Origin of the sequence: Butyricimonas sp. BSD2780061689_150309_C8, from assembly GCF_015560935.1 — a bacterium.
Taxonomy (GTDB): domain Bacteria; phylum Bacteroidota; class Bacteroidia; order Bacteroidales; family Marinifilaceae; genus Butyricimonas; species Butyricimonas paravirosa.
The window spans coordinates 1-220,645 of sequence record NZ_JADMSV010000004.1 but is presented as its reverse complement, the minus strand read 5'-3'; the positions used below and the strand labels follow the sequence as shown (position 1 = coordinate 220,645).

163 protein-coding genes and 1 other RNA gene are annotated in these 220,645 nt (G+C 43.7%); 69 read left to right on the top strand and 95 right to left on the bottom strand.

Features of this window, described 5'->3' with window-relative positions:
• Nucleotides 1–435 precede the first annotated feature (435 nt).
• From I2I33_RS06445 to I2I33_RS06415, 7 genes are all read right to left on the bottom strand, one after another.
• Entirely contained in the window at nucleotides 436–1,821 is a 1,386-nt protein-coding gene (locus I2I33_RS06445; protein WP_087421010.1) for a hypothetical protein, read from the bottom strand.
• Nucleotides 1,822–1,841: 20 nt separating this feature from the next.
• Nucleotides 1,842–3,341: a RagB/SusD family nutrient uptake outer membrane protein gene (locus tag I2I33_RS06440; protein WP_087421009.1), complete on the bottom strand. Its 1,500-nt coding sequence runs from the start codon at nucleotides 3,339–3,341 to the stop codon at nucleotides 1,842–1,844.
• Nucleotides 3,342–3,351: 10 nt separating this feature from the next.
• Nucleotides 3,352–6,858: a SusC/RagA family TonB-linked outer membrane protein gene (locus I2I33_RS06435; RefSeq protein WP_162613766.1), complete on the bottom strand. Its 3,507-nt coding sequence runs from the start codon at nucleotides 6,856–6,858 to the stop codon at nucleotides 3,352–3,354.
• A 142-nt stretch (nucleotides 6,859–7,000) separates the two neighbouring features.
• Nucleotides 7,001–8,116, bottom strand: a complete 1,116-nt coding sequence (locus I2I33_RS06430) for a FecR family protein (RefSeq protein ID WP_087421007.1) — start codon at nucleotides 8,114–8,116, stop codon at nucleotides 7,001–7,003.
• Between the two features lie 353 nt (nucleotides 8,117–8,469).
• The gene (locus tag I2I33_RS06425) at nucleotides 8,470–9,027 is read right to left on the bottom strand and encodes an RNA polymerase sigma-70 factor (protein ID WP_087421006.1); all 558 of its coding nucleotides are present in this window, start codon (nucleotides 9,025–9,027) and stop codon (nucleotides 8,470–8,472) included.
• A 135-nt stretch (nucleotides 9,028–9,162) separates the two neighbouring features.
• Nucleotides 9,163–10,254 (bottom strand): TlpA disulfide reductase family protein, encoded by a 1,092-nt coding sequence (locus I2I33_RS06420; RefSeq protein ID WP_087421005.1) that lies wholly within the window; start codon nucleotides 10,252–10,254, stop codon nucleotides 9,163–9,165.
• Nucleotides 10,255–10,331: 77 nt separating this feature from the next.
• The gene (locus tag I2I33_RS06415; protein WP_087421004.1) at nucleotides 10,332–12,632 is read right to left on the bottom strand and encodes a sensor histidine kinase; all 2,301 of its coding nucleotides are present in this window, start codon (nucleotides 12,630–12,632) and stop codon (nucleotides 10,332–10,334) included.
• A 110-nt stretch (nucleotides 12,633–12,742) separates the two neighbouring features.
• Between I2I33_RS06415 and I2I33_RS06410 the strand changes: the two genes are divergently transcribed.
• The 4 genes from I2I33_RS06410 to I2I33_RS06395 are packed head-to-tail and all read left to right on the top strand — an operon-like array spanning nucleotide 12,743 to nucleotide 17,734.
• Complete coding sequence (locus tag I2I33_RS06410; protein ID WP_087421003.1) at nucleotides 12,743–14,119, top strand: glycosyltransferase family 2 protein; 1,377 nt, start codon at nucleotides 12,743–12,745, stop codon at nucleotides 14,117–14,119.
• Between the two features lie 21 nt (nucleotides 14,120–14,140).
• Nucleotides 14,141–15,073 carry a DUF4922 domain-containing protein gene (locus I2I33_RS06405; protein WP_087421002.1) on the top strand — a complete coding sequence of 311 codons (933 nt, stop codon included), beginning with the start codon at nucleotides 14,141–14,143 and terminating at the stop codon, nucleotides 15,071–15,073.
• A gap of 2 nt (nucleotides 15,074–15,075) precedes the next feature.
• Entirely contained in the window at nucleotides 15,076–16,482 is a 1,407-nt protein-coding gene (locus I2I33_RS06400) for a SpoIID/LytB domain-containing protein (RefSeq protein ID WP_087421306.1), read from the top strand.
• The gene (locus I2I33_RS06395; protein WP_087421001.1) at nucleotides 16,472–17,734 is read left to right on the top strand and encodes an MFS transporter; all 1,263 of its coding nucleotides are present in this window, start codon (nucleotides 16,472–16,474) and stop codon (nucleotides 17,732–17,734) included. Before I2I33_RS06400 ends, I2I33_RS06395 begins: the two co-directional genes overlap by 11 nt.
• Nucleotides 17,735–17,819: 85 nt before the next feature.
• Here I2I33_RS06395 and I2I33_RS06390 read toward each other — a convergent pair whose 3' ends face one another.
• The 7 genes from I2I33_RS06390 to I2I33_RS06360 all read right to left on the bottom strand — a co-directional run bounded on the left by I2I33_RS06390 (nucleotide 17,820) and on the right by I2I33_RS06360 (nucleotide 27,990).
• Nucleotides 17,820–19,001 (bottom strand): thioredoxin family protein, encoded by a 1,182-nt coding sequence (locus tag I2I33_RS06390; RefSeq protein WP_195666768.1) that lies wholly within the window; start codon nucleotides 18,999–19,001, stop codon nucleotides 17,820–17,822.
• Nucleotides 19,002–19,052: 51 nt separating this feature from the next.
• On the bottom strand, nucleotides 19,053–20,345 hold the full coding sequence (locus I2I33_RS06385; protein ID WP_195666767.1) for a BT_3987 domain-containing protein: 1,293 nt from the start codon (nucleotides 20,343–20,345) through the stop codon (nucleotides 19,053–19,055).
• Nucleotides 20,346–20,361: 16 nt separating this feature from the next.
• Nucleotides 20,362–21,399, bottom strand: coding sequence for a hypothetical protein (locus tag I2I33_RS06380; protein WP_195666766.1), 1,038 nt, complete (start codon nucleotides 21,397–21,399; stop codon nucleotides 20,362–20,364).
• A 21-nt stretch (nucleotides 21,400–21,420) separates the two neighbouring features.
• Nucleotides 21,421–21,963: a hypothetical protein gene (locus tag I2I33_RS06375; protein ID WP_140402583.1), complete on the bottom strand. Its 543-nt coding sequence runs from the start codon at nucleotides 21,961–21,963 to the stop codon at nucleotides 21,421–21,423.
• Between the two features lie 13 nt (nucleotides 21,964–21,976).
• Nucleotides 21,977–23,392: a RagB/SusD family nutrient uptake outer membrane protein gene (locus I2I33_RS06370; protein ID WP_087420996.1), complete on the bottom strand. Its 1,416-nt coding sequence runs from the start codon at nucleotides 23,390–23,392 to the stop codon at nucleotides 21,977–21,979.
• Nucleotides 23,393–23,404: 12 nt separating this feature from the next.
• On the bottom strand, nucleotides 23,405–26,737 hold the full coding sequence (locus tag I2I33_RS06365) for a SusC/RagA family TonB-linked outer membrane protein (protein ID WP_195666765.1): 3,333 nt from the start codon (nucleotides 26,735–26,737) through the stop codon (nucleotides 23,405–23,407).
• A gap of 95 nt (nucleotides 26,738–26,832) precedes the next feature.
• Nucleotides 26,833–27,990, bottom strand: a complete 1,158-nt coding sequence (locus tag I2I33_RS06360) for a FecR domain-containing protein (protein ID WP_087420994.1) — start codon at nucleotides 27,988–27,990, stop codon at nucleotides 26,833–26,835.
• A gap of 152 nt (nucleotides 27,991–28,142) precedes the next feature.
• On the opposite strand from I2I33_RS06360, the gene I2I33_RS06355 reads away from it, so the two are divergent.
• On the top strand, nucleotides 28,143–28,703 hold the full coding sequence (locus tag I2I33_RS06355) for a sigma-70 family RNA polymerase sigma factor (RefSeq protein WP_195666764.1): 561 nt from the start codon (nucleotides 28,143–28,145) through the stop codon (nucleotides 28,701–28,703).
• 34 nt (nucleotides 28,704–28,737) lie between these two features.
• On the opposite strand, the gene I2I33_RS06350 is transcribed toward I2I33_RS06355, so the two are convergent.
• The 13 genes from I2I33_RS06350 to I2I33_RS06290 form a co-directional block, all read right to left on the bottom strand.
• A complete protein-coding gene (locus I2I33_RS06350; RefSeq protein WP_195666763.1) occupies nucleotides 28,738–29,697 on the bottom strand; it encodes a FimB/Mfa2 family fimbrial subunit in 960 nt (319 codons plus the stop codon).
• Nucleotides 29,698–29,811: 114 nt separating this feature from the next.
• A complete protein-coding gene (locus tag I2I33_RS06345; RefSeq protein WP_195666762.1) occupies nucleotides 29,812–31,167 on the bottom strand; it encodes a TIGR00341 family protein in 1,356 nt (451 codons plus the stop codon).
• Nucleotides 31,168–31,375: 208 nt separating this feature from the next.
• Nucleotides 31,376–32,482: an OmpA family protein gene (locus I2I33_RS06340; protein WP_162613765.1), complete on the bottom strand. Its 1,107-nt coding sequence runs from the start codon at nucleotides 32,480–32,482 to the stop codon at nucleotides 31,376–31,378.
• Between the two features lie 131 nt (nucleotides 32,483–32,613).
• The gene (locus I2I33_RS06335; RefSeq protein WP_087420990.1) at nucleotides 32,614–35,292 is read right to left on the bottom strand and encodes a TonB-dependent receptor; all 2,679 of its coding nucleotides are present in this window, start codon (nucleotides 35,290–35,292) and stop codon (nucleotides 32,614–32,616) included.
• 212 nt (nucleotides 35,293–35,504) lie between these two features.
• A complete protein-coding gene (locus I2I33_RS06330; RefSeq protein ID WP_087420989.1) occupies nucleotides 35,505–37,805 on the bottom strand; it encodes a Gldg family protein in 2,301 nt (766 codons plus the stop codon).
• A 14-nt stretch (nucleotides 37,806–37,819) separates the two neighbouring features.
• Nucleotides 37,820–38,749: an ABC transporter ATP-binding protein gene (locus I2I33_RS06325; RefSeq protein WP_087420988.1), complete on the bottom strand. Its 930-nt coding sequence runs from the start codon at nucleotides 38,747–38,749 to the stop codon at nucleotides 37,820–37,822.
• A 76-nt stretch (nucleotides 38,750–38,825) separates the two neighbouring features.
• Nucleotides 38,826–40,247 carry a hypothetical protein gene (locus I2I33_RS06320; protein WP_087420987.1) on the bottom strand — a complete coding sequence of 474 codons (1,422 nt, stop codon included), beginning with the start codon at nucleotides 40,245–40,247 and terminating at the stop codon, nucleotides 38,826–38,828.
• Nucleotides 40,248–40,277: 30 nt separating this feature from the next.
• Nucleotides 40,278–40,970 (bottom strand): DUF4843 domain-containing protein, encoded by a 693-nt coding sequence (locus I2I33_RS06315; protein ID WP_140402582.1) that lies wholly within the window; start codon nucleotides 40,968–40,970, stop codon nucleotides 40,278–40,280.
• Nucleotides 40,971–40,981: 11 nt separating this feature from the next.
• On the bottom strand, nucleotides 40,982–42,460 hold the full coding sequence (locus tag I2I33_RS06310; protein WP_087420985.1) for a RagB/SusD family nutrient uptake outer membrane protein: 1,479 nt from the start codon (nucleotides 42,458–42,460) through the stop codon (nucleotides 40,982–40,984).
• A gap of 23 nt (nucleotides 42,461–42,483) precedes the next feature.
• Nucleotides 42,484–45,783, bottom strand: coding sequence for a SusC/RagA family TonB-linked outer membrane protein (locus I2I33_RS06305; RefSeq protein ID WP_229128216.1), 3,300 nt, complete (start codon nucleotides 45,781–45,783; stop codon nucleotides 42,484–42,486).
• Nucleotides 45,784–45,861: 78 nt separating this feature from the next.
• Nucleotides 45,862–47,037 (bottom strand): FecR family protein, encoded by a 1,176-nt coding sequence (locus tag I2I33_RS06300; protein WP_087420984.1) that lies wholly within the window; start codon nucleotides 47,035–47,037, stop codon nucleotides 45,862–45,864.
• 361 nt (nucleotides 47,038–47,398) lie between these two features.
• Nucleotides 47,399–47,980 carry an RNA polymerase sigma-70 factor gene (locus I2I33_RS06295; RefSeq protein ID WP_195666761.1) on the bottom strand — a complete coding sequence of 194 codons (582 nt, stop codon included), beginning with the start codon at nucleotides 47,978–47,980 and terminating at the stop codon, nucleotides 47,399–47,401.
• Between the two features lie 185 nt (nucleotides 47,981–48,165).
• Nucleotides 48,166–48,405 (bottom strand): hypothetical protein, encoded by a 240-nt coding sequence (locus I2I33_RS06290; RefSeq protein ID WP_087420982.1) that lies wholly within the window; start codon nucleotides 48,403–48,405, stop codon nucleotides 48,166–48,168.
• Nucleotides 48,406–48,750: 345 nt separating this feature from the next.
• On the opposite strand from I2I33_RS06290, the gene I2I33_RS06285 reads away from it, so the two are divergent.
• From I2I33_RS06285 to I2I33_RS06265, 5 genes are all read left to right on the top strand, one after another.
• Nucleotides 48,751–49,362: an RNA polymerase sigma factor gene (locus I2I33_RS06285; protein WP_087420981.1), complete on the top strand. Its 612-nt coding sequence runs from the start codon at nucleotides 48,751–48,753 to the stop codon at nucleotides 49,360–49,362.
• 114 nt (nucleotides 49,363–49,476) lie between these two features.
• The gene (locus I2I33_RS06280) at nucleotides 49,477–50,610 is read left to right on the top strand and encodes a FecR family protein (RefSeq protein WP_087420980.1); all 1,134 of its coding nucleotides are present in this window, start codon (nucleotides 49,477–49,479) and stop codon (nucleotides 50,608–50,610) included.
• Nucleotides 50,611–50,710: 100 nt separating this feature from the next.
• Nucleotides 50,711–54,250, top strand: coding sequence for a SusC/RagA family TonB-linked outer membrane protein (locus tag I2I33_RS06275; RefSeq protein ID WP_087420979.1), 3,540 nt, complete (start codon nucleotides 50,711–50,713; stop codon nucleotides 54,248–54,250).
• Nucleotides 54,251–54,267: 17 nt separating this feature from the next.
• Nucleotides 54,268–55,755, top strand: coding sequence for a RagB/SusD family nutrient uptake outer membrane protein (locus tag I2I33_RS06270; RefSeq protein ID WP_087420978.1), 1,488 nt, complete (start codon nucleotides 54,268–54,270; stop codon nucleotides 55,753–55,755).
• Nucleotides 55,756–55,767: 12 nt separating this feature from the next.
• A complete protein-coding gene (locus I2I33_RS06265) occupies nucleotides 55,768–56,892 on the top strand; it encodes a TlpA disulfide reductase family protein (RefSeq protein ID WP_087420977.1) in 1,125 nt (374 codons plus the stop codon).
• A gap of 67 nt (nucleotides 56,893–56,959) precedes the next feature.
• Here the strand turns inward: I2I33_RS06265 and metG are convergent, their stop codons facing one another.
• A complete protein-coding gene (metG, locus tag I2I33_RS06260; RefSeq protein ID WP_087420976.1) occupies nucleotides 56,960–58,990 on the bottom strand; it encodes a methionine--tRNA ligase in 2,031 nt (676 codons plus the stop codon).
• A gap of 91 nt (nucleotides 58,991–59,081) precedes the next feature.
• Between metG and I2I33_RS06255 the strand changes: the two genes are divergently transcribed.
• Both I2I33_RS06255 and I2I33_RS06250 read left to right on the top strand, forming a co-directional pair.
• Nucleotides 59,082–59,972: an LD-carboxypeptidase gene (locus I2I33_RS06255; protein ID WP_087420975.1), complete on the top strand. Its 891-nt coding sequence runs from the start codon at nucleotides 59,082–59,084 to the stop codon at nucleotides 59,970–59,972.
• Nucleotides 59,973–60,030: 58 nt separating this feature from the next.
• Nucleotides 60,031–61,794 (top strand): gamma-glutamyl-gamma-aminobutyrate hydrolase family protein, encoded by a 1,764-nt coding sequence (locus I2I33_RS06250; protein ID WP_087420974.1) that lies wholly within the window; start codon nucleotides 60,031–60,033, stop codon nucleotides 61,792–61,794.
• Between the two features lie 2 nt (nucleotides 61,795–61,796).
• Here I2I33_RS06250 and I2I33_RS06245 read toward each other — a convergent pair whose 3' ends face one another.
• Nucleotides 61,797–65,171: a hypothetical protein gene (locus I2I33_RS06245; RefSeq protein WP_087420973.1), complete on the bottom strand. Its 3,375-nt coding sequence runs from the start codon at nucleotides 65,169–65,171 to the stop codon at nucleotides 61,797–61,799.
• Between the two features lie 18 nt (nucleotides 65,172–65,189).
• A complete protein-coding gene (locus tag I2I33_RS06240; RefSeq protein WP_140402581.1) occupies nucleotides 65,190–65,618 on the bottom strand; it encodes a hypothetical protein in 429 nt (142 codons plus the stop codon).
• Nucleotides 65,619–65,796: 178 nt separating this feature from the next.
• Here I2I33_RS06240 and I2I33_RS06235 point away from each other — a divergent pair, with 178 nt between their 5' ends.
• The 4 genes from I2I33_RS06235 to mnmA are packed head-to-tail and all read left to right on the top strand — an operon-like array spanning nucleotide 65,797 to nucleotide 68,797.
• Complete coding sequence (locus tag I2I33_RS06235; protein WP_195666760.1) at nucleotides 65,797–66,417, top strand: NUDIX hydrolase; 621 nt, start codon at nucleotides 65,797–65,799, stop codon at nucleotides 66,415–66,417.
• Nucleotides 66,418–66,431: 14 nt separating this feature from the next.
• Entirely contained in the window at nucleotides 66,432–66,911 is a 480-nt protein-coding gene (locus I2I33_RS06230) for a gliding motility lipoprotein GldH (RefSeq protein WP_195666759.1), read from the top strand.
• Nucleotides 66,898–67,656: a tRNA (guanosine(46)-N7)-methyltransferase TrmB gene (gene trmB, locus I2I33_RS06225; RefSeq protein ID WP_195666758.1), complete on the top strand. Its 759-nt coding sequence runs from the start codon at nucleotides 66,898–66,900 to the stop codon at nucleotides 67,654–67,656. The genes I2I33_RS06230 and trmB overlap by 14 nt, the downstream gene beginning before the upstream one ends.
• A 10-nt stretch (nucleotides 67,657–67,666) precedes the next feature.
• Complete coding sequence (gene mnmA / locus I2I33_RS06220; protein ID WP_229128215.1) at nucleotides 67,667–68,797, top strand: tRNA 2-thiouridine(34) synthase MnmA; 1,131 nt, start codon at nucleotides 67,667–67,669, stop codon at nucleotides 68,795–68,797.
• 121 nt (nucleotides 68,798–68,918) lie between these two features.
• Here the strand turns inward: mnmA and I2I33_RS06215 are convergent, their stop codons facing one another.
• Nucleotides 68,919–69,443 (bottom strand): hypothetical protein, encoded by a 525-nt coding sequence (locus I2I33_RS06215; RefSeq protein ID WP_140402580.1) that lies wholly within the window; start codon nucleotides 69,441–69,443, stop codon nucleotides 68,919–68,921.
• Nucleotides 69,444–69,456: 13 nt separating this feature from the next.
• The gene (locus tag I2I33_RS06210) at nucleotides 69,457–70,431 is read right to left on the bottom strand and encodes a D-alanine--D-alanine ligase (protein ID WP_195666757.1); all 975 of its coding nucleotides are present in this window, start codon (nucleotides 70,429–70,431) and stop codon (nucleotides 69,457–69,459) included.
• Nucleotides 70,432–70,527: 96 nt separating this feature from the next.
• Between I2I33_RS06210 and I2I33_RS06205 the strand changes: the two genes are divergently transcribed.
• Entirely contained in the window at nucleotides 70,528–71,943 is a 1,416-nt protein-coding gene (locus I2I33_RS06205; RefSeq protein WP_087420966.1) for an MATE family efflux transporter, read from the top strand.
• 197 nt (nucleotides 71,944–72,140) lie between these two features.
• On the top strand, nucleotides 72,141–73,076 hold the full coding sequence (gene mdh / locus I2I33_RS06200) for a malate dehydrogenase (RefSeq protein ID WP_027202820.1): 936 nt from the start codon (nucleotides 72,141–72,143) through the stop codon (nucleotides 73,074–73,076).
• 358 nt (nucleotides 73,077–73,434) lie between these two features.
• On the opposite strand, the gene I2I33_RS06195 is transcribed toward mdh, so the two are convergent.
• Together I2I33_RS06195 and I2I33_RS06190 are read right to left on the bottom strand one after the other, a co-directional pair.
• Nucleotides 73,435–75,201, bottom strand: a complete 1,767-nt coding sequence (locus I2I33_RS06195; RefSeq protein ID WP_229128214.1) for a RagB/SusD family nutrient uptake outer membrane protein — start codon at nucleotides 75,199–75,201, stop codon at nucleotides 73,435–73,437.
• Between the two features lie 12 nt (nucleotides 75,202–75,213).
• Entirely contained in the window at nucleotides 75,214–78,324 is a 3,111-nt protein-coding gene (locus I2I33_RS06190; RefSeq protein ID WP_195666756.1) for a SusC/RagA family TonB-linked outer membrane protein, read from the bottom strand.
• 299 nt (nucleotides 78,325–78,623) lie between these two features.
• Here I2I33_RS06190 and I2I33_RS06185 point away from each other — a divergent pair, with 299 nt between their 5' ends.
• The 11 genes from I2I33_RS06185 to I2I33_RS06135 all read left to right on the top strand — a co-directional run bounded on the left by I2I33_RS06185 (nucleotide 78,624) and on the right by I2I33_RS06135 (nucleotide 90,318).
• Entirely contained in the window at nucleotides 78,624–79,277 is a 654-nt protein-coding gene (locus tag I2I33_RS06185) for a hypothetical protein (RefSeq protein WP_118304426.1), read from the top strand.
• A 20-nt stretch (nucleotides 79,278–79,297) separates the two neighbouring features.
• Nucleotides 79,298–79,600 (top strand): winged helix-turn-helix domain-containing protein, encoded by a 303-nt coding sequence (locus I2I33_RS06180; RefSeq protein WP_027202823.1) that lies wholly within the window; start codon nucleotides 79,298–79,300, stop codon nucleotides 79,598–79,600.
• 65 nt (nucleotides 79,601–79,665) lie between these two features.
• Nucleotides 79,666–81,066: a cell envelope integrity protein CreD gene (creD, locus tag I2I33_RS06175; RefSeq protein ID WP_087420962.1), complete on the top strand. Its 1,401-nt coding sequence runs from the start codon at nucleotides 79,666–79,668 to the stop codon at nucleotides 81,064–81,066.
• Nucleotides 81,067–81,125: 59 nt separating this feature from the next.
• Nucleotides 81,126–81,407 (top strand): hypothetical protein, encoded by a 282-nt coding sequence (locus tag I2I33_RS06170; protein WP_195666755.1) that lies wholly within the window; start codon nucleotides 81,126–81,128, stop codon nucleotides 81,405–81,407.
• A 125-nt stretch (nucleotides 81,408–81,532) separates the two neighbouring features.
• The gene (locus I2I33_RS06165) at nucleotides 81,533–81,958 is read left to right on the top strand and encodes a retropepsin-like aspartic protease (RefSeq protein ID WP_087420961.1); all 426 of its coding nucleotides are present in this window, start codon (nucleotides 81,533–81,535) and stop codon (nucleotides 81,956–81,958) included.
• 97 nt (nucleotides 81,959–82,055) lie between these two features.
• A complete protein-coding gene (gene secDF, locus I2I33_RS06160; protein ID WP_195666754.1) occupies nucleotides 82,056–85,061 on the top strand; it encodes a protein translocase subunit SecDF in 3,006 nt (1,001 codons plus the stop codon).
• A gap of 401 nt (nucleotides 85,062–85,462) precedes the next feature.
• Nucleotides 85,463–85,711 carry a (2Fe-2S) ferredoxin domain-containing protein gene (locus I2I33_RS06155; RefSeq protein ID WP_018338306.1) on the top strand — a complete coding sequence of 83 codons (249 nt, stop codon included), beginning with the start codon at nucleotides 85,463–85,465 and terminating at the stop codon, nucleotides 85,709–85,711.
• Entirely contained in the window at nucleotides 85,702–87,420 is a 1,719-nt protein-coding gene (locus I2I33_RS06150; RefSeq protein WP_087420959.1) for a [Fe-Fe] hydrogenase large subunit C-terminal domain-containing protein, read from the top strand. The genes I2I33_RS06155 and I2I33_RS06150 overlap by 10 nt, the downstream gene beginning before the upstream one ends.
• Nucleotides 87,421–87,431: 11 nt before the next feature.
• Nucleotides 87,432–88,616, top strand: a complete 1,185-nt coding sequence (locus I2I33_RS06145) for a SpoIIE family protein phosphatase (RefSeq protein ID WP_087420958.1) — start codon at nucleotides 87,432–87,434, stop codon at nucleotides 88,614–88,616.
• 36 nt (nucleotides 88,617–88,652) lie between these two features.
• A complete protein-coding gene (locus I2I33_RS06140; RefSeq protein ID WP_087420957.1) occupies nucleotides 88,653–88,907 on the top strand; it encodes a hypothetical protein in 255 nt (84 codons plus the stop codon).
• Entirely contained in the window at nucleotides 88,897–90,318 is a 1,422-nt protein-coding gene (locus I2I33_RS06135; protein WP_087420956.1) for a monomeric [FeFe] hydrogenase, read from the top strand. Before I2I33_RS06140 ends, I2I33_RS06135 begins: the two co-directional genes overlap by 11 nt.
• 67 nt (nucleotides 90,319–90,385) lie before the next feature.
• On the opposite strand, the gene I2I33_RS06130 is transcribed toward I2I33_RS06135, so the two are convergent.
• Nucleotides 90,386–91,753 (bottom strand): Gfo/Idh/MocA family protein, encoded by a 1,368-nt coding sequence (locus I2I33_RS06130; protein ID WP_087421301.1) that lies wholly within the window; start codon nucleotides 91,751–91,753, stop codon nucleotides 90,386–90,388.
• Between the two features lie 585 nt (nucleotides 91,754–92,338).
• Between I2I33_RS06130 and I2I33_RS06125 the strand changes: the two genes are divergently transcribed.
• The 7 genes from I2I33_RS06125 to I2I33_RS06095 all read left to right on the top strand — a co-directional run bounded on the left by I2I33_RS06125 (nucleotide 92,339) and on the right by I2I33_RS06095 (nucleotide 100,253).
• Complete coding sequence (locus I2I33_RS06125) at nucleotides 92,339–93,670, top strand: TolC family protein (RefSeq protein WP_087420955.1); 1,332 nt, start codon at nucleotides 92,339–92,341, stop codon at nucleotides 93,668–93,670.
• A 25-nt stretch (nucleotides 93,671–93,695) separates the two neighbouring features.
• Complete coding sequence (locus I2I33_RS06120) at nucleotides 93,696–94,865, top strand: efflux RND transporter periplasmic adaptor subunit (RefSeq protein ID WP_087420954.1); 1,170 nt, start codon at nucleotides 93,696–93,698, stop codon at nucleotides 94,863–94,865.
• A 21-nt stretch (nucleotides 94,866–94,886) separates the two neighbouring features.
• A complete protein-coding gene (locus tag I2I33_RS06115; RefSeq protein WP_087420953.1) occupies nucleotides 94,887–95,630 on the top strand; it encodes an ABC transporter ATP-binding protein in 744 nt (247 codons plus the stop codon).
• Nucleotides 95,631–95,785: 155 nt separating this feature from the next.
• A complete protein-coding gene (locus tag I2I33_RS06110) occupies nucleotides 95,786–97,006 on the top strand; it encodes an ABC transporter permease (protein WP_087420952.1) in 1,221 nt (406 codons plus the stop codon).
• A gap of 131 nt (nucleotides 97,007–97,137) precedes the next feature.
• Complete coding sequence (locus I2I33_RS06105) at nucleotides 97,138–98,202, top strand: sensor histidine kinase (protein ID WP_087420951.1); 1,065 nt, start codon at nucleotides 97,138–97,140, stop codon at nucleotides 98,200–98,202.
• 11 nt (nucleotides 98,203–98,213) lie between these two features.
• On the top strand, nucleotides 98,214–98,930 hold the full coding sequence (locus tag I2I33_RS06100; RefSeq protein WP_087420950.1) for a LytR/AlgR family response regulator transcription factor: 717 nt from the start codon (nucleotides 98,214–98,216) through the stop codon (nucleotides 98,928–98,930).
• A gap of 144 nt (nucleotides 98,931–99,074) precedes the next feature.
• Nucleotides 99,075–100,253 carry an AIR synthase related protein gene (locus I2I33_RS06095; protein WP_087420949.1) on the top strand — a complete coding sequence of 393 codons (1,179 nt, stop codon included), beginning with the start codon at nucleotides 99,075–99,077 and terminating at the stop codon, nucleotides 100,251–100,253.
• A gap of 62 nt (nucleotides 100,254–100,315) precedes the next feature.
• Here I2I33_RS06095 and I2I33_RS06090 read toward each other — a convergent pair whose 3' ends face one another.
• From I2I33_RS06090 to I2I33_RS06055, 8 genes are all read right to left on the bottom strand, one after another.
• Nucleotides 100,316–103,396: an AsmA-like C-terminal region-containing protein gene (locus I2I33_RS06090; protein ID WP_087420948.1), complete on the bottom strand. Its 3,081-nt coding sequence runs from the start codon at nucleotides 103,394–103,396 to the stop codon at nucleotides 100,316–100,318.
• A 95-nt stretch (nucleotides 103,397–103,491) separates the two neighbouring features.
• Nucleotides 103,492–104,649, bottom strand: coding sequence for an exo-beta-N-acetylmuramidase NamZ domain-containing protein (locus I2I33_RS06085; RefSeq protein WP_087420947.1), 1,158 nt, complete (start codon nucleotides 104,647–104,649; stop codon nucleotides 103,492–103,494).
• Nucleotides 104,650–104,652: 3 nt separating this feature from the next.
• A complete protein-coding gene (locus tag I2I33_RS06080; protein WP_087420946.1) occupies nucleotides 104,653–105,657 on the bottom strand; it encodes a DUF4837 family protein in 1,005 nt (334 codons plus the stop codon).
• Nucleotides 105,658–105,790: 133 nt separating this feature from the next.
• On the bottom strand, nucleotides 105,791–106,552 hold the full coding sequence (locus I2I33_RS06075) for a DUF3108 domain-containing protein (protein WP_087420945.1): 762 nt from the start codon (nucleotides 106,550–106,552) through the stop codon (nucleotides 105,791–105,793).
• Nucleotides 106,549–108,462, bottom strand: coding sequence for an Ig-like domain-containing protein (locus tag I2I33_RS06070; RefSeq protein ID WP_087420944.1), 1,914 nt, complete (start codon nucleotides 108,460–108,462; stop codon nucleotides 106,549–106,551). The genes I2I33_RS06075 and I2I33_RS06070 overlap by 4 nt, the downstream gene beginning before the upstream one ends.
• A gap of 82 nt (nucleotides 108,463–108,544) precedes the next feature.
• On the bottom strand, nucleotides 108,545–109,234 hold the full coding sequence (locus tag I2I33_RS06065; protein WP_087420943.1) for a ComF family protein: 690 nt from the start codon (nucleotides 109,232–109,234) through the stop codon (nucleotides 108,545–108,547).
• Nucleotides 109,231–110,004 carry an energy transducer TonB gene (locus I2I33_RS06060; RefSeq protein WP_087420942.1) on the bottom strand — a complete coding sequence of 258 codons (774 nt, stop codon included), beginning with the start codon at nucleotides 110,002–110,004 and terminating at the stop codon, nucleotides 109,231–109,233. Before I2I33_RS06060 ends, I2I33_RS06065 begins: the two co-directional genes overlap by 4 nt.
• A 4-nt stretch (nucleotides 110,005–110,008) precedes the next feature.
• On the bottom strand, nucleotides 110,009–111,238 hold the full coding sequence (locus tag I2I33_RS06055) for an ABC transporter permease (protein ID WP_087420941.1): 1,230 nt from the start codon (nucleotides 111,236–111,238) through the stop codon (nucleotides 110,009–110,011).
• 526 nt (nucleotides 111,239–111,764) lie between these two features.
• Here I2I33_RS06055 and I2I33_RS06050 point away from each other — a divergent pair.
• The 5 genes from I2I33_RS06050 (at nucleotide 111,765) to I2I33_RS06030 (ending at nucleotide 116,088) form a co-directional block, all read left to right on the top strand.
• Nucleotides 111,765–113,081 (top strand): pyridoxal phosphate-dependent aminotransferase, encoded by a 1,317-nt coding sequence (locus tag I2I33_RS06050; protein WP_087420940.1) that lies wholly within the window; start codon nucleotides 111,765–111,767, stop codon nucleotides 113,079–113,081.
• 255 nt (nucleotides 113,082–113,336) lie between these two features.
• A complete protein-coding gene (locus I2I33_RS06045) occupies nucleotides 113,337–113,564 on the top strand; it encodes a 4Fe-4S binding protein (RefSeq protein WP_087420939.1) in 228 nt (75 codons plus the stop codon).
• A gap of 18 nt (nucleotides 113,565–113,582) precedes the next feature.
• A complete protein-coding gene (locus I2I33_RS06040; protein WP_087420938.1) occupies nucleotides 113,583–114,668 on the top strand; it encodes a 3-methyl-2-oxobutanoate dehydrogenase subunit VorB in 1,086 nt (361 codons plus the stop codon).
• A gap of 3 nt (nucleotides 114,669–114,671) precedes the next feature.
• The gene (locus I2I33_RS06035) at nucleotides 114,672–115,439 is read left to right on the top strand and encodes a thiamine pyrophosphate-dependent enzyme (RefSeq protein ID WP_087420937.1); all 768 of its coding nucleotides are present in this window, start codon (nucleotides 114,672–114,674) and stop codon (nucleotides 115,437–115,439) included.
• Nucleotides 115,440–115,536: 97 nt separating this feature from the next.
• A complete protein-coding gene (locus I2I33_RS06030; RefSeq protein ID WP_027202853.1) occupies nucleotides 115,537–116,088 on the top strand; it encodes a 2-oxoacid:acceptor oxidoreductase family protein in 552 nt (183 codons plus the stop codon).
• An 82-nt stretch (nucleotides 116,089–116,170) separates the two neighbouring features.
• Here I2I33_RS06030 and I2I33_RS20530 read toward each other — a convergent pair whose 3' ends face one another.
• From I2I33_RS20530 to I2I33_RS05980, 10 genes are all read right to left on the bottom strand, one after another.
• Nucleotides 116,171–116,365: a PLDc N-terminal domain-containing protein gene (locus I2I33_RS20530; protein WP_087420936.1), complete on the bottom strand. Its 195-nt coding sequence runs from the start codon at nucleotides 116,363–116,365 to the stop codon at nucleotides 116,171–116,173.
• A 126-nt stretch (nucleotides 116,366–116,491) separates the two neighbouring features.
• Nucleotides 116,492–118,666, bottom strand: coding sequence for a TlpA family protein disulfide reductase (locus tag I2I33_RS06020; protein ID WP_087420935.1), 2,175 nt, complete (start codon nucleotides 118,664–118,666; stop codon nucleotides 116,492–116,494).
• A 2-nt stretch (nucleotides 118,667–118,668) separates the two neighbouring features.
• On the bottom strand, nucleotides 118,669–120,210 hold the full coding sequence (locus tag I2I33_RS06015; protein WP_087420934.1) for a PKD-like family lipoprotein: 1,542 nt from the start codon (nucleotides 120,208–120,210) through the stop codon (nucleotides 118,669–118,671).
• 24 nt (nucleotides 120,211–120,234) lie between these two features.
• Nucleotides 120,235–121,095 (bottom strand): DUF4843 domain-containing protein, encoded by an 861-nt coding sequence (locus I2I33_RS06010; protein ID WP_158572042.1) that lies wholly within the window; start codon nucleotides 121,093–121,095, stop codon nucleotides 120,235–120,237.
• 32 nt (nucleotides 121,096–121,127) lie between these two features.
• The gene (locus tag I2I33_RS06005; RefSeq protein WP_087420932.1) at nucleotides 121,128–122,606 is read right to left on the bottom strand and encodes a RagB/SusD family nutrient uptake outer membrane protein; all 1,479 of its coding nucleotides are present in this window, start codon (nucleotides 122,604–122,606) and stop codon (nucleotides 121,128–121,130) included.
• Between the two features lie 20 nt (nucleotides 122,607–122,626).
• Nucleotides 122,627–125,995 carry a SusC/RagA family TonB-linked outer membrane protein gene (locus I2I33_RS06000; protein ID WP_168044134.1) on the bottom strand — a complete coding sequence of 1,123 codons (3,369 nt, stop codon included), beginning with the start codon at nucleotides 125,993–125,995 and terminating at the stop codon, nucleotides 122,627–122,629.
• 79 nt (nucleotides 125,996–126,074) lie between these two features.
• Complete coding sequence (locus I2I33_RS05995; RefSeq protein WP_087420931.1) at nucleotides 126,075–127,232, bottom strand: FecR family protein; 1,158 nt, start codon at nucleotides 127,230–127,232, stop codon at nucleotides 126,075–126,077.
• A gap of 69 nt (nucleotides 127,233–127,301) precedes the next feature.
• Nucleotides 127,302–127,862 (bottom strand): RNA polymerase sigma factor, encoded by a 561-nt coding sequence (locus I2I33_RS05990; protein ID WP_162613763.1) that lies wholly within the window; start codon nucleotides 127,860–127,862, stop codon nucleotides 127,302–127,304.
• A 387-nt stretch (nucleotides 127,863–128,249) separates the two neighbouring features.
• Complete coding sequence (locus I2I33_RS05985) at nucleotides 128,250–129,875, bottom strand: sodium/sugar symporter (protein ID WP_087420929.1); 1,626 nt, start codon at nucleotides 129,873–129,875, stop codon at nucleotides 128,250–128,252.
• 24 nt (nucleotides 129,876–129,899) lie between these two features.
• Entirely contained in the window at nucleotides 129,900–131,054 is a 1,155-nt protein-coding gene (locus I2I33_RS05980; protein ID WP_087420928.1) for a galactokinase, read from the bottom strand.
• 148 nt (nucleotides 131,055–131,202) lie between these two features.
• On the opposite strand from I2I33_RS05980, the gene I2I33_RS05975 reads away from it, so the two are divergent.
• The 4 genes from I2I33_RS05975 to I2I33_RS05960 all read left to right on the top strand — a co-directional run bounded on the left by I2I33_RS05975 (nucleotide 131,203) and on the right by I2I33_RS05960 (nucleotide 134,789).
• On the top strand, nucleotides 131,203–132,219 hold the full coding sequence (locus tag I2I33_RS05975; RefSeq protein ID WP_162613762.1) for an aldose epimerase family protein: 1,017 nt from the start codon (nucleotides 131,203–131,205) through the stop codon (nucleotides 132,217–132,219).
• 372 nt (nucleotides 132,220–132,591) lie between these two features.
• Entirely contained in the window at nucleotides 132,592–133,011 is a 420-nt protein-coding gene (locus I2I33_RS05970) for a hypothetical protein (protein ID WP_087420926.1), read from the top strand.
• Nucleotides 132,986–134,290: a DUF3440 domain-containing protein gene (locus I2I33_RS05965; protein WP_087420925.1), complete on the top strand. Its 1,305-nt coding sequence runs from the start codon at nucleotides 132,986–132,988 to the stop codon at nucleotides 134,288–134,290. Before I2I33_RS05970 ends, I2I33_RS05965 begins: the two co-directional genes overlap by 26 nt.
• Nucleotides 134,277–134,789, top strand: a complete 513-nt coding sequence (locus tag I2I33_RS05960; protein WP_087420924.1) for an IbrB-like domain-containing protein — start codon at nucleotides 134,277–134,279, stop codon at nucleotides 134,787–134,789. Before I2I33_RS05965 ends, I2I33_RS05960 begins: the two co-directional genes overlap by 14 nt.
• Before the next feature lie 94 nt (nucleotides 134,790–134,883).
• Here I2I33_RS05960 and I2I33_RS05955 read toward each other — a convergent pair whose 3' ends face one another.
• From I2I33_RS05955 to I2I33_RS05945, 3 genes are all read right to left on the bottom strand, one after another.
• A complete protein-coding gene (locus I2I33_RS05955; protein WP_087420923.1) occupies nucleotides 134,884–136,452 on the bottom strand; it encodes an ATP-binding protein in 1,569 nt (522 codons plus the stop codon).
• 285 nt (nucleotides 136,453–136,737) lie between these two features.
• Nucleotides 136,738–137,841, bottom strand: coding sequence for a pyridoxal phosphate-dependent aminotransferase (locus I2I33_RS05950; RefSeq protein WP_087420922.1), 1,104 nt, complete (start codon nucleotides 137,839–137,841; stop codon nucleotides 136,738–136,740).
• A 15-nt stretch (nucleotides 137,842–137,856) separates the two neighbouring features.
• Nucleotides 137,857–138,390 carry a DUF4268 domain-containing protein gene (locus tag I2I33_RS05945; protein WP_229128213.1) on the bottom strand — a complete coding sequence of 178 codons (534 nt, stop codon included), beginning with the start codon at nucleotides 138,388–138,390 and terminating at the stop codon, nucleotides 137,857–137,859.
• 202 nt (nucleotides 138,391–138,592) lie between these two features.
• Between I2I33_RS05945 and I2I33_RS05940 the strand changes: the two genes are divergently transcribed.
• The 3 genes from I2I33_RS05940 to I2I33_RS05930 all read left to right on the top strand — a co-directional run bounded on the left by I2I33_RS05940 (nucleotide 138,593) and on the right by I2I33_RS05930 (nucleotide 141,943).
• On the top strand, nucleotides 138,593–139,198 hold the full coding sequence (locus I2I33_RS05940) for a ribonuclease HII (protein WP_087420921.1): 606 nt from the start codon (nucleotides 138,593–138,595) through the stop codon (nucleotides 139,196–139,198).
• A gap of 103 nt (nucleotides 139,199–139,301) precedes the next feature.
• Nucleotides 139,302–140,816 (top strand): GH3 auxin-responsive promoter family protein, encoded by a 1,515-nt coding sequence (locus I2I33_RS05935; protein WP_087420920.1) that lies wholly within the window; start codon nucleotides 139,302–139,304, stop codon nucleotides 140,814–140,816.
• A 104-nt stretch (nucleotides 140,817–140,920) separates the two neighbouring features.
• A complete protein-coding gene (locus I2I33_RS05930; protein ID WP_229128212.1) occupies nucleotides 140,921–141,943 on the top strand; it encodes an META domain-containing protein in 1,023 nt (340 codons plus the stop codon).
• A gap of 147 nt (nucleotides 141,944–142,090) precedes the next feature.
• Here I2I33_RS05930 and ispF read toward each other — a convergent pair whose 3' ends face one another.
• A complete protein-coding gene (ispF, locus tag I2I33_RS05925) occupies nucleotides 142,091–142,570 on the bottom strand; it encodes a 2-C-methyl-D-erythritol 2,4-cyclodiphosphate synthase (protein ID WP_087421297.1) in 480 nt (159 codons plus the stop codon).
• Between the two features lie 96 nt (nucleotides 142,571–142,666).
• Between ispF and I2I33_RS05920 the strand changes: the two genes are divergently transcribed.
• The 3 genes from I2I33_RS05920 (at nucleotide 142,667) to I2I33_RS05910 (ending at nucleotide 146,232) form a co-directional block, all read left to right on the top strand.
• Nucleotides 142,667–143,959, top strand: coding sequence for a UDP-N-acetylmuramoyl-tripeptide--D-alanyl-D-alanine ligase (locus I2I33_RS05920; RefSeq protein ID WP_087420919.1), 1,293 nt, complete (start codon nucleotides 142,667–142,669; stop codon nucleotides 143,957–143,959).
• Between the two features lie 11 nt (nucleotides 143,960–143,970).
• Entirely contained in the window at nucleotides 143,971–144,726 is a 756-nt protein-coding gene (locus I2I33_RS05915; RefSeq protein ID WP_087420918.1) for a polyprenol monophosphomannose synthase, read from the top strand.
• Nucleotides 144,727–144,900: 174 nt separating this feature from the next.
• On the top strand, nucleotides 144,901–146,232 hold the full coding sequence (locus I2I33_RS05910) for a dihydroorotase (protein WP_087420917.1): 1,332 nt from the start codon (nucleotides 144,901–144,903) through the stop codon (nucleotides 146,230–146,232).
• A gap of 1 nt (nucleotide 146,233) precedes the next feature.
• On the opposite strand, the gene I2I33_RS05905 is transcribed toward I2I33_RS05910, so the two are convergent.
• Together I2I33_RS05905 and purD are read right to left on the bottom strand one after the other, a co-directional pair.
• Nucleotides 146,234–147,205 (bottom strand): hypothetical protein, encoded by a 972-nt coding sequence (locus tag I2I33_RS05905; RefSeq protein WP_087420916.1) that lies wholly within the window; start codon nucleotides 147,203–147,205, stop codon nucleotides 146,234–146,236.
• 11 nt (nucleotides 147,206–147,216) lie between these two features.
• The gene (gene purD, locus I2I33_RS05900; RefSeq protein ID WP_087420915.1) at nucleotides 147,217–148,485 is read right to left on the bottom strand and encodes a phosphoribosylamine--glycine ligase; all 1,269 of its coding nucleotides are present in this window, start codon (nucleotides 148,483–148,485) and stop codon (nucleotides 147,217–147,219) included.
• 229 nt (nucleotides 148,486–148,714) lie between these two features.
• Between purD and I2I33_RS05895 the strand changes: the two genes are divergently transcribed.
• Nucleotides 148,715–149,290: a Fic/DOC family protein gene (locus tag I2I33_RS05895; RefSeq protein ID WP_087420914.1), complete on the top strand. Its 576-nt coding sequence runs from the start codon at nucleotides 148,715–148,717 to the stop codon at nucleotides 149,288–149,290.
• Here the strand turns inward: I2I33_RS05895 and I2I33_RS05890 are convergent.
• From I2I33_RS05890 to I2I33_RS05875, 4 genes are all read right to left on the bottom strand, one after another.
• Nucleotides 149,271–149,444: a hypothetical protein gene (locus tag I2I33_RS05890; RefSeq protein ID WP_162613761.1), complete on the bottom strand. Its 174-nt coding sequence runs from the start codon at nucleotides 149,442–149,444 to the stop codon at nucleotides 149,271–149,273. The genes I2I33_RS05895 and I2I33_RS05890 overlap by 20 nt on opposite strands.
• Nucleotides 149,445–149,542: 98 nt before the next feature.
• Nucleotides 149,543–150,232, bottom strand: a complete 690-nt coding sequence (locus I2I33_RS05885; RefSeq protein ID WP_229128211.1) for a DUF2461 domain-containing protein — start codon at nucleotides 150,230–150,232, stop codon at nucleotides 149,543–149,545.
• A gap of 23 nt (nucleotides 150,233–150,255) precedes the next feature.
• Entirely contained in the window at nucleotides 150,256–150,807 is a 552-nt protein-coding gene (locus I2I33_RS05880) for a cob(I)yrinic acid a,c-diamide adenosyltransferase (protein ID WP_087420913.1), read from the bottom strand.
• 128 nt (nucleotides 150,808–150,935) lie between these two features.
• Nucleotides 150,936–151,556, bottom strand: a complete 621-nt coding sequence (locus I2I33_RS05875; protein ID WP_087420912.1) for a hypothetical protein — start codon at nucleotides 151,554–151,556, stop codon at nucleotides 150,936–150,938.
• Between the two features lie 123 nt (nucleotides 151,557–151,679).
• Here I2I33_RS05875 and recG point away from each other — a divergent pair, with 123 nt between their 5' ends.
• Complete coding sequence (recG, locus tag I2I33_RS05870; RefSeq protein ID WP_162613791.1) at nucleotides 151,680–153,782, top strand: ATP-dependent DNA helicase RecG; 2,103 nt, start codon at nucleotides 151,680–151,682, stop codon at nucleotides 153,780–153,782.
• Between the two features lie 450 nt (nucleotides 153,783–154,232).
• Here recG and I2I33_RS05865 read toward each other — a convergent pair whose 3' ends face one another.
• The 7 genes from I2I33_RS05865 to I2I33_RS05835 all read right to left on the bottom strand — a co-directional run bounded on the left by I2I33_RS05865 (nucleotide 154,233) and on the right by I2I33_RS05835 (nucleotide 164,545).
• Nucleotides 154,233–154,715 (bottom strand): DUF3332 domain-containing protein, encoded by a 483-nt coding sequence (locus I2I33_RS05865; protein WP_087420910.1) that lies wholly within the window; start codon nucleotides 154,713–154,715, stop codon nucleotides 154,233–154,235.
• 70 nt (nucleotides 154,716–154,785) lie between these two features.
• Nucleotides 154,786–156,198 carry an aspartate ammonia-lyase gene (gene aspA, locus I2I33_RS05860; protein ID WP_087420909.1) on the bottom strand — a complete coding sequence of 471 codons (1,413 nt, stop codon included), beginning with the start codon at nucleotides 156,196–156,198 and terminating at the stop codon, nucleotides 154,786–154,788.
• 284 nt (nucleotides 156,199–156,482) lie between these two features.
• Complete coding sequence (locus I2I33_RS05855; protein WP_140402578.1) at nucleotides 156,483–158,120, bottom strand: hypothetical protein; 1,638 nt, start codon at nucleotides 158,118–158,120, stop codon at nucleotides 156,483–156,485.
• A gap of 21 nt (nucleotides 158,121–158,141) precedes the next feature.
• The gene (locus I2I33_RS05850) at nucleotides 158,142–160,460 is read right to left on the bottom strand and encodes an FISUMP domain-containing protein (RefSeq protein WP_162613760.1); all 2,319 of its coding nucleotides are present in this window, start codon (nucleotides 160,458–160,460) and stop codon (nucleotides 158,142–158,144) included.
• Between the two features lie 20 nt (nucleotides 160,461–160,480).
• A complete protein-coding gene (locus tag I2I33_RS05845) occupies nucleotides 160,481–161,896 on the bottom strand; it encodes a hypothetical protein (protein ID WP_195666752.1) in 1,416 nt (471 codons plus the stop codon).
• A gap of 3 nt (nucleotides 161,897–161,899) precedes the next feature.
• Nucleotides 161,900–162,916 (bottom strand): FimB/Mfa2 family fimbrial subunit, encoded by a 1,017-nt coding sequence (locus tag I2I33_RS05840; RefSeq protein ID WP_087420903.1) that lies wholly within the window; start codon nucleotides 162,914–162,916, stop codon nucleotides 161,900–161,902.
• A 33-nt stretch (nucleotides 162,917–162,949) separates the two neighbouring features.
• A complete protein-coding gene (locus I2I33_RS05835) occupies nucleotides 162,950–164,545 on the bottom strand; it encodes an Mfa1 family fimbria major subunit (protein WP_087420902.1) in 1,596 nt (531 codons plus the stop codon).
• A gap of 351 nt (nucleotides 164,546–164,896) precedes the next feature.
• On the opposite strand from I2I33_RS05835, the gene I2I33_RS05830 reads away from it, so the two are divergent.
• Nucleotides 164,897–165,874 carry a hypothetical protein gene (locus I2I33_RS05830; protein WP_087420901.1) on the top strand — a complete coding sequence of 326 codons (978 nt, stop codon included), beginning with the start codon at nucleotides 164,897–164,899 and terminating at the stop codon, nucleotides 165,872–165,874.
• Nucleotides 165,875–166,084: 210 nt separating this feature from the next.
• Here the strand turns inward: I2I33_RS05830 and I2I33_RS05825 are convergent, their stop codons facing one another.
• The gene (locus tag I2I33_RS05825) at nucleotides 166,085–166,597 is read right to left on the bottom strand and encodes a DUF4494 domain-containing protein (protein WP_087421295.1); all 513 of its coding nucleotides are present in this window, start codon (nucleotides 166,595–166,597) and stop codon (nucleotides 166,085–166,087) included.
• A gap of 156 nt (nucleotides 166,598–166,753) precedes the next feature.
• On the opposite strand from I2I33_RS05825, the gene I2I33_RS05820 reads away from it, so the two are divergent.
• Complete coding sequence (locus I2I33_RS05820) at nucleotides 166,754–168,301, top strand: ATP-binding protein (protein ID WP_087420900.1); 1,548 nt, start codon at nucleotides 166,754–166,756, stop codon at nucleotides 168,299–168,301.
• Between the two features lie 76 nt (nucleotides 168,302–168,377).
• On the opposite strand, the gene I2I33_RS05815 is transcribed toward I2I33_RS05820, so the two are convergent.
• The 19 genes from I2I33_RS05815 to I2I33_RS05725 form a co-directional block, all read right to left on the bottom strand.
• The gene (locus I2I33_RS05815) at nucleotides 168,378–170,207 is read right to left on the bottom strand and encodes a protein-disulfide reductase DsbD domain-containing protein (RefSeq protein ID WP_087420899.1); all 1,830 of its coding nucleotides are present in this window, start codon (nucleotides 170,205–170,207) and stop codon (nucleotides 168,378–168,380) included.
• A gap of 9 nt (nucleotides 170,208–170,216) precedes the next feature.
• Nucleotides 170,217–171,422: a TlpA disulfide reductase family protein gene (locus I2I33_RS05810; protein WP_087420898.1), complete on the bottom strand. Its 1,206-nt coding sequence runs from the start codon at nucleotides 171,420–171,422 to the stop codon at nucleotides 170,217–170,219.
• A gap of 27 nt (nucleotides 171,423–171,449) precedes the next feature.
• Complete coding sequence (locus I2I33_RS05805) at nucleotides 171,450–172,889, bottom strand: TlpA family protein disulfide reductase (protein ID WP_087420897.1); 1,440 nt, start codon at nucleotides 172,887–172,889, stop codon at nucleotides 171,450–171,452.
• Between the two features lie 66 nt (nucleotides 172,890–172,955).
• On the bottom strand, nucleotides 172,956–174,515 hold the full coding sequence (locus tag I2I33_RS05800; RefSeq protein ID WP_158572038.1) for a PKD-like family lipoprotein: 1,560 nt from the start codon (nucleotides 174,513–174,515) through the stop codon (nucleotides 172,956–172,958).
• 20 nt (nucleotides 174,516–174,535) lie between these two features.
• Complete coding sequence (locus tag I2I33_RS05795; protein WP_087420895.1) at nucleotides 174,536–175,291, bottom strand: DUF4843 domain-containing protein; 756 nt, start codon at nucleotides 175,289–175,291, stop codon at nucleotides 174,536–174,538.
• The gene (locus I2I33_RS05790) at nucleotides 175,288–176,769 is read right to left on the bottom strand and encodes a RagB/SusD family nutrient uptake outer membrane protein (protein WP_162613759.1); all 1,482 of its coding nucleotides are present in this window, start codon (nucleotides 176,767–176,769) and stop codon (nucleotides 175,288–175,290) included. The genes I2I33_RS05795 and I2I33_RS05790 overlap by 4 nt, the downstream gene beginning before the upstream one ends.
• A gap of 16 nt (nucleotides 176,770–176,785) precedes the next feature.
• On the bottom strand, nucleotides 176,786–180,121 hold the full coding sequence (locus I2I33_RS05785; RefSeq protein ID WP_162613758.1) for a SusC/RagA family TonB-linked outer membrane protein: 3,336 nt from the start codon (nucleotides 180,119–180,121) through the stop codon (nucleotides 176,786–176,788).
• 158 nt (nucleotides 180,122–180,279) lie between these two features.
• Entirely contained in the window at nucleotides 180,280–181,407 is a 1,128-nt protein-coding gene (locus tag I2I33_RS05780) for a FecR family protein (protein ID WP_087420892.1), read from the bottom strand.
• A gap of 138 nt (nucleotides 181,408–181,545) precedes the next feature.
• Nucleotides 181,546–182,127, bottom strand: coding sequence for an RNA polymerase sigma-70 factor (locus I2I33_RS05775; protein ID WP_087420891.1), 582 nt, complete (start codon nucleotides 182,125–182,127; stop codon nucleotides 181,546–181,548).
• A 361-nt stretch (nucleotides 182,128–182,488) separates the two neighbouring features.
• A complete protein-coding gene (locus I2I33_RS05770; RefSeq protein WP_087420890.1) occupies nucleotides 182,489–183,886 on the bottom strand; it encodes a calcineurin-like phosphoesterase C-terminal domain-containing protein in 1,398 nt (465 codons plus the stop codon).
• A gap of 38 nt (nucleotides 183,887–183,924) precedes the next feature.
• Nucleotides 183,925–184,458: a hypothetical protein gene (locus tag I2I33_RS05765; RefSeq protein ID WP_087420889.1), complete on the bottom strand. Its 534-nt coding sequence runs from the start codon at nucleotides 184,456–184,458 to the stop codon at nucleotides 183,925–183,927.
• A 9-nt stretch (nucleotides 184,459–184,467) separates the two neighbouring features.
• A complete protein-coding gene (locus I2I33_RS05760; RefSeq protein ID WP_087420888.1) occupies nucleotides 184,468–185,892 on the bottom strand; it encodes a SusD/RagB family nutrient-binding outer membrane lipoprotein in 1,425 nt (474 codons plus the stop codon).
• Nucleotides 185,893–185,912: 20 nt separating this feature from the next.
• The gene (locus I2I33_RS05755; protein WP_317193313.1) at nucleotides 185,913–189,122 is read right to left on the bottom strand and encodes a SusC/RagA family TonB-linked outer membrane protein; all 3,210 of its coding nucleotides are present in this window, start codon (nucleotides 189,120–189,122) and stop codon (nucleotides 185,913–185,915) included.
• A gap of 409 nt (nucleotides 189,123–189,531) precedes the next feature.
• Complete coding sequence (locus tag I2I33_RS05750) at nucleotides 189,532–189,858, bottom strand: RNA recognition motif domain-containing protein (RefSeq protein WP_087420886.1); 327 nt, start codon at nucleotides 189,856–189,858, stop codon at nucleotides 189,532–189,534.
• A 298-nt stretch (nucleotides 189,859–190,156) separates the two neighbouring features.
• Complete coding sequence (locus I2I33_RS05745) at nucleotides 190,157–190,915, bottom strand: ABC transporter C-terminal domain-containing protein (RefSeq protein ID WP_087420885.1); 759 nt, start codon at nucleotides 190,913–190,915, stop codon at nucleotides 190,157–190,159.
• Nucleotide 190,916: 1 nt separating this feature from the next.
• Nucleotides 190,917–191,588: a hypothetical protein gene (locus I2I33_RS05740; protein ID WP_087420884.1), complete on the bottom strand. Its 672-nt coding sequence runs from the start codon at nucleotides 191,586–191,588 to the stop codon at nucleotides 190,917–190,919.
• Nucleotides 191,576–193,117 (bottom strand): RagB/SusD family nutrient uptake outer membrane protein, encoded by a 1,542-nt coding sequence (locus I2I33_RS05735; RefSeq protein ID WP_087420883.1) that lies wholly within the window; start codon nucleotides 193,115–193,117, stop codon nucleotides 191,576–191,578. Before I2I33_RS05735 ends, I2I33_RS05740 begins: the two co-directional genes overlap by 13 nt.
• A 10-nt stretch (nucleotides 193,118–193,127) precedes the next feature.
• Nucleotides 193,128–196,610: a SusC/RagA family TonB-linked outer membrane protein gene (locus I2I33_RS05730; protein WP_087420882.1), complete on the bottom strand. Its 3,483-nt coding sequence runs from the start codon at nucleotides 196,608–196,610 to the stop codon at nucleotides 193,128–193,130.
• 139 nt (nucleotides 196,611–196,749) lie between these two features.
• Nucleotides 196,750–197,934 (bottom strand): FecR family protein, encoded by a 1,185-nt coding sequence (locus I2I33_RS05725; protein ID WP_087420881.1) that lies wholly within the window; start codon nucleotides 197,932–197,934, stop codon nucleotides 196,750–196,752.
• Nucleotides 197,935–198,087: 153 nt separating this feature from the next.
• On the opposite strand from I2I33_RS05725, the gene I2I33_RS05720 reads away from it, so the two are divergent.
• Complete coding sequence (locus I2I33_RS05720; protein WP_087420880.1) at nucleotides 198,088–198,630, top strand: RNA polymerase sigma-70 factor; 543 nt, start codon at nucleotides 198,088–198,090, stop codon at nucleotides 198,628–198,630.
• Between the two features lie 94 nt (nucleotides 198,631–198,724).
• A complete protein-coding gene (locus I2I33_RS05715; protein WP_087420879.1) occupies nucleotides 198,725–200,020 on the top strand; it encodes an alpha-L-fucosidase in 1,296 nt (431 codons plus the stop codon).
• A gap of 233 nt (nucleotides 200,021–200,253) precedes the next feature.
• On the opposite strand, the gene I2I33_RS05710 is transcribed toward I2I33_RS05715, so the two are convergent.
• Entirely contained in the window at nucleotides 200,254–202,647 is a 2,394-nt protein-coding gene (locus I2I33_RS05710; RefSeq protein ID WP_087420878.1) for a glycoside hydrolase family 3 C-terminal domain-containing protein, read from the bottom strand.
• Nucleotides 202,648–202,768: 121 nt separating this feature from the next.
• Here I2I33_RS05710 and clpP point away from each other — a divergent pair, with 121 nt between their 5' ends.
• The gene (gene clpP, locus I2I33_RS05705; RefSeq protein ID WP_087420877.1) at nucleotides 202,769–203,446 is read left to right on the top strand and encodes an ATP-dependent Clp endopeptidase proteolytic subunit ClpP; all 678 of its coding nucleotides are present in this window, start codon (nucleotides 202,769–202,771) and stop codon (nucleotides 203,444–203,446) included.
• Nucleotides 203,446–204,663 carry an ATP-dependent Clp protease ATP-binding subunit ClpX gene (gene clpX / locus I2I33_RS05700; RefSeq protein WP_087420876.1) on the top strand — a complete coding sequence of 406 codons (1,218 nt, stop codon included), beginning with the start codon at nucleotides 203,446–203,448 and terminating at the stop codon, nucleotides 204,661–204,663. The genes clpP and clpX overlap by 1 nt, the downstream gene beginning before the upstream one ends.
• 177 nt (nucleotides 204,664–204,840) lie before the next feature.
• Here the strand turns inward: clpX and I2I33_RS05695 are convergent, their stop codons facing one another.
• Genes I2I33_RS05695 through I2I33_RS05685 form a run of 3 tightly spaced genes read right to left on the bottom strand, consistent with a single transcriptional unit; the run spans nucleotide 204,841 to nucleotide 207,520 of the window.
• On the bottom strand, nucleotides 204,841–205,554 hold the full coding sequence (locus I2I33_RS05695) for a ThiF family adenylyltransferase (RefSeq protein WP_087420875.1): 714 nt from the start codon (nucleotides 205,552–205,554) through the stop codon (nucleotides 204,841–204,843).
• Nucleotide 205,555: 1 nt separating this feature from the next.
• Nucleotides 205,556–206,230 (bottom strand): TatD family hydrolase, encoded by a 675-nt coding sequence (locus I2I33_RS05690; protein WP_087420874.1) that lies wholly within the window; start codon nucleotides 206,228–206,230, stop codon nucleotides 205,556–205,558.
• A 9-nt stretch (nucleotides 206,231–206,239) separates the two neighbouring features.
• A complete protein-coding gene (locus I2I33_RS05685) occupies nucleotides 206,240–207,520 on the bottom strand; it encodes a serine dehydratase subunit alpha family protein (protein ID WP_087420873.1) in 1,281 nt (426 codons plus the stop codon).
• A gap of 147 nt (nucleotides 207,521–207,667) precedes the next feature.
• Here I2I33_RS05685 and I2I33_RS05680 point away from each other — a divergent pair, with 147 nt between their 5' ends.
• Nucleotides 207,668–208,186 carry an SPOR domain-containing protein gene (locus tag I2I33_RS05680; RefSeq protein ID WP_087420872.1) on the top strand — a complete coding sequence of 173 codons (519 nt, stop codon included), beginning with the start codon at nucleotides 207,668–207,670 and terminating at the stop codon, nucleotides 208,184–208,186.
• Between the two features lie 204 nt (nucleotides 208,187–208,390).
• Here I2I33_RS05680 and I2I33_RS05675 read toward each other — a convergent pair whose 3' ends face one another.
• Nucleotides 208,391–209,380 (bottom strand): GSCFA domain-containing protein, encoded by a 990-nt coding sequence (locus I2I33_RS05675; RefSeq protein WP_087420871.1) that lies wholly within the window; start codon nucleotides 209,378–209,380, stop codon nucleotides 208,391–208,393.
• 99 nt (nucleotides 209,381–209,479) lie between these two features.
• Here I2I33_RS05675 and I2I33_RS05670 point away from each other — a divergent pair, with 99 nt between their 5' ends.
• The 9 genes from I2I33_RS05670 (at nucleotide 209,480) to ssrA (ending at nucleotide 220,558) form a co-directional block, all read left to right on the top strand.
• The gene (locus I2I33_RS05670; protein WP_087420870.1) at nucleotides 209,480–210,034 is read left to right on the top strand and encodes a manganese efflux pump MntP family protein; all 555 of its coding nucleotides are present in this window, start codon (nucleotides 209,480–209,482) and stop codon (nucleotides 210,032–210,034) included.
• A gap of 87 nt (nucleotides 210,035–210,121) precedes the next feature.
• Nucleotides 210,122–210,658, top strand: a complete 537-nt coding sequence (locus I2I33_RS05665) for an RNA polymerase sigma-70 factor (protein WP_087420869.1) — start codon at nucleotides 210,122–210,124, stop codon at nucleotides 210,656–210,658.
• A 150-nt stretch (nucleotides 210,659–210,808) separates the two neighbouring features.
• Entirely contained in the window at nucleotides 210,809–211,912 is a 1,104-nt protein-coding gene (locus I2I33_RS05660; protein ID WP_087420868.1) for a FecR family protein, read from the top strand.
• 132 nt (nucleotides 211,913–212,044) lie between these two features.
• The gene (locus I2I33_RS05655; RefSeq protein ID WP_229128210.1) at nucleotides 212,045–215,323 is read left to right on the top strand and encodes a SusC/RagA family TonB-linked outer membrane protein; all 3,279 of its coding nucleotides are present in this window, start codon (nucleotides 212,045–212,047) and stop codon (nucleotides 215,321–215,323) included.
• 10 nt (nucleotides 215,324–215,333) lie between these two features.
• Nucleotides 215,334–216,788, top strand: coding sequence for a RagB/SusD family nutrient uptake outer membrane protein (locus I2I33_RS05650; protein WP_087420867.1), 1,455 nt, complete (start codon nucleotides 215,334–215,336; stop codon nucleotides 216,786–216,788).
• A gap of 4 nt (nucleotides 216,789–216,792) precedes the next feature.
• Nucleotides 216,793–217,497 carry a DUF4843 domain-containing protein gene (locus tag I2I33_RS05645; RefSeq protein ID WP_162613757.1) on the top strand — a complete coding sequence of 235 codons (705 nt, stop codon included), beginning with the start codon at nucleotides 216,793–216,795 and terminating at the stop codon, nucleotides 217,495–217,497.
• A gap of 20 nt (nucleotides 217,498–217,517) precedes the next feature.
• Entirely contained in the window at nucleotides 217,518–218,909 is a 1,392-nt protein-coding gene (locus I2I33_RS05640; RefSeq protein ID WP_087420865.1) for a PKD-like family lipoprotein, read from the top strand.
• Nucleotides 218,910–218,985: 76 nt separating this feature from the next.
• Nucleotides 218,986–220,098: a peroxiredoxin family protein gene (locus I2I33_RS05635; RefSeq protein ID WP_087420864.1), complete on the top strand. Its 1,113-nt coding sequence runs from the start codon at nucleotides 218,986–218,988 to the stop codon at nucleotides 220,096–220,098.
• Between the two features lie 58 nt (nucleotides 220,099–220,156).
• Nucleotides 220,157–220,558, top strand: a transfer-messenger RNA (tmRNA) gene (gene ssrA / locus I2I33_RS05630).
• Nucleotides 220,559–220,645 lie beyond the last annotated feature (87 nt).

Sequence of the window (220,645 nt, the reverse complement as noted above, 5' to 3'; positions counted from 1 at the left end):
CACGTACAATTTCAATGTCCGATTTTTCCGACACGATCCAAGCTTTAAAGATAAATATTCGAACGTTTAATAATATTCCAAAATTATCCAATTTTACGATATGTCCCAAAAATCCGGATACTTTTTTCTATTAACAATCAAGGATTTCACTAATGAGGCTAAAAAAGGAAATCGGTCTTTCCGAAATATTATTAAACGTTCGTTTAATGATTCTTTCAAAAGGAGCATTTAATCTCATACTCCATACAAGAATAACCTGTCACAAGCCGATGTAGTTTATATGTATTATTTCCAACTTATTATTGAATATCAATTCGATAACTTCCGTGTAAATTTTTCATTCCTCGACACGTCAACATTCCCCCAAAAACAGAACCTTCGACAGGACACCCCAATGTCCTGCCAAAGGTTTTAATTTACCACACTACACGAAAATCAATTTTCTCCCGTGAAAGCCCAATTTGATTTATAAGCCCACCGGGAAGGACATTGTTTCAAAACCATTCTCACCCTTTTCACCTGATCGATAGAAAGGGAATTCTTGTAACTATACATGTCCAGCACGTTGAAAGACGTGAAATATTCCATCGGACGGGTCGGATCATTCTCCGGCTGACCATCCAAATTGTTTCCCTTGAACACGGTAGGATAATAACCGTAGTCAAAACTATACGTGTCCGGGCAATAATCACTATCGCCATCCGCATTCAAATAGCTATACTTGTCGCATCTCGTCTGGAGAACACCCAAATACTCCGCGATCGGGGTTGCCAAGCTAAACTCGTTTTTCCCCTGCACCGTCGTCGGGGACAACAGAGCGTTCAAGTTCAACATAAACCCGACTTCCAAACAATTTGTAACATCACTAAGATTAAAAGCATCCTTATGTTTCATCGTTATCCCCGGGATGGATGTCAGTTCATAATCGGAGTGCATCACCGTGGGTGCCAGCATTCGGTAAGACGTCGTGGTTCCCGTGTTGGAAGTCGACGTCGTGAACTTTGCAATCCAGATATTCATGTATTTATTCGGATCCCAGATAATACGCTTTGAATTCGCCAAAATATACGCCAAATACTGGGTCGTCTTCGTGGAAGACGTTCCCATAGCCGTGAAATCTGCCGCAGTTATATTCTCCACGTTCTTTCCGGGTTCCTGCATTTTCAATCCGTTCTGGTCATACGTGGCCAGTTTAAACACGACCTTCGCATTTCCCGCATTAGGATCTGTCGTAATTTTCCGGTTGAAAGCATCCGACACCCGTTGCAACTGCCGTTCCAGCAACTCCACGCTGACATCGTAAGATGGTGCCGCCGTGGCCGGTGGCACAAGTAGGTGAAACACCACGGGAATCACCACTTCTTCATAGTTTTCATCCGGCAACTCCCGGATCGTGATACTCAATCGCTCGCTTTCCAAATTTCCTCCTTTCGCGTAAAATTGCTTTACCGTCCCGGGAGCATCCGTCGTGGTCGTGTAATAACTTCCCTCCAACACGTTCCCGTTTTGATCATACACCTTGATATAATCCGCTGGCAACTGATCCTTGGGAATCAAAAACTCTTCCTCGATCTCTTTCCCGTAAAACTCTTTTGTCTCCTCGTCCCGCCCGTATGACATCACGGTTCTTTTACCATACACGAAAGTATGAAATCCCATCTGGCTCACCCCGTTAGGCACCAACATCTTGTGATCTGCACGTAACTCGATTCTTGAAATCTCATCCGGTAAAATATTCAAATCAAAAATCACGCTCTTTTCTTTTTCACACGAACTAAAAAACAGCATCGTGATAAAAAAAATGATTATATATCTCATCATATTCTATTCATTTACATTTATTACTTCCAACCTGGGTTCTGGGGAACATTATTATACATCAACTCGTAATCGGCAGGTAACGGGAACGCATACCTGTAATCATCGCTATCCAACGTGTACGTCACCACTTCATTCGTCGCCTCGTCCTTCACCCGGCGAGTGAGCGTAACCCCGGTCCGTTTCATATCCAGCCAGTTCATCATTTCCTCGTAAGCAAATTCCTTACGACGCTCCACCAGGATCTCCCCGATCACGTCATTCCCGGAATACCCCGTGTACCCGGGAATCTTGCTACGTTTAAATTCATTCAGCAATTCCAAAGCCCCGTCCTTCTCTTGACGGGCTAACGCTTCCGCCTCGATAAGCAACAAATCAGAAAAACGGAACAACACATGCACGTCATTCGCGTTATGATTGTTCGTGTATTGCCACCGAGTCACGTATATCTTCCCATCAATCTCTTGGAAATAAACTTCCCGACGAATATCGTGTTCATCATAAAGACCGTACAACTCTTCCGAAGGCTGTTGCACCAATAGTTGCGAAGGTCTTCCCCAGGGCGCGTAATCGTTCATGGCGGAGGCATACAAAGAAAAACGTAACAAGGCAAACTTGTGAGGTTTCGTGGTTCCCCTTGCCAGAGGAACAGTTGTCAGTTCAAACTGTTCGTCCACCGTATTTTCCACTCGTTCCCCATTTCGGGCCGCCTTTGCGTAGGACTCAGCCTTACTCCAATCATCCGCCTCAGCCGCACAAGACCCAGCCTTGTACTGGTAGGTCTGGGCCAGAATCCCGTACATCACTCTCTTATTGAAGAATAAGTTCCAAGCCTCCTCCGGTACAGTCTCATACTCCAACACCTCCATAATCTCCCCAATCAGTTTCGCGTACAAATCCGTTTGTTTCCATCTCTTTCCCCCCTGCACCACGTCTGCATCGAAATTAAACGGGATACCATACTCGTTCTTATCGTAGGGAGCAAAAAATTGGTTCAGCCGAAGCAGGTAGTAAGCCCTCATCACCCGTGCCTCTCCCGATATTCTCTCTGCATCCGTTTTATTATAATCGGGTACGTTTTCCAGATCCTTCAATACCATATTAATATAGCCGACAGAAATGAAAACATTCTTCCACAATAGCGCCGGGAAAGTATATCCCTCCCAATTTTTCCCCTCCGTGTACTCTTTTATAAACCCACGTCCTCCCCGGGCCGGGTTAGCAAAATCATCAAACAGGAAATTCACCATATCCAAGTCATTCGTGTACAAGATGGATGCCACGTTACAATACCTCGTGAAAGGAAACTGCACGTACTCGTCATTAAACCTCACACTATTACTTATGGTCCCCCCACTATGATAGCTAGAGGAAGTAGTTGCGAATAACAGGGTCGACATCGCATCGCGGACATCGCTGATCGTATAAACCACTTTTGTATTCTTGGGAGGCATGTTCAAAAAATCGGAACACGCCCCGAATAAAAACACCATGCTAAAAAATAACCATATATTTCTTTTCATAATTCTTACATTAAATTCCGATTGATAACGTGAAACTATATGTCCGAGCGCTTGGATAAGTGAAAGCTCCCTTTGTTTCCGGGTCTATTCCTCTGAACTTTGTCAACGTGAAAACATTCGCCATATTCAGGTTCAGACGGGCTCTCGTGATGTACAACTTGGCACACAAAGCCGGGTCCAGATTATATCCCAATGAAATATTATTACACTTCAGATAGTCTCCTTTCTCAAAACGGAAATCAAACAATTGGTACAAGTACTCGGTCCGGCTAGTACCATACTTGGGAACATCGGTCATGTCACCCGGTTTCCGCCAGCGATTCGCCTCGATCTTCAACAAGTTTCTCGCAGAGGCACTGGTTGTTCCTCCCGACACGTAGTACTGGAACGAACGAGCCAAATGTCCCGTCATATAAGTAAATTGTGCGAAAAGGCTAAACCGCTTGTAATTAAACTGCGTGGTGAAACCTCCCGTGATAGGCGGGTCACTCCGTCCCAAGTAACCGCGGGACGAATTAGCCAACTGAGTGGTCAAGTCATTATCCATGTTATAGACATACTTACCTTCCGGGGTCAAAGTCCCCAAACGATTCCCATCATCATCAAACCCGTCCACGTAAGCCAGCGAGTTTCCCGTGTAGGGATCGACTCCCGCATACTTGTAACCATAGAATGCTTTCACGGGGCGTCCTTGGATATACAAATTATATATGCTCTCGAAAGTCGAGTTCGTACTAGCAGAGACTTCACTCAAATCCTGGTAATAAGTTTCGGTCACCTTATCTTTATTCTTCGTGAAATTCACCGAGGTCACCCAACTGAAATCAGTCGTGCGCACATTCAGAGTTCGCAGACTGATCTCCCATCCCCGGTTATTCACGGAAGCCACATTTGCAGCCACGGAAAGGCGTCCCGTCGAGGCGGCAATCTTTTTATCATCCAGTAAATTCCGGGTATCATTATCGTAGTAGTTCACGACCAAGTTGATCCGGTTATTCAATAGAGAGGCGTCAAAACCAATGTTCCTATTCTCCTGCCGTTGCCACTTGATTGAAGGGTTGGAAGGATCATAACGGTCCATAATCTTCTCCCCGTTATACGAATAATTGCTCACTTTACGTAAAACAGAGAAAGGCAAGGCATTCCGGTCAATACTCCCGACAAAACCATAGGACACCCGGAAAGCCAACTGATTGATAAAACCGAACCGGGTCATGAAAGACTCATTATGCACGTTCCATTTACCACTCACGTTCCAAAGAGGTGAAAAACGATTATCCGTACCGATAATGTCCACCCCGTCCAGACGGGCACTTCCCTGTACCACGTAGCGGTCCTTGTAACTATAAGATCCGGTCATAAAGAACGATGCACTCCGGTCTTGGGTTTCGGAATGGGACCCCAGTTTCGCCAATAAATCGGTAAAAGAAGATTTCAACGTAACTCCGGTCAAATCCGGGTAACTCGCCACACCGTACACGTCACTCCACTCCGGAATCATGCTGGTAAAACCGTATCCTTTAGAAGAGGAAACCTCTTGTCCCAGGTAAGCATTCACGTAATGATCGCCACCGGAGAATCCCCGGGCAAATTCCAACTGGTTCCGGATGGTCCACTGCTGGGAACGGGAAGTCGACTCCTGAACCATCCCGTTGTTCATATCGTCCGTAATCTCTCCCTCCGTGTATATACCTGCCAACCAAGAAGCCCGTTTCGAGGCATAAGAACCGGGAACCAATTCCTTCATCGAATGATTATTCGAGTTCGAGAATGTCCCCATGGAAGAAAGCATCAACCCTTCCATAATCTTGAATTCAAGTTTCAAGCTCACTTGATTACTCACGTATCTTGATTTCGTTGTGTTATCGTTCAGATCCTTCAGGATATTAAAATCATACCTGTACCCGTCCCGAATGGAACTAAGCTCGGAAAACGAACTGCGGTCATAATCGTAATTCCCTTCCTCGTCATACAAACGCTCGTAAGTATTCGCATAAGTCGCGTAATCCAGCGGATTCACCGGAGAGGCAGAACTACGATCGTTACGCAAACTGCTACGCACGTCAAAATGTACTCGCAGGAATTTATTGAAATCATGGGTCAACTTCATGGATGCCCCCATGCTCTCGTATTTATTATTGGGCATCACCCCCTCCTGCGACAAATAAGAAAGACTGCCATAATACTGGGTCGTTTCGTTACCTCCCGAAAGGGATATGCTATAATTCTGGGTATGTGCCACCCTGAAAATTTTGTCAAACCAATTTGTATTGATTTTACTCAATCTCTCGATTTCTGTTTCAGCCTCGACCTTAGTCAACAACCCGTTATCCACCTTTTTCAACAACTGGTACACCCGTCCCCCAACGTTCAACCCCGGAAAATCCTCGTATATACCTCTTTCAAAAGCAATCTTTTCCTTGGTATTCATCATCTTCAATCGGTTATCCGGAGCCTCACTCAACCCGTAGGACACTTGAACATTAATGTATGAACGTCCAACCGTTCCCCGTTTCGTGGTTACCACGATCACACCGTTTGCCGCACGGGAACCATAAATCGCCGTGGCCGCCGCATCCTTCAGTACCGTGATACTTTCAATATCATCCGGGGGAATGTTACCAATACCGCTCGTCAGCACCGTCTCTTCAAACTCCGTTCCTCCCATGCTCACCTCCGGCACGTTTCCCGTGAGTGGCATCCCGTCCACGATCCAGATCGGATTCGTGTCCCCGGTCAAGGAATTGATGCCCCGAATCCGGATTCGAGCCTGGGCTCCCGGTCTTCCCGACAAGTTCATGACGGCCACCCCGGCCATCTGTCCCTTCAACACGTCCTCCACGCTGGTATACCCTTTATTCGCGATATCCTTTGAAGTCACGACTTCCACGGAACCTGTCATCCGTTCCTTCTTAATCTCCTGGTACCCGGTCACGATAACTTCCTCGACTTCCGTAGCGCTCTCTTCCAGCACGACGACGATCGGTTTCTCCTGCGCCCGGTAAACCACGTCTTTCGTCTTCATCCCGATAAACGTGAATCGTAACACGATCGTGTCCTGCGCGGGAATCGTCAACATGAATTCTCCTTTCACATCTGTCGCCACACCCACCGTCGTCCCTTTCAACAGCACGGATACGCCCGGTAAAGATTCCCCCTTTCTATCCTTCACAAGACCTTTTATAACGATTTTCTTCACCTCATCCGGCAAAACATGTTTCTTTCCCGAAATCAGGATATAATTATCCCGGATCGAATAACTGTATTTATTCCCCAGCACCTGGCTCAAAATATCCTCCAACGTCCCGTTCGGAGTGGCCAACGATACGTTTTCCTTTACATCCAGCACCGCCGTGTTGTAAAAAAACTCGTAACCACTCTGTTTTTTGATCTGTCTGAAAATAGACTCGATCGTCCCGCTCTTCACGCTAAAAATCTCTTGAGATTTTTGGGAATAACCATCTCTTGCCCAAATGCTAGAGGCGGAAATCAATAATAGCAAAAAAAGATTTCGCATGTACCTTAAAATTTTACACATCCATTTTTTTTTCATACCTTTGTTATTACAGTTTATAAATCACTCACGAAAAATAGTGTTGATTCATTTCGTGAATGGTATTTGTCAATTGAAAACGGGGAGGGTGAGAGCTCCCTGTTTTTTATTTACGTGATATTCTTATCTTTTTTCCCGACACGTCAAATTTCACATCTGTCACCGTCTCGATCATTTCCAGCAAGTAACTTGCCGGACGGTCTTTCTCCGCGGCCCCGCTGAATCGCAAGTCCCGCAACGTATCGTCCGCATATTCCACGTTACAATCATACCAACGATTCAACTTGCACACGATGTCCTCCAGCCGCATATTTTCAAACTTGAACTTTCCCCGCATCCATGACACGTACAACTCCGGGTCCTCCGCCTTGATTTTAATCTTTCCATTATCCTTTTTATATTTAAAGGTCAATCCCGGTTCCAAGACATAGGTTTCCTCCTGATCACGCTTGTTCACCACTACCTGCCCCTCGACCAAAGTTGTCGTTACCCGGCTATCATCCGCATAATCAGAAACATTAAAGGTAGTTCCTGTTACCCGGACATTCACGTTGGATGTTTTCACGAAAAAAGGATGAACGGATTTTTCTACCTCAAAATACGCCTCCCCCTCCAATTCCACCGTTCGGTTTTCTCCCGTGAAAACGACCGGGTATCTTAGCGATGAACAAGAATTTAACCGAACCCGGGAACCGTCGGACAAAAGCACCAAATACTCGCCCCCGGTTGGTACCGTGATCTTATTATACACGGGTTCAACTTCTTTTTCCCGAACACCGGTATAATCCAGCACCTTCGCGGAATCATTTTCAATAACCTGCCCTCCCCGTTCCTTGATAATCGCCGTTCCCGTTAACGGAATACTTCGCCCGTCACTCAATTGTAACATCACGACACCCTTCGCTGGTAACAAATCCTGATGAACGGTTTCCACCGGATGATTCCCCCTCTTCTCTTTGGCCAGATAAAAAATACCTCCCCCCACGGAAAACATGATGATCAGCATGGCTGCATAACTAAAAAACAAGCTTCTCTCCCGTCCCCGCATTTTACGCTCGATTGAATACCACAGCTGTTCCAATTTCTTCCGGGGAATCTCGGGTAACTGCTCCACCTCGTCATCCTGTTGTCGATACCAACGCACGATCCGTTCTCGTTCCTCCGGTGTACACGTGTTCTCCCGGTACTTCTTCAATAAATCGTATATTTCATCTACTCCCATATCGTTTCACTTTACATTAATTCCCGTTCACTTTCACACTTCACAACATAATTGTTATCAAACCTTAATCCCTTTCGGAGAAATATCATGTTTTTCATCGGTTATCCGACTGTATTCCATGACACTTACACCTATGTCTCACCTATAACTCTTCGATAAGTTACCGATAAGTCATCGATAAGTCACCGAAACACGGCGTTCATTTTACCCTGACTTTACCCTGATATACAATCAAGATACCGACGAGTCACCGACGGGAGTCACCACAAACACTACATGAAAAAGCCTGGAGTCCCTTTATTTATTCCGAGCTGTCATAAATAGGACAGCTCCATACATCAAGTAGTACTATTCTATAAACAAAAATTTTCTCGACTAATTTCTTTCCGCAGTCTTTTCAATATATCAGTCAATTGATTTTTAACCGTTTGTTCCGACACGAATAATTTATCGGCAATCTCTTTCACCGACAAATGTTGTTCTCGACTCAACATATACACGGACCTTAATCGGGGAGGGAATTTACGAACGATATGTTTGATCTTGTCATCCAGATCCGCCGCCACGATCTCAACCCAGGTATAATCATCGGCCTCGCTCTTACCTTCCCCGGACATCTCGTGATAACGATCCCGAATCTGTTCTTTCTTGATCGAATTTAAGATATGGTTTCTCAACCAGACTAGTAGATAATTTTTTACGGACAAAGTTATTTCCAGCGACTCTCTTTTCTCCCATACCTGAATAAAAAAATCCTGAAAAATATCGTCCGCATCAAAAGACGAATTTACACGCACCAAGATGTTCCGATAAATCAGATTAGAATAGCGGGTATACAAATCCCGAAATGCAGAAACCTTACCTTCACGCATCCCTTTAATAATATCTATATCTGATTTATCCGATTGCATCTAATATCTCCCTATGCACACGTTCATGATGATCAAATATAACCCATTTTCAGACACAGTCAAAATATTGCACAAACTTTTTATCTAATAATCAATAAATAATAAATTATCATTTACACTAAAACTTTAATTATATCATTCTATCATCAGGCTGTCCAGCACCTGTTCCAGCTGTTTCCCGCGTAAAAAACTCCCCACAATCCGGTTATCACTATTCAACACGAAAATGGAAGGTACTGCACTTATTTTATAACGTTGTGCTGCTGCACATTTCCACCCTTGCAAATCCGACACGTGCTTCCATGTCAAACCATCCTCCCGGATCGCTTTGACCCAAGGTTCCCGTTTTGAATCTAAAGACACGCTTAGAATCTCCAATCCCTTGTCTTTATACTTCTGATACAGGGCCACCACATTGGGATTTTCCGCACGACAAGGGCCACACCAAGACGCCCAGAAATCCAGCACTTTCACTTTTGCCTTCACAGAATACAAAGACAAAGAATCTCCTTCTGGTGTTAACAAGGTGAAATCAGGAGCAATCTCTCCTACCGCAGTAATTTTAGCATCCCGGTAACGTTGCGTGATCACTTGCCCGTAAGGACTACTCTTCATCTCCTCGCTTAACCGATCGTACATCGGTTTCAAACGCTCGAAACGCATTTTCGGGTGATGCCGGGAGACGAGGTAAACAGCCACCAACGTGTTACCCCGTTCTGCCAGAATTTGTCGTTCAGCCTCATTATAGATGGAATCTAACCGCTCCTCTTCTTTAATAAGCTGTTCACATCGGCTCCAATCTTTTTGCTCACGAGCTTCTCGGAAAGCCTTCTCCATCTCCGGCATATCCTTGTATATTTCAGCTTTCACATCATTAAACTCATTACTGATTCTTTGAAGTTCTCCTCCTGTCACAACGGGACGTTCTCCGGTAACCTTCACCAGAAACGGAACATTCTCCAAAAATAACGGGATAGATTGTCGTTTCTCGATTCCCCGTATCTGGACTATCCGGGGTTCGGGGATCTTTCCCTCGATTTTGAATTTCCCGTTCTCGACAACACTCATCCCCAGCGTATCCCACTGGCTATTCATGGCTAAAGCCACCAAGTAAATCGTTCTGCCATTTTCCACATCCGGGACAACACCATCAATCGTGAAACCTTTATTTATATCACATCCGGCTAATAAGGCCAAACAAAAGATTAAGAAAAAATTCTGTTTCATACGTCTTTTATTAATTCTACAAACAATATCAAATAAAAGACAATTGAACAACTAGAAAAGTACTATTATAAAGCGAATTATTCTTCAGAAAGCGGGTCCAAGTGCAACGGGTGGCGAACCACAAAACGGGCCCCCTCTTTATAATCCCCATCCACCCAAATGTCTCCGCCCATCATCGTGATCGTCAACTTACATATGGCCAATCCCAAACCAGTACCCTGCACGTATTCATCCAGTTTCTCGAAACGTTCGAACACCTTCTTCTGTTTATCCTCCGGAATTCCCCGTCCCGTATCGGTCACGCTAAAATAAACACAATCCTGCTCTTCATTGATCTCGATTCCCAGCGTGATACTCCCCTGTTCCGTGAACTTATTGGCATTCGACAACAAATTAATCAATATCTGTTGCAAACGTTGCACGTCTGTCTCCAGTATAAATTCTTCACAGGGTGTCCGGAACACGTACTCCACCACATCCCGTTTCCCGTAACTAGTTGTCGCCAACACGCTCTGGCACAAAGAAACGATCTCAACCTCCTCATAAGACAACTTCAATCGTCCCGTCTCCAAACGGGATATATCCAGAATATCATTGATCAAGCGAAGTAATAAATCTGAATTTTTTTGGATGATAGCCACGTACTCATGACGGCTTTCCGCATCACAATCATCCGAAGTCAGAACCCCGGAAAATCCCACGATAGCATTCAACGGGGTACGAATCTCGTGACTCATGTTAGCCAAAAATGCAGACTTCAACCGATCAGACTCCTCTGCCTTTTCCTTTGCCTTCCGTAACTCTAGCTCCGCCTGCTTTTGCTTTGTCATATCCTCCATACGCACCACGACACCCAACAAATTATTATCATCATCAAAAACAGGATTCGCCAACATATACACGTAATAATTCCCATGTTTCACAACAACATCAGCCACTTTTCCCGTTTTCATGGCCATTACCGCCGGACAGAAAGAACAAGGTTCATCCAGTCCTCTCAAAACCTTATAACAAACTTGGCCCTTGGAACTTTTAATTTTTTCCGGATCGACATCATAATCAATCCCGTTATGCCATTTTATCGTGAAATCCGGATGAATAAACTTGATCCCGGAATTAACATTATTCAGTATTAAGATATTATCTTTCTGGGCCTGCCACAAGGCATCTTTAAAACGTTTGGTTCTAAAATAGAAATATAAGGCTAGGAAAAAACCGAACAGTAGAACTAAAAAAGCCGAAACCACCCCTATAATCTGATATTTATATTCCTCGAAATAGGACAACTTCTTGTTGTAAAGAACAGCATTCTCGACCTCCGCTTTATTCAAGAATCCCTCTGAACATAACTTGGTATAATCAAAACAATACTCGTTCGGAATGATCTGCATACCCGCCAGCACGGTCGAATCATGTTGTCTCTCTAACGCCAAAGCTTGTTTGGCCATATCTTTTCCGACAGTCCGGTACTTCGGTACACATCCCCCGACAGCCCAATGCCCCATCCCGATAGAAGTAATCGTGAAAGCCGGAATTTTAGGATTCGCCATCATCATCGAATACGTGGCATTCCGCATAAAATAACCATCATTTTTATCTACTCGCCACGTTCCCAACAAGATAACCGTTTTCTCCGGTAACCGGGCAATAGCATCACTGATCGAATAAATCGTGTGTTTCCGGCCATCCAAAAGAATCAAATCCAGCTCTGGGAATTTCTCTTTCATCTTCTTCTTCACCAAAGCCTGCAGAGAGACTCCCCCGTAACTATTATCCGTGATAAAAGCGATATGCTTGGTTTCCGGGTAAAAATCCAGAATTAACCGAAGATTCGCTACCACGTCATACTCGTAAGCAAAGCCAAAAACCTCTAATTCCCGAATATTATCACTCATCACGTCCACACTCTCCGCCTCCCAGTTCTCCAAATCGGTACCCTCCTCCGGTAACAAGACTGCATTCCGACTCACCATCCCTCCCATGATCGGGACATCCCGGGTAATCAGTGAATCCTGAGACCAATAAGCCGTCCATGCCTCCTGCCCCAACAGAATAATGAGCTTCGGTAAACCCTTTTCGATATTCTTATCCAGTAATTCTTTCATCCGCCCTTCCCATGTACAAGCCTCGGAGAAACTTTTACAATTCATATTCTCTATGTCAATCGAAAATTTTCCACCAAGTAGGCCATATTCTTCTATAAAATCCGATATATTCCTAGCCGTCTGGGAAGTTTCCGGGTTGTAGGAACTGATAATTAATATCCGGGAATCGGGCTCACCGGTCCCTCCTTTTGTTGTCCAGGAAACGAACAACAAAACAAGTAACACCCCCGTGTACCTAAGATTCCTATATAGCTTTATAAAAAACTCCAACATCTTCTATTTGTAACTTCGCAAAGATATTTATTTTCACTTAAAATACGCCAAAATTCATGCACTTTCTACAAAAAGATATATCTTTGGCTTAAACCTTAAATTTGTAATTTATGTCTATTATTTCTTGTACCATTTCCCGGCTAAAAAGGGATGAACAGACAGAGACCTACGTGCATTTTGAACAAACGGCCACGTTACGGGAAATCGTTACCACGATAGATTCACCTTATGTCTTTTTCTACACGAAATACCCGACTCCACGATTAGGAGAACACGCGCAAAAACGTTTTCTTCAGGTAGCACAAGCCACGGGAGCCGTCATGCTTTACTCGGATTATTACACGGAACAAGATGGTTCGCAAACGGCACACCCGACTATTGACTATCAATTGGGGAGCGTCAGGGATGATTTTGATTTCGGATCGATACTTTTATTCAGAACAGACGTTTTAAAAAAAGTGATCAGCGAAATGGACTCGGAGTACAATTTTGCCGCACTCTACGATCTGCGCCTGCGTCTTTCCCGGGAAGGATTGATTTTCCGGATTCCCGAATTCCTGTACTCGGAAAAGGAACACGATCCCCGACGTTCCGGTGAAAAGCAATTTGATTACGTGAACCCTCGTAACCGGGAAGTACAAACTGAAATGGAACAGGCTTTCACGGCTCACTTGAAGGCCATAGGCGCCTACTTGCCTCCTGCATTCAAAACCGTCCCGTTCCAAGACGAGCATTTTGAAACTGAAGTCTCGGTTATTATTCCCGTCCGCAACCGGGAAAAGACCATTGCGGAAGCGATACGATCCGTCTTTTCACAACAGACCAATTTCAAGTATAATATTCTCGTTATCGACAATCATTCCACCGACGACACGACCGCTATTGTTAAAAAGATGGCCCAAAAGCACTCGCAAATAATCCATATCATTCCCCCTCGCACCGACCTCGGCATCGGGGGATGCTGGACACATGCCATCATGAGCGAACATTGCGGACGATTCGCCATCCAGTTGGATAGTGATGATTTGTACATCAATCGACACGTACTCCAACGCATTGTCGACACGTTCCACAAACATCAATGTGCCATGATTATCGGTAGTTACAAGATGGTTAATTTCAAGCTGGAAGAAATACCTCCCGGCATCATTGACCACAAGGAATGGACGCCGGACAACGGGCGTAACAACGCCTTACGTATTAACGGGCTGGGGGCGCCCCGAGCATTTTACACGCCATTACTCCGGCAAATCAAAATCCCGAACGTCAGTTACGGGGAGGATTATGCCACAGCACTCGCAATCTCCCGTGAATACCGGATCGAACGTATTTATGAACCGCTATATTTATGTCGTCGCTGGGAAGGTAATTCCGACGCGGACTTGAACATCCAACGTGTAAACGCAAATAATTACTATAAAGATAAAATACGTATGATTGAAATATTGGCAAGGCAACAGAGAATTGAAAATGGAGAACAATCTTAAATCAAAAATTAATTCCTTATCATGTTTTTCGACGAATTTACGAAATCACAACTAGCCTCTTGGCCCTTGGCCCAGAACAATTACGAACACTTGCGGAATGTCATTTATCGTACGATTGATTTCGAGGGGTTCCAGATTCGCATCCAGTACAACCCGGACCGGATTCAATCGGCCGTGGCTAAAATAGACGAGCAATCAATCAAGGCAAGAGCCTGTTTCTTGTGTAAAGGAAACATTCCGCCGGAACAAGCTAGTTTCGATTATAACCCCACACTGGATATACGGGTAAACCCTTATCCAATATTCGATCGCCATTACACGGTTCCGGCCAAGCAACACATACCCCAGCTCATCAAGGGACATTTCCAAGATATGCTGGCCATTGCACAAACTTATCCGGAGTACACGATCTTTTATAATGGTCCCCGTAGCGGAGCCTCCGCCCCGGATCATTTTCATTTCCAACTGGCAGCCCGTCATATCATGCCCCTGGAAACCGATGTAAACTCCTGCCCGAAAGAAATCTTGTGGACTTCCGAATCACGGGAAACCACAATCGAAAGTATTCATCACTATCTTCGCAAGAATATCATACTTCATTCGAGCAACCGGGAGCAACTAATGGATATTTTCGAGCAATTAGTGTCACTCGTGGGCCAAATCACCCCGAACGACCCGGAACCCATGATGAACCTCTTTGCCTGGTACGAAAACAACGAATGGTGGGTAGTCATGTTTCCCCGTCGTCAACACCGCCCGTGGCAATTCTTCGCAGAAGGAGATGAAAACATACTGTTCAGTCCCGGCTGTGTAGACTTTGCCGGTCTGATCATCTCACCCCGGGAAAAAGATTTCAACCGTCTGGACGCCCCCTTGCTGGAAGAACTCTTTTCCCAGTTAACCCTTACCGACGAACAGTTTGAGAATTTACGATTTATGATTTACGATTTATGAAGATGAAAGAACCTGTAACTTGTAACCGATCAACTTGTAATTCGCCGCAGGCGATCACTCTTTCCATTGGCATCCTTTTCGCTCCTGCCATCACCTTCCGTTTGAACGGAACCTACTGGAACAAGGATCAAAAATATTCCGGAGAATATACCATTTCCAAAGAAGGGAAGAACTTGATTCTACATTCATCTTCAGGAACACAGATCGTACCGGATCACTTCACCCTTACACCGGAGAACGATGAAACGACAAACTTTGATTTGTTAAATGTCATGATCGGGATCAATTTCCACTGGCAACGCACGGAAGACCAGAAGTTCAAAGGTACATTGAAGATCATGGACGAGGGGAAACATCTGACAGCAATCAACATATTACCCCTAGAAGATTATTTACTAAGCGTGATCTCTTCCGAAATGAGTGCCACCTCATCTTTGGAACTCCTAAAAGCCCACGCGGTCATTTCCCGCAGTTGGCTGATCGCACAAAAAATAAAGAGCGAGAAACTAACCGACACTTACCAGTCCTGCATACAGGATGAACAACAATATATCCGGTGGTATGACCGGGAAGACCACGAGCATTTCGACGTGTGCGCAGACGATCATTGTCAACGCTACCAAGGTATTAACAAAGCCTACACGCCATTTGTCCAACAAGCCATTGAGGCCACCCGGGGGGAGGTCCTTGTGTATGACGGAGAGGTCTGCGATGCCCGGTTCTCCAAATGCTGCGGGGGAGTAACCGAGTATTTTGAAAACACCTGGGAACCCGTGAATCATCCCTATCTTACAAAAGTGATTGATAGCGATACCCAGTCTTCAACTCCCGACTTATCCCAAGAAGAGAACGCCCGAAAATGGATTCTCTCCACCCCGGATGTATTCTGCAATACCCGGGACAAGGCTATCCTGTCCAACGTTCTCAACGACTATGATCAGGAAACTCAGGACTTTTTCCGCTGGCAAGTATCCTACACTCCCCCGGAACTATCTGCATTAATAACATCCCGTATCGGGATAGACTTCGGGGACATTCAATCCATAGAACCCGTGGAAAGAGGTGTCTCCGGGCGCATCACCCGTCTCCGCATCCAAGGTTCAAAACGAGACATGATTATCGGGAAAGAACTTGTCATTCGCAAAGCTTTCTCCCAATCCCACCTGTATAGTTCGGCCTTCATCGTGGAAACAGAGAAAGATACCTCCGGAGCTATTACCCGTTTCACCTTGAAAGGTGCGGGATGGGGACACGGAGTCGGTCTCTGCCAAATCGGAGCTGCCGTCATGAGTGCCAAAGGCTATGATTACAAGCAAATCCTCTCGCACTATTTCCCGAACACGAAACTACAAACAATTGAAAATGGAGAATTGAAAATTGAAAATGAAATCATAAATCATGAAATCTAAAATCACTAAATCGGCCTGGTCCTGGATCCCCACTCTATATTTCGCACAAGGTCTACCCTATGTCGTTGTCATGACACTTGCCGTTATCATGTTCAAACGGTTGGGAATAAACAACACGGATATAGCCCTCTACACGAGCTGGCTTTATTTACCCTGGGTGATTAAACCCCTATGGAGTCCGCTGGTAGACATCGTGAAGACCAAACGCTGGTGGGTGATCACCATGCAATTAGTGATCGGTGGAGGATTAGCCGGAATAGCACTGACTCTTCCCGGACCTCATGCCTTCCGCTACTCGTTAGCATTCATGTGGTTATTAGCTTTCAGTTCTGCCACCCACGACATCGCAGCAGACGGGTTCTATATGCTGGGACTCGACACCAAGAAACAAGCCTTCTTCGTCGGTATCCGTAACACGGCTTACCGCCTCGCCATGCTCACCGGACAAGGATTGATTGTCATGTTTGCCGGTTGGCTTGAAAAGACCTATTCCTCCACGCTCCCGGAAGAGATTGCCGTTCCCAGGGCATGGTCAGTCACCTTCTATCTATTAGCAATCCTATTCGTACTTCTCTTCCTCTACCACCAATTCATCCTCCCCAAACCGGAAAATGATATTCCCATGAAAAACGGTAACCCGCTGAATGCCTTTTTCCAAACCTTTATTACCTTCTTCCAAAAGAAAGGAATCATTGCAGCCTTAGCCTTTATTCTGCTCTTCCGTTTTGCAGAATCACAACTTGTAAAAATCGCTTCCCCTTTCTTACTGGACAATCCCGAAGTCGGTGGCTTGGGACTAAACACCATGCAAGTCGGCACCATCTATGGCGTCGTTGGCCTTATCGCCCTCACGATAGGCGGAATCCTAGGCGGTATCTTCATGGCCAAGAATGGCCTAAAACACTGGATCTGGTGGATGACCGCCGCCATGAACCTGCCTAATATCGTGTACGTTTATCTGGCATTCGTCCACCCTTCCAACATCTGGCTAATCTCCTCCGCCGTCGCCATCGAACAATTCGGTTACGGATTCGGTTTCACGGCCCTCACCTACTTCATGATGCTCTTCAGCAAAGGTCCGCAGCAAACCGCCCATTACGCCATCTGCACCGGTTTCATGGCCCTCGGCATGATGCTCCCCGGCATGATCTCCGGCTATATCCAAGAACTGATCGGCTACCAACACTTCTTTCTCTGGATCATGCTTTGTACCATCCCCAGTTTTATTGCCGTGAAATACATCAAAATATGAAAGTCGTTCGAAAACGAACGACTTTCCCAAACAATATAAAACACAAACACATGAATATCCCTTATCTCAACACTCTTATAACATTTTATTTCCTATCATAGAAATGCGGATTCAATATTTTAGTCGCTAAAGTATCTACTCGCATCGCCTCTTTCTCATATCCGGCAGCCCTCAACATATCTCGTTTCAGATACATCAACCGGGAACGGATTCCTGCATCTTTTTGACTCTCTACAACCCGATCAAGTTTCTCTATTCCAGACAGGATTTGTTCCGGACTTCCATTCTCCTTAAACTTCTCGCAAAAGATATACACGTATTCTCCGACCTTCTCATCACCGACACCGTATTTCTTAATAAAACGTTTCAAATATTTTAAAACATCATCATAATCACCTTGATAGGCCTTCTCTGCCATGTTTAACACGAACAAACTGAAATCCCTCTCCTTCCAATCCATAGAATTGATGCAGTCTCTGAAAGCAACTAATTTTTGGTAATTCTTTTCCGATCTTCCCCGGTCAACCCTCCCCACGTTGTCTTTGACCTGCCAAGTCAAAACTTCTTCTAATTTACTTTTTACTCGTTCATCACCTATTTTAGTGGCTATCTGCTCCCGTCCATGCCAAGCTAATTGAAAAACTGGCATCAAAGCATCATTCCCCTCTTTTTCAAATAAACTCCAATTTTCCGGTATAGCTAAACGTTCCACTGTCATATCTTTAAAATATCCGGCTAATACCTCACTATATTCTCCGTAATACAAAGATTTTAACACTCTCAGATAAGGAATAAGCAAAGCCTCCCCTCGCTCTCCCGCCTGATAACGTTCCCGCATTCCCGCCAAATTCCGTTTACCATCCAAAGCTTCCCGTCCAAGCTCCAACATCCCCGATTCATCAATTCCCCCCAAAAATCCATGCATGATTTTCAAAGTTGAAGGATTCACGAATAACAACAAGGGAATAAATGAGATTTTAGGCATATCCAAAAACTCCGGAGACTTATCTCTCTCTATATCATAGGAAACGCTCACGAAGTTCTCGTTATAAAAGTCTGCAACAACATTCCTGCTGAACACGTCTTTCACCAAAGCCTTACACGGGTTACACCATACGGCATTGCAATCGATAAAAAGTAATTTATTCTCTTCTTTCGCTTTCGCTATAACTCGCTGCCAATCCGCTTTTTCCAATCGAATAGAACGATCTTGTGCGTACGTGGAACCACATATCCATACACTTAAAAACACAAAAAACAAACGCATTTTTTTACTTTTAGATGACAAGGGAGATAATCTCCCTTGTCAGTTACAATACTACTTATCTTTTATTTCTCCCATTGCCGCAACCTCTCTAAAACCAATATATGGAGAATTCTCCCATTCCGCTATATTTATTTTGATATGCTTTCCTGTAATCTTCGGAAAATATACTCGTTGAGCGTCAAGATTAGGTTTTCCTCCCTCAGTTTTAAAATTATAAGTCCCGGCTAGTTCCCATTCCTCCTTATCCATGCTGACATAAATCTCTGCTTTTTTTTGTCCCACCTTATTGGGGTCATAATCTTGAACATACATTTCCACACCTGTAAAGTTAGCCACTTTATTTTCATCTTTAAGCGATAATATCACCCAAAACTCTGATGCCTCACCTTTCACCATCCAATTGTCTCCCAAAGAACCATCAATTAAAATATCCCCACTTCCTTTCCACGTCTTGGATACTGATGCTTCCCAGTTACTTTGAGCTATCATATCATTAAAAAACAAGAAATATTTTCGATCACTCAGAGGATCAACACTAACACCCTGACTATCTACATCCATCCTTATTGGCAATAGAGAAACACCTACCGGAATCATATCCCCCTTCACGTTAAACAACACTTTTTTCTCCGTCTCTTTTCTTTCAAAACTGACCTGACTTGTTTCCCAGGTAACAGCCTCGGAAGGCACAGCCTCATAATCCGCACCGTACTCAGCATTAAAATCGCTCACAAGAGTAGCATCAGCAAAAAAGTTCACCGGTATAGTCAAACGATTATCAAAATTCAAGGAACATGAGAAATCCAAGCTTAACTCGTCTTCATGATGAAAATACACGGAATCAATTCCGGCTTCAATCAAAGCCAAGGGCTGCAACACATTAAAAGCAACAATCACAGTCCCGTAACGATCCTCTGCAGCCTGCCCATTAACATAGATACGATAAGGTAATGCGTACTCTATTTTTCCATATGTTCCCAATTCCACAATCTTATCCGGAGAACACATCACTTTGAACTTGGCATATTTCATCTCATCCGTTACCTCAAACACAGTTTGTTCCGCATGATAACAAGATTCCGGCAAAAGTTTTAACGTTGTCCCGTGTTCTTGATTATAATTATCCAACACACTCGCATCTACCACGTACTCGACTTTAGATACCCCTTTATCTGCCCAACTCTTGGTTGCCCACAAATAAACAGCTTGATCTTCCTTAAAATTGTAAATGGTCTCCTCCACGTAATCCCTTACCTCTAAAGTCACGTCCGAGGATTCCACGTCATCATTTGAACATGACGCAAATACCCATAAACTTAAAAATATATAACAAAATCTCTTCATAACTTTCTATTTAATGCTATTCCACGTCCTCAACATTTCCATCCCGTACACAACGAACGGCTATCGCAATCCCCTTCAATTCCATCTCTTTCATCTCCCAAGGATCATCCTTCCAATCCCCGGAATTGGTAGCCCACAAAACCCAAACTTTTTTAGTCTCAGGATTCCATGTTGAAGTCCATAACATACCATGTTGCCACTGCCAGTTTCCCCCAGGTATTCGTTGATAACCAGACATCGCAACACCCAACTTTTCACGTAAAGCTCTCGCAGCCGTTTTTTCTTGTTGAGTATTAAAATTAGCAACATTGGTCATATAAATTATTTTCTCACACTCTTCTTTTGTCGGTAAACGCCACCCACCAGGGCAAGGAGTTTCTCCCCCCTGACTCCAATCCGAAAAATGTTCTCCCTCGGCATTCCATGACGGATCAAATTCCGGATATCCTCCCAAAAGAGTCTGCTCATTGGGATACGTGTAGTAACCTCCACGTCCATCATCTCCTCCGAATTCCTTATTGGCAACCGGAGTATTATTCCCCCAATGATAATAATTTCCCTTAAGTCCAGCCGCCATATTATTTGTTACGGTCTTATCAAAAACCATCGTTGCACCCATATTTCGATCAATCACAAATAATCCCAACTCCGCTCTTAAATCCAAATACTTATAGACTCCCATGGTATTTCTTACCGTAATCCGACATTCTCCTTTCACATCTTTCCTTGTCGCACTTGTTGCAGAAATTACCACTTCACAATTCCTCACGGTTCCCCATTTCAGCTCTCCGGTTTCCGGATCTACATCTAACACCTCCGGAGTATCAGAACTCCACACGACAACAGAATCTACCGTATTAGTCGGAACACTCACATAAGACATAGATGGGAATTCGCTATCTACATATAACGTGAAAGCACTGGGACTCACTAGAATCGTATTCACCGGTCCCCCTTCTGCCAAATCTTCCTTATAATCTTTTATATCACCAGCATAATCACATGCATAGAACATAGCTATCATGGATAACAACAAAAATATAACTTTTTTCATAATCTTAATTTTACCGAATTACTATTCTATGGTTATCTGGCATTTGGTAAATTGGGGATCACCCACTTTCACCGTTTCCGTATCCACCAACCGAATCAACAAAGTTAATTTCTCCGTCATTTCCGGATCTTTCCGCATCACCACGGGAACATCCACACGAAATGCATTTGCGGGAATCTTTAACAATTCGCGTAACCCCGGGTCATCAAACGCAACATAGTGTTTTCCCTCCACGGCTTGATTAGGAATCTCGTAAGAAAGCGAATCCACGATATTCCCCACGTGGTCATAGACATAATCCCAACCCACGGCTTTTTCCTGAACAAGTTTCAAATAACGGTCATAGTTTTTAGCACGTCCCATAGTCTGTACCGGAATCCAGCATGTATCATACTCTGCATTCGGATCAAGAGCCATACCCCATGAATATTCGACCACAATGTCCTCATCAAAATTCGTGGTATAAAATTGAACTGTATCATTTCCCGTGTAAGGTTCTAGTTTTTCCTCCTCACAAGCAATAAACATACAACAAACGAAAAGACTTAATAATATATTTCTCATAACGGTCTACAATTTATATAATTTCAGACTCTCTTCTAGGAATTGGTAAAACATACTGGGCCTCTGCATATTTCTGATTTCCCCACAACATTCTCTCCACTCCGAGACGTTTACTCATGTAAAACACCTGTCCTTCTCCGATAAACTCTTTATAATATTCTCTCTGCAGTATATCCATACGACTCCCTTCCGTCAATTCCTTATACCCCATACCCCGAGAATCGCAAAATTCTTTATACAAAACATTAGCAACATCCAAGGGTGCACACTCTATCATGATCAAGTACATCTCTGCCAAACGAATCTGAGGTATCCAATTATTGTTATAAGCTTTATACTTATAAGTCGTAACATTTTGTGGCTCACCCGTAAAAACATCCGGATCAACTTTCCAACATAAGGTATACCTAAAATCATTTTTATCATCAAATAACCCCTCTATATTAGAGATTGGTGTTTTAAAATCAGCACTATTATCGCTAAACTCTTGTTGCCAATTATAATATGACAAGTAATATCCAAATAAACACTCAGCTTTCAACGTGTTTACCGCCTCATCAGTACTTGTGATATTTATATCATTTGCAGTTCCCAATCGAAATTTGGCACTTCCATCCGCATTTAGAGTTTCCTTCACCATTTGCGCATATGTCAATGCACGTTCTTTATCTCCCATCCAAAGCGCAATTCTGGCTTTTAATCCCCACACGGCATAGTAATTAAAATGATTCTGACGCCAATAATACTCTAAACGATCATAATCATCTCCTCCATTCTTATTCAGCTCATTACAAGTATGAGTCAATAAAGGCTCATACTTGCCCAACAAAAACTCAGCCGAATCCAAATCTGCCTGCAATTTCTCCATGTACTCCCCATATGTATCATAAGTATTTACCTTTTTAGATACCTGTTGCACGTAAGGCAAATACCGGTAACTAGCATCAACATTATTCGGCATAGGTCCCCACAAACGTATCAAATCAAAATGGAGCATAGCCCGCATCCCCAAAGCCTCTCCTTTGATTATATTATACGATCTTTCCGGAAGGAAATCCTGCTGTTTTAAGTATTCCAGAATAGTATTAGCATGAGCAATCATATTATATTGATTCAAGAACACATCAGCTAGACGAGAATCCGCATCAGCATCCTTATATTGATGATCAATCAAACGTTGCTCGACACTCTCGGAACTAGCAATCCATATACTTGCCAAGAACTCAACATCTGAACATTGTAAATGCCCCGCAGGGCCATAATTTGAGCCCATAATAGAATACAAGCCATTTAATGCTTGCCAGAATCCCTCTTCTGTCTCGTACAATTTTGTTTTTTCGATCTCGTTTTCCGGGCGTATTGTCAACCACTTATCACAAGAAGTCAAAAAGAAAAAACATACACCTAAACTTAGTATCACTTTTTTCATAACAAATTCTTATTAAAATGAACATGAAATTCCGAATGAGGGTTGAATCGCAAAAGGATAACTGGTTCCTCTCTCTTGCTTTATTGTCGACCAATGGAAAACATTACCGATACTTGCAGTCAATGCTAAACGGGAAAAACCTGCCTGTTGAACCCATTTTTGACGGAAATCATAAGTCACGCTTATATTGTTACACTCAAAAGTACTTTCATCCTGTATGTAACGATCCGTCATATAATAATTCTTGTAATCCAACCCTGAAAAAATCGCCTCATCCCCCGGATTCATCCAACGCTCACTGCTCACCCGACGGTCCACGTTAAAAGCTAAATTCACGTTCTCAATTTTATTTGCATAAGTTTGATTATACTGTTGTCCTCCCGTACGAATCGTGAAACCCGCATACACGGAGAACCCTCGCCAAGAGAAAGAAGTATTTAAACGTCCATCCAGTTTCGGCATACGATCTCCACAAACCACACGCTGTGAAACATCGTACTTGTAACTTTGTGTCCCGTCCTTATACAGATAAACCAACTGCCCCGTACTTGGATCTACACCTACAGTTGGAACAGCGTAAATAGCGTCGACACTGTTCCCCTCCTCGTAGACATAATACATTCCTGAGGATTGTCGACTTCTCAACTCGTTCATCTGCTCTTTTACGGCCTCGGAAAGTTTTAACAATTTATTCTTATTATAAGAAGTTCCGAACGTCATATTCCAGAACACCTGTTTATCTTCATTCCGAACCATATAGAAAGAAACATTCAAATCAAAGCCTGTATTCAGAATCTCTCCGGAATTTCCCGTGTAACTTTCAAAACCATTACTCAACGGTAACGCCATATCCGTGATTGAATTATCCGTTAATTTACGATAGTAATTCGCCGTGATTGAAATTTTGCTTTCCCAGAAACCGAAATCAACCCCGACATTATGTTGATACGTATTTTGCCATTTCAAATCAGGATTTTCCAATCCCCTGATCGTAGCCGCAATTGAACCATGATACACGTTTCCATTACCAAAGGTATAAGTTCCTTGAGATTGCCACGGGGAAAAAGCCATTGAACCAGAACAGCCAAACGAATATTTTAATCGCATATAATTTATAAAAGGTACATATTCTCTCATCCACACCTCGTTACTTACAGTCCATCCGGCTCCCAACGACCAAAATGGAGCGAAACGAGAATCAGAACCAAAAGAGGAGGCCCCATCGATACGATAAGACGCATCAAAGAAATAACGATTATCGTAATTATAATTTATTGTCCCCGTAAAACCAACAGCCCTAGATTTAGAGTCACTACTCGATGGACGAGCTCCATAATATTTATGTCCATTTCCCAAACTATTCATCTCGTCATTCAGAAAACCTTCAACTGACATAGAACGACTTGTTGTGACACTCTCCCGAAATTCCATGTTAAATCCGGCAGAAAGAATATGCTTATCCCATTGTTTAAAATAATTCACAGTACCACCTATTGACCAACTGGAACTCTCAGTACTATTATAATCCCGTTGTCCTCGCTCTAAAATATCCTCTTTCCAAATCTGGTTGGAATGTTTAGACGACTGGTAATTATCAGAAGCCGAAAAGGTCTTGTTGAAACTAACATTAGCCGTTGCCTGCAAAGAAGTTATCGGCTTGTAAGTTATCGCCAAGTTATTCGTTATCCCGTTATATTTTGATTTTGAGAAACTACCAGAAAAAGCATCCCACAATGGATTGTCTACAGGACTCGTAAACAAAGCGGTACTTTCTGTTTCAAACTGTCTCACCACATACCCTTCTTTATCATAAGGCTCCCAATAAGGATTCATCTTCACATAACTAGAATAGGTCCCATACTGACTCTCTGATGAATTATTAATATTAAACGACATCGAATTATTCAATTGGAATTTTTCTCCTAGATAAGACAACGTCACAGAACCATTCAACGTGTTACGTTTAGATCCCTTCATTGCACCGACAACATTATTATAAGACAACCCCATACTATACCTGAAAAGAGCATCACCTCCACTAACTCCCAAATAATGATTCTGGCCAACTCCCACTTGCACGGGAATGGACTTCCAATCCGTATCGACACCTGCCAGTACTCTCTCAAGCTTTTTTGCATATGAATTCTTCAACTTCAGATCTTCTGTCGCCACACTATTCTCATACAACCCGGCATCCCATTCCAACTGTAACTTCCCGGCAGCATCCATCAAGTTATAACTGCTTAGACTTGGTATCTCCAAGTTCAAATTACCATTATAAGAAATCTTTAATTTCCCTTGCTCCGGCTGGACACTTTTTATCACTACAACCCCATTAGCTCCCCGCGACCCGTAAATCGCGGTGGCACTTGCATCTTTTAAAATCGTAATTGACTCGATCTCATCATTATTCAAGTCCATCACCCGTTCCAACGTGATCTCAAAACCATCCAGGATAAACAAGGGGGTACATAACTCCGCCCTCATATCCGTCTGTAAATCACTCACGCTCGGTATTGTGGAAACACCACGCAAACGAATCTCGGGTAACTTATTCGGGTCCGAACCAAAAGCATTGTTTTCAACAATCTGGAAAGAGGGATCAATATTAGACAATGATTTCAATATATTCCGATTCCCGGCAGCCTTCAATTCTTCCCGAGTAACTTTTACTGCAGCCCCCGTGAAACTTTCCTTCGGCTTGTTAAATATACCAGTTACCACGACCTCATCCATGGAAGTAACCTCTTCCTCCATCACCACGTTTAAAGGTTTACGATCCTTCACTGTCACAACTTTCTTTTTCATTCCAACGAAAGAAAACACCAGCCTCGTGTCAGGAGCTTCGGGTACTGAAATAGAGAATTTCCCATTAATATCTGTCGTCACCCCGACTGTCGTTCCTTCTAGAATAATTGTTACCCCCGGTAAAGAATTTCCCACCTTATCCTTCACAATCCCGGAATAAGTCACAGTTTTCTTGGGTACTTCCTTTTTCAATTTTGGAGAAATAATAACGTGTTTATCCTCGACCTTGTATCCCAGATCGGTTTTCGCCAGACACAAATCCAACACGTTCTCCAAAGATCCATTACTCACATTAACAGACACTTTCCCGACTTTTTCCAAAATCGTACTGCTATAAACAAACTCGTAACCAGTTTGCCTGGTAAGCTCGTCAAACACTTGTAAAAGTGTCACGTTATTCATTTTCAACGTCAAACGGACATCTTGACTGTACCCTTTCACAGGAATCAGCCACAGCCACAAGAACAAACAACAGTAAAAAATACTTTGTTTCGTATAAGATTTCCATCTTACACCAAAATGTTCATACTTTTTCATAACTTTGTTATGTTTTTACATTTATAATTGCCTCACCCAACTGTGAGACGTTATTAAATTGAACGGCAAGGAAGTATTAGGCGTACTTCCTTGTTTTATTTATCCATTGAAACCACTATCGTTTTACCTGAAATACTACATTTCACACACGTTGCCAATTCAATAATATGAAGTACATCATTTATATTTTCATACCTTGGAAATATTCCCGTAAACTTCATGTTTCGAATCGCATCATTACTCATAAATACATCAATATCATACCAACGCTCCAATTCGTTAAACACCTCTGGCAGTACTTGATCTTCAAAAGCGAAATCTCCGTTTTTCCAACTCACAATCGATTTTATTTTCACCTCGTGAACTTTAGGGCCATCTTTTTCCAGTACCCATTGTTGTCCCGGCCTTATCTTCATCGTCTCTCCCAAATATCCTACAGCAACACTTCCCTCAACCAAGGTGGTTTTGTATTCTTCCCCTGGATAGGCTCGTACATTAAACGATGTCCCCAACACCTTCACAACCACATCCCCCGTTCGTACCAGAAAAGGACGTGCTGAATCTTTTGATACCTCAAAATATACCTCACCTTCCACCCGCACTTCTCGTCGATCACTCCTGAATACAGCAGGAAACTGGATGCGACTGGAAGCATTCAACCATACCCGAGTTCCATCGGACAAGGTCAACTTGTACTCTCCCCCAACTGGCGTGAAGACGGTGTGCAGGGAAGGGTCGATCGGACTATCTTTAACGACAAGCCGGGTACTATCGCCAGCAACGAAAATCCGGGTTTCTCGCTCTACAATTTCCACTTGCATTGTATCTCTTAAATCTACATGTTCTCCATCACTCAAAACTAAAACAGCTTTACGTTCTCCAGGTACGATGGAATTTTTCTCTAATTTTACTAAAGGCACACTCTCTTTTTCCTGAAGAATAACCCATCTTCCCAGACAGACTCCGATCAACAAGACAAAGGTTGCCGCAATCGTGGCCACTCGACGAAACACACGCCGCTTATCAATCGTTCGTTTTGCCAGTATAAACCGACGAAATCCCCGCTCTTCGTCAAACCATTCATGTTCTACACGCTGTATATTTACAAATTCCTCACTCTCGAAAGTTCGGAATAATTCCCGATGCCGATCACTTTCCTCTATCCAATGCTCCACTTCTTCACGTTCTTCCGTGGAAACCTTTCCCGAGACATAAGCCTGAATCAATTTCGCTATCCGATAAACATTCTTCATAATTCTACCATCATTTTGAATATATAACAGGATGTCATTCTAAAAGTGTCAAAGAAACAATAAAAAAAATTGAACATTATAATATTAATTCTTGCACTTGTACTGCATGAAATATATCCTATCTTTGTTCACTCAAAGAAGACCAGAATAAAATGACAGACTCGGGAAATCATAATATTTGGGTAAAACAACTTATCGAGGGTGACGAAGCTGCATACAAGATCTTTTTTAAAGAATACTACCAGATATTCGCACACTTCGCTTTTAAATACGTGAAAGACATTGATGTTGCAGAAGACATTGTCCACGATGTCATTCTAGATTTATACAGTAACAAACGAGATTTTACCAGTCTCAACAAACTCAAATCTTTTCTCTATCTCTCTATCAAAAACCGTTGTTTCAATTACATTGAACACGAAAACGCAAAACAAAATTACTTACAAGCAAGTACACTCCAGCAAGATGAAGATTATTTTCTGGACGCAATCATCGAAGAAGAGGTCTATTTTCTCATGCATAAAGCCATAAACGAACTTCCCGACCAGATACAAACAATATATGAACTTAGTTTAAAAGGAAAATCCAACGAGGAAATCGCTCGAGTTCTCAACTTATCACTCGATTCCGTGAAAAGCTACAAGAAACGGGGGAAACAAATATTAAAAGAAAAATTAAAAGGCCTCATCTGTTTCCTCTCCGTTACGCTATAATTCTTTTGTTATATATATCCCGCTCACCCATTGATTAGTCGACAACCGGGAATTCGATCGTCTCGCTTTCCTCGTTCCAACTCTCAATCGTAAAATTTCCGGGATCACCACCGGGTAATATTTTACCGACAACAATATTCAACGTGAGCCGCGTATTGGGAGATAACGTGGAAGTCAATGATTTAGAAAGAGTATGCACGGAACCATCCGCCAAGGTGATAAACAACTCCAACAAAGGATTCGGGGCGGAAGGAAACAACATCACGGTAAGATTACTCATGATGGTGGCATCCTCAGAACGGGACAATTCGAATTTCACGGTTTTCGTCATGTTCTCCGCCTCGGCCGTGTAAAAATTCATCTTCTCGGCAATATTTCCAATATGAACGTTCACGCTTGTTATGCTGGAACTGAACGCACTATTATCCTCTTGTTTCAGTATTACCTTCAAACCGGCGGTAACCCGTGTAAGAGAAGCTGTCAAATCCTCCGTTCCAATACGTGCCGGTTTTATCGCATGGACCAAATCATACACGGGCATATAAGTCCCGTCAGTATTGGGTCGCAAGCTAAAATAGAGTTTTGCCAGATCAGCTCCATTCGTTAACCCCGGGTGAGTAATTGCCGGAGAATTATAAATTGGCTCATCGTATTTGGGTGTCCCCCAATACACCATATTATACTCGCCGATAGGCAGGTGAAGTTCTCGGTTATTGTCCCCATACACGTCCCCCTCTGATATGACGTAATAACCATTAAATACCGTGAGCTTTCCATTTATGTAGTTACCATAGTAAATAGAGGTTTCATCCTTACACGGATATACTTCAAGAATCCCCGTGAAAGGATTCTGATTAAGCGGATCGGTTACCCGGGCTCTTATTTTAGGAGTAATTAATCCAGACGTTACCCCATAAGATCCCTCATCATCATTGTCTGAACATGCCGAAACTAAAGTCAGAAGACCAAGCATTACAATCATTAATTTCTTCATAGTACCTTATTTTAATTCGATTATCAACCAAAATACGGTCTATATACGAAATAAAACAGGTAAAAGTTTATGAAATCAACAAATCTCACTTAGTCTAAAATACCTCACCATCACTTACTCTTTTATCAACTTCAAATTCTTCACCCCGATCCGGGCTGCCAACCAAGCCGAGAACTGCTCTTCCTCCGAATCAGATAATTGTTGTCCGAACGCCACGATAGCAATATGTAATGTATCAGCACGTAAAGAATCCACTTGATTACGAATCACCCTGGATATAGCAAGACTTTTCACGGAAGGATAAAGAATCTTCACCTCGGGAGTAACCTGATGCCCGATCGTATCATATAACAGGTAAGAGTTCAACCTCTCACGCAACACGAAAATTTCTTTCTCTTGCGAGGCAATCCGCTGTTTATTCTGCATGTAGTAATCCTGTAACAACATATTACTAACGTCATTTTGCATCTCGGTATCCTCTTTTCCGAATCCCTGATGAATCACCAGAGGAATATCATGCAACCCGTAATGCAACATCTTTTCTTTCAACGACACGATCACTTCCTCTGATATTTCCTTACCAATCAATGATACTTCAATCCGACGTTCCGGATTCTCTGTTTTCACGTAACGATCCACCACCAACGTATTCGGAAAATTAAATTCATTTTTGATAAATCGACTGGCATTCGTCTCGAAGATATTCGTCTTCACCATATTGTAGGTGATATACACACTCGGAACCATCGTCAGGAAAATGATTGAGTACACGATACGGTGTACCTTCTTTTCCCGTTCCTTATCCATGAATTTCTTTTTCGAGAAATGCATCAACCGTACCCCTAAAGTCGTGGCAACCGCGATAAATACCGAATTGATCGTGAACAAATAGAATGCCCCGAAAAAATAACTCAGATTGCCGCTTGCCAACCCGAACCCGGCCGTACATAACGGCGGCATCAAGGCGGTAGCAATGGCCACTCCCGGAATCACGTTTCCTTTCAACTTCGTCGAGGACGCCACGATTCCCGCCATCCCACCAAAAAAAGCGATCAACACGTCATAGATCGTGGGGGTTGTCCGTGCTAGCAATTCCGAACGAGCTTCGTTCAAAGGCGATAACAAAAAATATAACGTAGACGTTAACACGCTGAATATAGTTGCGATCAGCAAATTACGGAAAGCCTTCTTGATCAGTTCAAAATCATTGATTCCAACTCCCAGACCGATCCCCATAATCGGCCCCATCAGCGGAGAAATTAACATGGCTCCGATAATCACGGCCGTCGAATTCGTGTTCAATCCCAAAGACGCGATAAACGTGGCAAAAATCAATACCCACAAATTTGTCCCCCGGAACACGATTCCCTTACGGATAGCCTCCACCGTATCTTCTTCCCGCTCCTGTTCATCTGACGGGTCCAAGATTTGACGCAAATACACCCGAAAACGCTGTAATAATATCATCATTCTTTAAATCTATACATCTACAAAAAGCTCAAAATAGCTCATATTCTTTAAATCTTCGCAAAAGTATAAAATCTATTACATATTCTTCCATTTTTTCCCATATATAAAAGAACTAACAATAAATGAAACGCCCCCAAGAGCTTATTATCAAGTTTCTTGGGGGCGACTTCATGCAAGAACAAAATCGTTCTTATATCATAATGAACTGTTATTTTATAATCTCAACAAGAACGCAACGATTCCAATCATCCTTGTCATAACGAGAACTAACTCCTTTATGATCTTTCACAATACGGTCTTTATTTATTCCATATTTACTAATAAACATATCTGCAACTGCATTTACTCGCTTTTCAGAAATAATCATATTTGCCTTCTCAGTTCCTCGTTTATCGGCAAAACCTGTCAAACGAACACGCACCTCGGGGTTCTCTTTCATAAATTGAACCAAGTTATAAACTCCAACCTCCTGAGTAGGATCAATTTTGTAACTGTTGAAAGCGAAGTTTATCGTTGTCGGTAAAGCCTTAAATACCACGTTCGTTTCAGTTGTTGGCACCTCTTGTTTTACCACTTTAACAACGGTATCCGGGGTACGGCTAATCAATTCTTTGATTCGTGCGTCTTGTGCTTTTGCTAAATTCTGAAGGTCTGCATACTGTTTCTGGCTAACAGCCTTTTTAAACGAACGATTCTTAAATCTGAAAGTAACTCCAACACTCAGATTACTAATCCCGTCATTAGGGAATCCGCCTCTGGTCACGAGATCATCATCCAAAATTATCCCACCATATTCCAAATTCAAATCAAAACGTTGAGATAACCGGAAACGAGCTTGAATACCAGCATTAATAGTAAAAGATTGATCACTACCGATAAAAGCACCACCTATTCCTGCAAAAGGTACCAAATCAAAGCAACGATTCTCATTGTAACGACCAAAGAAGTTTAACAAACCAAACATAAAGTCTCCATGAACAGCTCCATAATGTTTGTGCAACATCATTTTCCCATCATTTTGAAAACCATGTAAAGCACCTCCCAAACCTTGAACTCTCAATCCCCACCAAGGCGTAAACCATTTACCAACAGACAAGGCCGGCATAAAGGTTAATCGATCACCGAACTTTGCATCAGTAGACCCCTCAGCATAGAGGGTTTGAGCCCCTAAATTCAATGAAATAAACCAATTATCCCAAAATTTGTTGGTTTCAAATGATGTTTTATAACCCGGTAGTTTCTTTTCCTGATTATTCTGCGCAAACGTAGAAATGTGTAATACTACCAATAGTACTAAAAATACGATTTTTTTCATTTTGAAATAGTTAAAGTTTATATTGCAACCTTTCTCAAATAAATTTGGAGAAAAACGCCGCAAATGTATAAAAAAAATAATTACTGTATTTTATTATACACAAAATAACTACATCTTTATTTCCAATAATCTTAGAACGTGATCTTCAAGTTCACGGAAAAAGTACGTCCGAAACCATAGAAAACCTTGGCTGTATCTTTATCATGCCCGGCACCATCCTCCGCGTCAGCGATATACTCTTTATCCAAAAGATTATTCACGTTTGCGGAAACCATCACGCCAAACACCTTACTCAACGGGAAACGATAGTTGATATTAGCATCCAAAACACCATATGCCGGCATCCTCCAAGGAGATTCAAATGCCTTTTCAGCTCCCAGATCATACCCCAAGGAAGGGGTAAATTTTGCATAATTCCGAGCGAAATGAGAATAATCCACTCCCACATGCGCCCCTTTCAAAAACTGATAACTTCCTCCCAATGCAAAAGTTGTCTGCGCGGAATTACCCACCCGCACATCCTTCATCTTTACTGTATTCTGAGCATGATTCTCTCCCCCGACCTGACTCACCGGGTCTCCATTTTTATCAACAGGTTCTCCTAATGAATTATAAGCATATCCTTTGCCATCCCCATCCCAATGCCAGTCTCCAATGGAAAACATCCCGGTAACCTTCAGATCTTTCAACGGACGTAACACGAAATCAACCTCAATCCCTTGATGTAACGCATCCAGTCCGGTCAGATTCACCCGTACCCGTTCCCCGTTCTTCTCAAAGAAATTAGCCATTGTCTTATCCATCCACGAAGTACGATACAAATTCACGTTGGCATCCAACCAAGATGAACGAAAACCGTACCCCAACTCAAAAGTAAACACCTTCTCGTTCACGGCATCCGGGTTCGTCTCGTTACTCACATCCTGCTGCAAAAATACTCCGCCTTGCATGTAAGGAGCCCGGGAGAAATACCCGATATTGGCAAACACGTTATGCTGATCTGTCAAGTTATAATTAGCTCCGGCTTTCACCGTACCTCCCAAGAAACTCTCCTTATCCGATTTCGCCTCATCTTTCGAATAATAAAAACGATCTTTCCGCCAATAAGTTATATTAGAAAGAGACCCGGAAACGAACACACTCAAAGCATCCCGGTTATATTCCCCTTGCGCGAAAAAACCTTCCTGCACCATGTAACCGTCATAATCCCGGTAAACAATATCCCCTTTCTTCAATTCCTTATTTTGCCACGTATAATCGTCCGCCTTGTATTTTACATTCATCCGACTATCGTCAATAAAATACCTTCCCCCGTACAAATCTACAATCTCGTTATAATGTTTCCCCTTGTAATAACGCAAATCGACACCCCCGTACACATCAAAATATTGTCCCAGTTTGGTCGTGTAGGTAGAAATCAAGCCATACCAATTATGCTCGTTCCGGCTCATAGCCATAATCATCTCCGAACCGATCACGCTTGCCGAATTTAAATTATAAACAGCCGTATAATTAAACGTCCCGTCTGTCGCCCTGAAATCGCCCGTTGTTGGCTCCCCCTTGGAAGTTCCGTACCAATCATATTTATGAGCCTTATTAGAACGTCCTCCATATCCGCCCCCTCGTCCTAAAGACAAGTAAAGTACACTGGACAAACTTGACTTTTCATTGATCTCCCAAAGGTGATTCAATGAAATTTGAGGCTTGTGATATTTATTATATGCCGAAACCTTCCGCACCTTCTCTCCATTCCAATCCGCAAAACCATAGGACGGGTTATACTTCGTATCACCCAATTTTTCCCAAGCCTTGATCAGCATCTTATCATTCCGATTACGTTGATTATGCCATTGTGGAGCGCCAAGAGCAGTCAAGGACAATTCATGATTCTCTCCCAATTTCTTGGAAATATTAATAAAATAAGAATACCCCACGAAATCCGTTCCTTGTATATACCCGTCACCCCAAGTTCTTGCCCCCAAAATAGACATGGCCCATCCATTTTTTAACAAACCGGTAGAGAAGCTAAAAGCCACCTTATTATAACCGTCATTTCCCACCCCATATGAAATAGAGCCTCCGGCCTCTGCATTTGTCGTATTCGTCACGATATTGATGGAACCGCCAACAGACGGCACGGCAATCTTTGATGCCCCTAATCCCCGTTGTACCTGAATAAAACGGGTCACATCCGACAAACCTGCCCAGTTAGACCAATAGATTCCACCCCATTCCATCTCGTTCACGGGAACCCCGTTCACCATCACGGCTATATTCTCCGTCTCGAATCCCCGCAAATTAATCCGTCCATCTCCAAACGCTCCCCCCTCTTTCGTGGCATAAACACTCGGCAAAGATTTCAATATCTCCGGGAATTCCTGTGTTGAAAGTTTCTCCTCGATCTCTTTCGCCGTCACCACCGACAAGGCTACCGGAGTCTTCCGATCCACGGCTAAAGAACCACGCACCACCACATCCGACAAATTAATATACATCGGCAACATCCCCACGGTCCCCAGATCAACCTTTTTATCATCCACAACAACACTTTTTTTCACTTCCGAATAACCTACACACCGGAACACCAATATCACGGTTCCCGATTCTTCCACCTCCAATTCAAAATATCCTTCCGCATCTGTAGCACACCCAACACTCGTTCCCTCCACGCTCACGGTAGCCCCGATCAACACTTCTTTTGACTGAGAATCAACGACTCTACCCTTAATCACCTCTTTTGCCATAACATTCCACGACATACCTAACAGGAACATAGTCCCACAAATCACTTTTAACAACATACTACCCATAATACATTACTTTATGAAACACAACAAGACACAACAGGCATCTTTTAGTCTATTTAGTGTCGATCCCGTTGCGAAAGTAAGTATTTATTTACAACACACCTAATCATTTATTAGAATTTTTTATATTCTACGCAAAACAAATGACCGGAACAACATATCCCGGTCATTTCAAAGCACACGATCAATTCGATCACTCTAGTAATCTCACACCATCATCTTCCCCTGCGCCTCAACAAAATAAAGACTGCTGCAAGCAGCATCGAACAGGGTAAAATCCAAGACAGGAATATATCCCAGAACCGCACCAAAGAACCTCCAACTTTGTAATCATTATCTAAAGTTGCCGGTCTACGGGTATCAATCGGAACCTCACCATCCGACAGCCAGTAGAAACCGCCCATGATCAACGTGTAATTAGCAGACCGGACCCCGGCACGCCCCATGCTCAATTCGCCATTACTGATACAATCGGCATCCCCGAAGATCATAATCCGTTGTTCACGTTCACCAACCGAACGGGTTAAGGCGACAGAAGTCACGTATTTCTGCCGCACCTCTCCACTCGCAACATCCAACGTCACGGTATCATCCACGAAATCAGTAGTCTGCAATTCATTCCATACCAGCGAATCCGTCTCGAACAACGGAGTCACGTTAAAACCTTTATTTTCCTCGTAAGTCAAAGCAGAAGTTGAAGGCATCGTCACGCAATACCCTTGATCACGTATTGCCTCAAAATAATACACTTGTTCGCAAGCCTCCCGGGTCGGCAATGTTTGGATCAATTCCGGGGTAAAATCCTTCGTCGGTCGAACCAATATGCCCGGTACTACTTGTACCCCAAAATCAGCCAACACAGGTCCCATCACTTCTCCCCGATTCGGCTCACTCAATATAATCAGGTTTCCCCCACGAGCAACATACTTCTCCCAATTCACTCGTTGTTCCAGGGTAAACGGGCTACGCATTTCAGCCAACAACAAAATATTAATATCCTCCGGGATCTCGTTATCCAAAGAAATTTCTTTCACGTCAAACCCTTGGTTCATCAAAGCATAACGGAAATGCCTATCCTCTCCGAACGAGGTGTAATTACGATCTCCCGTCTGGTGGATATTCCTTTCTCCATGTCCTGTTACCACACCCACAGTCGGTAACGTCATGGCCAGTCGTTTCATTGCTGCCGTGATTTCCGCTTCCCGAGGCATCCGGTCCAGTCCCCGGAAGATCCGCAAGAACGTCTTTTCCCCACTTTCCCGTTCCAACACCCGCACGAACCAATTATCCTCTTTCATCAAATCAATCTTTGCCCGGATCTGTTCCGGGGTCAAAACCTTTGTCGAATCCAGCCCATAAATAGTCATCGCCTCATGCGCCCGTTCTTTCAATGATTTTGCCTGGGTATACCGACTCGGCTCTACCCCTAGGAGGGTATCGTAATAATAAACATACTTCATCTCAATCTCCGGCTTGAAACGAGTGTAATGACGGAAATTCTGTTGATCTGATTTATACGCACTAGGCACACCCCAATACACGTTATTATCATCCAACAAATTCACGTAAGTCGTGATCGTTAATCCACCTTTCAATTGCGAGATCACCTCTTGACTCTGTTCCGTCAACGTGTTTCTTTTCGTCGAAGTTGCATCATAATAGGTCATCAGAGAAGGACGAGATGTAAAATACCCCAAAACCACGATAACCAACACGACGCCTAAATACTGTCCGGATGTCTTTGTCCAACGCTGTTTCTGACGAGCTGCCTGTAAACGAATCGTTGCCAAAGTTAGGAACATCACGGTCACGATGATGAAATACAATAAATCTTCACTGCAAATCAATCCCCGGATAAACTCTGTTGCCCGTCCGGAAATAGAAAGCCAATAGGTAATTTCCCGCACGAACTCCACATCCTGCCACATTCCCCCAACGTAATTCAACACACCCAATATAGTCAGTGTCAACATGGCTGCAACAACTTGATACGAAGTCAAGCTAGACATGAACAACCCCACCGCAGCATACACGCAAAGCAGCAAATACAATCCCAATAACCCGGTAAACACCATTGGGTAATCAAAATCCTTGATCGAACACCAAGCAATAATCACATATACCAACAACACAAACATCATGGCTAACCCGTATATCATCATCGACAGATACTTACCCAGAATAATCTGCCTGTTGGTCACGGGAGAAGAATACAATAATTTAATCGAGCCGCTACTTAACTCCCGGCTCATCACTCCCATCGTCAACAAAGGGATATACAAATACAAGTACCCCTGTATCACCGGGAATATACCACCACTCCATTGATCCACGAAAAGCTTAAATGTTAAATCGGATAAAGGATATCCCAACTCTTTACCCATAATCAAACCAGCCAGATGTCCCCCAAAAGCTCCGGCACTCTGAAACGTAAAAATAATCAATATTAACCACGCTATGGGAGAATAAAACAAAGATTGTAGCTCCGCACGTGCTATATCATATATATTTCTCATATTACCCTATTTTATTATTTCTTAATTTTAGACAACTCGGCAAATATATCATCCAAAGAACTCTTCTCCAGCCGAACCTCCGTCAGCCGCCAATCTTTCACCACGCTCGTCTGTACCACCCGCTCAATCATCTCTTGAGGTGAATCAGAGAAGCGCAACCTATAATTCGGTCCCCCCAACTCATCAACTCCCACGACACCGGGTAATTGTTTCAATTCCTCCACTGGCGGAGCCGCTACTAATGTTGTAAACACAGTGTTCGGTAAAATATAATTATCAAACTCGTCCACGGTCCCGGAAAAAACAAGTGTTCCCTGTCCGATCATCCGAATATGACTACACGTTGCCTGCACTTCCGAGAGAATATGAGTGGATAAAACCACCGTACATTCCTCGGCTATCGATTTTATCAAATGACGAATCTCTAAAATCTGATTCGGATCCAAACCATTCGTCGGTTCGTCCAAAACCACGAAATCCGGACGATGAATAATTGCCTGAGCAATACCAACCCGTTGTTGATAACCTCCTGACAAATTATGAATTAATCTTTTTTTGAAATGAGAAATACCACAACGATCCAACACCTCTTCAACAGCTTTTCCTTCCTCTGCCCGGGAAATCTGACGCAAACGGGCACTATAGGTCAAGTATTCCTCTACCGTCAGATCCGTGTGTAAAGGAGGCTTTTGAGGTAAAAATCCGATATGCCGTTTTGCCTCTACGGGATTCTCCCGCATATCCACCCCCTTGATAGACACGTTACCCTCGGTTTGCTTCAACACACCACAAATAATATTCATAGTGGTAGATTTACCGGCTCCATTGGAGCCGAGTAAACCATACACACCATTTTGAGTAATTTCAAAATTAATATCTCGTATCGCCCACTGTACACTATAGCGGTGCGACAGGTTTTCCACCTTTAAAATTGGTTGTTCCATACTGTGATTTATATAATAGTTTACCAGACGAATAGGCCTATTCGTCAACATCCTTTCAATAATTAGACTCTAATAATCAGTCTTCGTTATAGTTACGATTTCTAGGTTTATACAACATTTCCACGATCTCCCCGGCTACCCCCTCTTCTTTCCATTTCAACTCTTTTGTCTCGATATCATAACAATAAACAGCTCCCCGATACTCCCCGTTCGGAAGATCTACTGCCACATACAATTCAGATTTATCATCATTCAGTATAAGCTTTTTAATCAAACTACCGGAAACTCCCACTGTATAATCCGATTTTGTCGGGAAATTCCCCTCAGACAAATAATTATAACGGTAAATTTCATTCCCGACAGAGTAGTACAAAATATTTTCTTTCGTACTTGATGCAAACACACTTTGATCATTAATTTCTGTCGCTGCCGGATAAACCGATTTGAATTCAAAAACTGTAACTTTTGACCAATCAACATATTGCTCGGATATATTCAGATACACTATTTGATTTTGTCCGTTCTTATTCTCCAACAGAACAAGTACATCCTCCTCACTCACCCCAAGAAGCATATCATATATTTTATCCACTTCAACCACTTCATCTTGAATCTTAATCTGATGAGGTTCGATATCGCTTGCACTAAACAACAACTGATTTTTCATATCAAATACCAACAAGTACCTATTCCATCTTTCTCCATAAACAACAGCTTTATCGGACAGCTCCGCATCCGGGTAACTTCCATATTTTCCGGTTAGTCCTTGTTGAAGATTATTTCGGAAATAGGCATTATTACAATCATAGTCTAATGTTTTTCCATCGGTCATAATATACAAGTAATGATCTTTTTCGTACATTCGATCCACCCCCACCTCCGGATAAGATACTTCTTCCAGCACCTGCATTGTATAATAATCCAGTTTAAAAAAACAAAAAGGATTCTCTGTCACGATATAAATATAAGGGGTATAATATTCCGTTGGAGAACAAGCCACGGCAACCGGATTGGTTCCCAAAGGTATTCCAGGATTATTCAACGCATACACGTCTTTTTCAAACCCTCTTTCCGGCCAATTATCATTACGGAAAGAAATCATTGAATGTCCATTCCATTTACTCAAAAGTAAAAGTCCCTCGTCATAAGGATTAGGCACTCGTAATTTAAATTCCTTGAAAATAGCCCCATCTTCATTATAAACTTTTAACCGACAAGGAAAAAGTCCACAACTATCATATGCATATTTCAAAACTCGCTCTGTAGAAACAACCTCGTAATTAATCTGCCATTCATACGATAAAGCCTTATCCTGATTTTCCTGTTTCATTTCAGGAGCTTCAATCATGAATTCAACGTTTCTTTCTGCATAATACAAGGTATCCAATTCCATCTTAAACGATAAATAGGAAATGGCATTTTCACCCATTTTCGTCTGATCGTCTAAACAACCGACCAACGAAAACAGCACGATAAGGATTGATATCAATTGTTTCATCTATTCTGTTTTTTATCCATTAAAAATCTACTATTCGTAAGGCCACGGTGTTGATTCGGGAAATTCCATACCAAATTCTGGATGTAACTTAAAATAATCATACATTTTCTTTCCACACAGAATTACCTGAACCATACGGCGGCTATATTCTTCAAAACTGATCGGTCCTCCCCAATACTCCATCATTTTCTGATACTTTTCCGGTTGGTAAGCTCCCCAATACACAAACTCCAAGGCATACCACCATTCAGGTTCCTGCAAATAATTACTAAATACAACCTTACTTTGCAATTTTTCCTGTACCCCTAGCCCAAACGTATCATTTACCTCTAGGTCCAACACAATCTGGTACACAGTATCAACCATGGGATCTATTCTATCTCTCAATAATTCGATCGGAATATACGCATTCACAGAATCCTTCATAACTACAAATTCCGTGGGCAATGAAGTATAGATATTTTCCGGAGCCGTGGTTAACTCCTGGTTAACACTCACTTTAAACATTCTATTCTCATCCCAAGGCTCCCCTAACACTTTCAGAGGAACCTGTACCGTGTAAGTTTCCACACCCATCTGCATCTCCCCCAAACGACAGATAATACTATCCTTTACAAAATAAATTCGATCCATATCCTCGTAATACCCGCTTTCTCCATTTTCCTCACACCCTGCAAACAGACAGGTAGCAAACACAATTAACAATGTATATAACTTTCTCATTTTCTTCACACTTATTGGTTAGTAACTCCATATTCTTGCTCGGATTTAGGCCACGGAAGAACAAAAATATCCTTAGATGGAACCACATCCACTTTATCTTGAAAATCCCTGAAACCTAAATTATTACATTTGTAAAAACTAAACATCTGTCCTTCACCATAAAATTCTCGCATGCGTTCCCTCGTCATCTCTTTTAAAAATTTATCTTGAGTATCCACTAGTGAAACTTCAATATCAGCCAAGCCCCTACTACCTCGAACCGCATTTAAATACCCAAGAGCTTTATCTCTGTTTTTCAAATAAGTAGCTTCAGCCAAAATATAATACATTTCTGGTAAACGTATCAAGCAAGTCCCGTTAAAATATAAGGTCGGTTTATTACTGGCAGCTTCTGTTGGGTTTAAGAATCGAACAAACAAATGTCCTTCATACCCTTTATCTTGGAAAAAACTTGTATATCGCAAATCCTTGCTATCTGCAGTAAATCGAGAAACCTCGTACACAGCTTTTATATCTGTCCGTTGCGACGCGTTCAAAGTTACCGCACTATTCAAGAACAATTCTTTATAATCCGCATACATCTTATTAGTAAATACCCCCCAAAGCAACTCCGTGTGCGTGCCATAACGTTTAACACGATCAAAATTCTGTCGTTCCGTTAATCCCACTTCCGGAGAAGTAATTACCTTCTCTGCATAATAAGCCGCACTATCTAAATCCCCTTTGGTATAAAATACCCGAGCTTTAATTGCCCACGTCGCATATAGATTACAATGTGAATAACGTTTTTTATGATATGCATCTAATATCTCCGTATTGTAAATATCACCATCTGCAGCCAAATTACAGGTGGCCTCATCCAGATCCGCCAACACATTATCATAACACTGGGCCAACGTATATACCTTTTTATTGCTTAAATCAAAGGCATAAGCATAAGGAATTCCACCCGCATTCGGATTCGTCCGGTAATTATCACAAAACAACCGCATTACCTCAAAATGTAAAAACGCTCTCACCGCATACGCCTCTCCCTTGATCAATTTCAGATCAGGATCTTTATTCAAATCTTCCTTATCTATATTGACAATCACATTATTCACATAAGAAATACATTCATACAACTTCGTCCAGACAGATTCAATTTGCTCTTCCATCCGCTGATCTTTATAATTATAAACCGAAGCATACTTAATATAAGCATATTTACTTGCAGCCCATCCTTCACTTGCATCTGCAAATAACCCGTATTCATCCCCGAACTGTTGTCCAAGAACATCCACTAACCCCCAATTCATCATCATCCCGTACAACTCCCCCTGTGCCATAGATGCATAAATCCCATACATTGCATCCCGATACCCTTGTACATCTTTAAATTGTTCATCTTGCACTAATTCTCCTTCCGGCTTGATATCCAAAAAACTATTGCAGCTACCCAAAGAAAGCAATATCAGTATCGCCATCCATATACATATTCTATTTTTCATGTTATTCGTTTTAATGGTTCGTATCAAAATGCGGCACTTAGTGAGAATTCAAAACTCCGGGCGAACGGATACGAGAATCCTCGCTCCTGCTTGATCGTCGAAGCCCGGAACACATCATTCATCAAAAACTCCACTCTCAAACGACTTAAATAAAGTTTTTGACAAATCTCAGGGGTAAAATCATAAGAAAGACTCAAACTCTGCATATTAATCATGTATTCATCCCGAATAAAGCGACTTGTAATATCAGGAGTTGTCTGGTCTGCTATATTTTTATATTTCACATGATTCCCCACCTCTTTCCAACGACTATGAAACACTCGTTTATCTGCATTCCGTTGTGGGTTTGCACCCTCAACCCGAGTTACTAACGTCTGGTTATAAACTGTCGCTCCTAATTCATAATTAAACAACATATTCAAAGCAAAACCTTTAAATGTCAAATAAGTACCAAAAGTTCCGGATACTATTGGATCCGAATCTCCATAAGTTCGCTTATCCCAATAATTATAAATAAAAGTCGGATTACCGAACCGATCTATAAAAACCTCTTGCCCTGTAGCCGGATCGATTCCCCCGGACTTCACCGCCTTCACAGCACTTAACGACTCTCCTTCCACGTAAACTGGCGGTGGCAACAATGTTCCCTCTGCAGTGTTCAGTTCCTCGTTCATTTTCTCTAGCGCATTACTGATTTTCTTTATTTTATTCTCGTTATGCTGCATATTCAACGATAACGACCAATTCCAGCTTTTATTGGAAATCGCTACCACACGAGTCTGAAATTCGACACCGGTATTCAACAACTTACCCATATTTTCCTTTGCTGAAGTCGTTCCCACAGAAGGAGCCTTTGCCACATCCAATAACAAATTATCCGTCATTTTGCTGTAATACTCTAACGTGAAATCCAACCGATTCTTAAACAAGACAACATCTACCCCTACATTATAGGTTAATGCTCTTTCCCATTTTAAATCCGGGTTACCAATTGCCATAGGCACAGCACCAATTCCCTTATCATAGTCCAATCCCGCATCATATTTATACGTTGTCATTGCTTGATAAGGAGAAAAAGAAGCATTCCCGGTGTAGCCTAAACTACCCCGCAACTTAATCCTATCCGTGGATGACATATTCAAAAATTTCTCTTTATGAATATTCCATCCCAATCCTAAACTCCAAAAGGGGGTGAAACGCTGATCTTCACCAAATTTGGATGACCCTTCGTACCGGATCGAAGCGTCAGCAAAATAACGGTCATCATAAATCACGTTAGCATTCAAAAATAATCCCATAGAACGTTCCAAATCCTGACTTCCATTCGGAGTGGCTCCTTCCGGGTATCTCGTGGCAAAAGCAGGATGTCCCAACTTATCCGAATAAAGCCCAACTCCCGTATAACCGTTACCATTATTTTCTGAAGATTGGATATTCGCCCCACCCATCGCATTCAACAAGGTTCCCGTTCCGAACATCTTATTATAGGACAGAGTTACGCGTCCTTCATAAGTCATCGCTTTTTTGTTGGACACCTCAATTCTCCCGGACTCGGAAGTTTCTTTATTTTTGAATTCGTGCGATTCCGGAGAAGTAAACTTTTCCATGTCATCTTTCGACTTGTTTAGCGAGAAAAATCCCTCTACTCGAAAACCCGGCAATATCTCCACGCGTAAATCAAGCACATTATTCAAATAAAATTGTTCACTCCGGTCATAACTCCCTAGTGTTGCTTCAAACAACGGGTTCGAGACATTAAAACTCAATACCCGATTCAACGAACCATCCAAATTATAAGCCCGATCATACGGATTCAACTCCACATATTTATCAAAAGTACCGTAAGGAGATTCCTCACTATTCACAGACGTAATCGTTGTTGTATTTGACACGTACACCTTATCTTGTTTATTATACGATAATCTGAAATTTAAAGAATAACGATCACGTTTCGACTTTTTCATCACCCCTTGCTCCGAACCGTAACGAGCCCCCAGGCTATAGCGGATATAATCATCCCCACCGGCTATGTTCAGGTTATGATTTTGTGAAACTGAATTACGTAATGGCTTTGATAACCAATCCGTGTCAACACCTTCTCGAACTCGTTTATACTTTTCGTTATACTCCGAATCTTTTTCATATTGATTCTTTCCGCTATCTTCATACACCCCGGCCAATCTCTCGTACTCCAATTTTTCTGCCGCATTCAATAAATCATAATCCCGCACATCCGGTATCGAAGTCCGCAAAGTTCCACTATAAGAAACTCTCAACTTTCCTGCACGTAGAGGTTTTGTCGTGATAACCACAACCCCTTTAGCTGCCTTGGAACCATATAAAGCTGATGCGGAAGCATCTTTTAACACGGTCACCGTTTCCACGTCATTCATATCCATATCGAAAACATAATCCAAATCGACTTCAGCCCCATCTACAATAAAAGTCGGAACATTGGATGAGCCCTCGAAACTACTTCGCCCACGGATCAAAATCTCCGGTCTCGTATTCGGATCTGATCCCATATCATTATTTTTCACGATCTGCAATCCCGGCACAAAAGCGGCCAAACTCTGTAATAAATTCTTGGTCCCCACACTCATTAACTGTTGTCGGCTCACAACCGTTGCAGAACCCGTAAAACTATTTTTAGACTTGTTACCCATCCCGGTAACGATAACCTCGTCTAACTTTTCCTCCTCGGAATGCATCACAATTTCAAGATTTTCTTTCACGAAACCTTTTACACTCACCTCCTGCGAAATCATCCCTATAAAAGAAAACACTAACGTCACGGCCTCATTTTCATCTATAAATTGCATCTTGAACTTACCATCGACATCCGTGGCCGTCCCGGTAGAAGTTCCTTTAAGAATAATTGTGACCCCGGGTAACGGAACGCCTTTACCATCCTTCACAATTCCCGCAATACGCCAAACCCCTTTTTCCCGAGCTTGTACCTCATTCTTAGGACGAATCACAATCACCTGATCTACAATTTGATATTTGAGAGCAGTCCCTTTTAGAACGTGATCCAAAATCTCCGACACTGTAGCATCCTTCATGGCCACGGAAACATTCACTCCCGTTACTTCATTGTCATTGTAAAAAAATTCATAATTGGACTTTTTACTCAATTCATCCAAAACTTCAATAAGACTGACAGATTTCTTTTCCATAGACAACCTGATATCCTGTGCCACACTCCTTGCTGACACCGAATAAACTGTAAACAACAATAGAAAAAGACAGAGTTTCATAACCATACTAATTTTTTTCAAGGCAGACCATCCTCCTGCCCTTACATTCGGTTTTTTTTTCATAACTTTGTAAGGTTAAATTGTTTGTACTAAAATCAATTTTTCAATGATACAGGAAGTGGTACGAACACTTCCTGTTTTTTATTGTATTATTATCGTATTCTCTTTCAACTGAAATTTTATATCTGTTGTCATCTCTATCATTTTCAACACTTGAGAAATATCCGAATATTTCGGCAAAGATCCCGTGAATCGTTTCTGTTTCCTTGAGGCATTTGCGAAAAAGAACTCCACGTTATACCAACGAGATAACTTCCGAATAACCCCTTCCATATCCTCACTGGCAAAAGTAAATCGATCCAACCGCCACAGGGTATACAATTTCGTGTTCACCTTCCGAACTGTCATCTCTTTCCCTTGTAACAGAGCCTGTGTACCAGGTGTTAACACCACTTTTTCCCCATTCACCTTGTCAGCTACCTCAACCTCTCCTTCCACCAATGTAGCATGACAACTCTCCTCATCCTCATATACCGACACATTAAAAGAAGTTCCTAACACCTTCACATCCATACCCCGGGTTTCCACGATAAACGGGGCCGCCTCATTCCGTGCCACTTGAAAATAAGCCTCTCCAGTTAACTGCACCCGCCGCTCGTTACCGACAAAGTGAGAGGGATATTTTAACTCGGAAGCACTATTTAACCAGATCTCAGTACCGTCATCCAGCACGATCTTGTACTCGCCCCCTTTCGGGATTCGTAATGTATGCCACTCCGGCATACTCGAAAGTAAACTAGAATACACTGATAATGAATACTTCAAACTTCCATCTTCACGAATATTCAAAGTATCGTCTCCTGTTATATTAAAACAAGTATCCTTCAATCCTTGTAATAACACTTGCTGTCCTTTCTCCGTAATCAATACCGCCCGTGTTCCCCCTGGTTCTATCCGAGCTATCGTCACTTGTTCTTTTTCCGGTTGTGACGAACCTACCATTTGCCAATAAACCAATCCCCCCACGAAAGCCACCACTACGGCTGCCACAACACCCCATACCTGCAACAAGGAAGAGCGTTTCCCAGATGGTTTACCCATAACCTTTTCCAATTGATCCCATCGTCTGGAAGTGTCAAACGACGCATACTCTCCGATTTCCCTTTGCAAAGTATCCTTATCCCGCAACTCTTCCAACAACCTCTGGTGCCGCTCGCTTTCAGCCAGCCATTCTCGAAGATGACTCATTTCCTCTTCCGAAATATCATCCCGCAAGTAAGCCAGAATCAACTCATGTATGTCTTTTATAACTTTCATGCATCTTATTTTATCCCTTAAACACACTCAATCGACAAATAGGTGACAAGAGTATGAAAAAAAATATCATCACGTACACGTAATACCACATAACCTCTGATGATCCCCTGTAACAATAAATGCATGAAGACACCTTCTTACTTGCGAGAAAATTCTTTATCGTATGCCAAAATAGAATTTCTGTTTGAGTTATTTTTATTTATTGTTTGTTAAAATGGCGGCTATAATCGGGCTATAATCGGGCGAGTAGGCGGCGACAGCGCCTAACTGTCGCCCAACAGTCTAGTAACAGCCTAGTAATTCCCATAATTAAGATAAGATCATCCCCAGCAAAAGAGGAATCATAACGAAAAGACCTTCGTTACAAACCAGGAAAAAACATCCCTGCATAAACAAACAAATCACCTAATCTACCCCGTAAATAAGACTTTGCCCGTTGTTTCTGTGTTTTGATGGTATTCAACGATATATCCAACTCTTCGGCAATCTTCTTATCCTCCTGTCCATCCACGTAAGAACGTTTAAAAATCTCCTTGCACTTATCCGGCAGCTCATCAATTGCCCCAAAAAGTTCAGCCACCACTTCTGCCCGAATCTGCTGACAAAGAAAATAGTCTTCATCCAACTCTTCCCGTTTCAGATTTCGATAATTCCGGTCCCGGATCTCTAAATCCCGGAGATAATTCAAACACCGATGTTGCACGCTGTTATATAGAAAGGTTTTTATTGTTTTCAAGTTAGGGAACCCACCTCGGTCCATTTTCCAAAAGGAAAGGAAAACATCCTGCACAATGTCCTCCGCCTCCAAATGATCCCGCACGATACGAACCGCAAAAAAGCATAGCGCTTTATGGAACGTCTCGAACAATCGCTGGAAAGCCTCCTGTTCTCCCTGCTCCAAACATTTTACAAACTCCGGTGACTGAATATCAAGATTATACATCAAATCCTTATACTTTATTTGCTTATCGCACATTTCTACCAAAAACTTCGGTAAATAGGAAGCCCCACAAAAATAAATATTATTTTATCAAATCAAAATAAATACTTCAAATATCAAAAAGAGCCATCTTCCAAATGGGAGACAGCTCTTTTCCTTTTTACTTATTCTCAGTAGATAACCTTATCTTAAATAACCTGGCTTACTTTTCTTTTTACATTTACCTTCACTTCGGGAAGACTAACCGGTCCGAAGATCGTGTCCTGACTTGCTACTTTCTGCACCGGAGCAACTGCGGTAGTGTTTTCTACATTCTCTTGATCGGCATAAGCACATACGATTTTTTCAGCTTTAGCTTGGTTTAAACTACGTCCACCGATAAACACTGTAATTACAGCCACGAATACTATTATAATATACTTCATCATTTTATTTTATATTTAAAAATTAGACAACTATTTTTATTAACTCTCTTTATTTCGTTGTTATTGTCTTTCAACAATACAAAAGTACGACTCTTCCCCCTACCGGGAAAATTATCCAAGTTATACTTTAGTTGTCATAAGGTTAAATATATGTTAGGTCTAAAAAAGGAAAATTACTTTTTAAGAAAAAACATTTGCCAGAGCTTCCCGCGTCTAGTAAGGGAAACTCAATACATACCACTCTCCAGAAGAGCGTTAATGAAATCATAATTCGCCCCGGGTATCTGAAATTTTATAACATTAGCGTGTGCCCAAAAGAATATCATAAAAAATTTTATCTTTGTAGCCATGAAAGAAGATGATCGAAGTATTTTAGACGTTTTCAAGAAAAATCGGGAAAACGGGATGAAAATGTTATTCAAACGTTACTATTCTTCGTTGGTCGTTTATGCCCAAGGCAAAGTAAAGGACAGGGGAATAGCCGAAGATCTCGTGCAAAATTTTTACTTGCGTTTATGGGAAAATGATTATCTGAAATACACGAACCCGACAACGTTAGAGTCGTATCTATATTCTTCTATCCGGAATGCCTGTTACACGTACGGGCAATCGAAAGACATTCTGAGAGAGAGTATTAATTACGAGGAAATTGACGTGGCAATGGAGACAGCTGAGGCGATCAATCAAAAAATGGTAGAGCAGGTGGAGATCGTTATCCAAAAATTACCCAAACAGACACAAGAAGTGGTAAGGTGTATCCTAATGCGCAGCATGAAATATCAAGAAACGGCTAACGAATTAGGGGTTTCACTTAACACGGTCAAGACGTTGTTGAAAAACGGCATGCGCTTTCTAAGAGAAGAGTTAAGGGACGAACGGGAAATGTTACTTCTGTTCATGTTATGGGGAAAACCGAGTAATTCACATGACTTATTGAAAAATAGATTGTTAGCGGAATAAAAAATCATAATAATAAATATTGTCTGCATTTTTTACAAAAAGTTTTTTTTTGATTCACCCGTTTTTATCTTTCTCTAGTCTTCTTTATGAAACAAGTTCATAAAATATACCATTATGGATACAGAAGATTTAATTTACCGTATTTTAGCAGGTGAGGCGACAACGGAGGAGTGCGAGAAAATCAAGATGTGGATGGAGGAGAGCGAGGAACATCGTACCTTGTATCGAAATATCGAGCGGGTATGGTACAAATGTGAATATACTGGTAACTGGCAAGAGGGAACGGAGACTACTTGGATGATACTGAAAACAAAACATCAAGCACGTCAATACCAAAAATGGTTCCGAGTAGGAGGAAGTGTAGCAGCAGCCGTGATCATTTTACTCGGAGTAAGCGTATGGTTACTCAATAACAAGGAAGAGGAAAAAACGATTGTAGCGCAAGTTGAGCAAGCTCCGGATTCCGGAACAATACTAATACTCGCAAACGGAGAACAAATCGTATTAGAGGAGCAAGCCGACACAATTTGGGTGAACGGCACCGATATTCAAACACAAGGAAGAACTGTCAGCCAAGGACAACAAGTTGCAAGTTCTGGCGAATTAGTGTATAACGAATTGATCGTGCCTGTTGGCCGTTCCAACCGGTTGTATCTTCCGGATGGAACGATGGTATACCTTAATGCTTTGTCTCGACTAAAATTTCCAACACGATTCGCCGGAGAAAAAAGGGAAGTTATTTTAGAAGGAGAAGGTTATTTTGAAGTGGCACCTAACGCACACAAACCTTTCGTGGTGCATACCACGACCTTAGACATCAATGTATTGGGAACTTGTTTCAACGTCATGGCATACACCGCAGATCCCCGGACGGAAGTAACGCTGGTATCGGGGAAAGTGGATGTAAACACGGGAGAATGTCGGGAAGTACTGCACCCCGCACAACAATTCGTACTGAACAATGCCAGCAGACAACACGAGATCAAAGAAGTAGACGTATCCGCTTACATAGACTGGAAAGAAGGCATATTGAGTTTCAAGTCCATGCCGTTGGAAGAGTTATGTAAGAGACTGGGACGCTGGTATAATATCGAATTCCAATTTGACCAAGAGGATATTAAACAGTTGAAGTTCACGGGAGCCGTCAAAAAAGAGTATAGTATAGAGTATATCTTGATCATGTTGGGGGCGATGACGGACGTGGAGTTCAAGCAAGAAGGCGATCAAGTTATCGTGAACAAGAAATAATTAAAATATCCCACGGGGATGTGAATATCGGATACGTATTGGATCCACGATTCCGACATCGTTTCTCCCCGGGAACATTGATTAACTAAAGAACAAATGTATGAAAAAGAAAGATGTTTTGTGGCTTATTTCCTTGAAAAATAAGCCAAGAGGAAAATTATTTTGTTTTTCGTTGCTAGTAATGCTGTTTTTGTTACCGACAAGCGGGATGGCACAACAGAGAATCACGATGAATTTGGGTAAAACGACTTTAGGCGTCGTCTTGGAAAAAATCCAAAAGCAGACAGGTAGAACAGTGCTGTTTAACGATGAACGAATCAACCTAAAACACGAGCTTACGGTGAACGTGAAGGATTGTAGCCTCGAAGATCTACTCAAACAGGTCTTGGAGGGAAGCGGTATGACCTTTTGGTTGATGGATGATAATATCATACTTGTCCCCAAACCTAAAGAAGGTAAAAAAATTCAGTTCGTCACGATTAGCGGATTGGTTGTCGACCAAGAGGGCATACCTATACCGGGGGTGACGATCATGGCAAAAGGAACCTCACAAGGGGCAAGTTCACGTATCGATGGAACATTCAGCTTCAACGTAGAAAACATGGACAGCTTGGTTATATGTGCCTCGTTCGTGGGTATGAAAAGAAAGGAGATTCCTTATACCGGCCAAACCCACTTGAAGATCATTCTCGAAGAGGATATCGAAAAATTGGAAGAAGTGGTTGTCACCGGTTATCAAACCATATCGAAAGAAAGGAGTACAGGAGCTTTTGACGTGGTGAAGAGCGAGACGATTAGTAGGTCACACGCATCAGATCTATCCACCGCTTTGCAAGGAACCACGGCCGGATTACACGGAACGGAAAACGAGGACGGGAGTATCGAATATACCATGCGAGGCGTATCGTCCCTGTACGCTAATGCCCAACCTTTGGTCGTGGTGGACGGTTTTCCGGTGGCCAACGGTTTTAAGGATATTAACCCGAATGACGTGGAGTCGGTCACCGTGTTGAAAGATGCTGCCGCTGCCTCTATCTGGGGAGCGCGTGCCGCCAACGGGGTGATTGTGGTGACAACTCGCCAAGGCAAACAGAATACGTTCACTGTAGAAGTGAATGCCATGGTGAATATCGGACGAAAGCTGGACTTATCCCATGCGCTGACCACGGCATCCTCTGAAGATCAAGTGTATTACGAACGTTTGGCCATGGAGAAAGGTTGGCTCATACCCACCCCCGACGCGATCTCGAATATATTAGTCCCGACAAGTCTGGCCAAAGAATATATCTACGATTACATGAACAATCTCATTTCAGAGAATGAACTGAACGAAGGATTGGATATGCTGGCAAAACGAAATAACCGGAAACAAATAAAAAAATATCTGTTGCAACAACCTATCACGCAACAATACAACGTCAGCATCTCCAATTCAACGCAGCATGCACAAAACTATTTCTCTGCCATGTACGAAAACATAAAAGGAAATTTGATCCGGAATAAAACGGAACGCTGGCGGGTTAACTTCAACACGATTGCCTCCGTTTTCAACTGGTTGGATTTTTCTGCGGGGGTAAACGTACATTATTCAACCGCCGAAAACAGCGGTCCCACGTTGTCTGAAATTCATGACCTCTCACCTTACGAGATGATCAAGAACGAGGATGGCAGTTACGCCACACAACTGAGGATAAACCGGAAACAGTTGACAAAGATCGGGGCGGGAGTATTGCCTTATGACGATTGGAGTTACAACATCTTACGTGAAGCAAAAGCCCGTGATTATTCGACGGAAGCCCTGAATACCCGTTTGCAAGCCGGTTTGGCCATAAAGCTTTCGTCCGGGGTAAGCTTTGACACGAAGTTCCAGTACGAGATGAACCGCACGGACAACGAGCAATTGGACATGGAAGACAGTTTCTTTACCCGTAACATGGTGAATGCATATGTCTCTTACAACTTGGAGAACAATACGGTAAACGCCCAATTCATCCCCAAGGGGGCTATTTATCGTTCCTCTTCGAATAGGGTAAAAAATTACACGTGGAGAAACCAGTTGAATATTGACCGAGAGATTGGTGATGCCCACCAAATCAACGCTATCATGGGATTCGAGATGTCCCAATTTAAAACAAAAAACTGCACCAATCCTTATGTTTACGGCTTTGATCCCGACAAAAATATCGCTACTCCTCTACCTTTTGGAGGGTACTCGGGAAACAAAAACGGGCAATCCGTGAACATCACCAATATTACCGGGTCCGGCGTGGCAAATTTACAAGGTATGGTGCCAATTTACGATGATTTGAATGAACGTTTCGTTTCCATTTACGGGAATATTAGCTACACGTATGATCAGCGTTTCAGCTTGACAGGTAGTATTCGCAGCGATGCATCTAACCTGATCACGGACAAAGCATCTTACCGTTGGGCTCCACTCTGGTCGATAGGAGGAGCATGGAATCTTCATCGCGAAAAATTTATGACCTCTACCGAGAAGTGGCTTGACCGATTGACAGTGCGTTTAACCTACGGGTTCAACGGGAATGTAGAGAAAAGTACCTCTCCCGTCACGTTGGTATCGTCCAACCCAGAACCATCAACAACAACAGGTTTACCCACTACTTCGGTCGTAAACCGGGGAAACCCGAAATTGCGCTGGGAGAAGACTTCTACCATCAACGGGGGTGTTGATTTCTCCTTTTTCATGAATCGTTTTTTCGGAAGTATTGACTGGTATAACAAACTCGGAAAAGATTTGATTGGAGAAGTGGTATTACCCACAGCCATGGGAGCAACCTCTCAGAAAATGAATAGTGCCGAAATGTCCAATAAAGGTATCGAGTTGGTTTTAGGTACAAACTTAGCCGTTACCCCTAAAATCAATTTCACAACAAACGTCACATACGCATATAATAAAAACAAGGTAAAGAAACTTAACCATCAGACGTATAACGCTTCGTATATCACCGGCGGGGCATACGTCACCCACTATCCGGCTCAATCAATATGGGCCATCAAATACTTGGGAATGGAGGACGGCATCGCTTATGTCGAAGGCCCCAACGACAGCAAGGTTTCTATGGATAATTACGAACTGATATACAGTGGAAACGCCTTGGAATATTTACAATACATAGGTCCGGCTATCGACCCGCATACGTTGGGGTGGACCGTAAATTTCAACGGGTACGGATTTAATCTCTCTTTCTTGATATTGGGTAAATTCGGAGGCTATTTCCGAGCTCCCTATTTTAGGGACAACATCGAGAGTAACTCAAAATATGTCGCCAACCGATTTATTCGCGAGGTGATTAATGGTAGCGACAGGGTACCAGCCTTCCAACCAGCCGACCGGGCGCTTAGTACTTACTGGGGAGCACCTGGCGGATATACCGAGATGCTAAACACGTTAGTGGAAAGTTCCTCGTCAATCAAATTTAAAGAGATTTCATTAGAATATAGTATGCCGACCCGTTGGGTTAAGAAGCTGAGGTTGAAAGGAATGAAATTGTACGGACAAGTACGAGACTTGGGATGCATCTGGACTCAGAATCGCTACGATTATGATCCGGAATGGCTTCCCGGCACAATGAAACCCTCTACTTCTTTCAAGTTTGGCCTAAACATCGTTTTGTAATTTAATTCAAAGAAGTTATGAAATCAATATTTACATACTTGTGTTTATTAGGAGGGGCGTTGTTTTGCAACTCTTGCGAAGACTATTTATCGGAATTGCCGTCCAAAGGTGCGAACCAGCCGGTAACACATATCGATCAGTTAATCGGTCTGTTGAATAACCCGAATGTACGCGAATTGGATGCGACGGGTTCTTTCTTGACGGACGACACGGGATTTACCACGGAATTCTATGACGAGGCGTATACGTTTTTCAGTAATAGCGAACCATTCTATTATTACACATTTGAAACGGATAAATTAGCCTCCCAAGCAATGGACCCGTTATGGACATCTCTTTACGCAACGATCTATAATGCCAATCTGATCTTGGAGAATGCCAACGAAGTGGAAGGAGATCCTGATACAAAGGAACAGATCAAAGCGGAGGGGCATTTTCTGAGAGCCTATTCCTACTGGCGATTGGCCAACCAATATTGCTTGCCTTATTGCGAGGCGAACTTGAATGAACCGGGATTGCCCTTGCGGAAAACAACCAACATGGAGGAATCTCTCGTCCGTTCCTCTCTCGAAGAGACCTATCGCTTTATTGACGAGGATTTAACGGAAGCGCTGAAGATAAAGGTCACAACAACCGACCAGCCTTGGCGGGTAAGTCAACCAACAATACAAGCTTTTCTATCCCGCTATTATCTGTTCCGGGGTGAATATGAAAAAGCGGTTTCGGCTGCCGATGAAGCGTTGAAGAATGCAGGGAGAGTGCAACTAAAAGATTATAATTCCATTTCCGCAGGAATGTCATTTATTCCCGGTTTCTTGGAATTCCCCGAAATGGGTAATTTTACGGAAAATCAAGTGGTTATGTGGCAAGAATTTTTCTATGCCAAGACCAGTGGTAACATTCAATCCTGGTACGTGCCAAGCGAAGAATTACTGGCCCACTACGACCCGACCAACGATTTACGCCGCCGCAAGCTGTTCACTTATAACAGTATGCTTCTATTGCCAGAAACGGCTAACGGGATTTTCTTGGGTTACAATTTTTTCTATTGGATAACACCTCAAATTCCCAGCGGGGTGACAATTCAAGAGGTAATGCTGAACAAAGCTGAAGCGTTGTTGCGTCAAACAAATCCGGCGAAAGACGAGGCGTTAGAATTATTGTATGACTTACGGAAACACCGCTATGACGCCACTGCCGAAGAAGAGATTATCCGGGTAGAGGCTGCCACAAACGACGAGGCGTTAAAAAAAGTATTGGAAGAAAGACGCCGAGAATTACCGTTTACTCATCGCTGGTTTGACATCCGCCGTTTTGCCGTGAACGAGACTGCGTGGGATGACGTGGAGATCACGCATTCATTCTACGCAATCACGGACGGGGCTGTGGATAGATCACAGGTGAAAACCTACACCTTACCCGTCGGCAGTCGTCGTTATGCCATGCCGATCAACGAAAACGATATTTCAGCATCTAATGGAACAATTAAACAAAATGAATTTTAAATAATAAAGTATATGAAAACAATTAGCTTATTAATAATCATGTTTGCGTTTTTCTCTTGTACTGGGCAAACAAATAAGGGATGGACTTTGAAAGGAAACTTGGAAGATGTGAAAGAAGGATGGGTTTCCATAAGTGAATTAAATGGTGACTGGATAGTTGTCGACAGCACAAGAATTCAAGATGGAAAGTTCGAGTTCAAGGCAGAAAAGGTGAATGAACTGAAACAGTATTACTTACACTTTAAAGACAATGATTTTAAAGAGATATACGTGAAAAATATCCTACCGGTATTTTTTGAAGAAGGCGTGGTAGAACTTACCGGAAATATCGAAAAAAATAAATTCACCTTATCCGGAACGCCAAATAACGAGGCTTTGAATGACTATAATATGGTATTTCACACAATAGCCAGTAGTTTGTACAATCTATTGTACGTGGACAAATCTTGGCAAGCAGACACTGTACACGGGCCCTATGTCGCTCAAGGAAAGTACTTGATGTTAGCAGAAATTATGCCTAAATTCCGTTATTTGTTTGCCGAAAAATACAGGAACTTGGACTTTAGTTTAGCAATTTACGATGAAATTTGCATGATGGACCCCAACTTGAAACCCAGTAAGGTTGACTCTCTTTTGAGCTTAGTACCAGTTTCGTTGCACTCTTCTCCTTTATACAAGAAACTTAAAAAAACAGCGGAGCAGATGCACGCACTCGGAGAAGGAGCTATTGCCCCGGGTTTCCAATTACCGACCCCCGAAGGGAAACAAGTGTCTTTATCCTCTTTCAGGGGAAAATATTTACTATTGGTATTCTGGGCATCTTGGTGCGCACCGTGTAGAGGTGAGATCCCTCACTTGAAAGAGATCTACGAGAAATATCATGCCGATGGATTGGATATCCTCAGCGTGTCGGTGGACAACAATAGAGCAGCTTGGGAGAAAGCACTCGATGAATCGAATATGCCATGGACACAGGTTTCCGATTTACAGGGACTGAAAGGTGAAGTTCCTAATCTTTATAACGTACAAGGCGTACCTGCACTTTGGCTGATTGATCAAGAAGGAAAAATCATGGTGAATAATCTTCGCGGTGAGCGACTGGATGCCAAATTAAAAGAGATTTTCGGTCATAAATAAAGAATATAAGAAAAGAAGCTATCTCAAAATAGATTTTTGAATTTAGCTTCTTTTCTTTTATTGCTTATTATCGAACTTCCGATCCCGGTTTCACCTCTTTATCCGGTGAAACAAAGGAAAGCGTTCCATCGGCATTCTCGGCCATCAAGATCATTCCTTGTGACACGATACCTTTTAACGGTTTCGGTTCCAAGTTAACCAACACGCTGACTTGACGCCCGATCACCTCCTCCGGCGTGTAATGCTCGGCAATACCCGAAACAATCGTACGTTCGTCAATTCCCGTGTCCACGGTTAATTTCATCAACTTCTTAGTCTTAGCCACTTTCTCGGCAGCGATAATCTTACCTACCCGAATATCCATCTTCATGAAATCCTCGTACTGGATATTCTCCTTGGCAGGGGCGGCCTTCACGGAAGCCATCTCGTTTGCCTTCTTGGTAGCCAACAATTTATCAATCTGAGCCTGTATTGTTGCATCCTCGATCTTCTCGAACAACAATCCGACCTCACCTAATTCATGCCCGGCAGGAATCACGCCATCCCCCATTTTAGCCCAATCAATCACGTCAATATTCATGAACTCACGTAATTTCTGAGAAGAGAAGGGCATGAACGGTTCCATCAACGTGGAAAGGTTGGCAGAAATCTGTAAGCAGATATTCAGAATCGTCTTCACCCGTCCCTCGTCCGTCTTGATCACTTTCCAAGGTTCAGTATCTGCCAAATATTTATTACCCAAACGAGCCAGATTCATCGCCTCTTTCAATGCATCGCGGAAATGGAAGGTCTCCAGACTCTTCTCAACACGTTCCACGATTTGCGGAATCTCAGCCAAGACCTCTTTATCGTAATCCGTCAACTCGCCCCGTTCCGGTACCCGGTTGGCAAAATACTTTTGTGTCAACACCAACGTACGGTTAATGAAGTTTCCATAGATTGCCACCAGCTCGCTGTTATTCCGGGTTTGGAAATCTTTCCAGGTAAAGTCATTATCTTTCGTCTCGGGAGCGTTTGCCGTCAACACGTAACGTAACACGTCCTGTTTACCGGGGAACTCCACGAGATACTCGTGCAACCATACCGCCCAGTTCCGGGAAGTGGAAATCTTATCTCCTTCCAAATTCAGGAACTCGTTGGCCGGCACGTTATCCGGTAATATATAAGAACCATCGGCTTTCAACATGGCCGGGAAAATAATACAATGGAAAACAATGTTATCCTTCCCGATGAAATGAATCATCCGGGTTTCCGGGTCTTTCCAGTATTTTTCCCATTCCGGGGTCAGGTCTTTCGTGGCAGAGATATACCCGATCGGGGCATCAAACCACACGTAAAGCACTTTTCCCTCGGCTCCCTCGATTGGAACGGGTACTCCCCAATCCAAATCACGGGTCACCGCACGAGGTTGCAAACCGTTGTCCAACCAGGATTTACATTGCCCGTAAACATTTGGTTTCCACTCTTTATGTTCTTCCAGAATCCACTCTTTCAACCAGCCTTCATACTGATCCAAAGGCAGATACCAGTGCTTTGTTTCTTTCAGTTCCGGTTTGTTTCCCGTGATCGCGGACACCGGATCAATCAAATCGGTAGCGTTCAAGCTAGTTCCACAAGCCTCACACTGATCCCCGTATGCCCGTTCGTTACCGCAATGAGGACATTTCCCCACGATATAACGGTCTGCCAAGAATTGCCCTGCCTTCTCGTCGTAGAACTGCATCGAGGTCTTCTCGATAAATTTTCCCTCGTCATACAGCTTCTTGAAAAAAGCGGAAGATAACTCGTGATGCGTCTTCGAACTTGTCCGGGAATATATATCAAACGAAATACCCAATTCTTCGAAAGAATCCTTGATGATCTTGTGATAACGATCGACAATATCCTGCGGGGTCACACCCTCTTTCTGAGCCTTGATCGTGATCGGCACCCCGTGTTCGTCCGATCCACCGATAAATGCCACATCCTCACCTTTTTTCCTCAGATACCTCACGTAAATATCGGCAGGCACGTATACCCCCGCCAAGTGTCCGATATGCACGGGTCCATTCGCGTAGGGCAAAGCCGTGGTAATCAAATTTCTCTTGAACTTACTCATATATCCAGTTTATAAACTTTTGAACTCTAGTGGCGCAAAGTTAGAAAAATATTAGTTACCTTCGTACTATAATAACAAAACTTCAACTTTTATGTTACGACCTATATACCTGCAGCCGGGAGATAAGGTGGCTTTAATTTCACCTTCCGGCGTTGCAACAAAAGAACAGCTGGATGCGGCCTGTTCACTCCTGACCTCTTGGGAGTTGGAACCTGTACCCGGACAACACGTTCTTTCCCGACACGGGAGATTGGCAGGCACGGATGAAGAACGATTACATGATTTACAAACAGCCCTTGACGCCGAGGACATCCGGGCCATCTGGTGTATGGCGGGAGATTACGGGATGTTACGTATCGTGCAAGAGGCGGATTATTCCATATTTCAAGGAAACCCCAAATGGGTGATCGGGATGAACGACATCACGGTATTACACTCCAAACTCCATTCCCTCGGAATCGAGAGTTTACACGCCTTCATGCCTTCCGATTACAACACAACTTCCCCGGAAGTGGTCACGCAATTACGGAATTTCCTTTTCGGGATCATTTCCTCGTACGCCATACCTGCACACCCGTTCAACCGACCGGGAATCGTGGAAACCGAAATGATTGGTGGAATGTTGCAATGGGTGCATAACCTGCATGACACTTGTATCGAACGGAACACGAAAGGGACGATCCTTTTCATCGAGGACCCGTCTAACGATCTGTACGAAATTGACCGGAACGTGAAATGTATGAAATACGCTGGGAAATTCCAGCACTTAGCCGGATTGATCGTCGGGGAATTCGGGAAAGACTCGACCCCGGAATTTAAAGAAGAAGTGTATAAATTGATTCATGACGCCGTGGAAGATTACACGTACCCCGTGTGTTTCGGTCTTCCGGCCGGACACGTGCGCAACAATTTCCCCCTGATCCTGGGAGCAAACGTGGAATTAATCGTTCACCCGAAAGGAGCGGAACTACATTTCCCCTGATCACGTACAAGCCATGCACAGAATTTTATTGGTAACTCTATTTTTAATTTACATTGCAATGAATAATATTATTTATCCGGCAAAGCTGGACACCCTATACCGGGCGATTGACTATCGCCAGTCACAACACGATTTGCCCTTGATCGGCATTTCTGCCAATTTCGAAAACGGGAACTCGTGTATCGAACACTCATACGTGATTTCAATCCTGCAAGCGGGCGCGATACCCGTGCTACTTCCCGTGCATAACGATATCGAAACACTCCGGAAGACCATCGAAACACTCGATGGATTGATGCTTACCGGAGGTGGGGATATTAATCCGCTGTACGGGAACGAGGAGCCTCTCCCCCCGCTCGGAAGTATTGATGCCGCCAGAGATCAATTCGATTTCACGCTGGTAAAACTGGCTGCCGACCGACAAATCCCCATTTTCGGAATCTGCCGCGGGCACCAGATCATTAACATGGCTTTCGGGGGGACAAACTACCAGGACATCTATTCCCAGCATGAACAGCAACTACTGAAACACAGCCAGTCCATCAGCCGGGAATTCGGTTCCCACACGGTAAACATTGTCAACAACACCGTACTCCATTCTGTTCTCGGAACAGACTCCTTGATCGTAAATTCATACCATCATCAGGCAGTCAAAGACGTGGCTCCCGGATTCCGGGTAAGTGCCACCTCACTCGACGGGATCGTGGAGGCCATGGAAGGGATGCCCGGACACCGCGTATTCAGCGTGCAATGGCACCCGGAGAAAATGGCCGTTCGCCCGGACGAGCAAATGATGAAATTATTCCATTATTTCGTGGACGAGGCAACCTTGTTTAAGAAAGCCAAAGAGATTCACCGAAACAGTCTTATCGTGGATTCCCATTGTGACACCCCGATGAAATTCACCGAAGGATTCAATTTCGGGGAACGTCACGAGGATGTCAAAGTCGATCTCCCCAAAATGCAGGAAGGACGAGAAGATGCCGTTTTCATGGTAGCCTATCTTCACCAAGATGCCCGGGATGACGAATCCCTGCAAGCTGCCACGCAAAAAGCCGTGGATATTCTTTTCCAGATTTCCGAGCAGGTAAAACTCAACGAAAGCCAAGTAGGCATTGCCTATAACGTGGATGATTTGATCTACTTGAAAAATGCCGGAAAGAAAGCCATCTTCCTTGCCATCGAGAACGGGTATGCCATCGGCAAAGACCTCAACAATCTTTCCATGTTCAAAGACATGGGAATCACGTACATTACCTTATGCCACAACGGCAGCAATGATATATGCGATTCCGCCAAGGGTGAGCCGGAACATGACGGATTGAGCCCGTTCGGTCGGGAAGTAGTGAAAGAAATGAACCGCCTCGGTATTATCATCGACATTTCACATACCAGCGCGAAAACGGTGCAAGATGTTCTGGAACTCAGCACGGCACCCATCATCGCATCCCACTCTTCCGCACGGGCTTTATGCGATCACCCGCGGAACCTCACGGATGATCAGATCAGAGCAATAGCAGCTAAAGGTGGAGTGGTACAGGTATGCCTCTACAACTGGTTTCTAAGCAAACAACCCAACCCGACGATCCTGGACGCCGTGGCACATATCAACCATATCGTGCGACTTGTCGGCATTGACCACGTGGGTATCGGCACGGACTTTGACGGTGACGACACCGAAAAGCTAACCGGTTGCCGGGCTGCCAATGAAGTGATTAACCTCACGGTTGAACTTCTCCGACAAGGGTACACCGCCGAGGAACTGCATAAATTATGGGGAGATAATTTATTGAGAGTATTGAATACCGTGCAAAACGCATAAGATTAATCTTCCAATTTTTCCCATTTCACGACATCAGCAACCACCGCAACATAGTCCCGTCCCAACTCGTCATAGTCCGAGAGGGTGACGGAGACTTCCCCCGCAGGGAGATCAAATTCTCCCAAAGAGACCCAACCTTCCCATTGCCTAGGTTGAAAAAAGTGATCTAATTCCACTCCAACTTGTTCCTCTCCATTTGTGGAATTAACGGTGTAATGATAAATCACACCTTTCTGCGCACCAAAGGACGCAAAACCATCAATATTTCGTCTTGATACCCTTGCCGATATCCGATACTTTCCCCCGGCCTCCAAGTTGGTTCGCCATGTTGCAGTGTAATCCCCTTTACCAAATCCTTTAAAATAACAGCTACGCACGGAATCTCCATAATAATACATATCCACGGAAGGCGTCCAACGAGACGGTATCGTTCCCCCAATAGTTCTCGGCTCCAAAGGCTTTTCAAACCATTTCTGTAACCATGTGCGATTAGCATCTTTTATGCTAAAACCATCATCATCATTATCCACGATAATCTCATTCTCGACCTGACAAAACTCTGACGGATCGATACTCTTCCACGTAATAGGCACCGGTCCCATACCATCAACTCCCTCTTCATGTCGAATCACGTCGAAATCAAACAGTCTGGGTTCATTAGCCGAAAGTCCTGTATAAAAACTACTACTCGCAATATTTTTCACCACCTCTAGAACCAGATAAAATGATTTGGCTTCTCCCGGATTCAAATAACATGTATAATGTTCCCGAATAGGCTGTTTCCCCAATAATCCCATAAAATTCACAGTAACCACACCTCCTGTCTTTCCACAATTCATCACCTTACCTTTCAACTCGATCCATTCTGTATCAGAATAATACGATTCTCTTCCTTCATGACGTTCCTCTCTACCTGCCGGATAATGATTCTCATACAAATCCTTTACTTTAAAAAATTGGCGATGTTCCGTGTATAACCAATCCTTGAGAAGTTCTTTCAAGTGTAACTCTTTTCCTAAACGAGCATTCATTTCCTGTTCAAAAACATCAATATCTACTCTTCCACGCAGAGAGCGAGCAAGCTCTCCGAAAGTGGTAAGAAAAGTGTCTATTGGTACATTCTCTGCGATTCGATCTACTAACTCCTGTTCTTTCAATATATATGAATCGTAAAGAATATCCTGCCGCATCGTACGATCCTGAAAAATTGTATATAAATTATGCCCCGCAAGACTCTCGTCAGTTAATCGACGATCCCGACGATGCTGCCTCGTCGAAGAAACATACAGAAACGACCCGACATACTCTCCTCGATTCAATGCCATTCGATCAAACAGGTATCCGACGAATGGAAAATCTTCCGATTGAATCCATAAACCGGACTCTTCCAATAATTCCCAACAACGATAAGGATTTAATTCCCGGTGATCATAAAACGACCTTGAAGATCGCCCCAAACCCAGTAGCGGGTGAAGGTTATGAGAAGTTTTATAGGGAGAATCACTTTCCATTAATACCTCAAATATATATTCCGCCCTAGCCGTCTTGCCCGTCTCATCTTTAAACCCCTTCACCAACCCATCATACCCTCTTTCAGGAAAAAATACCATTCCCGGCTCGACCATCCCCGTTACGAGTTTCCCGAACCACGGTTCAATATAAAATGGGAAAGGTACCTCCATTAAGAATAAAGCCTGACTATTCTTCTCATACCAATCCCGATCCTTCCAACCATAAGGTCTTTTAGGATAGACCCATTTAGTCAAATATGTATAAATATGTTTTCGACGAACATTTCCCACCTCTCTTAACGGATTTCCCCGAGTTTTGAATGTGTAAAAACGCATGTTCAAATCCGGGATTCGACGTTCATGCAACTCGTAATCACCTCCACATAATGACATTCCGGACAAAGGATTTGTCGGTTGAAAAAAACAAGTATCTCCACGACGCAGAGCTTCACCTTGCGCACATAAAACCCTCTGGGACGGATGAATAACCGTTAGACGGAAACGAGTAAAATCCCGTCCGGTATAAGCAGGAATATCCGGATTTACGGGAGGCACGGACACCGGGTACCAAGCACAGGCCGGAGTTAACAACAGGAAATCATCACTAACAAAAGCTCCCCTCCGCCCTGTTGGGAAGAAAAAATCTCCCCGAAAAGAATCCTCGTAAGCGCTATCCCGTAATTGCAAATTCGTAAACCGTTCATCAATTTGTCCTTCATATTGTACATGCAAACTCACGGTATCTTTTCCCAATAAAGTATGCGGAATCACAAGCACTTGCCCTTCACGCTGAAAAGGAATCTCTTTATTTTCTACCATTAAAGTTTTTACCTGCAACCCCGGGTTCAAAAATAGAATCAGTTGGTTTAAACTCTCCTCGTAAGGATTGTATAACTCCATGTCACTAGACATGGAAAGGGAATCTTCACGTTGCTCCAATACAATATCATGGTTACATACACGAGGGCATTTTTCATTCCAATAATGACGAAAATGATCCCGGTAGCCAGCACGAATCTCCCGAGTAGCCCGATAACCATTCTCGATGGTAAACATCCCGACAAACGCAATGAAACACAGCAAGAGTCCCGTTAAAGAACAAACTCTCACACGAGAGAAAAAATTGGGAAGTCGCCTCATCCCTCCTACACTAAATAACATACACCCCCAACCCAACAAAAAATAACTTCCACGGTGCAATAAATAATTACCTAATCCCACATGTCCCGTCACATCTGAAAATAAGTTAGGCACGCCCCCACCCAAGAAATCAAAAGTACCATGCCAATGGTAAGGCAACCACACCACAGACAGCCCCCATAACATCACCAATATCGTGATTACCAGAAAACGTAAATGAAGTATTCGGGCTAGAAACAGGCTTAAACCTGTAACAAACATAAAGGAAGGAAGACACAATGTTATTCCATAAAATAGATACAATCCGAATTTATACGGAGCGATCCCACTTACATGCACGAAAAAAAGACAAGACAGACTTACAGCAATATTTACAAACATGAATAATATCAAGTTCCCCAATATCTTACCCCACGTATAAGCCGTGTTATCTACAGGACGACTAAAAATACACTCCATTTCGCCTCTTATGCACTCTCGCCGAGGAAAATCAGTAACAATCAAAATAAGGAACAATGATTGCAAAACACTAAACAAATAAGCATTCGCCAGAGGTATCGAACAAGGCAAGGCACTCACATTCCAACTCTCATTGTAATTCTGCCAGTAAACATGACATAGCGTGATTCCAATTAAAGCAACAAAAACAAACAATCGAAACTCCCAACGTCGGCTTTGCTCCTTTATCTCATAAAGAGTAACGCACGCTATATCATGCAATTTCATACTTCCAAATTTTAACAATTAAATTAAACTTCGTTTCTCAGGTAAAACTGCCAGTAACTTTCGGGAGAAAATTTCCGACAAGTTCACATCTTTCGAATTCGAATAACAAATTGGCTCAGCATCATAAACGACCAAATACGCATAATGTTCTTCAATCACACCACTCCGCCATGTTGCTTTAAAAACATAAACTCCAGCTTGCTCTTTTTGAACAGTTAGTAAAACATAAGCCGAAAATCCTGTTAAATCACGATATCCCAAAAAAGGATCATTCAATTCAACTTTCACAATTTCATCACCCTTATCCCATCCATATGTGAAAACACCCCTAAGATTGAAGGTCACATCATCACCTTCACAAACCTCTTTCAGTTCTGGTAATGCCATTGACACATTTCCCACAAACAACAATAGGAAAAGTCCTACTAATTTTACCATGCTTTTCATAGTCGTAAAATTTTTGATTAATAAATCAATATAACAAACCCCGATATTATTTTTACAATAATACAAAAAAAATAACACAAAAAAAATACTATTGTACGACAAATGGCATTACAATAACAACTAAACATCAAAATTCCTTATATTTGCCCGATTATTTTTCTATAAGAAAGTACAAACCATGACGATCGAAACGTTACACCAGAAATTTATACACAAACTACCCGGTGAAACAGCACAAGAACGGATGTCTCCCCAGCCGAAATACGTGGAAGGGAAAGAGGGTATCCACCAAGGTCATCCCATCAACAGTGCCGTTATGATGCTCCTTGTTCCCTACCAAGGTGACTTGGCAATACCTTTTATCAAAAGAACAAATGCAGGGAAATATCATGGGGGACAGATGGCCTTACCCGGTGGTAAAAGTGAACCGGGAGACGGGAATAGCCTGAACACGGCATTACGGGAATGTGAAGAAGAGATTGGGGTACCCCCCAAGGAGGTCACGGTTATCGGAAAATTAAGTGACGTGTATATTCCATTAAGTAACTTTAATATAACGCCCTTTGTTGGAACTATCCCAGAAATGCCTAATTTTGTACTCTCGAAAAATGAGGTAGAAAAAGTGATCATCATTCCGTTAAAAGACTTACTGGACGACAAGAATAAAACAAGTCAGGTATTGTACCGGCAGGAACAAAAAATCATAGCCCCGGGTTACAAGATCGGAGAAAATTTCATCTGGGGAGCCACGGCCATGATGATCGCGGAACTGGAAGCCATGGTAAAAAACGAACAATAACGACTGAACGCAAGATGAAGAACAAATTTTGTATATACATTCTCTTCCTATTACTCGGCTGCATGGCTTGTAACTTTTCCTCCACACAGGAAAAATACAAAACACTTGGCAGCGAAACATGGGAACGAGACAGCAATTACAAATTCGAATTCGACATCGCGCAACCCGGCAGTTATCATATCAGCACCTGCATCCGTCACACTACCGACTATAAACAAAGAAATATCAGTTGCTACTTGATCATCCGACATCAAGGAGCAGAAGTGGATAAAGAGAATTCAGATATTATCATTGTCGACAATAACGGCAGGTGGGTCGGTCAAGGACTCACGGGACTAAAAACAGTCGTACAATCGATTGAACGGATTTTCCATTTTGACTCCACGGGTATTTATACAGTGGAAATCAAACACCGGATGAAAGACAAACAACTGAAAGGGATTAAAAATATAGGAATTAAAATAAAATCCATAACTTATTATGGCGAAGAATAAACTGGCGAAATTTGCCGAAATGGAAACCTTGGAAAACGTGTTCCAACCCACCCATGAAGAAGTATTCCGCACGGATTACAAGTTAAAGGGAAAATGGGGAGAACAAGTTTTCGGCAATGATCACCCGATCGTTTTAGAAGTGGGATGCGGCAAAGGAGAGTACTCCGTGGGATTAGGCGAACTCTATCCCGAAAAGAACTTTATCGGACTTGACATCAAAGGGGCCCGAATGTGGACAGGAGCGAAAGCCGCAAAAGAAAAAGGAATGAAAAACGTCGTTTTCCTGCGTACTCACGCGGAAGAACTGGAATCTATTTTCGCACCCGGAGAAGTTTCCGAAATTTGGATTACCTTTCCCGACCCTCAAATGGCAAAAGCCCGCAAACGACTCACGGGAACCCGTTTTCTCTCCTTGTACCGAAAGTTTCTGAAGGAAGACGGCCTTATCCATTTGAAAACAGACAGCCCTTTCCTCTATCAATACACGGCAGAACTGGTCAAGGTGAACCACCTCCCCGTGAACGTCAACACGGATGATCTTTACGGGGTTGGACTGGATGATAAAATTTTAGGCATCAAGACTTTTTATGAACGGCAGTGGCTGTCACGAGGTAAAACCATTAAATACATCCAATTTTCATTAGCTGGGCCTATCCAACTCGTGGAACCCGAAATCGACATTGAAAAGGATGATTATCACAGTGAAACACAATTCATGACGAGACAATTGAAAGTTGAAAATTGAAAATAAAGAAATGAAAGAACCTGTAACCTGTAACCTACCAATTAGTAACTCGTCGAAGGCGAATCCTCCCCGGGTATTAATGGCCATGAGCGGCGGAATTGATAGTACGGTGGCAGCCATGTTGCTACAAGATCAAGGGTACGAGCTGGTAGGGGTTACTTATCGGGTATACGATCAAATCTCCCAGGCCTGCATGGAGAAAGAAAAAGGGTGTTGCAGCGTGAACGCCATTTTCGAAGCTAAACACATGGCCCTACAAATGGGATTTGAACATCATATTCTCGATATTCGGAAAGATTTTAATGATCTGGTGATTCGGAATTTCATCGACGAATACTTGCAAGGGCACACGCCCAATCCTTGCGTACTCTGTAATTCCACGATCAAATGGGGAAAATTGATTGCCATGGCCGACGAGTTAGGCTGTGATTATATTGCCACGGGACACTATGCCCGCATCGGTCAACAGGACGGACGTTATTTTCTGCGTAAAGGAGTGGACGAGACCAAAGACCAGACTTATTTCCTCTGGACGTTAACCCAGGAGAATCTTGCCCGCACGATCTTTCCTCTGGGGGAATTAACAAAACCTGAAGTACGACAAATTGCCTTGGAGAAAGGATACGAGAAACTCTCCAAGAAAAGCGAGAGTCAGGAAATTTGCTTTATCCCGGATAATGATTACCGTACCTTCCTCGCGGAGAACGTGGAAAACTTTGCAGAGAAATACGGTCCCGGATTGTTTATTGACACTTCCGGCAAACGCTTGGGAGAACACCGGGGTTTCCCCAACTACACGATCGGACAACGCAAGGGACTCGGCATCGCCCTAGGACATCCCATGTTCGTGGTCGACATCCGACCGGAAAGCAATGAAGTCGTGCTGGGAACCCGGGAAGAACTACAAGGAAAAACGTTCCGGGCAAAGGATATTAACCTAATGAAATACGCCTCCCTACCCGATGGCTTTGAAGTAAACGCCAAAATTCGTTATCGCAACCGGGGAGCGCAAGCCTCCGTTTATCACGAAAATGACTTACTCCGGGTAGAATTTCACGAAGGAATGGATTCGATCACCCCGGGGCAAAGTGCGGTTCTATATGAAGGAACCGACGTTGTGGGGGGAGGAATTATTATCTGAATACAAAATTAAGCTGGAAAAAGAAAATAAAACTCTCTTCTTCCAGCCTAATGTATTATAATCCTTCAACCTAATTGCGGGTACAAAATCCCTTACTCATACTCGTGAAGTGAAAATGGGATTATTTTATTCCGGTACCCAAAAACTTCATAGAAAAAGAATCAAACTGGTCTATGGCCTCCGGCTGACGAGCCAAGGCATCTGGAACTCCTTCCAAAGCGTATAAACGGGAATATTTCAATATTTTCTCGGACATCGACTTTATCTCTGTTGTCCCTAAAAACTTCTCGGCAGCCCAAACAATATTATCATATGCTTCCGGTTGACGGGCAATAGCGGAAAAACAAGCCGCCAGACATTTTCCCCGAGCCGTTCCCCGTTCCACTTCTGCCTCTTTATCCAATGGAGCGATAGCAGTAATCGTGTCATACTGAGCCAATTTTGCCGTAGCTTGTATCAGCTCTTTTGTCATTTCCGGTTGACGGGCAATACTTTCATATAATGAAAGGGTAGAATACATTTGATTCGCCTTGTAATCAGACGTGAATGTATCACCATTATATATAGTAACATCATCCCCCTCATCCGAACAAGCGACAAAAAATAGTAGGCAGGCAGCCATTAATGTGGTAACAATTCGTCTCATTTGTAATTTAAATTTATCTGTTTAACTTGTTATCTATAATCTTCGTCAATACCTCCCGCAGCGTCCCCCCCATGGCACGCACCATCTTCGGCACGAAACTATTGGAAGTCATCCCCGGAGTAGTGTTCACCTCCAACATAAAAATCTCGTCCTCCCGCACGATATAATCCACCCGGATGATCCCTTCACATCTTAATATATCGTAAATCATCGAAGACAATGTCTTGATCCGGTTCGTCAGTTCGGGGGAGATACGAGCCGGGATAATTTCATCCGACTTTGTCGGGTCATATTTGGCCTCGAAATCAAAAAACTCGTTCTTCGGGACCACCTCGGCAATCGGCATGGTAATATCCATATCCCCAGCCTTCACGACCCCGCAAGTCAGTTCCGTCCCGTCGATAAATGTCTCGATCAACACTTCCCGACAGAGAGCAAAAGCCTTTTTCAAGGCATCTTCCAACTGGGCAGCCTCCTTTACTTTTGTCACCCCGAAACTGGAACCCTCGGCATTCGGTTTCACGAAACAAGGCAACCCCACCTCGTTGATAATCTCGTTCACGTCGTATGCCATTCCCCGAATCAACATCACGGAATCGGCCACGTTTACCCCGTAACTCTTCAAATAAGTATTACACGTGTGTTTATCGAAAGTCAAAGCAGAGGCCAACACGTTACAGCACCCGTAAGGCACACCCATCATATCCAGATACCCCTGCAACAACCCGTTCTCCCCCGGAACACCGTGTATCGTGATATAGGCAAAATCAAACAAGATCTTCTCCCCGTTCCGGGTAAACGAAAAATCATTCTTATCCACGGGGAACTTTTCCTCCCCGATCTCCACGTGCCAGTCTCGTTCTTTCAGAACAACAAGATATTTATTGTACCTTGTCTCATCAACCTCATCATATATATTCTTCCCAGATTTCATGGAAACCTCATATTCTGAGGAATTTCCACCGGCGATAATTGCAATATTTTTCATTTTGAATTCATCTTTTATAACACAACAAAAATACAAAAAAGAGAATAGGAGATGATAAAAAGTTTATATTTTTGCAAGCCTCAATAACACAAGGATATGACAAAGATAAACGACCTGACACAAGGGAGCATCAGCAAGGGAATCTGGAGCATGGCAATTCCCCTTATCACGGCCTCTTTCGTTCAAATGGCATACAGCATGACCGACATGATCTGGCTGGGACATTTGGGTAGCGAAAGCGTGGCCGCAGTCGGTGTCGCCGGATTCTTCACGTGGTTAGGTAACGCTTTATCATTCATTAGTAAAGTCGGGGCCGAAGTCACGATCTCGCAATCCTTGGGGGCTCGTGCAAGCAAAAGGGCCCGGGCATACGCCAACCAATCGGCCATGTTGTCATCCATCATTGCCTTGGGTTACGCTTGTTTTATTTATATCGCGGCTCCCATGCTGGTCGGGTTGTTTCACTTGGAAGAGAATATCTCGGAACTGGCCATCATGTACATGCGCCTAATCACCCCCGGACTGTTCTTCACGTTCAATAACAACACGTACAGCGGACTGTACAACGGGCAAGGAAACAGTAAAACCCCGTTGAAGATTGTCGCCACCGGATTAATATTCAACATTGTCCTCGACCCACTATTAATATACGGGTACGGTTTTGTTCCCGCAATGGGAACGGCAGGGGCAGCCATTGCCACGACGTTCTCCCAGTTAGTCGTGTTTTCTATTTTCATTTGGAACCTTTATTTCCGTAATTCATCCATCGGAAAACTATATTTTATCACCCGATTAAGAGCCCGGTTCGTGAAACGTATCGTCTCGCTCGGCTTACCCGTGAGTATGCAAAGTGCTTTATTCGCCATGTTCTCCTTGACACTGGCTACCGTGGCCGCACAATGGGGACATATCGGGGTAGCCGTGCAGAGCGTGGGCGCACAAATCGAGGCCATCACCTGGATGACAGCCGCCGGTTTTTCCACGGCCCTAGCAGCCTTCACGGGACAAAACTTCGGGGCCCGCAACTTGGGCCGCATACGCTTGGGATACCATTACACGTTGAAACTCGCCGGGGGGATCGCCTTGATCGCCTGCCTGGCCTTCTTGTTCTTTAGTAAAGAAATATTCAGTGTATTTATCAACGAACCGCAGACACTTGTTGCAGGAAGCGCATACCTGAAAATTCTCGCTATTTCCCAGATATTCTCGGCCATAGAACAGGTCACTGCCGGGGCTTTCAACGGATGCGGACGTACCACCCCGCCTGCTATCGTGGGCATCATTCTTACAGGAGCCAGAATCCCCTTGGCCTACTACCTGGTTACGTTCCCCTCACTCGGGCTAAACGGTATCTGGTGGAGCATTTCACTCTCCAGCGTGATGAAGGGTATCGTACTGGCTATCTGGTATCAATCTTTTCAGAAACGTCTGGAAAACGGACAATACAAACCTGTCGGTATTCTGGGAAAAATGCATGCCGTGGCAAGTCGTCTTTGGCAGCAATTTAATTGAAAATTGAAAGTATAAACCGGGATTCAATAAGAATCTCGTTCTTTTCGTGTCAAAACGACATGAAATTATTACAGAAAAAATTCTGTAATTTTTCGGCATAAAGATTGTTGATGTAAAAAATAAGGCTTACATTTGACGGCGTTAAAAAGCAACAAATAGCCATTTAAGAAACGTATAACAATAAAAAAATTACAGAAATGAAAGTAACAGTTGTAGGAGCAGGAAACGTTGGTGCAACTTGCGCGAACTGCATCGCTGAAAAGGACATCGTGAATGAAGTTGTTCTTCTGGACATTAAAGAAGGCGTTGCTGAGGGTAAATCATTGGATATGTGGCAAACCGCCCCGATCAATCTTTATGACACCCGTATCAAAGGTGTAACTAACGATTACGAGGCTACCAATAATTCAGAAGTTGTGGTAATCACTTCAGGTCTTCCCCGTAAACCGGGAATGAGCCGTGATGACTTAATCGCAACAAACGCCGGTATTGTAAAATCAGTTACTGAAAATATTATCAAACATTCTCCGAATGCCAAGATTATTATCGTATCTAACCCGCTTGACGTAATGTGCTACTGCGCTTACTTGACTGCCAAAGTCGATTCAAGCCGTGTATTCGGTATGGCTGGTATTTTGGATACCGCTCGTTACAGAGCATTCCTAGCTGAAGCATTGAATGTTTCCCCGAAAGATATTCAAGCCTTGTTATTAGGTGGACACGGGGACACGATGGTTCCGCTCCCGAGATACACCACGGTTTCAGGTATTCCTGTAACAGACTTGATTGACCATGACACGTTGAATGCCATCATCGAAAGAACGAAAGTTGGCGGTGGCGAGCTGGTTAAATTGATGGGTACTTCAGCATGGTACGCTCCCGGTGCAGCCGCTGCTCAAATGGTTGAGGCAATCGTGTGCAACCACAGAAGAGTATTCCCGGTTTGCGCTTTGTTGAATGGCGAATACGGAATGAACAACATCTATTTAGGAGTTCCGGTAATCTTGGGTAAGAATGGTATCGAGAAAATTATCGAGGTAAAACTTGACAAGGACGAACAAGAATTATTGGCTCAATCAGCTAAAGCTGTTAGGTCAGTAATGGATGTACTTGACAACATGAAATTATTTTAACTAACAATAGTACTTCACGATCATTCTTTAAAAAACCGTTCCGGGGCGCCGGGACGGTTTTTATTTTGGTACTTATACACCTTTGTAGTGAAATGTGAATTCCTAAATAAGAACACGTATTACGCATGTTATCAAATGAAGAAAGGATAAACATTTAAGGAAATTACCAGATAATCATAGAGCAAAAGCCTATTAACTTCGTATCAAAGACGTTCATGAACGTCTTTGATACGTCTTTGTTGCGAAGTTGATACGTCTTTGATCCCTGAACACATCGAATATACAACGGCTAAACACCGTGTATTATCCTAAAAAAGCTACTGTAAACCAGGGTAAACCTATGTCAGTATTTAGTTTTCTAGTTCCACCCCGGATTCTGTTCCAGCTTGGCATCTATATTTGCGTCAATCGCTTTCTGCGGGATCGGGAATAATTTCCACTCGATTGTTCCCGTGTAAGTCGGGTAATCAGCAATGTAATACGCATGAGCCCGAAGTTGATCCTCCATGACAGAGCCTTGCATACGCAATAACGTACACCATCTTCTTTCCTCCATGAACAACTCTCTTGCTCTCTCGTCCAAGATAAAAGCTAAAGAAATATCTCCCGCTGTTGCCATGCGGCTGCATTGCGCCCGACCGCGCAACTGGTTTATGTCATTAGCGGCACTACCGGCATCCCCCATACGGAAATAAGCCTCCGCCCGTAACAAATAAGTTTCAGCTAAACGACAAGCATACTCGTCCCGGAAAGTATTCGTACGATTTCCCCCGTATACTAAATCCTCGTATCCCCAATCATCCACGGGAGCGAATTTGGTCCATACCGGGTAATAATGATCCATGTTTGATTCATCCAACATATCGGCTGTCACGATCTGACCGTATTTACTGTGTTTGGTATCGATACACACGAATTCCCGACGGATATTCGCCTTTGAATTCCGAATATCCGTGGCAAAATCACCCGCCCAAATATCATTAATCATGTAGTTTGTCGGGGCATTAAAAGACACTCCCCGGCCACCAACATAGGCACATAGGTTTCCCCCGGGATAGATTGATTCATCAATATTCGTGTTCCACGGGCCATACCCGGCATCCGATTCCGAATATTCGCTTTTCCAACGCATCTCCCTCAACACGGGAGAAAAACTTCCGGCATAAGGCAAGAAATGATTTCCCCCGAAGTCATGCCAGACCGTCACATCATTTTGCAACGTCCACAAAGCCTCGGTATTTCCCTCGGCATAATCCAAGTTTCCCCGTTGAAAAAGATCAAAAAAGACATCCCCGTCCGGGTAATAAGCCTCGACTCCATTCATGGCTTCACCAGAACCCGGTTTTGCCCGGGAACCGAACCGCTCGGTCATCAAAGAGTGCAACTCGGTAACCTTGGTCGCGTAAAGAATAGATTGTTGCAACAATTCCCGATCATCCCCCAACTCGGTAGCCAAAGCCAGATAAGCCTCTGCCAAATAATGATAGGCCGCACCTTTCGCCACGTATCCCGCCTCTCCCGGATAATCAGGCAAAGTATCCGCCGCATTCTCCAAATCTTGAATGGCGAACCGATACGTTTCCTCCCGGGTCATCCGGGTGAAATCATACCGGGGTTCTTGGTAGAATTTCGTCACCTCGGGAACTCCCCCGAACAACTCACCCAAAGTGAGGTAAGCAAATCCCCGGAAGAAATTAGCCTGTGCCCGTACCTGCGCCCGGTCATTCTCGCTATCCCAGTTCAAGGTCTTTACTTCTGTCCCCTCCAAAGTCTGGTTGGCATAACTCACTAACTGATAATAGGCCTCGTAAATATTCTTCACTTCATTTTTATCCGTGGACCAAGAAGAGAAATTAGACATCCCGTTACCACTTGACCGCCACATCGGGGTATCAAACATATCGGTACCTGCCCCTTTTAAAAACACGTCATTCTGTAACCAATAACGAGCGTGGGCATACATATTCGTCACGCAAGCTTTTACCTGATCCACGGTCTTGAAAGCATCTTCAGCCGTGTAAAACGTGTCGGGATGTTCTTCCAGAAAAAGATCATCGTTACACCCGGAAATTCCCATTACCATAGCGGCAAAAATAACCGCAATATATTTTCTAGTTTTCATCATCACGCTCCAAATTTAAAATGTCAAATTAACTCCAAATGAATACATGGCTGCTAACGGATAACCGTAACTTCCTCCTAACGTTTGTTTGATTTCCGGATCACCACCAACCCAATTGGTTATCGTGAACACGTTCTTTGCAGCAAAAAAGACTTTCAACCCGGTGATCTGCAAACGACTCAACCAATCCTGATGGAAAGTATAGGAAAGGCTTAAATCCTGCAAACGCACGAACCCATAACTTTGCAGCGGGGTAAAACGACTGTCTGCATAATCCACACGGGGATATTTGTTACTTCTGTTTTCCGGGGTCCACCAACCATGATTCAAGTTATTATCCCACACGGTTCCTGTTGCCGTTTGATAAGCATACGTGTTCTGGCTCAGCCCGTAACCATTTCCCCCGAACACGCCCGCGAACAAGAAATACAATTCCAGATTCTTGTATTTAAGCGTACTACTCAAACTCATCCGGAAGTTTTCCTTGTTATATCCCAGAATCGTACGATCGTCTGCCGTAATCTTACCATCTTCACTCCCGTCCAAATTAGCAAATTTCACGTCACCGGGTGCCGCATTATTTGCCTCGATGTATTCAATATCTTCTTCCTGTACTATTCCTATCGACTTATAACCGTAAATGGCTCCCAAAGATTTCCCGATAAACAGACTATTGGAAATATCATCTTTCCCGTCACCGTATAAATCTTTCAATTTATTCCGGTTTAGATAGAACGTGACAGCCGTACTCCAATTCCAGTCTTTCGTCCGGACATTCTGCGTGGTCAACGTGGCCTCTATCCCCCAGTTATCAATCTGCCCCATCGTGGCTTTCATACTTGTCAACCCGTTATTCATCACGGGCAACAATCGATCAAAAATCTGATCGGTCGTCTTCGAGAAATAACCGTCAAATTCCAAATAAATCCGGCTACCCAATAAACCGAGGTCAAACCCATAGTTAAATGCCTCCGTTGTCTCCCAACCCAGATCGGCATTTCCGAGTTTATCATAGCGTTGTCCCCAACTAATCGTCGATTCATTCCCGAAAGGATAACCGATACCGCCTTGTTGTCCTAATTTTATCTGAGACAATGTCATGTACGGATCCAGAGATTGATTACCATTCTTACCCCACGATCCCTTCAACTTTAAATAATCAATGAACGACACCCGTTTCATAAAACGTTCATTCGAAACCGTCCATGCCACCCCGACTGCCGGGAAAACACCCCATTTCGAGTTCTTCCCGAACACGGACGATCCGTCCCGACGCACGGAAACACTTAAATGATACGTGTCGTTATAATTATAGCTGATTCGTCCCAGATACCCGATATTATTATGCTTTGTCTTATCGATATTCGTGATTTTCTGTGTTTTAGCATACACTAGCCCATCGGCTCCCAGCACGGTATTCCCTTGATCCGAAAAATCACTTCCGGTCATCTTCCGGTAGTCATACCGTTTGGAATCCCTCGTGTAAACGTAGGTTGCATCAATAAAATGTTTCCCGAATTGACGATTAAAATTCACGATATGGTCCATCACCCAGTACGTGTTCTTCGTGCGGGCGCTATACCCGTTCGCCTTACTCAAGAAACCGGATAATGCCGAGGCCGAATACCGATCTTCAGAAGTTCCTTCTGCCACAAAATACCCCTCATGCTCGAAATAATCCCGTTCCACGTTCTCCCAGGAATAAGCAGCATTTACCCGGTAAGTCAGTCCTTCCAACCAAGGACATTTCACAAGTACATGCCCCTTTATTAAAGTCGTGGCATAAGTGTCATGATCATCCACCGTACCACTATTCACCAACCACAAAGGATTTGTCAATCCGCCTCCCAATTCTCTCGGGTACTTCTCCAGTTCACCGTTCGGACGTGTGACACGGCCGTAAGGAGTCAAGCGCAAGGCCTGTACCAGATTGTAAGTCGTGGGACCGGAGTAATCATTAAAGGTATATCCCATTTGTGTCCCGACTTGCAACCAAGAAGCCACGTCACTCTGCAAACGGAGCGACAAAGCCTCCCGTTTATAATCATCTCCAATAATCACACCTTCCTGATCAACGTGAGAAGCGGATAGGAAATAATTCAATTTTTCCGTCGCACCGGATACGGATGCCGAATAACTCTGCATCAATCCCACCCGGCTCACGTAATCCAACCAATCCGTAGTCTTGCCGTTTTTATAATTCTCTAGCTCGAATCCACTCATCCAAGCTGAAGGATCGGCATCCTCCGCTAGATGCTGGGTTGCATTAATCTTTTTAATATAATTCTCAGGACTCAGCACCTCCGGACGATTCGCCATCTCCGACAATGTCCACGATGCATTAAAATTCAGCACGGGTTTTCCTAATTTTCCCTGTTTCGTCGTGATCATCACCACTCCGTTAGCAGCTTGTGATCCATAAGCAGCCAAAGAAGTCGCGTCTTTCAACACGCTCATGCTTTCGATGATATTGGGGTCTATATCCCGCAAACTCCCCATAAAAATCACCCCATCCATCACGATCAACGGGTTAGATGTCGATCCCCCGATCGATTTTTGCCCCCGTACTTGTAAAGAAGGTGCCTGTCCTGCTCCTTGTTGTTGCGACACGGTAATACCCGTTACCGTTCCCCGCAACGCATCCATCGAGTTCGTATTCGGTAACAAAGCCAAAGGAGATTCCGCAGTGTTAATCACACTCACGGACCCCGTAAAATTCTTCCGGGCCACGGAACCATATCCCACGACAACCACCTCGTCCAACTCTTCATTATCCACCCGCAACCGGACATTTCGCATCCCTTCCTTTTTTAACACTATTTCCCGGGTAACATACCCGACAAAAGAAACCCGAAGTACGGCTCCAGCCTTTACCGTTAACTTGTAATTACCCAAAGTATCGGTCACGCATCCATTTGTTGTTCCTTGTTCCAAGATAGCGGCCCCGATAATTGGTTCTCCTTGTTCATCAATTACTCGACCAAATATTTTCCACTTTGCCACTTGCGCCGAATTGGTTTCACCCGCAACACTTCGGGACATTGTTCCCACCATACACAGGCCACCAAGCAATAAAATCATTCCGAACTTGATAACGCCTTTCTGAAAAAAATCTAGATCCTTCATTTTATATCACGTATATGCATTAATTTTCCTTCAAAAATTCACGTAATTTTTCCTACACAACAAACACGCCAAAACACAAGGAAGAAAATATCGAATTGATTTTCTGCAAAGAAGGTCTCTAGGTTTCATCATGGGCCAACAAAAAAGTGTGGAATTTTTACACATGCCAAACATCAATATTCCACACCATTTAAATTTATATAAATTTCAACAACAATATCCCTTGCAAAATAATTCACCTTTTTATTGATTTAATAAAAAATCTATTTTAACTTTGTAGCGCAAAGAACTTTTAGAATATGGAAAATAAAGAAGCGCTCGATACATTACACGACATCAAAGAACTCATGGAAAAATCCACGAAATTCATGTCGATAAGCGGAATTTCCGCTATTCTCGTTGGCATTTATGCCTGCATCGGAACCGGCTTGGCCTACTTTATTCTAAACAAACAAGACTCTTTTGACACCTTGTTTAATATACCATTATTAAATATCAACACCACTTACCAGCTCGCATCAATTTGCTTAATCGCGCTGGGAGTACTCGCTCTTTCCCTTCTTACCACTTTCACGATGAGCTACCAAAAAGCCAAAAAAGGATGTAGAAACATCTTTAAAGATAAATCCGTTCACCGTTTGCTTTGGAATTTCTTCCTTCCCTTGCTGACTGGCGGGATTCTTTGTTTCTCTTTAATATGGCAGCAATATTACGGATTGACTTCTTCCATAATGCTCATTTTCTACGGGTTATCTCTAGTGAATTGTTCCAAGTATACCTATTCGGACATACGCTACCTAGGTTACGCGGAGATTCTGTTAGGCCTCGTTGACAGTTTCGCAATCACCCATGCCCTTTTATTCTGGGTTACCGGTTTCGGATTACTTCATATAGCGGCAGGAATATACTTTTATTATAAAGTTGAACATAAACAGCATCCGGCAAGACCGTAACCAAGTGTAAATCGCAATCCATGAAAGAATACCTGGAAAATATAAACAAGGCTTTTGAAAGCAAGGCACGCTTGGGGATCATGTCCATCTTGATTGTCAACGAATCGGTAGATTTCGTAACCCTCAAGAATTTACTCGATCTCACGGACGGGAACCTAGCCAGCCACACCAGAAGTCTTGAGGAATTGGGATACATCCAATGCCAGAAACAATTCATCGGACGACGCCCCAACACGACGTTCTCCGTCACGCAGAAAGGCCGGGAGGCTTTTGCAAAGCACTTAAACGCTTTGGAAGAGTTTTTAAGGAACCAGAATATATAATTTTTTTTACTTATTATACTTTGAAATTCAAAGTTCTTTTCAAATAACATTAAATACAATACACCATGGACGAACAAACAGCAAAAAATCAAAAAGAGAACAGCACACGAAAAAGTCTCAACAAACAAGACTCTTTAGTTCTAAAGATTGTACTCATTGCCTTCCTAATCCTCTTGTCTTTCATTCCCATGAGCATGATTCGAGGACTAATCAATGAAAGGGAAATGACAGCAAATGCCGCCGCACAAGAGGTGCAACAGAAATGGAGTAAGTCTCAAACCCTCATTGGCCCGATATTAACCATCCCTTATTTTTACCAGAACCAAAAAGGAGAGAACCAAAAGGGATATATCAATTATCTCCCCGAACAACTGAACATCACCGGAGATGTCAACACGCAGGAACTCAAACGAGGACTATATGAAATTATCGTTTACAATTCCACGCTGGAGATTACCGGGACATTCTCGGCCAGAGACCTGAAAGAAAGCAATCTATTCACCAACGACAAGTGGATTGAAGGTGCCACAATCAACCTTGGGATCAGTGATTTGCGAGGAATCAATGAACAAATCTCGCTTGAATGGGACAACCGAAAACTGAATTTCACACCCGGGGTTGATCCCCACAGCCTCGTCGTTTCCGGCATATCATCGAAAATCACGCCACAACAACTGTTTGCAAACGATTCGGTCGTTCATTTCACGATAAAACTCAAACTGAAAGGCTCCGAATCCATTCAATTTACCCCTCTTGGCAGAACAACAAAAGTCGCCATTCGTTCAAATTGTCAAACCCCAAGCTTCAATGGAGCCTTTTTACCCACCGAACGAGAGGTCTCGTCAGAAGGTTTCACGAGCAAATGGGAAGTACTGGAATTCAACCGGAACTATTCACAGATTCTCAAAGAGAGTCCCTATCGTGCCACCACGAACGAATACAGGGACATGACGGATGACAATTTGGGATTCCAATACACGAACTACGCCATCACGGAATCCACATTCGGGGTAAATCTCCTGTTCCCGGTAGACCAATACCAGAAATCCACACGCTCCGCTAAATACGCCTTTTTAATCATCATATTGACTTTCGTTGTCAGTTTCTTCGTGGAAATATTCCAGAAAAAGAACATTCATCCGGTTCAATATCTACTTATCGGACTGGCCCTATGCTTGTTCTACACGCTATTAGTCTCCACGTCCGAACATATCGGTTTCACCCCCGCCTATATCATCTCCGCCCTCATGACCACTTTACTCATCACGTTCTACATGGTCGGTATTTTAAAAATAAAGAAAACGGCATTCACGATCGGAGGACTTCTGGCTTGCCTTTACGCCTACATTTTCTTCCTGATCCAACTGGAAACCTACGCACTGCTGGTGGGGAGCATCGGATTATTCGTTATCTTAGCGATTATCATGTATTTCTCTCAAAAAATAAACTGGTACAATAACCAATAACCACTTTTTCCTCTTTCCGGGACCAACCGGAAAGAGGAAAAACAAAAATCGACAACATCATGAAAAAATTCTGGATACACAATTTATTTATCACGCTATCCCTACTCGTCGTTTTCCTAGTCACCTTGTACTCGATAGGAATATACAACAACCGTTTCGGCCATTATCTTGCCCTAACGATCTTCGGGATTTCCGGATTGCAATCCATAGCCAGTGTGATCATAGGCCTTTACAATATCAAGCTCCAAACCGCCAATATGATTTTGCTGGGAATTTTATCCGTGGCATTTTCCTCTCTAATAACCATTTACACGTTCAATTGTTTATTCATATCGTGCTAAGAACAGCATACACGAGGATTAACGAATTGTAATTATTAGCTTTATTCCTTGATTTCTTTCCGAAATTAACATTCCTCTTTTTTGGATTTCACCGAAAATGCGTAAGTTTGTGCAAACTTTAAAATATGGAGATAAAGATTCCGATAGAGATCGTTGAACTGGAAGATAACAGCTTTCACATCATCGTCTCTCTGCAAATCGGTAGCATTGAGGGAGATTTCATTATAGACACGGGAGCATCCGTGACGGTCATAGACAAACTTACACCGTTTAGTTATGAACCGCTGGATGATGTTTCCGAGATTAACTCCGGGGGTGTGTGCGGAGAAATTAATGAGGTTCAGCTTGTGAATATCACGGCTCTACAAATCGGCAACCACACGATCGAGAATATCCACGCGGCAGTCATCGACTTGCAGTACGTGAATTCTCTATACGACAAACACCTGCAACGCAGGGTTGCCGGATTGTTGGGGAGCGATTTTCTCGTCAGGCATGAGGCGGTCATTGATTATGGAAATAAGGAGTTAACATTAAAAGTATCTGCCTAATTGTATAGCAATTTTGAAAAAATTGTTATACTTTTGCGCACTAAATATGTGTTAAAAGAAGAATTGAAGCTTAAGTAATTATAAATTCATTAAACAGATGCAGAATAAAGGAGCGATTACACTACTCGCTGTTGCTTTGGCATTGGTGAGTCTTTATCAGTTGTTTTTTACTTATAAAACCAACCAGGTAGAGAACGCGGCGAAGGAGTTCGCCAACGGTAACCCTATTAAAGAGAAAGAGTATTTAGATTCGGTCGCAAACCAACCCGTCTACAATTTCCTTGGTTTAGCCAAATTCACTTACAAGGAATGTAAGGAGTTGGAACTGAACCTCGGTTTGGACTTGAAGGGTGGTATGAACGTGACCATGGAAGTTGACGTGGTAGACGTGGTAAAAAGTCTGGCAAACCACAGCACGGATCCCGCATTCAATCAAGCAATCGAGGAAGCCGTGAAGATGAGAGTTTCCAGCCCGAAAGACTTCGTAACCCTTTTCGGTGAGGCTTTCGAAAAAATTGCCCCGGGAGCGCAACTAGCATCCCCGGCTATTTTCGGTACTCACGAAATGAAAGAAAAGATCAAAGTCGGAGCTAGCAACAAGGAAGTTCTTGACGTGATCCGCAAAGAGGCTGACGGAGCTATCGACAACACGTTTAACATTCTTCGTACTCGTATCGACCGCTTTGGTGTTGCTCAACCCAATATCCGTAAAGCAGACATCTCCGGAAGAATCGTTATCGAGTTGCCGGGTATCAAGGAACCGCAACGTGTGAGAGAGTTGTTACAAGGAACTGCCGCTTTGGAGTTCTATGAAACATTCGACAACGCGAAAGGACAAGATGCCGGAGAAGATGCATTCTTCAACTATTTGGTTGCCGCAGATCAAAAACTAAAAGAGGTTCTTGACGCCCAAGCATCCAAAGTTGCGAATGAAGAAACAACCGCTCAGGTAACTGACACGACTAAAGTGCAAGATAAAGAATCAGCCATCCTAGACGCGATCAAAGGTGAATCTGATTCATTGAAAACGGTAACCAGCATGGCTGAATACGAGAAAGAACACCCGCTTCTTGCCATATTATCACCTAACGTAACTCAACAATTTCAACCCGTGGGTGGTTCTACAATTGGATATGCCAACATTAAAGATACGGCTAAAATCAACGCCTATTTGAGATTACCGCAGGTAAAAGCAGCTTTCCCCAGAAACGCACGTTTATTGTGGGAAATGAAAGCTGTAAACGGTATGGTTCCTTTACACGCCATCAAAATTACCACGCGTAATGGTAAAGCTCCGCTTGAAGGAGACGCTGTAATTGATGCAAGACAAGACTATGATCAACAAGGTCGTCCGGTTGTTTCCATGCAGATGAACGGAGAGGGAACCAAAACATGGGCTCGTTTGACAAAAGATAATATCGGACGTTGCATCGCTATTGTACTTGACGGTATGGTTGCATCCTCTCCTAACGTAAACGACGAGATTAAGGGCGGTAGCTCTCAGATTTCCGGACGTTTTGACGTGAAAGAGGCAGGTGACCTTGCAAACATCTTGAAATCCGGTAAATTACCCGCACCCGCACGTATCATTGCTGACGAGGTAGTTGGAGCATCACTGGGACAAGAGGCTATTCAATCCGGTATGTGGTCATTCATCATCGCATTCGTGTTGGTATTGGCCTATATGTTATTCTTTTATAGTAAGAATGCCGGTTTGGCTGCCGACATCGCATTGCTCGCCAACTTGTTCTTCTTGTTCGGTATTCTGGCATCCATTGGAGCAGTGTTGACCTTACCCGGTATTGCCGGTATCGTGTTGACCATGGGTATGGCCGTCGATGCCAACGTGTTGATCTACGAACGTATCCAAGAGGAAATCAGAGCCGGTAAGGGATTGAAACTTGCTATCAAGGAAGGTTACAGTAATGCCTACTCGGCTATTATCGACGGTCAGTTGACCACGTTATTAACCGGATTTATCCTGTACTACTTTGGAGAAGGCCCGATCAAAGGTTTCGCAACCACGTTGATCATTGGTATCCTTTCTTCTCTATTCACGGCTATCTTCATCACTCGTTTGATCCTTGAAAGAGCTGCATCCAAGAGTGACAATGTTACCTTCACAACCCCGTTAACTGCAAACTGGTTGAGAAATACCAAGTTCCCGTTCTTGAAAAAACGGAAAATCAGTTACACGATTTCCGGTATCGTGATTGTACTTTGTTTCGTATCCTTGTTCACCAGAGGTTTGGATAAAGGTATCGACTTTGTGGGAGGTAGAACTTATACCGTGACTTTCGCACAAGACGTACAAGTGGGTGATGTTGCAGAGAAACTGGCAGGAGTTTACGGAAGCGCTCCGGAAGTGAAGACCGTGGGAACTGCAAATAACGTGAAGATCACCACGAAATACCGGATTGCTGAAACCGGAGCTGATGTTGACGCAAATGTAGACTCATTATTATATATCGGGTTACAAGAAATTCTTCCTGCCGGAACAGACTACGAAACATTCCGCAGCGTGAACTTGCAACAAACTCAAAAGATCGGCCCAGCCGTGGCTGAAGACATGACAAGAGCTGCCGTTTGGTCGGTATTGTTTGCCTTGGTTGGAATCTTTATCTACATCATGGTACGATTCTCAAAATGGCAATATGGTGCTGGAGCAGTTGTCGGTTTGGCTCATAACACGATTATCGTGATCGGAGCATTCTCCCTATTTGCCGGTCTCTTACCGTTCTCTTTGGAGGTTGACCAATCCTTTATCGCTGCCGTGTTGACGGTTGTGGGTTACACCATCAACGATACCGTAGTTGTATTCGACCGTATCCGTGAGTACCGTAAACTATACCCGAAACGAGATGATGAACAAGTAGTAAATGACGCATTGAACTCTACGTTACGTCGTACATTCAGTACTTCATTGTCAACCATCGTCGTGTTGTTAGCGATATTCGTTTTCGGTGGTGCTTCTATCAAGGGATTCATTTTCGCCTTGTTAGTAGGTATCGTTGTCGGTACATACTCATCACTGTTCATCGCAACTCCTATTTCTTTCGACTTGACCAGAAGATTCAAAAAGAAAGTAGAAGAGAAGAAATAAAAAAATATTTCAAGTTTATACAAAATAGCTCCTGTAAAAAGGAGCTATTTTTTTGCACACAGAATAAAGGTACTCACTCCGGTATTACAGTATACATACGCCGGTGTCTCGCTCGTAAGTCAACGGAAAGTTAACGGGAAGTCAACGGGAAGTCGACTGGATAAAGAGGTTCACTTGTGGGCGATATTTCCTTGATATTAATTTCATATATACAGGAAAATACGGAGAGACCCCGGAGAGAGTCACTCGCAATCCCCTTTCAATAACATCAAAAAAGTTACAAATTGAAAGTAAAAATGATATATCAATATTAAAGTTGCAATATAATTGGGTTTGTAACAATAAATATCCTACTTTTGTAACGTAGAAAGCAGCAACAGGATAATCGAACAATTACAAGTATGTCAAAGCGTCAGATCAGAATCTGTTTAGGAAGTTCTTGTTTTTCCCGGGGAAACAATACCAACCTCGGAGCGATCAAGAAATATCTGAGTGAAAATAACTTGGAGGCAGAGATCGATTTCTGCGGGCATTTGTGCGAGGAATTGTGTAGTAAGGGTCCTATTATCCGGATCGATGACAAAGTGTATGAAGAAGTAAATCTATCGCGTTTGTACAAAATCTTACAAGAAGAATTCCCATGCAACTAAGACCCATCTATACTGAACCGGACAATTGTCAGGATTGTTATAAATGTATCCGGGAATGTCCCGTGAAGGCAATCCGGATGGAAAACAATCAGGCATCTATCATTGAAGATCGTTGCATCTACTGCGGGCATTGCACACAAGTATGCCCAACCGGGGCTAAAAAGATACGTGACGGGTTAACCCGGGCGAAATTAACCCTTACGCAGAATCCCAAAGTCATTCTATCACTGGCTCCATCGTACGTGAGTGAATTCGAAGGAATTCATTCCAGCGTGCTAATTGCCGCCATCAAACGTTTAGGTTTCACAAGTGTATCGGAAACTGCCCTGGGAGCAGAAATCGTCACGGATAGAACCGAGAAATTCCTGGAAGAAGCCGAAAATGGCGTGTACATCTCTTCGGCTTGTCCAGTTGTTGTTGAATATATCCGAAAATATTCCCCGGATCACGCACGTTTTATCACACCGATTATTTCTCCTATGCTGGCTCACGCCAAGATTTTGAAACAGTTATATGGGGAAGATGTGAAAATCGTGTTTGCAGGTCCCTGTATCTGTAAGAAGTTGGAAGCGGACTACTTTAATAACCTCGTTGACGTGGTAATCACGTTCAAGGACTTGAAAAAATGGTTCGAACAATCCGACATCAACTTGAAAAATATCGCACCGAATCAACCGGAGGCTCGTTTCGTGCCTTACCGTTCCGGGATGGGCGCCTACTACCCCATCGAGGGTGGAATGCTGAAAGGGATGCAAGAGGGCAAAAAACAAATACATCACATGGCTTTCTCGGAACTTTCAACCGTGAAAGACGTGTTGAAAGAACTGGATTCACACCGGGAGAACGATTCCATTTTCTTGGAATTATTGGCTTGCAAGGGCGGATGCATCAACGGTCCTGCCAAATTGAGCCATATATCCCCGGCCTTAAAAAGATACGAGATTATTCATCAATCGGAATTGGGAAATCCCAAGGATGATTTCAAAAATATCGATTTGCAGATTCTATTCTGCAAAGACCCTCACGTGCAAGATCACACCTACACGGAAGAGGAAATCAAACAAGCTATGGCCGTCGTGGGCAAAACCGGACCTGAAGACGAATTAAATTGTAGTGGTTGCGGTTACGACACTTGTCGTGACTTCGCCATTGCCATGCTGGAAGGGCGGGCCGAAGAAAATATGTGTGTATCTTACATGAGAAGAATCGCGCATGATAAGGCCACCGTACTCCTCCAAAAGATTCCGGCCGGAGTACTACTCGTCAACTCGGAATTGAAAGTCGTGGACATGAATCAATCCTGCGCCACTCTCATGGGAGAGGACATTGCCTCTATTTACGAGGTCGATCCCGGTTTGAACGGCGTGGAGCTGAAAAACATCTGTTCCTACGAGGACTTGTTCCGTGCCGTGTTGACAACCGGTAAGGAAATTATCGAACGACAGGTACGGGAAGAAGACCGCACATGGATTATATCCATCTATAACATACAACCTCACCGGTTGGTTTTCGGGTTATTACAGGATCTACGCGAACCTTATGTCCGTAAAGAATGGATGCTCGAAAAGACTCAGGAAGTAATCAAGAAACACATGGAAACCGTCCAACAAGTAGCTTGTTTGCTTGGGGAAAATGCCGCTTTCACGGATGCCACGTTACGCACCGTAATGGAGGCTTACAAGAAAAATGATCAAAAGAAACCACTCTAATTTCATTTGTCTTGAGAAACAACGGTAATTTCATCGAGGTTGACTTCTTCCAGAAGAATAAAGCGGGCAATGTTGTCTGCGGGGATTGTTTCATGTCTCAAAAACTAAAAGGTGAGGGACGTGTCATCAGCGTGTTATCAGATGGTCTGGGAAGCGGGATCAAAGCCTGTGTCCTATCCACGATGACGGCAACCATGGCCATGAACTTTACCGCCATGAACGAGAGTATCCTGCGCACCTCCACCTCGATCATGAATACTTTACCGAAAGATATGGTGCGAAAGATCAGTTATTCGACCTTTTGTATCTGTGACATCGACTGTTTCGGTAACGTGAAAATTATCGAATATGAAACTCCCTCCTACTACTTGTACCGGAACGGGCATTTTGTCAGTATTTCCAAGGAGAAAATTCCGGTGGAACGGGAAGACCTTGAAAATACGTTTCTGTGGATTTCCGAGTTCACGCTAGAAAAAGAAGATCGAATTATCTTCTTCAGTGATGGGGTTAGCCAATCCGGAATGGGAACGGCTAAAATGCCCTTTGGTTGGGAAGACGGGGCAAAAGAATATATTGCAAACCTGGTAAATCAATATAATAATATATCCGCCAAGGAATTGGCACATAAGATAGTGAATCAAGCGGAAAAGAACGACGGTTACTCGCTGAAAGATGACACGAGTTGTTGTGTCATTTATATGCGAAAACCCCGTAACCTGCTTGTATGCACCGGACCTCCCTACGACGAGAAGAACGATAAATACCTGGCCAACCGGGTACGGGAATTTCAAGGGAAAAAGATCCTGTGCGGGGGAACCACGGCGACCATTATCTCCCGTGAACTGGGAGCAAAAATGGAAGTTGACATGAATATCGTGGACAAAGAACTCCCTCCCATCTCCAAGATGGAAGGTGTCGATCTTGTCACCGAAGGAATTCTGACGTTAGGTAAGGTTGAGCGTATCCTGACGGAAGGAGATATTGACCGCCGTCGGGAAGCCGGACCGGCAGAGATGATGGTGAGAATGTTGTTGAATAGTGATAAAATCACGTTACTCGTGGGAACCCGTATCAACACGGCGCACCAGGATCCCAATCTTCCCGTGGAGTTAGAGATCCGGAGAAACGTGGTCAAAAAAATAAAATTTTTATTGGAGACAAAGTATTTGAAAGATGTCGAGATTATGTATATTTAGGGGATAAAATCAAAAACAAAACCAACTCACAACACTATGGAAAAAGTAAATGTAAAAATATGCGTAGGAACCATGTGCTATGTCATGGGTGGCGCAGAGTTGAGAGACACGATTGAATCTCTTCCCCAAAATATCCTCGAACATCTAAATATAAGCTATTCTCCATGTTTAGGGTGTGGCAAAGGTGAACAAGCCCCACCGTTTATTGAAGTAAATGGAAAACGTATTGCTGGCGTTAGTAAAAATAGTTTAATACAAATCGTTAAAGAGGAAGTAAGAAATGTTATATGACAATTTTGCGATGCTCACGAAACGTGAGTTACTGATTAGAATTGTAAAACTTTTAAAGGAAGAAAATCTAGTAGATGGGGTGAAATACATTCCGGTGGAAATGCGCCCAAAAAATAAAAGACCAATCAAGTGTTGCGTGCATAAAGATCGCTACATCTTGAAACATAAGATTATTTCAATCTTGGGTTTCGAGATCACGGACGAGGAAATCGACCTGATCCCCTTGTCTGAATTCGCACAGAAAGCACTTGATAACAAGAATACGAAAGAGAATATTCTTTCCGTGGTCCATGAGGCTTGTAGTGCTTGTATGCAATCCCAGTACTTCGTGACTAACATGTGTCGCGGTTGCGAGGGACGTCCTTGTTTGATGAACTGCCCGAAAGCGGCAATCTCTTTCAAGGGAGGTAAAGCTTGCATCACGCAGGAAGACTGCGTGGGTTGCGGACTATGTTCTAAAGTCTGCCCTTACCACGCGATCGTGTACACGCCCGTACCTTGCGAGGATGTTTGCCCGGTGAAAGCGATCACCAAAGGCGAAGACGGAACCGAGCATATTGACAAAGATAAATGTATCTATTGCGGAAAATGTATGCAAACTTGTCCTTACGGAGCGATCATGGAACGTTCCAAGGTGATCGACGTATACAAGAGCATTACCGCCCCGGACAAGAAAATCATAGCTATTCCGGCTCCGGCTATCTACGGACAGTTCAATGCAACTCCGGGACAGATTCTTTCCGCCATCAAGGCCATCGGTTTTGACGACGTGGTAGAAGTAGCTTTGGGAGCAGAAGATACTTCCCGCAACGAGGCAGCCGAATTCTTGGAACGCATGGAAGAAGGGAAACCTTTCATGACCACTTCCTGCTGCCCGGCTTACGTGGGTTGGGTCGACAAACACGCCCCCATGGTAAAACCGTTTGTTTCCGACACCCGTAGCCCGATGGTTTATGCCGCCCGCCGGGTAAAAGAACAATATCCGGATGCCGAAGTCGTATTTATCGGCCCGTGTCTGGCTAAACGTTACGAGGCTGAAATGTACGTTCCGGAAGTAGACTACGTGATGAGTTTCGAAGAATTGGGAGCATTCATGGTGGCTTATGACATTAATCCGGAAACTTGTGAAGAATTACCATTGGATCCGGAAGTTACGAAATTCGCCCGCGGATACGCTCAAGCCGGTGGAGTTCGCAATGCTATTGTAGAGGCTGTTGGAAATGGTTACACGACTCTTTCCATCGAAGGACTTGACAAGAAGAACCAGACTTTACTGAAAACTATGGTGAAAAAACCGGAAGCCCAGTTTGTCGAAGTAATGGCGTGTGATGGTGGCTGCGTGAACGGACCTTGTTCACTAGCTCCGCTTACATTAGCCAAACGGCAGATCAAGAAAGCGTTAGAAAAATAAAATAAGGTAGCTAAAATAACGGCCCTCGGAAAAAAGAGAGCCGTTATTTTTATATCTCAATCGTGATTTACTTCACCATCGCATGACGATATCCTTTCGTCTTGTTCCAACCTCCGCGGGTGAAATCAGGAATCGCCACCGGAGCACTGTTATTCTCTAAAGAAAGAGCTGTCAGCTCACCCAAACAACACCATTCTGCCAAATCATACACGTCCATATCTAACGGTAATCCATTTCGCAAGCAATATACCAAACGGTAATCCATGATAAAATCCATTCCACCATGTCCCCCCACTTTTTTGGCTTGCTCTTCCAACTCGATCTGAATCGGGTGTTTATATTTTTCCATCAAAGCCTTCTTCACATCCTCCGGAACAAAACCGTGAGAATTCAAATCCTCGTGATCGGGAGCCACATCCGATGAAATTTGTGTCGGTTTCAAAGCATATCCCGCAACCGGATATTTATTAGCAAATCCTTTTGTTCCCGTCAATTGGTACATCCGGCTATACGGACGAGGCGACACCACGTCATGCTGAATCTGGATGGTTTTCCCATTTTCCGTGCGAATCAACGTGATCGTGTGATCCCCGTTCTTGAAGTCTTTCACGTCCTCCCCGGTCTTATTCTTCAAATATTCGGGAGCAGAAACAGCCTTCGTGTCCATACATACCAAGTAATTCATCTTGTCCCCTCGGTGAATATCCAGCAACTGGCAAGCCGGTCCCATTCCGTGAGTAGCATAAACATCACCCCTGTGTTTCCGGTTATAATCCATACGCCAGTTATTCCAATAATAAGGCCAGAATTCCTCCAAATTATGAATATAAGCCCCTTCCACGTGCAAAACTTCACCAAACACACCTTGTTGAGCCATATTTAACGTCGTCAATTCAAAGAAATCATACACGCAATTCTCCAACATCATGCAATGTAACTGTTTCTTCTCTGCCATATTAATCAACGCCCAAATTTCCTCCATGTTCATAGCAGCAGGAACCTCGATCGCCACGTGTTTCCCATGTTCCATGGCATACAACGCCATCGGAGCATGATGTAACCAATCCGTAGCAATATACACTAAATTAATATCCTCCCGTTCGCAAAGCTGTTTCCATGCATCCTCGCTCCCGGAGTAACCGACAGCCTCCGGAACCCCTGCTTTCTTCAGAATTCCCTGACATTTCTCCACTTGTTCCGGGCGAATATCACACAAGGCAACTACCTTCGTTCCGGGTATATGCAGGAATCGCTCCACCGCACCGGGTCCCCTCATTCCCAAACCGATAAACCCTACCCGCACGGTATCCAGCTTAGAGGTTACCAAATTTACTACATCCTTCTGCCCAGCGGGACGCTCTGGAACAGGCACCTCGATCATTAAACTTTTCTTCGTCTCTTTTTCTGATACACCATTGGTACAGGAACAAATCATTCCGCACAAAATGGCTGCCACGACAAACACAAATGTCATTTTTTTCATAAATTGTCAAATTAAAAACACAACAAACATATCACGTGTAAAGATACAAATTTTAAATAACATCAATACCTATTCCAGCTATTAGTTAATTTGTTTTTACTAATAAACACGTTTCATCTAACTCGCATAGCAAACCGTCTCTCGCTATCCTTTCGATCTTTCTGGATATACAATGAGTATACAACCCCAGTAAACCAAGTATACCTTTCCAAATAACTAATATACTACATATACCACCCAATTTGTAAACATAACCATATCAAAAACCAATTTTATCGAAGGTGAATGCAACATGAATCCAAGATGAATGCTCCATGGTCTAAATGAACTATAAGGAAACAATCTGGAAATTATTACCTAGGGCAAAAGGATATATTACCCAGAATAAACGAAGTCACCCAAGAATCCAACCTAAAAACAACATCCCTCGTCGACAAAAAACACTCATTCATCGGGAAAAAATCTCTCAATATCTAAATTAATTGTATTCATTTTCAACACCTTATATCTTTGTAAAAAGCAAAAAAAGAAAACAAGATGAATATACAAACGAACATTGCAACCATCCTTTTTATAATCATTCCGTCCTTAGTGGGCTTTTCTCAGGAAAAGCCCACTTCTTCCTGGAATTTGAAGGATTGTATCGATTATGCCCGGAAAAACAACATTCAGGTGCAATCGGCAAAAGTAACGCAACAAAGCGCTAGCGTGGATTTGTTACAGGCGAAAGCCCAGCTTTTCCCCTCGTTGACATTTAGTAGTTCTCAAGGCTGGGGACACCAGAAAACAGAACAGACAGATGGCAAATTCAAATCTCAAAGCGCCTACACGGGCAGTTACACCTTGAACGGCGGACTGACAATCTATAATGGAGGTAAATTAACCCGTTCCATCCGTCAACAGCAAATCACGAACACGGCACAGGAGTATCAGGTAAACATGGCCGAAAATGACATCGAAATTGCCGTCACCGAAGCCTACCTGCAAATACTTTACGCAAACGAATCGCTAAAAACCAACCGTCAAACGTTGGAAACTTCTGCCGCCCAGCTGGCACGTTCCAAAGAATTACTGGCCGCCGGTTCAATTGCTGCCAGTGATTATGCCCAGATTGAGGCACAGTACAGCAACGATCAGTACAACGTGACGATGGCTGAAAACACGCTCACTTTGAACAAATTGCAATTAAAACAATTGTTAGAACTGGAACCGACAGATAGTTTCGATGTCTATTTCCCGGAACTGGAGGACACGCAGGTACTCACCCCCGCACCTTCCCTCTTGGAAGTTTACCAGATCGCCCTAGAAACCATGCCGGAAATGAAAAACAGTCAGTTGAACGTGGAATCGGCACAGCTGGAAGAAAAGATCGCGGCAGGAGATCGCTTGCCCAGCATCTCGCTCAGCGCATCCGTGGCCACGAACCATGACTCGGAATCAGACCACTCTTTTTCAAAACAACTAAATAATCGATTAAACGAGAACGTGGGGATCAACATCAGTATCCCCATTTCTAAAAATCGCCAGATCAAATCTGCCGTTGAAAAAGCAAAATTACAAACGGAAACAGCCCTTCTGGAAGAACTGAATACACGCAAGGAACTGTGGAAAACGGTAGAGACTCTCCACCAGAACGTGATCTCCGCACAAAGCAGGTATGTCGCTGCCACGAACAGCGTGAAATCGGCCACGATGAGTTACAACCTCGTTCAAGCCCAATTCGACGCCGGTATGAAAAACACGGTGGAACTACTCACGGAAAAGAACAATTATCTTTCTGCCTTGCAGGAACAAATTCAAGCAAAGTTCGAGGCGATTCTGTCACTCAAACTGCTCAACTTCTATCGAAATCAACCTATCGAAATCTAATGTAAAATATTAATTATAGAACAACATGAAAAAGATTGTTACCATAATCATCGTCATAGCCGTTATTGTCGGGGCCTTTTTCTTCTTCCGCTCGGGAGATAAGAAAGTGACGACGTACGAAACGGTCGAACTAAAAAAAGGATCCATCAACAACACGGTGACCGCCACGGGAACGATAGAACCAATCACCAAAGTAGACGTGGGTACCCAGGTTTCCGGAACGATTTCACACATTTACGTGGACTACAATTCCGTCGTGACAAAAGGACAATTACTTGCCGAACTCGACAGGAAGCTACTGGAAGCCGAGTTGAAATCGGAAATGGCAAACTTGAAATCAAGCAAAAGCGAATTCGAGTATCAAGATAAAAACTTCAAACGTCTACGCCAGTTACACGAAAAGAACTTGATTAGCGAAACAGAATACGAGGAGGCATTATATCAATACGAGAAAGCACAACAAGCTTACGAGAAAGCACAAGCCACGATGGTAAAGGCCCAATCAAACCTCGATTACGCAACGATCACCTCACCGATTGACGGGGTTGTTCTATCTAGAGAAGTGGAAGAGGGACAAACAGTTGCCGCTAGTTTCGAAACCCCGACCATGTTCACCATCGCTAACGATTTGCGCAAGATGCAAGTGATCGCTGACGTGGACGAGGCTGACATCGGTCAGGTACTCGAAGGACAACGCGTGACGTTCACGGTTGACGCTTTCCCGGATGACACGTTCGAGGGCGACGTGACTCAAGTTCGTCTAAACCCGACAACAGAATCCAACGTGGTCACTTACGAGGTGGTTATTGATGCCCCGAATCCGGAATTGAAACTGAAACCGGGATTGACCGCCAACATCACGGTCTACACGATGGAGAAGGACAACATTCTACTGGCCCCGTTGAAAGCTTTCCGCTTTACCCCGGAGACCAACCCGGAAGACCCACAAACCGCACAAGCCCCGCAAGCGGGAAGAGGTGAAAAAGTCGTTTGGTTACAAACGGCAGAAGGTATCGTTCCTAAAGTAATCAAAGTTGGAGTCAGCGACGGAATATACTCGGAAGTGAAAGACGGTCTACCGGAAGGCGCTCGTTTGATCGTGGGAATTCAACGCAGTAAGAACGTGGCACCCCAAGGAGGCAGCGAGGAATCCAATCCGTTCATGCCGCCACGTCCGGGACAAAAGAAAAAATAGTTACCGTATAAGATTGAACTCATGACAAATGATATTATAAAAATAGAAAACCTGAGGAGGGATTTTAAGGTGGGATCGGAAACCGTTCATGCTTTGCGCGGTATATCATTCTCGATCCGTGCCGGAGAGTTCGTGACGATAATGGGTACGAGTGGTTCCGGGAAATCCACCCTGCTCAATATCCTCGGATGCCTCGACACTCCCACCTCGGGGGACTATTACCTCGATGGTATCGCGGCCAGAGACATGGGAAAAAATGACCGGGCCACGTTGAGAAACCGCAAAATCGGTTTCGTGTTCCAGTCCTACAATCTATTACCCAAAACGACCGCCTTGGAGAACGTGGAATTACCGTTACTTTACAACCCGGCCTTTTCTTCCCGCGAACGTCGGGAGAAAGCCATGAATGCCTTGAATGCAGTGGGACTGAGTGACCGTATCAACCATCGTTCCAACCAGATGTCCGGCGGACAGCAACAACGTGTAGCAATCGCACGGGCTATCGTGAATGACCCGGTAATCCTACTTGCCGACGAGGCCACGGGAAACTTGGATACTCGTACTTCATTCGAGATCCTCACGCTTTTTCAACGCCTTCATGCGGAAGGAAGAACCATTATATTCGTGACTCATAATCCCGAAATCGCCCAGTTCAGCAGTCGCAACATCGTTCTGCGGGACGGCCACATCACGGAAGACACAATTAACCAAAATGTAGCATCGGCTAAAGAAGTATTGGATGCGCTACCCAAGGAGAACGATTAAAAATTCAGAGTTTAGAATGAAAAAGATTTCGTGATTGCCGATTCGATGATTGGGTGATTAAAATCACTTAATCGAAAATCATTAAATCACTTAATCGATAGGATCTAAAATCATAAATCAAGAAATTAATAGGATCATAAATCTAAAATTAACACATGAACTACGCAAATTTAATACGAATCGCTTTACGAGCCTTGGCAAACAACAAATTCCGGGGATTCCTGACTATGTTGGGAATCATTATCGGAGTGGGGTCCGTGATTTCCATGCTGGCAATCGGGCAAGGCTCCAAACGTAGCATTCGTGACCAAATATCAGAGATGGGTTCCAACATGATCATGATCCATCCCGGAAACGGGAAGTTCGGGGGAGTCCGTCAAAGTGCCAGCAGTATGCAGACGCTGAAACTGGAAGATTACGAGGCGATCGTTCGTGACGTGGACTTGATCGACAAATGCACCCCTTCCGTGAATTCAAGCGGTCAGGTTATATACGGAGCCAATAATGCCCCGACAACCATCTACGGAGTAAACCAGGATTATCTTGACATCCGGAAGTTCAGCGTGGGGGAAGGTGAGATGTTCACGGATCACGACATCAAAACTTCCGCAAAAGTATGTATCGTGGGACAAACCGTCGTCGACAACCTATTCACGAAGGGAGAAGAACCACTGGGAAAGACCATCCGGTTCAACAAAACCCCCTTTCGCATCATCGGGGTATTGACTCCCAAAGGATATAACTCCATGGGACAGGATCAGGATGATATGATTATCGCCCCCTATACCACTATACAGAAACGTCTGTTGGCCATCACCTACATTCAAGGAATATTCGCCTCGGCCGTCACGGAAGACGATTCGGAAGAGGCTATCGAGGAAATATCCGCCATTTTACGCCAAAACCATAAAATAGCTACTGGAGATGAAGACGATTTCCACGTGCGCTCGCAAGAAGAACTCAGCTCCATGATGAGTACGACAACCGACTTGATGACCGTCCTGTTGGCCTGTATCGCCGGAATATCATTACTTGTCGGCGGAATCGGAATCATGAACATCATGTATGTATCCGTCACCGAACGAACCCGGGAAATCGGCCTTCGCATGTCCATCGGGGCAAAAGGACGACACATTCTATTCCAATTCCTTATCGAGGCGGTCATTATCAGCGTCACGGGAGGTATTATCGGGGTAGTTCTTGGAATCGGTTCATCACTTATTATTAAATACGCTATCGGCTGGCCCATATACATCCAGATGTATTCTGTCGTGCTTTCCTTCCTGGTCTGCACGGTTACCGGAATATTCTTTGGCTGGTATCCGGCACAAAAGGCATCCCAGTTAAACCCAATCGATGCTATACGATACGAATAGATTGCCGGGAAACCCGGCAGTTACGGTTGCAAGTTTTCAAGTTACCGGTTCGACAGAACTTCTTCCATAAACTTGTAACTTGCAACCCTGTAACTTTTTTTATACCTTTGCAAGTGGAGAAAGACGATATAATGCAAAAGACACGGAACAAGAAGATATTAACGGGAGCCATCCACGTGCTTGGATGGGGAATATTCTTTGCCCTTCCCTTTTTCTTCTATCGCGGAGAAGGTGTTTCAATTACCCTAAACAGATATTTGGGATATTGTTTCGTCCCGTTAAGCTGCCTGATCATATTCTACACGAATTTTCTCTGGCTGATCGAACGACAGCTTTTCCGTAGAAAAGTATCAACATTTATTCTAAGTAACATCGTTCTCGTGATGCTCCTGGGAGCCAGCCTTCATTTCTGGCAGGACTTTCACCGGAAACATTTATCTGAACCCGTTCCGAAGGCATTGAAAGAGTTACAAGAGTCCTTACCTAAACCGCCCCGGTACGTGTTTATCGCCCGGGACATGATGCTCATGGCATTGACCGTCGCCCTCAGCGTGGCAATCAAAATGACCGGGGGATGGTATGAAACCGAGAACGAGAAACAAGAACTAAAAAAAGCTCAGGCCGAGGCGGAACTTCAAAACTTGAAAAGCCAGTTGAACCCGCACTTCTTATTCAATACCTTGAACAATATCTACTCGCTCATCGCTATCAACCAGGACAAGGCCCAGTATGCCGTCCATGATCTCAGTCGTATGCTCCGTCACGTCCTATACGAGAATAACCAGCATTTCGTGTCGGTAGATAAAGAATTCGAGTTCATGAAAAGCTATATCGAGCTAATGAGTCTCCGCTTACCTAAAAGTACTCGGCTGGAAGTTTCCATCCCGGAAAGAGGCAACGGAATCATGATCGCCCCGCTCTTGTTTATCCCGCTGATCGAAAACGCGTTCAAACACGGAGTCAGTAGCACGCAGGAATCATTTATAAACATTAAGTTCGAATTGCAGGGGAATAACCGGATCAACTGTCTCGTGGAAAACAGTAACTATCCTAAAAAAGACAACGACCGGAGTGGCTCCGGAATCGGGTTAACCAACTTAAAACGCCGTCTGGAGTTACTCTATCCCGGAAAATATATCTTTAAGGCTGAAACCCTTAACAACCGATTTATCACGGAATTGCTTATTCAACTTTAAAATGAAAGGACATGACTCTGAATTGCCTCATCGTGGATGATGAACCGTTAGCCTTGGATTTGCTAGAGAGCTACGTGAGCCGGACACCATTCCTACACCTGGTCGCACAATGTGATAGTGCCGTGAAAGCGCTTTCCGTCATAGAGGAAGAACCAATAGATCTGGTTTTTCTAGATATTCAGATGCCCGAACTCAACGGGCTTGAATTATCCCGTCTCGTGGGCAACAAAGTGAAAATCATCTTTACCACCGCTTTCGAACAATACGCACTGGAAGGCTTTCGGGTTGATGCGTTAGACTACCTGCTGAAACCGTTCAACTACACGGAATTTCTCCGGGCTGCCACGAAAGCCTTACGTTGGATCGAGATGAGCCGGGCGGAGAACGTTTCCGCCAACGTGCCGGATTCCATTTTCGTGAAAAGCGATTACAAATTGATCCAGATCCAGTTGAAAGACATTCTTTACATCGAGGGTCTAAAAGATTACATTCGTATCCAAACCGAGGACAAGGAGGGTGGTATTCTCACGCTGATGAGCATGAAAAGTATCGAAGACCATCTTCCCGGTGATATATTCATCCGGGTTCACCGTTCTTATATTGTCAATATCAACAAAATTAAAACCATCGAACGGAACCGAATCGTGTTCGGAAAACTCTATATCCCCATTTCCGATTCTTACAAGGAACGTTTCATGGAATTGCTGGATAAACGAGCAATTAATTGAAAATTGAAAATTGAAAATTGAAAATTATATCTACCTTTGCGAACAGATAAATAGAATTAGTATTAGGAAAATTTGAATTCTTGAAAATGAGAAATTCATGAAAACATTTCATTTTCAATTTTCAATTTTCAATTTTCAATTGCCATGAGAAAAGACGAAAGATATAACCAGCGAGGAGTGTCCGCATCCAAAGAAGATGTGCATAACGCCATAAAAAATATCGACAAAGGTATTTTCCCGAAAGCTTTCTGCAAAATCATCCCCGATTATCTCGGAGGCCAGAAAAGCTACTGCAACATCATGCACGCCGACGGGGCCGGAACCAAATCTTCACTCGCCTACATGTACTGGAAAGAAACCGGAGACTTATCCGTGTGGAAAGGTATCGCGCAAGACGCCTTGATCATGAACATCGACGACTTGCTCTGCGTGGGTGCCGTGGATAATATCCTACTCTCTTCCACGATCGGAAGAAACAAGAAACTGATACCGGGAGAAGTTATTGCGGCCATCATCAACGGAACGGAAGAGCTGATCGAGGAATACCGGAAATTGGGAGTAAACATTTACTCTACCGGAGGCGAAACCGCAGACGTGGGGGATCTTGTGAGAACCATTATCGTGGACTCCACGGTGACTTGCCGGATGAAACGTTCGGACGTGATTTCTAACGACCGTATCAAGGCGGGAGATGTAATTGTAGGACTTTCGTCATACGGGCAAGCCTCTTACGAAACAGAATACAACGGTGGGATGGGGTCCAACGGGCTAACTTCTGCCCGTCACGACGTATTTGCCAAGTATTTGGCGAAGAAATACCCGGAAAGCTATGACAACTCCGTGCCGGAAGAACTCGTTTACTCCGGAAAATGTAAACTGACAGACGAAATTGCCGGATTGGGCATTGATGCCGGGAAACTGGTATTGTCTCCGACCCGTACGTATATCCCGGTAATCAAGCAGGTGCTTGACAAGTACCGGAAACAAGTTCACGGTATGGTACACTGCTCCGGTGGGGCCCAAACCAAAGTGATGAATTTCGTGGAGAACATGCACATCGTGAAGGACAATATGTTCCCTGTTCCTCCCCTGTTCAAATTAATTCAGGAACAATCGGGAACCCCGTGGGACGAAATGTACAAGGTATTCAACATGGGTCACCGTATGGAAATCTACGTGGACGAAGAGATTGCAGATGACATCATCACCATTTCCAAAAGCTTTAACATCGATGCCCAAATCGTTGGTCGTTGCTACGATAACGATGAGGGAAAAGGTAATAAGCTCACGATAATCAGCGAACTCGGGAAGTTCATATACTGAACCGTGGGTTTGATTCTTAAAACCTATATATAAAAAAAAGGATGCCTGCAGGCATCCTTTTATCATTCCCTCGCAGATTGCAATATTCGTCGAATTTGATTACGTACATTAATCTGGGCGCTATCCACCTTCGCCCGTTTGGAAGGGATAAACAGGTTCTTGTATTTAGCCTTCGTAATCTTGAATTTCATCTTCTCCATCGACCCGTAAATGTCTACTCCCAATTTGAAGGGTACAGGTGATTTTAACACGGAAATATGGTAATTAAAAGTCATGTCGATCTTATGTTCTCCACCCACGGCCACCTTGTAACGATCCACCTCCACTAGGAAGGGGAACACTTCAATCATACCATCCTTGATGCGGAAGTCCACGGCCACGCTATCAATCAGATTACGCTCCTTGTTTTTAAACATCAACATTTTGGAAATCTCCGAGAACGTCTCCCCGTCCATCAACACCAAATCCTTACCATCAATGTAAGCCACAGCCCTCAAGGTCGGTAAATCAACCATCATTGTAGAATCCAGATCTGTCTCCGCCGCCATATGGAAATCTACCAGCCCATCGAAAGAGCGCAGCATCGGGACGATCGAATCCAAAGATGGCATAAAATTAATCAACGCCCCCACGTCAATATCATCCATTCGTAAATCGAAACCGGTATACGCTTTCTCTTTCCCGGAAGCCTTGTACAACATCGTGGTCTTCACATCTGCCGCCATGGAACGCATACTCAAATCCGATAACTCGATACATTGATTTTGCATCACCACTTTCCCGTGAATACTATCCAATTCCAACTTTCCATACAACACCTTCTTAATATTCGTTTCAAACGTGAAATCAACACCGGGAGGAACAACAAAAACAGACATGGTAGAGTCAGCCACGTACGTGGAATCAGCCGCTAAATCCACATCAGACAATTCATCCTCACTTAATTCCTCTTCTGTCCCCCACTTCATGTTCATTCGATTGGCAGCCCCAACTTCCATGGCTTTCATCAATTGATTGCAATTAATCATATTCGATCTCACCTTCAAATTAGCTTTCAAATCCTCCTGCCGCAAAAATGCACCCGCCAGATTGTACACTTCCCCGGTTAACAAAAGATCAGAACGTCCCATCTTCAACTTTGCACCATTCAATTTAATATGTCCGGGACTTAAAGTAATCTTCGTCCCCGGCATACGCATCCGCAGAGGAAACAAGGGGGTGTATACCCGCATATCCTTAAAGCCGACCACCCCACTGGCGAGCCATTGACGTTTATTTTTCCGGTCCGGAACCCCCGAAAGGTCAAATCCGGCATTCGCCAGTCGTAAACGATTCCCTCTAGCTCTTATCCGTAAACTATCCATATTGACCTTCGCTTTTACTAACGGGAGCTTTTTATCTTCCGGAGAGGGAGCCAAGGCAAAATTAGCCGTGCTATTTCCCATCCGGAACCGCAGGGAGTCACCCATCACCAAGTCAATCCATCCGAAACGAATGTCTGCCGACATAGAGGCAACAGCCGTGGTATCCCGCAAGGGAGAAGTTTTTACCTTCACGTAAGAAGTATCCATGTGAAAGGTTAAAGCATTCTTCCACTGTATATCGACACTATCAAAACCAAAGATTCCATTCAACAGGTTCTTTTCCTGCAAGATAGTCTTATCTTCCATATTGGTTCCGAATCCCAATATCACAGATTTTGAACGTAATCTCAAACTATCCTTTTCGCTGGCTAACAAAACATTCTTTAATTGACACCCTCCTCGAATATCCAGTTTTCCATAGTTTTTATTCTTTATGTCAGCCAATAAAACATTTCCTTTTAACCCTGCATTCAAACTTCCCGTCAATGTCACCCCCTCTTGTATCGGGAATATTTTGGGTAATATAGAGAAATCAACATCCGCCTTCACGCTTGCGGTAATCAAAGGATTGGAAAGTAATTGATCCACCCGGCCATTTAAATCAACATCCACATCTGTTCCCTTCACGCAAAACCGGTTTAATTTCAAGAACGAAGGTTGTTCTTTCTGTAAATCAACGACACCTTCCAAGTCAATATCCAATTTATCCAACGAATAAGGCATCCCCGCGTATTTCACGGAGCCTTCATTTATTTTGAAACGAGCATCCAGCACGGGAACTCGATCCTTTCCATATTTCCCCTTCAACGTTCCCCGGCATAACACCTCTCCCGATACCGTCACATTTTCATCATGTTTTAATACTGTTTCCGGAACAAGGTCAAGCAGGGTTTTCAAAGAAGGAACTTTTATCCCAAAGGTCAGGTCCACGTCCAACAAACGATTCAATGTATCTGCCTGTAAACGTCCTCCTACCCCGAATTTCATTCTATTCACCCTCATAACAGCTTTATCCAACACGTAAAGCATTGAATCTCGATCCAGACGCATTCCTGTTTGCAAAGCAAACCGCAAGCGTTTTACGAGTAAATTACCTTCTTGCCAGAAAAGAATATTCTTTGCTTTCACATCCAACTGCAAGTCCGCCTTCCGCTCCATAAAATTTCCATCGATTTTCAAACCGAACCCCTCCAATCGGGCATAAAGTTCATTCGCACGATCATCAAACACGAGTTTTCCTCCCTCAATACGAATGTTACGAATATCAATACTTTCAATCAATTTTTCTTGAATCGTATCCGTCTCCACCATGACCACGGAATCCTGTTCTGCAGACTCCCGCATTACATTCCAACCGGGAACCCCGTTCGTGTCAATATAAGCGTAAATCTGCGGTTCTTCCAAACGCAATTCTTTCACGATAACTTCCTTTCGAGACAGATAAGCCATCGGGTTCACGATCAGCCGACAACGCTTGAAACTCATCAATGAATCAGTAGCGGTATAAACATTCTCCTGTTTCAACGAATCCTGAAAGACTTTCGTCACCACGCTACCATTTCGCATTTCAAGCCCGAATTCCGGGAAAGTCGAGAAAAAGGTTAACTCGATCGCGTCAAAATGTACTTCCGCATTCAAAAACTCATTGGCACTTTTCTCCACGATAGGAGTCAACTTCTCCGGGGTAAAGATAAAATTCAACACGATGCCTATCGAAGCACACACTAATATCACCAATACTAATAGTGAAATAAAGAAATACTTTAATAAACGCCACATGACATTTCTTGATTTATAATTTTAAATTTTAGATCCTATCAATTTCTTGATTTATGATTTTAGATTAAGTGATTTCCTCCCGCTAACCAACATTTTTAATCATAAATCAGATACTTTTCTCTCACCTTCATAAACTCGGCAACCTCATCCTTCCATCCGGCACGAATCTCTTCTTCCGTTGCTCCATCCTTCAGTTGGTGCTGCACTCTATCATTTCCCACCAGCTTGTTGAACAAAGCATTAAAGAAGGGTTCCTTGCCTTTATACTCTTGATAAGCCAGCAATAACCAAGCCAGATTCAGACGTTTCATCTTTAAAATAGTGTGGTATTCTCCCTGCAAATCCATGCCGTAACAAGTTTGTCCCTTGCATTTGGGCTGCATACTCATTCCCTTAATCGGACGAGGCTCGTAAGAATAGGGCATACCTTTCAAGCTCGGATGCCCGAATACCTGAAACGGACGTAGCGTCCCTCGTCCCTCGTTGATCGCTGTTCCTTCAAAAAAACAAGTTGACGGGTAAAGCATGATGGAAACAGAATCCGGCAAATTCGGAGACGGGGCATAAGGTAACGCCACGGGTTGTTCCCGACTCCATCCCTCGCAAGGGATCACGGTCAGATCACAGGTCACGCTATCTTTCAACCAACCTTCCCCGTTAATCATTCCGGCATATTCACCTATCGTCATCCCGTACACGACCGGAACCGGGTGCATCCCGACAAAAGACTTAAACTCTTTCTGCAGGACCGGGCCATCCACGTAAAAAGCATTCGGATTAGGACGGTCCATCACGATCAAGGGAATGTTCTGTTCCGCACAAGCCTCCATCACGTAATGCAACGTGGACAGATAAGTATAGAAACGTACTCCCACGTCCTGCATATCAAAAATCATCACGTCAATTCCCGACAGATCCTCCGGCTGGGGTTTCTTTTTTTTCCCGTACAGGGACACCACCTTCAAACCACTCCCGGCATCAATATAATCCCCCACGGTCTCCCCGGCATCAGCCGTACCCCGAAATCCATGTTCGGGACAAAAAATTCGTGCCACGTGAATACCTTTTCCCAACAGGAAGTCCACACTATGCACCGTGTCTACCCGGGAAGTGTGGTTTGCCACGATTCCAACTCGTTTTCCTGTCAACAGATTCCGGTAAACCTCAAAACGTTCTATCCCGTCTCGTACATTCACGGAAATAGCATCCGTACACGCGGATGCTATCACCAAAAATAATATTAAATATCTCATCGATTACTTCGTCTTCTCTTCCTTATCTTTATAATCAATCACCATGGTATTCAGGATAGCATCTACTTGTTTCATCATATCCCGTTTCTCCTCGTTCGGATAGTACACGTATCCCATCATATAGATCACTCGCTGATGTTCCTCGTCCAGCACCACGTTCAGCTCATACGGCCCCGCCATGAAATCATTCACCACCGTCCACAGGCCACGGAACAACACGGCATAATGCCCGTTATATTTATATTGCACTGCAGTATAAGGGATCTCCAAATCCAGTGCCATATACGATCCCTCACGCGGGCCGGGAATATGTTTCTTCAACTCCTCGTTCACCCGATCAAAAATAATGGCATAATTAAACTGGCTTTCATGCTCGTACTTTTCAGTAAAGAATATAATACCTTTACTGTTCTTGGTCGTTTCACTTGACATCCACACGAAATCAGTCGTATCCTTATTCACGTAATATCCTGTAGGACAATACAACAATATATTATACTTCTTCTTGAACAAATTAAAGATCCGGGTATCCGCGGTTCGCTTATAAACCGATATTAGCCGATCACGCTCAGCCTTAGCATAGATACCAAGAATTCTTAACTTATTCTCATCAAACAACTTGAAAAACGTTTTCCTATCCGGGGCTGCAATCTTTATATACTTCTGTGTTTTGGCCCACGGGCTATCTGCATACTGCACGTAAGCAGAGTCAATAGAAGGAGAAATCACGACTTGCAACACGTTACGGTGTCCCTTCATATTCTTATCAAAATACCTCTCCGGCAAGTTAAGCACATCAAAAATCGGTTCTGCCTGTGGCAAACCATCCTGTTCCTGTCCAAAGAATTCCCGGATCGTGTCACCCACAGGACCATCCCACATGTTCTTCTCGGCAATAATCAATACCTGATTGATTTTTCCTGTCACGGCAGGCATCAGGTTCTTCGTGGCATCCTTACAAGAACCTAACATTAAAACCATCACGAAAACAAATACAATATTCTTCATAATAATAGAATTGAAAGTTGAAAATTGAAAATTGAAAATGAATCTCACTCTCAATACAATATTAATTAAACCCCTTCCTAACGATATATATAATCAAAAACACAGCATATTTTCAATTCTGCATTTTCAATTGCTAAAACTTACTATTGGCCTCATCCAAGATACCTTTCACCGATCCCACGATAATCTTGGCCTCGACCATCACGGGAATACGATACTCGTCATCACTTACCCATACCTTCATATTCTCTCCCCCTTTAAACACGTCACCGGCCACGAGCAAGGGAGAAAACACGTGACACATCCGCCGCCCGCTATCCGTCTTCACTTTCTCTTTCCCCAAGTAACGAACATATAAATCGTATATTTTATCGTCCAGTAGAATACGTATCGGGATCTGGTCTCCTTTCTTGTAGTTATCAAAATCCAATTCCCTTGCATACCATGCCACGGACAACATATCGTACGTGTCCGGCAACAATTTAATCGTATCCTTACGTTGGTATTTCCCAATCCGGTGTATATCAGCATGGATCACCCCGCTATCGTAATCCCACACGTAATCGAACGTTTTATGGTAATTCCCCTCGTGCGCTTTTCTCGAAAACTCGTAAGGTTTATAGGTCATACTATCATGATGCGATATCAACGTATCTCTCAGCTTGAACACCCAGTCCCACGAAGGATTCGAATACCCCACGGCAAATATACACTGGGCATTCGGATACTTGTCGGAAGGCTGTACGGTCATTTCCACCGAACCCGCGTTAATCCAGATAAAGCTCCAGTTGTAATAGCCCCTGTAAGTCAGTTTCTCTATCACGTTAGGCAACTTCTTCTGCGATATGGCAGGAAGGCTCACAAACAATGTAACTATCAATATAATCGTTCTCATCGATTAGTTCTATTTCTTTTTTTATCTCCTTCTGTATTCTTCTTTTTACTCGGATCTTCTCTCTTATACGTTTTACTCATGTCAAAGTCTTGCTCGACATCGAAATTCTTTTTCAATTTTATCTCCGTGGGCAAATATTTTATCTCTTCCGGCTGTAAATGTTTCAAGTAATTACCCGTGTCCCATTTCCCGTTTCCGTTCCGGTCGAGAATAGCCCGGATCATATAAGTTCCCTCTCCCAAGTAATCAAAGATAACCTTCCCATCTCCCTTGATCGTCCGTTCTTCCAGCACCTTGATCTCCTTATCGCCCTGGTAAAGTTGCAAAATAATCGGGGTTGTAGCCTCCTTCACGTTCACGATAATATTCCCGTAATCCTCGATCGCTTTCGTTTTAAAATCCTTCACGAGCTTGTTATTATACAACCCGTAAATACTATATATACCCATCGAATCGATCAACAGCTGATATTCCGTTTCCGGCTTCCATTCTTTCTCCACGTAATACCTACGAATTTTCAGACTATCATGTTTCAAGTTAAAGTCAACCGGGGTCAAAACGGAATCCACCATTTCCAACAATTGGATATTCTTCAACCCCTCCTCCACGATCGGACGATCAAACTCCAGTGTGATGTTCTTATTCAAATCCACCGTACTACCAACACCCGCGCTAATCTCCATAAACTTAATTGCCGGAATGGAATCCTGTTCCTTCTTACGCTTACCCTTGGGCTCCGGTTTGTCCTTGTAATAGAATTTAATCGTATCCGCAAGCAACACTCGTTTACCAAGCGAATCCGTCCGCAAATAACTGGCCTCAGCCACGAGCGAATCGATCTTGTACACCAAAGAGTCCTTTATCCACAACTGAATCGTATCCCTCCCGGCAGAACGTTCCTCGATATACCAATCATCCTGATTAATCTTATTTAATAGATGTACTCCTAGCAATCGCACGTTCAACTGGTTATCAGCAGGTATACTGAAAGTAAAATCCAATCGTTCTCGCTCCTTACGAGCCTCATCAACCAGATACAATTGAGTCTTTTCCTCGTCAAACATCGGGATAAACAAGTTTGTAGGTCCAAACATGGTGAAATCACGCCGGACAATCGTGTCTTTAGACACCACTTTGAACTCCATACCCTTCTTCGTTCTCCGTCCCTCGACAACCGTCGTGTCCGGATGAATCGTATCATAAACTGTCGTGGGGAACGATATAGTCTGAATCAAAGAATCAATGAAACCCACTTTTGTCTCTGAAGGCACAAACAAATAATTTCCTCTCGCATCATCGATTGCCATTACCCGATAGGTATCATTCTTAATATTAGTCACCCGAAACATTCCGGCACTATCCGTTTTAGCCACGTAACTCGGCAAATCGGTCAGCGCCACGGAATCCGCGGTATTCTGGTAGAACATCACGGTAGCACCCAGCACGGGCAACTGCGTTTGCATATCAATGACCTGTCCCCCTAGCTCCATCGAATCCAGTTGCGGCCCCGTGGAAAACACGTAGCGATAGAAACCGAGCGGGTTTCCCTCGTTATTATCCACGATCGCATCGGCAAAATCCAGCGTGTAAGTCGTGTTCGGTTTCAAAGAATCCTGAAACGTCACCCGCACGTATTTTCCCCGCAAGCTCACCCGGGCTTTCTTCTTCATCGGGGGAGACATCACGAATTTCTTGTTAATATCCTTTAACTGGACATATTCGTCGAAATAAATATCAATCTGTTTTCCCTTGAAATTCGTTGAAAAAGATTCCGGAACCTCCTTGATAACCTGAGGTGGTGTCACGTCCTTCTCTCCTCCCTGCGGGTAACCCCTGTTTGCACAGGCATATATAATCAACGCCACGATAATAGCGACAAAACAGAATCCGTTCCAAAAAAATTTATTCATAGTCCTCAAAAATATTAACTTTACAAAACTAGGGAAAAAAAGCTAAAATCCTTTCAATTTTAGATTTAAGATTCAAGTTTTTTTAGATGCTGCCGGACTTTCCCAAACAAGCAACACTTACCCGTACTCCCTTGATTTTACTCAATTCCATCATACACGCCCGAATCGTGGCTCCACTTGTCACAACATCATCTACCAGCAACACGTGGCATCCCTCCACTCGAGTCGTATTCCCCAGCTCGAAAGCCTCGGCCACGTTATCAGCCCGTTGTCCCCGTTCCAAACCTGTTTGTGAAGGGGTGTTTACCACTCGCCTTAACACTTCCGGCTCGATCCGTCCTCCTAAAACACTTACAATCCCCGTGCCAATCAGAAAAGCCTGATTAAATCCCCGTTTCTTCTCCCGTTCGGGATGTAGCGGCACGGGAATAATACAATCAATCCCACGGACATCTTTCATCCGTTCTCCCAACATTTTCCCAGCCCACACGCCCAATTCCCGGTTGGAACGATACTTGATAGCGTACACTAATTTATGAAAATCACTTGCCCGGTCATAACGGAACAACCAGTATAAATGCTCGATTCCCAAATCATCCGCAAGCACCTTGTCCGCCTCCTCATCAACACCCTCGTTCAAAGGCAAACCGCTTAAACAAGCTGAACACAAAAAAAGCTCACCATCAACCAGAACATCACCACACACCACGCACGTGCGGGGATATAACAATCTAAAAAAGCGGGAAAAAATAGAAGAAACAAACTGTGTCATTGTTTGACAAAATTATACGTGATCGTTCCCGTCTGTCGTTCCGGGGCTTTCTCGTCAACGTTAAATTCCGACTTCAAGGCTGCATCTACTGCCACCTCACGCAAAGAATCATCTTTATTCGACTCCGCATCCACCACCTCAGCCTTAATAACCCGTCCTTGCCGATTCACAACTACCGCAACCACGATTTTTCCACCGAACTCGCATTTATAAACAGGAATCGGCAGATAAGTCTTGTAACGCCCTTTTATATTATATGACACACTACTCTTCCCCACGTAAACCGTGGATTGGAGTGAATCCAACATCCGTTCCTTTTTATCCCGCTGAACACGAATACTATCCTCCTTGTAATGCTTGTTTTTATTCGCCCGGTAACGTCCCCCGTAATCACTATCAATCTCCTCCTGGATCTGTTCAATATACTCTTCTACTCGTTCGTGAGGCTGGGTTTCAGCATTTTTCTTCACGGCATCCTCGTTCACCGCCAACGAACGCAACATCTCGTTCACCTCCTCGTCAGCGCTTTGTTGGAGAATTTGCTCCTTCTTTTTTTGCTCCTCTTGCTTTTGCTGAACGATTTCCGGCTCCGGCATATCAATCTCGATTTCCATCCTCTGTTGCGAATCCAAACGTGAAATTCCGACACAAACCAAAAAGATAGCAAGCACGAGATGAAAAATTACCGTACCCATCACACCATGTCGGTGTTCCTTCAACCAATCCAACAGAGAATCTCTAATAGCATATATATCCTTTTTCACGCTCATAACTTTACTCGAATTTAATCGCCTTCACCGGGCTAATCTTGGAAATCAGCATCGTTGGGACAATCAGCATTAAAACGGTTATCACGATTACTCCTACATTCAATAATATCACGTATCCGAGACTAAAATTAATTGGAACCGTGTCCATATAATACGTCACAGGATCAAGATGAATCACACGGAATATCGCCTGAATTCCTGCCAAAACAAAGGCCAGCACATTTCCCCATAACATTCCTTTAATAATCAATCCTGCCGATATGTACAGGAACAATTTTCGCAAAGAAACATTTTTGTAGCCTAATGCTTTCAATATCCCGATTAAAGTAGTCTTATCCAGAATCAAAATCAATAACCCCGACACCATATTAAAACCGGCCACCGTGACAATCAAAATCAGGATCACCCACACGTTCATGTTCAACAACGCCAACCAGTCAAAAATTTGCGGAGCCACGTCGGCAAGCGTCTGTACCTCGTAATTTCCACTCGCATCATACACGACATTTTCCACCTCCTCTACCACCTCGTTTAATCGCTCCACATCCTCCAGTTCGATAGCAATCCCGGAAACCTCCCCCGGCCCCCAGTCATTCAATTTCGCCAGATGTCGTTCATCAACCAACACCATCACGTCATCATACTCCTTGAAACCCGTGTCGTAAATTCCGGCAACGGTAAACACTCTCGCTCTCGGCGGGTCCTGCACGAAATGGGCCGTGACTTTTCCACCGACACCGATTTCCAGCATATCCGCCACGGAGGCAGAAATTAATATTTCATTTGACGCCCGTTCCGTTTTAAAATCAGGCATTTTTCCCTCCTTCAGATTCTCCCTGAAAAAAACAACATCATACCCCACATCTACCCCTTTCAACACCACCCCGTGAATCTCCTCTTTACTCTTGAAAATCGCGGGCTTTTCGATATACCCGTACACGTTCTTCACTCCTTCCACCTCTTTCAAGCCTTTCACCAGACTCTCCGATTCACGGACCACTCCCCCCTCACTCGTCGAACCGGGGACAAAAGGCACCACGCTCAAATGAGCCGTGAAACCCGACAATTTCTCGGTGATCTCGTACTTAAACCCCGTGATAATAAACAACGACAATAACATCACGCACAACCCCAAGGCGATCCCAACAATCGCAATCTTTACGATCGGCACCGACACGGATTTCGTACCGTCCCCTTTCAACAACCTACGCGCAATGTACCATTCCAGATTCATAACAATTGAAAATTGAAAATTGAAAATTGAAAATGACGATCACTTCAATATTTCAATTTTACTATTATCCAACTGCAAAACTACGAAAACAAAAACAGATTCGAAAGAGGGTGTCCAAGAATGTATTTAAGAATCATGAAATACACTACACAGACATCCTTCACCCATTGCAATAACGTACAAATACAACCATAATAATCTTCTTATTCCCTTTCATCACCCTTTCAACGCCCATGCATAACCCTTTGTCAATAGAGCAACAACGACTACAAAAAGAGAGTAAAACCTTGAGAACAGACTTTTACAATAGGAAAACCCAATTATTTCCATCTCTAAAAGTATTCTAAACAAGGATATATCAAATCACTTGTAGCACACAAGCAAAAAGAAAATAATCAATTTCAGAATCAAACTAAATTAGACACTCCACTTCAAATTTAAAACGATTTCGGAATATATAATGACAATTTTTTATTAAACTCGCGTACATACTGAGAAAAAATAGAATAAATCATATAAAGTAGTCATGCAAAATAATCTAATTGACAAAAAGATCGTTGACCAGAAACTGGCAGCCTGCGGGATCAGTGACATGGAAGATGCCACGATACGCGACATCGTGAAAGTGGTGAATATGGTGGAAGCCGAAAGCGGGGAAAAATTCATCCGTATGGAAATGGGCGTTCCCGGACTTGCCCCTTCTAAAATAGGTATCGACGCCGAGATCGAGGCGCTACGTGCCGGATGCGCTCAATTCTACCCGATGCTCGAAGGCCACAAGGAATTCAAGGAAGAAGGTTCCAAGTTCGTAAAGAACTTCGTGGACATCGACATCAAGCCGGAAGGTATCATCCCGACCGTGGGTTCCATGCAAGCCTGCTTCGCCGCCTTCATGGCAGTAACGGAATGTAAAAAAGGAAAAGACACCGTTCTTTTCATCGACCCGGGATTCCCCGTTCAAAAAACACAAATGCAAGTCATCGGAAAACCGTTCGAGTCATTTGACGTTTATGATTACAGGGGTGAAAAATTACGGGAGAAACTGGAAGAGCATCTTTCCAAGGGAAACATCGCTGCCATCCTGTACAGCAACCCGAATAACCCGGCTTGGATATGTTTCACGGACGAGGAATTGAAAATCGTCGGGGAACTGGCCACCAAATATGACGTGATCGTGCTGGAAGACTTGGCCTACTTCGCCATGGACTTCCGTCGGGATCTTTCCGTACCGGGCAAAGCCCCGTTCCAACCCTCAGTTGGTAAATACACGGATAACTACATCGTCATGATCTCCGGCTCCAAACTATTTAGTTACGCCGGGCAACGTTTGGGAATCATGTGTATTTCTGACGCTTTATACAACCGGAAATACGACAACCTGCACGATCGTTTCGGGGGAATGGGTACGTTAGGTTACACCATCGTGAACCGGATCATTTACACGTTATCATCCGGAACGACTCACTCCTGCCAATACGCCATGGCCGCCATCTTGAAAGCCGCCAACGAGGGACGTATCAACATCCTCGACGGGGTACGGGAATACGCGGAGAGAGCCCACGCCATGAAAGAGCTGTTCACCAAATACGGTTTCGAGATCGTGTATGACCGGGATCTGGAAGAACCTATCGCCGACGGGTTCTATTTCACGATCATCTACCCGGGATTCACGGGTGGTGACCTCACGAAAGAAATCCTGTATTACGGCATATCAGCGATCCCGTTGCGTGACACGGGTTCCAAGAAACAAGGTCTCCGTGCTTGCGTTTCTCAAACCGGACTCCACCGGATGCCGGAACTGGAAGAACGTTTAAAACGATTCGCGGCAGATCACACGAAATAATTGAAAATGGAGAATTGAAAATTGAAAATGTCTTGCAAAAATCTCATTTTCAATTTTCAACTTCGAGTTTTCAATTTACTGAAATTGAATCGGGAAAAGCTCCAGCGGAATGGCCTTAACATGAAAGTAAAACAATGTTAAAATACAGAGAAACTATTTCATGATTCAATTTAAGTTTGTAATTTTATCCCGTAAATGTGTTACAAAATATAAGGCAAAAAGAGAATTTATTTATAAATCATAATCAATTCAATTATGGCAAAATTTAGAGGCGCTGTCGTCGTTGACAAAGAAAAATGCAAAGGATGTAACCTTTGCGTGGTCGCGTGTCCTACCAAAACTCTTGACTTGGCGAAAGAGGTAAATGGAAAAGGATACCACTACTCCGAGATGGTAAACCCGGAAGCATGTATTGGATGTGCCAGCTGCGCGTTGGTATGCCCGGATGCGGTGATCACCGTTTACAAAATGAATGTACAATAAGAATAAAAACTACCGAAAATGGCAGAAGTAAAATTAATGAAAGGGAACGAGGTATTAGCCGAAGCTGCTATCCGTTGTGGATGTGATGCTTATTATGGTTACCCTATTACCCCGCAATCCGAAGTCATGGAGACTCTCATGTTACGCAAACCGTGGGAGGAAACAGGAATGGTCGTATTGCAGGCCGAAAGTGAATTGGCCTCTATCAACATGGTATACGGTGCCGCTGCTTGCGGTAAAAAGGCAATGACATCATCATCTAGCCCCGGTATCTCGTTGATGCAAGAAGGTTTAACCTACTTGGCAGGAGCAGAACTTCCCTGCTTGGTGATCGATGTAGTACGTGGAGGCCCAGGATTGGGAACTATCCAACCGGCACAAAGTGACTATTTCCAGGCAACCAAAGGTGGTGGTCATGGTGACTATCACTTGATCGTACTTGCTCCCGCTTCCGTTCAAGAAATGAACGATTTCGTAGGACTTGGTTTTGACTTGGCATTCAAATATCGTAACCCGGCCATGATCCTTGCCGATGGTGTTATCGGACAGATGATGGAAAAAGTTCAATTGAGCGAATATAAACCCCGCTGGACACAAGAAGAAATCGACAAGATGTCTGATAGCTGGGCTTTAACCGGTAAGAAAGCACACCGTTCTCACAACACGGTAACTTCATTGGAACTGGACTCTTACAAACAAGAGGTTTTCAACCACAAACTTCAAGAGAAATACAAAGCGATGGAAGAAAACGACGTTCTTTTCGAAGAAATTCAATGTGAAGACGCGGAATACATATTTGTGGCTTATGGATCAGCATCTCGTATTTGCCAAAAAGCAGTACAACTATGCCGTGAAAAAGGGATCAAAGTAGGTATCCTTCGCCCGATTACCCTTTATCCTTTCCCGAAGAAAGAAATTGCACGCTTGTCTAAGAAAGTTAAAGGTATCTTGACTGTAGAGATGAGTGCCGGTCAAATGGTAGAAGACGTTCGTTTGAACGTGGCCAATAACATCCCGGTAGAACACTTCGGACGTTTCGGAGGAGTAATCCCGACACCGGAAGAGATCGTTGAAGCACTTGAAAAACAAATTATAGGAGCATAAGCTATGTCAGTAGAATTAAAAGATATAATAAAAGAGGAGAATATTGTTTACAAGAAAACTCCCGTGCTTACCGATAACGTGATGCACTACTGTCCGGGATGTTCCCATGGCGTGGTTCACAAAATTATCGCGGAAGTGATTGAAGAAATGGGTATCCAGGACAAAACCATCGGTGTTTCTCCGGTAGGATGTTCCGTACTCGCTTACAACTATTTGGATATTGATTGGGCAGAGGCAGCACACGGACGTGCACCGGCCGTTGCAACCGGTATCAGCCGTATTCACCCCGATCGTTACGTGTTCACCTATCAAGGTGATGGAGACTTGGCATCTATCGGATGCGGGGAAATCATGCACGCTTGTAACCGTGGTGAAAACATCGTGGTAATCTTTATCAACAACGCAATCTACGGTATGACCGGAGGACAGATGGCACCTACCACCCTTTTGGGACAGGTAACCGCTACCACTCCTTACGGACGTGACGCTAAATTGAACGGATTCCCGATGAAATTAACCGAATTACTTGCACAATTGGATGGAACTTGCTACGTAACCCGTCAGTCAGTTCACACCCCGGCTAACGTGCGTAAAGCAAAAGCCGCTATCCGCAAGGCATTCGAGAATACCCGGAAAGACAAAGGAACTTCTTTCGTGGAAATCGTTAGTACATGTAACTCCGGTTGGAAAGTAACCCCGGTAGAAGCCAACAAATGGATGGTAGACAACATGTTCCCGAAATACCCGTTAGGAGACATCAAAGACATTTAATCAGTTCATAAAGTTCATAAAGTACATAAGGTCCATAAAGTCTCTGTACTTACCTTATAAACTTTACAACTTTATAAACCTTATAAACTCTAAAATTATGACAGAAGAAATCATTATAGCAGGATTCGGTGGACAAGGAGTTCTTTCTATGGGAAAGATTCTTGCTTACTCCGGAATTATGCAAGATCAGGAAGTTGCTTGGATGCCTTCTTACGGTCCTGAAATGCGTGGTGGTACTGCCAACGTGACCGTTATCCTGAGCGACGAGCGTATCAGCTCCCCGATCTTAACGAAATACGATACCGCTATCGTCTTGAACCAACAATCTATGGACAAGTTCGAAAGTATGGTAAAACCGGGTGGTACTTTAATCTATGACCCGAACGGTATCACTCACGAACCGACGAGAAAAGACATCAATATCTACAAGATCGAGGGAACCGCCATTGCCGCAGAGCAAGGTAACCCGAAAGTGTTCAACATGATCGTTCTTGGTGGATTCTTGAAGGTAAAACCGATCGTGAAACTTGACAACGTGGAAAAAGGTTTGCAAAAATCTTTACCCCCTCGTCATCACAAGATGATCCCGATGAACATCGAGGCCATCCAGACCGGAATGAACAGCGTTGAAGTTGTTAACCAACTATAAAACGAAATAACCCCGCCGGAAGGCGGGGTTATTCGTTTTATACCTCCTTATCTCCTCGCATTGCTTTCTCATTGCTCCTTCATCAACGTTTCGAAATATCAAATTTTCTTCTTTTTCTACTTGATAAAAATAAATAATAAATGATGATGCCTACAATGGGCAATAAAATGATACACAAAGTGAACACAACTTTATTAATCGGGTCTAAATCATTTCTTCTTAAAACTGAAAATAGACCTAAAACATCCACAACAATCAAGATTAACAGAACATACATAATCTAAATATTAAAATACAGTTAATTCTCCAACCTTCTTGGTAACATTATACCATCATTACATTGAAAGAGCAACTATCAATAACATAAATATCGTTATTCCTGCAAAATAATAATTTTTCATATTCAATCAATTATTTTCTCCAAAATCTCCCCCGCATCAACCATTCCCCCTACCATTCGTGACACCACGACACCATTGGGATCAATTAATACCTTCGTCGGAAACGAAGAAATATTAAATAAACGTACCACGTCATACTCGTCCCGTCCCTCGTTATTCAATATTTGAGTCCACGTCATCCCATCTTCCTTGACTGCTGTTTTCCAAAGTTTCCGGGCCTCGTTCAAATCTTTCACGTTCTCTTGGGCCACGTTGATAAAAACGACCTGTTTTTTGTACTTTTCATACAACTCTTTCAAATGAGGATGCGATGCCCGGCAAGGTCCGCACCAGCTTCCCCAGAAGTCCAGCAACACGTACTTTCCCCGTAACTTTTCAAGAGACACCGTTTTCCCGTTCATATCTTTCTTCACGAAATTCTTTGCCGGTTGCCCCGTTCTCGAATCCTTACTCCGCTCCAGACGCTGCGCGATCACCCGCCCGTAGGGACTTGCTTTCAAGTTTTCGGGGAAACGGTTATAAATATCTTCGGCCTCGTTCTCGTCAAACCAGATGTAATGTTCCCACAACTCCATCACCGAGATAAAACTATTCGGATTCTCCCGGATAAATGCCATGACCCGACGTTTTCCCGCATCCCATGACGCTTGGAACTCGTCCGGGTAATCCCTAATATCACCACCACGAATAATATTATCCATCACCAGTTGGTTATAACCCCGCTCGTCTGCCTCCAACAGATCATAATTCAGACGAACAAAATCATGAGAAATCGCTCCCCCTCTTTGCCATTCCAACTCGGCTACCTTCCCTTTCTCTGCATCAACCTTCACCACGGCAGCCTCTCCCGGAACAACGATAAAGTTGAAATGAGGATAATAATCATTCCCTCTTGCCGTGGGACAAGCTAGTTCTTCACACAACAAACGTACACTCGCTGCCACCGTATCTCGTCCCGCAAGGCTAATATCTATCATGTGATTATCGAACTCGTAATCTTCCCGTTCAAACTTTCCACGCAAGAAGTAAGAAACCGTCACTTTCCCTTTCTTCACCCCATCTATGGAGGCCCGCAGGCGGTATTCCTTCTTTCCCTCAAGATTCAACAGCGTCATGTAAAGCACTCGCCGATTCGTATTTTCAAACTCATCCAGATGATCCCGGAGTAACCCGGCCGCCAAAGTCTTTATAGCGTCATTCTCTTCTTGCAAGGCCCCCAAACCAAGCAATATGGAAAAACGATCCTTGGATTCCAGCGAGGCAAACTTTTCCCGGCAAATATCCAGATAAGCCTTCAAATCACCTTCCCAACGAACCCTCGCAATCTCATCCAATTCCGACATACAACCGGGATTCGCCAAAGCGGCCTTCTGAATCTTTGTTTCCAAATCCTGCAAAGCCTTTAAGTTTTCTCCCGTATCCGGGACTCCCTTCGCCATCACGAAAGGGATCATCTCTTGCCGTAGCCAATTATACAACAAAGGCTCGACAACCTCTTGTCCGTTTGCCTTGATAAAACGGTCTTTGTTGGCAAACACGTAATCGGCCTTCGGATCCTTGTAACTCAACGTGTAACGGGTATAAAGAAAGAAGTTTTCCGGTTTCACTCTCTTCTTATCCGATAGTTTATCAAAATACTCCTGTACAACCTTTCCACCGATCTCCCCGTTTCCCGTCTCCATCTGTAACAAAGCATACTCGTTCACCAACTCCGGTGTACGCTCTCCCTTCTCGTAACGACGTGTCAAACCTTCAGGCGACCATTTAGGATCAATTCCTTTCCTAATCTTGTCGACAAACTCATCCGCCGGACGGGCTCCTGCCGTTCGATAAACTTCCGTCCCATCCGCCCGTAACACCACGAATGTCGGGTAAGCCTTCACTTGATACTTCTTAGCTAACTCCACCCCTTCACCCTTCTCTGCATCCACTTTCAGATTCACAAACGTCCGGTTAAAATACTCGCCAACCTGATCTTGGGTAAATACCTCCGAAGACATCATCTTACACGGCCCGCACCACGTCGTGTAGAAATCAATGAATACCATCTTTTTCTCTTTCTCCGCAACAGTCTGCGCCTCCTTCATCGTCAACGACTTAAAATCAACTCCCTGAGCAAAAGATGACAGCGGTAAAATTACCGCTATCATCCAGAATAATATTAAATTTTTTCTCATACTTATTTCGTACTATTTCTCCAATCCATATCTTTCACCTTCACTAAATCCGTCCAATGACAACGCTCATCTGGTGTCAATTCAAATTTATTCTGATCCGTCCCTAACACATACTTCTGTAAAGTTCCCCCTGTCGTACTGTTATATGTCGCTATATACAAATCATTATACGTTGTATTCGACTGAATATCAAATTTCAACATAGTGATTTCATCATCCAGTTCCATCTTATACAATTTTTCATACCCCTTATTGTAATCATACGCATACAAGGTCTTTCCCACGGCATAAAGGAACATTGAACGTTTTGACGAAAAAGCAAACAATTTTGCATCATTTATCCCGGTCGCCAAAGAAGAATTTATGGCATAATAAGCTCGTTTATAAGCATTACTATAAGCATAGAACTTATAAATATGAAATTGATTGGTTTCAGTATCTTTCATCAAGGCAAATGAATTTCCGTTAGAACTTCCCCCCTCCGTATCCATCGTATTTTCTGCATACCATAACACCCGACCTTCCGGTTGAATCCACGGGAAAATATCTCCCGTTCCATCAGACAACTCTCGAGAATAAGTGTCAAACGTTCCAAAACGCAAGAAACGATTATCGTCCGTATCATAAAGCACCGCACCATACACGTACCCCGGAGACGAGAATATATAGGGATAAGCTTTGAACAACACATCCTGAGATTTTGAAGCCCTATTCATCGGATTCGGATAATACTCTCCACTATAAAGAGACACCATGAAAACATATCCGTTATCACAAACAACCATACGATTCGTGGACATATTTCCAGCTCTATTTTTAGCAATCATGTGTACGGGATTCAATTGCTCCGGCATTTCAAAACTTGAATAGACCATACGTTCGAAAGTATTTAAAGGATCGCCCTCAAATGTCGTCGTATTCACGTAATAGGAACGATCCTCCGTAGCAACCCATAATTTCACATACGGGTCCATAGACGCAGTATAAGCACTCGTGTACATAATACTTTTTGCTCCTCGCATAGGTGGCAATCCATTATTTGACAATAGGTTCTTCAACACGATCGTGTCACCCGGCATGGCAATCATGTCCACGTTCACGAATCCATCCTCATCCTCCCCAATCAAAAGGAATCCACGGGCAACCTCCGTTCTCACGACTAAAGAGGTATAATTCATCCACAACAGTCCGGTTTGCTTATCCCTCACTTTCAAATAAAGGGCGTAAGATCCCGGGTAAAGCTCCATAAAATACTTCAACTCCCGTTCCGTTCCTATCACTTCGCTAGAAAGATCACTAGCCACTCCCGGAACAGCTTTCCACTCGTACTCATATCTATCGGGTGTTAAACTGTCTAGTGAAAATAATAGCTTGGGTTTAATTTTCAGTGTATCTTTTTTAAAGATCATACTATAACCATCCCCCAGCTCGTCTATCACAATCTCATTCACCTCCGTGTAATCATAAGATCCCTTATCATCATAACAAGAAACTACGACACATGAAAAGGCTAACATCAAAAACAATATTATATTTCGTCTCATAACATACTATTTTATACATTCAACCTATTGTTCTGGTACCCAAGGTACTCCCACGACAGACGTCCAAGATACTCCCATGAACCACATCAAACGTCCATCATCCTCCAATACTGGAGTTCCTTTATCATAAAGCTCTTGTAGATAGTTAGCCATATGTTCTTGAATCACGGCTTGTTTCGCTCCCGGCATAGTTGCTTCAGTTTGAAAGTCTTCATACGTCAAATCAAACTGGTCACAAATCAACTTGTACTTCTTTACCGTGAAAACTCCCCAACGTCCACTTTCCGTATCTCCCGGCTGATCGTACACTCCCCCGATCCAACGAGCCGGTTTCACGATAAAGTCACTCATGATAATCTTATGCACGGAGGCATCAAATTCACTAGAACCTTCGCTAGACCACATTCCGGCTAACTTGCCCCATTCGGGAATACCGATAATAAAATCATTCGTTGGAAGGAGTCTTAAACCCAGCACTTTTTCAACCTCCATAATATTCTCGTTTCTTTTCAAATGGATAACCACATCCGCATAAGTCTGTCCGGCTTTAATCACCTGCATCTCCTCAAACGGTTCATAATTCTGATTCACCACAGCTGTGGTAGAATCTTTATCAACCACCATCTGGAAAGTCCGGTCATAATCCTTCACTCTTCCGGTTGACATCACTCTCACTTTCACCTCGTATGTATCTCCCAAAATGTTCACAAATTCGACGGGTGTGTAAGACTGGTTTGCCCATTTCGTCGTGTCTCCCCACTCGGCACCCCATTGCACGTAAAAGTAAACACCTTCTTCCCCATCATAATCTTTCACCTCTTTTTCACAACTGATCATTCCGATAGCCGCCCAAAAAAGAGCGATCATATATATTATCTTTTTCATATTCATGTCTTTTTAGTAAAACCATATTCCGTTTACTCCGCCCGCTGGCTCGTTTCACTATCCGGTAAGGGGAACACGTAACTATCCAAAGAAATATTCTTTATACTATTCACCGTACCTCCATCCGGGATGTGTTGCAAAGCATTCCGTTTATAATAGAAAAACAACTGTCCCTCACCAATAAATTCTCTCACATACTCGGCCCGAATCAAACTCTTTAACTCTTCCGCAGAAGATGCATTTTGATTCACGCAATTACGACTAAAACGCAACGGGTTAAAATACTTGTCTAAAGCCGTTTGTACATTAGTTTCACATTCTGCCGCAATCAAGTACAATTCGCTCATCCGAATCAGCGGAATCATATAACGATAAGCCTCCGACCCCGTCCGGGTTTCATCCATATACTTGATAAAATAGGTTACTTCCCGGTTATTCTCCACGGTAGATTCCCACATACGATAACGATAATCATTCTTATCATCATACGTTTCATTAACCCTACCCGTTGCCAGATCTCCCGCCATCGTCAATATACTCGTTGTCGCCAATGTCGGTACGAACAACGTCTTGTAAACAACATCCGGGCGAGAAGTATTGTAAAGAGAGAACAGTACCTCCGGAGAGAACACCCGGTCTGAATTAGCCTCCATGTAATCGGCATCAATCAATGGAAATAAAGGCGTATTCTTATCACTAACCTTTTCTATCACGGTTCGGGCATACTCGCCAGCCTTCTGCGTGTTTCCACTCCACAAATAGGCACGTGCCATTAAAGCATTTATTGCAAAATAATTCAACCGATACTGACGATAATTCATATCATTTGAACCAACCTCCTCCCCGTAATTCTTTGCCCCTTCGGTAATCACCGGATCAACCGTCAACAATAGACTGGCAGCCGTTTCCAAATCTTTAATAATATAACTCATCACGCTATCTGCCCGTAATAGAGGCTGCACGACACGATCCGCCACCGTCATATAAGGCATACAAACAGTTTCTTTACCCGTAGCCGACCAGATCGGACCGAACATTCTCAACAGATCCAAATGCATCATCGCCCGCAAGCCAATAGCTTCACCTTTAATCATACGATAATACTCGTCCGGTAGCACAGAATTTCCATTGCCACAATGCTCTATGATAGCGTTACAATTTGCAATCATAGTGTACAATCCTGACCAAATATTATCAATCTGAGTTTTATAAGTAGCATCCTCGTAGGAATAATCCATATAACGGGCATAAGCGTGATCTGCAATATTACAATTATAATATTGCGCCATCACGTCAATCATTCCCATTGTCAGATTACGACCGTACAAAGACGTCTTGTTCAATTCCGAATACACGCCATTTAGTGCGGTCATGAATCCCTCCTTATCCTTAAATAAGGTATTATCCATAATTCTATCTTCCGGGTCCACTTCCAGCCATGAATTACATGACACGAGTAATAATACCAACCCCGTGGCGAATACTGATTTTATCTTTTTTATTGCATTCATAATCAATCTACTTTAAGTCATTAAAACCTCACACCAAGGGAAAAAGCCACCGTACGGGCAAACGGGTAATCCAATCCCCGCTCATTTTTCACCGTGGAAATTCGGAATATATCATTCATGTACCCACGAATTGTCATGGAAGACGCTCCTATATACCTTAGCCATTTTGCTTGAGTCTCGTAACCCAAAGAAATAGACTCACCACTCAACGTGTTTTCATCCGCAACAAAACGAGAAGACATCGGGGTCGTTTCGGTCAATGAAATAGCTTTAAACTTACTCACGTCCCCCGGCTTTTGCCAACGATCGTACAAGGCCCGTTTATCCTGATTATACTTCAAAGCATTATCAGAAATATTCTCTACTTTATCATATAACGTGGATAAAAATATCTGACCACCTAACCGATACCGTAAATTAATTGAGGCCGTGAACCCTTTATAATAGAATGAAGTCCCGATAACACCTTCTACCTTAGGATCGGAATTTCCCACGACAACTTCATCCGCATAATCATGTACAAAAGTCTGCGTTCCATCCTTCTTGATAAAAATTTCCCGTCCGGTTGCCGGATCAATACCGGCGGAACGTACCGCCCATAAATCAGAAGGACTACCGCCATCGTAATATCTTGTCAGATTCGAACTTCTGTTATCTTGATTGTATTTATCCAAAGAATTCCCGATATTTTTATATTCGGACGTGATATGTCTGGCGTTCAGGTTAAAATTCCAATTCATATGCTCTTTCTGTAATATCGTGTAATTCAACACGGCTGTCACACCCTCCGTCACCTGTTTACCCAGATTCATCGGGGCTGTACTCGATCCCGTGGATGAAGGCATCTGCACGTAAACTAATAGAGGGTCGGTATTTTTAATGAAATAATCTACCGTTACCTTCAACCTGTTTTTCAAGAAAGCCATGTCAATCCCGTAGTTCTGATCAATCGTCTTCTGCCACTCCAGATTATTGTTTCCCCAAGTAGAGATTACAGCACTTAATCCGAATGGATTAGGATAAGCGGTAGAATACCCGTACACGTTCATTGAAATATAAGCATCGAAATTCTGGTTTCCGGGATTACCGATAGAAAAACGTAACTTCAAATAGTTAATCCAATCCTGTCCTTTAAAGAAAGCCTCGTTATGCACGTTCCAACCTAATCCAATGGCCCAAGTAGTCGTAAATTGCTGTGATAACCCGAAAACGGATGATCCGTCCGAACGAAAATTCGCATCCAGTAAATAGCGATTATCATAAGCATAACCGGCATTTAGATAATAACTAGCCGACCGTTTTTCCGTGTTGGAATAGTTCGGTTTGCCCCCAGAAGGATACCCCGTAGAAAAAGACGGATTAGAATAACGGTCATCAATAAATCCTCTTGAAACAAAGCCACTCGATTTGGCCTGATTAGATGCTAAACGTATACCACCCACGGCATTTACCATGTGTTTCTCATTAAATAACTTTCCGTAAGTCACATTAAAATCACCGTCGTAACTCAAGTTCTCTTCATTCGTCTCCGTGTAAGTTCCTTTCTCCGTAGACTCGGCACCGACAAAATCAGAGGCTTTCGGAGATTTAAACACTTCCGCTTTTGCAGATGATTTACTAATACTGAAACGTCCCTTTACCCGTAACTCATCATATACTCGCCAGTCGATCTCGAAATTATTTCTGAATCCGAAAGAACGACTTTCGTTTGAACTATTCAATATCATATCATACAACGGATTATACACGTTCAGAGTCTTCAGATATGAAGATGAATTAATGTCAGAATCCGTGTAAGTTTCCATAACTTGATCCGGCTCTCCATACTCGTTCAACTTCCGATGATACGGGTTCGCCCGGGAGAACTCAGAAAAGGACACATTCTCACGAGAAGACATCGTGTAATCCAGATTCAAATAGTTCGTGAACGCCACGGTTTTATAACGATACATCAACCTCACGTTACCATTCAACACATCACGATCAGAACCTTTCATCACACCTTGTGTCTTATTATAACTGAAACCAATCCCGTAACGCATCCGGTCATCCCCTCCCTCTGCAAAAAGATTATGACTATGAGAAGTTGCAAACCGCAAAGGTTCACTCATCCAGTAAGTATCAACCCCTCGTTTTACTTCCGCCAAACGCTGATAGTACAATTGCTGGTATCCCTCCGACACGATCTCTCCATTAACATCTAAATCTCCATAATACCCAGCTAAACGTTCAAACTCTAATTTCTCTGCAGAATTCATCAAATTGTAATCAGACAAATCTGCAAACGTGAAATTCAAATTTCCGTTATAATTCAACCTGAGCGTCCCTGCTGCCGGAGCCTTTGTTTCCACCACTACAACCCCGTTGGCAGCCTTCGCACCGTAAATAGCCGTGGCTGCGGCATCTTTCAGTACCGTAATACTCTCCACCCGATCCATACTCAAATCACTAATTGTAGCTAACGTCGTCTCAAAACCGTCCAATATAAACAACGGTTGATTCGGGTCTGTCTCGTACTCCTGTGTCAAACCAATCACGCTCGTTTTACCACGCACGTTAATATCCGGCAAACGGTTGGGGTCAGAACCAAACTGATTGTTCTCCATAATGGCAAAAGAAGGGTCCATCGTCTTCAGACTCTGCAACACGTTCGTGTTACCGATCGTCTTTAATTCCTTCGCCGTATAAGTTGTCGACGATCCTGTGAAACTCTCTTTCTTACGAGAATAAATACCCGTCACGACAACCTCGTCCAGTCCCTGTACTTCTTCTTTCAATACAACGGTCCACTCTCCGCTTTTTGGAATATTTTTATAAGAAATTGTTTGAGAAACCATCCCAATAAAAGAAAATACAAGTTCAGCGTGAGTTGTATCAGTAACAACAATTGAAAACTCTCCTTCCAATCCCGTCGTTACGCCTAACGTTGTCCCTTTTATTAATACCGTTACCCCCGGTAGCGGATGTTTTCCCTCGTCAACCACTTTTCCTTTTACGGTCACGGCTTTTTTATCCGTACCACGAGTAGACTGTTCCGTCTTAGCCACGATCACCACGATATTATCCTCGATATAAAAATCGAGAGACGTTCCTTCCAGACATTTTTTCAGAATATGCGTCACGTTATCAGAGGTAACATTCACGGAAATCTTCCCCACGTTCTTCACCACTTGATCATTGTACACGAAGGTGTACCCCATTTTCTGTTTAATTTCGTTAAAAGCAACTTGTAATTCCACGTTGTCCAGTTTGATCGTCGTTCGTTGACCCAGCGCTGTGGCCGTGAACGAGACAAACGTCATCAGTAGGGACAACATTGTTAACCTCATCATCAACAAAAAATTCCCATGGGCTCGCCTAAAAAACCCACTCGTTCTGATTTTTTTCATAACTTTGTATCATTAAAATTTCACATTGTGCCTCAGGCACCTTACTTAAACGGGGGATGGTCCAGATCTCCCGTTTTTTCTATTTTACAGTCACCGTATGGCCATCCACGGAGATAGTCACCATGCCAGTTCGTTCTATTAATCTCAATACTTTATTAAAATCATCAAATCGTTGCATCTCGATCGTGAAACACTCGTTCATCACCGCCGGATTCTCAAAAATAACCTGCACGTCATACCAGCGAGATAGTTCCTCCATTATATCTTTCAAGGAAACATGAACAAAATGGAATTTTCCCTCATGCCATGCCACGTAAGGAGCCACATCCACGTCAAGTACTTCAAGATCGTTTGTACCCGGAGCCTCAAAAGCTTGTTGACCCGGTTTCAACAGCACAGTGTTATCCGCCCCCTTCACCTGTACACGTCCTTTCACCAGAGTTGTCGCCCGGGAAGACCCGCCATACGCACGAATATTAAATTCAGTTCCGAGTACCCGAACCGTGTAGTCTTTCTCCACCTCCACGATAAAAGGTTTCGCCTCATCATGTTTCACGTCAAAATAAAGCTCCCCCTTCGCGTACACTTTCCGTTCCTTCCCTGTAAACACGGTCGGGAAACGAAGAGACGATTCCGCATTTAACCATACCACCGTTCCGTCGGGCAGCACGACTTTATACTCTCCCCCCCTCGGAATCCGGATTTCGCTGTATTGGGCCGCACTTATTTCCGCACTATCACTTTTGTAGGTCAACGTCCCTCGTTCATTCACGAACCGGCCACCTTCAAACAACTGTAAGTCACAAATACTGTCTTTACCCAAATCGACCACTTTGCCATCAGGTAAATAAAGCTGTGCCGTTGATACTCCCGGAACAATTCGCTCTTGCCGTAGCTCCGGCACTCCCGGTTCTACCTGCCGCATATTCAAGTACATTATCCCGATCAAAAGAGGAACAATCAATGAAGCTGCCACCGCCCAGCGACGCATCACAAGACGACGACGCAACCCGGTAGCCCGTTCCAAACGGAGCCACGTTTTCTCCCTTCCTTTATCCAGTCGATCAAAATAGAACGACTTTTCCAGCATATTCTCCTTGTTGCAAATTTTCTCGAACAATTCCCTATGCCTTCCTTCACGTAACCAGGATTCGAGCATTTCCCGTTCAAACGCAGAGAGTTCCCCACGTAAAAAACGATAAATAACAAGCTCTATCCTAGGATCAATTTTCTCCATTTTTCAAAAATTTCCCCTAAAACGTGAACACCTCCCCACAGGGTGACACCCTTTGTAAAAAAAAATTCTTTAAACGCCCAAAAGAAGTAATAACAACCACTGAATACCCTTCAACCGTTCCCGTAACATCCTGTAAGCACGCAATTTAATCGTCTTCACCGTGTTCACGGAAACTCCTAACTCTTTCGCAATTTCAGGATTGGAAAGGCCCTCCATCGTCAGAATCACGACCCGACGGGATCGCTCTGACAAATCCTTTATCGCATCGTACACCATCGCATGGACCTCCTCTTCAAGAATAAATTCTTCCTCTCCCTCTTCCGTGAGCCACAGGATTAATTCCGGCTCATTGCGACGTTGCACTTTTTGGTGACGCAGGTAATCCAAACAAGCATTTCTGACACTCATATACAGGAAACTTTTAATTGCCGCAACAAAATAAAAGTCCGCCCGTTTCTCCCACACCTTCAGGAAAGCATCTTGCACGAAATCTTCAACAATCTCATCATCCTCAATATACTGGAAACCGTACGACTTCACGGGGAGATAATATCGATCAAAAATCTCCTTGAAAATCACACCATTTCCAGCCCGGAACTTTTTTATTAGAACATCCTCTGATTTCGTCAAAACAATAAGTACTAATTACAAGAAACACTTACTTTACATGAACTCAAAGTTAATATTTTCTTTCTTTCAATACAACTCCCTTAACAATTTTAATGACAATATCTTGCCTTTAAAGGGCAAAACATGCTGAAGAACATACCAGAGGAGACGAGGTCGCTTCCCAAAATTAGTTTACCAAACTTACCTGCTTATAGTAAACCACATCCCCGACAAGACAGGATGAGATAAGGCAGAAAACGGGGATCAACTTCGGTACACTCTCGGTATTCCTTCGCTACTCCCTCGCTCGTGAGCGAGCGTGTACCGACCGTGCGAGGAAAATAAATCGGGGGTAAAGGCTTATCACACCCTTTACCCCCCGAAACATCTTTTCGTTCTCTTCCTAAATCACCAGCAAGCCGTATAAATCACGGCTAACAAAATACAAATCACGTAAGCACAAATATTAAATACCTTATCGGTTTTGAACATTTCAGAGGTCAACACCAAGCCTTTCGGGTCGTCATCCGTCTTGCAGGTAGCCAAACTAACCATACCGATTGTTACCATCGTCAACAAGAACGTGTACATCATCTGATCGAGGAACGGCATTTCGATGGGCAGGAACTTCAACAACAACGCCACGGGAATAGAGATCAGCACTCCGATTATAGCCCCCCGGTTCGTAGTCTTCTTCCAGAACAATCCCATCAGGAACACGGCCAGTATACCGGGGCTCACTAACCCCGTGTACTCTTGAATATACACGAACATCTGATCGAAATTAGCCATCATAGGAGCAATCAAACCCGCAATCACCAACGCCACGGCTGCCGTGATCCGTCCCACACTCACTAATTTTTTGTGCGAGGCCTCCCGATCCATGTAAGGTTTATAAATATCCATCGTAAATATGGTAGAAGTCGAATTCAGCATGGAGGCCAACGAAGAAACGATAGCCGCTGCCAATGCCGCCAGCACCAAACCCTTCAAACCCGTGGGTACAAACGTCCCGATCAGCCACGGATAGGCTTTATCATTTCCTCCCGTCATCTCGAACATTGCCGTCACGGACGGGTCTTTAGACTCCGTGTACATCACGAAAGCCACGATTCCCGGAATAACCACGATCAAAGGCACGATCAATTTCAGAAATGCCGCAAAAGCAATACCTCGTTGAGCCTCTTTCAATGACTTGGCCGCCAACGTCCGCTGGATGATGTATTGATTGAACCCCCAATAATAGAGGTTTGCCACCCATAAACCACCGATAAGCACGGCAATACCCGGCAGGTTTTTAAACTCCGGGTTATCCTTCGAGATAATCATATGGAACTTATCGCCCGCCGTGTCCACGACGTGGTTAAATCCCTCCACGACACCGCCACCGGGCAACACGTTATCCAAAGCGATAAGCGTGGTTATAACGCCCCCGACGATCAACAAGGCCACCTGAATCACATCCGTCCAAGCCACTGCCGACAATCCCCCGTAAATGGAATATGCCGCGGCAACAAAGGCCAGCCCGACAATGGCAGGAATGAACAACTCCCCGTTACCCGTACCAATAATCGTATCAATAGCTTTTGCCCCCAGGAAAAGCACTGAAGTCAGGTTCACAAAAATAAACAAGGCGATCCAGAAAACGGCAAGAATAGTCTTCAGGTTTGTCGAAAAACGTTTTTCCACGAATTCGGGGATCGTGTAAAGCCCCTGTTTGATAAATATAGGTAAAAAGAATTTACCCACAATGATTAAGGTCAAGGCTGCCATAAACTCATACGAGGCAATGGCCAGTCCCACAGCGAACCCCGATCCGGACATCCCGATAAATTGTTCGGCAGAGATATTCGCCGCAATCAACGAGGCCCCGATAGCCCACCATGGTAACGATTTGCTCGCAAGGAAATAATCCTCCGTTGTCTTCTGCACACCTTTCTTACCTCTTGACACCCACAATCCCACGGCGATAATCATTAAGGCATACGCCCCGAAAATGAAATAATCCCAGAACTCAAAACTCGTGTTCAACATTTTTCCAATTGTTATGGTTTATACTTAGTAAATTTTCCTCGCCCCATCACCAATGTCCGCCACGTAAAACTCGGCATTCAATCCAATTTTATCATGATACACGGGAGCCAACTTCTCGATAAATTCCTGCACGTTGTCTTCTTTCACAAGGCTCACGGTGCAACCACCGAAACCGCCCCCCGTGATCCGGGACCCCAGCACACCCGGCAACTTCTGCCCTTCCTCTGCCAGCGTATCCATCTCGACACCGGTAACCTCGTAATCTTCCTTCAATGACCGATGCGACGCGTTCATCAATTCCCCGAAACGAACCAAATCCCCCTTTTGCAACACGTCAATGGCCTCGTTTACCCTAGCGTTCTCCGAGACGGCATGACGAGCCCGGCGATAAACGGTTTCATCAGAAATCAGATGCCGCACCCACTCCAATTCTTCCTCGCTCAAATCACACAGATGTTTCAAGTTCAGTCCTTGATTTATATCGGCCAAAGCCTGTTCACACTGGCTCCGCCGCACGTTATACTCGGAAGTAACCAGATCATGGTTCTTATTTGAATTGGTGATTACCAATTTATACCCATTGAGGTTTAGCGGGATCAAATCATAATCCAAAGTACCGCAATCCAGCGCAATAGCGTGTCCCTTCTTTCCCATACCCACGGCAAACTGATCCATAATCCCGCAATTCATACCCACGAAAACATTCTCTGCCCGTTGTGACATTTTCACCAACTCCACCACGTCCAGCCCGGCATTCAACTGATCGTTCAGCATAAACGCCGTCACGACCTCTATCGAAGCTGACGAGGATAACCCGGCCCCATTCGGAATATCCCCGAAATACAGAATGTTAAAACCCCACGGGTCAAGCCCCCGATCCGAGAACTCCTTCACCACGCCCAAAGGATATTTCACCCATTCACTGGGTTTATTCTCAAAAATACTTTGATCACATTCCACTTGAAAAGTTTGGTTCATACTGGCGAAAGCAATCTTCCGATCCTCCCGACGAGCCACGGCCAGATAAGTCCCGAAACTTAACGCACACGGGAATACCCGTCCCCCGTTATAATCAATATGTTCCCCGATTAGATTTACCCGTCCGGGAGCAAAGTACAGATGTTCAACCTTTGTCCCGCAAATTTCCTCAAATCTTTTTTCCAACACGCCTGTATCCATTTTAATTAATTTAAAATTTAGAATTTAAAATGGGGTCTAACGCCATATGTCTACAAAGTTAAAGTATTTTCTTTAAAATTTTATATTCAACACGAATGAAAATTACATTCTATTGCTTATTTTTATGAGTCGATTAAAATCATGGATCATGGAATTGAAAGAATATATTCTCAAGAATGAATGCCTTGAAATTCACGTATGTAATCTCGGCGGGATTATAAAAAACATATTTGTACGCGATTGCAGGTGGAAACTTGTAGACGTGGTTTTAGGATTTGATACCCTTGAACAATATATTGACCCGGAGTACCGGAAAAATTACCCTTATTTCGGGGCGCTCATCGGACGCTATGGTAACCGCATCAAAGGCGGGGAGATCACGATTGACAACAAGACTCACGTGTTGAACAAGAATGAAAAAGAAAATACCCTCCACGGGGGAACACCCGGATTCGATCAACGTCTTTGGGACGCGGAGCAACCGGACAACGAACATCTCATTCTGCACTACACTAGCCCGGACGGGGAGAACGGTTTCCCCGGTACACTGGACGTCACGGTTCGTTATTCCATTGAAAACAACGTGTTCCGGGTGATTTACGAGGCTAGTTGCGATCAACCGACACACGTGAATCTCACGCAACACCCCTATTTCAATCTAAGGCCGACCGACGAGAATATCGGGAATCACGAACTACGGCTTTATACCTCCCACTATCTGGAAACAACTCCTGATTTAATCCCAACGGGAACTGTCCTCTCGACAGACAAAAAACACGCTTTCAATTTCAACAAACCGCTTTTCCTCGCCTTGCAGGAAGACGGGTTGGATGATTGCTACACGTTCGGAGATCCGATAGAACCCCAACTCATGGCCGAGTTGTCCCACCCGAAAAACGGGATCACGGTCACCATCCTGTCGGATTACCCCGGCTTGCAGGTTTACACGGGTAAATACATCGACGTGGCCAACGGGAAAGGCGGAAAGCATTACGGTCCCTATTCGGGAATTGCCCTAGAGACACAAATGCTCCCGGACAGTCCCCACCATCCTTGTTTTCCTTCCACCCGTTTGAACCCGGGCGAACAGTATCTTCACAAAACGATCTACTCGTTCAACTGTATCAGCGTGGAAGAAGACTACGAGGACGAAACCGAGGGATAAATCGATAGATTTATTTTCGTTTGGTTTTTAAGAAGAACATCGGGATCACAGCCAATAACGTAGTAACGAATGCCACGAAAAACACATCGTTAATCCCACTGATATAGGCCTCCATGTCCACGTGTTCCAATGCTTAACCCGTCCACCACGTTCGGGCAAGTCTCTCCTATACAAACAACACGAGAATCGACAACAAGAGCTGCAAACAAATGAAAAAGAGAACACAAATTACTTTTCCGGATATTTCACATAAGAAACAGATGATAATATACACGTTCGACATTTACTTTGTAAAGCCTATATTAAAAGGTTTATTTATTATTCTTTTGAATCATTGCTTAATTTTATTAGTTTTGCAAAAAGCGATCGGTAATGGACATAGAAAAATTACATGGTACGGACCCTCGGTTATACCAACTCGTGGCACCGTTGGTAATGAGCATTCCCGTACTCCGGTACAATAACAACTATCCGTTCAAGACCTCCGTCCACCACAAATGGCTTGTGGCAACAGAGAAGGGAGTGGTGAAAGGTTTCATGCCTATTGACATAAAGAGTACGGGCGCCTGTATTGATAATTATTACGTATCAGGAGGCAATTCCTTGTTACTATCCGCCTTGATTGACTTCGCAAAAAAAGAATTTGCAGGGGAACAACCTCTTTTTGCCGTTTCCCACACCCGAGATGCAGAAACCTTCAAAATAAACGGTTTTATAGTTTCAAAAGAGTGGAAATTGTATATAAAAATGGTATATCCTCCAGCTTATGAGAATAAAAAAAAGTGTGTATGATGTCGTGCAAAACCGACTAGAGCGAATTTTTTCTGATTTTGATAACGTGTACGTGTCTTTTTCCGGCGGCAAAGACAGCGGGGTTTTACTAAACCTCTGTATTGACTATATCCGTCAGCATAAACTAAAACGGAAACTGGGCGTTTTTCACATGGACTACGAAGTGCAGTACAACGAGACGATCCGGTACGTGGACCGCACGCTCGCCGATAACGCTGACTTGCTGGAAGTCTACCGGGTATGCATCCCGTTCAAAGTCTCCACGTGTACTTCCATGTACCAGCGTTTCTGGCGCCCGTGGGAAGACAATTTACGAGATCTGTGGGTCAGGGATATGCCCGAAATATGCTACCGCAAAGAAGATTTTGATTTCTACACAGAAGAGATGTGGGACTACGATTTTCAAGTCAAATTTGCAGAATGGTATCACCGGAAGAAAAACGCTCAACGTACTTGTTGCCTCATCGGGATTCGCACGCAAGAAAGCTACCATCGCTGGCAAGCCATCCACCGGGACAGGAATTACCACAGTTACAAGCACTTGAAATGGACTCACAAAGTAACAGCAAATATCTTTAACGCCTACCCCATATACGACTGGCTTACCACGGACATCTGGACCGCCAACGGAAAATTTCAATGGGACTACAACCACCTGTATGATCTCTACTATCAGGCAGGAGTTCCTCTTGAAAGGCAACGCGTAGCCAGCCCGTTTATCTCGCAGGCACTTTCCAGCTTGAAACTCTACCGGGCCATAGATCCGGACACATGGGGCAAAATGATTAACCGGGTCAACGGGGTCAACTTTACCGGGTTATACGGGGGTACTTCCGCCATGGGCTGGCAGTCCATCACCCTCCCGGAGAACATGACCTGGTCATCCTATTTTAAATTTCTCCTTTGCACGCTGCCGGAAGAGGCCAGAGAAAACTACTTGCACAAACTCTCCGTGAGCATGGAGTTTTGGCGAAACAAAGGCGGCTGTCTGGCAGAAGAGACCATCGCCAAACTCCGACGAATGGGAATCCCGATCTCGGTTAGCGAAACGACAAATTACAAGACAGATAAAAAGCCCGTGCGCATGGATTATCAGGATGATGTACGTATTCCGGAGTTCAAAGAACTCCCCACGTTCAAACGTATCTGCATTTGTATCCTGAAAAACGATCATGCCTGTAAATACATGGGGTTCGCCCCCTCGAAAGCCGAACGGGAACGCCGGGCCAAGGTGATGCAAAAATATAAATCTATCATGGAATCTTATGGAAGAATATAAAAGTCCCGTATACAACGTTATTTCCGTCCCGATTGATAAGGTGGTCGCCAACACCTACAACCCGAACGTGGTGGCACCCCCGGAAATGAAACTATTGGAACTATCCATCTGGGAAGACGGCTACACGATGCCCTGCGTTTGTTACTACATCCCGGAAAAGGATATTTATGAACTCGTGGACGGTTTTCACCGCTACAAAGTCATGAAAACATCCCAACGGATATTCGAACGAGAAAAGGGATTACTCCCCGTAGTCGTCATCAACAAAGATATTTCCAACCGCATGGCCTCCACCATCCGGCACAACCGGGCAAGAGGTACGCATAGCATCGAATTAATGACCGAAATCGTGGCCGAACTGACCAAAGCCGGAATGTCCGACACTTGGATCATGCGTAATATCGGAATGGATAAAGACGAATTGTTACGCCTGAAACAAATCTCCGGGCTGGCAGAATTATTTGCCGACAAGGAATTTAGCCTAACAAGAGATGATTGAGGTAATGAATTGATTTATGATTTACGATTTATAATTGAAAAAAAAGCGTTGACTTGTGGGAGAGAATCTAAAATCGTAAATCATAAATCTAAAATTAATTTGTCTTCCAGTCCCCGATGTTTCTCTCCTTCGGGTCGAAATTGACACCGATTTTCATGAGTTTCCGCCCATCGACGGTATAGGGAATAAGATAACCCCGATCGTCAATCTGGGCGAGGGCTTGCTCTGCACTGCCGTCCAGCTTAAACTCGAAGACGTAAATGTAGTCGGCAGTTTTCACAACGGCATCGGCTCGTCCTTTGGCACTTCGCACTTCAGCTTCGGAGAATTGTCCCATGAGCTTGAAGACAAGGTAAAAAATGGTCTGATAATGACGTTCCGTGCGGTCGTTCAGCTCGTAGGAAATCCCAGCAAAGAAAGCTCGAAGGCGGGTGAGGAAGGCATCGGGATCACCTTCCCGTAGCTCCCGGATGAATTTACCGATATAGAAACTCGTGTCCGTTTCCTTAATCGGGGTATAGAACGGGGTAACAAAGTTGAGGAAACCGTATTTTACTTCCTCGTTGGGGAATCCCAATGTGTATATTTGAAATTCGTTATCGTATTTTTTGATAGTCAAGTAACCACTCTGGTAGATCATAGGAACCGGGTTATTGATGTCGGCCCGATCGTCAGTGAGTGATGCGGCAGAAACCTCTATACCGTCGAGTTCTCGCAGGTCAAAATCAGTCTTCTTCAGTATCTCGACAAGGAAGGTAGGAGTTCCGCTAGCGAACCAGAAATTATCGAACATGGTCGTATCAAGCACGTTAAGTATGCTGAACGGATTATAGACACCCACCATATCTCGGTAGTTGAAGTGATACCCGTCATACATACGGGTGAGACGTTCCATGCAAGCCTCCCCGTCGAGGTGGTTTGCCTCGGCCAATAACTTTAACTCCGGGACGAAGTTCGCACGTATCTCTTCACCAGTAAGACCGCAAAGCGTGGCGTACCGGGGATCGAGACTAATATCTTTAAGTTGATTGAGATTACTGAATATTCCCATCTGGGCAAACTTGGTTACCCCGGTGATGAAAACAAGACGCAGCCACGGGTCGGCACTTTTTAGCACGGAATAGAATGCGGTCAGCGTGTCCCGGAAGGCTTTCTGCAAAGTCTCGTCATGAAAACTGTTGAGCAAGGGTTTGTCATACTCGTCAATCAAGACAACAACACCCCGTCCGGTTTTCTCATACGCTTTTCGAATGACTTCCATGAAACGACCGGAGTGAGTGATACCCTTCCCCCCGGTTTCATAAATCTCTTCCCAGTACAGTAACTGCCGCTCCAACATATCATGCAATCGATCGGGCGAATCGTATTTCTCAGCATTCAGGTCTAGGTGTAGCACAGCGTGGACGTTCCATTCTGTTTCCAACCGCTCAATGGCAAGCCCCTTGAAAAGTTCTCGTTTGCCTAGGAAATAGGCCTCCATCGTGGAAAGCAACAAACTTTTACCAAAGCGCCGAGGGCGGCTGAGGAAATAGGGCTTCCCCATAGTCGCAAGACGATAGACAAACTCTGTTTTATCGACATACACGAAGTCATTTTGACGAATGTATTCGAAACTCTGTATGCCGATAGGCATCTTGCGAGGAAGGGATAATATTTGATTCATGAACGTTCTCTTTACTTTTATTTAGGCAAAGTTACGAAAAACTTATTTATAAAGTTCATGGTTCATAAAGTTTATAAGCCCCATCCGGAGTATCTAGCCCATTTGTTCGCCCGTGATTATCCCCTAGTCTATCGATAGACTAGGGCAAAAACATAGCATCTTCACAGCATGAACATAGCAAGAACAATCTTCCATGTACTTGCCGTATTCCTGTGATGTAATTGTTTGGTATTTGTCCTAGCCCATCCCTAGCCATACCCTAGGGTAATGACAAGGCAGCAATGATCAAATCGTTTCAAAGTATTTCACCAACTTATCATGAGGCACTGAAACACAGATACGGGAATAATTCTTCGCGTACTCCTGCCGGGTTTTCGTGAAGAAAGAAAGTGATACGGCACCAATATAGTGTTCCAGCAACTCCTCCTCACCACGATTCACGATCACGAAAATGCCTCGTGGCGTGGTTCCATGATAAAATTCTTCCGCCAGCAAGCCTCTCGCCCGCAAATACTCGATATTCAAAGCTATATCCCGGGTAGTACGCTCTTTAAATGCCGTCACGGCCTTTTTCCCTTCCGGCGTTGTCAGCAAGCGTAACACGAGTTCCTGTGCAAAACCGTTAATCCCGTTCGTGTTATACATCACCCTCACCTCCAACTCATCATGCAACTCCTTGTTACACGTGTGGATAAACCCAAGTCGCTGGCCACTCAACCCGACCGACTTGCTAAAGCTTTCCGTGATAATCACGTTATCCAGATTCATCAGACGCGTGTAATAATCATCTGAAGCATCCATAAACAACCGACGATAGGGACAATCATAAAAAATCACCACCCCGGCATCATTCAACGCCCGAATAATATTCAATTGTTCCTCGTCATCATGCTTGTCTCCCAGCGGGTTACTCGGATCACTAATTAACACGGCATTTCCCCGCAAACGATCGATCATCGGGAGTAAATCCGCTTGACTGTCATATCCTTCGCTCTCCACTGAACGAATCTTGAGCATTTTGAAATAACATCCCCAATAATACGAGGGCAGGAATAACTTTCCGATATTCACGGTCTGTGCCACGAGATCAAGGGCATGCATTCCCCCTGCCGTAATTAATATATTATCCGGCGAAGACTTTCCGGCAAAAAACTCCTCGTTAATTGCCGCTCGTAAGTCCGGACGCCCGGCTCCATGCGGGTACACCTGTATCTCCGGAGAATTAAAGTTTATTGATTTCACGACTTCTGTCAAGTCGATATTTACCACTTGATTCACACCCCGGTTCAAGGGCAAATACTCTTTCCCACTCTTCTGGGAAAGTTCTTTCAGCGTCTCCCCGATTTGCACGATACGGGAAAGAGCGGCCCCACTCTTGTTTATTTTCATCGCAATCCAGCGTTTTTAATTATCGTTCTGTTTCAATCGTTCGTTAATCAAATCCCTGTATTCGTAATAAAGGTCTTCCAGCAAAGGCATCTTCTCGGCAAAGAAAGCGTATATCCGCTCGTGATCCTCCACCCGGTAAAGATTCACCCCCCGCAACTCGAAATAAATCGCGCTGATCTCCTGCCCCTCGATCCCGGTATACTCCTCTTCCCACTTCAACTCGTCACCGCACTCCGCCCGAAATAACGTCTGGTAAGATAACATACATTCGTACACCTCGAACCGACGTAACTCATTTTTATGGTCTATTTGGAATAACACGAGAGCCTTCTCCCGGTCCGCGTAAAATTTCAACTGCGTGGATCGTATCTTCACCCCCGTGAGTACCCATTTCCGGTAAATATGTTTCCGCTTGCAATAGCGCTTGAAACCTTCCCAGAATTTCACCCGAATCTCTTTTGCCTCTTCTTTCGTGAACACCTCTGATAAATTAAAATTAGTATGCAGGGACAACCCCGCAAATATAACAAAAATTGCAAAGTATTTCATATATTTGCGGGAGTGATAAAGTTTAAGGTTCATAAAGTCCATAAGGTCTATAAAGTTTATAAAGTCAATGGACTCTTGCGGGGCGCTTGGTCCACGGTAGCCCAAGTTGCCGTTAAACACCGTCCGAAAGACACCCGTCACTTTAGACCTTATGAACTTTATGAACTTTATGAACTTTATGAACTTTATAAACCCATTATTTATGTTGACATTAAAATACTATCAAGATAAAATCGAGGCCGGATGTGATGAGGCCGGCAGGGGATGTCTGGCAGGACCGGTTTTCGCGGCAGCGGTAATCCTTCCTGAAGACTTTTCCAACGAAATGCTTAACGACTCGAAACAACTCTCTGAAAAGAAACGGGATGAATTGCGCACGATCATTGAACGGGAAGCCCTCGCGTGGGCCGTGGCCAGCGTGGATAATAACGAAATCGACAAAATCAACATCCTCAACGCCTCCATCGAAGGGATGCATAGGGCGCTGGCACAACTAAGTGTCACCCCAGAACATATTCTGATTGACGGCAACCGGTTCAAACCCTACCGGAACATCGAACACCATTGCATCGTAAAAGGGGACGGGAAATACATGGCTATCGCGGCAGCCTCCATTCTGGCCAAAACACACCGGGACGAATACATGAAAAAATTGCATGAAGAGTACCCCGTTTACGACTGGATCAGCAACAAAGGCTACCCGACCAAAAAACACCGGGAAGGCATTTTGCTCCATGGAATTACCCCTTATCATCGACAAAGTTTCACGTTGCTCGACCCGCAACTAAAACTAGATTTCGATCACTAAAAATAACAAATGGTACGATAGTTGTTACCCCTCAATAGAGGTAAACTTTTAATTTTTAACTTTTAACTTTTAGTTTTTAACTTATAACTTTTAACTTAATCCTATGCCCGTAATCAATTCCATCATATCCATGTTCTCGACCAAAAGGTTGGCACAAATCGATTTCTTCAAAGAAAATCCGATTCAGGTGCAACGAGACACGTTGGTTGAATTACTTCGCAGAGCCGCTGACACGGAGTACGGACTGAAATATGATTTCGACTCTATTTTGACGGCAGAACAATACCGGGAACGCCTGCCCATCATTCACTACGAAGAGCTGGCCCCCTATTCAGAGCGATTAATGAACGGCGAGCAAAACCTGTTATGGCCGGAACCCATCACGTGGTTTGCCAAATCGTCAGGCACAACAGCGGCAAAAAGCAAGTTTATCCCGGTCAGCAAAGAATCTTTGGAAAGCTGCCATTTCCGAGGCGGTAAGGATGTTATCTCCATTTTCAATAAACTATACCCGGATGCACAAGTATTCAACGGGAAGACCTTGGCTCTAGGGGGAAGTAGCGAAATATCCAAGACAAACAACAACTGCCGTTACGGGGACTTGTCCGCCATATTAATCTCCAACACCCCGTTCTGGGCCAACATGATGAAGACCCCCGACCAATCGATCATGCTCATGAGCGAATGGGAAGAAAAGATTGAAAAGATATGCGACACCACAATCAAAGAAGATGTACGCAGTCTCGCTGGGGTACCCTCTTGGTTCCTCACGCTCATCAACCGGATTCTGGAACGCACGGGAAAAAGCAACCTTCACGAAGTATGGCCAAACTTGGAACTATTCATTCACGGTGGCATAAACTTCACCCCCTACCGGGAACAATACAAACGCCTGTTGCCCGACCCGAAAATGAAATACATGGAAACCTACAACGCATCGGAAGGTTTCTTCGGATTACAGGATGATCCCGGCGACTCGTCTATGCTGTTAATGCTAGACTATGGCGTTTACTATGAATTTGTTCCGATCAGCGAACTGACTAAACCGCATCCCCGGGCTCTTCTATTGGAAGAAGTAGAAACCGGGGTGAACTACGCTCTTGTTATTTCCACGAATGGTGGATTATGGCGCTACATGATCGGGGATACGATTATGTTCACCTCTACCCGTCCTTACAAATTCAAAATCACGGGACGCACAAAGTTATTTATCAACGCTTTCGGGGAAGAATTAATTATCGACAACGCCATCGAGGCCCTAAAACAGACCTGCGAAAAAACCGGTGCCACAGTGATGGCATTCACGGCTGCCCCGGTATTCATGGAGGATGGTAAAAAAGGAGCCCACGAATGGATTATCGAATACGGAACTCCCCCCGCGGACTTGGAGAACTTTGCCAATATCCTTGATACGGAACTGAAAAAAGTAAATTCCGACTACGAGGCGAAACGCTATAAAGATATGTCACTTCAACGATTAATCCTTCACACGGCTCGTCCGAACCTCTTCAATGACTGGCTGAAAGAAAAAGGAAAACTTGGCGGACAGAATAAAGTACCGCAATTGTGGAATGACCGCACGCACATCGATGAATTACTAAAAATGAATCAAGGATAAGATTCAGATAATGAATCCCTCGCCGACAAAGCAAGAAAAAGTTTATAATAATTATAAACTTTTTCCTGTTTTAGGCCGTATCTTTGTAAAAAATTCACACACATATGAGAAAAACAACTATTTTAATGATGATCGCCGTGACGCTTGGCTTCTCCGGCTGTAAAAGTAACAGCGGAGACAAAGCGCAACTGACTGCCAACGAATGGCAACTGAAAGAGATGACCACCACAAAGGGGAAAACCACTCTTCCGCAACGAGTACCCACCCTCATGCTGACCGACACCAACACGATGTACGGATTCTCCGGGTGTAACCGATTTTTCGGAAGATACTCCACGGAAGGTAACACCATCAAGTTAGAACCGGGTGGAAGTACCATGATGGCTTGTCCGGATCTCCAATTCGAGCATGAATACATTCAGACTTTGGCTGCCATGGCCTCGTACAGCATTGAAAACAAAGAATTGAAATTAACGGATAAAGACCGGAAACAAACTCTTGTTTTCGTGCCTAAAACAGAAGAAAAAGTAATTGGTGTCGCAAACGACGCCCACGGATGCAACGGTGCGGCAGGCTACACTTGGTCTGAAGCTAGAAAAGACTGTATCCGCCTGTTCGAATCCGGTGTTCGTATGAACCCGGTTAACGATCCGCAAGCAACGCTTTCCACCTTCATCGTGTTCTCCACCGATTCCACGTTAGCCGAAGTATTTATTCCCAACATGGAAAACCACCCTCTACTGAACAGACGCGAACTACCGAAAGGCGGTTATGCATGGAACGTGGAAGATGACGACACCTATAACGTAAGACAAGTAAACGGACAATGGATCATCGAACAACGCGGTGAAACATTATACACCGAAACCCCAGAAAGCGTGATTAACGTGGTATTCCAAGGCGGTGACGGTAAAACCAAAATGCTATACCAAGTAGAAGTAACCTTCTACCCCGCGGAAGAACTGGCAGTCGTAACACTTGACGACCAGACCTACGAGCTACCACAGCAACGCATGGCTTCCGGTTTCATGTACAAAAACGATCAAGTAAGCCTGATGGGAAAAGGGAAAGAAGCCGAATTAACCCTCCCCGACGGAAAAGTATTGAAACTACATGAAAAGAAGTAGGAAATGAGTTCGTAAAGTTTATAAGGTTCATAAAGTTTATAAAGTGACGGGTGTCCTTCGGACAATACTTACGGCAGCTCAAGCTACCGCAGACAAAGCGCCCCGAAGGGTCCAAGGACCTTATAAACTTTATGAACCTTACAAACTTTATAACTTAATAATCAGCACCGTCACGTAAGCCGAAACCCCCTCTTCTCTCCCCTCAAAGCCCAGTTTCTCCGTCGTGGTAGCCTTGATGGTTATCTCATCTACATCAATCCCCATAATTTCAGACAAACACTCCCGCATCTCCAAGGTCCGCATTTTAATTTTCGGCCTTTGCAGGCATATCACGCAATCAATATTACCGATAGCAAATCCCTTGTTCTCAATCATATCGATCACCTTCTTCAACAGAATTTTACTATCAATACCCTTGTAAGCGGGGTCCGTATCCGGGAAATATACCCCAATATCATCCAGCCCGGCAGCTCCCAAAAGTGCATCACATATCGCGTGAATCAACACATCCCCATCCGAATGAGCCACGCACCCTTTTTCATGTTCCAGTTTAATCCCTCCTAACCAAAAGTCCAGTCCCGGCTCCAGCCGATGGACATCGATCCCTATACCTGTTTTTATTTTCATTGTAATAATATTATTATCCTGCAATATTAATGAAAAAACCGTTCATGGTTCATTTATTTTTATAAATTTGTCACTCTGATCGGATATTATGAAAAGATGAAAGAGCTTGAATCAATATATAATTCTTTTCTGGCAGGTAGCCGGATTACAACAGACTCCCGAGAGGTAAAAACAGGAGATATATTCATTGCCTTAAAGGGTGAAAATCACAACGGTAACACCTTTGCAGAGAAAGCCGTGGCCCAAGGAGCGAAACACGTCGTTATTGATGAGGCCGCCTACAACACGGCTCCCCAATGCGTACTCGTTCCCGACACCCTGCGATTCCTGCAACAACTGGCCAACCACCACCGCCGGAAATTGAACATCCCCATCTTGGGAATCACCGGGACAAACGGCAAAACTACCACTAAAGAATTATGTCACGCCGTTCTTTCCAAAAAATATAATACCGTTGCCACGAAAGGCAATTTAAACAACCATATCGGTGTACCCCTCACCCTGTTAAGCATGGACGCCTCCACGGAATTCGGTATCGTGGAAATGGGGGCCAACCATCCGGGGGAAATAAAAGAATTATGTAAGATTGTTGAACCGGACTACGGTATCATCACGAACATCGGGTACGCCCACTTGGAAGGATTCGGGAGTTACGAAAATATCATCCAAACCAAAAGAGCCCTTTACGAATCCGTGAAGGAAAAATCGGGAATTTTATTCGTGAACGGGGAGGATAAATTGTTGTGCCAACTATCGGAAGACCAAAAAAGATACACCTATGGCATCGACGGACATTTCACGAACGGGGAAATCGTTCAGACCACCCCTTACCTCGTGTATGCCTTGAAAACCCATCACGGACAACTATACATCCGGACGAAACTCATCGGGGGATATAACTTCGACAACGCCATGGCAGCCACCACGGTTGGAACATATTTCAATATCGATCCTTTACAAATACAGGCCGCCATCGAAGCTTACACTCCCTCTAACCTTCGCTCGCAACTACTGAAAACGGAACGCAACACGATCATCCTGGATGCCTACAACGCTAACCCGAGCAGTATGCAAGTCGCCATTTCCAATTTCGGAGAAATGAAAGCAGACAACAAATTACTGATTATCGGGGAAATGCGTGAACTGGGAGCCATTTCCGAAGAGTCCCATAAAAACATCATGGAACTCATGAAGAAAAACAACTTTCCCCAGGTATTCCTCGTGGGACCGAGTTTTGAATCCATCGCAAATAACTATACCTTTACGCGTTACTTCCCCGACACGGACACGCTGATCGAGTATCTCAAAGCGAACGAGATCCGCCACGCTTTTATCCTGATAAAAGGTTCGAGGGGAAATAAACTGGAAAGGATTACAGAATACTTATAAAACAACAGACCATGAACGACAGAGTTGTCATCATACCGACCTATAACGAAAAAGAGAATATCGAAAACATTCTCCGTTATGTTTTTAAACTGGAACCGAAGTTTGATGTGCTCGTGATAGAGGACAACTCTCCCGACGGCACGGCCCAGATTGTAAAACGTCTGCAATCCGAGTTCCCACAACTTCACATGATCGAACGTAAAGGAAAACTAGGACTCGGAACGGCCTATATCACCGGATTCAAATGGTCTCTGGAACACGGGTATAACTACATCTTCGAGATGGATGCGGATTTCTCCCATAACCCCGATGATCTGGTCAAATTGTATCACGCCTGCGAAAGCGGGGAAGGCGATATGGCGATCGGTTCCCGTTACGTCACAGGTGTTAACGTCGTGAACTGGCCTATGGGACGGGTTCTCATGTCCTATTTTGCCTCCAAATACGTGAGATTCATCACGGGCATGAAAATACATGATGCCACAGCCGGATTCGTTTGTTACACCCGGAAAGTCTTGGAATCCATTGACCTCGACAACATTCGTTTCAAAGGCTACGCCTTCCAGATCGAAATGAAATTCACAGCGTGGACTTTGGGATTCAAGTTGAAAGAAGTCCCCATCATTTTCACAGACCGTACCCTCGGCACGTCCAAAATGAGCGGAGGCATCTTCAACGAGGCCTTTTGGGGTGTCATCACGATGAAACTCCGGAGCTTGGGAAAACGTAAGAAAATTGAAAATGGAGAATGGAGAATGGAAAATTAAGCTACCCCCTCTAACTCCCCCTTACACAGGGGGAGGATGTGCCGCAGAGGAACATTGAAGCGCCTTCTCGCGTTCGTTTCTCCCCTTGTGCAAGGGGGAGCCAGAGGGGGTAGTTAAAGCGTCAGCCTCGTGCGGCCGGAATCTAAAATTTAAAATCTAAAATCTAAAATCAATATGCGTATATTACTTCAAGGCGGAACCATCATAAACGAGGGGAGAACCTTCAAAGGGGATCTCTTGATTCACAACGATCGTATCGAGAAAATCATAGAAGGCGAATTGGATTCAGTTCCCGGGGACATCAAAGTTATCGATGCCACGGGGAAATATATTATACCGGGAGTGATTGACGATCAAGTACACTTCCGCGAACCCGGCCTCACGCACAAAGGAGACATCCGGGAAGGTAGCCGGGCAGCAGCAGCCGGGGGCGTGACCTCTTTCATGGATATGCCTAACGTGAAACCTCCCACCGTAACCAACGAGTTACTCCGGGAAAAACAACAGATTGCCAAGGAAAATTCGGCTGTCAACTACTCGTTCTACCTCGGTGCCACCGTTGACAATATCGACGAGATTAAAAAGGTCGATCCGCACACGACTTGCGGCATTAAAGTTTTCATGGGTTCCTCCACGGGTAATATGCTGGTGGATAGTCGGGAGGCTTTGGAAAAGATATTTGCCGAATCCCCCATTCTTATCGCAACCCATTGCGAGGATTCGCCCACGATAGACCGTAACTTGGAACTATACAAGCAACAGTACGGGGAAGACATTCCTCCTTTCTGCCATCCTTTGATCCGCAGCCGGGAGTGTTGCTACACCAGCTCTTCGCTGGCAGCCGAGCTGGCACGTAAACACAACAGCCGCCTGCACATACTTCATTTAAGCACGAAAGAAGAATTGGAATTACTAGATCAAGGTCCCCGCACCCAAAAACACATCACCGGGGAAGTATGCGTTCACCATCTCTGGTTCAATGATCAGGCCTACCACACCAAAGGCAACCTCGTCAAGTGGAATCCTGCCATCAAAACCGAAGAGGATCGGCAAGCCCTGTTACAAGCCTTGAATGACAACCGTTTGGACATCATCGCCACGGATCACGCTCCCCATCTCCCGGAAGAAAAAGCCGGAGTGTACACCAAATCAGCCAGCGGTGGCCCGATGATACAACACTCGCTGACCGTCATGCTGGAACTCATGGAGAAAGGCCAGATCACGCTTGAAAACATCGTGGACAAAATGTGTCATGCCCCTGCCGACATTTTCCATGTCGAAGAAAGAGGCTACCTGCGGGAAGGCTACAAGGCTGACATCGCTATTTTCGAAAAACACCCGTGGACCGTGAAGAAAGAAAACTTACTTTACAAATGCGGCTGGTCACCACTCGAAGATATGTCCTTTACCTACCGGGTAAGCATGACGCTCGTGAACGGGCAAATCGTGTACGATCATGGTAAGATCAATGACGACGTGTGCGGGGAAATGCTGACGTTCTATTAATCTACAAAACCAAAAGCACACAGGCCGCAATGAACAACAGGAACAACACGTTCCCCAGCCAACGGGTTCGGTGTGAAATAAAATATTGAGTAAACATATAAGATAACGGGATCGCTGTAATCAAGGTGATCCCGTGACAATTAAACGGGATAAAAAACAAAGAACTCCCCACGAAAAGCAACATGGACAACATCGACAACATACCCCGCCGTTGCGCCACGATCGCCATCGGGTAGTTCACCACGACATTATACAAGGACACAACGATCAGCACACCGATCACGACAAAAGCAACCACTTTCTCAGGCATTATTTTCCAGAACACTTGTCCGCTTGTCAATGCCTGTACGAACACATCCGGTAATGTTGCCAACCGATCCGTCAGGAAGTAATAACATCCCGTGAAAAATAACGCGGAAAAGATCCCGATAAACAGCGCCACCAAATCCTTCAACGCCGCCCTTCCCGAAAAAGGTAGGACGATAATCGCCCAAACGATCAGCATGATCAATTTCGGGCAAAGCAAAACCGCCAGCGTGGAAAAAAGCCCGAAACCAAACACCGGCGAGTTGGATTGCGTGTTCACGATGGCCGATTGCAAACGAGCCACGGCCAACACGACACACAAAGCTGCCACCAGATAATTACTCACCCCGTAACGACAAATCACACCGATACACAACAAGGCATAAACCACCGCCGGGAGAACCGTGATATGAGACAAAAACTTATACCGATCGGCAACAAAGAATACCAGAAACGACAAGCATAACAAAGCCAGTACCCCAATTTCCTTCCACCACAAACCGCCTTGTTCCTGGAAAGCAGGAATGGAAATAACGCCCAAATCCGGACAAACGGAAAAATCATCCGGTCCGAAAGTAAAACGTAGAAATGCAATTGCTGCCAAAATAAATGGCAGCAAATACAGCATATAAACCCTCTTGGTTTTTAAAATGGCGTTAAATCTCATCATCCACCATTTTACAAATCAAAACCTATATCTCTTCTGAAATTCATCCCGTCGAAATGAATCTTGGCCACGTTCTCGTAAGACTGGGCCAAAGCCTCCCGCATAGTCTTCCCGAACGAACTCACGGCAATCACACGTCCCCCGTTCGTCACGACCTTCCCGTCTGCCAACTTCGTCCCCGCGTGGAACACGATACTCCCCTTCACGTCCGGTACACCCGTGATCTCCTTTCCTTTCTCGTAATCCCCGGGATACCCTTGAGAAACAAGCATCACGGTCGTACAGAAACGATCATCCAGTTCGAACGCCGCCTGTTCCAGCTCCCCCTTGGCCATCGCCTCGAAAAGAGACAAAATATCCGTTTTCAATCTCGGCATCACCACTTCCGTCTCCGGATCACCCATACGCACGTTATACTCGATCACGTAAGGATCACCACCAACATTCATTAGGCCGAAAAAGACAAATCCCTTGTAGTCAATCCCGTCTTTTTGTAATCCCTCGATCGTGGGGCGCACCACCCTCTCTTCCACCTTCCGGTTGAACTCTTCATTGGCAAACGGCACCGGGGAAACGGCCCCCATACCACCCGTGTTCAATCCTGTATCGCCCTCACCAATACGCTTGTAGTCTTTGGCAGAACCCAATATTTTATAACTTCTCCCATCCGTCAGCGCGAACACGGAAAGCTCTATACCTTTCAAATACTCCTCGATCACCACCTGATTCCCGGCCTTCCCGAACTTTCCTCCCAACATCAGTTCCAACTCCCTCTTCGCCTCTTCCAAATTATCCAGAATCAACACGCCTTTCCCGGCTGCCAACCCGTCCGCTTTCAACACGTAAGGCGGTTTCAACGTCTCCAAAAAAGCAAACCCTTTTTCAAGATTATCCTTCGTCACCGTCAAATAACCGGCTGTCGGGATATGGTGGCGGAACATAAATTCCTTCGCAAAATCCTTACTTCCTTCCAGAATAGCCCCCGCTTTTCCCGGTCCCACGATCATCAGTCGGGCAAAACGAGCGTCTGCCTCAAAATAATCCCGAATACCCTCCACCAGAGGATCTTCCGGTCCGACAACCAGCATATCGATAGCGTTATGTTCCACGAAAGTCGCCAACGCCTCGAAATCCGTTACCTTAATATTTACATTTTCAGCTATCTCTGCCGTTCCGGCATTTCCCGGAGCAACATATAACTTTGTTAATCTTTCACTCTGATTTATTTTCCACGCCAACGCATGTTCGCGTCCACCGCTACCCAATAATAATACTTTCATCCTTTTTTAGTTACAAGTTTACAAGTTACAGGTTACAAGTTGAATCCCGACACGTTCATCGGCAGGTGCGTTATTATTCCCAAGAACCTGTAACATACAACCTGTCAACTTGTAACTCGGCCTTGCCGAATGTACAAAGATAAGGCTTTAGCATAAATCATAAATCATAAATCACAAATAAATTTGGAGTAATTGACGGATTTCTATAACTTTGTTAAAAATCAAGGCCATGAACAGATACACTACCAATGGCGAAGAGGGAGAAATTCTCCCGAATTTACTCGGAATCACGGACGAAGAGACTCTTCACAATGCGGAGTTCGAAGGCTTCTTGATGGCAGAAATCTTGTTCACGGAAAAGCTAACGCCCAAGACAAAATTTTCAGTCAAATACATCTGTGACATTCACCGTACGGCGCTAAAAGAACTCTACTCCTTTGCCGGGCGTTTCCGTTCCGTCAACATTTCCAAAGGCGGATTCGTGTTCCCGGCCGGAAGATTCATCCCGGATAGTATGCGCATTTTCGAAGAAGAAATTCTTTCCCAACTCCCTGATCACTACACCAGTCAACAAGCTCTGATAAAAGACATCGCCAAAGTACACGGTGAATTACTCTTCATCCACCCGTTCCGTGAAGGCAACGGCAGAACATCCCGTATTCTCGCCAACCTCATGGCACGAAAACAAGGTTATCCCGGCTTAAACTTCAAAAGGATTGATTTTAATGAATATATTATCGCTGTTCAGCAAGTAGCACGAAAAGACTACTCCAGAATGGAGCAGATTATCGCTTACACATTTTAAGCTTCAAATCCACCCGTTCCAAAATAGTATAAGCAGTTTCTTGGGAAATTTTTATCCCTTCCAGTTGAAACGAGGCAATCATTCCTTGCAAAATCTCTTCCCGAACCGTGGCATTTTTTACAAGCTGCGGCATCTTTTCTTTTATTTTTTCCATATTACAAATATACGACTTTTCCCCTTATTATCAAAGCAATTCAGCCACAAATTCCCCTCTTTTTAACCTGAAACTTGCAACCTGCAACCACCCTGCGATCACCTCCACGTTTCCTCCACCGTGTAATTCAAAAAGCGATTAAAAGGCTGCATCAGTAAAAGTCGCTCCACACACCGTTCAACCACGTCCTCCCCCTCGAAAAACGAATCGGGAACATAATTCGATACCGTGTAAGATTTGTATTTCAACAAATCCCCTTCCGGAAAATCGGCAGGAAAAGGTGCAGGCACCTTTTTCAACTTCTCCCCCTCCAACACGTAATGTTTTTGGAATTCCGCATCCCGGATAATTCCCGTAAACTCATCTATATTATCATACACGTCTTTCCGCAAAGCCTTCAGCAACGATGGTTCCGGACACCAAATTCCACCCCCTATCATACAATTCCCCGGTTCTATATGCACGTAATATCCCGCCCGGGGACTTTGCTTACCACCCTTCACCATGTATGCCCCGATATGCGTCTTATAAGGTTCCTTATTGGGTGAAAACCGGACATCCCGGTAAATTCTGAAAATACAATCTTTCGCCGTCAACCCGTCCACGTCCGGCTCCGTCACGGCCAATGCCGGAATTACCCGGTTAATGAAATCCTCATGTCCGGCCTTTACAGCCAAATACCACTCCTTATGCGCATTAAACCACTCCCGGCTATTATTCTCCCTCAACTCTTCCAAAAACCGGAACACTTCCGCCATTGAAAAGTTACAAGTTACAGGTTCTTTCATTTTCAATTCTCCATTTTCAATTTTCAATTTCTCGGCACCCATTTCACTTCTTCCAGCCCGCAATCTTTTGCCAGCTTACGCCCTAGCACGAACAAATAATCGGAAAGGCGATTCACATACCGCACGATAATATCCTCCACCTCTATTTCCTCGCTCATATCAATAATCCGGCGTTCCACCCGACGGCAAACCGTACGGGCAATATGACAAGCCGACACCTCCGGCCGTCCTCCCGGCAACACAAAATATTGCAGTGGCGGCAACTCCTCGTCCATCTTGTCTATCGCCCTCTCCAAAAAAGCCACGTCCTCATCCGTGCAAGGCAACTTCTTCTGCATATTACTCACCGCCGTGTCCGTCGCCAAGTTTGCCCCGACCACGAACAGCACGTTTTGAATCTCGATCAACTGTTTCACGCTCTCCCCATCAATCGGGTACGACCGAATCATCCCCAAATGACTGTTCAACTCGTCAACACCCCCGTAAGCCTCTAACCTCACGTTATTCTTTGCCACCCGGGTTCCCCCGATCAAAGCCGTCGTCCCCTTATCTCCTGTTTTCGTGTAAACTTTCATACTGATTTTAGATTTAATGATTTCCAATTAAGTGATTTAATGATTTCCGATTAAGTGATTTTCCCCCCACAACCTAACACGCTCTTTTTTTAATCACCTAATCATTCAATCGGCAATCACAAAATCTTTTAAATTATCACATTATACTTTCCCTTCTGCAATCTCGTGTCAAAGAACACGATCCCGTACCACATCATGTCGATCGAAACAGTCCCCTCCTGCCTTAATTGTCGCCATGCCAACGAATTAAAACGCCCCTTGTAAATATCTTTAATCACTATACATAGCGGGCCTCGCCTGCGCACTCGCAAAACCTCTTCCCAAGTTTCATCCCAATCCTCCTCGAACGCTCTCCCCAAGAAAACCATATCGATCTTGCGACCTTTCAAATCTCCCGGCTTCACCTGTTCCGTGTACTCGGCCCCCGGACATGCACATCCCCCGTTCAACAACACCATCTGTTTCGAAACAGCCGCCAGATACATGGAAACCCACGGCGATCGAACCCCGACACACAGCACGTTCCGGTAAGAAAAATATTCTGCCAAACGAAAAAGCAAACGATACAATTTCCGCTCTTTCTCCCGAATATTTCCCTTCGATTCAATTCGTTCAAAATCGTAATAAACCGCTTTTTCCTTTATTACATTCGTGATCAAATCAAAAACGAACGGGGAATGTACCCCGTATCCCCTTTTATGTCGAAAACGAATGGCATGTTTAAATCGTTGTTTTAAATAATTATACATCTCCCGGTAAACTATCTGTCCAAATTATTTATTCCACGAAATTAAAATTTATTCCCGATATGCTCAACTAAAGTCATCTATTTTTTTTACTTTCGTTCGAGAAATGAACCATCGAAAACTTGTATTTTGGAACTGGCAGGACTGAACATAAAATTCGTACCGGGTGTTGGAGAGAAAAGAGCCTCGTTGCTGGAGCAGGAAATGGGCATCCAAAGCTACGAGGATATGCTCTATTACATCCCCTACAAATACATTGACCGGACCCGTGTCTACACGATCCGGGAACTTACATCAGACCTTCCCTACATTCAGGTAAAAGCTAAAATCACGAACCTCACATCCGTCGGCGTGGGCAAACAGATGCGCATGGTCGCCACGGCCTACGACGGAACCGGGGAATTGGAACTCGTGTGGTTCACGGGCCACAAATACCTCTCCAGCCAGATCACCCCTGACAAGGAGTACCTGATTTTCGGCAAGCCCACCATCTTCAACCACAAGATGAACATCGTCCACCCGGAAATGGACCTGTACGAAACGAGTGCCAAGCAACTCGTAGGTTTCCAAGCCATCTACCCGACCACGGAGAAGATGAAAAAAAGTTACCTGACCTCCCGGCTGATCAACAAGATACAAGCGAACATTTTCAAAGCCATCAACGGCAGGATTCAAGAAACCCTCCCGGCATGGTTCATCAAAAAACACAACTTGATCTACCTGCACGAGGCCTTGTACAACATCCATTTCCCGGAAAACCCGGACATGCTCCGCAAGGCACAATACCGGCTTAAATTTGAAGAGTTGTTCTACATTCAACTCAACATACTGAAACTGAAATTTAACCGCAAGGCAGCCTTCCAAGGCCATCTCTTTACCACGGTCGGGGATTATTTCAACAATTTTTACCACAATCACCTACCCTTTCCCTTGACCGATGCACAGAAACGGGTTATCAAAGAAATCCGTTCCGATTGCGGTTCCGGCAAGCAAATGAACCGCCTGTTGCAGGGAGACGTGGGAAGCGGCAAAACCCTTGTCGCCGTGATGTGCATGCTGATCGCTCTCGACAACGGTTACCAAGCCGCCATCATGGCCCCGACGGAGATTCTCGCCACCCAACATTACGAAACCATATCCGGGCTTCTGAAGGACACCCCGATTAGCGTCGGCCTACTCACAGGTTCCACCAAGAAAAAAGAAAGGGAAATCATTCACGAGGCCCTGTCCGACGGACGTCTGCAAATCCTGATCGGGACTCACGCTCTACTGGAAGACGTGGTGAATTTTAAAAACGTGGGACTTGTCGTTATCGACGAGCAGCATCGTTTCGGAGTTGCCCAGCGAGCTAAACTGTGGCAAAAGAACACGATTCCCCCACACATGCTGGTCATGACGGCCACTCCCATTCCCCGGACTCTCGCCATGACCCTCTACGGCGATCTAGATGTATCGGTGATCGACCAACTTCCTCCCGGCCGGAAACCTATCACCACACATCATGCATTCGAGGCAAGACGCCTGCAAGTCTACAAGTTCATCCAGAAAGAACTGGAACTCGGTAGGCAGGCCTATATCGTGTACCCCATGATCTCCGAATCGGAAAAGATGGATTACCGAAACCTAGAAGAAGGCTATGAACACGTGATGAGTTATTTTGCCCCCCTAGGGTACACGGCGGACATCGTTCACGGGAAACTCAAACCAACAGAGAAAGAGGAACACATGAGGCGTTTCGTATCGGGAGAAACCCGTATTCTCGTGGCAACCACCGTGATCGAAGTCGGGGTGAATGTTCCCAATGCCTCCATCATGGTCATTGAAAGTGCCGAACGTTTCGGACTATCCCAATTGCACCAGCTGCGCGGGCGTGTAGGACGGGGAGCCGAACAATCATACTGTATTCTGATGACCTCCTACAAACTGTCTAACGAGTCCCGTAAAAGGATCGAGACCATGACCTCCACAAATGATGGCTTTGAGATTGCCGAAGTCGATTTAAAACTACGCGGTCCGGGAGACATCGAAGGAACACAACAAAGCGGGTTGACTTGCAACCTGAGAGTTGCCAATCTCGGTAAGGACGGGCGTATCCTGAACGAGGCAGCCCAAGCGGCCACGATTATTCTGGAAGACGATCCCCTCCTACAAAAAGAAGAGAATCAAACCTTTGCCACCCAAGTCAAACGTCTTTTCAAAACTAAAATCAACTGGAGATATATCAGTTAAAACCCCAAAAACAGTTACGTCTCCATTTTCACTATCATCCAAGTACCCCGCCCGTTCAACCCGATAATCCAAGCAGAACAAGCCTAAGACGATGGGAGTCAGCGACCAAGCAATGGCATATTTCATAATAATGAATAGATCTGTTCCGGACGAATACCGTCATGAACCTTATAGATACCTTATAGAAACCTTATATGAACCTTATATATAATAAGGTTCATAAAGTATATTTACAATTTAATTAAAATACTATATTCGGTATTCATCCGAATTTTATCAGTTAGTATAAATGCATTCTTTATTCACGTCCCCATTTACAGGCAACGAACTCTCCCTTTACCTTCAACGTGCCAATACAAAAACGGCGAATAGATTCCCGTTATCACGCAACAAAAGGGCACAAAAAAAGGACGCCCGAAGACGTCCTTTCATTATCTGAACCGAAAAAAATTAGTCGATAGCTACAACAGCTTTCATCATCTTTTTCGTGTTTTTCATCAACTTAGCCTTGTTCTGACCATCCATTAAATACCAAGATTCTTCTTCCGGGAAATATTGGAATTCAGCAACAGCATCAGTCTCTTCACTTGCAACTACCATCTTATTCAAAGATTTAGTTACATGGTAAGGATGTCCGGCGTACATTACTTGACCTTCTTCCACGTCTCCAGCTTTCATGGCAACCGGATTCTGGCCACCCCAGAACTCGATAGAGTTGAAGATCAAGACATCACCCAAGCAGCACAACTCGTATGCCGGAAGGATACACAATCCCAAGAATACTAACTCGTTCACGAATTTAGCGTTAGACACTTGTCCGTTCCAGTTATGTAACTTAGAAGTCAAAGAAAAAGAACCATAACATCCTGTGAAAGCCACTGATGACACCGCGATCATCACAACAGCAATCATTTGATTAAAACTTTTTTTCATAACCTATGCTTTAAATTTAATTAGTTTTACGAAGGTAACGCTTTTTGTTACGAAACTAAAGCACTTTTTGTTATTTTTTCTTGTAGAATTTTTTCGGAGCAATCATTAATTCTGGACGGAGCACGTTATCCAGCTCTTCTTTCGTCAATAATTTTTCTTCCAAAACCAAATCGTAAACACTTCTGTTTTCTGTTAAAGCTCTCTTGGCGATACGAGATGAATTTTCGTAACCTAAAGTCGGGTTCAAAGCAGTAACGATACCGATACTGTTCATCACCATATCTTTACAACGGTCAACGTTAGCAGTGATGCCGTCGATACACAAAATTCTCAAACGATCCATAACCTTGGTCAACATCTGCATGGAGTTGAACAAAGCGTAAACGATTACCGGCTCCATCACGTTCAATTCCAACTGACCGGCCTCGGCAGCCATCATCACGGTCGTGTCGTTACCGATCACGCGGAAACATACTTGGTTAACCACTTCCGGGATAACCGGATTCACTTTACCCGGCATGATAGAAGATCCCGGTTGCATCGGAGGCAAGTTGATCTCGTTCAAACCACATCTCGGACCACTGGACAACAAACGCAAATCGTTACATACTTTAGACAACTGAACGCAGAAACGTTTCAATTCTGAAGAGTAAGACACGCAAGCACCCGTGTCAGGAGTTGCAGCAATCAAGTTCGGGGCCAGAACGAACTCTTCACCACTGATGATGCGAAGTTCGCGAGCGCAGATTTCAGCGTATTCCGGTTCTGAGTTGATACCTGTACCGATAGCCGTAGCACCCATATTCTCTACCAAGAACAATTTAGCAGCCGCATTCAAACGCTCGATATTTTCTTCCAACGTGTAAGCGTATGCCTCGAACTCTTGGCCCAAAGTCATCGGCACCGCATCCTGAAGTTGGGTACGCCCCATTTTCAACACGTGCTCGAATTCTTTTGCTTTTCTTCTGAAAGAATCAACCAACAATTTAATTTCAGCTACCACTTCTTTATTGGTCAGGATAATGGCCAAGTGGAATGAAGTAGGATAAGCGTCATTCGTTGATTGAGAAAGATTCACATGATTATTCGGGTGGCAATATTGGTATTCACCTTTCTGATGTCCCAACAGTTCCAAAGCACGATTGGCAACGACCTCGTTGATATTCATATTCGTGGAAGTTCCGGCTCCACCTTGAACCATATCTACCGGGAACTGGTCAGCCAACTTACCATCGATGATTTCCTCGCAAGCTGCGGTGATGGCATTTGTAATATCAGCAGGAATCAATCCCAATTCAAAGTTTGCTTTTGCAGCAGCCCATTTCACCATAGCCAAAGCCTTCACGTAGTTCGGGAACATTCCGATCGTGTAATTACTGATACCAGCAAAGTTCTCGATAGCTCTCAAAGTTTGAACGCCATAATACGCATCCATTGGCACTTCTTTGTTGCCTAGTAAATCATGTTCTATTCTTGTTTTCATAACTTTATAGATTAATTATTTCCAAATACGTTTGAATTTCTTTCAAGTTTCACCCGATCGTTAAAAACAATAACTAAATGTCTCTCGTCCATAACAAACGACCCGAAGAAAATTAATCCGGCAAAGGTATAAAGTTAATAGTATAAAGCCAAATTTTAACCCATAATTTACGCTCCGTTTTTAGAAATACATATCTCTAAAAGTCAATCATATATACAAATATTTAACAAAATAAAGCTCGCCGCAATCCTTTTTTACAAACGTTTTCGATAACAGAGGTAAACTTACCCCTCGTCATCGATAAGATTTATCACGATTTTTGCCAGTGACGAACGGTATTTCTCCTCGGCATAAGGCGTATGTTTCCCTTTAACATCATACCAAATAACGACTTCTCCCCCTACTCCTTTTTCCGGGAAAAACATCATTTCACCCGATTCCGGGTCGTATTTCCATTTCCCGACACCCTCTTCTTCATATTCGAACACGCCATTCCCCAGGCAATGTTTCTCATCGATCCACATTCTAAAGCTCGTTAAATCAAGATTATCATAACTGGCATTCGGTCGGTCTCCACCAAGCTGGTAAGCCACGTCGTTATCCAAAGGACGTACGATAACGGGACCACGGCGATGGTCATAAATATCATCCTCAGAACTAGCCCCGTACAAGGGGGTTATTCGTAGATTCCGGATAATATTCGTGTAAGCCGTGAGCTGCCCCGTCGATGCCATGAAACCGATCACCAGTTTCGAAGGTCTTTCAAGCGCCAGCTCGGTTTTGGGTGGATTCGAATAATAAACTACCGTGGGATATTCACCGGCAACAAGTTGGAAAGGAAGGCCATTCTCGGTATATTGCAAAGAGGAGGGATAAGCGTAATCCTCAATCACGACCGTTTTTTCCGTTTCATGCTGGATGGTTACCGTGATCCGGAATCCTCCCCCAACGATATTCGGCTCCAAGGCAATAATTGCTTTCCGGTAAGCACTTTCACCGGAATGATGAAATTCCTTTCCCCCGGCAATACAGAAGGGTTTATCGATTCTCGGTGTCACGTACTGTTCATATTCCCCGGTCTGGGTGTTCAACCTGAATCCGGCCTTGTTTCTCAACCCATCGGAATAAGGGTCTTCCAGGCCGGTCTTCTCGTTCCACCCCGTGTGGCGAGTGATGAGAACGGGAAAACCCCAGCGACCATCTTGTATTCGGTGAGTTTTTTGAGACGTGGTTATCACTTTTTCGTCCCTTCCCGCGGCTCCCCGAATCGTCACGTTACTCCGGGTATTATACGTTTCAGACTGAATATTAGCGATCCCAGCACTCCCGTACGGTATCCCGTTTCTCATTTCGTAATTGTCGAAACGCCAATTTTTAAAATGTCCCTGATCCAAGGCCACCGCAAGGTATCCTCCCTTAATCCCGGTAATTGAAGTCACACCATATCTAATATCCGTGTGTGCCGACCGTCGATGAGTATAACCAAACCCGGCCCCCTCAGCCCCGTATTTTAAGTTCGCACCTATATATTCATTCGTGGTCGCATCGACAAGAAACATACAAATACCATCTGTAACACCTGCCTCTCCCACGTTCGTGTACATCATAATATACTCGAACTCGATCAACAACCCGTCTTCCGTGGAGAAAATATATTCCGGTAAATAAAATGCCCCGATCTCTTCCTTACCTTCCGTTAATTGTAATCCCCAAACACTTTCTGCCGCTCGGTTCTTTCTCTTGTGGTTTCCTTTTGAATCCCAACCGGAAGCCCCGGGTTCATTGGGTTCGGGAAACGTGATTTTAGTCAAGTTACCATCTAAAAACGACCGGAAAAAAGGGAGTGGTCCTTCAAGGGTCTGCGCCGATAAACCGGAACACATCCCCCACATAAACAAGCAAAAGAATAATCTCTTTATCATATATCATTATGTTAGTGAATATCAATAATCTTTAATACAACGAACGGGAAAAGCGTACGAACGATCAGCGGCATTAAAATCAACCCCGCTTTTATATATAAAAAGATAGTCAGCAATATACCCGCCATTCACCGAATAGGGTGTAGAGGCCCAATAATAACCGTAGGCTCCCACATGTACCACATCCCCATTACCATCCGGATAACGTTGCCCGGCCGAGGGCAGGAAGACCGTCCCAGAAGGGGGAGTTGTTCTATTGGCAGGTGTTGCCATTGATCCAGTCACGTTCGCCCCCAGAAACCAACCGCTTTCGGGGTCGAAGTTCCCATGTAAATAGTTTCCAGCATCCCGATTCAACTCGGCCGTCATGTTAACAAACCCTCCCATAGATACCGTTTTTATCCCGGTTTCTTCGTACAACAATTCCAGTTCGGCATTTGTCGGTAAACGCCATTCGCCCTCAACCCATCCTTTACCTCCCGGCCCACTGGAAATATAACGACATATATCACCGACACCCACGTTTTCATTGAACCCGGTATTACCGGAGTAACCCGCAAAAGCGTCCACGTCCTCGCCAGTACCAGAAGGCATAGAAAAGTTGAAATTCGAATGAGCATATGGAATTTTATCCCACCCGATCAAACCACCTTTCCAATCAGACGGGTTCAGATGGGGCGGATAATAAACGGCTTGCACCTCCGGGTCATAAGGATTACCGGCAGAAGCCAACGCAATCAGTGAACCCCATTTGAAAAATACCCCTTGGGACCAAGCGGGAATATCCCGGTTATCTTCGGCAGTCACGGCAAAAGCCAGTACCCCGGAATTTAACACAACATTGCTCCGGGCAAACATTTCCGCAATCGGAACCCTTCTCACGGTCAGGGTATCCCGCAGACGCCCTGCCGTGAACTCAATCTGTCCGGTCACGTAATCACGCCCGCTACCCGGGGAGAACACGGACGAAATCACCAGTTCCAAACCGCTCCCGTTTATATCTGCCCCCTTCGTGACGGACTGTCCCCCGGCCAAGCGCAACCAAGTATTTGTTTCCGAATGGAGAACTTTTGCCTCCCAAGCCCCATGATAATCAGAACTTACCCGATACGTGAGTTGCCGACTCACACCATAAGGTAGGTCCAGCGTGCGACTTTCCACACCCATAAAGAATTGACCATCATAAACAATGTGGTTTATCCCTTCCAGATTCACCACCAATATTGACGTTTTCAAATTCGATAACACGCCAAACGAGCGAAGAGCCTCCTCAAAAGTCCGGTAACCGATTCCCTCGGCATCGGTTACGGTAACAACATACTTGTGATTACGATACAGCGGCATATACGCAATATCTAGCGGCAATTCAGATTCCAGCGTGAAGTCCACCCGGTAATAATAATCCTCGCCCATGTATTTTCCTTTAATAATCAGGCAAACCCCGTTACCCGGATCATCTTTCACGTTTTTAACAGCCTCATAGGTATAGATTTCTCCCGCCATCAAGGCCCCGGGGGCGTTAATGGCCTGTTTGTACTCGTATTTCATTGCCGCTTCTTCTACACCCGGTTGTTTTCCGGAAGGGACGGGGATCATCGGATTCTCATTTGTCGCATAAGGATTCGGAACAAGCACGCCATCCGCTTCGTTCCATTTCGGGGCGATATACCCGGAAGTATTATAGTTCACCAAATAAATCTCTTCCAACTTGAAGATCTCTCCGCTAACCTTGTTTTCCACGTCCACACGAGCCAACATCCGAGTCAACGAAACCGACACTATATAACCCGGCACAAGTCCCTCCATTACCACTTCCCCGTACATGGGTAGCGGGGTATATCCCGGTACACGCACGTTCCATTTATAAGAATCATTCTCATCTTTGAATGTATTAAAAGTCAGAGCTTTCAATATATCCTGTTTTTCCGCATCTGCCGGATTACTTTCCAAGGCATGCCGAACCGCCCCCGCAGCATTCACGACAACCACGATTAAACCGACTTGGTCATCTTTGGCAAGGTTCAGACTAAATTTCACTTTATAGTCTGCCCCCGATGATTCCTGCCTAAAATCGATCACGTTCAGATGTCGAAGTAGTTTTGCCGATGGAGTAGACTGGTCAAAGAACAAAAGGTCCAACTCCCGTACCGCAGCCTCCCCGTTATCCCCCTCTATCGAGCGGGTAAGGGGGACTTCAAATCCCGGAATAACTAGTTCTATATCTATAACTTTCCCTAACTGATCCGGTCCATCCAACTTATCATGTACACACCCCAGTAATCCCGCCAAGAGTAACACTCTCACCAAGCTAAACCGTTTCCATATTATGAATCGTTCCATCATATTTTACTCGTAATTTATCATGAACGGGTAACCCGAATTATTTTAATCAGGTTTCCCGCTTTAATTTCAACCAAAGCGTAATACCCCGCGGGAACACTATTCAAACTTGTCTTCGCGATAAACTCGATATTCCGAGATAAATCCCCGTCCACGCCTGACATATTAACCGCCAGCCAATCCCGTCCCCCGGCGGTAGCCTCCAAGGGATGATTATCTTTATCATAGTAACTAATCTCACCCAACCGCACCCCCTTCGGAAATCCCCGGTCACCCCTGTTATAATTCGTCTCCACCGAGATCGTGACAGCATCACCCGCAAGCCCGACATGAAGAACATCCCGACTTACCCGCAGGTAATACTGGGGATCAATGATTGTTCCTTGTCCCGCCTCGGTCCACGGAAGTACGGCCTGTTCAAATTGTACCGTCTTTTCTTTCACCGTACCGATGATCCGGTAGACATTATTACGCCGGATCTCGGTAAGCACCCGTGGGGTGCCTCCACCTTTCGGAGTAAACTCCGTGAGTGCGGTTCGGGTTCCTCTCTCTCCGTCCGGGGAAGTGATTCCCCGGATGTCCAAAAACAATTTATTCCGGTCATCGGAGACCTCGTAAGTCCGCTCCGGCGTATAGAACACACATATAAGCTGGGGAGAATTCGATAGTTCCAACACATTTACACCTCGATAATTCCAAACCACGTGTTCAAAGCCGGAAGACGGGATTTGCATATAACCGAAATTATTCTCAATGTCCAATCCGGTTTGGAATCGGGTTCTATCAGTCTCCGTTCCTGTTACTAAATATCCTCTCCCATAAGTATTTTCCAAAAATACCCGGGAATTCATGGAAGTCGAAAGACGAGCGAAAACAATCTCGTCCGCTTTCTTTAGCCAGAGTTCAACACGAGCCACGACACGCTCGATCGTGATCACCTCGTTTGCCGAGACATTTTTCTCCACCACGATTTTCCGTTTCACCCCGGACATCGGAATCCCGGACATTAAGGGTTGCACGTGATCAAAACCAAACGCATCGTTCATCTGAAAAAGTATCTCTTCCAGTTGTTCCGGAAAAATGACCGCATCCAATGTATTCGTCATAACTTGAGGTTCATTCACTATCACGACAAGCATTTTATCCGGATTGGTTTTCACGTCCAAGGTAGTTTTGAATCTGGTTGCATCCCGTTCTCCTTCCCCCAAAGTTACCAACTCGTTTATATCCAGAGTCGGGGTAACCGAGGCATCATCGAACACGACAAAACGAACCGTTCGAACAAAATCATGTTCATCAGCCTCCCGCACAAGTATTTCCACGTCAATTTTCCCTCGTGTACCCAAAAACTCGTCCCCGTCACCCGTCGAACGCTCCCCGATGCAAGCAACCAAGGAGAACATGATCCAAATGATATGTAACACGTTACTTTTCATACATTAAACCTCTATATCATTACGCCACACGATCCACCCGTTAACTTCAATACTCAAAGCCACGAAACCGGATGGATTTTCTCCTTCCTTGTACAGAATCACCATACGCCACTCGCTCTGCCTGTCGAGGAATTCCGGCATAGGGAGCGCACTCCCATCCGGCCGCAAGATTGGTTTTCTCGATTCCAAGAGTTTCATCAAATCATAATCCCATACCCGCAAGCCGGTTCGCATATCATAGACAATCAATTTATAAGCATAATCATCATCATACAATAACCTAGCCGTATTCACGTGCCCTTCCGACAAGACTTCCGGCCCCTCTCCCACCTCTAGGGAATAGGGCATATAGGTCACAGGTACCTGCACCCGGGGAGCATTATCATGTCCGTAGACCGCTCCCTCAGGTGTCAGGATTTCAAAAGTAAAAACGGGACGGTCCGCACGTCCCGTACTACTACCACCCACCTCAGCCAGTAACACGTGAAAATGATTCGTGTTTTTAACCAAAGACACCGGGTATACCTCCCGATCAGCCTTATAATCCACCTTTATTGTTTTCCCGATCCACAAAGGGAAAAATTCGTGAGACACGGCCTGAGAGAGCCGTTCCAAAGCGACCTGCACGTCCCCTAGCATCGTTTTTCCCGGAGAAAGCCTATTTCCCTGCACATCCGATACCCGGAAATGATTCGTCAAACCTCCCACGGTCAGCACCTTGTAATGCCCCACGGATAAATCATCAGCCAATAACATTCGCTTTCCCCCAACAAGCTCTTCCCGCCGGGCTTGTTTGGTAAAGAGAAAACGATCATCAGCATCGAACACGAATATGTCGACCGTGTTGACCCACGGATCGAACGAGTCGACATATTCCATATTATAGTCATAAATAAATTCCAAGTATACACCACAGTTGTCTGTATCCTCCTTCATCACGTCGCATGATCCTAAAAACAGGCATACTAACACAATTCCCATTCTTTTACTCAAATCCCGATATAGCCCACCCGTGTTCATACCTTGATGTTTTATAGTCCTGTTACCCAATCACTAAATATCGATCTCGTTTTCCCAGACAATCCATTGCGCAACATCCACCGTGATTCCCAAATACCCAGTTGAGGTGTCGATTGGATCACCCGGGTCCGGATCACCGGGACCAGGTTTGTCCACATCCGGGAACCAAGGAGTTCCTGCCCCTTTCACGGACCCCAAGGTCAGCTTATACCAGTTGTTGCGCACAACCCCGTATTTTCCGAAAGCCATATGCTCATCGGTATCGTTATCATGCCGAATCTCGTAATAGTAATAGCAAAGCCCTCCTTGATACCACCGGATGATTGGATTTTTCCCGTCTTTAAGTACCTCTCCTCCATTCTTGATTTGTGCTAAATCAGACACCTCCAACGTTTTGAACGATGTCCCGATAAGATCCACACCACTATTTTTATCCGCATAAGCCCTTATGCTCACGTACATTTTCTCGCAGGCTGCTTTCAAGTTAGGGCCCACGTCAATGGCATTATATGCCTCTTTCAGCTTATCAAAATTAGTATAGGTTTTACCGGCAAAACTAAACCAATCGCCTGTTCTCACGTGATTTTCAGGATAATAAACGCCTTTAATCACAACACGAGTGGCATTCTCAAATATCTGATCATTCGCATCCATCGTGTTCTCAATGCAATAAGTTCCGGTTGCTGCCGCCATCCAGGTGTAAGGGGCTACCAACTCTGGTTCATACGTCGTTTCGTTGACGGCAGCATTCACTATACCAGTGGCATTCGTGAAATTCGGATCCTTGGTATAAAAGTTACTGACGTAACTTCCCCCGGACGAATGAATCACGGTAAGTAAAGTTTTATCGGCAAAAGGGTAAAACGTACTGTTCATCACGTCAATCGTCCAATTTTTAAAAGTAAAGGTCGCACCGGTAGGTTCAACAACGATCTTATCATTATTGTCCTCTTTAAGCTTTAATTCCACCTTAGAGGCCAGACGTTCAATTTTCACGTCTACACGGTTATTGTCATCCTCAGCCTCTTTAATAGCATCCTCTTCTTGCAGATCTTTCGAGACAACTTGAATCTTACCAACAAGACTGATCAAAGGATCGGTAATTTTTTCCCCGGCCTGCTTGTTACTCTCATCCCCGCTATTAATCATCGTGAATCCCCTGGTTATTGCATTCACGTTATCTGTAATCTCCGCCATAGTAACCCCTTTTACCGCTGCATTTATCGTGGGAAACGTGGTTCGATCGTTGATATTTTCAATCACGTCCAACAGCTCATCTCCCGGATTGGCAATCACCAATAGTTTTTCTGAAGCTGCCGAAATCTTGATCGCATCCGGTTTTGACGCCGCATCCTCAATTTTGGTATAGTATTCTGTTGTCTTGGGAATACCGACCACTTTTTCCGTTTCGTCAAAAGTTATCAAGTAGAGAGTCTTCAAATCACTTTCATTCATTCCCGCATTTTCACCCGAGGAACGAGCCTCGTTTTTTTCTGTCTTAACTTTGAGAGAAATGTAAGCCACATCAGCTATCCCGCCACTTGTCAATGACTTATCTTCCTTCTCTTCCACGCAACCGGCAAAAACGATTGCCGCCAATGCTAACCTTAGAACCATCCTATTTTTCATCTGCTTACTTTTATAATATTATATTCTAAATACAAAAGTAGACCATCGGTATTGCTTGAAAAAGACAACTTTAGTCCATTCTCCCGGATATGATCATACATTTTTGCGACATCCCCATCATTTTTGATTTTATCCATACAATAAATAGAGGTAAACATTGTATTTCCTCCATCTTAGAGGATTTATATTCTTGACATTCTCCGAAACGGAGAATCATTCAAGGCAAAGCATCTATTCTTAAAACAACCCGCATTTTAACGTAATATTTTAAAAATTCCTCTGGATTTATGTTTATATTTGATTATTGTTCCACAATTACCAGTATCAAGTATATGACTAAATAGAACAAACATGAGAAAAAAAGATCTTCATGATAAATTCATCGAGGAACTACACAAAAGAAATTCCAAGAGAGCCGAACTTATTAATCAGGTATCAGACATTCTGAAACTGGAAAAAGAGTCAGTTTACCGGAGAATGGCAGGTAAAGTCAACTTCTCCATCCGGGAAATGGGCATACTGGCCAAGATTTTAAACATCTCTCTCGATAGTCTTTTATACCAAGAAGAAGATATTCAATGGCTCCCATTCATACTGGAAACCCCGTTAAAGTTTCACTCCATTGATGCTTTATGCGATATGATAGATCTTAATTTTAAACAAATCGAGGAGATTAACCAAGATGAACCCGGTACCAGCGGAAACGTTTACCACTCGCTACCCTTGGAATTTTTCGTACATTCCCCGCTTATAATGAAGTTCATGTTCTTTAAATGGGGGTACTATTTCGTACAATCCGACGAGTATAACAATTTTTCCCAGTGGAAACTTCCTCCCAGGTTATCAGCTATCAGTGAAAAATACAATGACATTTATAACTTTCAGCACGTTTTTTATATTTGGGATAGCTCGCTGATTTGGGCATTATCTAAAGAAATAAGTAATTTCTACAAAACGCATATTATTTCCGAACAGGAAAAAGAGGACATCAAAAATGAACTCAAACTTATATTGTCGCAATTAGAAAAGACACTAAACGGAACACGTACTCCTAGCATCCCCTTTCCACCCGAAACAGATTTTCTCGTATCCTCGATCAATGTGGGTTTTTCCAGCAGTTACTTCTTTTCCGGCAATAGGCATCTCGCCTTGTTCCAAACTAATTTCAGCTTTTCGATGATACAGGATTCAGAAGACAATTTTAATAAAATAAAAGAATGGATCAATTCCTTATGCCATATTTCCACCCTTCTTTCTAGGAGCGGACGCATCGAGAGACGGTTGTTTTTCAACACGCAATACCGGATTATCGACGAGGTGTTAAAATAATGATGGGACTGTACAAAAAGTCATTCTTCAAACTCCCTCCCCCCTTCGGGGTACTCCCTCTATAAACAGAGGGAGAGTTGAAACACTCCCCATCTTCGGAGTGAATCACCAGCTCCTCCTCTGTTTATAGAGGAGGTGGCACGAAGTGACGGAGGAGTTTTTTAATAAAATGACTTTTGGGACAGCCCCATTATTTCAATATATTTTACACTAAGCGTCTATCTCTGCCTCATGTTCAAAATCACCCAGCGGTTTCAGATTGGATGGGATTTCTTGATCCGCATCATCCGAGAAATAAGGGAACACGTCCATGATATTCGTATCGGTCAGAGAACTGATCTCGAAAGGTACCACGTAGGTTGACAAACTCTTCTGCAAATTAGCCAACGCTTTCTCAATATCCGCTGCCGCCACCAAATAATACTGGTGAGATTTTTTCTCCTTACCACTGATCTGGTCCGCATCAATAATCGCCACTTTCGCCTTGAACCATTTATCGTCATTCCCGTCATTCGACTCCACCAACTCCGTGATGTTCGATTTCTTCAACCCCACGATATAAAAATCTCCCTGAATCATCTCCCGCAGATTTTCCGTGATCCGGCTCTCCGCCTCCGTGTAGGACATCGCATCTAACAAATACAACTCGGACATCTTCTTCTCTTTTCCATCCTCGCCCACTTTCACGTATTTTACCTTCGCTTCAAACCAATTTGCTGTCATTTCTTCTCTATTTTTTATGTGTTTAATTCTACAGCAAAAGTAAAATAATCTCCCCAAAATTATTCCACGGGTCACAAAAATATTCCGCATATAACACGTACGAATCATTGTTTTTAGCTAAATTTGTCTTTGAAGAATTTACTAGCAAGAGAAATCATGAGCGAGAAACTGTATCCAATCGGTATTCAAAATTTTGAAAGTCTTCGGAAAGACGGGTATCTTTACGTTGACAAGACAGCGCTGATCTACCAATTAGCCAAGAGAGGACGTTACTATTTCCTAAGTCGTCCCCGCCGTTTCGGGAAGAGCTTGCTCATTTCAACGCTCGAAGCGTATTTCCAAGGCAAGCGAGAACTTTTCCAAGGCCTTGCCATGGAAGAACTAGAGAAAGAGTGGTTACAACATCCCATTCTACACCTCGACTTGAACATCGAAAAATATGACTCGATCGAAAGCTTAGGAAATATTCTTAACAACGCTTTAACCCGTTGGGAAAAAATCTACGGGGACGAGCCGTCAGAAGCCTCTTTCTCCCTGCGTTTTGCCGGAATTATCCGCCGGGCTCATGAATTAACCGGGCAACGGGTGGTGATCCTTGTTGACGAATATGATAAACCCATGTTGCAAGCAATCAATAATGAAGAGTTACAACGGGAATTCCGAAACACGTTGAAACCATTCTACGGTGCCTTGAAAACCATGGACGGGGATATTAAATTTGCCTTACTGACCGGGGTTACCAAGTTCGGGAAGGTCAGCGTGTTCAGCGATCTCAATAACTTGAACGATATTTCCATGGATAAACAATACGTTTCTCTATGCGGAATGACAGAAGAAGAGATTCATCGCTATTTTGAAGATGATTTACGGAGATTAGCCACGGCACAGGATATGACTTACGAGGAAACCTGCACCCGATTAAAAGAGGCATACGACGGCTATCATTTCCGTCAAAACAGCGAAGGGATCTACAACCCGTTCAGCGTGTTAAACACTTTTGCCAAACAGGAATTCGGTAGTTACTGGTTCGAAACAGGTACTCCCACCTACTTGGTCGAATTATTGAAACAAAATCATTATAACCTCGAACAGATGTCTCATGAAGAGACGAATTCCGAGGTACTCAACAGCATTTATGCCGATGAAAGTCCTATCCCCGTGATTTATCAAAGCGGGTATCTCACGATTAAGGATTACGATGGGGAATTCGGAAACTATATCTTAGGATTCCCCAACCGAGAAGTAGAAGAAGGATTTATCAAGTTCCTAATGCCTTTCTATACAAACGTGAATAACGTGGAATCTCCGTTCGAGATCCAACAATTCGTGAAAGAGATTAGAACCGGCCAACCGGATGCCTTCCTACGTCGCCTGCAAAGCATCTTTGCTGATACACCTTACGAGTTGATCCGGGATTTGGAAGTACACTATCAAAACGTACTTTTTATTGTTTTTCGTCTTGTAGGTTTCTACGTGAAAGCGGAATATCACACATCCGAGGGCCGGGTGGATCTCGTACTGCAAACCGACCGTTACATCTACGTGATGGAATTCAAACTGGAAGGTTCTGCCGAAGAAGCCTTACAACAAATCGAAACGAAACATTACGCCCGACCATTTGAAGCGGATTCCCGACAATTGTTCAAAATCGGGATTAACTTTGATAATAATACTCGGAATATTGAGAGGTGGATTGTGGAATAACTTCTCTATATCGACTAAAAGAATTACCTCCCATTCGATCAATCTCGGATGGGAGGTGTTGAACAAATAGATTTATTTATTTTACAATTAAACTTAGCTCTGCAGGCGGCATACACATTTGATCATTACAACTTTGGTATTCAATGACACAAGTCACGTTCCCCGTTCCTCGAACTTCTTGAGTAAATATCGCCTCTTCTTCCACAACAACGGTTCCGGCACTATTATACGCCCGTCCTGAAGGCCGCTTTAACTCTCCCACCTTTTCAACTCCTTTCGGTAAAACAAAAGTTATTGTCGTGGGAAGATAGGGATCACTTTTATCCACTTGGGTATAAATTCGATACCCCGGATGGATTTTCATCCGAATTGTAATCAACCGATTCCCATTCGACATTTTCTTTGTAAAAGCCCGTACTTTTACAGGTTCCTTTTCATCCGTTTCCTCTTCTTTCAACGTTTTTTCCTCGATTGGTTCTTTAATTGATTCCGTACACAAAACACGATAATCGTTTCCCGGCACATTTTTATCCCGGGTGTTTACTAAAAAGAACCATCCTCCGGATTCCGTAAAAAATAAGCGAGATTTATTTGTTTCAAACCAAGTACGCCATTCTGCCGGAGTCTCGAAACGACAAAGCGTGTATCTTTCTAACAAACGGTGTCCTTTCGCCACGTCTGTTCCCTCTTCCAACAAACGGATCGCCTCATCTAAAAGACGAATGTCATGATTAGAGATACCCAGACTTCTTGCATCCTCATCCAAAAGAAAAGAGACCCGGCCCGGTCGAGGCATAAAATAACCGGCATTATTCATATAATAATCCTTGTACGCTTTTTCATCCGTACCAAATGAAAAATACAATTCCGGGAACATACTCTTTAAATACTCTCCATAAGTCGATTCTTCTTTCCCGATCCTTTTTAATGTAGAAACCCGCTCTTCGTACGCAGCACGAGTAGCCCGTAAAATCGTTGATTTTAAGTGTTCCCCGGTCACGATAAACGGATTAAACTTCCTAGCTATCGGGGTCTGCCCTGCAAATTGGGAAATATAGACAATCGCATTGGCAAATACTGATTTTGCCTCCTCCGTCATCTCTTCAGGTGAGGCTGAAAATCCCCAATGTAAGAAATTCCCATGTCGTCCGATGGCCACTTCCTCCAAGCCCTTTGCAGACACGCCACCTGAAATAAATTCTACATCAGGAGAATCCAGAAAACCGGCAGACTTGGAGATCATCCCCGGGCGTATGGCTTTCGTTGTATATCCTTCTTTTTGCACTCGCCACATCAAAATGGAGTCAGGCACGACCTCTCCTTCGGATTTCGCAATAGATTTAGCACTTTCCGGTGTAGGTTTCATTACCATACTCATTTTAACGGGGAATGGTCCTTTAAACATAGGATGTTCTGTACGTATATGATGAGCATCAGCATCCAAGCACAGACAGCACCAGTCCGTTTTCAACCCAAGACGAGTACCAATTAAACTACTCAATTCTGCAATCAACAACATGGGTCGATCAAAATCCTGTGGTAAATATCCTTCTCTTTTCTCCCCGTAAAACCGTCCAAAGGGATCTTCTTGCGTAGTCGGAGGAACTATCGGTTGAGGTAATCCGTCCATCACGGTAACATCGTAATCCTCAGACAACACTGGCTGGTAGTCTTTCGCATCAATAGCCGTCACATATTTAAAATATTGTTTCAGCAGTTTTTCGAAGGCCACAGTCCGTTTTTTAGCCCCTTCCAACAATAATGCAGAATCCACCTTGCCTCTGTTTATATTAGCATACACGTCCGAAGATCCTCCAACATAAAGCACTTTCAGTTTACTTTTCCTTATTCCTGCCTGCAAATCAAAACATAACAGAAATAACAAGCCTAATAGAATTATTTTCATATCCGAATTTTATTTATTCCGAATCAACTCTTCAATTTTATTTTTTAAAGCCTGATCACGAAGATTATCTTCAACGACAATACCATTTCCATCCACCAGAATAAACATCGGGATCGCCCTACCGTCAAACTTTTCTGCAAAAACATTATCCGTATCAATTAAACAAGGCCAAGGTAATTGTTCTTCGTCAAGAGCTTTCAACCAATCAGCATTACTCTTATCGATTGAAATACTGATTATCTCCAATCCTTGATCAACAAGGTCCTGATACATTTTCTTCAAGAATGGAATCGACTTGCGACAAGGTCCACACCACGAAGCCCAAAAATCAATCAATACGCATTTCTTTCCCTTACTCAATTCTTTCATTGAATATACCTTTTCATTCCGATCAGGTAAAGAAAATTCCGGAACTGACTTTCCTTTCAAAGTCTTGGGAAATATTTGTTTCTTCAAAGCTTGACCGTAAAAACTATTCTTCGCCTCTTCTGAAAAACCATTGAATAGTTCCTTAGCTTCTGTATCATCTGACGAGAAATAAGCCCTGTTATTCAGCAACAAAAGAGGTCCCCAAAATGAATCTCCGTTTGCAGCCACGCTATCATGAATGACTTTTTCAATCGTTTGGAAAGCCTCTCTTTCAGCTTTCACCAGATTCTTATAATCATCTGTCTGCATAAAATCAGTTATCACTTTTCGATCTCCATTTTTCCTTAATTCCGATATTTTCTTTATCGTCCCTGCATGTGCCTCCCGATAATCAGCGAACATTTGATCTAACTTTTCACGAAAAGCCATCTTCTCTCTGAAGATTTGATCCGTCACAGAGCCTTTCAATTGAACATCTTTCAGTTCCACGTATGGCCTTCCTTCTTGTTGTTCCCCTCTCACCGCAGAAAAAGTAATATCACTATTTTCCAGCATAAACCCGTAAGTACCCCGTACTCCTGTCGGTTCTTCGATTGTCAACATATAATAACGAGGTTCCACCAATTTTCCTACAAATGTGAATTTCCCATCCTGTACAGTTGTTTCCATCTCCTTTTTCTCATCTTGATGCGTGGCTGCCAATGTCAGGCTAACTTTCGTATTGTCGGCAAAACCATAGAGCATTCCGGTGATTTTATAGCTTTCAGATGTCTCACATCCTCCTCCAATAAATAACAGGATAAGGACAACAGATATATTAACATACTTAAAATACAAATATCTCATAACTAATATTTTAAAACACTATTTCTTTTAATTCTTTTTTTCACGTGCCATCTCTATCATTTGAGATAATTCGGCGACGATCTCATCATCACTCCCTGCAGCCCCAGTCACGTGAAACCGGATTTGTCCTTGTGGATCGATCACAAATTTTGAAGGAATCCCGGTTACGCCATAACTCTTCACTACTTCATTCGCTTTCGTTTTCGGATCTTTTAAATCCATCAACAAACGAAACGAGTAATCGTTATCTTTCAAATATTTCACGGCCTCTTCAGTCGCATTGTTCTCTTTTTCCCACGTGTGGATGAATAAAAATACCACATTCGGATCATCTCGATATTTCTCTACGGTCTTTTGCATCGCCGGGAACGAACGCTTACACGGGCCGCACCAAGTAGCCCAAAAATCCAACACGACAACTTTTCCACGCAAGTCTGCAAGTTTTACAACCTTTCCCTCCGCATCAGGCAATGTGAAATCCGGAGCAGACCGGGAAATCATACTCTTAATAATTTCCTCGTTTCGTTGATCAGCACGAGCTTTCCGCAATCCTCCGATATAAGTATCACATCCTTTCCCACTACCGTTTAGTTGTATATAAAGTTCCTCTATTTTATGATTCACTTCTTCGTCTGCCTGTCCCGCTTTGATCATATCCGCCAAACACAAAAATGATTCCAACGGTCGTCCGGCTTCTGCCATTAACAAAGCGTAAGATTTATCACGTCTATGGGGAGGCATTTTTTCCATAGTCGCTAACGCCTCTGAATGTAAACCCGCCTCGTAACAAGCTGTTGCATAATTAGACAAATACGAGGGATAACCTCTCATCGCGATGGCTAAACTTGCCTTATCACCCTCTTTTTGCAATTGTTCGCAGTTATCCACGGCAAGCTTGTAAAACATAAGAGCATGTTCCATATCCCCGCATTTACTTAAAGCACCCGCAACCACAGAACACGGTTCTCCCAACCATCCTTTCGTAACGATCCTATCAATATACTCCTTTGCCTTTTGCCAATTACCATTTCTCGCGTATGTTCCCGCCACACTACTCCGGGCATAATCATACACGATACTTTCTCCCAATTTTTCCGGTGGAAAACGTTTCATCCATTTTTTGAATAATACCTCTTGTTTCTCCGGATTCATTTCCGAGTAGATATAGGTGTTTAAATAGCGATTTCTGGCTAAAACCCCATGAGGGAATTTTTTTACAATCACATTTTGTATTGAATCAAATGTAGCCTCCATTCCCAAATAATAGAAACACTGTGCCACGTCCGAATAGACACTTTCCTCTTTTCCTTTAAGCTTATAGAGAAGTTCCGATTTAAAACGAGCCAACGTCTCGCCTCCGGCTTTTTGAGCCTCTAACGCTTTTTTCTGATTTTCATTCATCGGCCGCTGAGCCATAGCACACAAAGCCAAAACGATATATAATATCGTCAATACAATACTTTTCATAACAATACGAATTAAATTTATGAATGAAGGCGCCTAAGAAATTCTTAGGCAACCTTCACTAGCTGATTATTGAGCGATAAAATCGAAATCGGCAATACGACCGTCAAATTCATACACGGCAACCGGCTCCGCACCGAGTACTCCACTGGAAATATCCGACTCGATCACATAAATCTTACCTTTACCCGTCGAGCTATAAGTTGCTACAAGCAAATACTTATCCTTTGTACTATTTTCCAGATTCAAACCTGCATTCTTGAAAAGTTCGATGCGTGTAATCACTTCCCCGGCAGCAGGAGTCCAAACCGCAGTTGCACTTGAAGTTGCGTCATCCACATTGTAATTCATTCGATATACGTTAGCGTCAGTAGCATAAAAAACAACCGGACCACGTTCCCCCGTCGCAAAACTATGGGCCAAAGCGATGTCCGGACAAGCACTTATATCCATCGCACACTTAGAAGTATAGGCACTGGCTGTCGATTTATCCGCAACAAATACATACATATAACGTTTGCCGTCGTCAACGGGATTTTTGAAGAAACAATAATTTATTTGATTGTCACTTTGCCAATAACCATTTGACCAATGAATCAAATCCTTTCCCACGTTGCCAAAATCAAAATGTGCAGCCGAATTAATAACCGGGTCAATTTCAGCACTCCACATTTTGGAGAAAATAAACCGACGATGCAGACCATCGTAAAACAACGAATTCACTTGCCAAGTTGTATTTCCGGCCACCGCATAATAATCATCATTTTTCATGGCCATCGGCGTTAACTGTAAACCTCCCGAATTCGCTTTATAAGCCACACCGTTATTGATAAAGAAAGTATTATAGTTACGAACAAAAATTCCGTTCAGATCTTTAACAGCAGGAATCTTCCCGGCAAAAAGGCCATCAAACTCATCTGCAATACTCATATCTATTGACGAAAGACGAACCACGTCCTCCCCGGATGTCATATATAAATAATAAAGATCATAAGAAGCATATATTGCACTCACCAATTCTTTCGGTTCTCCGGTAAGCGGACGGGTGGGATTTACCGTAGAATAAGCATTACGATTATAAGAGGTCTCTGTCAACGAACCATTAAATAGCGGAGAGTACACAATATCAATATCACTTCCCCCTGCATTTTTATATAATACAGCTAACCCGGAACCAATCACACCCTCTACCGTCAATCGCCAATCCATTGTGGTTTTCAATCCACTCGTCGTATCAGTAGCTGTAAATACCAAATAATACGCACCCGGTATTGCCTCGATCTTCACGTCCAATTCTCTCTCGGTCGAAATCGTGTAATCCGGATAGTCATCACGTGTATAATCATGTGAATAACCGGTTCCGTATGACGAAGGCCCTATATATGGCTCATCCGATTTGTAGAGTTCCCATTTATATTTGAGTACACTTTTATCCCCATCATAAATAAACTTGGGCGTCAACGCGAAAGAACTAAATTGCTTGATCGTATACGTATGTTGTATCCCCACCGTATCCACGTAAAAATTTCCGAGGTCGGCATAATTATAATTCCCCTCGTCATCCAAACATGCCGTTAGTCCCATGACGAACAACAGAAAGATAACTTTTATCGATGTATATTTTTTCATAATAACTTCTCCTCTCATGATTAATTCGCTAATCCGGAACCGATTTCCAACGGGTCCCCATTATCATTCATATAAGGCTCGTCATGAGTCGCATTGTACTCGTTCAATAAATCGATCAATTCAGCGATGAAAGCATGTAATTTGTTACCATCATCCGAATAACCTGTATTCGGATCGATCATTCCCAGCTCGAACAAATCCACATCACCGTAATAATCCAGAATAAATTTATAACGAGCTTGAGTGAAAGGCCCCGCAACATTCGTAAAACCGGCCTGCCACCAAGCCGGCTGAATCAAATAATCACACCAAACAAATTTATAAACAGCATATTCCTCCGGTCCTTCCTCAAAGTTTTCATTTGCCTTTACCCGAACGGTCAACGAAGCGACCTGTTCTGCAAGATCTATTCCCTCCACCTTACGTTTCACAGTAACGGGTAACGTCGCATAATAAGCTCCGGCCGGAATCTCCATATCTCCCAACGTGTAATCGTTGGAAGAAACATTCGTTCCGTCCTCCAACACTTCTAAAGCAAAAGTACGCGCTCTATCAGAAACCACCCCGGTTACATAAACCATCAGATTCAAATCATAAGATTGTATCGCATCATCATATTTTTTGAACGAGAAGATAACGGAGTCTGCCGTTGCATTCTGTTCTTTATCACCTCCGATGTAAATTGACGGATTATCGCTGAAAGTATTTTTCTCATTCTCGCAAGCGAACAGAGCCATCAATATCGCACCAAGAATTACATATTTAAATATTTTCATAACTCATTTTCTTTATTTCTATTTCCAAACTCAATCTCTTCTTCCGGCATGGGCCATACATATTTAGCCTGATCCATGGCCATCGAATATGAATATCCATAACTTAAATAAGGAATACTTTTCTTATTCAGCCTTTTATAATAATACCACATGAGTCCTTCGCCATAAAACTCCCGTCGATACTCGTTTAAAATCTCATCCAACACCTGTGTTTCAGTTGAGGTTGCTGAAAATTCTTCCGTAATTCCCCGGTGAGAACGTATCTCATTAATAATCTCAGTACCTTCAGTGGTAGGATTACATTCGGCCACAATCAGTTTCATTTCCGGGAACCGGATGATCGGCATCAAATTTTTGAACTCGGCAGGCATATCCTCATATTGCCAAAACTTATTCGGCAAACGATAAATAGAGGAAGAACTCAGTCCCAAATCCTCACTCCAACCGTAACGGGTATTCCAACCGCGCCAATCTGTCGCATGCGGGTAGATTATTGCCGCATCCCGATCCATCACTGAAAATGAATACCCGGTAGCCCATGCCATTGTAATCGAAAATACGTATTCAATATTCTTTTCCATCTCCTCAACCCTCAATCTGAAAATATGTTCCGGAGTAAATGTATGATCCCGCTTTTCCTCGGCTATCGCAATATCATCAATCGAAGTCCACTTACAATCACTATCCGAAATAACCTCTTTTGCTTTTAATGCTGCATTAACCTTATCCCCCTTCCACATATACACCCTCGCCATCGTCGCCACCACGGCATAATAATTAAATCTAAACGTACGATCAAGCAAATAACCATTATCATCGGAAGTCGTGATCGCTCGTCCGGTACAAAGCGGATCCGCCACTTTCAAAAGAGCTGCAGCATCTTCCAAATCTTTCAGTATAAGATCTATAGTCTTGCTAACAGTCTGTACCTCCGTGATATTATAATCAAAACGATCCACGTAAGGAATCCCTTGGGCCTCCGGATCATCTGCATACGCGGGAGCAAAAAGCCTCAGTAAATCAAAATGAAGAAATGCCCTCAAACCCAAAGCCTCACCATAAATAACGTTATAATTGTCTCTTGAAAACATGGCCGGATCTGCCTCTCGAATATTACCGATGATATTATTCACGTTAGCTATTGTCGTGTAAGTCTTTTGCCAAACATCGTTAATCAATGATTTGGCCTTCGTACTCGTATAACTATACGTACTGAGAGGATATTGAGTAGCCGACGTCCCGACACGGGAATAAATTTTTGCCATGGCATCCAATGACACCGTCATGTTTAACCCGTACATTGATTTCTGTACCATCAACGTGTAAACACCCCAAAGAGCGTCTTTATAACCGGCTTCATCTTTCAGTAACTCCGACGACTCAACCTGAGTTTTAGGTTTCACATCAAGCCAATCATCGCATGAAATAGAGAAAAGCGAGATGATGATAAAAGAAAGAATAATTTTTATTGTTTTCATTGTCATGCGGTTTTAATTAAAACATTACCTGAAGCGAAAACGAGAACGTACGTGCAAACGGATAGGAAGTTCCTCGTTCTATTTTCACGGACTGCATTCGTCCGAAATCAGTCATATCAAACGAAAGTCGAAGACGTTCCATCCCGATACGTTTAATCGCCTCAATTCTCGTCAACTCGTAAGAAAGATTAAGAGATGAAATCACAAACTGATCATCATCCTCGACAAAGCGGGAAGTTGCTTGAGTTGTCTCTTCATTCTTTATATTTTTATACAAACTCACGTCTCCCTTTTTTACCCAACGATCGGAAAAAATTCGACGATCAACGTTGTTTTCCAAGTTCGCATTTTCTACCTTATCAACCAATGTCTGGTTATACACTTGTCCTCCGAACTGATAACGGGCAGTCACATTCAAACTAATTCCCTTGTAATCAAAATTAAATCCAAGGTTCCCTTGAAGTGTCGGTTCTGTATCCCCACAAATCTGAAGATTATCGGAATCCCATTCATACGTGCGTGTTCCTTCCGATGTAATAAAAAGTTCATCTCCACACGCAGGATCGATTCCCATTGATTTCACCGCCCAAATCGCTGACATAGACTGCCCTTCCTCATAACGAGTAATCGGTTTATTGGAAACAGAGGACGTTTGGGTATCGTTATACGTCTGCAAAAAGTTAGAAATCTGTTTGATCGTATTTTTATTATGTGATGCGGCCACAAATATATTCAGGAAAGCATCCTTCGACTGCTCCTGCCAAACCCGGTATTTAAGACTGATTTCATAACCAATATTCTCCACTTTTCCCAAATTCTCTTTATATGAAGTAAATCCAGTAGAAGAAGGAATCGTTACATCGGTTAATAAATCGTCTGTAACTGTCGAATAGTAATCAAAACGCCCCTGTAATCTCCCGTTAAACACACCAAAATCAACCCCGAGATTCCGATCATATTTTCTTTGCCACTTCAAACGAGAATTAGGCATCCCAGCCAAGACAGCTCCGATATTACCGTTGTAAGCACTGGACGTGTAGTAGGAATAAGTTGCAATCGACTGGTACGAATTGAAATTTTGTGAACCCGTGTATCCCAAAGAACCACGAAGTTTCAACTGTGAAAGGATACCTGAATCCGTCAATGAATGAAAGAATTTTTCTTGATGTAGATTCCATCCTAAGCCTAACGACCAGAATGTACCCCAACGATTATCACTACCGAATTGAGATGAACCGGACAAACGAAACGACGCATCAAAAAGATACCGATTATCGTAAGAGTAGTTCGCAGCACCGACAAAACCAATATCACGAGTAGTAGATTCGGAAGCAGAGGGACGTCCATCTTTATAATACTGTCGTGCAAAAGCTAAATTATCAAGTTTATCATTAGAAAATCCTTCTGCTTTAAAGGTCACCGACTCCGATGTAGAATTATTCAAACTCCATCCCACGTTAGCAAAAATCATGTGTCTTTCACCTAGCTGCACGGAATAGTTTGCCAGCACGTCTGCAGACACCGCAAAAGATTTTCCGTCACCATAGATATAGCTGCCGCGTCGATAAATCTTTTCTTCATCCTCTTCCCAACCGATAAAATCCGTGTGTGATGCAGGATGAAATATTTCACTACCCGTATCGCTCTTGTTCAAACTCACCCGTCCGGTAAATTTAAATCCTCGTGCAGGCGTCCATTCCACGTAGAAATTATTTACAAACTGCGTGTATTCGGAAAAGTCCTTCGTGTTGATCGTGGCGTTCCATACAGGATTATAAACATTCGTATTTTGATATGTACCAAGACGTTCTCCAAGTATTTTTATAACGTTACCATCATCATCCCAACAACGATAATAAGGATTCATCGAGGTATATTCACTAAATGAACCATACGGAGAATTCTCTCCCTTATTATAGGTTACTGAAAAACTATTCTTTAGCATGATATTATTATACCGGTATGAAAGTGTCACACCTCCAGAAAACGTGTTCCGATTAGAACCTTTCATCACACCAACCACATTATTATATGAAACATCCAGACCATACCGGAAAAAATCATCCCCTCCTTCAAGGTAGATAGTATGTTTCTGCCCAATACCATTTCGTAACGGTATCGACTTCCAATCAGTATTAACCCCGGCAATCACCTCTTTCATCAGTCCGTTATAGACCTGATCCCATGAATATTGTTCAACCGGATTTCCCCATATAGACGAACCGTTATCCCTGAAATAGGTATATTTCCCTGCATTGAATTCTACTTCCAACTTTTCTGCTGCATTACAAAGATCATAACTGGTCAAATCTGGAAGTTGAACGTTCATTGTGCCCGTGTAACTCACTCTCAATTTTCCCTTTTCCGGCTGTAACGTTTCAATGACTACCACCCCATTGGCAGCTTTCGATCCGTATATGGCCTTGGCCGCGGCATCTTTCAAAAGTGTCACGCTAGCCACACGATTCATATCCATATCCATCACATAAGTTAGCGATTGCTCAAAACCGTCAACAATAAATAACGGATTATTAGGATTCGATGAATATTCTCCTTTCAAATCCGGGAAACCGGACTGCCCACGCATCGTGATCTCGTATTGCTGATTCGGATTCGAACCGTTCGCAAGACTTTCAGCGATACGAAAGGAAGGATCAAGATTCTTAATACTCTGCAATACATTCGTATTTCCTACCCGACGAATTTCCTCCCGAGAAAACGATTGGGCTGCACCGGTAAAACTATTCGCTTTGCGCGTAAACATTCCGGTAACCACGACCTCATCAACTTCTGTAACATCTTCTTCCATCACAATCCGTAAAGTATCTCTCGTGTTGGCTGTAAAATCTACTTTTTGTGATTTATAACCAACAAAAGAAAACTCTAAGGTTCCCGCATTCGCAGGAATATCCGGCAATTGAAACCATCCGTCCATGTTAGTTGCTGTCCCGATAGAAGTTCCAACTAACTTAACCGTCACGCCCGGCATAGGTCGTTTTTTCGTATCTGATACAAAACCTCTAAGTTGAAGTCCCTTTTGATTCTGTGGGATTTCAGTTTTTGGAGCTATCACGATAGTCTTACCGACAAATTGATAGGTAAAATGTTCCCCAAGAACCAAACGTAAAACGTCTTCCACATTCACTGTTAAATTTGGGAGCCGAACCACCTTAGCCACGTCAATCTCATCATCGCTGTAGAAAATGTCATATTTCAACTGCGTGGTTATCGTACTAAACACTTGATCAATCGTCAGACTCTTCTTCTCGAAAGCCACACTCTCGGCCTGACCATAAGCGGTTGCATGCACTTGCATCAACCCGACTAGAATCCAAAAACAAATCAGCTTCATAAGCAATAACATTTTTTTTATTCTACTTTTCCAGTAAAATAAACCTACATCCTCATTTTTTTCCATAAATTTGTAGTTACATTAAATATTTATTAATCCATACGGGTTAAGATAAGAACGGGAGCCGCAATCTCTCGTTCTTTTGATCTCGTATATGTTTATCTATTTTTCAAACTTGCCGTTACCACATTTCCTTTCACGTTAAATTGTACATCTGAAGTCATCTGAAGGAATTTAAACATTTCTTCTAAAGGTTGGTACTTGTTGACCACTCCCGAAAAACGTCGAGTTTTAATCTCCTCGTTCATGTAAAACATTTTAAAATCATACCACCGCTCTAATTTCTCGACCAATTCTTCAAACGTGTATGCTTTAAAATAGAATTTTCCATCTCGCCAAGACGTGTACAATTCCGGCAAAACTTCTCTCAGTCCAGCTTTTCCGGTTCTTACATCAATCTGGTATTGCTCGTTCGGTTTCAGTAAAACTTCTTTTTCCTCTTGATTAATCATCACGGAACCTTCAACCAAAGTAGTCTGCCAAAAACGATCATTCGAATACGCACACACGTTGAAAGCTGTCCCTAATACCCGAACTTTTCCAGCCTCCGTGTGTACATAGAAAGGTCTGTTCGCATCTTTTTTCACCTCGAAATAAGCCTCTCCTTCCAAAAATACCTCTCGTCGGTTGGAAGTAAATTTCTCCGGAAAACGTAAAGAAGATTCAGAATTAACCCAAACCACCGTTCCATCTGGTAATTCTAAAGAATACTCCCCACCTTTCGGAACAATCAAGGTATTAAAAACCAAAGAATCTTCCATTCCTGTCTCATTTACATGATAGGAAACTTTCCCCGTCACCGTGTCATTCACAATCTCCACGCCCGCATTTTCCGAGGAATAAACTCCTTGATGCTCGTTTAACGCTAACCGTACTCCCGTTCCCAAACGCAATTCCGCCTGTAACCTACCGGGTTTTATCACTTCTGCACGTACAATTTTTTCCTCCGGCTCCGGACGGGTAACGACATAAACCAAAGAAACACCCAATACAAACATGGCTGCATATTTACAAACCGACAACATCCATTTTCTACCCCTTTTCGATTGTATTTTCCGCCAAGCGTTATCCACGTCATAACGATGAGACTCCAATCCGTGCATGGCCTGCCGGATTTCGAATTGTTGTTGCAATATCTTTTTTTCCTCCTGAGATAGCTCTCCCTCCTCCGGCCTTCGCCACAGAGAAGTCAAACGCTCCCAATTATTTTCCAGAAAATCGTTCATTTCGTATCTATTTTCCTATACGACAATCATCCTTCAAAAGAAGGTGAGTTAAAAATGAACTTTTTTCAAAAAAATATCACACATAAAAAAACAATCTGATTATCAAGAGTAATATATCCCATTTTATCCCATCAATCCTTATCCTTGCAAAGCTATAAAAAGCAACACGGGAGAATGTTCACCACCTACCCTAGCTCGAATATCCCGATACGCTTTCATCACGTGAGACTTCACGGTATTCACCGATATTCCCAATTCATCCGCAATCTCCTTGTATTTTTTCCCGTCTAAACAACTCATTGTGAACACAGTCCGACATTGCGCAGGTAAAGTTTGCAGAACCTCTTTTATTTGCTCCACACGTTGCATCTCCTCTTCCGAGTAACCGGAATTTTGTAGATCTTCAATAAACGCCATCAATGACGCCCCATGTTTTCGCTCTATCATTTTATGTTTCAACACATTTAAAGCCCGAAAACGTACCGAAGTAAAAAGATAAGATTTCACGGACTCCTGCACCCGAACCTCCTGCCGACTTCTCCAGAGATACGTGAAAAGATCCTGCACCACGTCTTCTGCCTCCGCCTGATCACCAAGAATCATGACTGCATAATCGCACAATGGCATATAGAACATTCTAAACACTTGTTCAAATGCCCCTTGGTCTCCATTCTTTATTTTAGCGAAAACTTCTTCCATGATACAATTCTCACCACTCATGGAGACAAACTTATATAAAAATCCGGATTCTCGAACAATCAGATGGGAAAAATAATCCAAAATAATATCACGAATATACGATATCCACTAGAATAATTACTTGGCACAACTAGACACACGTAACAAACTCCAAGAACAGATCCTACAAAATTACCAAGTTGTTCACCTAGGCACATTATACAAAATCAGAACTTCAAGAGCATATTGAAAAGGCGATCTGTCAACTTCTTCTCCAATATCAAAAGATTTTCATAATGAATCGTTTCAGATGGCAAAAACATTCTCCAGATTGTCGAAAAACAAAAGGTCGTGCTTTCCCCAAAATAAAGCACGACCTTTTCAAAATTCAACTAAACTCAAGCTACAAATTAACCATTTTCACATAAGTTTCCCTGAATCTGTTGATAACTTCAACTTTAATCTTTTTTGCCGTAACCGAAGGTTTGACCCGGAATAAATGATCGGTTCTATAAACCTTCACTCTACCAGAATCCAGAAAATCCTGATCTATATCCGAAAATTGTTCCATATATCCCTTTAAAACACCGTCTTCATACCATCTCACTTTATAGGAATTATCCCAATCCCAAACATTGGCAACGACATATTCAGGTTGAGAATCGAACTCACCAGGCCTGTACACCTTAAATTGATAATCTAAATCATGCCCGGTTGATTTAAAATGCCATTGGACATTATTCCCGTCAACCTCAACACTCATAAATCCATTCGGGGTTCCACATCGACTCGCATTTCCCTGCCAGTGGAATCCACATACTGCCCCCACATTATGCTCGTAAATATTTTCCGCCAGAATCTCATTTTTATGAAAATGCGTATGGCCGGAAAAAATATGTACATTATAATCTTTGAGGACATCCAATACTTGCTTGGAATTTGCAATATTAAATATAGGAGCATGTACGTTTAAAAATACAGTCGTTCCGGTTTTCACGTAACTCAAATCTTTCTTCAGCCATTCCAACTGTTCTGCCGTTAATTGAGTATAATACTTTTTATCCCCTAAATACTCAATATCTTTCATACAAATAACATGAATATTCCCGATATTCAAAGAATAATCAGTCGGTCCAAAGAAAGCCTCGTACGTTTGTTCGCCATAACCTTTCGTTTTATCAAGAGTCCGGCCAGCCTCTGCATACCGTTTATCAAAATCATGATTCCCTATAACATGCATCATCGGAATATTCCATGACGCAACGGCACTGGTATACAACGGGTATAAATGTAATGCATCACTCACGATATCCCCCTCGACAAAACCATAAACCTCTCCTTTTATTGTACTCAAAAATTTTTTCACGTCGGGTACTGTCTCCGTGAAAAAACGAACAAAATGAAAATCATCTTTAGGTTGGGGATCAGAAAAAACCAGATACGTGAATTTCCCTGTAGCCTGTTCCCTTTTTTTCAAAATAAAATCATACGAAGTAGACAAATTTTGCTTTTCAATTGGCTTGTAAAATTCTATCAAATTAAGCTCGTTAACCGGTACATGACAATTAGAAGGCACGGTAATCCTGACATAACGGCATTTAGCAGTATCGGTAAGCAAATGATATGCCCCTTTTTGATCGGTAATCGTAAAATTTATACCATTATTTACAATAACCCCCGGAATAGGACGATGTTGTAAATCCATCACTTTACCCTTTATGTTTACTTCCGTCTGACCAACAGCACAAAAACTAAACATACTGATCCAAGAGAACAATAATAATTTCAATGTTTTCATCATTCTAAAACTTATTACGTTATATAACAATCTATCACTTATTACGCTTTAACAAGCTTGATTTGCTTGAATATTTTAATTAACAGTTCCGGTTCTTTTGTTGAAGCCAGACTTTTCTCCAATTGAGTTGTATCGTCTTCATATAAAAGCGTGTTCGCACAGTCCAGCACGTGACTCAGTAAACGAATGGCTTCCTCTCTCGTTACATTTTTTTTCTTGACTGCTTTCACGATATATTTATTTATCTTATTAACAGCATGATAAATAGCTGGTTTGGCAAATTCTACTGTCGTGCTGGAAAAACCGACATTCTGATCGTATGTACGAGTGTAATTAGCTTGAAATCTACTCCACTTTTCCGTACAAGGCTCTCCCAAATAATGAGGTATTTCAAATGCTACCTTACTCGTCGTTTCATATACATGATACACGTATTTTTCTTTTTCAGTTTTCTCAGAACCAGCCCCGGTATGTACAAGGGATTCCTTTCCTGAAATCGCATTTAACGCCTGACCAAAACCACAATAAGGATATAACAATCCTAAAACACAAATAATAATCACTCTTGTATTCATATTCTATTTTTATTGTTGCCAAATAAGTTTTATCGTCAAATCATCGCCTCCCATAGACTCTTTCGCAGCCTGATAATTTTTCATATTTGTTCTCTGTAAAACAGACGGATATTTAAAACGACGGGGAATTTCCTGATCTTTGGGAATACCGTCACCCTTAGGAATTGCAGGTAAACCCGTTCGATTATATTCAAACCATTGCTGATAATCACAAAAATACAAGGCGAAATATTTTTGCAGCATAATTCTTTCCAAAGTCCCGTCATAGCCTGCTACCGGATTATTAAAATACCCTTCCGGAATTTCACCTCCCCACTGTTCGATAGAAGCTCTTACCCCGTTTTCATAAGCTATCCGTTCATCTAATGTTACGATGCCTTTCTGGGCCAATTCGGCCTTAATCAATTCCAACTCTGCATAAGACATTAATGGTAATTTCATCGGGGCAACGGCCAGTGCCTTATTGGGAGTCGAAGCCTTTCCTGCCGGTTGTATAGCAAAACCCGCAGGCCACCCGATGTAGTCATCCTTCTGTTTAGACACGAACAAAGGAAGTCTCGGATCATTCCATGATTTCAACGTGTTAACAAGAAATTCCGAACAAGCCCGATAAGAAGTAAAATCATTAGCCCTATTAAGAGGAGCCTCCTGGGGATAAACCCCGGAAATCTCAACTAATGCCGCATCGCTATTAGACTCAAATACAGGATACATTTCAGGGGTATTGATCATTTTTTGTATTTCACTTCTAGCATCATATTCCGCAACATTCAACATTTTCAGAAGAACACGCAAGCGCAACGAATTACAAAACTTTTTCCATTTGAGAATCCCCTCGCCGTCGACCGTCTTGTAAAGCATATCTCCCGAAGTATTATACTTCAGACTACCAGATACATCAAACAAAATATTAGCCGTTTCCAATTCTTGTAATATATTTTTATATATGGCCAGTTGTTTATCGAAAACCGGATAATATAATTGCTCGTCTCCGCGACATGCCTCCTCCATCGGTACATCCCCGAAAGCAGAAACTAACACATCAAACATATAACTTTGTAATACTTTAGACACAGCCTGATAATTGACCTCTCCAAGTTTTTCAGCCTCTTTTTCCATAGCTTTCGCATTTGCCAACCATTGATAATAAGTACTCCAGCTACCGTCACCTTCACTATCAGAAACATACCACCAGCCTATATCATTCGTATTACGATAAGAAATAATGTTTCCCATCAACTCGTAAGTATAGTTATTAAAACGTTTCCAGCTAAAAGAAGATACATTATACAAGATCGGATCGAGAAACGAACCAGGATTAGCTTCATTAAGTCGAGTCGGGTCCGTGTTCAACTTCTCGAATGGAGTACATGCTGAAAACAGTCCTCCTATAAAAATTCCTCCCAATAAAATATTCCGAATACTTTTTTTCATGTACGTATTATTTTGTCAGATTAAAAACTCACATTTAAACTTACACCCATTGAACGGGTCGTGGGTAAAGAACCAGCCTCAACACCAGGCACGATATTTCCACCATTCAGAGCCCCAGTTTCCGGATCGAATACCGGGTAATCCGTAAAACAGAAAAGATTTCTCCCGTACAAAGCGATCGATGCTGAACTTAACGGGGTTTTTCGTAGTTGTCTTTTCGTAAAAACATATTCCAAACGAACTTCCCGAATTTTTAAAAATGAAGCATCAAACAAGTTCGTTTCCACGTTCTCCACTTTATAATACTCGCCATAATACACTTGTGCCGTAACAGGTTTCGTGTTCGGGGTATAAGATCCATCCGAATTTGCGACCACGCCCGGGGCAATGATATACGTTCCACCCATCGGTAGCAAACCAGCTTGAGCTAAACGGGAATCATCACCGGAAATATAAAGAGGTGTGCCAGGTAAACGCCCGTTCAAAGTAGCTTTACTTTTCCCTTGAATACCTAATTTTGCATTTGTTGTTGAATATATTTTTCCTCCATGTTGTCCGTCAAGTAATATACCAAGAGTGAAATTTTTATACTTGAACTCGTTGTACCAACCAGCCTTCCAACCGGGATAAGCACAACCTACATACTCAATCTCATCCGTTGTTACAGGAAGTCCGGAAGCATCGACAATCACCTGTCCATCCGTCGTCCTTTTCAATTTATATCCCCAAATATCACCAATCGTTCCGCCAACTCTCCCGATAATAGAAGCTCCTCCGATCTTGCTGATCAACTGGTTTTCATCTGCACTTTTTGATAAAGACAAGATCTTATTTTTATTCTTCGACCAGTTGACCCTACTCGTCCATCTGAAATCATTTGTAATCACAGGAATAAAATTTAATGCAACTTCGAATCCCATATTCTGCACGGTTCCCGAATTTATTGTCGCTTTAGAATAACCGGTTGTCGGGTCCATAGGGGCATCCAAAATCTGATTCTTTGTCCGGTTGTAATAATACGCGAAGTCTACATTCAAACGGTTTTCAAATGTCCTTATATCCATTCCAACCTCATAATTGGTTGAAATCTCAGGTTTAAAATCAGCATTAAACAAAGTCGTCGGGAGTTTTACAGAACCGGCAAAATTAGTCGTCTCGTAATACCGAGAAGTTTTATAAGGATCAGTATCATTTCCGACCTGTGCCCATGAAGCTCTTAACTTCAACAAGTTAATTTCCCGAGGCATATTAAACCATTCATTAAATAAAACACCTGCCGAAACAGAAGAATAGAAAAAAGAATTATTCCTTTCCGGTAAAGTCGAAGACCAATCGTTCCGTCCACTAATATCCAAGAATAACTTATTTTTATAAGCAAGATTAGCCGTGAAATAAACACTATTCACCCTTTTATTAAGAATCTTCTGATTAAATTCAATGGCTGAAATCGCATTCGCAAGTTTATAAACACCAGGGGTGATTAACCCGTTGGCAGCATTAGATAACATATCCAATTTAGAGGTCATCATGTTACCTCCCACAGCAGCATTCAGCGTAACTCCATCAAGGAAACTATTGTGATACGTCAATAAAATATCACTATTCAATTCATAATTGAATATATTTTGCTTTTTAAAATACCCTTTGGGATAAATCACATCACTCATCGGACGGTGCTGTTCACGCATATCTATCTCCATCTGCAAAGCCGAACGAACCATAAAATCAAAATGATTACTGAGTTTCAAATTAGCTGAAATCATGGATATAGTCGCATGCTTTTCCGTCGGGTTCAACGACTCGTACAAAGTCACGTATGGATTCCCGATAAGCTTGCTGAAAGGTTGTAATTGAGTAACATTTTCCTCTCCCTTTTTCCACATCGGGCGATACCAATCCAAATTAACATTGGGATTCTGAAAAATCAAAAAATAAGAGATCGAATTACTACTATAACCTAATGCCGGAAGATTATCACTCTGCCGCCACGTATAACTGGTCCGGTAATTAACGCTCAACAACCTGGAAACCTTTTGCATACCGGAGATTGTTGCCGTAACACGTTCAAATCCCGTGTTAGGAAGAATCCAGTTATTTTTCATATATGTTAAAGATGCCCTCAGTGATCCCCTATCATTTTTCCCCGAAACGGCGAGAGAATTCGTGGTCGTATACCCCAAACGGAATAGGTCCTTGCGGTTATCTTTATAAGCTCTCCACGGAGTTGCATTATCTCCTCGGTCTTGTTTTCCCTTATCATACTGATAAAACAACTGATTTTCAAATCTCGGCCCGTAAGCGCTACTTGTCCCGCTTGTTCCACTGATTGAACCATCTGGGAAATCCCCGTAGGAATAGTATTGTTGTCCCTCGTAAACACTACCTTCTGGCCCTATATTACTTGGTTGTCCTTGTCCGAATTCATATTGATAATCCGGCCACATTAACACATTTTCAATACTCGTGTTTGACGTGAAAGTAACTCCTAATCTTTTTTCCTGTTCATTTCCATTTTTGGTGGTAACCATTATCACCCCATTAGCTGCACGGGAACCATATAAAGCGGTTGCACTGGCTCCTTTCAAAATCTGGATACTCTCAATATCCTCCGGATTCAAGTCTGAAAAGCCATTTCCAAAATCTATTGAGGCTTCTCCGGATGCACTTTGCGCATTTCCCGTGTTAATCATGGGGGCACTCATGGGAACCCCGTCCACGACAATCAATGCATTGTTTCCCCCTTGATTCAACGAAACATCCCCGCGCAATGCTATTCTCGTAGATCCTAATGGTCCTCCCGAAGAATTAATACTAAGCCCGGCCACCTTTCCAACCAAACCTTGTGACCAGTTAGAAGAAACCGCACGCATGACTTCATTTCCATCAAGTTTACTTGTCGAATACCCTAATCCTCGTTCATTTCTTTTAATCCCCAATGCCGTTACAACGACATCATTCAAGGCAACGTTTTTTTCATTCAACCGGATGATCCATTCAGTGTTCTTCCCGTGATAAGAAACAATTTCTGTCTCGTATCCCAAATAACTGAAGACAATCTTATCCGTAGTTTTAAGTGTTTTCGGAGATTTAAGAATGAACTTTCCATCGGTATCCGTAACCGTTCCTAGAGTTGTGCCTTTTACAGACACACTAGCACCAACAAGCGGTAAATCATTTATATCAACCACCTTCCCTTTAATAACTGTTTGTGCTTGAACAGTCATAGCCATCAGACTAAATAAAAGAATAAAACTTTTCTTTAAAATAAACACCATAGACAACATTTTTAATTTTTTGATGCACGAAAGTATGCGCACAATGTTTCAATAGTGTTACATCACAATTAAGAATAGATTTTATTTTACAATCACCAGATCCATTTATCAACCAAAATAGGGCCATTCAGACATAGTCCCAACAATATACATCAAAATAGGAAAACCTATCAATGCCTAATGATTATACTTGCTGATTTGGAAAACAAAACGAATTGATTAAAATTTAAGAGGGTATGGACAGAAAATCCATTAGAACGAGAATAATTTATACCTCTTACAATTTTTCAAGAAAATATAGTGTAAAAAAATACCTGCAATCACTTAAACGAAAATGCGTTTAAGCAATTGCAGGTAAGAAGTTTTAATATCTTCTATTTGAATTATAACCTCCGCGACTTCCGCCACCTCTGTTATATCCTCCGCGACCTCCACCGTTTGATCTTTCTTCTCTCGGTTTAGCCACGTTAACGTTAATTACCTTACCGTCATATTCAGCACCGTTCAATTCATCGATTGCTTTTTGTCCCATAGCATCATCTGAGATTTCAACAAAACCGAAACCTCTTGATCTACCTGTTTCACGATCCATAATAACTTTAGCTGAAGTAACTTCACCATATTCAGCAAACAAAGTTTGCAAATCAGCGTCATCAACGCCATAACTTAAATTTGAGATGTAAATGTTCATCAAGTACAAATTTTAATTGATTAATAAATTACGATTGAGATTGCACAATGAAAGAAAGTCTACTTAACGATACAAATACATGCTAGGAAAGTGATTTAAATACAATGGATTCAATTCAATCTGGGACAAAGGTACTCTTTATTTTGGATAAACAAGTGTTTTTGCAAATTATTTTATTAAAAATCAATTTACCAAGGATAACAATAAAACGACAAGCCCCCCCCCGGTAACGAAGCACCGGAAGAGGGCTAAACACATTATTTATTCACACACTACAAATTTTTCAGTTTCGAATCAATCAATCCACGACAAACGTGAAAACGTTTTCCAACACGTTAGAATACCCCTCGTTCTTGATCAGAATTGAAACCCGGTATTTCCCCTTCGGGGCTTTACAATCAAAAGGCAGCTGCATCCGTCCTCCCCCGTATATCACCAATTCACGCCTGAAAATTTCGGCATTTCCATCCTCCGAAGTCACGTTGGCGATAGAATACTGAATAGGTTCCGTTCCCAACACCCCCTCGATTGTCGCCGTGGTCCAAGGAAGTCCCTGTTCAACAGTAGAGGAATAGGAAAGATACTGGTTACATATTCTTTCCGCTTCAGCAACAGAATATCCCATGCCATCACCCTGAAAACCTTCCCCCAGATAAAATTTCGCATCGTCAATCAGATACTCCTCATCATAATACGCGTTCACCAAAGACTCTATTTCATCTAACCTAGCAGATATTTCATCCATCCGATCTTCATCCGGAAACTCCTCTCCCTCCAATCGATCCATTTCTTCATACAGCTCATCCATTTCCGATTCCAAATCTTGTATTATCGGTTTCGCTTTATACGCCATGGCCAGAACCTCCCCCAACCCCTCCAAGGGCCAGTACTGCTCTTCCATCTCGGCCATTTTAACTTTCACTCCATCCACCCCGATATGCAGCGAATCGATACCGTATTTCGCATAGGTGGTTCTCAAATAACCGACCGTTACATCTTGGCAGCCCACGAATCCCAAGGCTGCTATCACCAATAAAGTATATATTCTCTTCATCATATCAATAAATACTAGAAATTAACGATGTCAAGTCAAAATTGTAACTCAACGCATGAACTACCCCGTTCGTCATTTGAATATCCGTGGAAACAATCCGATTTTTCTCACTATTTTCCGTGTTATGCAAATAAACGTAAAGCCCAAATTCCCCTTTCTCCGGTATTTTATTATAATCTTCCCGGAAAGTATAAGAAAACAAATCTCCATCCAGCGTGGAATAAACCTTTCCATCAATTTCCTTACCGGTCGTTTCTTCCAAATTTCCCTTGGGGACATCATTCACGGTCAACCGTTGCGGAACAATCAACTGATTTAAAATATACTGGCAAACCTCTTCCGGAATATCCGACACCTTGTTCCAAAGTTCCCCATCTTCCTCAATTTCCACGTTATGATCCAACATCATGCGCAAGATACTCAAGTTCGTCACCCCGAAAAAAGTAATTTGCTGATTTGGCATAGAACCGTCAAAATAAGCCTTCATTCCGGCATTCTCGATCAGTAATATCGTGGAATCCCAATCATCCGGTTGCGAGTGTAAATATTCCCATACCGTGCAATCATGTTTCCCGTTTGCCAACCCGGTATCTATATACTGGTAATTCGTGCAAGCACCCAATCCCACGGCAACACACACGACCAAACTCTTGATAAATACATTTATTTTTTCCATAACCAATACGAATTTTGAGTCATTAATTCATTATTTACAAACGCATTCTCGCCCACGGGCAAATAAAGAGCCCCCCGGTCTATTTCCTCCCGCGTGAGCATGGAATAGGCCAAAGACAACCGGTTCAAATAACCATTGCGCACGATGTCGAAATAACGTTGCCCTTCACCGAACAATTCCCGTTCCCGTTCATTAAAGACCTCTTCCCGCAAGACTTCGCTCCCCGTGGGACCATCATATTTTTCCAATCCGGCCCGTTCCCGTACATCATTCAAATCCTCCACGGCATTCGGCATATTCAAGCGGGTGCGACACTCGGCACGAAGTAATTTCAGGTCTGCCAATCTCCAGATCACTTTATTTCCCTCCACCGAAATTATTTTCCCTTCATTTCCGACTGCAACCGAGGTGATCACTTTGTTCCATTTAACAAAATAAGCCCAAGGAGACGGAGTATCATCATCCTCATATAACGTCTGTGTCCCTAAATGATACCAGAATGAATCCCGGCGCACATCCTCTTCTTCCGGGTACATATCTTCCACCGTTTCCACCGAAATCCTCGTGTACCCCACTCCCGGACCATCAATATCACTCGGAAGAAGCGAAAAATAAGGGTACGTACACAACAAAATACTGGGATATAAATACATCGGCATATAAGAATTTCCCTCATACTCGTAATCCTTACTAGTCACCTCGATAGCAAAAATCGTTTCGTCGCTTTCCCGACCTTCTCCAAGCGTGCGTGCCTTTAAAGCAGCAATATCAGGTTCCAACCGGTACGCCCCGCATTTACCTTCAATCACATCAGAAGCGTATTGTTCAGCTTTCTCCCAATACGTCTTTTCTTTATAAAGGCCACCCATCCACGCATAGATGTTTGCCAACAATGTTTTCACGGTTCCGCTACTGGCATATTGTTTCGAAGTCAATGAATTTCCATACGAATCAGTCAATTGATCGTACTGGGGCAACACGAGCGCCTTCTCCGCGTATTGAATAGCAGTTTCCAGCACTTCCTTCGCCGGACTTTTAGCGAGAGGGTCTTTTGCTTCGGCCCCCGAGGAAATCGGGGCATCCCCCCATTTCCGTGCAATCTCGAAATAAGCGAATGCTTTCATGAAACACGCTTGGGCCAGCCAGAACTCTTTCCGTTCATCCGTGATCCCGGTAAATCGAGAAGCATTTTCCAACAACACGTCCGCCTTCCCGATCAGGGCGTAATACCCACCCCAAGATTCCATTTTAGCAGGATCCGTGAAAACTCCAACATTCAGATTCCTTACATTTTCGTTTTCATACTCATCACAAGGCAGGGCGGCAAGATCAAGGAACGAAAGGTTGCTATATGTCATTAACCCCCACAACTGGAGTTCCGCCGCCATCATATCTATAACGACTAACTCCACGTCTGATTCCGTCTTAAAATAATTCACGAACGTCACGTCATTCTCCGACTCCACCGTCAAAAAATCATCACACGAGAACAGCGGTAATATAAGCAGATATACTAACAATTTTCTCATAATATCTTTTTTAGAAATTTATACTTAAACCTACTGTAAATTTCCGAGGCAGGGGATAAGACCCCAGATCATCTATACCATCATAAATACTGACGATTTCAGGATCGAGTCCCTTGTAATTAGTCAACAAGAATAAATTCTCTGCCGTAACATAAATTCGGGCACTGGTCAATCTTGCTTTTTCAATCACCCGTTTATTCAGATTATAACCTAACGTCAGTTGTTTTAATCGCAACAGGTGTACATTTTCAATATCACAATCATACTTTCCATCATACTGTAAATCGTTCCCGTTATAAGATTGCAAATGAGGATAAGACGGGTTCTCCGTTTGAGCATTTTCCCAAGCATGAATCTTACTAATATCCACCAGAAGAGGACGGTTAGGTTCATCCCCGGGCATTAGACTGGCGTCATCATACACCCGTAGGATATGCCTTCCTAACGAATAATTAAACGCCAAGTTTAAATCAAAGTCTTTCCAACGCAAATCAAAGAAAATACCACCATGCACTTTCGGTAACGGGCTGGCAGCATAATACTTATCATCTTCGGTAATATTGCCATCCCCGTTCAGATCCAGAATCCGACGAGTTCCCGGGAAAAAGATACTTGTACTCGTTCCATTAACATACAACAGTTGCTTCTGACCACTCGGCAGATACATGTAAGGCACCTCATCCATCGTGTTATAAAAACCGTCTGTTTTATAAACTTTCATCTGGTACAATGGCTTACCGATCACCTGTTCCTGATAATCCATTTTGTCATAACTTTTCTCGAAACGACTCCAGTTCCGGGAGGCCGTCAATTTCATTTTCCACTTAACAGCCGTTTCTCGTAATATATCGGCAGCCAACTCCAGCTCGACACCCTCGTTCGAGGTTTCCATGGCATTCCGCCACTGCATCGCAAACAAATAAAAATCACCCGGTAAATCGATCTGGTTCAACTGATCTTTCGTGTAACGATAATAGTAATCGAACACCACCTTGAAACGATAATTCATTAAATCCAAGTCCAAACCAATATCATACTGATCCGTCTTCTCCCAACTCAACGTGGGATTAATCAACCCACCCTGTGCAGACTGTTTCATTCCATATTGACCGAGAAATGTTCCCGTTCCCGAAGAGAACAACCCTTGAGCCAGATAAGGTTGACTGAATTTCAACCCGGAAGTACCCCAGCTTGCCCTGATCTTACCGAAACTCAACCAGTAGAACCTTTTCATGAAAGATTCCTGCGAGAAAGCCCAACCGGCAGACACGGACGGGAATGTTGCCCAACGTACATCTTCACCGAAAACAGAGGAACCATCCCGCCGGATCGTTCCCTCCAACATATATTTTTCCTTGTAGTTATAATTCAACCGGGCAAAATAACTACACATCGTTTCTTCCTTCAATTCAGAACTATACTTGTACGCACCTGTTGCCTGTTTTTGTCCCACGCCATATACCACGTCAAAAGCTCCTCCCCATCCGCTACCCACGTAATGGACGTAATCACTAGGTCCTTTCCTTCCTAACCCGCTATTCGTGAAGTGCTGATCCTTTTCAAAAGAGAGACCGAGTAACACGCCAAAATGATGATCCTGTTTCAAATTAAACTGGTAATTCAACAGGTTCTCATTCAAGATATTGATACTACGGGCAATAGTCCCCTCGGAAGTTGAAAAATGATTTTGACGATCGTACGTGCTCGGCATAAATTTATTCAGATTCTGCTGGTTAAAATCTATGGACCCGGTAACAGACAAGTGCAAATTACGGATAAACTCGTAATCCAGTTTCATGTTCAACCGCAACGTGTAACTATTATTTTTCTCGATCTTGGCATTCAAATCTTCCAACATATACTCCTCCACGTAACTCCCTCCCGGCAACAAGGATGAAGTCGAATTTGGATTAACAGAAACACCCTCTATCTTGGAACCGCCACTCCCGGCTCCCTTCACCCCGCCCCGGCTCCGGTCACTGTAAGCGAAAATAGTCCGCAAATCCATCGTGAATCGTTTCACCGGTTTAGCCGTCAAATTAGCGGCTAAAGTTGCCCGTTGAAAATCAGAACCGATCATAATCCCCTCTTCCTTGAAATACCCGAGTCCCACCACGTATTGCACGGCATCATTTCCCCCGGAAGCCTGTAAATTAGCGTTCAACACTTTTGCCGTCCGGTACATGTACCGCCACCAATCGGTAGAATTATTGAAAAAAGGATTCAAACTATCCTGCAAATAGATCCGGTCCCCACTACTCCAAAAATCATTGTACACTGCACCTGTATATCCATTAAGGACAGCATTATACACCTCCGCGTAAGAGGTCGGCACCTTCCATTCATTGCGATTCGGATTGTAATAAGGCTCCCGCGCATTCTTAAAAGCGTTCAGCGCGTACAAACGCTCTCCCTGACCACCTGTCATCTCCACCGTCTTGGGTAACCAAGAGGCAGAATAAGATAACGTTGCCGAAATATGTCCCTGGCCGGAGCGCCCCTTTTTCGTCGTGATCAGCACCACCCCGTTACCGGCACGAGAACCGTAAAGAGAAGCAGCCGCAGCATCCTTCAGCACCTCGATCGACTCGATCATCGACGGGTCAAGATTCGCCAGCGTGTTAGCCCCTGTTACATCAGAAGTGAACGCCTGCATCGGCACCCCGTCCACCACGTAAAGTGGAGTACCGGCATTACGATCCTGACTTTCACCTTTTATTGATAACGTATTGTACCCCCGAATAGCAACGATAGACCCGCCACCACCGGGAGCCCCGGACAAGTTATTCACCTCCACTCCGGCCATACATCCCTGTAACAAACTCTCCAGACTATGCGTCGGCAATTCCTGAATCTCGTTCCCCTTGATCGAGGAAACAGAACTCGTCATCAACCTCCTCTTCTGCGAACCGTAAGCAACAACCGTCACCTCGTCCAAGTCGGAAACATCTTCCTCTAGGGTAACCCGGATCGTGTCTCTCGTCACGGCACTGAAATTCACCTTCTTCGTCTTGTATCCCACGAAAGAGAACACGAGCGTCCCCCTTTCCATCGGCAAGGTCAACCGGAAAACCCCATTCACGTCCGTGGCCGTCCCCACCGTCGTGCTATCCAATCGAACCGTCACTCCCGGCATCGGCACTCTCTTGCTATCCGTGACCTTTCCCAAGATAATTTTCCCTTTCTGCGGCTCGGCCGGGAGCGCGGACAGGATAATAAATTCATCCATCAACTCGTAAGTCAACCCGGTTCCCTCCAATATCTCACGTAACACCACGTCCAAACGAGTATCCTTAAAATTCACGTTCAAGCGGTAATCACTATTCAAACGGTGATTATTATACACCACCGTATAACCGGTCTGTTTATGAATCTCGGAAAAGATTTCCTTGAAACTCAACTGGCTCCCCGTGACGGTCATCGTCTTCTGGGCTAACGTGCCGGCCGTTACATTCGTGATAAACACGACCATCAAAAAAACGCCTAACTTCATAACCTGACAAATTTTTGACAACTTGTTGTGTACAACAAGCCTGTTTCTTCGTTTTTTATTCATACTTTTGCTTCGAGTTAGTTAATATTTACGGTATTACTAAACCTCCCGAAGCGTGGTTGCAACACGTTTCGGGATTTTATTTTTCATATATTTTAATCTGATCTCCGAAATCAACAAACGAAATATCCCTCGTTTTCTCGATCATTTTCAACACGTACTCCAGATCCCGGTACCTCGTCACGGCCCCGGTAAAACGCATCTGTTTCACCTTCTCGCTGGCAAAAGTGAATTTCACTTGATACCAGCGTTCCAACTTCACGACCAACTCTTCCATCGACATATTCTCGAAATAAAAATACCCGGTACGCCAAGCGCTCACCCGACTGACATCCTCTTTCGTGAGAACGATCGAAGTACTCGCCTTGTCCATACGGACCACCTCGCCCGGGACCAACGCACGGGTCTGTCGATTCCGGGTATCCTCGAATTTCACTTTCCCCTTTAACAATGCCACTTCAACCTTCGCCTCATCCGTGTAATTCATCACGTTAAACGACGTCCCCAACACCTTGACATTTGCCTCCGCCGTTTTCACCACAAAAGGCTTTAACGAATCGGAAGTCACCTCAAAAAAAGCCTCCCCTTCCAAATAAACGGCTCGTTGATTCCCGACAAAATGAAGAGGGAACTTCAATTTCGAATCGGAATTCAGCCACACGTTCGTTCCGTCTGCCAGCGTCAGATTATACTCTCCTCCCCGGGGAACAATCACCGTGTGATATTCCTCTGTCATCACGTCCTTCCCGCCCTCCTGAGGGAACAGATTTTTCACAGAATCACTCTTCAAGACAATCCCTTCCGCCAATGGCACGGTTCGATCATTCTCTCTACCCAGCATGACCTCGTTCCCTGATGGAAATTGCAAAATAGCCTCTCTCTCCCCGTGCTTACTCTCCAACAAACTAATTTTAGGCAATGTCTCCGGCACCGGTTCTTTCCAGTTCGTGTTGTACACGTGGAAAATACCCACCAACAGTAAGACCGCCGCCGCAGACGAAACCACGCCCCACGCGAATCGTCTCCGCCGTTTCAGCCTTTCTTCCCGCCATTTTTCCTGTATCCGGGTCTTCATCCCCCCTGCCTGTTCCCCACGTGAACTTAACCGCAACCGTTGACACATCTTCAGGGTTTGTTTAAAGCATTGCTCTTGCCTCGGGGACTCCTTCACCCATCTCTCCAAATCCATCTTCTCCCGCTCGGAAATATCTCCCAAGTAAAAATCAATAATCCGTTCTATTACCTCATCCGAAATCCGGTTCATATCATTTCATTTTGCCTCTAAGACGGGAAAAGCCAAAAACGGGTGAATCAACAAACACATTATTTTTCAAAAATCAACAATTATCCACTTTACAAGCTACATACGATTGTTTCATTCAATAAAATATTTTAGATTTGTACGATAAATAAATTCATGAAAAACCAAAACGATCTCGACCACGATTTGCAGCACATCTTCGATAAATATGCGAAGAACTTGTGTCTTTACGCCCTCAATTACTTGGAGACAGAGGCCGACGCAGAAGACATCGTGCAGGATGTCTTCATTCGTTGTTGGGAAAAAAGAGATATTTTGTTATCAGACGAAAAGGTGATAAAAACCTACCTTTTCAATTCTGTCAGAAACGCTTGCTTGGACAAAATAGAGAAAAAAGATGTCATGCGTTACCACATCGACATTATAAAGCAAGAAATTATTGACGAGGAAACCATCACGTTTGACGAACAACTCCTTCTGGAAATCAGAGAAGAACTGGCACAAATGCCCGATCAAACCCAAAAAGTCATTACCCGCATATTCATGCAGGATATGAAATACCAAGAAGTCGCCGACGATCTCCACATCTCGATCAACACCGTCAAAACCCTGTTACGCAACGGGATCAAACACCTGCGTTCCCACTTCTCTCAACACCTGGAACTCTTAATTTTCTATCTCCAAAAAGCGACACGATAAACAGACTTTCAGCCCTTTCCCGTTTTATTTATTAAACATTTGATCATTTTCTTCACATTTATTACCTTCGTGAAAATTTAATCTAATCCTTAGTATGAAAAATACATTCATTACCACGCTCTTATTATTAACCGTCGTATTTTGCTCTGCCCAAGAGAAATACGTTCCTTCACAAGAAAACCTTACCAACCGGGAATGGTTCCGGGATGCCAAGTTCGGTATGTTCATCCACTGGGGAATATACAGCATGCTGGCCGACGGCGAATGGGTGTTAACCAACAAAAGCCTGAACGAGGCGGAGTACCAAAAACTGGCCGACGGGTTCTACCCCTCCAAATTCAATGCCGACGAGTGGGTCCGCATCGCCAAGGACGCCGGCATGAAATACATCTGTTTCACCTCCCGCCATCACGATGGATTCTCGATGTTCAACACGAAACAATCAGATTACAATATTGTCAAGGCTACCCCTTTCAAACGGGATGTTATCAAGGAATTGGCCGAGGCCTGCCAGAAACACGGGCTTAAATTATTCTTCTACTATTCCCATATCGACTGGCACCGTCCGGATTATTACCCGTGGGGACGCACGGGACGGAACACGGGTCGTACCCCTTCCGGCACGTGGGAAGATTACTTGAAATTCATGGATGCCCAGTTAACCGAATTACTTACCAATTACGGCCCGATCGGTGGTATCTGGTTCGACGGTTGGTGGGATAAACCCGACGCGGACTGGCAACTGGAAAGACAATACACCTTGATCCACCGCCTTCAACCGGGATGCCTGATCGGGAATAACCATCACAAAGCCCCTTTTGACGGGGAAGATTTCCAAATGTTCGAACGGGATCTACCGGGACAAAACAAAGCCGGGTACTCTGCCGATGCAGAAATCAGCGCCCTACCGTTGGAAAGCTGCGAGACCATGAATAACACGTGGGGCTACAACATCAACGACCGAAATTTCAAATCCACGAAACAACTCATCCACACGCTGGTGGGTGCCGCAGGGAACAATGCAAACTTATTATTAAACGTGGGCCCCCGTCCGGGTGGAGATTTCCCCGAAGGATCAGTTACGCACTTGAAAGAAATCGGAGAATGGATGCGCACCTATGGTGAAACTATCCAAGGAACCCGTGCCGGAACCATCCCTCACCAAGACTGGGGAGTCACGACCCAAAAAGGAAATAAACTCTATGTTCACATTCTAAATTTGAATAAAGACCAGCTTTTACTCCCGATCACCAATAAAAAAGTGAAGACCATCGTGCATTTCAAGGACAAAACTCCGGTGAAATACACCAAAACAAAAGAAGGTATCTTGCTACAACTGGGAAGTGTCCCCACGGACATAGATCATGTTATTGAAATCACTTACCGATAATAGCGGTCAAAAACCCTGTTCATCGGAAAGAATATAACATGGGATTACTCCCCCCCCCCTTGATTCATGATTGGGCTATCCTTTCGCTATATCATAAACATAGCATCAACATAACAATAACACAGCATAAACACATTCTTATATTTATGCCGTGTTATTGTTATGCCAAAAGAGTACCTTTGATGTAACGCAAAGATAGCCCAAGGAATAAGAACGATGAAACCAAGAGGCGATCAATCTATTCTAAATCTAGTCCTTTGCCGAATATCTTGTGATGAGGCCCCGATCATCACCGTGAACCATCCCGGCTCAACCCGCCAGTTCAACGAGGTGTCAAGCACTCGTAAATGTTCTTCTGTAAGGACAAATTCAACCCTCCGGGATTCTCCCGAAGTCAAATGAACCCGTTGAAAAGCCTTGAGCTGCATGAAAGGAGTAACCACCGATGCCTGTTCGTCCCGCAAATACAATTGAACCACCTCATCTCCGGCACGTCCTCCCACATTCTTCACATCTACCGAAACCCGAACCGAATCCCCCTCGACACGCACATCAATTCCCTCGTAAACAAAAGTCGTGTAACTCAACCCGAACCCGAAAGGATATAACGGGGCAGCAGTTCCCTCCACATAATCATGTCGTTCGGCAGATTTATGATTATAATACACGGGTAATTGACCCACGTGACGAGGATAAGACAAGGGGAGCCTCCCGGCAGGGTTATAGTCCCCGAACAACACGTCCGCAATGGCCCGACCACCCTCACCGCCCGGATACCAAGTCGTTAAGATCGCCGGGATATGTTCCGCAGCCCAGTTCAACTCCAAGGGACGCCCTTGAACCATGACCAGCACGACGGGCCTACCCGTGGCATATAACGCTTTCAATAATTCCACTTGCTTGCCCATCAGCGACAAACCAATCCGGTCAAACCCCTCTCCTGACTCCATATCACTCACCTTGCGTTCATTCGCAACGGCAGCCCCTGTCTCCAAAAAATCCGTTTCAAAATCTCGTGCGCTAGAGCCCCCCAAAACCACCACAACAACATCGGAATTTTTTGCAGTCTCACAAGCCTCCCCGATCGACGTGTCCAACGTGTCCCGCACAGCACACCCTTTCACGTAACGGACTTCCGCACCGGGCAACTTTTGCCGGATACCTTCGAGTACAGTAATTACCGAACCGGGTGCCTGTGGTGCCGTATAGTCTCCCAACTGATTATAAACATTATCTGCATTCGGCCCGATAACCGCTACCCGTTTCACCTCCTTCGACAAGGGTAACAATTGATTTTCATTTTTCAGCAACACAACAGACTGGCGAGCCACTTCCCTCGCCACCTCCCGATGCCCGGACGTGCCGATCAGCTTTTCTGCCTTCTTCACCTTCACGTATGGATTATCAAACAATCCCATTTTAAACTTTAACCGTAAAATACGACTCACGGCCCGGTCAATGTCAGCCTCGGCCAATCGCCCCTCCCGGCAAGCTCTCACCAAATCAGCACTGAAACAATTTCCACCCAAATCGGAATCCACTCCCGAACGTAAAGCCAATATCCCGGCCTCGTCCCTACCGGCTGCCACTCGCTGCGACATCAACCCATCTATCGCGTAGAGATCCGAAACCACAAAACCAGAGAATCCCCACTGATCCCGTAAAAGCTGATTTGTCAGGAATGGATTCGCCGTACAAGGAATCCCATCCACCTCGTTATAGGCCGTCATCAATGATAACGCCCCCGCTTTCACGGCCATCTCGAAAGGATAGGACAACTCTGTCAACAATTCCCGCACTCCCACATGAGCCATCCCGGCATTATGCCCGCCTTCAGGTACCCCGTAAGCCGTGAAGTGTTTCAACGTGGCTATAACATTTTCGCCACTCCCCACGTTTCCTCCCTGCAACCCCCGGACATAAGCACTTCCCATACTCCCACTCAAGAAAGGATCTTCCCCGTATCCCTCTTCCACCCGAGACCAACGCAATTCCCGGGCAACATCCAGCACTGGCCCGTAACCGATATGCCCCCCTTGTAAACGGGCCTCCAATGCCACGATTTCGGCCACTCGCTCCTCCAGTTCCGTGTTCCACGTGCTTGCCCTCCCGATAGCCGTGGGAAACACCGTCGTCCCGATAGCCATATGCCCGTGCGGACACTCTTCCGCCAAAAACAAGGGAATTCCCAAGCGAGTGCTATCCCGTGCGTAACGCTGCATGGCATTCGTCATTTCTGCCGCCTCCCGCGGGGACAAGCCTGTCCTTAAAGTCTTTCGGGTCCACGGGTCAGCCCTCAACGTTGCCCAAAAACACCCGATATAACGATTTTTCAGATCCGACCGAAACAAGTCCGTCAACCGAACCTGACCATTTTCATCCTTCTCGTAATAATTCCAGCCTAAGGTATGAGCCAACTGTCCCACTTTTTCTTCCAGCGTCATTTGCCGGAGTAAGTCCTGCAAACGCACCTCCACGCTCTCTGCCGGATTCTCGTAAGGGTCCAGCTTGCCATTCTTGTTCAGGTCCCGAAATCCCTTTCCACTCTTCTTGTAAACCCCATCCCCGCAAACGGAAATCACCGGGAGAAAAAACACGAGAAATAACCAAATCTTTTGTTTCCGCATAGCAACACATTATTCGATTAAACACAACAACACAAATTTTAAACCCAAATATAGACAAAAGTATCTTTTCCCCTTCTTTTTTTTCGTAACTTAGCACCCGTATAACTAAAATACATAGATTATGTTTTCACAAGATGAATTTAAAAAATATGCCACCAAGCATAAAGGGATTAGCAGCTTGAACCTTCACCGGTTCGAATCTGCCGTCTCCAGCTATATAAACCCGACCATTATCGAGGAACGCCAGCTAAACGTGGCAAGCATGGACGTATTTTCCCGGTTAATGATGGACCGGATCATTTTTCTCGGAGTACCTATCGATGACGATGTAGCCAACATTATCATGGCACAATTACTATTCTTGGAATCGGCAGACCCGTCCAAGGATATTCAGATTTATTTCAACACTCCGGGCGGTTCCGTTTATGCCGGATTAGGTATTTACGACACGATGCAATACATTCAATGCGACGTGGCAACCATCTGTACCGGGATGGCCGCATCCATGGGTGCCGTGCTGATGACTGCCGGAACCAAAGGAAAACGTTCCGCATTACAGCACTCACGCATCATGATCCATCAACCGATGGGTGGAGCCCAAGGCCAAGCCTCCGATATTGAAATCACGGCTCGCGAGATTATGAAATTAAAAAAAGAACTTTACCAGATCATCGCTGATCATTCCGGGAACCCGATCAAGAAAGTAGAGAAAGACTCCGATCGCGACTACTGGATGACCGCGGCCGAAGCCAAAGAATACGGGATGATTGACACAGTATTAATTCGGGAACACAAGTAATGCAAGACAAATGTTCATTTTGCGGAAGATCACGCAGTGAGGTTGATCTTCTGATTTCCGGGGTAGACGGTTTTATCTGTGATATGTGCGCACAACAGGCGTATGACATTGTACAGGAAGAACAAAGAGGCCATTCTACCCCCCTTGACATGGATCATATCGAAGTCAAAAAACCGATAGAGATCAAACAATTCATGGATCAATATGTAATCGGACAAGACGAGGCGAAAAAGCACCTCGCCGTGGCCGTTTACAACCATTATAAACGATTGACACAGAAACATTCCAATGATGACGTGGAGATCGAGAAGTCAAATATCATCATGGTAGGACGCACGGGAACCGGGAAAACCTTGTTGGCCCGCACGATAGCCAAGATGCTGCACGTCCCTTTCACCATCGTCGATGCCACCGTGTTGACGGAAGCCGGCTACGTGGGCGAGGACATCGAATCCATCTTGACCCGCTTGCTACAAGCTGCCGACTACGACGTGGATGCCGCTGAAAAAGGGATCGTTTTCATCGACGAGATCGACAAGATTGCCCGTAAAGGAGACAACCCGTCCATCACGCGTGACGTGAGCGGTGAAGGAGTGCAACAAGGATTATTGAAACTACTGGAAGGTTCTATCGTGAACGTTCCCCCACAAGGTGGACGTAAACATCCCGACCAGAAGATGATCCCCGTGAACACGAAAAACATCCTGTTCATTTGCGGGGGAGCCTTCGATGGAATTGAAAAGAAAATCGCCCAACGCATGAACACGCAGGTAGTCGGGTTCACGGCAAGCAAAGAAACAGCCGTTCTTGACAGGGACAATATGTTGCAATACATCGCACCACAAGACTTGAAATCTTTCGGATTGATTCCCGAAATCATCGGTCGTCTCCCGGTATTGACCTACTTGGAACCACTTGACCGTCAAGCCTTACGCAATATTCTCACGGAACCCAAGAACGCTATTATCCGCCAGTACGTGAAATTATTCGAACTGGATAATATCACGCTGAACTTCAATGAAGAGGTCTTCGAATATATTGTAGACAAGGCTGTTGAATTCAAACTGGGAGCCCGCGGACTACGTTCTATTTGCGAGGCCATCATGACAGACCTGATGTTCGAGATTCCTTCACAAAATTGCGAATTGATCACGATCACCAAAGAATACGCCGAATCCAAGATGGACCGGCTGACAGCACAAAAGCTAAGAGCTTAAAAAAGGGGGCTGTCGAAAAAGTCAATTTTAAATAACTACCCCCTCCAACTCCCCCTTACACAGGGGGAGAGCTGATTACCAAGCGGTTTCTCCCCCTGTGTAAGGGGGAGTTAGTGGGGGTAGCTTGTAGATACTAGATAAGACTTTTGCCCCCCCCTTTTCATATGCTCATTTCAATTATTTTCCGGTGATATCCCGGATCACCACCGAAGCACAGAAACACCCAAACAAAGGTGGCATATAAGAAATTGTCCCAACATTCGACTTTTTATTCTCACTCTCGCTTAAAACAACGGCATCTGGGTCAACTTCTTCGGGGGAAAACACGACTTTTACTCCTTTATAGACCCCCAGTTTATGCAGCCTTTTCCGTAACATCCGGGCTAGATTACAATTATATGATTTGGAAATATCGGCTATCCGGATTTGTTCGGGGTCCATTTTGCCCCCGGCTCCCATAGAACTCACGACCCGATACCCCTTTTGCAAACTATGGTATATTAAAAATATCTTGGGTGCCAATGTATCAATGGCATCCACCACGTAATCATACTCCGCCATTTCCAGAATATCAATCATGCGGTCATCCTTAATAAAGTCATTGATTACGTGCAATTGAATATCCGGATTTATATCACGAAACCGGGTCGCCATGATCTCGGCTTTCGCCTTACCGATATTACTATCCAACGCCGGAAGTTGACGATTTTTATTCGTCACGTCCACGCAATCCCCGTCAATAATCGTCATCTCTCCAACCCCGGCCCGACATAATTGTTCGGCAGCATATGCCCCGACGCCTCCTAATCCTGCCACTAACACATGAGCTTTCTTCAACAAACCCAACCGTTCTTCTCCCAAAAGCAATTCCGTTCTACTCAACCAATCCATACTATTTTCCAAAAACTTTATTATAATTCATTCTCATCATTTCCTTCAATGCCTCCACCTCTATCCCTAAAATGGCAGATGCGGCCTCGTAAATAACGTGAATCTCCACCTCTTTGTCATCATTCTCCAAAAACAACGCCCCCAACGGGATAACCCGCAACAATTGAAAAGCATTCGAGTGCGAATTCAGCAAAGCCGCTCCCACGGAAATATAAAACCCGTGATCCAACAACTGCCGCAATATCTGTTCGTTATTGTTATACCCGTGAATAATCCAAGGTACGGAAGAACCCGTTCGTTTCTTCACGGCAATCAATTCCGAATACGCCTTCACGCAATGGATAATCAACGGCTTACGCAACTCTTCCGCCAAACCGACTTGAACGTCCAGTATCTCTTCCTGCGTCTTCATACAAATAGGAGAGCGACGGTCCAAACCGCACTCTCCTATTGCTATTACTTTTTCCATCCGTGTCGTATCCTCTATCCCCGTAAAAACATTCTCTCCCAGCCCGGCTAATTTCATGGGATGAACCCCCACGGAATAAAACACCTCCTGCCCCTCCACCGATTTCCGTTTTTCTTCACCTTCTACCCACGCCTTTCCTTCACCAACATCCAGAATGTTAATTCCTTCACCAACATGATGCGTGTGTATATTTACGTACGGATTCAATTCTTTCTATTATTTCTTATTGCACATGATATTCAAGATCGTCTTATCCGTCTCCTCCATACCCTTCGTTCCGATCAAACCCACGTTACGAATGGTACGTTCAATATCTTCCTCCACGATTCCATCATTATTCGTCTTGATTCCTCTCATGGACAACAAAGCGGCCTGTACGGCAGCCGATACCCCGGAATATACCTTTAAAGCACATCCCTGTTTTGCCCCGTCACACATCATACCCGTCAAATTAGAACACATCGTCTTGATCGTGTTCACCATGTTATCGTAAGTTCCTCCCATCAAATAGGTGATTGCGGATGCCGCACCAGTTCCAGCAATCAGAATACCACAAAGAGCTGAAAGGTGTCCCATGTAATGGTGAATATGCACGGCTATCAAGTTACTCAATGCCAAAGCACGAGCCAATTGTTCACGGGATGCCCCGAATTTCTCGGCAGCCACCACCACCGGCAGATATACCGTGATTCCTTGATTACCACTACCGGAGTTCGTCATCACCGGTTTCGGGCATCCATCCATACGGGCATCCGATGCTGCCGTAGCACGAATCAACGTGCGGTTTAGCAAGTCATCTTCCAGCAACCCCTTATCTATATTTTCTTTTAATGTCTTACCAATCTGTAACCCATACTCCGAGTTCAATCCCTCGGCCGAGATTGCCTTGTTCATTTCGGCACCCTGCAACACGAACTCGATGTCCTTCACGTCCACTTCATGCACGAAATCCCAGATACGTTTCACGCTCAATTCCGGTCCTTTATCTTCCGGTTTTGACGTATCCAGACGGAATTCTCTTTTGAAAATCTCTTCCCCGTTCTTCTCCACCAAAACGATATTAGTATGCGTGTGAGCAATAATCACCTTCACCGTATCATTTCCTTTCGTGGCCAGAGCCTCGGCATACAATTTATCCGGCGCATCCTCTTTCAAAGAAACCGTCACCTGACCTAACATATCTTTCGCACGCTGCAAGTTATCCCCCACGTTCACCTCTTTCAACACTTCCAACCCGTACTCCGATTTTCCACAAACAGCTCCCAAAGCGGCAGCAATAGGCAACCCGACCATTCCTGTTCCCGGAATGCCAACGCCCATACCATTCTTGTAAATATTACCACTAACCAGTACATCCAAACGCTCGGGCACACCCCCCAATACTTCTTTACACTTTGCACACGCCAAAGCACAGGCTACCGGTTCGGTACACCCCAAGGCCGGAACGGCCTCTTTTCTCAATATTTCAATGATTTGTTGATCTGTTACTTGATTCATCTTATTATTCCTTTTTCATGTAGAACGCTAAATTTTTGCGACTACAAAAATAGTGTTATTTATCTATTTTTCTACCACAAAAAGACAAATTATACTATCTTTGTCGATTGAAGTCGAATTAGTTGAACGCACGATAGAGATTTACCCATGAAATTAACACTCGTCATATTATCACTTTTCATCACGTCCCTCACTTGGGCACAAACAGATTCTATTCCCCCGGTCAAAAAAGAGATTGACTTCGTGAAACAACTCTCGGAAACAGATTCCATTACCGGAGGTAAAGTGATCATTCATGCCGATCCGAAAATTGAACAACTATTAAAACTGAATATTTCCGTGAACCGGAAAGAACAGCTTTTTCAAGGGTATCGCATCCAAATCCTATCCCGTAGTTCATACGGTACGAACGTGGACACGCTGAAAAGCTATACCAAACGATTCGAAGAAGAGTTCCCAGACATTCCGGCATACCTGCAATACACCGATCCTGATTTTAAAATCCGGGTAGGTAATTTCCGCACCCGCATCGAGGCAATCCCCGCCTTGAAACGAATCCGTAAAAAGTACTCCGGTGCTTATCCGGTAAAAACGACTATTTACCTACAAGAACTGAATCCCGTCGTGGAGCAAGACACGGTTACGGCACCACCCGTGGAATTTTAAATTTTAGCCCGGATTCTCCTTTGACGAGTTACAGGTTTCTTCAACTTTCATCTTTTAGTTTTTTATCTTTTAATTTTCCGACTCCCCCCCTCTAACTCCCCCTTACACAAGGGGAGGATGCGCTACATTGAAACATTGTGAAGCCTTCTTGCGTTCGTCTCTCCCCCTGTGCAAGGGGGAGCCGGTGGGGGTAGTTTCTTCATCCTAAATTTTAAACTCTAAACTTTTAAGTTTTTCCTCTTCCGCCGAGAAATTAATCATCGGATAGGAATGGGAAATCATGGCAATTTCAGCCAACATTTTCTTTACCAAACGCTGATAATCCTCGGACTGCGGGTCGAAAGGACGATGCGCCACCCCTTTATTAATCCGTCCGATCTGGTTCATCAACCCCAACACATCGGGAGTAATGAAACTATACAGAAAACGTTCCCAAATGTAATCCACCGTGAGACCAGACATATGCAACATATCATCCGCATAAAAACGATAGTCCCGTAATTCATCCAACACGATCTCGTAAGCCGGAAAATAATACACGTGATCCAATTTCTCCCGTAACTGATCAATCGCCAGCAACAACGTGGCCTTGCTCAACTGGTTCCCGTGAGCGCCATCCTTCCAATGGCGGATCGGGCTTACCGTGAACAATACTCGAAGTCCCGGATTAATCTCCCGTAAACGCCCAATCAACTCCACGTATTCCTTCACAATATCCTCCACACTTAACCGACTACGCTCGAACTCCTGCGAAGGGATCTTGTGGCAATTCGACACAACCAAATTTTCCCCCACATGCTTGTACACCCACGCTGTTCCCCAAGTGATTACCAATAAATCTAAAGAACGAAGTTCTCTTGTGGCCCTCTCCAAACGCTCGTTTATCCGACGCAGACACTCTTCCGGATCGGTGGACGAGAATGCCCCGTGATGGTACAGACTCACCCATTTCTCACCGACTTTCCTTAAATCATCCTTCCCGAACGGCTTTCCTTCCATGATCAGACGCAACACGTTTGCCACGGACAGCGGGTTATAAATAATTCCGCAAGGATTCACATCCACGTCAAACTTGTAATACGAGAACTTACCACCCATATTTTCCGCGAAACACGATCCCAACATCATCAGCTTGGAATTATAATCTATCGAAAAATCCGGTGCCGCAATTGTAATCTTCGTCTGTAAATTCATATCTATACTTATTATAAATAATCACTCTATCTTTACAAAGTTACATTTTTTACGCTCATTTCCTCCATCATTTTTATACTTTTGTCAAAAATTTCATGCATGGGAATCATCTCCATTTTATTGATCGCCGTAGGCCTAGCCATGGATAGTCTTGCCGTAAGTATCAGCGGCGGTATCGTCATGCGCCCTTTCTGCATGCGGCAGTCCTTACGTCTGGCCCTTACCATGGGAATTTTTCAAGGAGGGATGACCTTGCTCGGTTGGCTCATGGGAGTCAGCTTCAGCTCGTACATTACCGCCTTTGACCACTGGATTGCCTTTATCCTTCTTGGTTTTCTAGGTGGTAAGATGATCTACGAATCTTTTGGGGAAGAAGAAACCACCATCTCATCCTTTTCCACCAAAACCTTGCTCACATTGGGAGTAGCCACCAGTATAGATGCCCTTGCCGTCGGAGTCAGTATGGCCTTCCTTAAAACAAGCATCTATTTCCCTGCCTTCATCATCGGCTTCGTGACATTCGCCCTCTCCCTGATCGGGGTCATCAGCGGTTACCGTTTCGGAAAAATCAAAGGTATCAACGTCGAATTATTCGGGGGAATCATCCTCATCGCTATCGGAGTCAAAATCCTCATCGAGCATCTGATGGAATAAACACGCCATGCTCCCAAACTGAATAATTCCTTCTCTTCTTCAAATAGTTTTCAATTATTTCCTATATATTTGCACAAATATCATAGGATGGGGCAAAACAGAGACATATTAAATGATTTTAAACTACTTTTCCGAGAAACATATCCCGAATTAGTAAGAATTGCCTTATTTTATGTACATGATCTAGCAACCGCAGAGGATATCACGCAGGAAATTTTCACGAGACTTTGGGAACAGCGAAAGGAATTCGACAAAATCGGAGATACAAGAAAATATTTACAATATGCCATTCGAAACAGCAGTTTGAATTATTTAAAGCACCAGCGAGTAGTAAATAAGTATCAACAAGAGTATATCCGACAAGCGGCAGAGGATGAGGATAGCCCAGAAGAATATTTACACTTGGTACAGAGGCTACTAGAATTGCTTCCGGAAAAACGCAAGAAAGTACTGGAACTCAGCATCGTGGAATCAAAATCTTATTCAGAAATTGCAGAGATATTGAATATATCTGTCAACACCGTGAAAGACCATATTAAAAGAGCTTATGCTTTTCTACGGGAGAAGGCAAATAAGGAGGTTTCGGAATTAATCCTTTATCTCATACTTACCAGAAATAAATAGCCCACTTTTTCTTTTTACAAAAAAATATCAAACTTTCAAAAGGGAGAACTACCCTTTTCTTACTTCATGTTGTCTTTAGGTGAAAAATAATAAAGGCGGCGTGTATGTTAGAAAAAAAATAATACCGACATTGAGGATATTGTCATTAATATGCTTTCCGGAGAAAAACTCTCCCCGGAAGAAGAGAATGTTTTAACCAAAAGATTGAAAGACGGAAAACAAAAACGACGGTTGTACGAGTTACAACGTATATGGCATGCCGTTTATGCCCATAAAGTTTCAGAGCAGGTGGATGAAGAAGAGGCATGGAAGATATTTGTCAGCAACCAAAAACCAGGGCGGAAATTGAGAATATGGATCTCTAGCGTAGCAGCAGTGACAATACTGATCGGAATTGCCCTTTCTTTAACACAGATACAGAAGAGAATACCAGGATTTCACGCAACAGATACAACACAAAGCTCTATTCTGCCAAGAAACATCATTCTAACATTATCTGATGGTCAACAAGTCGTGTTGTCAGATTCCGTGAATGACTTACAGGAGCAGAATGGAACCACCATCCGGAACAAAGCGCAACAATTAGTCTATCACCCGACCGTTCACAACGAACAAGTCGTTTACAACACGATGTGGATTCCCCGAGGATCCGAATATCAATTGATCTTGTCAGATGGAACAATCGTATGGTTAAATTCGGAGAGCGAGATTACTTTCCCGGTCAATTTTACCGGTGAAAAGCGAGAAGTAAAACTAAAAGGCGAGGCTTTTTTCGATGTAGCGAAAGACGAGCGACACCCCTTTATTGTAAAAACAGAGCAGTTTGATATTCGGGTGACAGGCACGCAATTTAACGTACGTGCCTACACGGACGAACCGGCTTCCGCAACATTAGCTGAAGGAAGTATTCAACTTGTGCGACAGGAAGAAGTGATACCACTTGTCCCCGGCCAGCAGGCTTTATTGAAACAAGGAATCGTGAAAGTGAGAGAGATCGAATTGAGAGAGGCTATCGCTTGGCGGTACAACGCATTCTATTTCAAGCAACAACCCTTGGAAAGCTTGTTAAACGAGATTGCACGATGGTATGATGTCGAAGTCATTTATCAAAACCCAACTCTAAAGAAACTTCATTTCACGGCTGGTTTCCAGCGTAGTTGCAGCATCACGGAAGTGATAAACACTCTCGGAATGACACAGAAAATTCGTCTGGAAATAAAAGGTAAAACATTGCTTGTAAAAGAGTATAAATAATTAATCAAATCGTTAGGAAAAAATAGAAACAAGAATAGAACAAACATTAGGAAAAAAACCGGAACGCACGCCAATACATTCCGGCTAAAATTCCCCACAAAGGGAATCATGTCAAATATTAATAACAAAATTATGAAAAAAAACATTCAAAAACTAATTTGGATCATGATTAAAATGAAACTCATGTGCCTAGTGGTTGCATTGGGATGTACAAGCCTAAATGCCGAAGTCTGGTCACAGGAAAAGAAGATCAATTTACAACTAGGAGAGGTTAATTTAGAACAGCTTTTCGAACAAATACAACAACAGATCAACTTGCAGTTTGTATTCAATCACGAGGATGTTCAAGGTTACAAGGTCAATGCTAATATAAAAGGGAAGACCGTAGCGGAGATTCTGGATGCCGCCCTGAAAGATAAACCGTTAAAATACGAAATTCTGAGTAACTATATCGTGATTTCACCAAAAACGATACAGCCCACACAACAAACAAAAGAGATCAAGATCACCGGGAAAGTCACGGATGAAAGCGGAGAGGTTCTGCCCGGAGTATCCGTATTCATCAAAGGGACATCTTTAGGCGTGGCCACAGATATTGACGGGAAATTCGCATTATCTGTCCCTGCAGATAAAAATATTGTACTGGTATTCTCTTTTATCGGCATGAAACCCTACGAGTTAAAATTAAATCACGAGAAAACAGATTACACGGTCATTTTGCAAAATGACAACCAAGCACTAGAAGATGTTGTTGTTACCGGTTATGGAAACAAGTCACAAGCAAGTTTCACCGGAGCGGCACAAACAATCAGCAGGGACCAGTTACTTATCGCTGGAAATAGAAACTTGTTACAAAGCTTACAAGCATTTATTCCCGGTATGCAGTTGGTAGAAAATAACGAGCGTGGTTCAGACCCCAATACTCGTCCTGAAATATTGATCCGCGGACGGAGCAGCTTTACCGAAGGCAGCAATATTCCCACATTCATTGTTGATGGAGCAGAGGTTTCCGCCGATTACGTATTCGACATGGATATTAACGATGTTGAATCAGCCACCGTACTGAAGGATGCATCCGCATCCGCCCTCTACGGTGCCAAGGCCGCCAACGGCGTGGTTGTTATCACCACCCGCCCGATGAATGCCGGAAAGATGAAAGTTTCCTATAGCGGGACATTCCAAGTATCTGTTCCCGATCTAAGCGACTACCATTTGCTCAACCCAGAACAAAAACTTGAGTATGAATACCGGGCAGGATTATATACTTCTGAAGACGGTTTAAGCGCTGACCAATACGAAAAAGATGCCCAATACAATAACATATACCAACGTATCCGTGAAGGTGTAAACACGGACTGGATGTCCTACCCATTACGTAATTCCTTCACGCATAATCACAATATCACCGTGTATGGAGGAGACGAATATGTTCGTTACAACTTAGGTGTCCGTTACGGGAATGATCAGGGGGTCATGCTAGATTCCGACCGGAAACGTTACTCGTTGATATTCAAGCTATCCTACAACAAGAATGATGCTGTTTACGTCCAGAATTACACGACAATTTCCGGGACCAACAACCACGAATCTCCTTACGGTTCATTCCGAGAATACGTTAACCAAAATCCGTACGACCGGGCTTACAATGTAGATGGGACACTGAATAATAACCTGACTTTCAACAAAGCGAATCCGCTTTACGAGGCAACGCTCGGTAGTTACGATAAAGGATCAACCCTCAGCATCAATGATGTCCTAGACTTAAAAGTCCAATTAGCCAAAGGATTACGAATCGAAGGTTCTTTCTCTCTAAATAAATACCTGAGCAACCGGGAAAGTTTCCTCTCGCCGGATTCGAAAACCTTTGACGATTCCCCCGTTAACGAAGCAGGAAGTATCACGATCAGCAATACCAACACGATCGATTACCAGGGAAAACTTTTATTAACATATAACCAAGTTTTCGACAACGGAACACTAATCAGCCTAATTGCCGGAGGTAACATAGAACATTCGGATCTGAACAGTAACGGCTACACAGGGATTGGCATTTTCTCCGACAAATTGGCACACCCCTCTTTCGCGACTCAATATCCCTCGGAGAGAACTCCCACTGGTTCTCAGGACGTGGAAAGAACATTGGGTGGATTTATCAACCTCAACACGATTTACAAAGATCGTTATTTTGCAGATATTTCCATTCGATACGAGGGTTCATCCAAATTTGGCGCAGACCAGCGTTACGCTCCATTCTGGAGTCTCGGTCTTGGCTGGAACATTCATAATGAAAAATTCTTTCACGCAACTTCAACAGACCGACTGAAATTACGTGCCAGCGTCGGTTATCTCGGAAATGCTAGTTTCTCTCCTTATCAAGCGATCACGACTTACGAATACCGGGCAGAGAACTTGTATGACAACGGAATCGGAGCTGTTCCCATCACCATCGGCAACGCAGATCTGAAATGGGAACGTACGTTGAATTATAATATCGGGTTGGATGTCAACCTGTTCAACAACCGATTCGACATGACACTTGATTATTACAAGAAAATCACCGACAATCTGTTACTAAGCGTAACCAAAGCTCCTTCTGTCGGGGTCGGAACAGCCACAGAAAACATGGGCAAAATAGACAATTCCGGTATAGAATTCCGAACAAGAATCATTGCTATCCGTAACTCTAACTGGGATTGGACGCTTTCCCTAACCGCCAGTCATAACAAGAACAAAATCATACAGATCAGTAATGTCTTAAAAGAACAGAACGAAAAGAATAACGCAGAGAAGTCACGGGCTCCCATGCCGGTTTATGAAGAAGGCGAATCTATTAGCGCTGTCAAAGCTGTACAATCCGGTGGTATCGATCCAGCCACGGGGCGGGAAATTTTTATCGGGAAAGACGGCAAACCGACTTTCACGTACGATTATCGTGACAAGATTGTATTCGGAGATAGCGATCCTAAAGTGTACGGTATTCTTAGTTCCTACTTGACCTACAAGAATCTCCAACTCAATATGATGTTTGATTACAAGTTAAAAGCAACAGTCTATAACCAAACATTAGTGACTCGTGTTGAAGGTTCCAGTCCCTACAATAATGCCGATGAACGTGTATTTAAAAGCCGTTGGAAAGAAGTAGGCGACCAGGTGAAGTACAAAAATATCGCAGACCAGAGTATTCCAGATCAAACCAGCCGTTTCATCGAAGACGAATACACACTCAGCCTAAGAAGCCTGAGTCTATCCTATGATTTTGTTCCCGCTATTTACAGGAAACTCCACTTGAGTCGCCTCCGGGTTCAATTAATGACAAACGACCTGTTCCGCCTGTCCACCATTAAACAAGAACGCGGATTTGACTACCCGTTTGCCAGAAGTTACCAATTATCCATCAGTGCAACTTTCTAAACCATATATCATGAAAAAATTTAAACACATATTATATACCTGCTTATTTATAAGCTGTATCTCTACCGGGTGTAACGAATACCTAGACGTGAACCCCGCCGGTAAAGTAACTCAAACCAAATTGTTTGAAGATATTCAAGGTTACCGTGATGCCATGTACGGTGTATATGCCAATCTGGCAACCACCAACCTGTATGGTAAAAATCTGACTTACGGTTTTGCCGATCAACTGGCACAACTGTTTACACCTAAAGCAACCGTAAGTGAAGAACAGACAGCATACAATACCCTCCGCTACAATTATACCTACCCGGCAGTAGAAAATATCATTACAACGATCTGGACAGATACTTACAAAGTTATATCCTACCTGAACAACATCATTGAAAATATCGAAGGTGCAGACCTCAACGCACACTCGGACTACCCCTTGATCAAAGGAGAAGCGTATGCACTACGCGGTTTCCTACATTTCGACATCATGCGTTATTTCTGTGAAACCATCCAGAATAATCCTAACGCAGGCGGCATTCCTTATGCCTATACTTTCGATCTCAAAAATAAAGAAGTATGCACGCTAAAAGAATGCTATGATAATGTATTAGCAGATTTAACAACAGCACAACAACTACTTGCAAATGACACGTTGCAACTTAGCGGAGAATATCGTAACACGACCTACAATTACGTCAACCTATACGGTGTTTATGCGATGAAAGCCAGAGTTTTTCACTACAAAGGACAATTAGATAGTGCAGGGTATTACGCGGAAAAAGTAATCGCATCTCCCAATTATCGCCTGATTGCCTCGACGGAAGATGTTTCCAAAGCAATGCGGTACCCGGGACAAAATGAAATGATTTGGGGGTTATGGTCCAACAAATTATACGAATCATTGTTCCAAGAATTCATGACAGACCCGACTGCGAGTCAAAACATTATGTTTGTACGTCCAGATGCCATGAGTATGTATCAAGATGTAAATTGGAGTTCTGAAAATCACGATTATCGTTGGAACAATTTCTTCAAGACCGAGGGAAACGATATCCTTTTTGCCCGTCTACTCGACGTAGACCGGAATAATGTAGAAGATATGGAAGCCCAGCAAGGAGCCATACGGGGGATCTGCATGTTGCGTCTTCCTGAAATGTACTACATTGCTGCCGAATCACTTTTTGCAAACGGAAAACAAGAAATGGGACAAAGTTATTTGGAAGCGGTAAGAAGAAGCCGAGGATTGGGACAAAGATTAGAGCCGGCAACATCATTGGAGGAATTTCAAAACATATTGCTAAAAGAACGACGTAAAGAGTTCTGGGGAGAGGGACAAACTTTCCTTGATTACAAAAGGACAAACAGCGAATTTTCGAACGTGAACAATACAAGCACAATCACGCTCTCGTCCCAAATCAGCGTACTCCCTTGGCCGAGAAATGAACAAGAATTTGGTTCCATCAATAAATAGTATTATGAAAAAGAACATATTATATCTGATTATCAGCAGCCTGTTATTTCTTGTTTCCTGCGAGAAAAACACAGACGGTTATTACGACAACATTGCCCGAATCTATTTTCCATCAACCACAGACAGTGTGAACTTTTCATTCGGTGATCAAATCATGACTTACACCCGCCATATCGTTTACATGCCCGTCAAAAAGATGGGTACCCCAGCAACACGGGAAATGAAATATAGAATAACTCTCAACGAAGAAAAAAGCACAGCAATAGAAGGCGTACATTTTACAACGCTCCAGAATGAATACCCGCTACTGATCGACTCGGTAAATGCTTATTTACCCATAGAATTAATTAGAGACGAGCTATCAGAAGAGGAAGTCATTTACAAGATTGTTCTTGATTTGAAAGAAAGTATCGATTTTGAATTAGGTAGCAAAGAAAATCTTCAAGCTGTCATTACTTTTAATAACTATTTGGAAGAACCCATGTGGTGGAAGGAAATCTTCGGAAGTAAAACAATAAAATATCACCGAGGCATGTACCAGCAAATCATCGCATATTATGGACACCCGTTAGAACGTCAATATTGCATAGACCATTTTCTAGAGGTGCAAAGTGTATTCAAACGGGAAGTGTATGATTACGCTCAAGCCAATCCGGAATTAACCCAAGAGTGGGAATTTCAGCCTAACATCAAATGGGATTTCAATTAACCTATAACACTCAAGTAACTATGAGAAATATATACATTGCTTTAACTTTATCGGTGATCCTATTAAATTCCTGTATCGATAACACGACCGAATTGGGAACAAAACCGATATCCAGAATAAAGTTTCAAGAAGAATTCAGCAGCACGGCATACAGGGAAGACCAGTGGAACGAGTTCACATTAGCTTGTCCTTCAATCGAACAAGAAAATGAAGATAAGCCGCTCACCTATCGCTGGGACGTTAACTACAAAACCGTTAGCACGGAGAAAGACCTGAAGTTCGTATGCGATGAATTGACCCCCGCTGATATGGGTAGTTTCCCTTGTCGTCTGACAGTTAGCAACGAAGACGGCTCCTCTTATCAGGACTTCTATTTAAAAGTTACCTCGCCATACGAAGAAGGCTTAATGGTCATGAGCAAAACTACCGAGGGCAGCATGCTCTCCTTCAAAAGGGAAGACAAACCGGACGTGCCATTTCAATTAAATGCTTACAAACGTAACAATCCTGATTATCCTTTAGGTGAAGATCCGGTAGGAATCGTACAATTAAATTCTTCCACACTTTACATCGCATCCGCAAATCCAAACAGGATTATAAAATTAAATAGTAAAACGATGGAGGCGACCTATTTGCTTGATTATCCCGCCGGAAATCTCAATTTCATCGGCAAACCGAATGAAACGGAAACCTATCTGGGACTAAACAATACCATCTTTTGCTTTGACAACGGGCGGCTTTTGTATCTGGATGCAGGGCAAGACGGTTTTATCAACCACGTGCAACAAGAATTAGACAAGTTGGTTTTGCCGAATAAAATAGAATTAGCAAACAAGATTTGTCTGGCAAAGAAATCATATCTCGTTTATGACAATGCTAACAGCAGGTTATTCTATTATGATGACTGGTATGCAAGAATAGTGGACATACAGCCGAATGATTTCAAAGGGAAAAAGTTGATCGATTTCGTACCTTGTATGGGTGGTTATTACAATCAGGTTATTATCGTGGAAACTCCAGGAGGGACGCCTGAAATCATACTTGCAAATCCTCCTTATCTTTCAGGGAGTCCGGTTTCAACGGAAGGTACCGGTATTAACTCAGATAGTAAATTTCTCGGTAGTGCAAAAAATCCCCATTTATATTATTCCGTGGGAAATCAAATTTTCGTGTATAATATTTATAGCAACGGAAATTTCGAACCTGCCAAATATACCGTCGGAGAAACAGGAGATGTTATCAAATCAATGGTATTCAATTCTAACGAGAATAAACTCTACGTGGGCTGGGAATCAGCTAATGGGGGAGAATATAAAGGCAACGTCACTTGTTTCGTCCTTAGCGGAAGCAGTGAACCCTGGGAAGAAAAAGGCATTGCAGGAGAAATCGTAAACATGATGTATAAAAAATAATATTTCACGATTTACTATACTAACAGAATCGAAGCAGGATTCATCCTGCTTTCGATTCTTCAATTATGCTAATACCATGAAGACACTTCTATTGACGCTCGCCACTTTGCTAATAGCATTACGGCAGGAAAATCCTGTATTTCAAATTAGTGGCAAATTCACACAACCATTAAAAAGTAAAGAAATCCGTTTCCAAGATCCTTATAGTCATCGTGATAGTTCTATATTCATCGTACCAATCCGAGAAGACGGTAGTTTCATGTTCCAAACCAACATCCAACCGGGTAAACTCCTTATCGCTTTTCTCCCGAAAGATTACATAGAAATCCCTGTCTATACCCAAAACCAACACTATCACCTCACAGAAAAAGACGGTATGTATTACTTCGAAACCGATCAGCCAACAAGCTTGCAGAATCGCCTAACGGCTTATTTACACGAATCTACAGCTCGTAAAGAAGAATATAACCGAATGTGTTCGGGTTACGACACGATCTCCAATCTCCAACAAAAAGCCAATCGAAGTACTCTTTTATCTCGAAAATTACGTGAAATCGAAAACTTTCGTCAACAAGCCGTACAACAATTTGCCGGCACGGAGATTTCTCAATATATCATCTATAAAGTTCTCTATCACTATGAACACTTCTACCAACCTTTCACCGCTGTCATCCAAGCCTTAGGCGACACCATCCCAGAAAGTAACATGAAAGAACAGATTTTCAAGTCTTATGAAGAACTTAAAGCCGCCCAACTAATCGGAGATGCCCCTGCCTTTACCCTACCCGATATAAATGACAAAACGGTCTCACTCGCTGATTTCCGTGGGAAATACGTATTGATCGACTTTTGGGCGTCATGGTGTGCCCCGTGCCGAGAGAAAAATAAGGAATTAAATAAACACTATTCTCAATTAAAAGAACGAGGTTTGGAGATCATCTCTATCTCTCTCGACGACAACAAACAACAATGGTTAAATGCTGTCCGTGAAGACGGGATTTACTGGAAACAACTCATTGATCTTGAGGGATTCAAAAAAAGCCGAGTAAGGCAAGTCTATAAAGTGAAACAAGTTCCCACGGTCTATTTGATCGACCCACAGGGAAAAGTAATTGATACCAATCCCGAGATGAAAGACATCGAAAACCTCGTTCGCACGAATACACCGGATAACCAACTCGAACCGTGAAGAAATAAATAATTTTCAATTTTCAATTATATTCGTATCTTTGCATTCACATATCTATGGGGTAGACGTGGATTTGACAGCATGAAGAATAGGTATGTAAGCATGTCGGGCGTAGTGAAGCCGGCCCGTAAATCCCGGACGCAAAATTTTAATTGGCGAAAGAAATTACGCTCTTGCTGCCTAATCGAATCATAGTAGATTGAGGCTTAATCTCCGCTCAAGGTAGTGGAGACAGGACATCCCGCTGGCGGTCCCACCTTGTGCCAACCAGCATCCGGGGTGCAGGCAATACGAGGTTAGTCAACATTTTGCTTCGTGGTGCTGATGAAATAACAGAAGCTAAGGTATAGTTTGGGTGCTTTTTTCCGGGCTATATTCGAAAACCAACAAAAAGCTAAGCATGTAGAAAGCATATGGATTCCGTGTTTGGACCAGGGTTCGATTCCCTGCTACTCCACCATCAAACAGAAAGTAATGTGGCCAAAAATAGTTGGTAACATTTTTCCAATTAAAGCTTATCTTTGAATAGTAAAGTCGAAGAGGAAAC

What these genes read in the sequence shown, in the direction of transcription:
- I2I33_RS06065 (WP_087420943.1), bottom strand. Translation starts at nt 109,234, where the DNA reads ATGACACAGTTTGTTTCTTCTATTTTTTCCCGCTTTTTTAGATTGTTA.
- I2I33_RS06425 (WP_087421006.1), bottom strand. Translation starts at nt 9,027, where the DNA reads ATGCAATCGGATAAATCAGATATAGATATTATTAAAGGGATGCGTGAA.
- I2I33_RS05735 (WP_087420883.1), bottom strand. Translation starts at nt 193,117, where the DNA reads ATGAGAAAATTGTTAGTATATCTGCTTATATTACCGCTGTTCTCGTGT.
- I2I33_RS06120 (WP_087420954.1), top strand. Translation starts at nt 93,696, where the DNA reads ATGAAAAAGATTGTTACCATAATCATCGTCATAGCCGTTATTGTCGGG.
- I2I33_RS06165 (WP_087420961.1), top strand. Translation starts at nt 81,533, where the DNA reads ATGGAGATAAAGATTCCGATAGAGATCGTTGAACTGGAAGATAACAGC.
- I2I33_RS06375 (WP_140402583.1), bottom strand. Translation starts at nt 21,963, where the DNA reads ATGAGAAATATATTATTAAGTCTTTTCGTTTGTTGTATGTTTATTGCT.
- I2I33_RS05765 (WP_087420889.1), bottom strand. Translation starts at nt 184,458, where the DNA reads ATGAATACAAGAGTGATTATTATTTGTGTTTTAGGATTGTTATATCCT.
- I2I33_RS05770 (WP_087420890.1), bottom strand. Translation starts at nt 183,886, where the DNA reads ATGATGAAAACATTGAAATTATTATTGTTCTCTTGGATCAGTATGTTT.
- I2I33_RS05675 (WP_087420871.1), bottom strand. Translation starts at nt 209,380, where the DNA reads ATGAATTTACAGACGAAGATTACAATTGCGGCACCGGATTTTTCGATA.
- I2I33_RS05820 (WP_087420900.1), top strand. Translation starts at nt 166,754, where the DNA reads ATGAGCGAGAAACTGTATCCAATCGGTATTCAAAATTTTGAAAGTCTT.
- metG (WP_087420976.1), bottom strand. Translation starts at nt 58,990, where the DNA reads ATGAGTAAGTTCAAGAGAAATTTGATTACCACGGCTTTGCCCTACGCG.
- I2I33_RS06300 (WP_087420984.1), bottom strand. Translation starts at nt 47,037, where the DNA reads ATGAAAGTTATAAAAGACATACATGAGTTGATTCTGGCTTACTTGCGG.
- I2I33_RS06205 (WP_087420966.1), top strand. Translation starts at nt 70,528, where the DNA reads ATGACAAAGATAAACGACCTGACACAAGGGAGCATCAGCAAGGGAATC.
- I2I33_RS05885 (WP_229128211.1), bottom strand. Translation starts at nt 150,232, where the DNA reads ATGAAAGAACCTGTAACTTGTAACTTTTCAATGGCGGAAGTGTTCCGG.
- I2I33_RS06070 (WP_087420944.1), bottom strand. Translation starts at nt 108,462, where the DNA reads ATGAATAAATTTTTTTGGAACGGATTCTGTTTTGTCGCTATTATCGTG.
- I2I33_RS06385 (WP_195666767.1), bottom strand. Translation starts at nt 20,345, where the DNA reads ATGAAGAGATTTTGTTATATATTTTTAAGTTTATGGGTATTTGCGTCA.
- I2I33_RS06270 (WP_087420978.1), top strand. Translation starts at nt 54,268, where the DNA reads ATGAAATCAATATTTACATACTTGTGTTTATTAGGAGGGGCGTTGTTT.
- I2I33_RS05775 (WP_087420891.1), bottom strand. Translation starts at nt 182,127, where the DNA reads ATGAGTGGTGAGAATTGTATCATGGAAGAAGTTTTCGCTAAAATAAAG.
- I2I33_RS05950 (WP_087420922.1), bottom strand. Translation starts at nt 137,841, where the DNA reads ATGAAAATAAACAAGAGTGGGGCCGCTCTTTCCCGTATCGTGCAAATC.
- I2I33_RS05875 (WP_087420912.1), bottom strand. Translation starts at nt 151,556, where the DNA reads ATGTATAATTATTTAAAACAACGATTTAAACATGCCATTCGTTTTCGA.
- I2I33_RS06130 (WP_087421301.1), bottom strand. Translation starts at nt 91,753, where the DNA reads ATGATTTGTTCCTGTACCAATGGTGTATCAGAAAAAGAGACGAAGAAA.
- I2I33_RS06040 (WP_087420938.1), top strand. Translation starts at nt 113,583, where the DNA reads ATGGCAGAAGTAAAATTAATGAAAGGGAACGAGGTATTAGCCGAAGCT.
- I2I33_RS06180 (WP_027202823.1), top strand. Translation starts at nt 79,298, where the DNA reads ATGAAAGAATACCTGGAAAATATAAACAAGGCTTTTGAAAGCAAGGCA.
- I2I33_RS06055 (WP_087420941.1), bottom strand. Translation starts at nt 111,238, where the DNA reads ATGAATCTGGAATGGTACATTGCGCGTAGGTTGTTGAAAGGGGACGGT.
- I2I33_RS05995 (WP_087420931.1), bottom strand. Translation starts at nt 127,232, where the DNA reads ATGGAGAAAATTGATCCTAGGATAGAGCTTGTTATTTATCGTTTTTTA.
- I2I33_RS05920 (WP_087420919.1), top strand. Translation starts at nt 142,667, where the DNA reads ATGAAAGAGCTTGAATCAATATATAATTCTTTTCTGGCAGGTAGCCGG.
- I2I33_RS05830 (WP_087420901.1), top strand. Translation starts at nt 164,897, where the DNA reads ATGAGAAAAAAAGATCTTCATGATAAATTCATCGAGGAACTACACAAA.
- I2I33_RS06100 (WP_087420950.1), top strand. Translation starts at nt 98,214, where the DNA reads ATGACTCTGAATTGCCTCATCGTGGATGATGAACCGTTAGCCTTGGAT.
- I2I33_RS05780 (WP_087420892.1), bottom strand. Translation starts at nt 181,407, where the DNA reads ATGAACGATTTTCTGGAAAATAATTGGGAGCGTTTGACTTCTCTGTGG.
- I2I33_RS05795 (WP_087420895.1), bottom strand. Translation starts at nt 175,291, where the DNA reads ATGAAAATATTTAAATATGTAATTCTTGGTGCGATATTGATGGCTCTG.
- I2I33_RS05825 (WP_087421295.1), bottom strand. Translation starts at nt 166,597, where the DNA reads ATGACAGCAAATTGGTTTGAAGCGAAGGTAAAATACGTGAAAGTGGGC.
- I2I33_RS05980 (WP_087420928.1), bottom strand. Translation starts at nt 131,054, where the DNA reads ATGGATACAGGCGTGTTGGAAAAAAGATTTGAGGAAATTTGCGGGACA.
- I2I33_RS05855 (WP_140402578.1), bottom strand. Translation starts at nt 158,120, where the DNA reads ATGATAAAGAGATTATTCTTTTGCTTGTTTATGTGGGGGATGTGTTCC.
- I2I33_RS06395 (WP_087421001.1), top strand. Translation starts at nt 16,472, where the DNA reads ATGAAATCTAAAATCACTAAATCGGCCTGGTCCTGGATCCCCACTCTA.
- I2I33_RS06020 (WP_087420935.1), bottom strand. Translation starts at nt 118,666, where the DNA reads ATGAGAAAAAATTTAATATTATTCTGGATGATAGCGGTAATTTTACCG.
- I2I33_RS06010 (WP_158572042.1), bottom strand. Translation starts at nt 121,095, where the DNA reads ATGAAAAAGATAATATATATGATCGCTCTTTTTTGGGCGGCTATCGGA.
- I2I33_RS06255 (WP_087420975.1), top strand. Translation starts at nt 59,082, where the DNA reads ATGTTACGACCTATATACCTGCAGCCGGGAGATAAGGTGGCTTTAATT.
- I2I33_RS06305 (WP_229128216.1), bottom strand. Translation starts at nt 45,783, where the DNA reads ATGAAAAAAAAACCGAATGTAAGGGCAGGAGGATGGTCTGCCTTGAAA.
- I2I33_RS06350 (WP_195666763.1), bottom strand. Translation starts at nt 29,697, where the DNA reads ATGAAGAAATTAATGATTGTAATGCTTGGTCTTCTGACTTTAGTTTCG.
- I2I33_RS05955 (WP_087420923.1), bottom strand. Translation starts at nt 136,452, where the DNA reads ATGAATCAAATATTATCCCTTCCTCGCAAGATGCCTATCGGCATACAG.
- I2I33_RS06370 (WP_087420996.1), bottom strand. Translation starts at nt 23,392, where the DNA reads ATGAAAAAAGTGATACTAAGTTTAGGTGTATGTTTTTTCTTTTTGACT.
- I2I33_RS05960 (WP_087420924.1), top strand. Translation starts at nt 134,277, where the DNA reads ATGGAAGAATATAAAAGTCCCGTATACAACGTTATTTCCGTCCCGATT.
- trmB (WP_195666758.1), top strand. Translation starts at nt 66,898, where the DNA reads ATGGCGAAGAATAAACTGGCGAAATTTGCCGAAATGGAAACCTTGGAA.
- I2I33_RS05915 (WP_087420918.1), top strand. Translation starts at nt 143,971, where the DNA reads ATGAACGACAGAGTTGTCATCATACCGACCTATAACGAAAAAGAGAAT.
- I2I33_RS06095 (WP_087420949.1), top strand. Translation starts at nt 99,075, where the DNA reads ATGAGAAAAGACGAAAGATATAACCAGCGAGGAGTGTCCGCATCCAAA.
- I2I33_RS06035 (WP_087420937.1), top strand. Translation starts at nt 114,672, where the DNA reads ATGTCAGTAGAATTAAAAGATATAATAAAAGAGGAGAATATTGTTTAC.
- I2I33_RS06060 (WP_087420942.1), bottom strand. Translation starts at nt 110,004, where the DNA reads ATGAGCGTGAAAAAGGATATATATGCTATTAGAGATTCTCTGTTGGAT.
- I2I33_RS05895 (WP_087420914.1), top strand. Translation starts at nt 148,715, where the DNA reads ATGAACAGATACACTACCAATGGCGAAGAGGGAGAAATTCTCCCGAAT.
- I2I33_RS06265 (WP_087420977.1), top strand. Translation starts at nt 55,768, where the DNA reads ATGAAAACAATTAGCTTATTAATAATCATGTTTGCGTTTTTCTCTTGT.
- I2I33_RS06150 (WP_087420959.1), top strand. Translation starts at nt 85,702, where the DNA reads ATGCAACTAAGACCCATCTATACTGAACCGGACAATTGTCAGGATTGT.
- I2I33_RS05910 (WP_087420917.1), top strand. Translation starts at nt 144,901, where the DNA reads ATGCGTATATTACTTCAAGGCGGAACCATCATAAACGAGGGGAGAACC.
- I2I33_RS05665 (WP_087420869.1), top strand. Translation starts at nt 210,122, where the DNA reads ATGGGGCAAAACAGAGACATATTAAATGATTTTAAACTACTTTTCCGA.
- I2I33_RS06090 (WP_087420948.1), bottom strand. Translation starts at nt 103,396, where the DNA reads ATGTGGCGTTTATTAAAGTATTTCTTTATTTCACTATTAGTATTGGTG.
- I2I33_RS06190 (WP_195666756.1), bottom strand. Translation starts at nt 78,324, where the DNA reads ATGAAGGATCTAGATTTTTTTCAGAAAGGCGTTATCAAGTTCGGAATG.
- I2I33_RS06005 (WP_087420932.1), bottom strand. Translation starts at nt 122,606, where the DNA reads ATGAATGCAATAAAAAAGATAAAATCAGTATTCGCCACGGGGTTGGTA.
- I2I33_RS06355 (WP_195666764.1), top strand. Translation starts at nt 28,143, where the DNA reads ATGACAGACTCGGGAAATCATAATATTTGGGTAAAACAACTTATCGAG.
- I2I33_RS06325 (WP_087420988.1), bottom strand. Translation starts at nt 38,749, where the DNA reads ATGGAACAACCAATTTTAAAGGTGGAAAACCTGTCGCACCGCTATAGT.
- I2I33_RS06050 (WP_087420940.1), top strand. Translation starts at nt 111,765, where the DNA reads ATGCAAAATAATCTAATTGACAAAAAGATCGTTGACCAGAAACTGGCA.
- purD (WP_087420915.1), bottom strand. Translation starts at nt 148,485, where the DNA reads ATGAAAGTATTATTATTGGGTAGCGGTGGACGCGAACATGCGTTGGCG.
- I2I33_RS05670 (WP_087420870.1), top strand. Translation starts at nt 209,480, where the DNA reads ATGGGAATCATCTCCATTTTATTGATCGCCGTAGGCCTAGCCATGGAT.
- I2I33_RS05660 (WP_087420868.1), top strand. Translation starts at nt 210,809, where the DNA reads ATGCTTTCCGGAGAAAAACTCTCCCCGGAAGAAGAGAATGTTTTAACC.
- I2I33_RS06420 (WP_087421005.1), bottom strand. Translation starts at nt 10,254, where the DNA reads ATGAAACAGAATTTTTTCTTAATCTTTTGTTTGGCCTTATTAGCCGGA.
- I2I33_RS05965 (WP_087420925.1), top strand. Translation starts at nt 132,986, where the DNA reads ATGAGAATAAAAAAAAGTGTGTATGATGTCGTGCAAAACCGACTAGAG.
- I2I33_RS06430 (WP_087421007.1), bottom strand. Translation starts at nt 8,116, where the DNA reads ATGGGAGTAGATGAAATATACGATTTATTGAAGAAGTACCGGGAGAAC.
- I2I33_RS06380 (WP_195666766.1), bottom strand. Translation starts at nt 21,399, where the DNA reads ATGAAAAAAGTTATATTTTTGTTGTTATCCATGATAGCTATGTTCTAT.
- I2I33_RS06045 (WP_087420939.1), top strand. Translation starts at nt 113,337, where the DNA reads ATGGCAAAATTTAGAGGCGCTGTCGTCGTTGACAAAGAAAAATGCAAA.
- I2I33_RS05905 (WP_087420916.1), bottom strand. Translation starts at nt 147,205, where the DNA reads ATGAGATTTAACGCCATTTTAAAAACCAAGAGGGTTTATATGCTGTAT.
- I2I33_RS06170 (WP_195666755.1), top strand. Translation starts at nt 81,126, where the DNA reads ATGAAAAAATTCTGGATACACAATTTATTTATCACGCTATCCCTACTC.
- I2I33_RS06085 (WP_087420947.1), bottom strand. Translation starts at nt 104,649, where the DNA reads ATGAGATATTTAATATTATTTTTGGTGATAGCATCCGCGTGTACGGAT.
- I2I33_RS05815 (WP_087420899.1), bottom strand. Translation starts at nt 170,207, where the DNA reads ATGAAAATAATTCTATTAGGCTTGTTATTTCTGTTATGTTTTGATTTG.
- I2I33_RS06315 (WP_140402582.1), bottom strand. Translation starts at nt 40,970, where the DNA reads ATGAGAAAGTTATATACATTGTTAATTGTGTTTGCTACCTGTCTGTTT.
- I2I33_RS06295 (WP_195666761.1), bottom strand. Translation starts at nt 47,980, where the DNA reads ATGTATAATCTTGATATTCAGTCACCGGAGTTTGTAAAATGTTTGGAG.
- I2I33_RS05880 (WP_087420913.1), bottom strand. Translation starts at nt 150,807, where the DNA reads ATGAAAGTTTACACGAAAACAGGAGATAAGGGGACGACGGCTTTGATC.
- I2I33_RS05945 (WP_229128213.1), bottom strand. Translation starts at nt 138,390, where the DNA reads ATGAAATACTTTGCAATTTTTGTTATATTTGCGGGGTTGTCCCTGCAT.
- I2I33_RS06155 (WP_018338306.1), top strand. Translation starts at nt 85,463, where the DNA reads ATGTCAAAGCGTCAGATCAGAATCTGTTTAGGAAGTTCTTGTTTTTCC.
- I2I33_RS06235 (WP_195666760.1), top strand. Translation starts at nt 65,797, where the DNA reads ATGACGATCGAAACGTTACACCAGAAATTTATACACAAACTACCCGGT.
- mdh (WP_027202820.1), top strand. Translation starts at nt 72,141, where the DNA reads ATGAAAGTAACAGTTGTAGGAGCAGGAAACGTTGGTGCAACTTGCGCG.
- I2I33_RS06435 (WP_162613766.1), bottom strand. Translation starts at nt 6,858, where the DNA reads ATGCGAAATCTTTTTTTGCTATTATTGATTTCCGCCTCTAGCATTTGG.
- I2I33_RS06280 (WP_087420980.1), top strand. Translation starts at nt 49,477, where the DNA reads ATGGATACAGAAGATTTAATTTACCGTATTTTAGCAGGTGAGGCGACA.
- mnmA (WP_229128215.1), top strand. Translation starts at nt 67,667, where the DNA reads ATGAAAGAACCTGTAACCTGTAACCTACCAATTAGTAACTCGTCGAAG.
- I2I33_RS05720 (WP_087420880.1), top strand. Translation starts at nt 198,088, where the DNA reads ATGAAAAACCAAAACGATCTCGACCACGATTTGCAGCACATCTTCGAT.
- clpX (WP_087420876.1), top strand. Translation starts at nt 203,446, where the DNA reads ATGCAAGACAAATGTTCATTTTGCGGAAGATCACGCAGTGAGGTTGAT.
- I2I33_RS06410 (WP_087421003.1), top strand. Translation starts at nt 12,743, where the DNA reads ATGTCTATTATTTCTTGTACCATTTCCCGGCTAAAAAGGGATGAACAG.
- I2I33_RS06080 (WP_087420946.1), bottom strand. Translation starts at nt 105,657, where the DNA reads ATGAAGAATATTGTATTTGTTTTCGTGATGGTTTTAATGTTAGGTTCT.
- aspA (WP_087420909.1), bottom strand. Translation starts at nt 156,198, where the DNA reads ATGAAAACAAGAATAGAACATGATTTACTAGGCAACAAAGAAGTGCCA.
- I2I33_RS06335 (WP_087420990.1), bottom strand. Translation starts at nt 35,292, where the DNA reads ATGGGTAGTATGTTGTTAAAAGTGATTTGTGGGACTATGTTCCTGTTA.
- I2I33_RS05640 (WP_087420865.1), top strand. Translation starts at nt 217,518, where the DNA reads ATGAGAAATATATACATTGCTTTAACTTTATCGGTGATCCTATTAAAT.
- I2I33_RS06135 (WP_087420956.1), top strand. Translation starts at nt 88,897, where the DNA reads ATGTTATATGACAATTTTGCGATGCTCACGAAACGTGAGTTACTGATT.
- I2I33_RS06360 (WP_087420994.1), bottom strand. Translation starts at nt 27,990, where the DNA reads ATGAAGAATGTTTATCGGATAGCGAAATTGATTCAGGCTTATGTCTCG.
- I2I33_RS05940 (WP_087420921.1), top strand. Translation starts at nt 138,593, where the DNA reads ATGTTGACATTAAAATACTATCAAGATAAAATCGAGGCCGGATGTGAT.
- I2I33_RS06415 (WP_087421004.1), bottom strand. Translation starts at nt 12,632, where the DNA reads ATGTTGGAGTTTTTTATAAAGCTATATAGGAATCTTAGGTACACGGGG.
- I2I33_RS05810 (WP_087420898.1), bottom strand. Translation starts at nt 171,422, where the DNA reads ATGAGATATTTGTATTTTAAGTATGTTAATATATCTGTTGTCCTTATC.
- I2I33_RS06285 (WP_087420981.1), top strand. Translation starts at nt 48,751, where the DNA reads ATGAAAGAAGATGATCGAAGTATTTTAGACGTTTTCAAGAAAAATCGG.
- clpP (WP_087420877.1), top strand. Translation starts at nt 202,769, where the DNA reads ATGTTTTCACAAGATGAATTTAAAAAATATGCCACCAAGCATAAAGGG.
- I2I33_RS05890 (WP_162613761.1), bottom strand. Translation starts at nt 149,444, where the DNA reads ATGGAAAAAATAAAAGAAAAGATGCCGCAGCTTGTAAAAAATGCCACG.
- I2I33_RS05790 (WP_162613759.1), bottom strand. Translation starts at nt 176,769, where the DNA reads ATGAAAACAATAAAAATTATTCTTTCTTTTATCATCATCTCGCTTTTC.
- I2I33_RS05930 (WP_229128212.1), top strand. Translation starts at nt 140,921, where the DNA reads ATGAGAAAAACAACTATTTTAATGATGATCGCCGTGACGCTTGGCTTC.
- I2I33_RS06185 (WP_118304426.1), top strand. Translation starts at nt 78,624, where the DNA reads ATGGAAAATAAAGAAGCGCTCGATACATTACACGACATCAAAGAACTC.
- I2I33_RS06105 (WP_087420951.1), top strand. Translation starts at nt 97,138, where the DNA reads ATGCAAAAGACACGGAACAAGAAGATATTAACGGGAGCCATCCACGTG.
- I2I33_RS06230 (WP_195666759.1), top strand. Translation starts at nt 66,432, where the DNA reads ATGAAGAACAAATTTTGTATATACATTCTCTTCCTATTACTCGGCTGC.
- I2I33_RS06275 (WP_087420979.1), top strand. Translation starts at nt 50,711, where the DNA reads ATGAAAAAGAAAGATGTTTTGTGGCTTATTTCCTTGAAAAATAAGCCA.
- I2I33_RS05785 (WP_162613758.1), bottom strand. Translation starts at nt 180,121, where the DNA reads ATGAAGCTGATTTGTTTTTGGATTCTAGTCGGGTTGATGCAAGTGCAT.
- I2I33_RS05800 (WP_158572038.1), bottom strand. Translation starts at nt 174,515, where the DNA reads ATGAAAAAATATACATCGATAAAAGTTATCTTTCTGTTGTTCGTCATG.
- I2I33_RS05745 (WP_087420885.1), bottom strand. Translation starts at nt 190,915, where the DNA reads ATGATGAAGAGAATATATACTTTATTGGTGATAGCAGCCTTGGGATTC.
- I2I33_RS06140 (WP_087420957.1), top strand. Translation starts at nt 88,653, where the DNA reads ATGGAAAAAGTAAATGTAAAAATATGCGTAGGAACCATGTGCTATGTC.
- I2I33_RS06445 (WP_087421010.1), bottom strand. Translation starts at nt 1,821, where the DNA reads ATGATGAGATATATAATCATTTTTTTTATCACGATGCTGTTTTTTAGT.
- I2I33_RS05715 (WP_087420879.1), top strand. Translation starts at nt 198,725, where the DNA reads ATGAAAAATACATTCATTACCACGCTCTTATTATTAACCGTCGTATTT.
- I2I33_RS05750 (WP_087420886.1), bottom strand. Translation starts at nt 189,858, where the DNA reads ATGAACATTTACATCTCAAATTTAAGTTATGGCGTTGATGACGCTGAT.
- I2I33_RS06440 (WP_087421009.1), bottom strand. Translation starts at nt 3,341, where the DNA reads ATGAAAAGAAATATATGGTTATTTTTTAGCATGGTGTTTTTATTCGGG.
- I2I33_RS05680 (WP_087420872.1), top strand. Translation starts at nt 207,668, where the DNA reads ATGAAATTAACACTCGTCATATTATCACTTTTCATCACGTCCCTCACT.
- I2I33_RS05725 (WP_087420881.1), bottom strand. Translation starts at nt 197,934, where the DNA reads ATGAACCGGATTTCGGATGAGGTAATAGAACGGATTATTGATTTTTAC.
- I2I33_RS06075 (WP_087420945.1), bottom strand. Translation starts at nt 106,552, where the DNA reads ATGAGAACGATTATATTGATAGTTACATTGTTTGTGAGCCTTCCTGCC.
- I2I33_RS06290 (WP_087420982.1), bottom strand. Translation starts at nt 48,405, where the DNA reads ATGATGAAGTATATTATAATAGTATTCGTGGCTGTAATTACAGTGTTT.
- I2I33_RS06330 (WP_087420989.1), bottom strand. Translation starts at nt 37,805, where the DNA reads ATGAGAAATATATATGATATAGCACGTGCGGAGCTACAATCTTTGTTT.
- I2I33_RS05650 (WP_087420867.1), top strand. Translation starts at nt 215,334, where the DNA reads ATGAAAAAATTTAAACACATATTATATACCTGCTTATTTATAAGCTGT.
- I2I33_RS05730 (WP_087420882.1), bottom strand. Translation starts at nt 196,610, where the DNA reads ATGAAGTTAGGCGTTTTTTTGATGGTCGTGTTTATCACGAATGTAACG.
- I2I33_RS05740 (WP_087420884.1), bottom strand. Translation starts at nt 191,588, where the DNA reads ATGGAAAAAATAAATGTATTTATCAAGAGTTTGGTCGTGTGTGTTGCC.
- I2I33_RS05865 (WP_087420910.1), bottom strand. Translation starts at nt 154,715, where the DNA reads ATGAAAAAAAGTTTTAATCAAATGATTGCTGTTGTGATGATCGCGGTG.
- I2I33_RS06015 (WP_087420934.1), bottom strand. Translation starts at nt 120,210, where the DNA reads ATGAGACGAAATATAATATTGTTTTTGATGTTAGCCTTTTCATGTGTC.
- I2I33_RS06345 (WP_195666762.1), bottom strand. Translation starts at nt 31,167, where the DNA reads ATGATGATATTATTACAGCGTTTTCGGGTGTATTTGCGTCAAATCTTG.
- I2I33_RS05635 (WP_087420864.1), top strand. Translation starts at nt 218,986, where the DNA reads ATGAAGACACTTCTATTGACGCTCGCCACTTTGCTAATAGCATTACGG.
- I2I33_RS06390 (WP_195666768.1), bottom strand. Translation starts at nt 19,001, where the DNA reads ATGCGTTTGTTTTTTGTGTTTTTAAGTGTATGGATATGTGGTTCCACG.
- I2I33_RS06000 (WP_168044134.1), bottom strand. Translation starts at nt 125,995, where the DNA reads ATGAAAAAAATCAGAACGAGTGGGTTTTTTAGGCGAGCCCATGGGAAT.
- I2I33_RS05840 (WP_087420903.1), bottom strand. Translation starts at nt 162,916, where the DNA reads ATGAACACGGGTGGGCTATATCGGGATTTGAGTAAAAGAATGGGAATT.
- I2I33_RS05970 (WP_087420926.1), top strand. Translation starts at nt 132,592, where the DNA reads ATGGACATAGAAAAATTACATGGTACGGACCCTCGGTTATACCAACTC.
- I2I33_RS05760 (WP_087420888.1), bottom strand. Translation starts at nt 185,892, where the DNA reads ATGAAAAAAAGTATTCGGAATATTTTATTGGGAGGAATTTTTATAGGA.
- I2I33_RS05975 (WP_162613762.1), top strand. Translation starts at nt 131,203, where the DNA reads ATGGAATTGAAAGAATATATTCTCAAGAATGAATGCCTTGAAATTCAC.
- I2I33_RS06240 (WP_140402581.1), bottom strand. Translation starts at nt 65,618, where the DNA reads ATGAAAAGCATGGTAAAATTAGTAGGACTTTTCCTATTGTTGTTTGTG.
- I2I33_RS06400 (WP_087421306.1), top strand. Translation starts at nt 15,076, where the DNA reads ATGAAAGAACCTGTAACTTGTAACCGATCAACTTGTAATTCGCCGCAG.
- I2I33_RS20530 (WP_087420936.1), bottom strand. Translation starts at nt 116,365, where the DNA reads ATGTATGTTCTGTTAATCTTGATTGTTGTGGATGTTTTAGGTCTATTT.
- I2I33_RS05985 (WP_087420929.1), bottom strand. Translation starts at nt 129,875, where the DNA reads ATGTTGAACACGAGTTTTGAGTTCTGGGATTATTTCATTTTCGGGGCG.
- I2I33_RS05710 (WP_087420878.1), bottom strand. Translation starts at nt 202,647, where the DNA reads ATGCGGAAACAAAAGATTTGGTTATTTCTCGTGTTTTTTCTCCCGGTG.
- secDF (WP_195666754.1), top strand. Translation starts at nt 82,056, where the DNA reads ATGCAGAATAAAGGAGCGATTACACTACTCGCTGTTGCTTTGGCATTG.
- ispF (WP_087421297.1), bottom strand. Translation starts at nt 142,570, where the DNA reads ATGAAAATAAAAACAGGTATAGGGATCGATGTCCATCGGCTGGAGCCG.
- I2I33_RS05805 (WP_087420897.1), bottom strand. Translation starts at nt 172,889, where the DNA reads ATGAAAAGTATTGTATTGACGATATTATATATCGTTTTGGCTTTGTGT.
- I2I33_RS06250 (WP_087420974.1), top strand. Translation starts at nt 60,031, where the DNA reads ATGAATAATATTATTTATCCGGCAAAGCTGGACACCCTATACCGGGCG.
- I2I33_RS05835 (WP_087420902.1), bottom strand. Translation starts at nt 164,545, where the DNA reads ATGAAAAATAGGATGGTTCTAAGGTTAGCATTGGCGGCAATCGTTTTT.
- I2I33_RS05685 (WP_087420873.1), bottom strand. Translation starts at nt 207,520, where the DNA reads ATGAATCAAGTAACAGATCAACAAATCATTGAAATATTGAGAAAAGAG.
- I2I33_RS06320 (WP_087420987.1), bottom strand. Translation starts at nt 40,247, where the DNA reads ATGAAACAATTGATATCAATCCTTATCGTGCTGTTTTCGTTGGTCGGT.
- I2I33_RS06195 (WP_229128214.1), bottom strand. Translation starts at nt 75,201, where the DNA reads ATGATGAAAACTAGAAAATATATTGCGGTTATTTTTGCCGCTATGGTA.
- I2I33_RS06125 (WP_087420955.1), top strand. Translation starts at nt 92,339, where the DNA reads ATGAATATACAAACGAACATTGCAACCATCCTTTTTATAATCATTCCG.
- I2I33_RS06215 (WP_140402580.1), bottom strand. Translation starts at nt 69,443, where the DNA reads ATGAGACGAATTGTTACCACATTAATGGCTGCCTGCCTACTATTTTTT.
- I2I33_RS05695 (WP_087420875.1), bottom strand. Translation starts at nt 205,554, where the DNA reads ATGGATTGGTTGAGTAGAACGGAATTGCTTTTGGGAGAAGAACGGTTG.
- I2I33_RS05845 (WP_195666752.1), bottom strand. Translation starts at nt 161,896, where the DNA reads ATGAAAAGTAACGTGTTACATATCATTTGGATCATGTTCTCCTTGGTT.
- I2I33_RS06115 (WP_087420953.1), top strand. Translation starts at nt 94,887, where the DNA reads ATGACAAATGATATTATAAAAATAGAAAACCTGAGGAGGGATTTTAAG.
- I2I33_RS05755 (WP_317193313.1), bottom strand. Translation starts at nt 189,122, where the DNA reads ATGGCTATGACTGTTCAAGCACAAACAGTTATTAAAGGGAAGGTGGTT.
- I2I33_RS06030 (WP_027202853.1), top strand. Translation starts at nt 115,537, where the DNA reads ATGACAGAAGAAATCATTATAGCAGGATTCGGTGGACAAGGAGTTCTT.
- I2I33_RS06110 (WP_087420952.1), top strand. Translation starts at nt 95,786, where the DNA reads ATGAACTACGCAAATTTAATACGAATCGCTTTACGAGCCTTGGCAAAC.
- I2I33_RS06340 (WP_162613765.1), bottom strand. Translation starts at nt 32,482, where the DNA reads ATGAAAAAAATCGTATTTTTAGTACTATTGGTAGTATTACACATTTCT.
- I2I33_RS06210 (WP_195666757.1), bottom strand. Translation starts at nt 70,431, where the DNA reads ATGAAAAATATTGCAATTATCGCCGGTGGAAATTCCTCAGAATATGAG.
- I2I33_RS06310 (WP_087420985.1), bottom strand. Translation starts at nt 42,460, where the DNA reads ATGAAAAATAGAATATGTATATGGATGGCGATACTGATATTGCTTTCT.
- I2I33_RS05645 (WP_162613757.1), top strand. Translation starts at nt 216,793, where the DNA reads ATGAAAAAGAACATATTATATCTGATTATCAGCAGCCTGTTATTTCTT.
- creD (WP_087420962.1), top strand. Translation starts at nt 79,666, where the DNA reads ATGGACGAACAAACAGCAAAAAATCAAAAAGAGAACAGCACACGAAAA.
- I2I33_RS06405 (WP_087421002.1), top strand. Translation starts at nt 14,141, where the DNA reads ATGTTTTTCGACGAATTTACGAAATCACAACTAGCCTCTTGGCCCTTG.
- I2I33_RS05935 (WP_087420920.1), top strand. Translation starts at nt 139,302, where the DNA reads ATGCCCGTAATCAATTCCATCATATCCATGTTCTCGACCAAAAGGTTG.
- I2I33_RS05655 (WP_229128210.1), top strand. Translation starts at nt 212,045, where the DNA reads ATGAAAAAAAACATTCAAAAACTAATTTGGATCATGATTAAAATGAAA.
- I2I33_RS05850 (WP_162613760.1), bottom strand. Translation starts at nt 160,460, where the DNA reads ATGGAACGATTCATAATATGGAAACGGTTTAGCTTGGTGAGAGTGTTA.
- I2I33_RS06245 (WP_087420973.1), bottom strand. Translation starts at nt 65,171, where the DNA reads ATGAAATTGCATGATATAGCGTGCGTTACTCTTTATGAGATAAAGGAG.
- I2I33_RS06365 (WP_195666765.1), bottom strand. Translation starts at nt 26,737, where the DNA reads ATGAAAAAGTATGAACATTTTGGTGTAAGATGGAAATCTTATACGAAA.